The organism is Niveispirillum sp. GW835-FHT14G11 (genome assembly GCF_058793615.1).
The window spans coordinates 113,656-333,472 of record NZ_JBXAFZ010000009.1; the positions used below are offsets into that span (position 1 = coordinate 113,656).

Sequence of the window (219,817 nt, forward strand, 5' to 3'; positions counted from 1 at the left end):
GGGCGGTTACCTGTCGCCCGACGAACGCCGGGATTTCGCCGACGCCCTGCGTGCGGCGCTGGAACGCTGGCGGGGGCTCAGGTAATCGCGTCCAGCTGATCGTCGGACAGATAGCCCGGCACGACGGTGACGGGGATGGACAGGGCACCCGCCATCTGTCCCACCACATAGCTGATCAGGGGCCCCGGCCCACCGCGGCCCGTGCCGGATGCCAGCACCAGGATGGAGATGCTGGGTTCCTCCTGAATCAGCTTCATCAGCTGCTCGCTGGCCTGGCCGTCGCGGATATAGAGCATGGGCATGGTGCCGGCGATATCCACCACCTCCTTGGCCAGCCGCTGCATCAGCTGCTCCGCCTCCTCCCGCTGCTCCTGCTTCATCAGCTCTTCGATGGCACCCCAATGCTGAAGCTCGCTGGGCGGGATGACATGCAGCAGGGCCACCTTGCCGCCGGTGGTGCGGGCGCGGCGGGCGGCGTAATGCAGGGCGACGGTCATCTCCTCCGTCTCGTCCACGACGACCAGGAAGATGCGGGTCTTGTCGGTCTGGGTCATGGGTACCCCCGAAGCCATTGTCATGTTTTGCGGAATATGATGCCGGCCAGCCAGCCCGAGGTGACGGCCAGCATGATGCCCAGGATGGCGTAGAACACCGACTGGCGCTGCGCGAACTCGAACACGTTGGCGGAAAAGCCGATCTTGGAGACCAGCAGCGGCGTGGTCTGGGCGCTGACCACGTCGCCGTCGCGGATCAGGAAGACCGACGCGGTATAGGTGCCCGTGGCCACGTTGGCCGGAAAGAAGATGCGGGTACGGAACAGGCGCTGCCCCAGGAATGACACCTCCCCCACCTCCGTCGTGTACAGCCCGGCCCGCTGCTTGTTGCGGATCAATGCTGCCCGGAACTCGGCCAGCTTCTCCGGCGTCAGCTTGGCCTTCTCCGGCAGCAGGCGGATATAGTCCAGGCCGATCTCATGCCGTTGCAGCACCATCGGCGGCACCACCCCGTCCAGCGGTGCGGTCAGCGCGACATTGTAATAGGCCGGCACGCGGGCGAACGCCACATCCTCCGTATTCATCCAGATGCCGGCCACCCGCTCCTTGCGGCGTACCGTCACCTCCGCCTCCGGGCCCTGCACCACCACGGCCACGTCGCCGTCGCCATCCACGGCGCCGAACAGCACCACATCGGTGCCGGTGAAGCCGGTGGTGATGGCGATCAGGTGGCTGGACAGGTCGGCCACCAGCGACTGTGCCCAGGCCGGCCTTGATGCCTGCCACAGGCAGAAGCCGGCCAGGACCAGCGACACCGCTGCAAGCCCGCGCCGCGCCCTCATGTCAGCACCGGCAGGGTGATGGAAAAGACATCCTCCGGCCGGACGATCAGGTCCACGGCCAGCTTCACCGCCACGGCCAGCACCATCATGGCCAGCAGGGCGCGGGCCTGTTCGCCGCGCAGCTTGGCCCCGGCGCGGGTGCCGAACTGCGCCCCGATCACCGCCCCGACCAGCAGCAGCAGGGCCAGGACGATATCCACCGTCTGGTTGGTCACCGCCTGCAGGAACGCCGCCAGACCGGTGGTGAAGATGATCTGGAACAGCGACGTGCCGGCCACCAGCGCCGTCGGCATGCCCAGGATATAGATCATCGCCGGCACCAGCAGGAAGCCGCCGCCAATGCCCATGATCGCCACCAGCACCCCGCCGATGAAGCCGATCAGGGCCGGCAGCAAGGCCGAGATATAGAGCCGCGACCGGGGGAAGCGCATCTTGAAGGGCAGGCCATGCAGCCAGGTATGGTGGTGCAGCTTGGAGCGCATCGGCGCCCCGCGCCCCTTGACGATGGCCCGCACGCTTTCGGTCAGCATCAGCGCGCTGACCGTGCCCAGGAACAGTACATAAGACAGCGAGATCACCAGATCGATATGGCCCAGCCGCTGCAGCAGCCCGAACAGCCAGACGCCCAGGCCGGTGCCCACGGCACCGCCCGCCAGCATGACGGCGCCCAGCTTCACATCGACATTGTTGCGCCGCCAATGGGCCAGCACGCCGGAGACCGACGCGCCGACCAGCTGATTGGCCTGGGTGCCCACCGCCACGGCCGGCGGCACGCCGATGAAGATCAGCAGCGGCGTCATCAGGAAGCCGCCGCCCACGCCGAACAGGCCCGACAGGAACCCGACCCCGCCGCCCAGGATCAGGATCAACAGGGCGTTGACCGAGATTTCAGCGATGGGAAGATAAATCTGCATGGTTCCGGAAGGTCCCGGACTGGGAGCGGGGGGTGGTCACCCATCGTATCGGCTTTCGCCTGTGCAACCAAGCAAATGCAGAGCGCTGAGGGAGCAATTCGGAGTTGGTCGTAACCGGACTCCGGTCCTGTGCAACATCATGCAACAGAAAATCGGGGGTGTTTCAGAGGCAAGGGGACCGGAACTCCGACTGTGCCAGTGTCAGGGCTAAAGGATAAAAATCCTACAGCATTGCTGCAACACGCGCCAGAATGATCCGCGCCGCCTGTTCCAGCCGGTCGGGTTCCATGCCCGTACGGTGACCCCGGTCCTCCGGCTTCACGCCGTCGGGAAAGGGCGGCACATGGATGAAGCCGGCTTGTATATCGGGATACGCGTGGCGCATGCCGAAGAACAGGTGGTTGCAGATATAGCCGCCGGCATCGCGGCTGGTCTTCACCGCAAAGCCGCCCGCTTCCAGATCATCGATGATGGCGTCCAGGGGCAGGGAGGACCAGTAGCCCATGGGACCCGCGGCATCGATAGGCTGGTTGCGGCGGACCATGCCGTCATTGTCGGGGGCCGTGGCATCGTCCAGGTTCAGCGCCAGCCGTTCCGGGCGGATCACGTCCGTGTCATAGGCCAAGCCGAACATGATGACGGCATCGGGCCGGTGGGCCGCCACCGCGTCGCGCAGGGCCGGCATCGCCCCGGTGAAGGTGACGGGCAGGCGCACGCCGGTGATGGTCGCACCCGCCACCATTGCCCCGTCCAGCCGTTCGGCCAGCCAGGCGGTGGGGTTGACGGCATGGCCCAGGAAAGGGGCAAAGCCGGTGACCAGCAGCCGTGCCATGGAGGGTCAGAGCCCCAGATCGGTCAGCGCGGCCATCAGGTCCCGGGGCTGGGCGAAGCCGCCATGGGCGGACTGGTCCGGCGCACCGACGACCAGCAGCCGCTCCGTGGCCGCCGACACGCCCAGGCGGGCGCCATAGGCCAGCATGTCGTCGCGCGACGGCAGCTTGTCGATGCTGCCATGGCCATAGACCAGCAGCGGCAGCACCTTGGTGCCCGGCTGCTGCTGTTCGACCAGGGCTGTGGCGGCCAGCAGGGCGCGCCAGCAGGGGGTGCGCAGCGAAGCCGGCTTGTCGCCATCGATGGCGGCCGCCATCTCCGCCCCTTCCGCCCCCAGCGTCCAGGTGCGGCCGCACAGATCCTCGGTGGCCAGCAGGGCGGTGATCGGCGTGGCGCCGCGCACGGCGCTGGCCACGGCCATGATGCCCGACCCCTTGGCCACCTGCGGCGACCGCGTGGTCTGGTCAAAGGTGCGGGCCAGCGTGGTCAGCACCGCCTCCACCGTCTGGGCCAGGGCCTTGTCGCCCGCCGGCAGCGACAGCCGGTGCCAGGCGCCGAAGACCAGGGCAGCGATGTCTGGCTGGGCCGGTGCGGCGGGCACGGTGACCGCGGCGGCGGGTGGGGCCGCCGGCTCCGGCCGGTTCTCCAGCGCCGTCAGGCGGCGTTCCAGGTCAGCCAGGGCTTGGCCGCTGGCCGGGCTGGGCCGGTTTTCCAGGGCGGACAGGCGGCGCGACAGATCCACCAGGGCCGGGCCATGGTCGATCACGGTGCTGTCCATCGCCGGCGCGTCACCGCCGGGCTTGCGGATGTCGCTGCGGATGTCGCGGACATCCAGTTGCAGGTCGCGCACGGCACCGACGACGCGCAGAATGCTTTCATGCACCTGGCCGATGATGGCCTCGAACTGGTCATGGCCGACGAAGCCGCCCGTGGGCAGAGGCAGGTTGGGCACCTCCCCCTGGGCCATGGTCTGGCGGGCCGCGGCGATCCAGCTTTCCAGCCCGGCCACGCGGTTCAGCAGCTCCGCCGCCGATTTCGAAACGCGATCCAGCTCCTCCGGATAGCGGGTCACCTGCTGGCTGACCACACCGGTCAGATGGGCCAGGCGTTCGCGCAGCTCCTGGATGCTTTGCCCCAGGGCATTGATCTTCATCGTTTCCGGCAGCTGGACCACGGCCGAATGCATGGCCGCCAGATCGGAGCGGAAATCGCGCAGACGGGAGCCGACATGCAGGGCCAGGTCGCGGACGATGGTTTCCGCATAGTCGAACGCGTCGACGCTATCCTGCACTTCCCCGGTCAGGGGTGCGCCTGTGGCCCCCGTCTCCACCGGCTTGCGCGCGTCGGTGGTGTCGCTGGACGGCATGCTCATGGGGCGGCCTCGCTGGAGGAGAGTGTGTCGTTCAAGGATGCCAACAGGCGGGCCCGGCGCGCCTCCGCATCCTCACGCCCCAGACGGGGCACGGACGGGGTGGGGGCGGGCGGTTCGGGTGCCGGGGCGGGGCGGGGTGGCGGTTCCGCCGCCTTCGCCGGTTCCGGTACCCTGGGTTCCGGCGCCTTCGGCATGAAGGCCTTGGCTTCCGGTGCCTTGGGTTCGGGGAGCTTTGGCTGTTCCACCGGTCTGGGTTCGGGCGGCCTGGCCAATGGCGGTGCCAGCCTTGCCTCGGGCTCCGGCAGCTTCACCTCCGTCGGACGGGCCTCCGCCTTGGGGGCGGGCTCCGGTGCCGGCGTCACGGGTTCCGCCGCCGACAGGGGCGGCAGGGTCACGGAAACGGCCGTAAGGGGCGGGGCCGCAACGGGGGGCACGGCCGGCAGCCGCGGGGGCGGGGCGGGCGGCGGCGATTGCGGGCGGGACGGGGCCGGCGGAATGGGCCGGTTGCCCATCGGCGGGGCCGTGGTCAGGCTGGGTCCACCGGGGGCGGGCGGGGTTGGATTGGCCGGGCCCAGACTGGGGGCCGCCGGCGACGCGCCCCCCTCGGCCGTGCGCGACTGGAGCGAGGTCAGTGGCGGCAGGATCGGGCCCTTGGGCGCCAGCGGGTTGACCCGGTTCACCGGCTCGGGAATGGCGCCACCGGCCAGATCGGTCAGCAGCTTGCGCAGTGCCGCCGCCTTGGCGCCCTTCAAGGTCTCGCTGCGGGCCTGGGCGCGCTGGATCAGCCCGGGTTCGGCCGACAATTGCAGGAAATTCACCTGGTCGGCCGTCAGGCTTTCCAGGCGCCAGGCCAGATCGTCCAACTGGTCATGGCCATCCACGAATCGGGTCAGCGACTCGATCGTGCCCGTCACCACGGTGGCGTCGCGCACAGCGCGGGACGAGAAGACGGGGCTCTTGCCCGGTCCGCCCGAAAATGGCGGCATCTCGGGACCGGGCGGCGTCGGCTCGGGCTCGCCCGCGGCGTCCACCGGGGGAGGGGCATCGACAGCCGCCTCCTCCACCGGGGGCGGGGGAACGGGGGTGCGGACCGGTTCGGGGGACTGGCCGGTCAGGCGACGAAGAAAGGAGCCTAGCATCGCGTACTCCGCCATCCCCGGGGCGGGGACGGGACCAAAACGCCAGCTGCCCGCGAGGCGCGGGCCGCACCCGGGAAACCGGCTGGCATAAAGCATTCGATCCGCATGGTCCGGGCAAACTCCGACCAGAACATTCTTTTGACATTATCGTTAGCACGTCCCATGCCGCCGACGCAATTTCGCTGCGGATCAAGATACTAGGCGTCTTACCACTTTCGTGACGATGATCACGAAGGAGGTAGGCCGAAACCAATTCCGTTGTTGCCAATTTGGATACGTCCAGGGCATGCTGATCGACATGACGGTTGTCACGGGTTGCATTTGATTCAACGCATTTACGCGGGCGACCTCAACGCAATATTAACGCCTCCGCCTCTATGTGATCAATCGCACCGACGGGCGGACCATCCCTTGTTCTTCTCGTATCCGGACTTCCTTTCCCTTTGACTGGTCTTGCATGCCGCCGATGCTGGTCCCCCCCGCCCTTGGATTGCCGGACCCCCTGTCGCTGATTGCGGCGGGCGGCGACGCGTCCGGCGAGAGGCTGGATCTGGTGCAGCCCCATGGCTGGCTGATGGTGCTGGACGCTGCCGACCGGCGGTTGATACAGGCCAGCGCCAACCTGCCTTTCCTGTTGGGCCGGCCGGTGGAAGAGGCGCTGGGCCGCGAGGTGGGGGAATTGCTGGGTCCTGTGGCGTCACGCGCGCTGGACCGCGCCATCGCCCAGGCCGGCGCCGACGCCATCGGTCCGGTGGCACTGCGCCTTGATCGCGACGGTGAGAGGCTGCGGCTGATCGCGCATGGCCATTGGGATGCCGCAGGCCTGATCCTGGAGATCGAGGCGGCGTCGCCGCTGGGTGACGCGGGCATGGTAACGGCGGGCTTCGGCGCCGCCATCCGCCGCTATCGCCATATCGGCGACGTGGCCGATCTGGCCCATGCCGTGGTCCAGGATCTGCGCCGCCTGACCGGGTATGATCGGGTGCTGTTCGTGCGCATGCCGGAAGGCAGCCCCGGCCAGGTGCTGGCCGAAACCGCCTCCGTTGGTGCCGAGGGCGGGCTGGCGGAAAGTTTTGTGCCGCTGCGCCCCCTGGAAACCACGCTGCTGGAACTGAACCGCGCCCGGCTGGTGCGTGACATGGGCGGGCAGCCGGTTCCGATGGTGCCGACGATCAACCCGGTCACCGGTGTGCCCGTCGATCTCAGCCGCGCCAGCCTGCGCCACCCCACCAACATGTTCCAGGGCCATGCCACGCGCCGCCGGGTGCGCGGCGTGCTGGCCGTCACCCTGCTGGTGGGTGGGCGACTCTGGGGCTATCTCTGGTGCGAAAGCGTGAAGCCGCATTCCATCAGCCCGTCCGTGCGCGCGCTCTGCGAGGCGCTGGGTGAGATCGTGGCCGCGCAGATCGCCACGCTGGAGGAGCGGGCCAGCATCGCCGCCCGCACGGCGGCCGCGCGCGGCCTGACCCGGCTGGGCCGTCTGCTGCGCCAGGGTGTGAACCTGACCGACGGGCTGGTTGCGGCCCATCCCGTGATGGGCGAACTGCTGCCCCATGAGGGCATGGTGGCGGGGATCGAGGGCAGCCATTGGGCCAGCCGGGATTTGCCGCCCCTGCCGCACTGGCTGGAACGGCTGGGGCGCGAGGGGGGGGCGCGGCGCGAAGGCATCGCCTGGCGCACCGGCATTCTGTGCATCGACGTGCCGGACGGGCATGTCGTGCTGCTGCGCCGGGACGGGACCGGCTGGACCGCTGCCGAACTGGAGGTGGCGCAGGAGCTGCACCATCTGCTGGCCGAACGCCAGGCCGAAATCTATCGCCGCCGGACGGAGCAGCAACTGCATGTCATGGCCAATTTCGACCGGGTGACGGGCCTGCCCAACCGCGCCCATATCCTGCAGGCGCTGCGCCAAGCGCTGGGCGTGGATACCGACATCGCCGTCACCGTCGTCGGCCTGGACCGGTTCCGCGCCGTGAAGGCGGCGCTGGGGGAGGCGGATGCCGACGCGCTGCTGGCGGCGGTGGGCAAGCGGCTGCGCGACTGCCTGCCGTCCGACGACCTGGTGGGCCGCATCGACACGGGCGAATTCGCCGTGCTCTCCTTCGACAATGGTGCGGAACGGGTGGAGCATCTGGCCCATACCGTGCGCGACGCGCTGCGCGCACCCTTGTCGGTGGCGGGGCGCGAGATGTTCGTGACGGCCAGCCTGGGTGTGGTGCCCACGGCCGATGGGGCCAGCGATGCCGCGGCCCTGCTGCGCGACGCGGAGATCGCCAGTGCCGAGGCCGAGGCGGCGGGCGGCGGTGGCAAGCGCGTCTTCGACGCCGCCATGCGGGCCCGGCTGACCGAACGCCACATCATTTATGACCGGCTGCGCCAGGCCATCTATTTCAGCAATGGCGTGCGCCCCGTCTTCCAGCCCATCGTGCGCCTGGCCGACGGGGAGCTGGCGGGGTTCGAGGCCCTGGCCCGCTGGACCGATGCCGAACATGGCCCCATCCCGCCCACCACCTTCGTGGCTGTGGCGGAGCAGACGGGGCTGATCGTGCCGCTGGGCAACCATATCCTGGTCCAGTCCTGCCGGCAGGTGGCGAAATGGAACCGCGACAGGGCGGACAATCCGCTCTATGTCTCCGTCAACCTGTCGCCTTATCAGCTGGACCCGTCGCGCCTGGACATCGTGCGCTGGGTCACCGGCGTGCTGGAGATGACGGAATGCCGGCCGGAATGGCTGCGGCTGGAGATCACCGAAAGCGGGCTGATCGGCCAGGGCGGGGATGCCATCGCCATACTGCAGGGCCTGCGCGACCTGGGTATCGGGCTGGCCATTGATGATTTTGGCACGGGCTATTCCTCGCTGGCCTATCTGCAGAACCTGCCGGTGGACACGATCAAGATCGACCGCAGTTTCGTGAACGGCATGGTGCGGGACGGAAAGGGCATGGCCCTGGTCAGCGCCATCCTGCATATCGCCGGCATCATGGAATTCGGCGTGGTCGCAGAGGGCGTGGAGACGGAAGCGCAGGAGGCGCTGCTGCGCCAGATGGGCTGCGACCGGGCGCAGGGATACCTGTTCGCCAAGCCGCTGGAAGCCGACATGGCCACGGCCCTGGTCCATAGCGCCATGCCCCTGTCGGGACACGGGGTGGACGCCCGCGCGCTGCGGTCCGGGCGCTGGGGGTGAGCGCACCGCGGCTGTGCTGGATCAAATCAGCGCAGTGGCCTCTGGCACCGGTGTGAAACGACGCGCCTGCGTGCTACAAAGGGGGCACCATGCATCGCTTCGCCAATCCTGCCCGCTTCCTGCGCCTGGCCGCCATCATTCTGCCCTGGGTTTCGGCCCTGTCGGCCCTGCTTTTCGTCTCCGGCCTGTATCTGGCCCTGGTGGCAAGCCCCGGCGATTATCAGCAGGGTGACACGGTGCGCATCATGTATATCCATGTGCCCGCCGCCTGGATGGCCATGTTCACCTACAGCTCCATGGCCCTGGCGGCGGCCTGCGCCCTGGTCTGGCGCCATCCGCTGGCCGAGGTCTATGCGCGTGCCGCCGCCCCGCTGGGGGCCGGCTTCACGCTGCTGTGTCTGGTGACGGGCAGCCTGTGGGGGGAGCCGATGTGGGGTACATGGTGGGTGTGGGACGCGCGCCTGACCTCTGTCCTGATCCTGTTCTTCCTCTATCTGGGCTATATGGCGCTGGTGGATGCGTTCGACGATCCGCAGCGCGGCAACCGCGCGGGGTCGATCCTGCTGCTGGTGGGGGCTATCAATGTGCCCATCATCAAATTCTCCGTGGATTGGTGGAACACGCTGCACCAGCCGGCATCGGTGATCCGCATGGGCGGGCCCAGCATCCATGGCGACATGCTGTGGCCGCTGCTGATCCTGGCGGCGGCCTTCAAGTCCTATTTCATCGCCACCGTGATCCTGCGCATGCGCGCGGAACTGGCGGAGCGCAAAATCCAGACCCTGCGTCTGACCCAGGCCGGGGGGGTGTGACAGGATGGCCGACTTTTTCCACATGGGCGGATACGCCCTCTATGTCTGGTCCAGCTATGGTCTGGCGCTGCTGATCCTGGCGGGTCTGCTGGTGGTCAGCCTGGCGGGCCTGCGCCGCAAGGAACGTCTGCTGCGCAGCCTGGAAGAAGGATTGCCGCGCCGCCGTCGCCGCATGGCGGCGGTGGAGGGGGAGGGGACGCCATGATGACGCGCAAGAAGCGCCGGCTCTACATGCTGTTGCTGGCCCTGACCGGGCTGGGCACGGCCACGGCCCTGACCCTGACGGCGTTCGAGGAGAATGTGGCCTTCTTCTTCTCCCCCTCCGATCTGGCGACCAAGCCGCCCGGCGACAAGCTGGTGCGCGTGGGCGGGCTGGTGGAGGGGGGCAGCGTGGAGAAGGTGGATGACGGCATCACCACTCGCTTCACCATCACCGACACCGCGCATTCGGTGAAGATCGCCACCAGCCGCCCCCTGCCCGACCTGTTCCGCGAGGGCCAGGGCGTGCTGGTCGAAGGAAGGCTGCGCCCCGACGGATTGTTCGTGGCCAGCGAGGTGCTGGCCAAGCATGATGAGAATTACATGCCCAAGGAAGTGGCCGACGCCTTGAAGGCATCCGGCCAGTTCCGCCCGGAAATGCCGGGCAAGCCCGTCTATGGGGCGCAGGGGAAGTGATGTACTTTCGTCTCTTCTGAACCTCCAACCCCGTCATCCCCGCGTAAGCGGAGATCCAGGGCCAAAGGGACTGAGGCGTTGGTGCACATGGCCCCTGGGCCCCCGCTTTCGCGGGGGTGACGGTGGAGAGTTTGATACCTGGGTGCGCCCAGGCCAACAGGTGAAGAGATCAAGCCATGATCCCCGAGATCGGACATTACGCCCTGGTGCTGGCCCTGCTGTTGGCGTTGGCGCAGGCCGGGCTGGCGCTGGCCGGTGCCGCGCGGCGCGATGCCGCCTGGATGGAGGCCGGGCGCATGGCGGCCTTTGCGCAGCTGGGCATGGGCCTCATCGCCTTTGCCGCATTGATGCAGGCCTATATCGTCTCCGACTTCTCGGTGATGAGCGTTGTCGGCAACAGCCATAGTCGCATGCCGCTGATGTACAAGATCGCCGGCGTCTGGGGCAATCATGAGGGCTCCATGTTGCTCTGGGTGCTGATGCTGGCCTTGTTCGGGGCGGCGGTGGCGGGCTTCGGGCGCAATATCCCGCCGACCCTGAAGGCCCGCGTGCTGGGCGTGCAGGGGCTGATCGGCGTGGGGTTCCTGCTGTTCATGCTGACCACCAGCAACCCGTTTTCCCGCATCTTCCCCGTGCCGCTGGATGGCCGCGACCTGAACCCGCTGTTGCAGGATCCCGGCTTGGCCTTCCACCCGCCCTTCCTCTATCTGGGCTATGTCGGCTTCTCCGTCGCCTTCTCCTTCGCGGTCGCCGCCCTGATCGAGGGGCGGGTCGATCCGGCCTGGGGCCGGTGGGTGCGGCCCTGGACGCTGGTGGCCTGGACCTCGCTGACGCTGGGCATCGCCATGGGGTCCTGGTGGGCCTATTACGAGCTGGGCTGGGGCGGCTGGTGGATGTGGGACCCGGTGGAAAACGCCTCCCTGATGCCCTGGCTGGCCGGCACCGCCCTGCTGCATTCCGCCATCGTGGTGGAAAAGCGCGACGCGCTGAAGACCTGGACCATCCTGCTGGCCATCCTTACCTTCTCGCTATCGCTGCTGGGCACCTTCCTGGTGCGCTCTGGCGTGCTGACGTCTGTCCATGCCTTCGCCGTCGATCCGGAACGCGGCGTGGCCGTGCTGCTGCTGCTGGGCCTGGCCACGGGCGGGGCGCTGCTGCTGTTCGCGCTGCGCGCCCATACGCTGCGCATCGGTGGCCTGTTCGCGCCGGTCAGCCGGGAAGGGGCGCTGGTGCTGAACAATCTGTTGCTGTCGGTCTCATCCGCCGTGGTGCTGATCGGCACGCTGATGCCGCTGCTGCTGGACGCGTTCGGGCACAAGATCTCGGTGGGCGCGCCCTATTATAATTTCATCACGCCGTTCCTGACCATTCCGCTGGTCCTGGCCATGGCGCTGGGGCCGTTCCTGCCCTGGAAGCGGGCCGATCTGGCCGGGGTGCTGGGGCGGATGTGGGTGGCGGGGCTGGCGACGCTGATCTGCGTGATGCTGGCCCTGTGGCTGCAGGGCGTGAAGCCGGTGATGGCGCTGGTCGGTATCGCGCTGGCCGCCTGGGCCGGGTTCGGCGCGCTGTGGGAGGTCGCGGAGCGGGTGAAGCTGTTCCGCGTGCCGCTGGCCGACAGTCTCAGCCGGGCCCGGGGCCTGCCGCTGGGCGCCTGGGGGACGTCGGTGGCCCATGCCGGGATGGGCATCGCGATTGCCGGCATGGTCGGCACCAGCTTCTGGCTGGCCGAGGATGTGCGGGTCATGAAGCTGGGCGACAAGGCCGCCCTCGCCGGGTATGAGCTGACGCTGGAAAAGGTGGAAGATTTCGCCATCGCCAATTACCAGACAGAGATGGGCCATTTCACCGTGCGCCGCGACGGCAAGGTGATCGCCACCCTGACGCCGGAGCGGCGCTGGTATCCCGTGGCCAAGACCCAGACCACGGAAGCCGCCATCCACACGACCTTCTATTCCGACCTCTATGTCGTGCTGGGCGAACCCAATGGCGATGGCCAGGGCTGGGTGGTGCGGCTGTATCATCACCCGCTGGTGCCCTGGATCTGGATCGGAACGCTGGTCATGGTGCTGGGCGGCCTGTTGAGCCTGTCCGACCGGCGGCTGCGCGTGGGCGTGCCGTCGCGCAAGGCCGCACCCGTCGCCCCCACCCTGCAACCCGCCGAATAAGGGCGATCTTGAGATGAGTGCTGCCACCCGCCACCGCCTGCTGCTGCTGCTGCCGCTGGCCGTCTTCCTGGTCCTGGGCGGTTATTTCGCGCTGGGGCTAACCAAAGACCCGTCCAAGTTGCCCTCCATGCTGATCGACAAGCCGACGCCGACCTTCGCCCTGCCGGGCCTGTCCGACGGCGATCACGGCCTGTCCAGTGCCGCGCTGACGGGCAAGGTGCGGCTGGTCAATGTGTTCGCCAGCTGGTGCGCGCCGTGTCGGGTGGAACATCCGCTGCTGATGCGGCTGGCGAAGGAAGAGGGGGTGACCCTGCATGGCCTCAACTACAAGGACAAGCCCGAGGCGGCGAAGGCCTTTCTGGACCAGATGGGCAATCCCTACACCTCCGTCGGGGCCGACAGGGACGGGCGGGTGGCCATCGATTTCGGCGTCTATGGCGTGCCGGAAACCTATGTCATCGACGCCCAGGGCCGCGTCCGCTACCGCCATGTCGGGCCGCTGATGCCGTTCGACCTGGAGGAGAAGATCCTGCCGATGGTGCGGGAGTTATCGAAATGAGGGGTGGTTTTCACAACACCTCCTTTCGGCATCCCGGCGAAAGCCGGGACCCAGGGGCCCCGCGCCCGACCTCTCGGCGGCGTTCATCGGTGCGGTGGAGAGGTTTTCCCCTCGGCCCCTGGGTCCCGGCTTTCGCCGGGATGACGGGAAAGGGGCTGCAATTGCTGGCCACCCTTGCCCTGGCCGCCACCCTTTCGCTGCCCGCCCTGGCCGTCATGCCGGACGAGAAACTGTCCGATCCGGCGATGGAAGCCCGCGCGCGGGAGATTTCCAAGGAGCTGCGCTGTCTGGTCTGCCAGAACCAGTCGATCGATGACAGCAATGCCGATCTGGCCCGCGACCTGCGCGTGCTGGTGCGCGAGCGGCTGGTGAAGGGCGACAGCAATGATCAGGTGCTTGCCTATGTCCATGACCGCTATGGCGATTTCGTGCTGCTGCGGCCGCCGGTGACGGGCTATACGGCCCTGCTCTGGGGCGGACCGTTCCTGCTGCTGGCCCTGTCGGTGCTGGGCACGGCCCTGTATCTGCGCCAGCGCCGCCGGGATGTGGAGACCATGCCCGCCCCGGTGCTGAGTGCGGCGGAGGAGGCGCGGTTGGCCGCCCTGTTGGGTGACGACAAGTCGGGGGACGGGCGATGATCGGATTCTGGCTGGTCGCGGCCTGCCTGACGGCGCTGGTGCTGCTGCCGCTGCTGCGTGCCCTGCTGCGCCCCGCGCCGCCACCGGAAGGGGCGGCGGGTTTCGCGCGCGGCGTCTATGCCGCCCAGGTGGCGGAGATCGAGCGCGACCATACGCGCGGCATCCTGTCCGCCGAACAGGCCCGCGCCGCCCGCGCCGAGGTAGGCCGCCGCCTGCTATCGGCCGCCGACGAGGCGGAGAAGGCGGCCGTGACCGGCGATGGCAGGCCCAAGCCGGCGCAGCGCATGGCGCTGCTGGTCACGCTGCTGCTGCCGGTGGCGGCGCTGGCGATATATCTGCCGCTGGGCCATCCCAACATGCCGGCCGTGCCGTTTGCCACCCGCCCGCTGGAACAGCCGGTGCCGCAGCCGGTGCTGGACGCGGTGGCCAAGCTGGAAGCGGCATTGAAGGACAATCCGGACGATGCCGGCGGCTGGGGCCTGCTGGCCCAGACCTATACGGCCATGGGCCGCACGGATGACGCTGCCAATGCCTGGCGCCAGGTGTTGCGCCTGTCGCCCGACGACGCATCGGTGAAAAGCACCCTGGCCGAGGCGCTGACCCTGTCCGCCGACGGTGTGGTGGGGACGGAAGCCGTGGAGCTGTTCACCGCCGCAATGGCCGGCGATCCGATGGATGCCCGCGCCCGCTATTACCTGGGCATCGCCCGCCTGCAGGCCGGCGACATCAGGGGCGCGCTGGACCGCTGGACGGCGCTGGTCGGCGACAGCCCGGCCAATGCCCCCTGGCTGCCCACGGTGCGCGAGCGCATCCATTCCGCCGCGACGTCGGTGGGCCTGGACCCGTTCGTCATCACCCCCAACCCGAAGCCGGCGGCGCCGCCGGTGCCGCCGGCCCCTGCTGGTGGCGACCGGGCGCCGGCCCTGTCGCCCGAACAGATGCAGGCCATGGCCGGCATGAGCCAGGACGATCAGAAGGCCACCATCAATGCCATGGTCGACGGCCTGCAGGCCAAGCTGAAGGATAATCCCGGCGACGTGGATGGCTGGCTGCGCCTGGCCCGCGCGCGGGAGGTGCAGGGCGACCTGGAGGCGGCGCGCGCCGCCCTGCGCGGGGCGGTCAAGGCCGATCCCAAACATCTGCGCGCCTGGCTGGAGCTGTCGCGCCTGACGGCGCCTGATGATGCCGACACGGTGGGCGGGGCGGAGTTTCTGGACGCCATGGGCCATGTGCTGGACCTGGCACCCGATAATCCGCAGGCGCTCTATTATCTGGGCCAGCAGGCGGCGAATGACGGCCGGAAGGACCGGGCGCGGGAGCTGTGGGGCCGGCTGCTTAAGCAGCTGCCCGCCGACGCGCCGCAGCGGCCGGAACTGCAAAGGCGGCTGGATCAGCTGTGATGATGCGCCGGCGGTTGGCTTTTCCCGCCCCCCCGGCGAAAGCCGGGGCCCAGGATCACAGGCCCGACCGGGCAACCGCGTTGACCGACGCCGCGTAGAGGTTTTCACCAATGCCCCTGGGCCCCGGCCTTCGCCGGGGAGGCGGGAAAGAGATGGAGGTGGGAGGACCAGATCACTCCCCCGCCAGCCGTGCCGCTTCCCAGGCCAGCAGGGTGCGCTTCTGCACGGGGCCCCAGCGGTAATTGTCCAGCACACCGGTGCCGCGGATGACGCGGTGGCAGGGGATCAGCCAGGCGACCTTGTTGGCGCCCACGGCATTGCCCACGGCGCGGGCGGCGCCGGGCTGGCCGATACGCTCGGCAATCCCGGCATAGGTGGATACCCCGCCATAGGGGATGTCCAGCAGCGCCCGCCAGACCCGCATCTGGAAATTGCTACCTTTCAGATGCAGGGTCACCGGCCCCTGGCTGCAACCTTGGCCCCCGGATGCCGGGTCCAAGGAGGATGCCGCCGCCAGGGTGGGGGCCGGGTCTTCCACTAACGTGGCGTTGGGCCAGTCGCGGGACATTTCCGCCAGCTGTCCGGCCGCATCGCCATCGGCCCCGATGAAGCCGAACCAGCAGACCCCGCGGTCGGTGGCGGCCAGCAAAGCCGTCCCCAATGCCGTCTGGTGCACGGCCCAGCGGATGGTCAACCCCGCGCCCCCGGCCTTGTATTCGCCGGGCGTCACGCCTTCGGCCACCACGAACAGATCGTGCAGGCGCGACGGGCCGGACAGGCCCAGATCCAGGCTGGCGCCCAGCAGATCATTGCCGCCGGTGCCGCGCAGCAGGGCGCGGGCATGGCCCAGCGTGGCGAACTGGGCGAAGCGCTTGGGACTGATCCCGGCCCAGCGCTTGAACAGGCGCTGGAAATGCCACTGGGTCAGCCCGGCCTCTGCCGCCAGTTCCTCCAGCGAGGGCGGTTCCTGCCAGTCGCGCGCCAGCCGGTGCAGGGCACCAGCCACAAGGCGCGCGCCGCCATCGGCCAGCACGGGGTCGCGGGGATCGATCGCGGCGGGGGATTGGTCATCCATGGCGGTCGGAATGCGGATCGGGGTGACGGTGGGGCGGATCGCGGTCAGCATCTTCGTTCCTTTCATCGGCTCTTGAAAGCGAAGATGGCGCAAGCCCGGTCCGGTCCCCACCCGATTGTTGCGACCCCTTTCCGCCGCCATCCCCTCATGGGTGCAGTGCGGAGGATGAAGGCCGGCACGCCTTGCGAAGGCCCAAGCGGCGGGTTATGGATAGCCCGCTCCGGCACCGGAGCCTTTGCGAATATTACCCTGACCCTTGATGGAATGGCGTTATGGCGCGGCTTGTCCTGAAATTCGGCGGCACCTCGGTTGGCGATATCGAACGCATCAAGAATGTCGCCAAGAAGGTGAAACAGGAGGTCGATGCCGGGCATGAGGTGGCCGTCGTCGTCTCCGCCATGTCGGGCGTGACCAACCAGCTGGTCGATTACTGCCGCCAGATCGCCAAGGTCCATGACCAGGCCGAATATGACGCCGTCGTCGCCTCGGGCGAGCAGGTGACGTCCGGTCTGCTGGCCATCGCGCTGCAGGAGATCGGCATCCCCGCCCGGTCCTGGCAGGGCTGGCAGATCCCGCTGATCGCCGACGAGACGCATGGCAAGTCGCGGATCGAGCGGATCGACACCACCAACCTGTCGGACAACATGTCCCAGGGCGTGGTCGGCGTCGTCGCCGGCTTCCAGGGTGTCACGGAAAAGGGCCGCATCGCCACGCTGGGCCGTGGCGGGTCCGACACCTCGGCCGTGGCGCTGGCGGCGGCCTTGAAAGCCGACCGCTGCGACATCTATACCGATGTCGACGGCGTCTATACGACCGATCCCCGCATCGTGAAGTCGGCGCGCAAGCTGCACCGCATCACGTATGAGGAAATGCTGGAAATGGCGTCGTTGGGCGCCAAGGTCCTGCAGACGCGGTCGGTCGAGATGGCCATGAAGCACCATGTGCGGGTGCAGGTATTGTCAACTTTTGAACAGGCGGCGGGCTCGGATCTGCCCGGCACCCTGGTCGTGGACGAGGATGAGATCGTGGAACAGGAACTGGTCAGCGGCATCGCCTATAGCCGGGACGAGGCGAAGATCACCCTGGTGGGCGTGGAAGACCAGCCGGGCGTCGCCGCCCGCATCTTCGGGCCCCTGACGGATGCCGCCATCAATGTCGACATGATCGTGCAGAACGTGTCCGAAGATGGCCGCACCACCGACATGACCTTCACCGTGGGCAAGGCCGATATTGACCGCGCGGTACAGGTGCTGGAAAAATCCAAGGACACGCTGAACTATCGCCGGCTGGTGTCGGACGCCAATGTGGTGAAGGTGTCGGTGATCGGTGTCGGCATGCGCAGCCATGCCGGCGTGGCCCAGCGCATGTTCAAGGCGCTCGCCGACCGCGGCATCAATATCCAGGTGATCAGCACCAGCGAGATCAAGGTCTCCGTCCTGATCGCCGAGGAATATACCGAACTGGCCTTGCGCTCCCTGCACACGGCCTATGGCCTGGACAAGGCGTAAGCTTTTCGGTTCATCGAAGGCCCGGCATCCCATGGGTGCCGGGCCTTTTGCGTTTTCATCCCGCAGGGAACGCCAGGCGGATGCGGGTGCCGTGGCTGCCCTCCGGCCGGTCGGCCGACAGCTGCCCGCCATGGCGGCTGGTCAGCAAGGTGGCGAGATAGAGCCCCAGGCCCAGGCCGCCGGCGCTGGCCGTCAGCGGGTCGCCGCCGCGCAGGAAGGGGCGGCCCATGCCGGCCATCACCTCCGCCGGCAGTCCCGGACCATCATCGGTGATGGTCACCACCACCTGCCCATCCCCGCTCGTCTCCCCATCGATCCGGACATGGGATTGTTCGGGCGTGTGGGTGACGGCATTGTCCAGCAATGCGAACAGGATCTGGCGCAGGGCCAGCGGATCGGCATGCAGGATCAACCCGTCGGGGACATTATTTTCCACCGCCGTGCGGCGATGCTGGGCCCGGACCCGCGCCTGCCCGGCCACGCGCCCCACCTCTTCACGCAGGTTCACCGGCTCGGGGACCAAGGTCTGGCCGGTTTCGGCTTCGGCGCAGGCCACGATGCTTTCCACAAGTTCCAGCAGATGGTGCCCGGCCGCCGATATCTCCCCGGCATAGTCGCGCACCCGTTCCCCCGGCATGGGAAGGGTGGGATCGCCGATCATGTCGGCAAAGCCGATGACGGCATTCAGGGGCGTGCGCAACTCGTGGCTGACGGAGGACAGGAACTGACTTTTGGCGCGTTCCAGGGCCCGGCTTTCAATACCGGCCTGACGCATGGTTTCCGCCGCCGCCTCCCGCGCGCGCAGGGCATCGGCCGTGCGGTCAGCAAGCGTGCCCACCAGCGTCCGCACCAGCAGGAACAGAATCAACCCGGTAACGGCGACATAGAACAGGCCCTTGGCCGTCTGGAAGGCCGATAATTGCGCCACATCGCCGAACATGGCCTGCGCGGCCTGATCGGAGAAGATGATCCACAGGGCGGAGACCACGATGAACACCGATGCCACGCGCAGCGCCGCCCGGTTGGGGGCGGTTGCCAGCCAGCGTAACGTGTCCATGGCGCCTCCATGTCGCGGCTGCGAGCAAGACAATCAGCATAATCCACAATGGTGGAGCGAAGAAAGGCCGAGTTGGGACACGCAGGACGCGATTGCTTGCCCCTGGACCGGCGCAGCAACCCCCCTGTATTCTCCCGCCCCATGAGTGACATCCGCCCCACCGATCCCAATGTGCTGCAACGTCTGGCCTCCGATCCGGAAAGCTCGGTCTGGGTGGGGGCGTCGGCCGGCACCGGCAAGACCAAGGTGCTGACCGACCGCGTGCTGCGCCTGATGCTGGCCGGTACCGACCCGTCGCGCATCCTGTGCCTGACCTTCACCAAGGCGGCGGCGGCGGAGATGGCCAACCGCATCGCCGACCGCCTGTCGATCTGGGCCGTGGCGGATGAGGACAAGCTGAGGATCAATCTGCATGACCTGACGGGGCGTGAACCGTCGCGCGGCGATGTCGTGGCCGCCCGCCGGCTGTTCGCGCGGGTGCTGGACACGGCCGGCGGCATGAAGATCCAGACCATCCACGCCTTCTGCCAATCGCTGCTGCGCCGCTTCCCGCTGGAGGCCGGGCTGGCGCCGAATTTCGAGGTCATGGATGATCGCACGGCGGAGGAATTGCTGGCGGAGGCCAAGCAGTCGGTGCTGCTGGCCGGGCGGTACGAGCCCGACGGCACGCTTGCCCAGGCCGTCGATCTGCTGACCGGATCGGTGTCGGAGGATGAGTTCAACGACCTGCTGGCCAGCCTGACGGCCGAGCGCGGCCGGCTGAAACGCATCCTGGATGCCCAGGGCGGGCTGGAGCCGGCCGTTGCCGCCCTGCGCGACAGCCTGCGCGTGCCGGCGGAGGAGACGGACCTGTCGGTCCTGACCCGCGCCTGCAGCGCCGGGGCGGTGGACGAGAGGGGGCTGCGCCGGGCCTGCGCGGTGCTGGCCACCGGCACCAAGACCGATGTGGAGCGGGGCATCGGCATCCAGGCCTGGCTGGATGGGGATTTGGACCGCCGGGTGACGGGCTGGACGGACTATCCGTCGCTCTACCTGACGGCGGAAGGGGAGCCGCGCAAGGCGCTGATGACCAAGAAGCCGTCGGAGGCCGATCCGATGGCGCTGGAGATTTTGCAGCGGGAGGCGGCGCGGCTGGTCGCCGTGGGCCAGGAACGCCGCCGCGTGGCGGTGGCGGCCCACACATCCGCCCTGCTGGCCCTGGGCGAGGCGCTGCTGGGCCGGTACCAGCGGCTGAAGGATGCGCGCGGGGTGCTGGATTTCGACGATCTGATCCTGGCGGCATCGGCGCTGCTGTCGGGGGGGGCGGGGACGGATGCCTGTGCCTGGGTGCTGTTCAAGCTGGATGGCGGCCTGGACCATGTGCTGATCGATGAGGCGCAGGACACCAACCCGGAGCAATGGGCCGTGGTGTCCGCCATCGCCGAGGAGTTCTTCGCGGGATTGGGCGCGCGGGAGGATCGCATCCGCACCCTGTTCGTGGTGGGCGACGACAAACAGTCGATCTTCAGCTTCCAGCGCGCCGACCCGGCCGAATTCGCCCGCATGCGCAGCCATTTCGACGCCAAGGTCAATGCCGCCCTGCGCAGCTGGCGCATCGTCGATCTGCAGACCAGCTTCCGCTCCGTCGGGGCGGTGCTGGCCGCGGTGGACAAGGTATTCGCCGCCGGTCTGGCCCGCGACGGGGTGGCGGCGGCGGATGTGGAGGTGCGGCACATCCCCCACCGGCGCGGTGTGGAAGGACGGGTCGAGATCTGGCCCCTGGTCAGCCCGCAGGACGCCGCTGACCCCGATCCCTGGTCGCTGCCGTTGCGGCCGGAACAGGCGGACAAGCCCGTGGCGCGGCTGGCCCGCACCATGGCCGACCGCATCGCCCGGTGGCTGGCCGATGGCGAGAGGCTGGTGTCGAAGAACCGGCCGCTCAGGCCGGGCGACATCATGGTGTTGGTGCGCAGCCGTGACCAGTTCGTGGGCCATCTGGTCCGCGCCCTGAAGGACCGCGACGTGCCGGTGGCCGGCGTGGACCGCATGGTGCTGACCGAACAGCTGGCGGTGATGGACCTGATGGCGCTGGCCCGGTTCCTGGTGCTGCCGGAGGATGATCTGAACCTGGCCGTGCTGCTGAAATCGCCGCTGCTGGGGTTGAGCGAGGAACAGCTGTTCACCGTCGCCCATGGCCGGCCGGGCCGGCTGTGGGCCGCCCTGAACGACCGGGCGAAGCAGCATTCGGACCTGGTGCCGGCGCTGGACTATCTGCGCGCCATCCTGAACGATACCGACTATCGCCCGCCCTATGAGCTGTTCGCCGGGGTGCTGTCACGGCCCTGCCCGGCGGATACCGACGGTTCCGGCCGGCGCGCCATCCTGGCCCGGCTGGGGGCGGAGGCCCACGACCCGCTGGAGGAGTTCCTCAACGCCTGCCTGCTGTTCGAGCGCGAGCATGTCGCCTCCCTGCAAGGCTTCCTGCATTGGCTGGAGGCGTCGCAGGCGGAACTGAAGCGCGAGCTGGATACGGGCGGCGGCGACGGGCCGGGCCAGGTGCGGATCATGACGGTGCACGGGTCGAAGGGGCTGCAGGCCCCCATCGTCTTCCTGCCCGACACGATGCGCGAGCCGGATGTCAACCGGCTGAAGATCCTGTGGCCGGCGCGGACAGTACAGGCGGACGAAATGGCCGATCCCGGCCCGCCCCTGCCGCTCTATGCCCCGCGCCGGCAGATGGAGGATGCCACCGCCGACGCGCGCCGCGCGCTGGCCAAGCGGCGCCAGGACCAGGAATATCGCCGCCTGCTCTATGTCGCCCTGACCCGTGCGGAGGACCGGTTGATCGTCTGCGGCTGGGAACAGCTGCGCAAGGGCGGACCCGGATCATGGTACCGGCTGGTGGAAGGGGCGCTGGCCGATCTGGCACAGCCGGCGCCATTCGATTTCACCACCCTGTCGCCGGCCGGCTGGACCGGGGAAGGGCTGGTGCTGCATGAGCCGCAGACGGCGCCGCTGCGCGATGCCCCGCCGGCGATGGTGGAAGCGGCGATGCAGGCGGTGCTGCCGGCCTGGGCCCTGGCGCCCGCCCCGCGCGATCCCAGCCCATCCAAGCCGCTGGCCCCGTCGCAGCCCGATGCGCCCGAACCCTCCCTGCGCTCCCCCCTGGGCCCGGACGATGGCCTGCGGTTCAAGCGCGGCAACCTGATCCATACGCTGCTGCAGGTCCTGCCGGAGACGGAGCCGGCGCGTTGGGCCGAGGTGGCGGCGGCGTGGCTGGCGCGACCCGCGCATAACCTGACCCCGGCCCAGCAGGGGGAGATCGGCAGGGAAGCCCTGCGCGTGCTGACCGATCCGACCTTCGCCGCCCTGTTCGCACCGGGCAGTCGGGCGGAGGTGCCGCTGGTCGGCCTGGTGGGCGGCCGGGCGCTGTCGGGGCGGATCGACCGGCTGTGCGTCACCGACGACGCGGTCTGGATCGTCGATTACAAGACCAACCGCCCGCCGCCCACCGACGTGGCGAAGGTGCCAGCCATCTATTTGCAGCAGATGGCGGCCTATCGCGCGGCCCTGACCCGGATTTACCCGGGCAAGGCGGTGCGCTGCGTCCTGCTATGGACCGACGGGCCCTTCACCATGGAGTTGCCGGACGGGTTGCTGGATGCGCATGCGCCATAGGGCGGATCAACCCCCAGGCTAAACGCTGACATCCAGCCGGTCGCCGCGGCCGCGCGGCGGGGTGTGCTTGGTGCGGGCCTCCACCACGGCGGCCTCATTGTCGAAGGCGCGGCCCACGAAGGCGCTGTCCGTGCCTTCCCGCGATGCTTCACCCTGCGCCACGGCGGAGGCCGCACGACGGGTCTGGGTCTGGGTGGGGCGGGCAAGCTTCTGTGCGGCAACGGCAGCCGTGGCCAGCGCCGCATTGTTCTGCGGCGTGGTCGATGCCGGCTGCGTGGTCGGCAGCGGCGGGGGCGGATGCGACGGAATGATCATGCAGATAGTTCGCCGCCGATCCGCGCCCGGAGTCAAGCCCCCAGTGCCTTACGTTTCCTTGACGGCAACGATCAGCATTGTGTCGATGGTGAAGCTGCCATCCGTCTCGATGGCGAAATGCTGCTTCACTTCCGCCGCCGCACCGGCCTGCAGCGACAGCAATGCTGGACGATGGCTGGCCGGGCTGTCGATCCGGTCCACCCAGGCCTGGAATGCCAGGCGCAGGCGGAAACAATGTGCGGCCCCCGGCACCAGCCCCGCCGCCGCCAGCATGGCCTGCCATTCCGTCAGGGAATAGTCACGGACATGGCTGGGGTCGCGCAGCATCTCCACCGTCTGCAGATAGGTATCCAGCAGCGGGTCGGCCGGGGCGAACACATCCATCATCACCAGCCGCCCGCCCGGCCGCAGCACACGCGCCGCTTCGGCCAGGGCCGGGGGGACGTGGCGCCAGTGATGGGCGCTGTAGCGGCTGGCCACCAGGTCGAAATGCCCGTCGGCGAAGGGCAGTTCCTCTGCCCGTCCCTGCCGCGTGGCGATGTTGGACAGGCCACGCGTTGCCGCATTCGCTGCCACGGCGGCCAGCATGGCGTCCGACAGATCATAGGCCACGATGTCGCCGACCAGCGGGGCGGCATGGAAACTGACATGTCCGCCGCCGCAACCCAGGTCCAGCAGGTGGCCGACCGGGGCGGTATCGCGCAGGATGGACTGGAACGCGGTCAGGTCCGGCCCGGCGGCATGGGTGGGGCTGCTGACATAGGCGGCGGCACGGGGGCCGAACTGCTGGACGACAAGGTCATGCTGGCTGTCGGTCTGGGTGACCATGGGTTCCTCCTTGGGGGCGGGTTGCTGGGTTCCGACTTATCCCCCTGGGCAAACGGGTACAAGATAAGCAATTATCCTGGTATGACCACCACCATGCCGCCCCCCGATGCCCAGGCCGACCAGCGACAATTGCTGGGGGCGTTTCTGCGCGACCGTAGAGGGCGGCTGGACCCGGCGGCGCTGGGCCTGTCCGTCACGGGGCGTCGCCGCACGGCGGGCCTGCGGCGGGAGGAGGTGGCGATGCTGGCGGGGATCAGCGCCACCTGGCTGACCTGGCTGGAACAGGGGCGCGACATCCAGGCGTCCCCCCAGGCCCTGGACCGGCTGGCCCGCACCCTGCGCCTGACCGTTGCGGAGCGGGCCTATCTGTTCCAGCTGTCGGGCCGCCGCGACCAGCACCTGCCCGACCCTGCCGACGATCCCGCCGCCCAGCATGACAGGCTGCGTGCCACGGTGGCGGCGCTGGCCGTGCCGGCCTATGCGCTGGACCATCGCCAGGACCTGCTGGCCTGGAACCCGGCGGCGGTGGCGCTGTTCGCTGGCTGGCTGGACCGGCCGGGTCCGCACAATCTGCTGCGCTACCTGTTCCTGGATGAGGGCGCCCGGCGCCTGCTGGTTGACTGGCCGTCGCGGGCGGCCCGCGTCCTGGCCGAATTCCGCGCCGATCATGGAAGGCATTTGCAGGACCCGGGCCTGGCCGCCCTGATCGCGGAGCTGCGGGCCGGCAGCCGCGATTTCGCGGCCCGGTGGACGGGTGCCGATATCAGGGGCCGGGAGGGCGGGGAACGGCTGTTCCAGCATCCCGACCGCGGTCTGCTGCGGTTCCGGCAGATGACCCTGTCGGTGGAGACGCGGCCCGATCTGCGGCTGGTGGTGCTGCTGCCGGATGGTGGCGAATAACGTGTGTTGGGAAATCACCGTCTCTTCCGCTTCATCGCCTCCCCGGCGAAGGCCGGGGCCCAGGGGCCCCAGGATCAAACCTTTACGCTGCCTGGATCGACGCTGCCGACAGGTCGGGCTGTTGGCTCCTGGGCCCCGGCCTTCGCCGGGGAGGCGAGAAAAGACAATCTTCCATGAATTTTGACAGATACTACCCCGCCAGCCCCGGCAGCGGCAGTTCCGTCGTCTCCTTCACCGTGGACACCGCGATCATGCTGTTGATTTCGCGCACGCCCGGCAGCTTCGACAGTTTCTCGAAGAACAGGGCCTCATAGGCCTCGATATCCTTGGTGACGATACGCAGCATGAAATCCACCTGGCCCATCAGCACGAAACATTCCTGAACCTCGGCGATGCGGCGGATCGCTTCGCGGAAATCGGTCAGCAGGTCGCCGCTATGCGCCTCCAGCTTGACATGGCTGAAGATCAGCACGTTCAGCCCGATGGCCTTGCGGTCCAGGAGTGCTACGCGCCGCTTGATGATGCCATCCTCCTCCAGCCGCTGGATGCGGCGCCAGCAGGGGCTCTGGCTCAGGCCCACCTGCTCGGCCACCTGCGCCGCCGTCTCCGACCCGTCCTTCTGCAACCGGTCCAGGATGCGCCAATCCAGGCTGTCCAGCGGCTTCTGCATGATCCATCCCCATGTTTGCCAGTTCACGCATTATATATGCGCAAACTATGTCATCTGGACGAAACTTGCAAAGAAATGCCCCGGCGCTTGCCCTATCTTTACGGCACCGCACAACAGCGGCGACCCAAGATGTGGAGCCCCCGGCGATGAGCACCGCCCCTGACCATCCCGCCAGCCTGACCGTCTATCGTGATCCGGCCACCGGCGCGCAGATCGCGCTGGCCGTGCATCGCGCGGCGGGCGGGGTGATTACGCCGGTGCCCTGGCAGCGGCTGCCGGGCGTGGGGCTGGACGAGGCGGTGGAGGCGGCGATGCGTGCCGCGCGCGCCAACCGCGCCTTCGCCATGCTGGTGCCGGCCGATGATGGCAAGGGCATGAGCGATCCCGTGGGCGTGCTGTCGCGCTGTTTCCAGCGGGCCGACCTGGACCGGCTGTCGGTGGGGCCGGAAATGCGCGGCGCCAGCAAGCAAGGCCATCCGGCCGTCGCGGCGGAGTGAAGGCCATGACCCTCACCGCCCCCCTGATGCCGGCCTTGGCCCCGCCGCCGGCCGAAGCCCGCCCCACCGACCCCAGCCGCACCGCCTGTTTCGCGGTGCTGGCCGACCCCGATCCCGGCAGCCTGCCGCGTGTGCTGGAATTCTTCGCCAAGCGCGGGCTGGTGCCGGCCTCGGTCCAGGCACGGCATTTCGAGGCGGAGGAATGCCTGCATGTCGATGTGCAGGTCCGCACCCTGACGCGCGATGAAAGCGACTATATCGCCCGCTGCCTGCGCGCCCAGCCTCTGGTGCGCCAGGTGCTGACATCGGAACGCCATCGCGTGATGGAGGCGGACGCGCTGTCGGCGTGAAATGCCTCACCTGCTACGGTACAGCCTTCACAGCGCCAGCGCGGCTTCCTTGGCGGCGATCTGGGCGGCATATTCGGCGGCCAGGATCTTGCTCTGTTCCAGCTGTGACATCCGCTGGGCGGCGGTGGGGCGCTGGCTTTCGCTTTTCAGCTGGCCGCAGGCGGCCAGGATATCGTCGCCCCTGGGACGGCGGATCGGGCTGGCATAGCCGGCCGCGTTCACATAATCGCTGAACTTCTCGATCTGCTCCCAATCGCTGCGCTCGAACGGGGAGCCGGGCCAGGGATTGAACGGGATCAGGTTGATCTTGGACGGGATGTCCCGGATCAGGCGCACCAGCTCGCGCGCGTCGGCCATGCTGTCATTGACGCCCTTCAGCATGACATATTCCCAGGTGCAGCGCCGGGCATTGTTCAGGCCCGGATAGTTGCGCACCGCGTCCATCAGCTCCTTGATCGGGTATTTGCGGTTGATGGGCACGATGCGGTCCCGCAGCTCGTCATTCACCGCATGCAGGCTGACCGCCAGGTTGACGCCCAGCTCCTCTCCCGCCCGCTTCATCATCGGCACGACACCGCTGGTGGACAGGGTGATGCGGCGCTTGGAGATGGAAATCCCCTCCCCATCCATGATGATCTTCAGCGCCTTGGCGACATTGTCATAATTATACAGCGGCTCGCCCATGCCCATCATGACGATGTTGGACAGCATGCGGCCATCGGGCGGGCTGGGCCATTCCTCCAGATGGTCGCGGGCCAGCATCACCTGGCCCACGATCTCGTCCGCCGTCAGGTTGCGCACCAGACGCTGGGTGCCGGTATGGCAGAAGCGGCAGGTCAGGGTGCAGCCCACCTGGGAGGAGACGCAGAGCGTGCCGCGATCCGTCTCCGGGATGTGGACGGCCTCCACCTCCTGCCCGTCATGCATGCGGCACAGCCATTTGCGCGTGCCGTCCACGGATTTCAGGTCCTTCACCGGCACCGGCCGGTCGACCACGAAGCCTTCCGCCAGCTTTTCGCGGGCCGGCTTGGCCAGGGTCGACATCAAGGCGAAGTCGGTGACGCCGCGATGGTAGATCCAGTGCCAGACCTGACCGGCCCGGAATTTCTGGAATCCGGCGCCGACCAGCGTGCTTTCCAGCTCCTCGCGGGAAAGGCCGACAAGATTGACCCGGCCGTCGGCGCGGGCCGCCGGCGCGAAATTGCTGCTGTGATTTTCGATGCCCATGATCGGGGTTAAATGACGCATGCGGCGGTCCCTGGCAAGGGGGCTTGCCGCCAGGGTGGTTTGCAGGGCGCGCGGGCGGCGCGCCGGCTTATGCCCGCGCGGCGGCGTAACCCCTGACCGCGTCGCCGAACGCGGTCAGCAGGGCGGCATAGGGCGGGTTTTCCCAGAAGCGCCATTCGGGGTGCCATTGCACGCCCCAGGCGAAGCCGGGCCCGCCACGATAGCTGACGCCCTCGATCTGGCCGTCGGGGGCGACGGCCTCGATGTCCAGGCTGTCGGCGATGCGGTCGATGCCCTGCTGGTGCAGGGAGTTCACCATCATCTCCGCCACACCCGTGACGCGGGCGAAATGGCCGCCGGCCGTCAGGGCCACCGGGTGGATGGGGGCATATTGCACCTCCACCGGTGCGTCCTTGGGCTCGCGATGGTCCATGCGGCCAGGCACCTCCTGAATGCGGGGGAACAGGGTGCCGCCCAGGGCCACATTCATCTCCTGGAACCCGCGACAGACGGCGAAGACCGGGATGCCGCGGGTCAGAGCCGCCTTCAGCAGCGGCAGGGTCGTGGCGTCGCGGGCGGGATCCAGCGGCGGGGTGACCATCTCGTCGGGCAGGCCGTAATGGCCTGGGTGCAGGTTGCTGGGACTGCCCGTGAAGAACAGCCCGTCCAGCCGATCCAGCAGCGCATCCACGTCCCACCAGTCGCCCAGCGCCGGGATCAGCAGCGGCTGGCAATGGGCGCCATGGCTGACGGCGCGGATATATTTGTCGCCCGCGACATGGAATGGGTGCGGCCCCAGCTCACGCGCATCACAGGGCAGGCCGACCAGCGGTTTGCGGGTGGCGGGCGATGGCTGGGTCATGAAAGAGTGCTCCGGGGATCAGTCCCGCTCGCGGCGGCGGCCGGCTTCGCGGAAATAGAAGATGTCCTTGTCCAGGCTGACGCCGAATTGCGGGTTCTGCAAGGCCACTTCCGTGGTTCGGCCCTGCGCATCCAGCACCCGCCATTTGCGCAAGCCGAAGGGCCGCTCCTCGAACACCAGGGTCAGGCTGCCCTGGCCCGGTTCCTTGGTCTGGACCAGGGTCACCTCCAGCAGGCCGCCATCATTGCCCATGCGGGTGACGGTGACATCGCCGGACAGGACGATCTTCTCCCGCAGCAGGAAATCGGCCAGCGTGCTGCCGATGGGGGCGTTCTGCTGCTCCTTGACCTCCGCGTCCCAGAAATAGACGAAGCGGCCATCGGCGACGATGTAGTTGCCGTTGCCGTCATAATCGATGCGCATGCGGCCCGGTCGCAGCAGCTGGAACGTGCCCGTGGCCAGCGGGGCGCCATCATCGCTGGACTGGACGAACTGCGATTTCAGGCTGCGGATATCGTTCAGATAGGCCTCCACCGCCGGCAGGCGGGCCTGCTCCTCCGCCGTCAAGGATGGCGGTGGCGGGGCCTTGCCCTTCTGCGGGGCGGCGACGGCGGGAAGGGCCAGGGCGGCGGCGGCCAGAACGGCCAGGATCATCTTACGCATAAAGCTTTCTAGCCGCCGATCATGGCCGGATTATGGGTGGACGGTTCCATCTTCGTGGCGGCCATCCACGGCCGCTGCCGTGGTCGCTGTCACGGCGGCGTGGAAACGCGGGCGCGGCGGGGAGACGGGCTGGAACTGCCCCGTGGCATTGTCCAGCACATGCAGCTCCGCATCCGCCACATCGAACAGCATGCCGCACAGCAGCAGCTTGCCCTCCCGCTCCGCCTCCGCGATCCAGGGGAAGGAACGCAGATTGTCCAGCGACAGGCGGACGACGGCCCGCTCCAGCTCCGGCAGATCGGTTTCCGCCCCGGCCGGCATTTCGGCGCGCAGCTTGGTCAGGGCCGGTGCCGCGATCGACATCCAATGATCGACGAAGTCCGATTTCTGGTCGCTGCGGTCCTTGGGCAGGGCCGCGACGCCCCCGCACTGGGTGTGGCCCATGACCACCAACAGCTGCACGCCCAGCTCGCGCACCGCGAATTCCAGCGCTGCCGACGTGCCGTGATAATCCTGGTTCGGCTTGTAGGGTGGAACCAGATTGGCCACGTTGCGAACGACGAACAGGTCGCCCGGTTGGGCGGCGAAGATCAAGGTGGGATCAACGCGGCTGTCGCAGCAGGTGATCAGCGCCGCCTTCGGCTTCTGCCCAGCCCAGGCCAGCGTGCGGAACAGGCCGCGCTGCTGCTTGAAATTCGTGCGCCGGAATTCCCGGAACCCTTCGATCAGATCCTTCAGCATGATGCGCCCCGCATGAACGGAAGGTCGGAAGACCGCTATTTTGCGTTCGCAACATGACGGTACGGAAGGTCCCTGTCCAGCCTGGGGATGACAGTTCGATGTCATGGGGGCATTGCGATGGTGCCGCTACCATCATTGTTCCCTCACGGCGGCGATCCTGTCGGACGGCGTTGTCACGCCGCCTGTACTTCCACCGGCAGGGTGATCAGGAAGCGCGTGCCATGACCGGGCACCGATGCCAGATCGATGGCGCCCTGCAAAGGACCCGTTACCAGATTATGCACGATATGCAGGCCCAGGCCGGTGCCGCCGCTGTCGCGCTTGGTGGTGAAGAACGGGTCGAAAGCCTTGGCCTGCACGTCGGGCGGCATGCCGACGCCATTGTCGGTGATGGCAATGGCCGCCCGATCGCTCCCGGCCCGGCTGATGGAGATCAGGATCTCCGGCTTGTCCACGCCCGCGAAGCCATGGACGATGGCGTTCTGCACCAGGTTGGCCACCACCTGTGCCAGCAGGCCGGGCAGGGTGCTGATGGCCAGACCCTGTCCCCCGTCGACAGAGACGGCGACCCGCCGCTGCCAGATCATTGGTTCCAGGCTTTTCAGCACATCGCCGACATAGGCGGCCAGATCCACGGTGCGCAGCGCCTCGCTGCTGCGGTCGGCGGAGACCTGCTTGAAGCTGCGCACCAGATCGGCGGCACGTTCCAGATTGCCGGTCAGGATGCGCAGACCTTCATCCAGCTTTTCCAGGAACCCTTCCAGGGCGGCGCGCTTCAGCTGATTGCCGCCGAAGGACCGGGCGATCGCGTCGCGTTCGCCCTGCAGATGCGTGGCCAGGGTGAAGGCCACGCCCAGCGGCGTGTTGATCTCATGCGCCACCCCGGCCACCAGCTGGCCCAGCGAGGCATGCTTTTCCTGCTGCACCAGCCTTCCCTGCGTGGCCCGCAGTTCCGACAAAGTGCTGTCCACCTTGGCATAGGCGGCGGCATTCGACAGCGCGATGGCGCCGTATGCGGATAGCGACCGGAAGATCAGCTTCTCCCGCTCCCCATAGGCGTTCTCCGCTGCCGACTGCACCGTCATCACGCCCAGCAGGCGCGCGCCCACCATCAGCGGCGACAGCAGCAGGGTCCGCATGAAGCGTGTCCCGGGAATGTGGGACGGGGAGGATTGTTCGTGCGGGCCGCGCAGCACCAGCAATTCCTGATGCTCGCGCGCGCACCGCGCCACCAGCGATACCGGGTCCGACAGGCGTCGCCGTACGGCGGGCAGCGGCCGCCCGCCCTCCAGCCCATAGCGCAGTTCCAGATGCTCCCCGGACTCATCCACGACATAGACGGAGAAGGCGTCCAGTTCCATCATCGTGCCGGCATGGCGGTGCAAGGCGTGGAACACGGCTTCCGCATCCAGGGTGGAGGTGATCTGCTGACCGATGCGGCCCAGCAGTTCCAGGGTCTGCGTCGCCTCGTGCAGGGCCGCGGCGCGCGCCGCCTCGGCCGATGCCAGCTGGCGGTGGTAATCGCCCTCGGCCTTCAGCCGTTCCGTCTCGAACCCGGCCTGCATGGCCAGCAGCCGGTCGCTGACCTCCCGGCTGTGGATGATGCCGCGCGCCTGGCCGGCGCGGCGTTCCCAATGCAGGGCCTGGCCCATATCTCCCGCCGCCTCATAGGCGCTGGCCAGGGCCGACAACAGGTCGGCCGATGCCGTGTAGCCCTGGATCGACTCGGCCAGGTCCAGCGCCCGGCGTAGGAAATGGATGGCGGCCGAGTCGCCCGCCGCCATGCCCTCCGGCGGGGCGAGGTCAGGGAAGCGCTGGTGGATTCCGGCCTTGGCCCGCAGCACGTCGATCTCCCGCCAGCGGTCGCCACGCCCGCGCACGAGATCCAGGGCGGCATCGGCCGCCGTCACGGCATCGGCGCAGCGGTCCAGCAGGGTCAGGGCCCGGGCCCGGCCGCACTGCGCCTCGGCCTGCAGGTCGGTCTGTTCAAGGTCATCGGCGATATCCAGCAGATCGTCGAACCAGCGCAGCCCCGCCGCCGGGTCGCCCACATCCAGTTCCAGGTCACCCAGATACTGGCAGGCGATGGCATGGTTGCGCGACCGGCCGAAGGGTGCCAGCCATTCCAGCGATTCCAGCAGCAGATGGCGGGCCCGGCCCGTCTGCTGCAACCGGCGCAGCGTGTCGCCCATGCCGCGCAGGCACTGGCCCACGGCGGCGGGCCAGCCCGTGCCGCGCGCCAGGACATGCGCCCGCTCCCGCCACAGGAACTCGCTGACATAATCGTTCAGGTTGGCGTGGGCAGCCCCGACATTGCCGGCCAGCAGCACGGCCAGCCGCATCTGCCCGGCCAGCACCGCCTGGTCGCAGCCGCGCTGATAATGGCGCAGCGCCTTCTGAAAATCGCCATGCGCGAAGCAGACGCCGCCATGGAAATAGGCGGCGACCGCATCCAGACCGGGATGTTCCAGCAGGGGACCTTTGGGGAGCAGCGGCGCCCATTGCGCCTCCGCGGCCTGGGCATCGCCGAACAGGGCATCACGCGCCATCCAGGCCTGGGCGATCTGCTGGCGCATGGCGTCGCCGGCCCGCTGGTACAGGCTGTTGGCGTTGCGGTGCGCCTGGATGCGCCGGCGGCTCTGCCCCCGGTCCAGGGCCAGCAGCGCCTCCGTCATGGCCGTATCACCCTCGCCCAGCAGATCGCCGATCTGGCGGAAAGTGGCGCGGGCACTTTCCAGCAGCGCTTCGGCCTGATCCAGCTCCGCGAACAGGGCCTTGGCCTCCGCCTTGATCAGCAGCAGGCGCGCGGTCAGGCGGCGCAGTTCCCGTTCATTGGCGCCGGTGGCATAGGGCAGCAGCCCCATGGCCTCGCCCACCATCTCCAGTGCGGCGCGCGTATCGCGCTGGCGATTGTACCAGGCCAGCGTGGTCAGCAGCAGCAGCCGCTGCACCGGGTCCTGGGCATTGATGAGGTGATGTTCGGCCGAGAGCACCTGTTCGGCCAGACCGTAAAGGTCCAGCGCACCGACCAGGGAGGAGCCGGAAAGGGTAGGATATTCGACCACCGGCGGCATTTCGCCGGAGAAATCGTCAAGATAGGGCAAGGCCGGCGGCAGGCCGGCCGACGCTACTTCCCCATCCCTATCCGCCACACTGTCCGCCATGGACCGCCCAGACCCGCACCGCCGTTTACGCGCACCCCGCCGACGGCATTTCATTCAAATGCTACGCAACATGCGGCCGGAGGGCAAATCCGTTCACGCGGCCTGTGCACGATTCCCGGCATTTCCCGCCACCTGCAGTCGCAGAGCCATGGGAAGGGCAGCGCGCGGATATGGTCAGGCTGGCTGCGGTGAGGGTCCGGTGGGCTGATCGCCGGCCGGCGGCGGCACGTCCATTTCCACCAGCAGATCGATGGCGGGGATGGCGGTCGCCGCGGGGGGCATGCTGGCCAGGCCCTCGGCGATCATGCCGCGTGCCGTTTCGCGCTCGCCCATCACCACGGTGCTGGCACCGTTCTGGGTCAGGTAGATCACTTCCTCATCGGCATGGGCGCGGGCGATGATGGGCAGCGACGGTCTGGCCACCCGTGTCTGGCGGATGATCTGCCCCGCTTCGAAGGAACCGGGGATCGCGATGAACATCAGCCTGGCCCCGGGCAGGTTCAGGGCCGACAGCACGTCGGGCAGCACGGCATTGCCTACCACGACCTCCACCCCCTGCTCACGCAGGCTGTCGATGCGCTTCTGGCTGTCCTCCACCACCAGATAGGGGACCCCTTCGTCGCGCAGCTTCGCGGAGATCAGGCTGCCCACGCGACCATGGCCGATAATGATGGCGTGGTCAGTCAGGCCGGTGGCGGGAATCGGTTCGCGCGTGGGTTCCGGTGCGGCCGGGGCGGCGGGGTCGGCCACCGCAGGCTCCAGCTTGTGGCCGAACTTGTCGATCAGGGTGAACATCACCGGGTTCAGCAGGATCGACAGGATGGCGCCCACCAGCACCAGATCATGCCCCTCCTGCGGCAACAGACCCAGATTGAGGCCCAGGGCCGCCAGGATGAAGGAGAATTCGCCGATCTGCGCCAGACTGGCGGAAATGGTCAGCGCCGTGCTGCGCGGATGGCCGAAGGCCAGCACGATCAGATAGGCGGCGATGGACTTGCCGAACACGATGATCAGCAGGGTGGCCAGCACTGGCAGCGGCCGTTCGATCAGGATGGCCGGATCAAACATCATGCCGACCGACACGAAGAACAGCACGGCGAACGCATCGCGCAACGGCAGCGATTCCTCCGCCGCGCGGTGCGACAGGGGAGAGCCCGACAGCACCATGCCGGCGAAGAAAGCCCCCAGCGCGAAGGAAACGCCAAACAGGGTGGCAGCACCGTAGGCCACGCCCAGCGCGATGGCCAGCACCGCCAGCCGGAACAGCTCGCGCGAGCCGCTATGCGCCACCTCGTGCAGCACCCAGGGGATCACGCGCGTGCCCACCACCAGCATCAGGGCCACGAAGGCGGCGACCTTGCCCAGGGTGATGGCGATGACGGTGATCAGCTGCTCTGTGGACAGGCTGGAAGCGGCGGCGGCTTCCGTACCCTCGGCCCCGGCCGTGTCGCCCAGCAGCCCGCCCAGGGCCGGCAGCAATACCAGCGCCAGCACCATGGCCAAATCCTCCACGATCAGCCAGCCGATGGCGATGCGCCCGCGCTTGCTTTCCACTAGCCGCCGCTCCTGCAGCGCACGCAGCAGCACGACGGTGGAGGCGACCGACAGGGCTAGGCCGAAGACCAGGCCGGCTCCAAGGGTCCAGCCCATCGCCCAGGACAGGCCCATGCCCATCAGGGTGGCGATGCCGATCTGGCCGATGGCGCCGGGAATGGCGATGGCCTTCACCGACATCAGGTCCTTGACCGAGAAATGCAGGCCCACGCCGAACATCAGCAGGATGACGCCGATCTCCGCCAATTGCGGCGCCAGATTCATGTCGGCGACATAGCCCGGTGTGCCTGGCCCGATCATGACACCCGCCAGCAAATAGCCCACCAGGGGCGAGATTTTCAGTTTCTGCGCGACGGTCCCGAAAACGAATGCCAGTGCCAACGCGGTGACGATCGTGGTGATCAGGGGCACGTCATGCATGGGGGCCTGCCTTTCAACACCGGGTCAACGACACTCGGACCTTGACCTCTCAACCATTTGATCCAATATCATCCAATATGGTTGATTGTGTCAGGATTACAACCCGTGCCCCATGAACTTTCCCCCGCGCAATGCCGCGCCGCGCGCGGCCTGCTGGACTGGAGCCAGGAACAGCTGGCCCAGGCGTCGGGATTGTCGCGCAGCACAGTCCGCGATTTCGAAAGCGGCCGGCACGAACCGCACCGGGGCAGCGTGACCCTGATCCTGCAGACCCTGGCGGCGCAGGGGGTGGTACCCGTGGCGGCGACGGAGGGTGCGGGTGAGGGGGTGCGGTTTCGGGTGTGAGGGCGAGAGCCCTCAATCCAGCGCGAACACCATCGCCTTCAGATACTGCGTCTCCGGCAGCAGCGGATGCACCGGATGGTCACTGCCAGCCCCCGCGAAGCGCAGGATGCGGCCCTGGCGGCCGGCATCGCTCAGACCGCGCGCGGCCTCTGCGTGGAACAGGGGCGGCTCCATATTATGGGAGCAGGAAGCCACCAGCAGCATGCCGCCCGGTGCGACCAGACGGGCGGCGGCCTTGGTCATGCGGCGATAGGCGCGGCTGCCCACGGCCAGGTCCTTCTTGGACTTCACGAAGGCCGGCGGGTCGGCGATCACCACATCGAAGGTCCGGCCTTCCGCCACCCACTGGTCCATCAGGGTGAAGGCATCGCCCTTCTGCACGATCACCCGGTCGGCCACGCCATTGGCCTCCGCCGCCTTGGTGGCGATGGACAGTGACAGTGCAGAACGGTCGACCAGGGTCACATGCGCCGCACCGCGCTTGGCGGCCAGCACGCCGAAGCCGCCGGCATAGGTATAGAAATCGACGACCGACTTGCCCTTGCACAGATCGGCGATGAAGGCGCGGTTGTCACGCTGGTCGAAGAACCAGCCGGTCTTCTGCCCTTCCGACAGGTCGGCAAAGAAGGTGGCGCCATTCTCCTCCAGCGGGATCAGCCCTTCGACAGAGCCCTTGACCACCTTCACCTCTTCCGGCAGCCCCTCAAAGGTGCGGGCCGTGCTGTCATTGCGCAGCACGATGGCGGCGGGGTTCAGCACCTCCTCCAGCGCGGCCAGGATCATGGGCAGGCGGCGATCCATGGCGACATTGTTGGCCTGGACGACCACCACGTCACCATACCGGTCGATGATCAGGGCCGGCAGCCCGTCGCTTTCGGCATGGATCAGCCGGTAGAAGGGCCGGTCATAGAGCCGTTCGCGGATTTCCAGGGCGCGGCGGATGCGGCGTGCAAAGAAGGCGGTATCGATGCTCTCCGCCGGATCGCGGGTCAGGAAGCGGGCGCAGATCAGGCTGTGCGGATTGAAGGCGGCGATACCCAGCGTGGCCCCGCCGGCATCGGTGACCCGCACCACGGACCCGGCCGGCAGCGCTTTGGCCGCCTTGTCCATGTCCACCTCGTTGGAATAGACCCAGGGATGGCCATGCTGGGCGCGCTTGTGCCGGCCCGCCTGGATGCGGATCACGGGCAAGGCGGCCGGCTTGGACGCGGTCTCGGAAGCGGTGGGGGCGGGGGCCGTTGCGGCGGAAATGTCGGTCATGGCGCGGAAAATAACGCCGGGACCGTCTGCGGCTCAAGCCACAAGGCGGCCACCCTGCCATTCATAAGACATCATACCAATGGCCGGCAGAGGCGCAGATCCTCACGATGATGACCATGCTCCAGCGCGCGCGCCAAGGCCATGGACACGCTGGCGCCGATCCCCTCGCGCTGCGGCAGATGCAGGTGCACGGCACCGCAATCCAGGTGCCCGGCCATGCGGTCCATGTCGTCCAGCAGCAGGTCGATGGGTGCCTCCGGCTCGATCAGGTCCATGGCCAGGAACATGTCCACCTGCAGCACCCTGCCATGCCTTGGGCTGGGCAGCACCTGGAAGGCGTAGATGCCGTGGATATAGCCATGGTCTCCCTCCACCGTGCGGATGCCACCATCGGCAAGGTCCAGCAAGGCTGCGGCATAGTGGCGCCAGGCGTCACGGTCATGGGCCGCCCGCCCGGTCTGTACCAGAGGCCAAGCCTGGTCAATGCGCCGGCGATCCAGCGGCTTGACGGAAAAACGATCGGACATTGTCACCCGTTCCGGCGAGATCTGCACGGCGAAGTCTCTGTCTGTCTGAACATGGCGCGCCGCCGATCGGGAGATAACGGCAGCATTCAACCGGTAACCGATCTGCATGGGGGTCTGCCTTGATCTAGATCAAGGCGCCGTCGGCTCCATCGGCCTAATCGTCTGGATATGTGTTCATTGGCCAACCATTATGAAATCCTTCGATTGGCCGGCGAACCTGACTGAGACATTCCGTCCGCTTTGCGGCGCGTTGCGGATCATGTTCAATGGGCGCATGCTGTTTTCGGATGGAAGTCCGGGAGAGATGCTAAATCGGGGAGCCGGAGATGGCGTTGGCTGAACATGCTTGCACACGCGAAAGCGCCATTGCCGCCCGCATCGATATCACCCCCTGCAATGCCTGCCCCGTGCGCTCCATGTCGGTCTGTTCCGCCCTGGAACCGGATGAACTGAAGCGTCTTGCCGATATCCTGGTCTCTGTGAAGGTCGATGCCGGCCACACCCTGTTCGCGGAGGGCGACGGCGCCGATACCTTGTTCAATGTCACCGCCGGCACCATGAAGCTCTACAAGCTGCTGCCCGACGGGCGGCGGCAGATCACCGGCTTTCTGCTGCCTGGCGATTTCCTGGGTCTGTCGATCAACGACACCTATGCCTATTCGGCCGAATCGGTGACCCCGGCCACGCTCTGCCGCTTCCCCCGCCGCCGGCTGGAAGGGTTGCTGGAGGATTATCCCAAGATGCAGCGCCGGCTGTTCGCCATGGCGTCCAGTGAACTGGCGGCCGCCCAGGACCAGATGCTGCTGCTGGGCCGCAAGAACGCCAAGGAACGCATCGCGTCTTTCCTTTTGATGCTGTCGGAGCGCGCCCGGCGCCGCGGCTATGCCGACAATCCCGTGCATGTGCCGATGAGCCGGTCTGACATCGCCGATTATCTGGGCCTGACCACGGAAACGGTCAGCCGCACCTTCACCCAGCTGAAGACCAGCCGCGCCATCTCCCTGCTGGAAGGCGGCAAGGTCCGGCTGAATGATCTGGAAACCCTGCACGAACTGGCCGAAGGGGTGTGATCCGCACCGCCCGTCGCGGGCGCACGCGGCAGGGCCGGAACGGTCCCAGTCAGGGGGAGCGGGGAATGATCGATGATCGACAGCCGGTGCTGCTGTGTGGCCGGGATATCCATGACCTGACCAGGCCCGGTGACCTGGTGCAGGCGCTGCACGCTGCCTTTGGCCAGGGTGTCACCGTGCCCGACCGGCTGCATTACACGCTGCCGGGCGACGGGCGGGACATGCTGCTGGTGATGCCGGCCTGGCGTGAAGGCGGGCATATGGGTGTCAAGGTCATCGCCTATATGGCCGGCAATGCGCCGATCGGCTTGCCCAGCATTAATGGTTCCTATCTGCTGCTGGATGGGCGCACCGGCATTCCCGCCGCGATCTTCGACGCCGCTGCCCTGACCCTGGTCAGGACGGCGGCGGTGTCGGCGCTGGCCGCCTCCCTGCTGTCGAACCCGGATTGCCAACGGTTGCTGATGGTGGGCACGGGCAGTCTGGCGCCCTGCATGGTGGCGGCGCATCTGGCGGTGCGGCCCATCCGCAGTGTCCGGCTCTGGGGCCGCGCGGCCGACAAGGTGCAGGCCCTGGCCCGCAGCCTGGACCATCTCGGCTGTGAGATTGCCGTCGTCACGGATCTGGGGCAGGCCGTGGCAGAGGCGGACATCATCAGCTGCGCCACCTCCAGCCAGCAGCCCCTGATCCGCGGTGCCGATGTCCGGCCCGGCACGCATGTCGACATGGTCGGCAGCTTCACCCCATCGATGCGCGAGGCCGATGATGGCCTGATGCAGACGGGCACCCTGGTGGTGGACAGCTGGACAGCGGTGACCGAGTCCGGGGATATCGTCACGCCGCTGGCCAATGGCGCCCTGGTCCGGGACAGGATCGTCCTGCTGCAACAGGTGATCCGCGATCCGGCCCTTGGCCGCCGGTCGGCCGATGACATCACCATCTTCAAGTCGGTGGGCACGGGCCTGTCCGATCTGGCGGCGGCGGAACTGATCCACCGGCGCTGGCAGGATCGGCAGGGTCGGGGCTGAGCATGCCACCCGCAATGCGTTCCCGGCACTTGGCCGACGGATTGCTAGCTCATGCCCAGGTCCACCCGCGCAAGGCGGGTCGGCCACTTCCCGGCCGGTGGCCGCCGCCATGGCGGCCCCCCAGCGATCAGGAGTGGGTATGAGCGAGACGACAGGCGGGTCCACATTCAAGCGCCGTGATCTCTTTCGTATGATTGGCGCCGTTGCCGGGGCGGGCGCCATGTATCAGGCCATGACCAGCCTGGGTCATGCCGCCGACAGCCAATATACCGGCCCCATCAAACTGCAAGGTGCGCCCAAAGGGGCCAAAGTAATCGTGCTGGGTGCCGGCTGGGCAGGATTGGTGTCGGCCCTGGAATTACGCAATGCCGGCTATCAGGTGCAGATCCTGGAATATAATGGCCGTGTGGGCGGCCGCGCCTGGACTGTGCGGGGTGGGGACACCATCACCGAACTGGGGGGTGAGGTCCAGACCTGCGGTTTCGCCCCCGGATTGTATCTCAATCCCGGTCCCTGGCGCATTCCGTACCATCATCGCGGATATCTGGACTATGCGAAACGGTTCGGCGTCGATCTCGAACCGTTCATCATGGTCAATTATAATGCCTATGTGCATTCATCCGCCTATTTTGGCGGCAAACCGCAGCGCTTCCGCGAGGTGCAGGCCGACTTCCAGGGGCATCTGGCCGAGATGCTGTCCAAGGTTCCCCAGCAGGACAAGCTGGATCAGGCCCTGGGCCGGGAGGATCAGGAGATCCTGCTGTCCGCCCTGAAGGAATGGGGGGCGCTGGACGCCAATCATAAATACACGGCCGGCATCACCAGTGCCGAACGGCGTGGATATGAGGTGAACAAGGGCGGCGGCCTGATGCCGGAGCCCAAGGGCGGGCAACCGCTGGCACTGTCCGACCTGCTGCGCTCCGATGTCTGGCGGGCATTGACCTTCGGCCAGACCCATCAATGGCATTCGACCATCTTCCAGCCGGTGGGCGGCATGGACGCCACGCCCAAGGCCATCGGCAAGACACTGACCGACATCATCACGCTGAACGCCAAGGTGACCGCCATCCGGCAGGATGCCAAGGGTGTCAGCGTCACCTATGTCGATGCCCGCACCGGCAAGGACCAGCGCCAGGCCACGGCCGACTGGTGCGTCTGCGCCCTGCCGCTGACGGTGCTGAGCCAGTTGGACGTGCAGGTGGGGCCGAAGATGAAGGCCGGCATGGATGGGGTGCCCTATTCGGCGGCGGTGAAGACCGGCCTGCAGTTCAAGCGCCGCTTCTGGGAGGAGGATGAGGCCACCTATGGCGGCATCACCTTCACCGACCTGCCCATCCGCCAGATCTCCTATCCCAGCACCGGTTTCAACAAGCCGGGCAAGGGCGTGCTGCTGGGCAGTTTCTGTTATGGCACCAACGCGTTCGAGCCGGCGTCCCTGTCGGCGGCCGACCGGGTGAAGCTGGCGGTGGAGGAAGGGGCGAAGATTCATCCCCAGTACAAGGCGGAGTTCGAGAATGGCGTATCGGTCAGCTGGCACCGGTCGCCGACCACCATGGGCTGTGCTGCCCATTGGACGCCCGAGTTGCGGGCCAAACATTATCGCGACCTGGCGGAGATCGACGGACGCATCGTGCTGGCCGGCGATCATGTCTCGCACCTGCCGGGCTGGCAGGAAGGGGCCATCCTGTCGGCACTGGACGCCGTTACCCGCCTGCACCGCCGCGCCCTGGCCGCGTGAGGAGATCGACGATGAGAAAGCAGATCATTGCGGCCGGTATTGTGCTGGCCCTTCTTCCTGCCAGTGTCCATGCGGCGGATTCCGCCCAGGCGACGGCCACCAAACATGCCAACCTGCTGGGCTATACCAAGTTCCCGCAGCGGGATGGCGAGGCGCTGTACAAGGCGGTCTGCGCCGGCTGCCATATGCCCGATGGCAAGGGCGGCACCGGGGCGGGTTTCTATCCCGCCCTGGCCGACAATGGCAATCTGGCGGCCTGGGCCTATCCGGCCCTGCTGATCCTGAACGGGTCGAAGGCCATGCCCAGCTTCCGCCACGAGATGGATGACGAACAGATCACCGCCATCGTCACCTATATCCGCACGCATTTCGGCAACAAGTATGAGGACCCGGTGCCGGCGGAAGAGTTGAAGGCGCTGCGCGAGGCGAAGTAGCGGGCATCACTCTCCTTAATAATTTCAACCGCTATCCTGGGAACCCAATGCCTGCCCCGCCCGTTGTACACCAAAAGACGGAGCGCCCGTGGCGTTGCGTCGACGGCCAGGGATGACAAATGGAGAATGGGTTGCGGCGTGAGGGCGATGTGCTGGTGCTGACGGTGCCCGACGGGGGCATCGGCGCCGACCGGCTGGCCCGACCGCCGGACGAGGTGGACCTGCCCGCCGGCGGCGTCACCACGCTGCGGGTGGAAGGGCCGGCGGAGTGGAAATGGGGAACGGTGGACGCCGCCTTCCTGGCCGCCTTGCTGCGCCGGCTGCGCAAGCATGGGGCAGAAATCAAGCTGGAAGGCGTCCCGCGTGAAATGGCCAGCCTGCTGGCGCTGGCGGGCGACGGGGCGGACCCACCGGCGGAGAAGCCGCCGCCCGGCCTGCGCAAGCGGCTGGGCCTGTGGGCGCTGGGTGAATGGGCGGAACTGAAGGCCATGCTGACCCTGATCGGGGAGCTGGTGCTGCGCCTGCCGCGCTTCATGGCCGGAAAGGCCAAGGTGCGCCGGAACGAGGTGATCGATGTGCTGGCGGAAAGCAGCACGCGGGCCCTGCTGATCGTCGGGATCGTCAACCTGCTGATGGGGGCGATCCTTGCCTTTGTCGGGGCGGTGCAGCTGCGGGCCTTCGGGGCCGGCATCTATGTGGCCGATCTGGTGGGCATCGCGTCGGTGCGCGAGCTGGCGCCGGTAATGACCGCCATCGTGCTGGCCGGCCGCACGGGTGCCAGCTTCGCCGCCCGCATCGCCACCATGCAGGGCAATGAGGAGATCGACGCCCTGATCACCCTGGGCATCCCGCCGGAGGAGTTCCTGGTGCTGCCACGGGTGGTGGCCCTGGCCCTGCTGATGCCGCTGCTCTATGTCTATGCCTGCGCCGTGGCGCTGCTGGGTGGGATGATGGTGGCGGTGCCGATGATGGACATCACCGTCACCGGCTATATGGTGGAAACCCAGGCTGCCGTCAAAAGTGCGAATTTCGCCATCGGCGGCACCAAGGCGCTGGTGTTCGGAGCCATGGTGGCGCTGATCGGCTGCCGCTGTGGCCTGCGCGCCGGGCGCAGTGCGGCGGATGTCGGCCAGGCCACCACGTCGGCCGTGGTCAATGCCATCGTCGCCATCATCGCCGTGGACGCGGTCTTCGCCGTCTGCGCCAACGCGCTGGACATCTGACTATGGCGGAGACGGCACGGATCAGCGTGAAGGACGTCGCCGTTGGCTATGGCGGCAAGCCGGTGCAGAGCGGCATCGACCTGGAGATCGCGCAGGGCGAGATTTTCGCCATTGTCGGCGACAGCGGATCGGGCAAGAGCACGCTGCTGAAAAGCATGGTCGGGCTGCTGCGCCCGCTGAAAGGTCACATCCTGTTCGACGGCAAGCCGTTGGAACGCGACCTCCAACCTGGCGAGGACAGGGGCCCGCCGCCCTTCGGCATCCTGTTCCAGGGCGGGGCGCTGTGGAGTTCCATGACCCTGCTGGAGAATATCCTGATGCCCATGGAGATGCATGGCCATGCCGAACCGGCGGCGCGCGAGGCGCTGGCCCGGTTCAAGCTGGCCCTGGTCGGGCTGGCGGGGCATGAGGAACGGCTGCCGGCCAGCCTGTCGGGCGGCATGCGCAAGCGTGCGGCCCTGGCCCGCGCCCTGGCGCTGGACCCGTCAGTGCTGTTCCTGGACGAACCGTCGGCCGGGCTGGACCCGCTGTCGTCGCGCCGTCTGGACGAACTGATTCTGACCTTGCGCGACGGGCTGGGCATCACGGTGGTCATGGTGACGCATGAGCTGGAAAGCCTCTACGCCATCGCCGACCGCATGCTGTTCCTGGACGGGGAGGAACACAAGCCCACGGCCCTGGGCCCACCCGCCGAGCTGGCGCGCGACGCCGACAGCGACAAGGTCCGCGAATTCCTGTCCCGGCACGGCCTGTCCCCCCATGCTTCGCAGACGGAGGCATCATCGTGAAGCGACCCAGCCCCACCGCCATCGGCGCCTTCGTGCTGGGCGCCCTGCTGCTGACCGCGGCGGCCGTCGCCTTCTTCGGCGGCAGTACCTTGTGGGCGCAGCGCCTGCAGGCGGTCAGCTTCTTCGACAGTTCCGTGGCCGGCCTGCAGATCGGCGCCCCCGTCACCTTCCGCGGGGTGCGGGTGGGGTCGGTGGAAAGCATGGGCGTGCATGTCAATCCACAGACCCAGAGCTTCATCATCCGCGTCGGCATGGATATCGTGCCGGGCACCGTGGCCACCTTCGGTTCCGATCTGCCGGACGAGGGCGACGACCTGGTGCCGATGCTGGTGAAGAAGGGCCTGACGGCCAAGCTGGTGATGCAGAGCTTCGTCACCGGCCAGCTGATGGTGGAACTGGATTTCCGGGAAAATGGCCGGGTGGTGGAGGCCGCCGGGCGCGACACGCCGCAGATACCCACCGTGCCCACGGACCTGGAGGCCTTCACCCAGCAGCTGGAGCGCGTGAAGCTGGATGAGACCATCGCGTCCTTCCAGAAGGCGCTGGATGCCGTCACCGACACCCTGGCCCAGCCGGAATTCAAGCAGACCATCGTGGAATTGCCGGCCCTGCTGGTGCAGCTGCGCCAGACCCTGGCGACGGTGGAGAATGAGGTGACGGCTGTGTCCGGCACCGCGCGCGGCGGCATCGACAGGAGCATGGCATCGATGGACCAGACCATGGCGTCGCTGCGGTCGCTATCGAAGACACTGGAGAAGGAGGTCACGGCCACTGGTGCGGCGGCTCGCGTCACCATGGACCGCGCCGACACCGCGCTGGACGGTGCCAACGCCCTGCTGGACCCGCGCGGGCGCACCGCCGTGCAGATCCAGCGGGCCGTGGACGATCTGGCCACCACGGCCGCCCGCCTGCGCAGCCTGTCCGAACGTGTCGACCGTGATCCCAGCACCCTTGTCCGGGGGAGATGACATGATGATGACCCGCCCGCTGCGTTCCCTGCTGCTGCTGTCCGGCCTGCTGGCGCTGGGCGCCTGCGCGTCCAACCCGCCGGCACTGCTGGCCCTGCCGGCGGCGGGACCGCCGGCCATGACCCCCGCTCCGGGTGCCACCACCACCGTGCTGCTGCGGCCGGTCCGGATACCGGGATATCTCGACGGATTGACGGTGGTGACGCGCCGGGCCGGCGGGGAGGTCGTGGTGGCCCCCGGTACCGAATGGGCGGAACGGCTGGGTGATGGCACCACCCGCGTGCTGGCCGGTGCCCTGGACACGCGGCTGGGGCCGGGCAATCTGCTGATCGAAGGCGATGGCCGCATCCCCGATGCCGATCTCAGCGTGGAGATCATCCGCATGGATCCGGCCGATGGCCGCCTTGTCCTGCTGGCCCGCTGGACCCTGGTGGGCAGCCGGGGGGAACCCCGCGCCGTCCGCGCGGGCAGCGAGGAGGTGGCGGTGGGGCTGTCCGGGAATGCCCCCGCCGACGTGGCCGGGGCCACGACGCAGGCCCTGTCGGGACTGGCCGACCGGCTGGCCGGCGCGGTCGCGTCCTTCCCGGTGCAGGCGGACCCCAGGCGCTGACACGCGGTTTCAATCGCCGACGGCGCGGTCACGCCAGCGCGATCACGCCGCCGGGGTCGCGGGCGGCTTCCGCCAGGATGAAATCGGCCAATATCTGGCACAGGGGATCATCATCGCCCGCCGCCCCGGAACTGACGCCCAGGCAGCCCAGATAAAGCGGCTGCGCACCACCCGGCGCCAGCAGGGCGCGCGACCCCTTGTAGGCGCACAGGCCGGGGAAGCCGGCAAGCTGCGGATTGAACCCCTCTCCCCAGATGTCGGAGCCATAGCCGATCTGCACCGCCGTCGCGGCCTTGGCCAAGGCCGTGCGGTCGGCCGTCAGCACCGTGCAGGGATCGGCATAGGACAGCACCACGCGACCCATCGGATTGACCAGGCAGAAGGAAAAGCGGCCCAGCGACTTGCCCGCCGCGAAGCTGAAGAAGTGGGGCAGGAAGGCCGGGTTGAAATCGGCCAGCAGCACAGGCACGCCGGGCGTGTCCTTGGCAATGCGCACCAGGGTCCGGAACGGGGCGGGGATCATGTCTATTCCTCAGGAGAAGGCGGTGAACTTGGCGAACATGTCGGCAAAGGTCAGCCGCGTGTCGATGCCGGTATAGATGCGCTGGGGGCGGCCACCAGGGACGGGGATGTAACCGCCATCATCGCCGGGCAGCAGGTCGCCATGTTCGATCAGTTTCAGGCGTCCTGCGATGCGGGGTTTCAGCCGGACCGCCTCCGCCAGTCCGGTCAGCCCGGCCAGCAAGGCCCGGCGCGATGGGGCATGCCCGGACCCTGTGCCAAATCCCGCTTCCATACCCCGCTCCCGCTTCTCAGGTTGAGGGCGTATTTATCATACTTTTCGGGAACGCCAACCGCGTAAGTCTTGCCCCGCCTTCCACTTCGCGTCACCATATGGAAAAAGCGCGCAATGGAGGACCGGATGCAATGGAACCCCGATCTCTATGAGCGTTATCGCGCGCTGCGCGAACGCCCCGGTCGCGACCTGCTGGCCGCCATCCCGCCCATCGCCGCGCGTGCCCTGGTCGATCTGGGCTGCGGGACGGGGTACCTGACCCGGCAGCTGGCTGACCTGTTCCCCGCCGCCGCCGTGATGGGGCTGGACAGCGACCCCGCCATGCTGGCCAAGGCGGGGCGGGAAGCATCCCGTATCGACTGGCAGCGGGGCGACATCGCCGAGTGGCGGCCCGATATGCCGCCCGATCTGATCTTCTCCAACGCCGCCCTGCACTGGCTGCCGGACCATGAGGCACTGTTCACGCGGCTGGTGCGGCAGCTGGCGCCGGGCGGGGTGCTGGCCGTGCAGATGCCGGACAATGTCGCCGCCCCCTCCCATCGGCTGCTGCTGGACCTGGCGGGGCGGGAGCCCTGGGCGCCGAGCCTGACCGGGGCGCTGCATCATGGATCGGTGCTGAGTGCCGCCGATTACTGGCGGGTGCTGCGCCCGCACTGCGCCAGCGTCGATATCTGGCACACCGACTATCTTCAGGAGCTGGAGGGGGATGACCCGGTGCTGGAATGGGTGTCGGCCACGGCGCTGCTGCCGGTCATGGCCCGGCTCTCGGGCGCTCTGGCCGCCGACTTCCGTGCGGCCTATGGCGTGGCATTGCGAGAGGCCTATCCGCGCGAGGCGGATGGCAGCACCCTCTTCCCCTTCCGGCGTATTTTCATCCTGGCCCGGATTTAGGATACTGAATGGGGGCGTCAAGATGTCCCTCAGGCGCCGGGCGCCCACTTCCGTGGGCTTGGGCTTACGCGACCATGGGGTCGCGGGCGCTCGTACCGCGCCAACCCACCTGGCGGTGGGTATTGGTTCAAGGAGCGGGGGCAGACAATGCCGTTGAACGTGCTGGAAGTGACGATCTTCGCCATGGTGCTGTCGGGCGGCGACCCGCTGGTCTGCACGAGGCAGGAGGGGACGGAGGAGATGATCCTTTGTTCCAACGGCCAGGTGGCGCGGCTGGATCAGGACCGTATCACCTTCAAGGATCAGGTCGCCGTGGTGAAATTCCCCGACGGCACATTGACCTTCTCCAACGGCATCCGTTCCCACTGGGGCAGTGCCGGCTGGGTGCAGTTCTCCAACAAGATCTCCATCCGCCGCAACACCGATGGCAGCTTCAAATCCAGCACCGGACTGGTCTGCCGGGAATTGTCCAAGGACAAGGCCAACTGCCAGAAGAGGTGAGCGGGAGAGGGCGTAAGCGGATGCCGAGCATGCGGGGACGGGTCAGCCCCTTGACCCTTCACCTTGCGAACGGTAGTGAACCCGATCCTGTGGTTTGTTTTTGTATGCAAGGGGCCCCCGCCGCCATGTCTTCCGCACGTCAGCATCTGGATCAGCTCTGGTCGCGGGGCCGCGATTTTCTCGGCACCGACCTCGCCATCATGGGCGGTGCCATGACCTGGGTGTCGGATCGCAATCTGGTGGCGGCCATTTCCAATGCCGGCGGTTTCGGCGTGATCGCGTCCGGCTCCATGTCGCCCGACCTGCTGCGCGCGGAGATCCGTGGCACGCAGGCCCTGACCACCCGGCCCTTCGGCGTGAACCTGATCACCCTGCATCCGCAGCTGGAACAGCTGGTCCAGGTATGCCTGGAGGAGAAGGTGGGCCATATCGTGCTGGCCGGCGGCCTGCCGCCCGGCACGGCGATCAAGGCCGCCAAGGATGGCGGCGCCAAGGTCATGTGCTTCGCCCCGGCCCTGGTCATCGCCAAAAAGCTGATCCGCAGCGGCGCCGACGCCATCGTCATTGAGGGCAGCGAGGCTGGCGGCCATATCGGCCCCGTCTCCACCTCCGTCCTGGCGCAGGAGATATTGCCGGAAATCCGCGATGTGCCGGTCTTCGTGGCCGGCGGCATCGGGCGGGGGGAGGCCATCCTGTCCTATCTGGAGATGGGGGCGGCCGGCGTGCAGCTGGGCACCCGCTTCGTCTGCGCCACCGAATGCCGCGCGCATCCGAAGTTCAAGCACGCCTTCATCCGCGGCAATGCGCGCGATGCCATCGCGTCCGTGGCCCTGGACAGCCGCTTCCCGGTGATCCCCGTGCGGGCATTGCAGAATGAAGGCACCAAGCGCTTCATGGATAAGCAGCGCGAGGTGATCGGGCGGTTCGACCGTGGGGAGCTGGACCAGAAGGAAGCCCAGCTGGAGATCGAGCATTACTGGGCCGGCGCGCTGCGCCGCGCCGTGATCGACGGCGATGTGGAAAACGGTTCGCTGATGGCCGGGCAGTCGGTGGGCATGGTCACGCGCGAACAGCCGGTGGCGGAGATTCTGGCCGACCTGGTGGCCCAGGCCGAGGGGGCGGTGGCGGCGCGGGGCGTGGCGGCGTAGGGCGCCGCCCTCAGAATCCCGACCCCGGCATGGCCAGATACGCCAGCTCCGCCTCCGTACTCTCCCGCCCGAGAACCTTGTTGCGGTGGGGGAAGCGGCCGTACTGGGCGATGACCGCCAGGTGGCGGCAGGCATAGTCCAGCAAGGCGGGGTCGCGGGTGCGGTTGGCGAACAGGCGCACGGCCAGGCGCTGATCCTCGATCTGTTCGGAATGTTCGAACGGCAGATAGATGAACAGGCGCTGGTCTTCCGGCAGCATCAAATCCTGTTCGCGCGCGATGGCGTCGGTGGCGATGGCCAGGGCCAGAGGGTCGGTGGCAAAGGCGCGGGCCGTGTTACGGAACATGTTGCGCGGCGCCTGGTCCAGCAGGATGCACAGGGCCAGCACCCCTTCCGGTGCCTCCGCCCAGTCGGCCAGATCGCCATTGCCGGCGGCCAGATGGGCGGCCAGCAGATGTTTGGTCACGGCCACGTCGAAATCCGGCCCGCCGCCGAACCATTTGGCCGGCCCCGCCTCCTGAAACCAGAAGGCCAGCACGCCATCGATGTCACTGGCCCGCATTTCGCGTCTCCCAGGGTCCGGATGCCGACTGTTGCCCGCGTCCGCCAATAACCAAGTGATGCCGCGACCGCGCCCCCGTGTCCAGGGGCAGCATGGCGCAAAAGTCCAGGCTGTTCATTCCCGGGCCTGCCGGTCGGCGATGCGGCGGGCCAGTTCGGCCAGGCACTCTTCGCGCGTGGGACGGTATTCGCGGGCGGCCCACCAGCCCTCCACCCCGGCCAGCATCACCCCCACCTCCGGCCCCGGCGTGATGCCCTGTTCCAGCACGTCGCGGCCCTTCAGCGGGAAGGGCACCACGATCCACACCGCCGCCTCGGCCAGGGCCTCCAGCAGTTCCACGGCCGGTGTGCCGCGCGTGGCCGCGGACAGCAGCAGCAGGTCGCGATAGGTCTCCGGCCCCAGCTTCTGCAGCGCATGTCGCCGGCTGGTCACCGTCAGGTCGGGATGGACATCCACGGGCGGGGCGCACAGGCCTAGCAGATAATCGCGGTTGGTGTTGGACAGCCGCAAACGCTCCGCCGCATCGGCCGCCGCCGACAGGCCGGTGGGCAGCAGGGCCGCCAGATGCGCCATGGGATGCGCCTCCCCCACCAGCCATTCCAGCCGGTCGAGTGCGGCCAGCCTTGTCAGGTTCATGGCCTGGGGCAGGATCTGGGCCACCACCCCGCATTCCATCATCAGGCGCCAGACCTCCACCATCCGGTCCTGGGCCAGGATCTTCATCACCTCCTGCTGCACCCGCTCTCCCGACAGCGACGGCAGCAACGGCGCCATGGTGACACAGGCGGCCACGGCGTCCGGATCGGGCCTTGCCTGACCGAAGCGGGCATGGAAGCGGAAGAAGCGCAGGATACGCAGCACATCCTCGGCAATGCGCTCCCGCGCTTGGCCGATGAAGCGCACGCGGCCGGCCTTCAGGTCGCGCACCCCGGCGAACGGGTCGTACAACTCCCCCTCCGGCGTCAGCGACATGGCATTGAAGGTGAAGTCGCGGCGCGACGCATCCTCCAGCCAATCGTCGGTGAAGGCGACGGTGGCGTGGCGCCCATCCGTTTCCACATCCCGGCGCAAGGTGGTGATCTCGAACGACGATCCTTCGGTCAGGGCCGTCACGGTGCCATGGTCAATGCCGGTGGGGATGACGCGGATGCCGTCCTGGCGCAGGCGGCGCATCACCTCGTCCGGGGGCAGGGGCGTGGCGATGTCGACATCGGCCGCCTGGATGCCCAGGATTGCGTCACGCACGCAGCCGCCGATGAAGCGCGCCTCCTGCCCGGTGCGCATCAGCGACTGCATGACCCGGCGCGCCGCCGTGCCCGCCATCAGCCCCACGGGGCCGGGATGGAGGGGGGCGGTATCCGGATCAGCGGCGCCGCTCATGGCCTCATGCCTTCAGCCCGAAGAATTCCAGCTGCCAGTTCATCTCGCTGTCCGACATCGGATAATGCGTGCCGTCACGCGCGTTCAGCACCGATGTCGGCGGGATGTTGGCGATACGCAGCTGGATCTGCCGGCACAGCCGCATGGACAGCTTGGCCCGCCAGCACAGGGCGGTGACGCCGCGCGCACTCTGCCCGCCGATGATCTTGTCCACGGCGTCCAGCGGGATGTTGGAGCGCACCGACAGGGCCGCCAGCACGAAGCCGCGGTCGCCCTGGGTCAAGGCGGCGGCCACCATATCCTCGTCCAGCTTGCCGGCGGCATGTGCCTTCTTGGCCCGTTCCATGGGCCGTTCCTTGGGCGCTTCCTCCGCCTCGTCCTCGGCGATGCCCAGCGGTTCGGCACCGCCGCCGCGGTTGGCGGCGCGGGCGCGTTCCTGCACGGCGTTGCGTACGGCGGTGCGCACGTCGGGCGGCAGGTCGACGCGGTTTTCCAGCACCTTCATCAACTGTTCGGACACGAAGCCGACAATGCGGGCGGCGGCCTTGGGCGGCAGGGCGGGGCGGCGCACCAGGGGGCCGTGCCAGGGCTCGAACTTCGGGGCCATGTCGATGATGCGGTCCAGCGTCTCCTCGCGGATCTGGGCCGATGCATTGCCCAGCAGGGCCGCTACCGCCGCTTCGCTCTGCGTGCGGGCCACGGCCTCCGACACACCGCCGGACAGCCCGGCGCGCTGGGCGATGGCCACCAGTTTGCCGTCCATCGGCTGGCTGCCGATGATCGACAGCAGGTCGTCGTCGGTCAGCAGCGGCGAATGGCGCAGGACGGGGCCGGAAACCGACAGTTCCAGGTCGCGGGCCAGTTGCTGGATCAGGTGCGGCGGGGCACCCGGCTGGTCCTTCAGCGTGTCGGCCACCACCCGGCGCACGGCGATGGCCTGATCGCGGGCCAAAGCCTCCACAATGTCCATGGTCATGCGTTCCAGCTGCCCCACCCGGTCGGCGGGCAGCGACGGCACCAGCAGGGCGATCTTGGCCGCCAGACCGGACCGCACCTCCTCGTCCGGATCGCCGCAGAGCAGCAGGTCGGCCTGGCGCGGGGTGGCGTTGTTGCGGGCGATCTCGCGCCGCACCTCCGCACTGGTGTCATTGGCCAGATAGAAAAGGATTTCCGGCTGCATGTCGGCGCGGGCGGCGATGATGCGACGCTGGCCCGCATCATCGCTGGCCGCCAGCTTCTTGGCGGTATCGTAATCCATGGGGGTGGGGGAGTTGCCCTTCATCGCGGACCCGTGCCTGTTCTCATCCCGCCGCCAGCGCCGGGGCCAGGGCCCGATGGCCCTTGCCCATACGCTTGGCAGCATACATACCCTGGTCGCCCCGGTCGACAAGGCCCTGCGCCGCTTCACCCGACCCGCCGCGATAGAGGGCGATGCCCACCGACACGCCCAGCGGCTTTTCCGGAGAGGCAGACAGCGGGCGCAGGAACTCCGCCGCCTCGCGCAGCAGCCGGTCGGCCACGGCGATGGCCTGTTCCTCATCGACGCGGTCGACCCACAGAACGAACTCGTCCCCGCCCAGCCGTCCGGCCAGGTCGCCGGCGCGGGCCAGACGGGCAATCAGCTCGCCCACGGCGCGCAGCACATCATCGCCGGCCCCGTGGCCCAGCTTGTCGTTGACCGCCTTGAAATTGTCGAGATCGAAATAGAGCAGGGCGGATGCGCCGCCGGTCTGCTTGTCCAGCCGTCCGTCCAGCAGTTCCATGAAGGTACGGCGGTTATAGAGGCCGGTCAGGCCGTCGCGCTCCGACAGGGTCTTCAGGCGTTCCTGATAGCGGGCCTGGGCCACGGCCACGCCCACCTGGTCGGCGATGGCCTGGATCATGGAGAAATCGTCCTCGTTCCATTCCTGGCCGTCGCCGCGCCAGACCAGGATGGCGCCATTCACCTCATGCCGGAACAGGGTGCGGGTGGCCAGCATGCCGTAACCGGCCACCATGGTGGTGCCCGGATCGGGCCGGGTCGCCACCTGTTCCAGGAAGGGGGCGATGGCGTCGGCAATGTCCACGGGCATGGCCAGCTGTGCTGCCGCTTCCATGAACGCATCGCCAGTGCGGGCATAGAGGCGGGCGCCGCCCGACCCCGTGGCATTCACCGCCACGCCCACCGCGATCTCCAGCGTCTTGCCGGGATCGACATCGTCGCGGGTGGAGGACACGATATAGCCCAGATATTTCTCGCGCAGGCGGACCTGGGCCAGTTCCATGCCCTTGACGCGCGCCTCCGTGATGTCGCGGCAGGCGCCGCGCGCCCCGATCCAGTCGCCCTGCGCCCCGATCAGCGGCACGGCGGACGAGATCAGGCAGGCCGCCTCCCCATCCTTGCCCCGCAGCCAGACCTCCGTCCGTTCGATCGCCACGCCGGTATCGAAGGGCAGCGGCTGGTCGGCGAAATCGGACAGCACGAATTCCGACGGGTGCCGCCCGATCAGGTCGTCAGGATGATAGCCGATGGCACCGGCGGCGGAGACAAAGACGAAGCGCCCGTCCGGCCCCACCTCCCAGGCGAAATCGGACGAGATATCGACCAGATCCTTGTAGCGCTGGCGCGATTCCGTCAGGGCGTGGCGCAGGCGGCGTTCCAGCGTCACCTCCCGCCCCAGGCACAGCACGCTGCCGCCGGGCAGCAGCACGGTATTGAACTCCACCACGCCCGGCCCGCTACCCGTCTCCACCGGCACCGACCGGTGCGGTTCGGTCTGCGGCCCGCCCATGGCCGCCCAGCGGCCGATCTCCGCCAGCCAGCCATCATGGCGTTCCGCCAGCAGGCGCGCAGCGTCGTTCAGCACCAGCGGCCGCCCCTGCGCATCCAGCGCCAGACCGGGGCCGGGCCAGCCATCCAGCAGGGCCGGCAAAGCCACGCTCTCGACGGAGCCGGAGGCCATTACGGAACCGGAAAGGGATGACAAGGCGGGGGCGCTCCCGTGGTAACCAATCTCGCTGATCCAGTGGTAACGCACCGGAGCCTTGCGGTCCATTGCGCTTGCGGTCATATCGAGGGTTGATCATGTTACGATCATGACAAACGCATCCAAGCCCGCCGCCGCCCTGCCTATCGCGATCTCCGCCGACCCTTTTGGCCATGTGGACCATTGGGTCTTCGACCTGGACAACACGCTTTATCCCGCGCGCTGCAACCTGTTCGCCCAGGTGGATGTCCGCATCACCGACTATATCGCCCAGGCCCTGGGCCTGGACCGGGAGACGGCGCGCATCAAGCAGAAGGATTATTACCGGCGCCACGGCACGTCCTTGCGCGGGATGATGATCGACCATGGTATGGAGCCGGCAGAGTTCCTGGCCTATGTCCATGATATCGACGTGACGCCGGTCGATCCCTCACCCTTGCTGGCCGCCTCGCTGAAGGCGCTGCCGGGGCGCAAGCTGGTCTTCACCAACGGGTCGGTGCGCCATGCGGAGAATGTGCTGGCCCGGCTGGGCGTGGCCGACCATTTCGACGGCATTTTCGACATTGTGGCCGCCGATTACGTGCCCAAGCCCGACCCTGCGCCCTATGCCACCATGATCCGTCGCTTCGGCCTGAAGCCGGATCGGGCCGCGATGGTGGAGGATCTGCACCGCAACCTGCTGCCGGCTGCGGCGGCCGGGATGACCACGGTCTGGGTCCGTACCGACAGCGAGTTCTCTCATCCCGACCTGAAGCCGGGTGCGGTGAAGCCTCTACCCGACCATCCCGGTGAGCATGTGCATCATGTGATCGAGGATGTGGAAGTCTGGCTGGACGGGTTGACGCGGCACCTGCGCTAAGGCTTTGCGAACGGTCGTGCGGGCATGGGCGCCTTGCGGCGGCCCGCGTTGACAGGTCCGGCGGGCGCGGCCCAAAGTCGCCGCCAACTTCGCCCACCCATGACAGGGACTGCCCCGCAATGACCAGCCACGCCGACCTTGCCCGCATCATCGACCAGGCCTGGGAAGACCGGGCCACGCTCGGCTTTTCCACCGAAGGGGACGTGCGCGACGCCGTCAACCGTGCGCTGTTCCTGCTGGATGCCGGTGATGCCCGCGTGGCGGAGAAGCGGGACGGTTCCTGGCAGGTGAACCAGTGGCTGAAAAAGGCCGTGCTGCTGTCCTTCCGCCTGAACGACAACACCATGATCGCCGGAGCGCCGGGCGGGGCCTTCTGGTGGGACAAGGTGCCGTCCAAGTTCGAAGGCTGGGACGAGAATGCCTGGCGCCAAGCCGGCTTCCGCGCCGTGCCGGGCAGTGTCGTCCGCCGCAGCGCCTATGTGGCGCCGGGTGTGGTGCTGATGCCCAGCTTCGTCAATGTCGGCGCCTTCGTGGACAAGGGCACCATGGTCGATACCTGGGCCACGGTCGGGTCCTGCGCCCAGATCGGCCGGAATGTGCATCTGTCGGGCGGCGTGGGTATCGGCGGCGTGCTGGAGCCGTTGCAGGCCGGCCCGGTGATCATCGAGGATGATTGCTTCATCGGCGCCCGGTCGGAAGTGGTCGAGGGCGTGATCGTGGAGCAGGGGGCCGTCCTGTCCATGGGCGTGTTCATCAGCGCCACCACCAAGATCATCGACCGCTCCACGGGTGAGGTGTTCGTGGGCCGCGTGCCCGCCTATTCCGTCGTGGTCCCCGGCAGCCTGCCCGGAAAACCGCTGCCCGACGGCACGCCGGGTCCGTCCCTGTCCTGCGCGGTGATCGTCAAGCGCGTGGATGCCCAGACCCGGTCCAAGACCTCGATTAACGACCTGCTGCGCGACTGATCCCATGGCTGCCATCGGCGCCCTGACCCTGCTGGTGCATGATTATGACCAGGCCATCGCCTGGTATCGCGACAAGGCGGGCTTTACGCTTGTGTCCGATACCGACCTGGGCGGGGGCAAGCGCTGGGTGCTGATGGCGCCAAGGGGTGCAGTGGAAACGCGCCTGCTGCTGGCCCGGGCGGTCGGGCCCGAGCAGGACGCGCAGGTGGGATGCCAGGCCGGCGGCCGGGTCTTCCTGTTCCTGCATACCGACGATTTTGCCCGCGACCATGCGGCGATGAGGGCGGCGGGCGTGGTGTTCCTGGAGGAACCACGGCACGAGGCCTATGGCAGCGTCGCGGTGTTCCAGGACCTGTATGGCAATAAGTGGGATTTGCTGCAGCTTCGTTGACCCATTCCCGGTCACCGCAATTCCGCCCCTTTCGTCAGCCAAATCCACATTATTTGCACCGGGCGGAGCCTCGGGGTATCAACACAGCGTATCTTTACGAAGGATTGCGGACATGTGCGGCATTGCGGGCTTTCTGTCGAACCTGACCTGGCACCGGGACCATGATGTCGCCTGGATCGCCCTGCTGGCCGACAGTTTGCGCGATGCCGGCATCGACAATCCCGCCGGCATCGACGCGGTGCTGGACCAGTTGCATGCCCGTTTCGACGATCTGATGGCGTTCGCCACGCATCTGGCCCTGGTGGAGCGCGCCGACCTGCGTGACCGGCTGTCCCAGGCCGCCAGCCGGATCGAGGGGCTGGAAGCGGAACTGAAGGCCAGCGCCATCGCCCGCGATCCGGCGGCCGAGCGCACGGCCGAGCGGCTGCGCGATTATGGCTGGCAGCTGCGCAACGAGGTGCTGACCAATATCGACCGCACCCTGTCGCTGATCGGCGGCATCCCGGCCCCGGCCCGCGCCCAGCATTTCACCGCCTGGGCCACCGAACAGGTGCTGGAGAATCTGGACCGGCTGGAGGTGCGTGGCCGCGACAGCGCCGGCCTGTCGATCCAGCTGCGGCTGCCCGGTCCCCTGTCGGACGGGCAGGTGGCCGATTGGCGCCGGCAGGCGGTTTCGGCCGGGCGGGACACGTCCGATGCCGATGGTGCCGTCAGCTTCCACAGTCTGGCCGATGGCGGGGCCACGGCGCGCTTCACCTATAAGGTGGCGCAGCTGATCGGCCAGCTGGGCGATAATGGCGCCACCATCCGGGCCAAGCTGCGGGCCGACGGCCTGTTCTGGTCCATCGCGGCGCGGGCCGATCAGGTGGGCATCCTGGCGCATACGCGCTGGGCCTCGCACGGGGCCATCAACCTGTCCAACTGTCATCCGCAATCGGGCCGGCTGGCGGGCGACAATGTCCCCGTGCTGGCGCCCGATGCCGATGTGATGGCCGTCCTGAATGGCGATATCGACAATTATCGCGGGCTGAAGGATGGGCTGGTCCGGGCGGCGGGGCATGAGGTGCCGGCACATGTCACCACCGATGCCAAGATCATCCCCGTCACCTTCCGCCTGACACCGGGCCGGAATACCGGCGACCGGTTCCTGTCGGCGCTGCGCCAGTTCGAAGGGTCGGTGGCCATCGGCCTGTTGCACCCGACGGAGCCGCAGCACCTTTATTTCGGGCAGAAGGGCAGCGGCCAGTCGCTGTTCCTGGCGCAAGTCCGCGATGGGTTGATCGTGGCGTCGGAGAATTATGGTCTGGCGCCGCGCGCCCGCGCGTCGATTGCCATGGCCAAGGTGGAAAAGGGCGGGCTGTCCGTCACCTTGTCCACCCTGGACGGTGAGCCGGCGCTTTGTGCCCGCACCATCGATGACGGGGCGGTGACGGAGCTGAAGCCCGAAACCATCGAGATTTTCAGCCGCGACATCTTCCGCGGCGACTTCGCGCATTTCTTTGAAAAGGAAGTGCATGAAAGTGCGGGGTCGGTGCGCAAGACGCTGGTCGGCCGTTATACCCGCCAGGGCCGCGCCGCCAGCTTTGACCTGGGTGCCGACGGTATCTGGGCGGGCCTGCGCCGCCGCTTGGCCGACCCGGCCCGGCCCGCCATCCGCCGTATCTTCGTGACGGGCCAGGGCACGGCTGCCATCGCCGGCATGGGTGTCGCCCATCTGCTGCGCCAGGCGCTGCCCGGCACGTCGATCCATGTGGAGGCGGCCAAGGCCTCGGAACTGTCGTCCGACCTGGACGGGGCCAAGCTGGACGATGCCATCGTCATCGCCATCAGCCAGTCCGGCACCACCACCGACACCAACCGCACCGTCGATCTGGCCCGCGCCGCCGGCGCCTGGATCCACGCCATCGTCAACCGCCGTAACAGCCCGCTGGTCCGTAAATCCGACAGTCACCTGTTCACCAGCGACGGGCGCGATATCGAAATGGCGGTGGCCTCCACCAAGGCCTTCTACAGCCAGGTGGCGGCCGGCAAGCTGACGGCGCTGTGCATCGCCGACGCGCTGGGCACCCTGTCACCCACACAGATCCATGACGAGCTGGTGGCGCTGGAGGGCCTGCCGTCCCGCATCCAGGAAGTGCTGGACGATGAAGCCCAGATCGCGGCCTGTGCCGAACGCTACGCCCCGCAGAACCGCTATTGGGCCGTGGTGGGCAATGGTCCCAACAAGATCGCGGCGGAAGAGATCCGCATCAAGCTGTCGGAGCTTTGCTACAAATCCATTCCTGTGGATTTCACCGAGGACAAGAAGCATATCGACCTGTCCACCGAACCGCTGACCCTGGTCATCGCCAACGATTTGCCGCCGCTGCTGGCCCAGGACACGGCCAAGGAAGTGGCGATCTTCAAGGCGCATGCCGGCAAGCCGCTGGTCATCGCCGCCAAGGGGGAGACCTGCTTCGACACCTATGCCGAAGCGGTGATCCGCGTGCCGTCGGCCGGAGCCGGCCTGGATTTCGTGCTGGCCACGGTGGTTGGCCATCTCTGGGGCTTCCACGCGGCGCGTGCCATCGACCGCCGGTCGCAGGGTTTCCGCGCCCTGGGCGTTTCCATCGAACAGGCGCTGGTTGAGGCGGACCGGCCGCTGGCCCCCATCGTCGATGCCATTGCCGTGGAGATGCGGCGCATCGCCGAGGGTGAGCAGGATGCCGCCTTGCCGCCGCGTGCCGTGGCGCAGCTGGCCGCCCTGTCCACCGCCCTGGCCAATGCCGATGCCGGCAGCCGTGCCACCCTGCTGACCGGTGGGGTCGAGCTGGCGCGCAAGCTGTTCGAGGAGACCAGCCGTCCCGTCGACACCATCCGCCACCAGGCCAAGACGGTCACCGTCGGCATCTCCCGCCCCGCGCGGGAAATTGCGCCGTCGATCCTGTCCACCCTGTCGGCGCTGGGCGTGTCGCATGAGGCGCTGGCCGAATCGGACCGGCAGACGCTGATCGCCTTCTCCTCGGTCCTGACCAATGTGGCCGGTGGTATCCTTTATGCGCTGAAGGGGGAGGTGCTGACCGCCGGTGCGCGCGTCGGCGTGTCGGAGGGGCGGCCGTCGGGCTATGATGGCGGGCGGGTCGCCACGGGCAGCAAGCGCCGCGCCCTGCGCCTGGGCCGCGTCATCTTCTCCGCCGGTAACAAGGCGACCGAGAATCTGGTGTTGATCCCGGTCTTTGCCGGGGCCGACTGGCGCGTGGCCGGGCTGGCCATGCTGCATACGGAGCTGATGGCGCAGGCGTCGTTGCAGCAGAAGACGGCCTTGCTGAAGGAACTGCACCTCTATGAGGATCTGTTCGACGCCTATCACGATGTCATGCATGGCGAGGACCGCGACTTCGCCGCCTTCATCGCCGCGGTCAGCCCGCGCGACCTGCTGTTCCGGGGGGCCGGGGATGTGGTGAAGGGGTAGTTTTCGCGCTTCCTCAGGCGCCGGGCGGGCGCATCCGCGCCCTTGGCTTCACGCCGCACGAGCGGCGCGGCGGCAGTCGCCGCCGGCGCGGTTTCGGTGAACCCAAACCGCTCTATGCCTTGACCATCATGGCCAGCCATTCGGCGGCCAGCGCCGGCTTGTCCGATCCTTCGACCTCCACCACCACGCCATAGCGCATCAGGGTCTGGCCCGGCCCCTTGGCCTCCACGGCCAGCAGGGTCAGAACGGTGCGGATGCGCCGGCCGCTATGCACGGGCGTGATGAAGCGCAGCTTGTCGAAACCGTAATTGAAGCTCATGCCCGTGCCGGCCAGCGGCGGCAGCATCTGCATGCCGACAGCACCCAGCAACGACAGGGTCAGGAACCCGTGCGCCACCGTACCGCCCAGCGGCGTGGCAGCTGCGCGGACCGGATCGACATGGATGAACTGATGGTCACCCGTCAGGTCGGCGAACCGGTCGATCATGCCCTGGTCCACCACCTGCCAGTCCGACCGGGCCAGTTCCGTGCCGATCCGCGCCTGATATTCGGCCAGCGTCAGTGCCGGCTGTTTCGGTTCCGTCATCGCCTATTTTCCCTTCCCTAAAATTCAAACACTTGTTTCAGGGCATTGTCGGCGTGATATGCGGCGATGGCAACAGGCATCAGCGTGGAGGCTGGATAGTGGCGGCGCTGCTGGCGCGGGCGGCGTCGAGTTCCTTTTGCAGCCGGTCGGCGCGGGCCTGATGCTGGCGGGCATTGCGGCGGTGGCTGTGATGGCCCAGCCAGACGGTCAGCCCGCCCGCGAAGAAGCCCACCACCAGCGTGACCAGCACCAGGGCAAAGGCCGGCACCTCCACCGTCCCGACCAGGGGCCAGAGGGCCAGTTGCACCGGCAGCAGGTTCGACACGGCAAACGAAATGGCCAGGGCCGTCAGCGGCAAAGTGAGGATCCAGGACAGATAGCGCACGGTGATATTCCCGTCTGGTGGCGGCAAGTGAACAAGAAAACGGCCCCAGGCGATGCCGGGGGCCGTGTAAGGATAGCAGAAACTAAGCGGAACAGGGCAATGGGTGGGGCGGCACGGAGAGACCGCCCCCACCCCTCACATCATCGCCGCCCCGACAAGCAGGGCCAGCGACAATCCCATCAGGGCCGTGGATACATATTCCAGCCGTTCCAGGCGCTGGCGCGCGCGGCGCAGGTTGCCGGCCATGTCGGCATAGGCGCGTTGGGGTCGGAGCATGTTGTCGGCCTCCCGTCTCTGTGGCGCCGCCTGTCCGAAGACGGGGCCAGGGTCCAAAAGGGCCGGTCCGGCACCAAGGGGGCGGGGAATGCGCTGGGGGGCTGTATTGTCACCCACTTGCCGCCGAACCGTCACAAAAGACTGCACCCAAAAGCGGTAGGGGGCAAGGGGGAAAGTTCGTTTATAACCTTCTGTATGGTTTTAACGAAATTTCCTTAGCTGCGTTGCAGCAAGAAGACGGCCTGCACGCCAAGCCAATTGGCGCGGACGCTGTCCGCCGGGGCGGGCACGGGCCGGTCGTCGGCACCCAGGATCAGGCTGCGTTCGATATCGACGCCCATATCCTGGCACAGCGCCACCATGTCGGCGATGGTGCAAAAGTGGATATTGGGCGTCTCGTACCATTCATGGCCCAGCCGGTCGGTCACCGGCATCCGCCCGCGCAGCAGCAGGTCGGTCCGCACCCGCCAATAGCCGAAATTGGGCACCGACACGATGGCATGCCGGCCGATGCGGACCAGATGGTCCAGCACCTTGCGCGGATGGCGGGTGGCCTGCAGGGTCTGTGACAGGACCACATAGTCGAACCCGCCGCTGGGATAATCCTTCAGGTCGGTGTCGGCATCGCCCTGGATCACGGCCAGGCCGCGCGCCACCGATGTCCGCACCCCGTCCATGGACAGTTCGATCCCGCGCCCGTCCACCTGCTTGCGATGGACCAGGGCGTGCAGCAGTTCCCCGTCGCCGCAGCCGACATCCAGGACACGGGCACCGGGTTCCACCCAGTCGACGATGCTTTCCAGATCGCTGCGGATGGACGAGGTGGGGGGCAGCAGGGAGGTCACGGCCATGGTCCTGTTCACTCCACCTTGGCGGCCAGGCCGCGCCGGGCGGCATGGCCCTCGATGAAGCCTCTCGCCACCTGGTAGAATTCCGGCACATCCAGCAGGAAGGCGTCGTGGCCCTTGTCGGTCTCGACCTCCACGAAGCTGACATTGGCCGCCACGGCGTTCAGCGCGTGGACGAGGGCCCGGCTTTCAGGTGTGGGGAACAGCCAGTCGCTGGAAAAACTGATGACGCAGAATTTCACCGGCGTGCCGACGGGGCGCCCGTCCGGACCCTTCACCCGGAAAGCATTGGCCAGCACCCCGCCATGGTCGGCCGCCAGGTCGAAATAATCCATGGCGCGGGTGATATAGAGATAGGAATTGGCGTCGAACCGCTCGACGAAGCTGATCCCCTGGTAGCGCAGATAGCTTTCCACCTGGAAATCGGCATCAAAACCGAAGGTGATCGACTTGCGATCCTGCAGGTTGCGCCCGAACTTGCGGTGCAAGGCCGGTTCCGACAGATAGGTGATGTGCGCCGCCATGCGCGCCACCGACAGGCCCTTGGTCGGGCGCGTGCCCTGGTTCAGGTAATCGCCCTGGCGCCAGTCGGGGTCGGCCATGATGGCCTGTCGCCCCACCTCATGGAAGGCGATGTTCTGGGCGCTGTGCCGGGCGGCCGTGGCGATGGGCAGGCAGCAATAGACCTTGTCGGGATAGCTGACGGCCCATTGCAGCACCTGCATCCCGCCCATCGACCCGCCGATGACGCAGAACAGCTGGTCGATGCCGAAACTGTCCACCAGCATCTTCTGGGCCCGCACCATGTCGGCGATGGTAATGACGGGGAAATTCAGCGCCCAGGGTTTGCCTGTGACCGCGTCGATCTCCTTCGGCCCCTCGCTGCCCATGCAGCCGCCGATGACGTTGGCGCAGATGACGAAGAACCGGTCGGTATCCACGGGCCGGCCGGGGCCGATCATCAGGTTCCACCAGCCCTGCTTGCCCGTCACCGGATGCGGTTCGGCCACATACTGGTCGCCGGTCAGCGCATGGCAGACCAGCACGGCGTTCGACCGGTCGGCATTCAGCGTGCCATAGGTGCGGTAGGCTAGGCGGAACCCGGCCAGCGTGCCGCCGCCATCCAGTTCCAGCGGCTGTTCGGTGCCCAGGCGCAGGAAGCCTGCCCGGCTGGAACTGGCGGCTTCGCTGGGGTCCTGGCTGTGCGTGTCGAATGCCGCGGTCATGCTTGCCGATTATCCCGTCAGGTCGTGCGACCCGGTATGGCAAACCCGTCTCGGGCCTGCCGTGCTGGGGGACAAGAGCTATGAACGGGGCCGGCGGGTGTCAATGTTTTCTTTGATTTCGAGAGGGCATCCCGCCTAATACTATCCGCCCCGAAGGACCCGAGCCCGGCCCTCATGCCCACCAAACCGACTTTGGACGACTTGCGCCGCCAGATCGACACGATCGATGCGGAGATCCATATGCTGCTGATGCGCCGTGCGCAGGTGGTGGAGGAGGTGGCCAAGGTCAAGCCGCCCGGCCGACCCTATATCCGCCCCGGCCGCGAGGCGGAGATCGTCCGCAATCTGGTGGAGCGGCATTCCGGTGCCTTTCCGCTGGATGCGGTGGTGCGCATGTGGCGCGAGATGATCGCGGCACTGACCCGCATCCAGGGCCCGCTGGCCGTGGCCGTCGTCTGCCCGGGGGAGGCGATCAGCCCGCTCTGGGATAATGCCCGCGATCATTTCGGGTCCACCACCCCCGCCTTCCCGGTGAACACCCCCATGGCGGCCCTGCGCGCCGTGTCAGAGGGGACCGCCACGCTGGCCGTCGTTCCCTGGCCGGAGGAGGATGATAACGACCCCTGGTGGCGTTACATCCTGTCGCCCGACCCCAAGACACCGCGCATCATCGCCCGCCTGCCCTTTCTGCGCACGGTGGGGGAGACGGTGGGGCGCGAGGGTGGCGACGCCCTGGTCCTGGCCGCCGTGCCCATGGAGGCCACCGGCGACGACCGCACCCTGCTGGCCGTGGAGGTGACGCAGGATGTCAGCCGTGGCCGGTTGAAGGATGTGCTGGAAGGGTCCGGCTTCGCCACCTTGCAGCTGCGCACCCACCATCTGCCCGGCGGCGGCGGTGCCGTGCATATGGTGGAGGTGGAAGGCTTCGTGCCGCTGGACGATCCGCGTCTGGCCGCCACGTTGCAGCGCCTGGGCGACAATGCCTCCAGCGTGCTGCCCATCGGCGCCTATGCCACGCCGGTGACCCTGCCCAAGGGGTGACAGGGCGCTTCCCATGCCTTCCCATACAGAGCTCCTTCCCGAAGGTGCCCCATGAGCGGTCCGATTCCCAATCCCGGCATCCTGGATATCGCCCCCTATCTGGGTGGGGAGGCGCATGCACCGGGGGCGCATCGGCTGATCCGGCTGGCATCGAACGAAGGGGCGCTGGGCCCCAACCCCAAGGCGGTGGCGGCCTATCAGTCGCTGGCCGGCGAGATTCACCGTTATCCCGACGGCAGCGCCATGGGCTTGCGCGACGCCATCGGCCGGCGCCATGGCTATGATCCCGCCCGCATCGTCTGCGGTGCCGGGTCGGACGAGCTGTTGCAGCTGCTGACCAGATGCTATGCCGGGCCGGGGACGGAGGTGCTTTATTCCCGCCACGGCTTCCTGATCTATCCCATCGCCGCCAAGTCGGTGGGCGCCATGCCGGTCGCCGCACCCGAATCGGGCTTGAGGGCCGATGTCGATGCCATTCTGGCGCGGGTGAATGAACGCACGCGCATCGTGTTCATCGCCAATCCCAACAATCCCACCGGCTCCTATCTGACGGCGCCGGAAATGGCGCGGCTGCATGCCGGGCTGCCCGCCCATGTGCTGCTGGTCATCGATGCGGCCTATGGCGAATATGTGCGCCTGAACGATTACAGCACCGGGGTAGAGCTGGTGGAGCGCTTCCCCAATGTCGTGATGACCCGCACCTTCTCCAAGATCCATGCCCTGGGCGGCGTGCGGCTGGGCTGGGCCTATTGTCCGGCCGGTGTCGCCGATGTGCTGAACCGCGTGCGCGGGCCCTTCAACATCTCCTCCAGTGCCATCGCGGCCGGCATCGCCGCCATGGAGGACGGGGAGTTCGTGGAACGCAGCCGGGAGCTGAACGAGGCCAACCGCGCCTGGTTCGTGGCGCAGGTCCAGGCCCTGGGCCTGACCGTCCATCCCTCCATCGCCAATTTCGTCCTGGTCGATTTCAGCGGGCAGCAAGGCCCGAAGGCCGACCCGGAGGCCGCGCGGCAATTGCTGAAATCACGCGGCATCCTGGTGCGCCAGATGGGCGCCTACGGGCTTGGCCACTGCCTGCGCATCACCATCGGCCTGAAAGAGGAGATGGAGCAGGTGGTGAAGGGGCTTTCGGATTGGGTGCGGGGATAGGCCGGGAGGGCGGGTGATGTCGGATCGCTGGAACTTCTACAGCCTGCATGTCGATGACCAGCCCGCCTCTATCATGCTGGACATGGGCATCGCGGCTGACGCGCCCGTGCCAGGGTTCCCGATCCTGGGCCTTGTTGATGTCGTGATGCGACAGCCGCGTCCTGACGGCCTGTCCAGCCAGGAGGAGTTCGAGGCGCTGTGCGCCATCGGTGATGCCCTGTCGGCCGCGGCGGCACAGGCGGGCATGCTGTATGTCGGCCGCCTGACCAGCGATGGACGCCGCTGCTTCTATTTCCACATGAAGGAAGTCAAACGCCTGCTGCTGCTTCGGGACAGGGCCTGGTTCGACAGATGGGCCCAGGGCGTGATGGCCGCGTTTCCATCCTATGAATTCACTGTGCGCAGCCGGCCCGACCCGCAATGGCTGACCTATCGCGACTTCCTCTACCCTGACGCGCGCGATCAGCAGCGGATGGCGGACCGTGATCTGGTCGAACAGTTGGTCAAGAACGGGGACCATCCCGACCAGCCCCGTTCCATCGACCACCGTGCCTATTTCCCCACGCCCGCTGCCCGCGACGCCTTTGCCAAGGCGGTTGTGGAGCAGGGATGGGCCATCGCGGGGATGCATGATGACGCGGGCGACGTCGCCCTGGACTTCGTCCGGATCGATGCGCCGGACAAGATGAGCGAGGTCTCCATCGCCCTGATGGAACTGGCCGCGGCGCATGGCGGCGACTATGACGGTTGGGGCTGCGAGGTCGTTTGAGGAGCATCCGGGCATGATGCCGCCGGCCTTTTCAGCCCCTCAATCAAACGCGAAGGCGTCCATGGCCAGGATGGCGCGGTCGGTGCTGCTGTGCAGCAACCGGGCCGGGCGGCCCGGCGTGGCGGTGCCCAGGGCGGTGTAGAGCGGCCAGAGATGTTCGGGCGTGGGATGGTTGCGCTTCGCCTCTGGCGCCAGGCGTTCCCAGGCCAGCAGATCGTCGGTCCGCCCCTCCAGCAGCGCCCGGCGCATCCAGTCGGCAAAGACCGTCACCCAGGCCGGCGACGGGGCCGCCGGGTCCTGGCCGCGGAATTCATAAAGATTGTGGCTGAAGCTGCCCGATCCCAGCACCAGCACCCCTTCATCGCGCAAGGGGCGCAGGGCGGCCCCGACGGCGGCGTGATGGGCTGCATCCAGATGCGGCTGCACCGACAGCTGGGTGACAGGGATGTCGGCCGCCGGCCAGGCCAGGGTCAGCGGCGTCCAGGCGCCATGGTCCAGGCCGCGATCGGGGCTGTAGGCCACCTCCAGACCGGCCTGGGCCAGCAGGGCGCCCGCCCGCTCCGCCAGGGCCGGTGCGCCGGGGGCGGGATATTGCATGGCGAACAAGGCCGGCGGGAAGCCCCGGAAGTCGTGGATGGTCGCGGGCTGCGCTGCCAGCGACAAGGCGGGCCGGGGCGTCTCCCAATGGGCAGAGACGGCCAGGATGGCCGTGGGGCGCTCCAGCAGGCCGGAAAGCCCCTTCAGGAAACGGTGGGCGGGGGCCTCGGGCTCCAGTGCCAGCAGGGGGGAGCCGTGGGAGATGAAGATACCGGGCAGGGATGCCATGGCGGAGGCCGATCTCGCGGTTGCGAAGGAACAAGGCTTGCAGATGGGCATGCGGGCTGATCAGGCAAAGACCCCGAGCGGTTTTCGGGGCATCCGAAAACCGCTGCGGCAGCGACGGCCGTTGCGCCGCGCGTGCGGCATAAGTCAATCCACCGGATGGTGGCGCCCGGCGCCTGCGGGAACACCACAATGCAAAAAGCCGGCTGGAAGCCGGCTTTTTAGCGCATCAAGAAGGGATGGTGGGCGCGGGTGGAATCGAACCACCGACCTCTCGCTTATCAGGCGAGTGCTCTAACCCCTGAGCTACGCGCCCTTCTTGTGGAGCGCGGTGATAGAGGGGTGTGGGCCGGGTGTCAAGCGCTTTCGTTCCAAAAAAATATTGCCCCGCCCGTGGCACCGGTGGCCGTGGGATTCCCCATCGCCACCCAGGGCTGTCGCGTTGCCCGCCCTGCCCCTTTGGTGATAACACTGTCAGCAGGATGGGGATCGGGGCCAAGGCCCTTGCAGGCCAAGCATTTCAGGCAACCTTGGCTTCAATGCGGACAAAGGCGGGGCAGGTGGCTTTCAAGCGGTGGCGGATGGTGCTGGCAGAGGCGGCGCATGCGGACCGCATGCTGGTGCTTGCCCTGCTGGCCGGCGTCCTCCTGGGGGGTGTGCTGCTCTGGTCGCATGCCAGCGACCGCGTCCGCGCCTTCGAAACGGCGCTGGGTGGGCAGATTCGCACCCGTGCTGGCGCCCTGGACATGCAGATGCGGGTCGCCGTCGGTCATCTGGAGGCACTGCGTCAGCGCGCGGAGTTCTTCTATGCCGAATATCCGGCACCCGACGATGTGCCGCAGACCAACCTGCTGACCGCCTTTCTGGCCAGCAATGTCCGCAATGATCCGCAGCGCGGCTTCTCGCTGGACCGGCTGCCCCCGCCCTATCTGCTGGACCAGATCGGCAATGTCGTGGCTCTGCCGCTGGCGGCGCTGGGTACCGATACCCACTTGTCGCGCCCCGATGATGCTGGCTGGCGGCAGGAGGCGGCGATGGCGGTGCAACTGCTGCCGCTGATGGCCGTGACGCAGAAGGTGGTGCCGGACACGCGGCGCCTGATCTATGCCTCGCTGTCGGGTATGGTGGCCGTCCATCCCTGGGTGGAAAGCTGGCAGGTGGATATGCTGCCCCTGGCCGGCACCCTGCCTGCCTTCGTCAACGCGGGCCCCCAAGCCAATCCCGAAGGCAAGCCGGTCTGGACCTTGATGGGACCTGCCGGCGACCTGCCGGGCAGCGCCATGCTGGCTTTGCCCCTGACGCTTCAGGGCCGCTATGCGGGTGCGATCGCCATTGATTTGCCCATTACCGGCCTGCGCAGCGTGCTGGGCGCCGTCACGCGCACCAATTCCATGCTGCTGCTGGTGGATGCCAAGGGCGATGTGATCACCGGCAGCGGGCAACGTACCGATCAGCCCTTGCCGCGCAATGTGGCGGACCTGATCCCCGGCGGTGCGATGGCGGAAGGCACGCTGCGCCACGGCATCCTGGACAATCATGTCGTCTCCGTGCCGCTGAAACAGGCGCCCTGGCGCGTCATCTATATCGCACCGTCCGGCGCCTCGCTGCTGCCGCTGCTGACCGACGTGCTGATCTCCGTGGCGGGTTTCCTGGCGGCGGTGCTGGTGGTGGTGTTCGTGGCGCGGCGACTGATGCTGCGGGCGCTCGCCGTGCGCGACACGGCGGCGCTGGCGGAGCGGGAGGCCCGCGATGCGGCGGAAAGGGCGCTGACCGACCTGCGTGCCGCCCATGACGAGCTGGATTTCCTGAACCGGGAGAAGACGCGTTTCTTCTCGCTGATCTCCCACGATCTGCGCGGGCCGTTCAATTCCATGCTGGGCATGACCCAGGAGCTGGCCGACCACGCGCCCAAGATGAAGCCGGACGAGGTGGCGGACTTCGCCCGCTCCGTGCATGAGATGGCGCGCAAGGTTTTTGAGCTGCTGGAGAACCTGCTGCAATGGTCGCGGGTGCAGATGTCGGGCACGCCGTTCGCGCCCGCCCTCTTCCCCATGCGCGAGGTGGTGAGCGACGCCATCCGCGATGTGGCGTCGGCGGCCCAGGGCAAGGAGATCACCATCCTGGATGCGGTCGGCGACCGCTGGGTCCTGGCCGACCGGACCATGATCCTGGCGGTGCTGCGCAATCTGCTGATGAATGCGGTGAAATTCAGTCACCAGGGGGGCGTCGTGCATGTCACCAGCCGGGCCCTGGGCGACCGCCTGGAAGTGGCGGTGACCGACAAGGGTGTGGGCATGGAGCCCGCTCAGCTGGCCCTGGCGCTGCGCGGCGGGCCCAAGGCCAGCCGGCCGGGCACCCAGGGGGAGACCGGAACCGGCCTGGGTCTGACCCTGGTGCGCGATCTGGTGCTGCGCCATGGCGGCGAGTTGAAGCTGGAAAGCACGCCGGGCCGCGGCACCATCGCCAGCTTCACGGTGCCGCTGTCCACCGATCCGGCCGAAACCCGCCGCCTGATGGCGCGGGCGGCGGATTGAGAGCATGGCGGATTGAGTAGAATCACTACTTTATCCGCCTCCCCGGCGAAGGCCAGGAGAGAAGATCCTATCCAGCCCTGACGAACCCGAAAAGAAGACGCATCGACGTCTTACCCCGTCAGCTCTTCCATGGTCTGGCGCACGACGGCGACGATGGCGGCGCCATGCTTCTGGGTATTCTCACCCAGGCTGGAGGCGATGACCGACAGTTCCACCTCCGTCGTGGGGGCGAAGCGTGCCACTTCCGCCAGCAACTGGTTGCTGATCACCTCATCGCGGCCGATGCCCTGGGTGCGGGCCACGTCGCCGCGCCAGATGTTCAGCGCCTCCTGGATGGCCGATTCGATCTGTGCCTGCTCCTCCCGCCGGCGCAGGTCGCGGAAATGGACCATCACCCGCCAGCCGCCCTCGGCATAGGCCGTGTCGATCCGTTCCACCTCCACCGTGCGCAGGAAGTTGGCGATCCGTTGCTCATCCTCCTCGGCGGCGGCGTCCCGGATGGAGAAGGTGCGAAGTTCGAGATTCATGCTAGTCACCGCCGCTGTTGACCCTGCTATCCGCCCCGGCCCATGCCCGTCAGGGCCGGAAGCCCTTGTGAACATACTATAACCTGCTGGCGCGGCACGGGCACCTCTCTTCCGTATATGATGTTCCCTCACTCGCCGGGCGCCGCCGTCCGGCGGCTTGGCTACGCGGCACGTGCCGCGCGGCGGCAGTCGCCGCCGTACCGGTTACCGATGAGCCCTGCTCATCGGTAACCGGCATCAATCCTCCTGGAAGATCGCCTCGATCGGCTGGCCGAACAGCTTGGCGATGGCGAAGGCCAGTGGCAGGCTGGGGTCGTAGCGGCCATTCTCCAGCGCGTTCACCGTCTGGCGCGAGACGGCCAACTTGTCGGCCAGATCGCCCTGGGACCAGCCGCGTTCGGCACGCAGGTCCTTCAACCGGTTCTTCATGGCGGTGCCCTTTCAGCGATAGCGTCGGCAGGCCAGCACATAGCCCAGCACCCACAGGACGTTCATCAGCGGCAGGACGGCGAACATCGACAGCCGGGGCAGCCCCTGCCCCTCCAGGAAGCCGTAGGAGAAGGTGATCAGCGCCGTCATGGTGAAGCCGAAGGCCAGCCCCTCGAACTGCATGCGGCGCTGCATCTCATCCAGGCTGCGGATATGGCGCATGATCACCCAGACGGTGGCGATGCCCGGCAGCATCGGCAGCAGGGCCGCCGGGATCAGCAGGGCGTCGGGGATCCAGCCCCATTTCTCCGCCTTGTTCACCGCCACCAGGACCAGGGCATAGGCCGTCAGGCTGGCCAGCAATTCCATCACATAGCGTCGCGCGTTACCCATCATTCCCTCCATATGTAAAGTGTGCTTTCCATATGGAGGGTGCGGGGCAATCTGTCAAGGGTACTTTACATGGAAAGCAAACTTTCCATCAATCGCTGGGCTGCAGGGTCAAGGTCCAACGCGCGGGGCCCGGCAGGAAGGGGGTGGGCCGGCCCTGGGCCCAGTCATCGTGGCCCAGCAGGTAATAGGGGGAGAGCGGGTGGCCGCTCTGGCTGCCCGGCATGTGGAAATAGGCCTCATCCTCATGCCCGGGGGAGACGGCGAAGCGCTGGCTGGCACCGAATCCGGGTCCCTGGACGCGGGGCATCATGGTGTCACCGGGCAGAGGGTGCTGCGGCGGATCGGTCAGCCAGCCCACAGGTGCCAGGATGCGGGCCAGGGGATGATGGATCTGGGGAATGTTGCGCGCCCCCCAGGTGAAGGATGCAGGCCCGCCGGCGTCGGTCACCTGCCCCGCCACCTCCACCAGGGCGGCATCGATCAGCGCGTCCCAGTCCTTGAAGCCGGGGGGTACCAGCCCCGCCGGCCGTTCGGTCAGCAGGCGGCGCAGGGGGGCCTCCTGCTGTGACGCCGTGCGGTTGCGCGCCTGGGGGTCTTCCAGGCCCAGATAGGCGCTGTAGAGCTTCTGTGACACCGATGTGCGGAAAGCGCGGACCATGCGGTAACCGCTGCTTTCCACCGCGGCCCGCCCGCCCCAGTCGCGCACAAACGGGGACAGGCCGGCAAGGGCGCCATCGCCCGAACGCGCTGCCAGCGCCGCCAGCATCTGCACCTGCCAGAATTCCAGGGTCAGGCCGCGATCATCCAGCTGGATGGAAAGCATGTCGGCCGGCGTGAAACGGTCCCGCGCCAGCAGCCCGTCGCGGATCTGCCCCTGGCGGGCACCCATGTCGTAACCGCCGTCACCCAGCTTGTCATAGGCCTCCCCGCCCACTACGCGGGCATTGGCGGTCCAGATGCGGTGATGGTCGGGATTGCGGATCACCGGCACCTGATCGGCCGGCAGCATGCCGGTCCAGCCGCGCGTCCCGTCGGCCCAGCTGGCGGGCAGGCTGCCATCATGGCCGAACCGGGCCGGCACGGCGCCGATCACCGTCCAGGCGACATTGCCGGCCGCGTCGCCCACCACCAGGTTCTGCTGCGGCTGGCGCGCGGCATGGGCGACCGTGATGGCCGCATCGACGCTGTTCGCCCGCTCCAGCCCCAGCAGGCCGGCCAGGTTGATGGCGTCGGGTTCATGTCCCGTCCAGCGCACGGCGATCTTCGTCCCGTCGGACAGCGTGTCCACCACGGGGCCCCAGATGCTTTCCTCCACCACCAGATCCTGGCAGTCGGTCCAGGCGGGGCAGAGGCGTTCTGTCACCTTGGACAGGGCCTTGGGTCCGTCGGGGGTCTTGTACTGGCCGGGCGCGCCCTCCACCGGTTCCAGGATCACGGCGTCGGCCGTGTCGATATAGGAATTGGTATAGCCCCAGGCGATCTTGCCGTTGCTGCCCGCCACCAGGGCCGGCGTGCCCGGCAGGGTGACGCCAGTGGCATCCATCGCGTCGGTCCCGGTGATGCGCAGCCGGGCGCGGTACCAGGTGCCGGGGACGGCGATGCCCAGATGCATGTCGTCGGCCACCAGGGCGGCACCATTCTGGGTCAACGCCCCGCCCACAGCCCAGGAATTGCTGCCCAGGGTGGGGCCGGGATCGGGATCGATCCTGGCGGCCCTGGCCGGTGCCGGCTTGGCCAGACCGATGGGCATCGGCGGTTCCGGGAAGGTGGACCCGTCGATGGCGGCGTCCAGTTTGGTGCCGCGCGGATAGAGGAAGGCCGCCATCTCCGGCCCCAGCCGTTCCAGGGCCTGAGCGCGGATACGCTCGCCCAGCGCATCCTCGTCCTGCAAATCCAGATACATGGCATAGGCGGCCAGGATGGTGTCCTCCGCCTTCCAGGGCTGGGGGGTGGCCATCAGCAGGCTATATTCGAACGGGCGCCCGCCCAGGGTCGCCAGGCCCTGGTTGACCCCGTCGACATAGGCGTCCAGCACCTGCTTCTGGTCGGCCGGTGCCGCGGCGACCAGCTGTGCCGCACGGTGGCGCAGGCGGTGGACGCGGCGGCTGCGGTCCAGGTCCAGGATGGGACCGATGGGGCCCAGCAGACCCGACAATTCCCCCGCCGCCGCCCGGCGGATCAGGTCCATCTGGAAGAAACGTTCCTGGGCATGCAGGAAACCCAGGGCATGGGCCAGGTCGGCGCGGCTGCCCCCTTCCAGTGTGGGCACGCCCTGGGCGTCGCGCGTCACGGAAACGGGTGCCATCAGCCCCTTCAGGGCCAGGGTGCCCTCCAGCGTTGGCTTGGACAGGGCCAGGTTGACCGTGAAGGCACCCGCCCCCAGCACCAAAAGCCCGCCGATGCCAACCACGCCATATCCCAGCGCCTGGCCCCAGCCAAAGCCCCGCCGTCGGTTCCGCCTGCGCGCCAAGATGCCCCCCGCCCATTGTGATTGGACGGCCAGTTTCCCTTTTGGGAAGGTGGGGCGCAAGGGGGGTGTCGGGTAACCAGGCCCGGAAACAACAAAGGCCCCGCTGTTTCCAGCGGAGCCTTTGTGATTTGGTGGAGCCAAGCGGGATCGAACCGCTGACCTCTACAATGCCATTGTAGCGCTCTCCCAGCTGAGCTATGGCCCCGAAACTGTTGCGCAACCGTCTGGGTGACCGGCGCGGTGGGCGGCTTTATGGACAAACTGCGCGACGGATGCAAGCCCCTTGATCACCGGTCAAGGCAGGGCAGGCATGCCATGCGCCGATCACCCCTCAAGCCGCAAGACCGGTCAGCCGACCGCTTCCTCGTCCGCCGGGGCGGGGCTGTCGATAGGGGCGGGGGCATCGGCGGCAACCACCGGGGCCGGGGTGGCCGGCGTGGTGTCGGCGCCGGCGCCCAGCACCTGGATGGTGCCGGACAGCTGCCCGCCATTTTCCACTTCCAGCGTGCCGTAGCGGATATTGCCGGTGATGCGGCCCGTGGCGCGGACCTTCAGGGTATTGCGCACGGTGATGTCGCCCTCGAACCGGCCGCCGATATCGGCCTCGTCGATCTCCACCGAGCCCTTGAACAGGCCGGTATCGGCGATTTCCACGACATGGCCGTCGCGCAGCTTGGCTTCCACCGTGCCTTCCACCACCAGCACGTCACAGGCGGCGATCTCCCCCGACAGGCTGATGTCGCGGCCGACGATCAGCTTGCGCATCTCCGTCGTGGCGGGGCTGTTGCCCTCCACACCCGTGGGCGCCACGCGCTTTGGCGGGCTGTTGGGGATGTCGACGACGCGGCGCGGGATCTCCGTCTTGAGCGACGGGGCGGCAGAGGAAAGCGGGCCGCCGGGCTGGGTGGAGAAGGGCGTGTTCATCGTCGTCCTCAAGCTGGTTTCGGAACCGGTTTCGGCGCTGGGTTCAGCGGTGGGAATGGGTTTTGTCTCGACCGCCGCCGGCTCTGCCGGGCCGGGCCCGGCGGCGGTCGCCGTATCCGCCGGGGGTGCGGGGGGCACCGGCGGCTGGGGCGGGGTGGGCGTGGCCGGGGCCACGGGCGGTCTCTGGCGTCGGAACATGTCTTCGTGCCCCCAATGTCTCATCGGCTAAAGCGGGGTGTCGGCCCATGCCCAGGGGCCGCTTCAGGCGGGCGGGGCGGCCGGCAACTCATGGCGCATCCCTTCGACAAGGTGCGCCATGAAGGCCGCCGCCAGCACGGGCACCAGCAGATTGACGAGAGGAAGCGACGAAAGAAAGGCGATAATGATGCCTGCCACAAAAAGACCCGTTCGCTTCTCATTTCGCAGCAGCCGCACCCCCAACGGGTTAAGCCGGCGTACCGCCACCAGCTCGAAATATTCCCGGCCGACCAGATAGCCATTGACCAGGAACCAGACGAACAGGTTGACCACGGGGATGAAATAGAAGGGCAGGGCCAGCAGGTTCAACGCCAGCACCAGACCCAGGAACTTCAGCGTTTCCCAAAAGGACCGCCAGGCCGGGACGCGGCGCGGCGGCGGCAGGTGGGGATAGTGCCGGCGTTCCACCGCATCGACGATGCTGTCCAGCATGGTGGCCGAGACGGCGACCATCACGGCCGGGAACATCAGCCAGGCCAGCGCCAGGGCGGCCAGCCCGCCCAGCAGGTCGATGCCCGTTTCCACCCAGCCGATATCGAACAGCGCCGTATGGGTCAGCAGCCAGCCGAAGCCGGTCAGCAGACCGATGAACAGGGCGACGGTACCCAGGGCCGACCAGATCAGCACGCGGGTGAAGGACGGGTCGGGCAATTGCCCGATGGCGCGCACCAGATGCCCGATCATGCCGTCTCCCCTGTTCACCCGCACCCATGCGCGGGCCCGGTGCATATGGGGATGCATGCGCACTTGCCGCAAGACGCGGTCTGCCTATACTCCGCGCCAATTCTGACGTTGTTGTGGAGGCCATTCGTGGCGGCAGTTTATGATGTGGTGGGTCTGGGCAACGCGATCGTCGACGTGATCGCCAAGGCCGATGAGGAATTCCTGACCGCCAATGGCCTGGTGAAGAACGCCATGCGCCTGATCAGCGCGGACGAGGCCGACGCGCTTTACGCCAAGATGGGTCCGGGCCTGGAAATGTCCGGCGGTTCGGCCGGCAACACCATGGCGGCGCTGGCATCGCTGGGTGGCAAGGGCGTGTTCGTGGGCAAGGTCGCCCATGACCAGCTGGGCAAGGTCTATCGCCACGACATCCGTGCGGCCGGCGTCGTGTTCGACACACCTGATCTGATGGAGGGCAAGCCCACCGGTTCCTGCCTGATCCTGGTGACGCCCGACGGCCACCGCACCATGAACACCTTCCTGGGGGCGTGCCTGGACCTGACGCCCGACGATATCGACGAAGGCGTCATCAAGGATTCCAAGGTCGTCTATATGGAAGGCTATCTGTGGGACCCGCCGGCCGCCAAGCAGGCCTTTCTGAAGGCCGCGGCGCTGGCGCATGCGGCCGGCCGCAAGGTCGCCCTGTCGCTGTCCGACCCGTTCTGCGTGAACCGCCACCTGGAAAGCTTCCAGGATCTGGTGAAGAACCATGTCGATATCCTGTTCGCGAACGAGAGCGAGATTGTCGCGCTGTTCGGCGGTGATTTCGACAGCGCCGCCGCCCAGGCCCGCGCCCATGTCGAGGTTGCTGTCCTGACGCGCGGTGAAGAGGGGGCGACCGTCCTGGTGGGCGACAAGACCTATTCGGTTCCGGCGGAGAAGGTGGCGAAGGTGGTGGATACCACCGGTGCCGGCGATCTGTTCGCCGCCGGCTTCCTCTATGGCTACACCCAGGGCCGCGACCCGGCCGACTGCGCCCGTCTGGGGGCCATCTGCGCGGGTGAGATCATCGGCCATTACGGCGCCCGGTCGGAAGTGAACCTGGCCGAACTGGTGGCGTCCAAGGGTCTGTGATCGGAAGGGGCGGGTTCGTTCGGGCCCGCCCTATTCCACCGTTTCCGCCTGTCGCCGGTCGCGCGCGATGTCGAGGAACACTTCCTCCAGATCGGTGCGGCCATAGCGGGCCAGCAGGTCGGCGGGTGTGCCGCGGTCGACGATGCGGCCGCCCTTCATCATCAGCACCCCGTCGCACAGCCGCTCCACCTCACCCATATTGTGGCTGGCCAGCAGGATGGTGGCGCCGGTGCGGGACCGGTAGCGTTCCAGGAAGCCCCGCACCCAGTCGGCGGTGTCGGGGTCCAGGCTGGCCGTCGGTTCGTCCAGCAGCAGCAGTTCCGGATCGTTCAGCAACGCCTTGGCCAGGGCCACGCGCGTCTTCTGCCCCGCCGACAGGTTGCCCGACGGGCGGGCCAGGATGCGGGTCAGGTCCAGTTCCTCCGCGATCCGGTCGATCCGGTCCTTCAGATGGGTCAGGCCATAGAGATGGCCATAGACCGTCAAATTCTCCCGCACGGTCAGCCGGTGCGGCAGATCAACATAGGGGCTGGAGAAATTCATGCGCGGCAGGACGCGATAGCGTTCGGTGGCCATGTCATGGCCCAGCACCCGCACCACCCCGTCGGTGGGCAGCAGCAGGCCCAGCAGGATGGAGATGGTGGTGGTCTTGCCGGCCCCATTGCCGCCCAGCAGCGCCACGGTCCCGCCGGCCGGCACCTCGAAGCTGATGGCGTCCAGCGCGGTATGCGCGTCGAACCTCTTGGTCAGCGTCTCGACATGGATGGCGGGCGGGGCAGGGCGACTGGCATCTAAGGGCATGGGAACGGCTTGTGGTCTTTCTCTGTGCGGGGACCTAGATTGCTGCGAATCCCCAGCGGATGCTTAATATGTGATCATGGGATAAAGGCATGAGCGAGGCAATCCCCAACAGTTCCAGCAGCATGGCGCCTCGCCCCGGCCCCGCCCTGGCCGCGGCGGAGGGGCGGGTCAGCGCCCGCACCTTGATCACCATCCGCTGGATCGCGGTGGCGGGGCAGTTCGCGACCCTGACCACGGTGATGACCCTGTTCGAATTCGAACTGGCGCTGGCGCATGCGCTGGCCGGGGTCGCGGTCTCCGTCCTGGTCAATCTCTATGCCGCCCGCCGGCTGGCGGCCCATCCATTCCTGGATGACCGGGAGGCCGCGCTTTATCTGGCCTATGACATGGTGCAGCTGACGGTGCTACTTTATCTGACGGGCGGGTTGGACAATCCGTTCGCGGTGCTGATGCTGGCGCCGCTGACCGTGGCGGCCAGTGCCTTGGGCCGCACGGCTGTCAGCGTGCTGACGGCACTGGCCGTCTGCTGCTTCTCCGGTCTGGCGCTGGTGGCCACCCCCTTGCCCTGGCCGGGGGCGGAGCCCGCAGGTTTGCCGGCGCTGTACCGGTTCGGAGTGTGGGCGGCGCTGACCCTGTCGGCCGGGTTCATCGCGGCTTACCTGTATCAGGTCGCGGACGGGGCGCGGCGCCTGTCGGGTGCCCTGAATGCCAGCCAGGATGCCCTGGCCCGCGCCCAGCGGGCATCGGCCGTGGGTGCCCTGGCGGCGGCCGCGGCGCATGAGTTGGGCAGCCCGCTGGGCACCATCGCGGTGGTGGCCAAGGAACTGGCCCGCGATACGCCGCCCGACAGCCCCATCGCCGAGGATGTCGCGCTGCTGCAAAGCCAGGTGGCGCGCTGCCGTGACATCCTGGCCGAACTGTCGCGCCGGCCGGGCGACCGGGGTGGGGCCGAACCCATCGTGCCGCTGGCAGCCCTGATCGAGACGGTGGCCGCCCCTTACGTCCGCCATGGCATCGCGCTGGTGATCGACACGGTGGCGGAGCCGGAGGATGGCGCGCCGCAGGTGCAGTCGGTACCGGAAATGGTCCACGGTCTGGCCAACATTCTTCAGAACGCCATGCAGTTCGCGGCCGGCCAGGTGACGGTGACGGCCGACTGGACGGCGCCGGGGCTGACCCTGACGGTGCAGGATGACGGGCCCGGCTATCCGGCGACGCTGGTCGGCCGCTTGGGCGAACCCTATGTCAGCGGACGCAACCCGGCGGCGCGGGAAGCGGCGGGCAATATGGGCCTGGGCCTGTTCATCGCCCAAACCCTGCTGGAACGGTCGGGCGCATCCGTTCGCTATATGAATGGCAGGGCTGGCGGGGCGATGGTCGTCATTCGCTGGAAACACCCCACATTCACCGTGTAGAAACCTTTTCATCATTAAGAAGTAAGCCCAGTCGAACGATAAGGGACCCTGGACCATGACGGACGCGGCGCTGGATACCGGCGAACAGCCGAAACTGACCTTCACGGGCGATGCCTCGCGCTCGCTGCTGATCGTGGATGATGACGCGCCCTTCCGCATCCGCCTGGCCCGTGCCATGGAACGTCGCGGCTTTGACGTGGTGGCCGTGGACAGCGTCAATCTGGGGATCGAGGTGGCGCATGAAAGCGCGCCGCGCTTCGCCGTGGTCGATCTGCGGCTGGGCGATGGGTCCGGCCTGGATGTGGTGAAGGCGCTGCGCGACGCCCGGCCCGAGGCCCGCGTCGTCATGCTGACCGGATACGGCAATATCGCCACCGCCGTGGCGGCCGTGAAGTTCGGTGCCGTCGATTACCTGCCCAAGCCGGCCGATGCCGATGCGGTGGAGGCAGCCTTGCTGACCGACGGCCCCCTGCCGCCGCCGCCGGAAAGCCCGATGTCGGCCGATCGCGTCCGCTGGGAACATATCCAGCGGGTGTTCGAACAGTGCGACCGCAATGTTTCGGAAACGGCGCGCCGGCTGAAGATGCATCGCCGCACATTGCAGCGCATCCTGAACAAGCATGCGCCCAAGGCGTAAAGCGTTCCGCGTGTCTTTACTGGTCACGGGAAAGTCACAGGTGGCTATAGTTCAATAGACACCAAAAGCAGATCCGGTCACGACTTTATCACAGACCCGCCGCAGACCTTCTGCGGCGGGTTTTGTTATGGTGCTGCCGCCTTCACCATTTGTATATGTCTTGATAGTCAATAAGTTGATAGTCATAAAGTTACTTATGTTTTTGAGCAGGACGATGCTACGGTCGCCCCTGAAGCCGGCAGCCAGGAGCGCCAGGAGACGCCCCGGTGCCGGTGACAGACCAGCGAACGGAGCCTTACAATGCCGACGAACAATATTGCAGCGCAAGACGCCCCCTATCCCCCCATCAGCACCACCAACCCGATCATCGAGGGCGGTGAAGGCGATGACCATCTGCTGGGCACCGCCTCGGGTGACATCATGATCGGCCATGCCGGCAACGACACGCTTGCCGGCGGCAATGGGTTCGACATCCTGACCGGCGGCGCCGGCAATGACTGGCTGCACGGTGCGGCGGGCACCGACGTTGCCGTCTATCGCGGTGCCTTGACTGATTACGACTTCCAGGTGGTGGGCGGCACGGTCACCCACATCACCGATCTGCGTGAAGGCTCGCCCGACGGGTCCGACCAGTTGACGGGGACCGAGGTGCTGGTTTTCGGCAAGGAGGCCTATTTCGCCTCCTTCATTACTGGTCTCTCGGCCCCGACGCCGCAGGCGGCGCGGGTCGAAGGGGCTGCCAGCGTGCAGGTCAGCGTCAGTGCCAGCGCCAATGGCTGGCTGCTGGATAAGCAATTCTACCTGGAACAGAATCTCGACGTGGCGGCCGCTGTCTCCCGTGGGGAGACCACGGCGGAGGCCCATTGGGAAGCCTTCGGTCAATTCGAGGGAAGGGCACCCAACGCCCTGTTCGATGCTGATTACTATCTGGCCACCAATGCCGACCTGAAGGCGGCCTTCGGCGCGGATGGCAAGGCGGCGTTGAGCCACTGGCTGGCCTATGGCCTGGAGGAAGGCCGCGATGCCAGCGCCCTGTTCAGCAGCGAGGCCTATCTGGCGGCCAACCTGGACGTGGCGGTCAGCAGCTTCACCGCGGTGGAGCATTTCCTGCTCCATGGCCATGGCGAGGGCCGGGCGGCTATCGTCGATACCGCGTGGCTGGGTCTGGCGTGAACTACTGGCGGCGGGGAGGGGGCTCGCGCTATCCTGCGGGTTCCCTCCTCTTTCGCCTGTTGCTTGATGTCCGACCTTCACAGCCTGATCGACGCGCTCGGCCGTACCCGCATCCTGGTGGTGGGGGACGTCATGCTCGACCGGTTCACCCATGGCCGCGTCGACCGCGTCTCGCCCGAAGCTCCCATCCCCGTGCTGCGCGTGCTGTCGGAAACGGCGATGCCGGGCGGGGCCGGGAATGTTGTTGCCAATCTGGCTGCCCTGGGCGCGTCAGCTGACCTTGTCTCCATCATCGGGAATGATGCGGCGGGGTGCGAACTCGCGGCACTGGTGGCGGGACAGACAGGCAAGGCCGACGGGCTGTTGACCGTCACGGGCCGCCCCACCACCACCAAGACCCGTTTCATCGCTGGTGGCCAGCAATTGCTGCGCGCCGATGGGGAGACGGATACGCCGCTGGGCGATGGGGATGGCGCGCGTCTATTGGCGGCCGTGGCCGACCGGCTGCCGGGGACCGGCGTACTGGTGCTGTCCGATTATGGCAAGGGCGTGCTGACGGCCGACATCGTGGCCGCCCTGATCGATCTGGGACATGCCGCCGGTGTGCGGGTGCTGGTCGATCCCAAAGGCCGCGATTATGGCCGCTATCGCGGCGCTTTCTGTGTCACCCCCAATGGCCGCGAGCTGGCGGAGGCCACGGGCATGGCGGCGCGCGACGATGCCGGCGTGGCGGCCGCGGCCCGCGCGCTGGCCGCCGATTGCGGCATTGCCAACATCGTCGCCACCCGCGCCGAACAGGGCATGAGCGTGGTGCCCGCCGACGGCCCACCGACCCATCTGCGCGCCCAGGCGCGGGAGGTGTTTGACGTGTCGGGCGCCGGCGACACGGTGATGGCCGTGCTGGCCGCTGCCATCGCGGCCGGGGCCAGTCTGACGGAAGCCGCCAGCCTAGCCAATATCGCCGCCGGCATCGTGGTGGCCAAGGTCGGTACGGCCACGGTGCGGCCGGGCGAACTGCATGACGCGGCCAGTCTGGCGCTCGTCGCCGGGCCGGGGGCCAAGCGCATGCCCATGGCCAGGGCGGTGGAGCAGGTGGAGCGCTGGCGCCGCCAGGGCCTGCGTATCGGCTTCACCAATGGCTGTTTCGACCTGCTGCATCCGGGCCATGTCAGCCTGATCGCCCAGGCGCGTGCCGCCTGTGACCGGCTGGTACTGGGCCTGAACAGTGACGACAGCGTGCGCCGCCTGAAGGGCCCAACCCGGCCCGTGCAGAACGAGGCATCGCGCGCCACGGTGCTGTCGGCGCTGGGCGATGTGGATCTGGTGGTGATCTTCGATGATGACACGCCGCTGGCGTTGATCCAGGTGCTGCGCCCCGACATTCTGGTCAAGGGGGCCGATTACAGCGTGGAGAATGTCGTGGGCGCGACGGAGGTCATGGGCTGGGGCGGTCGCGTCGTGCTGGCGACGCTGACCGAGGGCCAGAGCACGACGGGCACTATCGCGCGGATGAAATAGGGGGTTTCGCATTCCCCTGTGTCGTCGGCCCCGACGCGGCGTGACGCCGCGATCAAGCGGTACCGGCGGCCACCATCACCTTGTCGCGCCCGCCATGCTTGGCGGCATAGAGCGCCTGGTCGGCCCGGTGCAGCAGGCTGTCCAGGTTCTCGCCCGGCCCGCGCCAGCCGGCCACGCCGATGCTGGCCGTCACCCGTACCTCCTTGCCGTCCAGCAGGGTGGGCGTGGCGGCGAAATCCCGACGCAGGCGCTCGGCCATGCCAGCGGCCCCGGTCAGGTCCGTCTCCGGCAGCAGCAGCACCAGTTCCTCCCCGCCGAAACGGGCGGCCAAGTCGGTGGCGCGCACCGACGCCGACAGCACGCTGGCGGCGGTGCGGATGACGGCATCGCCCATGCGATGTCCGTATGTGTCATTGACCCGCTTGAAATGGTCCAGGTCGATCAGCAGCAGCGACAGGGGCCGTCCATGGCGGGCCGCCCGCTGTTGCTCGATGGCGGCCAGTTCCAGGAAGCGGCGGCGGTTCAACAGGCCCGTCATCGGATCGGTGCTGGCCAGCACGTCCAGGCGGCTGTTGGCGGCCATCAGGTCACGGGTGCGCTCCGCCACCTCAGCCTCCAGCTTGCGGCGCTGGTGCGACAGAGCGGCGGTGCGCATCTGCACCACGCCTAGCATGGCCAGCAACAGGGCCGCCGCGCCGCCGATGCGGGCGGCCAGGGTCTCATACCAGAGCGGGGCCACGGTGACAGGCAGCGACAGCGTGGCCGCCGGCGCCTCCTGCCCAGCCAGCAGCGCCTCCACCCGCAACACATAGCGGCCAGCGGGCAGGTTGGTATAGCTGGCGCCGGGGCTGCGCTGCGGGCTGTCCAGCCAGGCCTGGTCGAACCCGTCCAGCCGGTGGCGATAGCGCAGCTCCACCCCCGGCCGGTAATCCAGCAGGGCGAAATCCAGGGCGATGGTGCGTTGCGATGCGGACAATTGCAGATCGGCGCCCGGTTGCGGCAGGTGGCCCGGCGGCAATGGCTGATGGTTGATGGACAGGCCGGTGATGGCGAGCGGGGCCGGCGACGGCCGGGCTGCGTCCGCGTCGGGGTCCAGGATGCCCAGCCCGCCCAAGCCCCCCAGCAACAGCTTGCCCCCCGGTCCCCAATTCATGGCGCGCAAGGTGTAGAATTTCAGGCTGGCCCCGTCCCGGTCGCCCAGCAGGGTGAAGCGGCTGTCCTGCGGGTCCAACCGGCCGATGCGCGAGGGTGTGGTGAACCAGACGCGACCGTTGGGGTCCACGCCCACGCCGCCAATATTGTCGTGCGGCAGGCCGTTGCGGCGGCGCATGGCGCGGAAACGCGGCTTGGCCGACAGATCCTCCACGTCCGTCACCACCAGCCCGCCGCCGGCCGTGGACAGCCACAGCCGCCCGTGCCCGTCCTCCGCCGCGCCGGTGATATAGCCATGCGACAGGGCGTCGGGGTCACCGGCATGGGGCAGGTGGTTGTGGAACCCGCCGCGCCCGTCCGACACGGACAGACCGCCCGCCGTGCCCACCACGATCCGCCCGTCGGTCAGCAGGGTCAGGGACCGGACATTGTCATTGACCAGGCTGCGCGGATCGGCCGGATCGTGGCGGAAGGTGCGGCATTCGCCCGTGACCGGGCTGTACCGGGTCAGCCCCTCGAAACTGCCGGCCAGCACCTCCCCCCGCACCACGATCATGACATTCAGCACCTGCCCGTCCAGGCAGGGCACGGCCGACGGGGTGATGGCCAGGTTGTCGGGATCGATGGCGACCACCCCACGGCCAGCCGCCAGCATCCGGCCATCGGGCAGGGGTTGTACCGACCGCACGTCGCGGCCATTATGCGGTGGCGGCAGGCGCAGGCGGTGAACCTGTCGGGCCGGCAGGTCCAGCACATCGACATCGCCATTGGCCAGGCCCAGCCAGACGCGCGACCTTTCGTCGGCAAAGGTCGAAAATACCTCCGGATTGCTCAGGGCCAGGGGTGACAGCGGTGTGGCCGGCACCACCCGCAGCCGTTCGGCATAGGGATCGTATCGTTCCAGCCCTTGGTCGCTGGACAGCCAGACATTGCCCGTGCTGTCGATCAGCATGGCGCGCAGCCGGTCGCCATTCAGACTGCTGGGCAGGACCGGGTCGTGGCGGACATGGCGCAACCGGCCGCTGTCAGGGTCCAGGATGACCAGGCCGGCACCATCGGAGGCGAACCAGATGCCGCGTCCCGGCACTTCCCCCACGGCGCGGATCGTCCGCCGCCCGGCCATGCCGTCCGGTCCCGTCAGGCCGGGTACGGCATGGGCGGTGCCATCGGGCGCCAGCCAGGCGGCGCCGCTGTCGCCGGACCCGATCCACAGGCGGCCCTTGCCGTCGCGGTGCAAGGTCCAGATTTCCCCCGCAATGGTGGGGCCGGCGGGTCCGTCAGGGGTGACGCGGGCAAAAACCTTCTGGCCAGGCGCGCGGCGCATCAGGCCGCCGACCCCGCCCACCCACAGGGTGCCGTCCCCATCCTCCATCACGCTGAACAGCTTGTCGTTCAACGCCCGGCCCGCCCGATCCAGCAGCGGCACGGGTCGCATCGCATTGTCGGCGGCGCGCCACAAGAACAACCCGTCATCGGTGGCGACCCAGGCGGCATCGCCGCCCGCGTCGCGGGCCGGGGCCAGGGCATAGATGCGGGTGCCGCGCGCATCGGGCGGGGTCAGGCGCTGGAAAAGGTCGGTGCCGGGATCATAGCGGGCCAGACCCGCCGCCCCCATGCCCACCAGCATGCCGCCATCCGACAAGGGCAGCAGGGCGCGGACATAGGTGTCGGGCAGGCTGCCCGGCTGGTCCGGATCGCTCTCCCATTGCCGCATGCGATAGCCGTCATAGCGGGCAAGGCCGGCGAAAGTGCCGATCCAGATCAGCCCGGCCTTGTCCTGAGCCACGGCGCTGACCGTGTCGTGCGGCAACCCGTCGGCCACGGTCAGATCGTTGAAGGACAGGACCGGGAAATCACCCCAGGGCTCCGGCTCCGCCGCCGCGGCGTGCAGCGGCAGGACCAGGAACAGAAGCCGGATCAGCAATCCGGCGCGCGCGGAGGGGCGTGGCAGCATGGGAGCGGCGTTCCGTGGCGTTCGCGGCCACTATGCCGTGTGTTGGGGCGGCGGGGAAGGGTGCTTCCCTTAAAGCGATGCCATTGCCAGCAGGAGCCCCGCCCCGATCAGCAGGCCGCCCGTCATCCGGTTCAACCAGGTTTGCGCCACCGGCCCCGTCAGGCGCAGGGCCAGCCCCTTGCCGCCCACGGCATAGGTCATGATCCAGCCGAACTCGATCACCAGCATGCCCACCACCAGGATGGTCAGCTGTGGCGCCATGGCCCGGCCGGGATCGATGAATTGCGGGAAGAAGGCGGCCATGAAGATCAGGGCCTTGGGGTTGGACAGCGTGATCAGCAGCCCTTGGCCCAGCAGGTCCAGCTGTCCCCGCCGGTCGGGTCCGGCCTTCACGGCGGCACGCACCGCTTCCCCCTCTTCGCGGATGGGCGCGCGCCAGGCCTGGATGCCCAGCCAGGTGAGATAGGCCACGCCGGCCCATTTGAAGATGGCGAAGGCCATTGGCGCCGTCTTCAGCAGCACGCCCACGCCCAGGGCCGACAAACCCGCCAGCAGGCCCAGCGACAGGCACATGCCGATCCCGCCCCAGGCGGCCCCCACCAGCCCGTGGCGCATACCCATCGACAGGGCGGACAGCATGTTGGGGCCCGGCGTGGCCGACAGGAAGAAACAGGTGGTCAGGAAGATGACCAGCGTCTGGATGGATATCATCATGCGTCCGTCTTGATGGCGCCCTCCACCGCCCCCGTCAGGGGGGCAGCCGAGGCGCCGGGACTGATATGCAGCACCTGCTGCGGGAAGGGAATGGTGATGCCTTCGACGTCGAAGCGCTTCTTCATGCGGCGGTTGAACTCGCGACCCACGGCCCATTGCTGGCCGGCGCGGGTCTTGATGCGGCCCTTGATCAGCACGGCGCTGTCCTGGAACGCATCCACGCCCGCGATCTCCACCGGTCCCAGGATGCTGGCGCCATAGTCGGACTCGGCCTGCATCTGCGCCCCCACCTCCTTCAGCACATCCACCACCCTGTCGGTATCCACGGCGTAATCGACCGTCACGTTCAGCACATAGAAGCTGAAATCCTTCGTGCTGTTGGTGACCGTGGTCACGGAGCTGAAGGGAATGGTATGGACCGCCCCGTCATAGCCGCGCAGCCGGATGGACCGGATCGACATGGCCTCCACCCCGCCTGACAATCCAGCCACGGTGATGACGTCACCCACGCTGATCGTATCCTCGATCAGCATGAACAGGCCGGTGATCACGTCCTTGACCAGGGTCTGGGCACCGAAGCCCACGGCCAGGCCGATGACGCCGGCACCGGCCAGCAGTGGCGCGATATTGACCCCGAATTCCGACAGCACGATCAGCCCCGCCAGGGTAACCAGCAGGATGGTGAGCGCATTGCGTATCAATGGCAGCAGCGTGCGCATGCGTGCACTGCGCTGCAGCCGCATACCCTGATCGTCGGTGGCATTCAGGTAGCGCAGGATGGCGCCGTTCACCATTTCCCAGATTACCAGCGCCAGGGTCAGCACGATCACGATCGTGACGGAACTGGACGCCACCCGCTGGCCCAGATCTGACCCCAGCCAGGACAGGGCGTCGGTCCCCCAGGCCTGCAACAGCAGCAGGATGGTGAAGATGCCCAGCAGCCCCTGGCCGATCCGGCGCAGGACGGGGAGATAGCGGTTGGCCCGCTCCTCCAGCCCCGGATAGGCCAAGCGGACATCGTCTGGCACCTTCAGCCCCCGGTCCACCAGCTGGTTCAGGGCTTCGGACAGCAGGCGGGAGACGATCAGGATGGCGCCGGTGACCAGGGTGGCGCGTAGCACGAAGTCGAACCCGCCCGCGATCTCCAGCGCCCAGATCAGGTAGACGGCCCCCAGATAGAGGATGGCCAGGATGTGCCAGACATCGGCCAGCCGTTGACGCACCAGCGACAAGGCGGCGTGGCGGCGGGCCTGGGCCGTGGTGGGGGCGGGCGGGACAAGCGGTTCATCCCCCGATGCCTCGCCGGACAGGACGGCGCGCAGCGCCTCGTCCTGGTCGTCGGGCTTGGATTCCGGACGGCCGCGCAGGGCCAGGGCCACCGGCTCGCGGTTCTGCAGGACCAGCACGATCAGCATGGCCGTGACCAGCAGCCCCACCAGCTTCAGCCAGGCGGAATGCGGCGTGGCGGGCAGACCCAGCACCCGCATCGCCTCCCCGATGAAATAACCGTACACGCCGATGATGGTGATGCGGCGGATCCAGATCAGCAGGTACTGGGCCGTCTCATCCCCCAGCCGGGCCAGCCGCAGCGCCGGTGTGTGCGGTGACAGCAGCACACGGCTGGCCACCAGCACGCCCTGCACGATCAGGCTGGCATTCAGGATGATCAGCGAGGCCACCCGCACCGTGCGCGGTGCGTCCGTCCCCGACAGCAGGCCGAAACCGACCAGCGCGAAGGCCCCCATGGGCAGCAGGTCCAGCACCAGCCGGGCCAGCAGCAGCGCCAGCTTGGATAGCAGCCCGCCCGGCGCCCTGGCCCCCAGGCTCCGACGCGGACGCGACAGCAGCCAGATCATGGAGAAGCGCGCGGCATAGCCGCCGCCGATGATCAGCGCCAGATGCAGGGCCAGCAGGCCCCAGGCATCGCGCCGGGCCGGGTCGGTCATCTGCTGGTTCAACCAGCGCAGCGCGCGCGGCGTGTCGATGACGGCGCGGCTGGCGGCGGCCACCTGCTGGCTGAACAGGTCGATGCGGTCGGACAGCGTGTCCAGCACCCGGCTGCCCATGGTTTCCGGTTCCGCCGGCGTATCCGCAGCCTTTAGCGCCTTCAGCTGCGCCAGCAGCGCGTCGCGCTTGGCCGGGTCCTCCAGCGTGGTGATCAACTGATCGACCTCGGCGGCGCTGGACTGTTCCGCCGGCGGGGTGGTCTGGGCGAACGCTGGATGCGCGGATAGCAGTGCCAGCGTGAACAGCAGGCTGGACAGCAGAAGGCGGATGGGGCGGGTGGGCATGGGCGGTCGGGCCTGGCTTCCGGTGACGGTGCAGAACGTCCAACGCACTGGACGCGCTGTCGGATCAATGCTCAAGCGCCACCATAGCAATCCTGGTGCGTCATGCCACGGGTGTTGGTCCATGTCATCAACGCCCCTCGCCCCCGGCACGCCCGCACGCTATGTAAGGGACAAAGCAATCCAAGAGACCAACGGACCGATATCATGGCCCCCGCCGACACGCCCGAGAACCCGCCCAATGCCAAGCTTGTGGTGACCAAGCAGAAATGGGCCGAGGAAGGCCGCCTGATGACCGGTGCGGCCGCCCCCCGCGCCGACCGCCTGCCGCCGGGTCAACGGGAGGTGAAGAACTGGCCCGTGCTGGATTTGGGCATCCAGCCGGAGATCGATCTTGCGCAATGGGAACTGACCATCGACGGGCTGGTGGAGAACCCCACCACCTGGGGCTGGGCGCAGTTCAAGAACCAGCCACCTTTTACCGATGTGTCGGACATCCACTGCGTCACGGCTTGGTCGCGCTACGACAATCACTGGGAAGGCGTGTCTGCCAAACATATCCTGGAGGTGGTGAAGCCGCTGCCCGAGGCGAAGCACATCCTCTTCCATTCCTATGACGGCTACACGACCAATGTGGCCCTGTCGGTGTTCGATGATGCGGACGTTCTGCTGGCCCACGGCTGGGAAGGCAAGCCGATCACCACTGAACATGGCGGGCCGGTGCGCGTGATCATCCCGAAATTCTATTTCTGGAAATCGGCTAAATGGGTGAACCGCATCGAGTTCGTGGCCGATGACCGGCCGGGATTCTGGGAAGAACGCGGGTACCACAATGAAGGCGATCCCTGGACCGAACAGCGCTACAGCTGAGGCGGGGTAGCCGATTCGATCCGTTGCCAGAACGGGCCGCTGCGCTTATATTTGGGAAGGTTGCCGGGGCGCGCTAACACCCCGGCTTCCCCTTAGAACCGGATCACAAGGTGCTGGCTGATGCCGAAGCCTTTGAATACCAGTTCTACGGAACGGGGTTGCTTAGGTTCAGTAAGCATCCTTCTCGCTCCTGCTGTGGCGGGGGGTGGCCAATCCGCCCCCTGTTACACCACGCGGAATAGAATAGGCGAACGCTGATTCCTCTTGAAGGAACCGATCGGCGTCTCGCCTATTTTTTTGCCTTCAGATCATCTTGCACACGCGGACATCATCCCCTTGAAGAATCCCAAAAAAGAAGCACCCTTCCCCACTAAGGAACAGGTCCTGGAATTCATCCGGGAAAGCCCGTACCCGGTAGGCAAGCGGGAGATTGCGCGGGCTTTCCATATCAGTGGCGATGACCGCATCGCGTTGAAGGAACTGCTGCGCGACCTGGAGGATGACGGGAACATCGAGAAGGGGGGCCGCCGCCGTCTGGCCCCGCCGGCCAGCCTGCCGCCCGTGGCCGTGGTGATTGTCACCGGCGTGGATACGGACGGGGAGGTGATCGCAAGGCCGCTGAACTGGTCCGATCCGGACCGGGAGCCGCCGCGTATCCTGATGAAGCCGGAACGCCGGGGCCAGCCGACCCTGGCCGCGGGTGACCGCGCGCTGGCCCGCCTGGCCCGCATCCGCGACGATTTCTATGAAGGCCGCACCATCAAAAAGCTGGGCGGCGACCAGAGCGCGCAGCTGGTGGGCGTCTATGAACTGGGTCCCGATGGCGGCCGCCTGCGCCCCGCTGACCGGCGGGCCAAGGCGGATTTCGTCATCCTGCCCCAGAACGCCATGGATGCGGCCTCCGGCGATCTGGTGGTGGCGGAGGTGCTGCCCTCCTCCCGCCACGGCCTGAAACAGGCCCGCGTGGTGGAGGTGCTGGGCGGCATCGATCAGCCCAGGGCTATCAGCCTGATCGCCATCCACCAGCATGGCATCCCCGTGCATTTCCCACCCGCCGCCATTGAGCAGGCTGAAGCGGCGCAGGAGCCGACGCTGGCCGGCCGTACCGACCTGCGCGATATCCCGCTGGTCACCATCGACGGGGCCGATGCCCGCGATTTCGACGATGCCGTCTTTGCCGAGCCCGACACGAACCCCGACAATGCGGGCGGTTGGCACCTGATCGTCGCCATCGCCGATGTGTCGGCCTATGTCACGCCGGGCAGTCCGTTGGACAAGGCGGCCCTGGACCGGGGCAATAGCTGCTATTTCCCTGACCGCGTCGTGCCCATGCTGCCCGAAGCGCTGTCGAACGAGCTGTGCAGCCTGAAGCCCGGCGTCAACCGCGCCTGTCTGGCCGTGCATATGTGGATCGATGCGACGGGCCGCCTGAAGCGCCACCGGTTCGTGCGGGGCCTGATGCGGTCGGCGGCCCGGCTGACCTATGAACAGGTGCAGGAGGCGTTCGACGGCGCGCCCGACGATCTGACCGGCCCGCTGCTGGACCCGGTGATCCGCCCGCTCTATGGTGCCTATGCGGTGCTGGCCCATGCCCGTTCCCGGCGCGGCACGCTGGAACTGGACCTGCCCGAACGCAAGGTGCGGATCGGGGAGGATGGCAAGGTGGCGGAGATCGGGGTGCGCGCCCGGCTGGACAGCCATCGCCTGATCGAGGAATTCATGATCGCCGCCAATGTCGCGGCGGCCGAGGCGCTGGAGGCGCGCGACACGCCCCTGCTCTATCGCGTGCATGCGGAGCCGGCGCTGGACAAGCTGGAACCGCTGCGCGAGTTCCTGAAGACCATGGGCTACAATCTGGCCAAGGGCAGCGTCCCGCGCCCCGCCGCCTTCACCAACATCCTGGACAAGGCCAAGGATACGCCGGAGTCGGAGTTGATCAGCACCGTCATCCTGCGCTCCCAGGCCCAGGCCGTGTACCAGCCCGACAATCTTGGCCATTTCGGTCTGGCGCTGGAACGCTATGCCCATTTCACCAGCCCCATCCGCCGCTATGCCGACCTGATCGTCCATCGCGCCTTGGTTCGCGCCTATCATCTGGGTGATGGTGGGCTGAGCGATGAGGAGATGGGCAGGCTGGATAGTATCGGCGAACAGATCTCCGGCACCGAACGCCGGGCGGCCGATGCGGAGCGCGATGCGCTCGACCGTTATGTCGCCTCATACCTGTCCGACCGGGTGGGGGCCACCTTCAGCGGCAAGATCAGCGGCGTGTCGAATTTCGGCCTGTTCGTGACCCTGGATGAGACGGGGGCGGATGGGATCGTGCCCGTGTCCACCCTGCCCGACGATTTCTATGATCATGACCAGATCCATCATTGCCTGCTGGGTCGCCGTCACCGGCGGGTGTTCAGGCTGGGCGAGCGGGTGAAGATCAGGCTGATCGAGGCCGATGCCATCACCGGCTCCATGGTCTTCCGCCTGCTGCATCAGGATGGATCGGAGATGCCGGGCGGGCGGGGATCGGGGGCAGGGGCCAGCCGCCGCGGCCGGCCGGAACGCCGGCGGGAGCGGGAAGAGGCAGCACCTTCGGGCATCGATACGCCCAAGCCGCCGCGCCGGCGGCGATGAGGGTTACAACCCCATCCGTGCCAGAATTGGCGGACCCCAGTAGAATTTGGTGAAATAGAAGGTGCCCAGCGCCACGAAGCCCGTGGCACCGCTGGCGGCGTGATCAGGCGGTAGCGGTCGCCACCCAGCGCGTGACCAGATCGCCCAGCCCGGCGGATATCACGGTCAGGGCAGCAGTATCCTTCACCATCACCACGCCACGGTCGGGTGCGGGCCAGCGCGCCAGCCTTGAAGGGTCGTCGAAGCGGAAGCCGGCATTGTCCTTCACCTTGGCTCCGTGATGCAGGACCAGGCGGATGGACCCGTCACGCTCCAGGCCCAGGGTGATCAGGTCGGTGCCATCCAGGGAGAAGCTGGGCGCGTTCCATTTCACCTGTTCCACCAGTCCCGGATGGACGGCCTTGATCAGGGCGCGTAGCCCTTCGGCCACGGCCAGCGCGTCCGCCGGCAGGTCGGCCAGGAATGCCTCCACGCTTTTATAGGCTTTGGGTGGCATCAGGCTTCCTCTGCATCCTCCGCATCGTCCGCCCCGCGCGGGCCATGGCGGCGTTCCAGCAGCTCATATTTGCGCAGATATCCGCGGAACTGGTGATAGTTCAGGCCCAGTTCCGACGCGGCCCGCTTCTGGTGGAACTGGTTGCGCTCCAGGGCGGCGCGTAGCAGCGCCTTCTCGAAATCCGACACCAGCCCCAGGAAGTCGCAGGGTCCCTCGGGCAGGGTGGGGCCGGATGGCTCGGCCGCTGGCGCCGAGGCGGTGGCCGCGGCAGGTGGCGGCACCGTCACCACGATGGGGGCCGGCGAGGCCTCGTCATAGATCGCCATCTGCTTGGGCCGCCAGGGTGACTGGAATGGGTCGAAATGAATGTCGGTGATGGGGCTTTCCGGGTCGGCGGTGCGATAGACGGCGCGTTCCACGACATTCTTCAGCTCGCGCACATTGCCGGGCCAGTCATAGGCCAGCATCTGCTGCATCGCGTCGCTGGAAAAGCCGCCAAAGAACGGCCGTCCCAGCTCACGCGCCATGGCCACGCCGAAATGCTCGGCCAGGATCGGGATATCCTCCGGCCGGGCGCGCATCGGCGGAATGGTGACCACATCAAAGGACAACCGGTCCAGAAGGTCGGCGCGGAACTTGCCCTGGTCGGCCAGGCGTGGCAGGTCGGCATTGGTGGCGCCCACCACGCGCACATCGATCTGGATGGTGGTGTTGCCGCCCACCCGCTCGAACTCCCCATATTCGATGACGCGCAGGATCTTCTCCTGCACACGCTGGGTGGCTGTCGCGATCTCATCCAGGAACAGGGTGCCGCCATCGGCCAGTTCGAATCGGCCGACATGGCGCTTGGCCGCCCCGGTGAAAGACCCGGCCTCATGTCCGAACAGCTCGGTCTCCAGCAGCGTGTCGGACAGGGCTGCGCAGTTCAGCTTCACGAAGGGCTTGTCCCAGCGCGGCGACAGATAATGCAGGCGGGCGGCTACCAGTTCCTTGCCCGTGCCACGCTCCCCGATCACCAGAGTGGGGCGGTTCAGCGGGGCGGCTTGTGACACATGCTCCATCAGCCCCAGGAAGGAAGGGGCCTGACCGATCAGCGATGGGGGTGAGGCGGGCGACATGGGCCGGTACGCGTCCTTCTTTGCGATATCCGGCGGGATGATAGCGAAAAGTGGGTGGATTGGCGAGGGAGTGGTGAAAATCGCCAACGAGTGGTCGGCGGTCAGAAGGTGCCGATCCGGGTCTGAAACGACGATTTAAGCCAAGTCATTGATATTCAATGAAACATGGGTCGCTACCACCACTTGGCACACCCTTTGCTGTTACTGTTTTCAGACACCGGGGAAACAACGAGATCGCAAGGAAGCCAGCCATGACCGACTTCACCTTTGACAATGGGATGTCCGATCAGCCGGCGACCGGCTATACCAAGCCTGCCGACGGGTTCTTCGCCCGGCCCGCGGGCGGCATGTTCCGGGACCTCTATGAGGATTTCCGGGCCGTGCCGGTGGAAGCCTGGATCATCCTTGCGGTGGCCACCGGTTTGAGCAACCTTTTCATTGCCCTTGCCTGAAGGAGACCCCGACATGGGCATTTTTTCCCGCCTCGGCGACATCGTCAATTCGAACATCAACGCCATCCTGGATCGCGCTGAGGACCCTGAGAAGCTGGTCCGCCTGATCATCCAGGAGATGGAAGACACGCTGGTCGAGGTCCGCTCCTCCGCCGTCAAGACCGTTGCGGAGAAGAAGGAGATCGAGCGTCGCCTCGCCGAAATCCGCCGCGAGTCGGAGGATTGGCAGCGCAAGGCCGAGTTCGCCCTGTCCAAGGATCGCGAGGACCTGGCCAAGGGTGCGCTGGTCGCCAAGGCCAAGCTGGCCGAGGCTGCCGAACAGATGGCGACCGAACTGGGTCGTCTGGACAGCGCGCTGGCCAAGACCAACGAGGATATCGGCGCGCTCCAGCTGAAGCTGGCCGATGCCAAGACCCGCGAAAAGACCTTGATTGCGCGGCATAAAACCGCCACCAACCGGTTGAAGGTCCGCACGCAGCTTTACGACGAACGCATCACCGATGCCTTCTCCCGTTTCGAGCAGGTTGAGCGTAATCTCGACGTGCTGGAGGGGAAGTCGGAAGTGCTGGGTATGGGCCGCGCCAAAAGCCTGGAGGACGAGATCGCTGAACTGGAAGCCGAATCCAAGGTGGAGACGGAACTGGCAGCGCTCAAGGCCAGGCTGGCGGGCAAGGATCAGCAGCAGGGTTAACCCCCGACCGGGGGCCCCTCAGCTGTAGGGATGCAGGGGGGGCCGCCATGGGCTGGGCCTTGGGAAAAGGGGGCAACAATGCCTGAAGGAGTATTCGTCGTCGCCGTCATCTTCATGGTGATCGTGGCGCCCGTCTGGATCATCTTCCACTATGTCACCCGCTGGCGCATCGCCAAGACGCTGTCTTCGGATGACGAGCAGATGCTGTCCGACCTGTGGCACTCTGCCAACAAGATGGAAGACCGCATCCGCCAGCTGGAGAAGATCCTGGACGCGGAGGCCCCCGGTTGGAGGGCGAAAGCATGAAGGACCGTAATGGACCCGGCACGCCGCCGCCCTTCCCCGGTCGCGACCATTACCGGTCGCGGTCGGGCCGGGGGCCCGGTCCCGGCCGCAACTGGGAACAGGAATATTTCGGCAAGCGCCCGGACCAGAGCTGGGCTGACTATTTCGGGCTGGGGTCGGAGACCTTCTGTGGCAAGGGCCGCAGCCGCCGCCGGCAGCGGGCCGACTGGGGCCCTGTCCATCAGGACGGGCCCGGCACCCACCGGAGCCACGCGGAGGATGAGGCCATGGCCGATCACCACGCTTCCACGCCCTACCGGCTGTGGCGCAGCCGTACGGATAGCAAGATTGCCGGTGTGTGCGGCGGCATCGCCGAATATGCCAATATCGACACCTGGATCGTGCGTGTCGGCTTCATCATCGGCTTCTTCTTCTTTCCGCCGGTCGCCTTTTTCGGCTACCTGATCCTGTGGTGGCTACTGAAGGAACGGCCCGCCGGTCTCTATCAGACAAGGGAGGAGGAGGTGTTCTGGCAGTCTGTCGCCACGAAGCCCGATCAGACCCTGTCCGGCCTGCGCGGCAAGTTCCGCGACCTGGACCGCGACATCGCCAAGCTGGAGGGGTTCGTCGCATCCCGCGAGTACGACCTGCACCGGCAGTTCCGTGACCTGGAGAAGAAGTAAGGCGGTTCCGCCCCTTCTTCTCCCTCGACAGGTGACGACATGAGCCCTTTCATGATCCCCGTCCTGGCCTTGTGCATCCCCATCGTGGCGATCATCGCCAAGAATGTGCGGCGCTGGCATGAGATCGACATCCAGGTGGCGGAAAGCGACGTTGATTTGCGCCGGCGGTTCCGGGCGTTGGACGATATCGACCGGCGGGTGGCCAGCATCGAACGCTATGTCACCAGCCCCGAATTCGGTCTGAACCGGCAGTTCCGTGACCTGGAACGCCCTTCCTTCTGAACCATCGGCCCCCCTTTGAGGCGCAGAAGATGTTCAACAGCCCCTTCCTCATCCCCGTCGTCGCCCTGATGATCCCCATCGTGCACATCGTCATGAAGAACCTGACCCACATGCGGGCCATGCGCGTGGGCGGCTTGTCCGACGGGGCCGCGGCCGAACTGTCCGGCCGTGCGGCAAAGCTGGAGGACCGGGTCCTGCAGCTTGAAAAGATCCTGGACGCGGAAGCGCCTGGCTGGCGCAGCCGTGCCTGACGAGAGAACCCGCCGCGCCCTCTCCCGGGATCGGCGGTTCCAGGTGGTCTTCGTTCGGCCACCTTACTGCCGGGCGGGCAAGTCCGACCCCCGCCCGATCATCTCACACCCAAACCTACCCACTGGACGCGTCATCCCGCCCGGCAGCGATGTCGGCAACGGGCTGGCGCGTCTTTTTTTATGCCCAGGGTCGGGCAGGTGGTGGCCGTCTGGTTCAGGTGAGAGAAGCGGCTCAGATTGAACCTGACGGAACTCCGGAAAGCCGCTTTTCAGCGATTGTGCCCAGATTTCTTGTCACAGTCGCAATTTTCAGGTGGCGAATAATTCCATCTCACATAAGTTAGTATGTTAGAGGAAACGCCAATAAGCGATCAATCATGGCTGCATGTCTTTTGTATAGGTCACCGCAATTCCTATATTGCGGTGCAGATAAGGGCATTTTGCGCTGCAACAATGTCCATAACTACCTGCTGATCCAGCGTTTCGCAGCCTGGATATTGGTTATCAATATCTTAATTTCTGTTTATTGCCAATATATTCTCTCTGCCTTTCAGTCTATTACCTTGGGCAGATTGCGGCGTCTGTCCCCCTTCCTGGCTTTGCTGATGCTGTTGTCCGCCGTGCTGACCGCCAATGCGCCTGCCCTCGCCCTGGCCTGGGATGGGGATATGGAGCCGCTGTCGCAGTACCGCACCTATTGCCAAACCTATGGCAACCGCGATCCCGGTTGTGCCGTCAGCCTGGGCGGCAAGGTGGGCACGCCGGTGGGTATGGATCGGGTGGATGCCGGCCGCTCCACACTGGGCATGGCCATTATGGTCCACCGGCAGGTGGTTTCCGACCTGGTCTTTCGCGAGGACCTCGAGGACAAGTGGGAGGTGCTGGGCACACCCGGCCGCGGTTGGTCGGGCGATTGCGACGATGTGGTGATGACCACGATCTCCCGCCTGCTGCGCCGCGGCTATCCACGGGCAGCCCTGCGCGCCACCATCGTGCGCCTGCCCGGCAATGGTGGTCACCATCTGATCCTGTCCGTGCGCCGCCAGGCGGCACAGGGCGTGGAGGAGATTTTCCTGGATGATCGTCACCACCATCCCATGCGCCCGGAACAACTGGCCGCCGAAGGCTATGTCTTCGTGGCGCAGGAAGTGCCGGGCCGCCGGCATTGGCGCCGGGCCGAAAGCCAGCCGGGCCTGCTGGTGGCCGAACGGGAGGGTTGACATCGAGCGGCGGGAGATTATTAAGCACCCGCGACGAAAGTCGGTATTGCGACACGCTTTGCCGTGAAAAACGGCACTATTCTTGCGTTGCTTAATAAAGAATTAACCAAACTGACCTTTTCAAAGGCATCTTTGCCTTAAAATACGTCACATATTCTTCTTAGATAGCAGGATGCATATTTGTTGGGCAGTCATCGCGGCTGTTTCCCATACGGTACCCTTGGTTTCGCACACGCCCGGCCGTGGCACGGTTGTTGCTGAAACCCTGTTTCGTATCAGGGGGATGGGCGGCGGCGCGATGGCCATGGGAGGCCTTTGCGTGTCACCGTCCGGTACAGGCGCAGGGTGGACATGGCCAAAAATGCCGTAAGGGTCGCCGTCAGGAACGTCGTCAGGGTGGTGAAGGCATCGCCCGCCCTTGCCGCGAAGGCACGGATGGCGGATCGTCAGGTCCGGCAGCCGGACCGCCCCGCCTGCGTCAACGCGCCGGAGCTTCTGTCCGGCGTCTCCTGGGATGAAGGCCGCAAGGTCTGGCTGGTTCATCCCGCTGCCCTGCCGGTTCGTGGATGACGGGCCCGCGCAGGGATTCACCAAATAACGGAGGAAGAATGTTGAAGCGGTTGGGTGGTCTCCTGGTCCTCGCGGCGGCGCTGACGGCCTGCGGCAAGGAAGAGGCGCGGGAGATCAAGCGCACGGACGTGCCAAACTTCCCCATCTCCGCCGCGGTGCAGGTGCCCGCCGGATCGGACCTGTTCTTCCTTTCGGGCAGCACGCCGCCGGCCGTCAACAAGGACGCGCCCGCCGGCAGCACCGAGGTGTTCGGTGATACCGAAACCCAGACAGTCAACGTCCTGACCCGCATCCAGGAGACGCTGAAGGCCCAGGGCCTGACCATGGGCGATGTCGTCCTCATGCATGTCTATCTGGTCGGCGATCCGGCCAAGGAAGGCAAGATGGACTTTGCCGGCATGATGGCCGGCTATACCAAGTTCTTCGGCACCCCGGAGCAGCCGAACAAACCGGCCCGCTCCACGGTGCAGATCTCCAGTCTGGTTGTGCCCGGCATGCTGGTGGAGATCGAAGTGGTGGCCGCCAAGGCCAAGAAATGACCGGCAGGGCCGGCCGATGGCACGGGAAAGCCAGCGGCCGGCCCTTTCGGTTTTGAACGAACCCCCGATGGTCCACGGGTAGGGCCGGATGGGGGAACAGGGGCCGGAGGGCCGCGACCGGAAAATCGGCGCGGGACCGGACCTCGATGAAGCGCCCCGGCAAACGGGGCCGTCACATGGGAAGAAACGCAACCGAGGAGGAAGGAACCAACAACCGAGTTGAACAGGGGACTTCTCATGAAGGTAAATAACAGCAAGCCGGCCGCCCGCGCCATCGCGCGCAAGGCCGCCTTCGGCATCCTGTGCACGACCAGCCTTATCCCGCTTGGCTTCGCCGCCCCCGCTGCGGCGCAGGGACTTGAGATCGAGGAGATCATTGTTACCGGTACGCGCGTCGCCAACCGTACCGCGACCGAAAGCTTGGCGCCCATCGACGTTCTGGGTGCGGGCGACCTGGAAAAGCAGGCCTTCACCGACACCAACGACATCCTGCGGACCCTGGTGCCGTCCTTCAATGTCAGCCGCAATGGCATTTCCGACGGTTCGACCTTCGTGCGTCCGCCCACGCTGCGCGGCCTGCCGCCTGATCAGACCCTGATCCTGGTCAATGGCAAGCGCCGCCATCGCTCGGCCCTGGTGCAGCTGTCGGGCGGTGCGCTGGCCGCCGGCGCCCAGGCGCCCGACCTGTCGCAGATCCCCACCATCGCCATCAAGCAGGTGGAAGTGCTGCGCGACGGTGCGGCCGCCCAGTACGGTTCCGACGCCATCGCCGGCGTGATGAATTTTCAGCTGAAGGATGCGTCCGAAGGCGGCTCCGCCACCATCCAGTATGGCTCCACCTATGAGGGCGACGGCGACAATGCCAAGTTCGCCGCCAATGTCGGTCTGCCGCTGGGTCCCAACGGCTTCTTCAACCTGTCGGCCGAATATGGCCAGGGCGACCCGACCAACCGCGGTGTCCAGGACCCGCGCGCGCCGGCCGCCAAGACCGATCTGGCCATGAACTGGGGCGACCCGGACAGCGAATCCACGCGCGTCTTCGTCAATTCCGGCATCGACCTGACCGACACCGCCTCGATCTATCTGTTTGGTAACTACGGCGCCAGCAAGGCCAACGGTTCCTTCTATTATCGTCCGCCGACGCTGGATCATGCCGTGAACGGCCCGACCCTGCCGGTTCCGGGCGATCCGAACGGCTTCCGTTTCGCCGAATGGTTCCCCACCGGCTTCACCCCGCGCTTCTATGGCGATGTGAAGGACGCCTCCATCGTCGGTGGCTTCAAGCATGAGCTGGAAAGCGGCCTGATCTACAGCATCGGCGGCTCCTTCGGCCGCAGCCAGATTGATTACGAGCTGAAGAATACCGTCAACCCCTCGCTGGGTCCGGCGAGCCCGACCGAGTTCTATGTCGGTCGTCTGGTGCAGGAGGAAGAGAATCTCAACGTCGATCTCTCCTATCCGGTCGAACTGGGCTGGGCCACGCCGCTGAACGTCGCCGTGGGTACCGAGTTCCGTCGCGAGCTGTATGAGATCGGCCCCGGCGACACCGCGTCCTACACGGTTGGCCCCTACGCCTCCTTCATCGACTTCCGCACCGGCCTGCCGGCGGCCCTGCCGATCGGCTCCAACGGCTATCCGGGCTTCCGTCCGGAGGATTCGGGCGAGTTCAAGCGCGACAACATCGCCTTCTATCTCGACACCGAAGGTTCCATCACCGAGCAGTTCACGGTGGGTGTGGCCGCCCGGTACGAGGATTTCGACTATTTCGGGTCGACCTTCAACTGGAAGGTCAGCGGCCGGTATGACTTCACCGATGCCTTCGCCGTCCGCGGTTCGGTCAATACCGGCTTCCGTGCGCCGACGCCGGGCCAGTCGCAGACCTCGTCCGTGCAGACATTCTTCCCGGCCGGCAGCTCCAGCCCGGTCGCTCGCGGCACCTATCCGGCCTCCAGCGTCGTGGCCCAGTATTTCGGGGCCCAGCCGCTGTCGGAAGAAAAGAGCACGAACTTCGCCGGCGGTATCGTCGCCGATCTGGCCGATATCAATGTCACCATCGATTACTACAACATCAAGGTGAAGGATCGCATCGCCTTGTCGGGTGACTTCAACCCGACAGCGGCTGACAGGCTGGCTCTCGCGGCCCTGGGCGTTCCGGGCGCCAATACGCTGGGTGCTGTCAACTACTTCACCAACGCCTTCGACACCCGTACCCAGGGTGTTGACTTCGTGGCCAACACCACCGTCCCGGTGGGCGAGGGCAAGGTCGATCTGACCGCCGCCGTCAATTACAACAAGACGAAGGTGATCAGCCGCAACGCCGCCGTCATCGACGACACCCGGGTGGCCGACCTGGAGAAGCAGTTGCCGGAAATCCGCGGCAACTTCACTGTCGTGTATTCCCTGGATGCCTTCTCGATCATGGGTCGCGCCAGCTACTATGACAAGTTCACCGACACGGCCAATTACGCCAAGACCTTCGGGTCGGAATGGCTATTCGACGCCGAAGTCTCGTACGACTTCTACGAGAATATCGGGCTGGCCGTCGGTGTGCAGAACATGTTCGACAATTACCCCGACAAGGTGGATGCCTTGGCGGGCGGTGGGTACGCCGTGGGTCAGGTTTATCCCGACACTTCGCCCATGGGGTACAATGGCGGCACCTATTATGTCCGCCTGAGCGTGAAGTTCTAAGCGTTCAAAGCGTGCGCCGGGGGCGGCGGGCCCATCCTCCCGCTCCCGGCCTTGCAGATATCCCTGTCATCTCGACTCACACCGCCCCCGGCCGCACCGGGGGCGGTGCTTGCGAGAGCCTGTTCTAGCTTTCAGTTCCTCAGGCGCCGGCGCCGCATCCGCGGCTTGACTTCACGCCGCACGCGCGGCGCGGCGGCAATCGCCGCCGGAGCAGTGTCCGGAAACCCGGATACCGCTGTACTGCTACCCCTTTCGAGGCGATGATGGTTTCAACGAATACCATGCCCCCCAGAGGCCGCATGACGCGGCGTGAATTGCTGGCCATGATCGGTACGGCCGCCGGCAGTTCCGTCATGTATCAGGCGGCGACCTCGCTGGGTTACGCGGCCGAAAGCGAGTTCAAGGGCCCCCCCGCCTTGTCCGGTGCGCCCAAGGGTACCTCGGTACTGATCCTGGGTGCCGGCTGGGCCGGCCTGGTGGCGGCCTATGAACTGGGCAAGGCCGGTTACAAGGTGCAGGTGCTGGAATATCGGGAAAAGGCCGGCGGGCGCGCCTGGACGCTGCGCGGCGGCGACACCTATACCGAACTGGGCGGTTTCACCCAGAAGGTGGGGTTCGACAAGGGTCATTACCTGAATCCTGGTCCCTGGCGCGTTCCCTATCATCATCGCGGCGTGATGCATTACTATCACGAGCTGGGCGTGAAGCTGGAGCCGTTCTTCCAGATCAATTACAATGCTTATGTCCATTCCAAAGACGCTTTCGGCGGCGAGCCGCAGCGCTATCGGCACGTCCTGGCCGATTTCAATGGGCATGTCGCCGAATTGCTGGCCAAGCTGGGGCACAAGGGTGGCCTTGACGCCTATGTCAGCAAGGAAGACCAGGAAAAGCTGCTGGCGGCGATGCAGGACTGGGGTGCCCTGGACGAGAATTACGCCTACAAGGCCAATGCCGACACGTCCAACCGGCGCGGGTTCGAGAAAGACCCCGGCGGCGGCCTGTCTGGCGAGCCGGTCTTCTCCAAGCCCATTGAGTTCTCCCAGCTTTTGCAGTCGGGCCTGTGGCGGGCCATCGGCACCGGGTCCGGCTATGAATTCCAGACGGCTCTGTTCCAGCCGGAAGGCGGCATGGATGCCGGCCCCATGGCGCTGGCGGCCAAGGTGAAGGACAAGATCACCTACAACGCCAAGGTCACGGAGATTGCCCAGGATACGGGCGGCGTCACCGTCACCTATGTCGATGCAAAGTCCGGCGGCACGCCGAAGACGGCCAGGGCCGACTGGTGCCTGTGCACCATCCCCGCCTCCATCCTGTCGCAGATCAAGAAGAACGTGTCGGCCGACATGGATGCCGCCATCAACGCCCTACCCTATGAGGCGGCGTTCAAGGTGGGGCTGCAGTTCAAGCGCCGCTTCTGGGAACAGGACGAGGAGATCTATGGCGGCATCACCTATACCGACCTGCCCATCTCCGTGATCTCCTATCCCAGCACCCAATATGGGTCCAAGGGCAAGGGCGTGCTGCTGGGCGCCTATCCCTGGGGTCCCTTCGCCTATGAATTCGCCTCCATGGCGCCGGAGGAGCGGGTCAGGAAATGCGTGGAGTTCGGCGCGCAGATCCATCCTCAATATCTGAAGGAGTTCGACAACGGCGTGGCCGTGGCCTGGCACCGCGTGCCCTGGACGCTGGGCTGTTTCGGCGCCTGGACGGAGGCCAAGCGGGCCGAGCATTACAAGAACATGTGCCAGATCGACGGGCGCATCCTGCTGGCGGGCGAGCATGTCTCCTACCTGCCTGCCTGGCAGGAAGGGGCGGTGCAATCCTCGCTGGATGCCATCACCCGCCTGCATGCGCGCATCACCGCGAAATAGTTTGTTCCCTCAGTCGCCGGGCGCCGCCATCCGGCGGCTTGGCTCACGGCGCACGAGCGCCGGGCCGGCGGTCGCCGGCCATTCTTCGGGAGAGACCTGATGCACAACCGCATCCTTGCCGCTGCCCTGTCGCTGACCCTGCTGGCGCCCGCCCTTCCCGCCGCCGCCCAGCGGACGGACGCCCAGACCAGCGATTTCGCCGATGCCCGTTCCTTCCCGTACAAGAATGGGGAGCAGCTGTACCACGCCATCTGCCAGGGCTGTCACATGCCCGACGGCAAGGGAGCGACGGGGGCCGGTTCCTATCCGGCCCTGGCCGCCAATCCCAACCTGGAGGCCGGGACCTATCCGATCCACATGGTGGTCAATGGCCAGAAGGCCATGCCGTCCTTCCATTACCTGTCCGATGAACAGGTGGCCGCGGTGGTGAATTATGTGCGCAGCCATTTCGGCAACGATTATAAGGACGCGGTCACCGTCGAGGATGTGAAGGGGATGCGGCAGTAGCATGTCGGACGAACCGATCCTGCGCCTGGCCATCGCGGCCGACCGGCCGGCGCTGGAGGCGCTGCTGGAACGGTCGGTGCGTGATCTCAGCCGGGACTATTACAGCCAAGGCCAGATCGACGCCGCGCTGAAGGCCATTTTCGGCATCGACGGCACACTGATCGCCGACGGCACCTATTTCGCGGTGCTGGTGGGCGACCAATATGCCGCCTGCGGCGGCTGGAGCCGGCGTCGCACCCTGTTCGGTGGTGACCAGGCGGCGGGCCGCTCGGCCGACCTGCTGGACCCCGCCACCGACGCCGCCAAGATCCGCGCCTTCTTCGTCGATCCGGCCTTCGCCCGGCGCGGCATTGCCAGCCTGATGATGCGCGCGGCCGAGCGGGCCGCGCTTGCCGAAGGATTCACCAGCCTGGAGCTGATGGCCACCCTGCCCGGTGTGCCGCTCTACAAGGCCATGGGTTTCGTTGCCACCGGCACCCATGACGAACATCTGGCCGATGGCAGCGTCATCCCTTTTGTGCCCATGCGCAAACAGATCGGTTGATACAGCGCCTTTCCAATCCAGCCGGAATCGCTCACCCTCGCCAGGACCAGGGCGGAGGGGGTGTTCCATGACGGATGATATCGGGGTGGAGGCACGCCGGCTGATGCGGGCTTGTGCGCAGGCCACATTGGCCACCTTGGCGCGACCGGGCAGCGAGGGCGAAGGCTGGCCTTCCCCGTCCCTGGTCCTGACCGCCTTTGCCCCGGACAGCAGCCCGCTGCTGCTGATCTCCGCCCTGGCCGAACATACCAAGAATCTGGAGGCCGATCCGCGCTGCGGCCTGCTGTTCGACAGCACGGGCGGCCATGCTGACCGGCTGACCGGGCCGCGCCTGTCGGTGCAGGGGCGGGCGGTGCGCGACGATGATCCCGGCCTGCGCCACCGTTTCATCGCCCGCCATCCGTCGGCCGCCACCTATGCCGGCTTCCGTGACTTCGCACTGTGGCGGGTGGAGTTGCTGCGCGGGCATCTGGTTGCGGGATTCGGGCGCATCCACGGGCTGGCAGCGGATGCGTTGCGCCTGGATGGCGCCGACTGGACGGAACTGGCCGCCCGGCAGGGTGACATCATTGACCACATGAACCAGGATCATGCCGATGCCGTCTCGCTCTATGCCACCAGACTGCTGGGGCAGCCGGCGGGGGAGTGGCGCCTGACCGGCATCGATCCCGACGGTTGCGACCTGCTGGCGGGCGAGAAGATGTCGGCTCGGCTGGATTTCGGCCGCTGCGTGCGCGATGCGGACATGGCGCGGGCGGAACTGGTGCGGCTGGTAGGGGCGGCGCGGCGGACATGAACTGTCCGTTTCCGGACGGCACTGTCCACCACCGGACAGCCAAACAGCTTCCACAGGAAATCCAGTGCGTTGAAATCACTGAATTCTCTGGCTGGCACGATGGGTGCTTTGGCATCGCCATCTAATCGGATGCGGAGAGAGACGCTATGCACCGCCGCCATTTCATCGCCGTTGCCCTGGCCAGTCTGGCCGTTCCCGCCCTGGCCCAACTGCCGGCGGAGGCCCTGCTGGAGGCAACGGAACGGCGGACAGTGCTGCGTGCCCTGGCCGACAGCCTGGAACAGAACTTCGTCTTCCCCGATGTCGGTGCCCGGTATGCCGCGATGCTGCGCGCGAAGGCTGAAGCCGACGCCTATGCGACCCTCACTGATCCTACCGCGTTCGGGGAAAAGGTGACGGCCGACCTGCAGGCGGTCAGCGCCGATGGGCATCTGCGTCTGGCACCGGAGGCGGCGTTCCGTACCCGCACCCCCCGGCCACAGCCCGCCGACATGCCGGCCAGCACCAAAGCCAGTGGCCCGCCGGGGCTGGAAGAAACCAGAATGATCGGCGATGTCGCCTATCTGCGCTTCAACGGCTTTTTCGGGGAGGCCAAGATGGTGGAACAGGCCCGCCGCTTCCTCTTGGACAATGCCGACACGGCCAAGGCAGTGATCATCGATGCCCGTCCCCATCGCGGGGGAGGGCTGGCGGAGATGGATGCCATCCTGCCTTTGCTCTATGCCCAACCCACGGTGCTGGTGCGGATGGATACTCGTGCCTCGGCCTTCGCCAATGGCGCCCCCGATGCGCCGTCGCTGCTGGCGCGCGAGGCGCCGGCCACCATCATCCGTCGCGACCATACCGTGACGCCCGACAAGGGGGAGACGCGGCTGCAATCGGTGCCGGTCTATTACCTGACCTCGCGGCGCAGCGCGTCGGCTGCCGAACATCTGGCCCTGTCCTTCAAGCGTACCCGGCGCGCCACCCTGGTGGGCGAGAAGACCTATGGCGCCGGTCATTTCGGCGGGGTGGAGGCGATCGGCAGCCGTTTTGCCGCGTTCATCCCCGTGGGCCGCACGTATGATCCGGAGACGGATTGGGGATGGGAAGGCCAGGGCGTGACGCCCGATATCGCGACCGGGGCCGACGAGGCGCTGGCCAAGGCGCTGGAACTGGCAACAGCGGCGGGGGCGCATCCGGTCTGACAATTCAGTGACAGGCCCCTTCCCGTTTGTCCCGGCCGGCCCCGTAGGGTACACAGGGGGCCGTTAACGGGTGCGCCGGGGTCGGATGCCGAGGAATATCGCGGTATTGCTGTTTCTGCTGCTGGCCTTGCCGGTGGCGTCGTTGATGGCCTGGGTGATGCCGCCCTATTTCAACGTCGATGAAACCAACCATGTCATGCGGGCCGAAACCGTCCTGCAAGGGCAGGTGTTCGGTGCGCGCGATGCCGATGGCTCGTCCGGCGGGCTGATCGATAGCGGGCTTCTGACCCTGCTGTCGCGTTACTGGCCCGTCCTGTCGGAGCCTGGGAAGCGGGTGGGGGCCGACCGGATGGCGGAGGCGGCGACCGTCCCCTGGGCGGGGGGGACCCGCTTCGTCCATATCCCCAATACGGCGATCTATCCGCCCACCCTGTATCTGCCCACCATGGCCGGCCTGTGGCTGGGCAAGCAGCTGGAGCTGCCAGTGGAAGCCAGCATCCGGCTGGCGCGCTTCGTCAATATCCTGTGCGCCGTGGGGCTGGTGGCCCTTGCCCTGCGGCTGGCCGCCTTCGGCCGTGCCCCCATGGCGGCTGTGGCGCTATGGCCCATGTGCCTGGCCCAGTATGCCGCCTGTTCGCAGGATGGGCTGTTCATCGCCCTGGGTGCGCTCTATGCCGCCCTGCTGTCGCGCGCCATCGCGGGCGGGCGCAAGGCGACCGGGGCGGAGTTCCTGGGCTTGGCGCTGATCACTCTGCTGATCTCCATGTCCAGGCCGGCCAACCTGGCCCTGTTGTTGCCGTTGCTGTTCGTCATGCCGGGGCGCATCGGGCGGGTGCCGGGCTGGCTGGCTCTGCCGCCGGTGCTGCTGCTGACCGGGGGCTGGGCGTTGCATGCCGTGCTGTATGTGCAGGTGATGCAGGTGCATGGCGACGTGGTGCCCGATCTGCGGGGGCAGCTGGCCCATGTGGCGGCCCATCCGCTGGATTTTCCCGTCGCCATGGTTGCCACGCTGCGTGACTGGCTCTGGCCTTTCACGGTGGCCATGCTGGGCTGGATCGGCTGGGGCCAGGTCAACGTCGTCCTGCCGGAAGCGCTCTATCCCGCCTATCTCTGGGGCTTCGGTCTGCTGCTGGCGCTGACGGCGTTGGCACCGGGCAACCTTCCTTCCATACGGGTGAAGACGGGGGTGGCGCTGGGCCTGCTGGGCACCGTGGTCGCTATCTTCCTGTTGCAGTATCTGACCTTCACCGCCGTGGGGGCGGGCCAGGTGGGGGGCGTGCAGGGGCGTTACTTCGCGCCGCTGGCTCTGCTGCTGGGGCTGCTGGTCCCGGTGCTGGGCCATCTTGTGCCATCGCAGCTGCGGGGCGCATTGCCATTTGTCACCGGATTGATCCTGGCCGTCCTGGGCATCGCCACGGCGATATTCCTGCCTTCCGCCGTGATGATGCGGGTTTACGTGGCGCCCGGCTGACTGGCATGCCGGGCGCCCTTGGGGGTACCGCCGCCATGGGGGTTGTCAGGTCCGCATGAGAACGGTAAGTGTACAAAAGCCGTTACATAAAAAGCCTTGTAGTGCCCCTTGCCGGCATTACATGAAAGCTTCCCGGGCATGCGGGGCGGCCGTTTGACACTGGAGAGGGAAACACCAACGTGGAACATACCGGTCCCGTCATCAGCAGCTTCGGTCTGGATTATCTGGGCCTGACCAATTTGAAGGCCGCACACTGGAACCTCAGCGTCGGCACGCTCTATGAACAGGCGCTGAAGCGCGGCGAGGTAAAGCTGTCCAAGGATGGCGCGCTGGTCGCCATCACCGGCCAGCATACGGGGCGTTCGCCCAACGACAAGTTCACGGTGCGGGAAGAGACGACGGAGGCCGACATCTGGTGGGGCCCCAACAAGCCCTTCACCGAGGATGCGTTCGACCGGCTGCATGCCCGCGTCACCGCCTTCCTGCAGGACCGGGAAGTGTTCGTCCAGGATCTTCATGCCGGCGCCGATGCCGCCTACCGCCTGCCGGTGCGCATCGTGACCCAGCATGCCTGGCACAATCTGTTCGCCCAGAACATGTTCATCCGCCCGGCGCTGAAGGACCGGATGTCGTTCGAACCTGCCTTCACCGTGCTCCAGGCGCCCGATTTCCGGGCCGTGCCGGAGCGGGACGGGACGCGGTCGGACGTGTTCGTCGTCATCAATTTCAAGAAGCGGCTGGTGCTGATCGGCGGCACCTCCTATGCCGGCGAGATCAAGAAGTCGATCTTCTCCATCCTGAACTTCCTGCTGCCGGCCCAGGGCGTGCTGCCCATGCATTGCTCCGCCAATATCGGTACCGGCGGCGACACGGCCATCTTCTTCGGCCTGTCGGGGACCGGCAAGACCACGCTGTCGGCCGACAGTTCCCGCACCCTGATCGGCGATGACGAGCATGGCTGGTCCGACCGTGGCGTGTTCAATTTCGAAGGCGGCTGCTATGCCAAGGTCATTCGCCTGTCGGCGGAGGCCGAGCCGGAGATCTATGAGACCACGCGCCGCTTCGGCACCGTGCTGGAAAATGTCGTGATGGATGAGCGCACACGTGCGCTGGACCTGGACGATGCCAGCCTGACGGAGAATACGCGGGCCAGCTACCCGATCGACTTCATTCCCAACGCGTCGGCGACAGGTTTGGGTGGCCAGCCGCTGAACATCATCATGCTGACGGCCGATGCCTTCGGCGTGCTGCCGCCCATTTCCAAACTGTCGGCCGATCAGGCCATGTACCATTTCCTGTCCGGTTACACCGCCCGCGTGGCCGGCACCGAAAAGGGCGTGACGGAGCCGCAGGCGACGTTCAGCACCTGCTTCGGCGCCCCGTTCATGCCGCGCCATCCCACCGCCTATGCCAGGCTGCTGGGCGAGAAGATCAAGACGCATGGGGCCAATTGCTGGCTGGTCAATACCGGCTGGACGGGCGGGTCCTATGGTACGGGCAGCCGCATGAAGATCGGCCATACCCGCGCCCTGGTGAATGCCGCCCTGTCGGGCAAGCTGGCCGCCGTCACCCACAAGCCGGAACCGAATTTCGGCCTGGCCGTGCCGGAAGGCTGCGACGGGGTGCCGGCCGATGTGCTGCTGCCCCGCAACGCCTGGGCTGACAAGGGCGCCTTTGATGCCACCGCGCATGAGGTGGCCCGCCGCTTCGAGGCCAATTTCACCCAGTTCGCCGATCAGGTGGACGAGAAGGTCGTGCGCGCCGGTATCCGTACCGCCGCGTAAAAGACTGTTCCACCATCCCTCCGGATGACCGGGGAGGGGCGAAAAGGGCCGGGGGAGCGATCCTTCGGCCCTTTTTGTTTGTTCCCTCAGGCGCCGGGCGCCCGCATCCGCGGGCTTGGCTCACGCCGCACGTGCGGCGGGCCGGCAGTCGCCGGCCTGCAGCGGTCATGTGCCACTATGGAGAGGCAGCGGGGAACAGTTCCAGATGGCTGTCGGCACGGCGCCCCAGATACAGCGCGCAGCGGCCGGTGATCGACACGAAATAGCTGGTGCAGCCGGCCGCCGCGATGCGGGCCATGAAATCGCGGTAAGGCAGGGTGCCGGCCTGGCTGTCGCGGATGGCCACTTGCACCGACGCCGCGTCGAACCGATCGGCCACCGCCACCGCCACGGGCTCCGCCGCACAGACATGGGAGGAGCCGTCGGGCAGGTAGTAGGTCTTCTCCGCCCGCAGCAGGTCGGCATGGTACTGGTCTACCCCCGCCCCGGCCAGCGTCGCCACGATGCGTGGGAAGGCGCCGGTGGTCGTATAGGACAGGCGGGTGCAATCCTCCAGAATCGCGGTCAGTGCGGCATTCATCTATGGGATCCTTGATGGGTATTTGATTTCCAAGGAAACTATATCGATATGGTTTCCTTGTCAATCACCCATGAAAAAGCGTTCTCCTTGGGGCAGGGGGCCATGCATTCAACCCGGAGTGCGGGATGGCGGCCATCGACTCCCCGCATGGCTTCTGTGACGAACCTCACATCGAACGACGTTCAAATTCAGCTAAACAGATTTCACCGCGATGACGTGGTCAGGTTTCAAACAAGAAATCGCCATAATCGCAATAACAGTGAGCTGAACGGTCGCCAAGGATGCACCATCGATTGGTGCCACAGAAAAACTGTGCCTGGCTCTACCGCATATGGAGAACAAAATGTCGCGTATTGCTTCTGCCCTGCTTGGTGGTGTTGCTCTGGTCGCCGTTGGCGCCGCGCCGTCGCTGGCGCAGTCGCCCTTTGACGGCGCCTATGCCGGCGTCTTCACCGGCTACTCCGACACCAATGCTTCCGCCGCTTCCGGCACGGCCAACGCCGACATCGATGCTGATGCCTGGCTGTATGGCGCCTATGCCGGCTATGGCAAGACCTTCGACAAGCTGTACCTGGGGGCCGAGGCCGAACTGGGTTCCGCCAGCCTCAGCGGCAATTCCGGCACGGTTGCCGGTCTGGCCACCAAGTTGAACGCCAATGAGAGCTGGGGCCTGTCGGCCCGCGCCGGTTATCTGGCCACCAACGACCTGCTGGTCTATGGCCGCGCCGGCTGGCAGCGCACCAACTATGACGTCACCGTCGGCACCGGCGCCAACCGCATCAAGGCCAGCGACAATCTGGACGGCTACCGTCTGGGCGGCGGCCTGGAATATGCCGTGACGGACAATGTGCTGGTCCGCACCGAGTACAATTACGTCAACTACGACGACACCAATTTCCGTGAGAACCAGATCCGCGTGGGCGTCGCCTACCGCTTCTGATCTACCGGATACACCTCCCCCGTCCCGGTTTGCGGCCCCACAGCGGCCGGGACGATGGCGGGCCTGGCCCATGCCCTCATACAGGTCCGCCCCTCCCCCCCGGCACCGTCCCCACGGTGCCGGGGGCTTTACTTTTTGTTTGTTCCTTTGGGCACCGGGCAGACGCCTTCGGCACCCTTGGGCAATGACCGTCGGCATTATCGGTTCCTCCTGCTGGATGAGGTCTCCGCACCCGCCCGCCATTGGTCTTAGCGCCGTCTTATGCCGATACGCCTCTTTCCCGCGCCGCAATCATGACATATTGAAAGTGCAGTCGGTTTGGATGCGCCGGTCTTTCGGAAGTAACCCGGAAGAACCCGGCCGGAGGTTGGAGAAGAAATTGGCTCAAGTGATCGCCCTGGTCGATGACGACCGCAACATCCTGACATCCGTTTCCATCGCGCTGGAGGCCGAGGGTTACGAGGTCCGCACCTATGGCGACGGCGACGAGGCGTTGCGCGGCATCAGCTCGCGCCCCGTCGACATGGCCGTGCTGGACATCAAGATGCCGCGCATGGATGGGCTGGAGCTGCTTCAGCGGCTGCGCCAGACCACGCAGATGCCGATCATCTTCCTGACATCCAAGGATGACGAGACGGACGAGCTGCAGGGCCTGCGCATGGGGGCCGATGATTACATCAAGAAGCCGTTCAGCCAGCGCCTGCTGATCGAGCGTATCAAGACCCTGCTGCGCCGGGCCGAGGTGGCCCAGGGCAAGGGGGCCGCCCCCGATCCGGGTCAGACCCTGGTGCGCGGTGAGCTGGTGCTGGACGGCGTGCGCCATCTCTGCACCTGGAAAGGCAAGGAGATCGACCTGACGGTCACGGAATTCCTGCTGGTCAAGGCGCTGGCCGTGCGGCCGGGCCATGTGAAGAATCGCGACCAGCTGATGGATGCCGCCTATGGCGAGCATATCTATGTCGATGACCGCACCATCGACAGCCACATCAAGCGCCTGCGCAAGAAGTTCAAGGCGGTGGACGACGATTTCCAGCAGATCGAAACGCTGTACGGCGTTGGTTACAAATACAAGGAATAACGTCAATGCGCCCTCAGGCGCCGGGCGCCCACATCCGTGGGCTTGGCTACGCGCCACGAGGCGCGGGCCGGCGGTCGCCGGCCTGGAACGGCATATGTCAAAACCCATGCCGTCTATAACAATCGGGGCGCTGGGGTGTTGATCCCCGGACAACCCCTGACGCCGGGAGTAAGCGAACGGTGAAACGCCCTTATGGCGATCCGGCCGGCGAGGAGGCAGCGCCTCCCACCTGGCGGCGGGTGCGGCATTTCTCGCCGCTGACGCTGCGCATCCTGGCAGTCAACATGCTGGCGCTGGCCATCCTGCTGGGCGGCCTGCTGTATTTGTCCACCTATCAGCAATGGCTGATCGACAAGGAAGTCTCGGCCCTGACCACAGAGGCGCGGATTTTTGCCGGCGCCCTGGGTGAAGGCGCCATGCAGCCCGCCACCGACGAGTTCAACGAGCCGTCCAACCAGCTTTCCTATGAACTGGCGCGCCAGATGGTGCGCCGCCTGGTGGAGACCACCGACACCCGCACCCGCCTGTTCGCCCCCAATGGCGATCTGATTGCCGACAGCCGCGTGCTGGGGGGACCGAAGGGCACCGTGCAGATCGAGGAACTGCCGCCGCTGCGCGATGGCAACCGCCTGACCGAGATCGGCATCGCCATCTATGATTATCTAGTCAATGCCGTGCCGGAGCGCGAGCATCTGCCAGCCTATCCCAGCGAGAAGGACCCGACGGCGGAGAATTACCCAGACGTGATGAAGGCGCTGTCGGGCGAACTGGGCAGCAATGTCTGGCGCATCGGCCGGCCCGACGGTCGGTCGGACATGGTGCTGACCGTGGCCGTGCCCGTACAGCGTTACAAGAAGGTGCTGGGGGCCGTCTATATCTCGCGCGGCGGGGCGGCGGTGGATTTGGCCGTGCGGGAATTCCGCATGGACATCCTGCGCCTGTTCGCCATCACCCTGGGCGTAACGGTGCTGCTGTCCTTCTATCTGGCCGGCACCATCGCCCGGCCCATCCGCCGGCTGGCCAATGCCGCCGACGAGGTGCGCCATGGCCATGGACGACAGGTGAGTATCCCCGACTTCTCCCGCCGCCGGGACGAGGTGGGGGACCTGTCCATCTCCCTGCGTGAGATGACGGACGCCATCTGGAGCCGCATGGACGCCATCGAGCGTTTCGCCGCCGATGTGGCGCATGAGATCAAGAACCCGCTGACCAGCATGCGCAGCGCCGTGGAGACGGTGCAGCGGGTGAAGAATGACGATCAGCGCCAGCGCCTGCTGGCCATTATCTATCATGATGTGCAACGGCTGGACCGGCTGATCAGCGACATTTCCAACGCCAGCCGCCTGGACGCCGAATTGTCGCGTGCGCGGGCGGAGCCGGCCGATCTGGGCCAGACCCTGACCATGCTGGCCAATATTCACGACGCCACCCTGGGCAATGCCGAAACCCTGCGCGAGGTGGCGGTGGAGGCCGGTGGCGAGGTGGTGGCGGCGCCGGCCCCGGTGCGGGTGGAGGTGGAACTGCCCAACACCCGCAACGGGCTGGTGGTGCCGGGGCTGGAAGGCCGCCTGACCCAGGTGTTCCAGAACCTGCTGTCGAACGCCCTGTCCTTCTCCCCGCCGGGCGGGCTGGTGCGGTTCAAGGCCAGGTCACTGCCCGACCGGGTGGAGATCACCTGCGAGGATCAGGGGCCGGGCATCCCGGAGGGCAAGCTGGATGCCATCTTCGACCGGTTCTACAGCGAACGGCCCAAGACTGAGGCGTTCGGGAAGCATTCCGGCCTGGGCCTGTCCATCTCCAAACAGATCATCGACGCCCATCAGGGCCGGATCTTCGCGGAGAATATCAAGGGTGCCGACGGTGCGGTGGCCGGGGCGCGGTTCACGGTGGTGCTACCGCGCTGAGGGGGGAGGCGCCAAGGGAAACCTTGGGCACCTTCATTACCACCTCTCCCTACCGTCACCCCGGCGAAGGCCGGGGCCCATATGCCAAGCCCTTTGTTCTACGAACTGGGCCCCGGCCTTCGCCGGGGTGACGGTGGAGATTGTTGAATCTCCTACAGCCCAGACTTCTCAGAAGCCCCGTCAAACGAGTGTCACCGGCCGTTGGCGGCCAGGGTGCGTTCCAGCATTTCCGCCTTCACCATCCCGGTATCGGCGCTGGCCATGGCCTGACGGCCGGGCTTGGCGGAGCCGGCGGCGACGCCGGCCATGACCAGCAGCAGGGCCGTGGTGAACACCAGACCCATGGCCGACAGCTTCTGGCGGTCGATACGGGAAAGGGTGCGGTCCAGGGTGCGGCTGGTCATGGCGTCGTCCTCCAACAGGCTTGTCGTCATGCCGGTTTCGGGGCGGGAAGCCGGCCGGCGACAAGAAGAGAACAACAGTCGGGCAGGGCGGAGTTGGGACGGGATTGGGGCCTTTTGGCGGCGGGCCTGGAAAGAAAATCGGGCGAGCCGTTTCCAGCCCGCCCGATCACCCATTCAAAAGTGAACAATGCTCAACGCGACAGGGCCGCGTCGATCATGTCCACCGTCTCCTTCACGCCGTAGAGCGCGATGAAGCTGCCCATGCGGGGGCCCGTGGTCTGGCCCAGCAGCACCTCGTAGAGCGCCTGAAACCAGGTGCGCAGCTCGGTGAAGCCGTACTTCTTGCCGACCTCGAACACCTGATTCTGCAACTGGTCGGCCGGCGTGTCGGTGGCCAGGCTGGACAGCACCTCCCGCAACTCCGTGATCGCCGCCCGCTCCTGCTCCGACGGGGCGCGGTACTGTTTCGTGGGCTTCACGAAATCCTGGTAATAGGTGACGGCATAGCCGACCAGCTTGTCCAGGAAGGGAGCCGTCTCTGGCGACGCACCGGCCGCGTAGCGGCGGATGAAGCCCCACATGACGTCGGCGCTTTCGGCATTCGCCGCACCGGCCAGGTTCAGCAGCAGGCCGAAGCTGAGGCCCGCCGTGCCCTTCACCGCATTGGGCACCGCGCCATCATGGATATGGTGGACGGCCGTCTCCAGCTTCTGCGCCGGCTCCAGCGCGTCGAACTTCTCGACAAATGTCAGATATTCGTCCACGGCGCGGGGGATGACGTCGAAATACAGCTTCTTGGCGGCGCGTGGCTTGTTGAACATATACAGCGCCAGGCTTTCCGGGGGGGCATAGCGCAGCCATTCCTCCATCGTCAGGCCGTTGCCCTTCGACTTGGAGATCTTCTGGCCCTTCTCGTCCAGAAACAGCTCGTAATTGAAGCCGTCGGGCGGGGTGCCGCCCAGGATCTTCACGATCTTGGCCGCCAGTTCCACCGACGGGATCAGATCCTTGCCGGCCATTTCGTAATCGACACCCAGCGCGAACCAGCGCATGGCCCAGTCAGGCTTCCATTGCAGCTTCACCGCACCGCCGGTGACGGGCGTCTCAACCTTCGTCCCGTCCTCATCCTCATAGACGATGGTGCCGGCGTCGGTATTGCGCTCCAGGAGCGGCACCTGCAGGACCCGGCCCGTGGTCGGGCTGATGGGCAGGAAGGGGCTGTATGTGGCCTGACGTTCGGCCCCCAGGGTCGGCAGCATCACCGCCATGATCGCATCATAGTGGCGCAGCACGGCCAGCAGGGCCGCGTCGAACCGGCCCGACTTGTACCAGTCGGTTGCCGACTGAAACTCATACTGGAAGCCGAACCGGTCCAGGAAGTCGCGCAGCATGGCGTTGTTGTGATGGCCGAAGCTTTCGAACTTGCCGAACGGGTCGGGCACCTGGGTCAGGGGCTTGTGCAGGTTGGCGGTCAGCAGGTCGCGGTTGGGCACATTGTCCGGCACCTTGCGCAACCCGTCCATATCGTCGGAAAAGGCGAACAGGCGCGTCGGCACGCCCGGCATCAGCCGTTCGAAGGCCCGGCGCACCATGGTGGTGCGCGCCACTTCGCCGAACGTGCCGATATGCGGCAGGCCGGACGGGCCGTAACCCGTCTCGAACAGGACATAGCCTTTGGGCGGGGCTTTGCCGCCAAGGCGCGCGACCAGCTTGCGCGCCTCCTCGAACGGCCAAGCCTTCGCCGCAAATGCCAAATCCTGTTCGCTGCTCATCGCATCATCACCAGATAGAGAAATACAAGGCCGCAAAACTAGGGCGAAGGCCGGGAACGGTCAACGCACAGCCCCGTTGGGACGGGCATGCGGCAGGTTTGGGAAATGATCCATAGTCATATAACTTTTAATATTAAAACGAATGAAAACCCTCCATTGTGCCGGTACTTGACCAGTTGGGCGGGAGAGGAAGATGCCGGACCATACCATCTCCAGGATGCTGAAGCGCGCGTCGCAAATGCCGGGCGGCATGTTTCCCGTGTCGGAACTATCGCCGCCGGACCGGCAGCCGCCCAGCCTTCCGGGCGAACCCTATGAGTTGGGCCTGACCAGCGCCGGCGCCATCTCGGCCGGGGCCTATATCGCGGGTGCCATGGACATGCTGGTGGAGGCACTGGACAAGTGGCAGGCGGCCAAGGACGACCCTGCCCTGCGTGACCGGCTGCCCGACCATTCGGTGCTGGTCCGCGTCGTCACGGGTGCCTCGGCCGGGGCGATGAATGCGGCCCTGCTGGCCGTGCTGCGTGACCGCGCCTTCACGCACCTGTCCAGCGATCCCAGCCCCGATGGCGGTGAGGCGCCGACCGGCAATCCGATCTTCGACGCCTGGGTCAACCGCATCGATATCGACAAGCTGCTGGCCCGCAAGGACCTGAAGGATGGCGCGGCGCCCGTGTCGCTGCTGGACGGCACGGCCCTGCCCGACATCGCCCGGCGCGCGCTGACGGACGCGGCCGCGCTGCCCACCATCAACCGACCCTGGCTGGCCGACCCGCTGCGTGTCATCCTGACCCAGACCAATTGCCGCGGCGTGCCCTATTTCGTGCCCTTCGCGGGCAGCAGTGCCGGCCAGGGCATGATGCAGCATGGCGACCAGGCCCGTTTCACCCTCGCCGTGCCGGGTGGCCGGCCCGACAGCCAGCCCCTCCCCTTCCCGGACGAGACGCCGCTGACCGGTGCGCCCGCGCCCGGGTCGGTCTGGTCGAAACTGACCGATGCCGCCGTCGCCAGCGGCGCCTTCCCGATCGGCCTGCCGCCCCGTCAGATGTCGGCCAAGCCGGCGAACTATGACTATCGCGTCTATTTCACCCATGACGGGGACCTGATGAGCGTGTCGCCTCGCGGTAACGGATGGCCGCTGGCGAACGGCGCCTATGTCGGCATCGATGGCGGCACCATCGACAATGACCCGTTCGGCGTGGCGCATGACATCCTGGCCGGCGGCTGCGGCACCAACCCGCGCAAGGGCAAAGAGGCGACGCGCAGCGTGCTGATGATCGACCCCTTTCCCGAAGTGCCGGCCTATGGTCCGGCGACGCTGGCGGAGTTGCCGCTGCTGAAGACCGTCGGCAATGCCATGGGCGTACTGGTCGATCAGGCGCGCTTCCGGCCAAAGGACCTGATCCTGGCCCATCTGGAGGATGTGTTCAGCCGCTTCATCGTCGTGCCCAAGCGCAAGGACCCGGTGAAGGGCAAGTACAGCCTGGCCTGCGGCTTCCTGGGCGGGTTCGGCGGCTTCCTGTCCCGCCGGCAGCGGCTGCACGATTTCATGCTGGGCCGGCGCAATGCCCAAAAACTGCTGCTGGCCCACATGGCGCTGCCAGCCGACAATCCCCTGTTCGCCGGCTGGCGGGACAAGCCCTTTGCCCAGGCCTACTATGCCCGCGACAATGACGGCAACATCGTCCGTGACGGGAGTGGCCAGCCTTTCCTGCCCATCATCCCCCTGTTGCGCGATACGGGCGGGATGTCCCTGGATGTGCGCTTCAAGATCGCCGAGCAGCAGGAACTGCCCTGGCCCGTGGGCGCGGTCGATGCCGGCAAGGTGGCCAAGCAGGTCCGCGCCCGCGCCAAGGCGCTGGTTGCCCCGCTGATCAAGGATCTGAACTTCCTGGTCCGCACGGGCATCAACACCGCCCTGTCCCTCTGGGGCTATGGCGCGCTGGAGGATGAGGTGCGCGAGAAGCTGACCAGTGAAGCGGATGAATGGGGCCTGTCGTGATCTCTACCTCACCCCGAACCTGAACCGTTCCCCCTTCCCCGGCATCGCATAGGTGCCGAACATCCGGTCCCAGATGGCCAGCGCGGTACCGAAATTGCGGTCGCGATGCGCCGGGGCCAGGGAATGGTGCAACTGGTGCATCTGTGGGGAGATCAGCCAGCGTGAGAGCCAGCCGGGAAAGGGCAGGGGTACGGGGCTGTGGCGCAGATGCGCGAAACCCAGCCCCCAGGCCAAAGTGAAGATATTGACGCCCAGCATGGTCAGCGCCGGCACTTGGGCCCCCGCCAAACCCGCCGCCAGCCCCAGGCCCAATCCCTGGGCCAGCATGTTGGCGGAGATGTGGACGGCCTGTTCCCAGGGCCAGAAGCGGAAGGCGGTCAGCGGCGTCAGCACGGGCGGGGCATGGTGCAGCCGGTGCGAGCGCCACAGAAAGGGCACGGCGTGGAAAAGCCGGTGCGTCCAGTAAAGCGCGAAATCGCCGGCCACGAAGGCGAAAAAGGCGGCGGTCAGCAGCAGGGGCCAGCCCGGCACCCCACCTGTGGGCGTACCCACAGCCATCCCGGCCAGCATTGCGCCCAGCCGGTTGCCGATCAGCAGCAGGCCGACCAGCCAGGGCGCCAGCAGGAAGGGCAGGGTGGAATTGACCAGAAAGCAGCCGGCATCGACGGGCAGTTCGCGCCAGTAGTCGGCGCCACGGCCCCACAGGCCACGCTGCCGCCCGAACCAGACGGTACCGGCCAGCCCGACCGCCAGGCCGGGCCACCAGAACACGGATTCAGGCGCAGTCAGCAGGCCGCCCAGCGAGGTCAGCCAATCATCGACCGCCTTGTCCCAGTCCAGCCGCGCCATGCCACGGCCACCCCGTTCCAATGAAAGACGGGGCAGCATGACAGATCAAGGCAGGACAGCAAAGCCAGGGTCATCCCAACGGCATGAGACACTCTTGCCGTTGGAGGCCGGTGACTGCCGGCCCGCCGCTTGGTAGCGGCGTAATCCCGAGCCGCTGGATGGCGGCGCCCGGCGAATGAGGGCGGCGTTTACGCCGCCGGCTGGTCGCTTTCGGCGTCCGCCATCTCGTTGCCCTGGTCGTCGCCGCCATCGTCGCCGTCGAAACCGTCGCCGTCATGACGGGCAACGGGCTGGCGGGCGCGGCCTTCCTGCTCGTTGATCTGGCAGATGATGCGGTAATAATGCTCCGCATGCTGCAGATAATTCTCGGCAGCCACCCGGTCGCCCGACGTGTGGGCATCACGCGCCAGCGCCTGGTATTTTTCATAGACCTGGAAGGCATTGCCGCGGATGCGCACATCCGGGCCGCTGCTGTCGAAGTTCTGATGACGCAACGGCATGTTCTGGCGGCGATTGCCACCGCCGTTATTGCCACCGCCACCACCGCCATTGTTACCGCCGCCGCCATTGCCGCCACGGCCACGGCCGCGCCGCTGCTGCTGGTTATTGGGTCCCTGTCTCATTCGCTATATGCTCGGCCCCTGGTTTTCCGAGCCCCCGGACATCCTGTCGCCCCGTCTTATCCGTTTTTAGTCGGCCTTGACCGTCTGGGCGGCGAAACCTCGCCACGCCCTGGGACGCATAAGCCCCGGTCCGAGGGCTTTGCCACGGCAGGCGCCCCACGCGCCGCTGCCGTCCGCTGGGGACCCTAGCGATACTCGCCTTGCATTCCAAGGGTTTTTTACAGCTGCGTAACGATCACCTGTGGAAATCCCGCGCCATGGCCACCCGGTCACGTCCGCCCAGGTCCTGGCGGGTAAAAACATCGCCGAAACCGGCGGCGCGCAGCAGGCCGGCGACATCCGGCCCCTGGTCCGCCCCATGTTCGAACCCGACAATGCCGCCGGGCGACAGCAGCGGCGGCAGCGCGCATGCCAGGTGCCGGTACGGGTCCAGCCCGTCCGCCCCGCCGGCCAGCGCCCGCCACGGCTCGAACCGGGCCACCTCCGGCGCCAGGGTCGCGATGTCGGCATCGGGGATATAGGGCGGATTGGAGACGATGATGTCGAACCCGCCCGTCAGCGCATCGACCCAGGACCCAGCCAGAAAGGCCGCGCGGTTGCCCAGGCCCAGTGCCGCCGCATTGCCGGCCGCCACGCGGGCCGCATCCGGCGACAGGTCCACGCCGACACCGAAAGCCTGTGGATATTCCGACAGCAATGCCAGCAGGATGGCGCCGGTGCCGGTCCCCAGATCCAGGATACGCCAGGGGGGGGACCGGTCGGGCCGGGCGCGCAGCACCGCGTCCACCAGCGTCTCCGTATCCGGCCGCGGGATCAGGGTTTCCGGCCCCAGCGCCAGGGTCAGGCCCCAGAATTCCCAGTCGCCCAGGATGCGCTGCACCGGTTCACGCGCAGCACGGCGGTCGACCAGGGCCTGAAAGCCGGGCACGGTGGCGGCGGGTACACTCAAGCCATCGGGCCGGCGCAGCCGGTTGACCGGAATGGCGAAGGCGCGTTCGGCCAGGTACAGCAGGTCCAGCCGCGCCTCTTCCACGCCCAGCGAGGTCAGGTGTTGCTCGGCGGCGCGCAGCAAGGGGGGTAGGGGAACCATCTCGCTCATCGTTTCCTCCGGCGGCGGGCCACCCGCCGGGACGGGACGGCAGCGGTGGCCGCCATCTTCTCCGCCAGCCCGGCCAAGGCGGCGAAGGGGTTGTCGGCATCCACCATGGCGGGCCGTGGCGGTGCGGCCGCTTCCTTGGGCGGGTCCGGGCGGCGGCGCACCCAGATGTCGGGGACGGGCGGCTGCCCCTCTTCCACCGGCGGCTTTTTACGCAGCCGCCAGCCCAGCGCCAGCAATATCTCTGGCAGCTCCGCATTTGAACTGGCGGCCAGCGGCGCCAGGCCCGACAGGTCGGTCAGGCGCCCATCCGGCGTGCGGGTGGATATGGCCTGCATCAGCCGGTCGGCCATGTCCACCCGCACGGCGCGCGGTCCCAGTGGCAGGAAACCAGCGGCGCGCAGCAAGCCATCGCCCGCCGGGTCCCGCACCACGGAGATGCGGCCCGGCGGCGGCAGCGGCGGCGGCAGCGACAGCCCGTGGCGCACGGACCAGAGCAGGCCCAGCATGGCGGCGGCCCTGGGCTTGATCAGGGCGGGCAGGTAGATCTGTGCTGTGCCGAAGCGCACGCCCAGCCGTTCCAGCGCCGCGTGCGCCGGCTTGTCCAGGCTGGCCACCAGCCCTGCCACATCCGCACGCGGCAATATGCCGGCGGCTTCTGCCAGCTGGAACCCGATGCCGCGCGCCGGACCCGACAGGTCGGCCGCCGCCAGCCGGGCCAGCGGCGCCAGATCGGCCCGCACCTGCGTCTGCAGGAAGGCCAGCAGCCGCGTGCGGACCCGGTCGCGCTGGGCCCCTTCCAGCAGCTCATCGCGCAGCAGCCGGACGTTGGGCGACAGCAGCCGGTCGCCGGGCAGCAGCCGGCCCAGCTCCACCTTGTCCCAGCGGATGATCCCGTCCGGACCCAGGGCGAAGGCATCGTCGCCCGCCATTTCCGCCAACGCCACGCGGCGCGCGATCTCCTCGCGCAGGGCGCGGCGGGCGGCGGTCATCAGGGTCGGGTGGTCATCCTCGCCGACATCGGCCTGCATGTCGAAGCCCAGGCCCTTCAGGGCCCCGACCTCGTGCCCTTCAACAAACACCGTGCCGTCGGCCGTGACATGGCCGGCCAGATCGCGCCCGTCGCGTAGGGATTTCACCAGCCCGGCCGAACGCTTGTCGACAAAGCGCTGGGTCAGCCGTTCATGCAGGGCGTCGGACAGCCGATCCTCGATCCCGCGCGTCACCCCCTGCCAGTGCTTGGGATCGGTGACCCAGTCGGCGCGGTGGCTGATATAGGTCCAGGTGCGGATATGGGCGATGCGCGACACCAGCGTGTCGATATCGCCCGTCAGATTGTCCATGCGCTGCACCTGCCCGGCCACGAAATCGGTGGTCAGCCGCCCGCCCGGTGCCATCAACTGGCGATAGAGCTGGCCCAGCAGGCGGGTATGGGCATCGGTCATGGTCTTGCGGAAATCGGGGACCTGGCAGACCTCCCACAGCAGCTTCACCCCGCGCGGGCGGCGGGTCAGGCCCATCACCTCCCCATCGGCGGCCAGCGCCTTCAGCGCCTCCACATCGTCGGCCGGGCGCGACCGGATCAGCAGGGGGGACGGTGGCCGGGCCTCCAGCGTGCGCAGCAGGGCTTCCACCGAGCGGGTGTCCAGGTCGCTGTTGCGCCAGACCAGTTGCTGAAGCGGCGGGAACTCGTGATTCTCCACCGCCCGCACGATATCCTCATCCAGCGGGGAACAGTCCCAGGTGGTGCCGAAGGTGCCGTCAGACTGATGCCGGCCGGCGCGGCCACCGATCTGGGCCACTTCCGGGGCGGTCAGGCGGCGGGGGCGCTGGCCGTCGAACTTGGTCATCCGCGCGAACCAGACATGGTCGACATCCATGTTCAGACCCATGCCGATGGCATCTGTGGCCACCAGATAATCGACGTCGCCGGCCTGATACATGGCCACCTGGGCGTTGCGGGTGCGGGGGCTCAAGGCACCCATCACCACCGCCGTGCCGCCGCGCGACCGGCGCACCATTTCGGCCAGCTGATAGACCTCCGTCACTGAGAAAGCCGTGATGGCACTGCGCGGTGGCAGTTTGGTCAGCTTCTTGTGCCCGCCATAGGACAGTTTGGAAAAGCGGGGGCGGGTGATCACCTCCACCTTGGGGATCAGTTTCAGCATCAACGGCCGGATCATGTCGGAGCCCAGGAACATCGTCTCCTCCGCACCCCGCGCATGCAGCAGCCGGTCGGTGAAGATGTGCCCGCGCTCATCATCGGCGCATAGCTGGATCTCATCCACGCACAGGAATGAAACCTGCCGGTCCAGCGGCATGCTTTCCACGGTACAGACCCAATAGCGTGGGGCGGGGGGAATGATCTTCTCCTCCCCCGTCACCAGGGCCACGGCGTTGGCGCCCTTCATCCGGACCAGCTTGTCATAATTCTCCCGCGCCAGCAGGCGCAGGGGGAAGCCGATCATGCCGGTATTGTGCGCGGCCATGCGTTCCATGGCCAGATAGGTCTTGCCGGTATTGGTGGGGCCCAGGACGGCCAGCACCCGGCCGCCGCCAGGGGAAATTTGTGCGCTCATGGGTTTATCCTGGGGCGGACGCCTGTGATATTGCAAGCCCGGCCACGGAAAAGCCATCTGTGCGCGGCAGATGATCAGGCATGAAGAAAGCGCTTCTCCTCCTCCCCCTTGTGTTGCTGGCCCTGGCCGGCCCTGCCGCCGCCAGCCCGGAGCAGGCGGCCGGCTTGCGCGACATGCTGGCCCGACGGCTGGGGGAATCAGCCGTCAGCGGCGACCGGCTGCGGGTGGAACGCGTGCCCGACGTGACGGTGACGGAGGCCGGGGGCCAGTACCGCCTGCGCATCCCCAAGCTGCGCCTGGCCGCCCGTGACGGCTGGATGGTGGAAGCACCGCTGGTGGAGGGCGACGGCACGCCGCAGCCGGACGGGTCCTGGCGCCTGAAACTGAAACTGCCGCAGCCGCTGGGGCTGTATGGTGCCAACGGATTCCGTCTTGGCGACATCGCGCTGGGAAGGCAGAACCTGGCCTTGTCGGTCAGTGCCGACGGGCGCAGCCTGATCGCCGCCGATATCGATCTGGCCGACGCGAAATTCACCCCCGCTATGGGGGCCGGCACGGGCAGCCTGGCGGCCCTGCGCTTCGTCCTGACGCCCAGGGCGGCGACAGGTGGCAGTTGGAGCGGGCAGGTGTCGCTGTCGCTGGATGGGCTGTCATTGAAGGACCCGGTGGGGGTGGACCGGCTGGCGGTGAAGCGGCTGCGCCTGGACGCATCCGCCGACAGCCTGGACATGAAGCGCATGGGCGCGCTGTTGGCCGATGACGACCGCGCCAATCTGGACCGGCTGGCGCGCAGCGTTGATATTTCCGCCGATATCGCCGGCCTGCGGCAGGTGCGGGACAATGGCACCCGCACCCTGCTGGACAGTGGCAAGGGCAAGCTGTCGCTGACCGGCCTGAACGCGGCCAAGGCCGGGTTGGTGCTGGACTGGGTGCATGACGGGTTGGACCATACCGGCCCCGGCATCGATCCGGGGTTCCTGCCCACGTGGGCGGAGGTCGCCCTGACCGGCACGTCGCTGCCGCGTGAATTGCTGACGGGGGCCAAACCGCCCGGCGGCTGGACGCCGCTGCTGGCCGCATCGGGCAGTGTGGTGAAGATCGGCCGGTTGAGCCTGTGGAACGCGCAGTCGACCGTGCTGGGCAAGGGCGATTTCCGCTTCTCCACGGCCAGCAGCAACGGCGTGACGGGGCAGGCCGATCTGGCCCTGCGCGGCGTGGACCGGATCATCAACGCCGTGAACCAGACGATGGGCGCGCGCGGGGCGGGGCTGGCCATCGGGCTCTATGCCCTGCAGGGGCTGGGACGCCAGGATGCGGGGGAGAAGGGCACGACCCACCAGTACCGCCTGACCCTGGACAATGATGGCCGCGTCATCCTGAACGGCAGCGACGCCACCAGCCTTTTCAAGGGGATGATGGCGTTCAACTAAGCGCACGGCGCAACGATATTGCGCTGCACACATGCGAATCCATCCTATCCGGACTGTGACAGGCGCGTGACCGTCCGGCGGCGGGGGCTTGACACCCCTTATACTCTGCGCGAGCATAAGGGAGAGTAATGCTCAAATCGAGCATAAGTCGTGCCCATGCCCCGCGTCAGCGGGCCGCCGGAGTGTTCCCGTGATGTCCGCCCCCCTCGACCTCACCTACAGCCCTGCCGTGGCCGAAGCCACCAAGTCCATCTATGACAAGGTGAAGGGCGTGATCCCGGAGGTGGAGTGGCCGTTCCATGCGCCGCTGGTGCATGCGATCAACCGGCTGAAGAAGGAACGCAACGCCGTCATCCTGGCGCATAATTACCAGGCACCGGAGATTTTCCACACGGTGGCCGACATCGTGGGGGACAGCCTGCTGCTGGCACGCAAGGCGGCGGAGACCGATGCCGATGTCATCGTCCTGGCCGGCGTGCATTTCATGGCGGAGACGGCGAAAATCCTGTCGCCGGAAAAGACCGTGCTGATGCCGGCCATGGATGCCGGCTGCTCGCTGGCCGACAGCATCACGGCGGCCGATGTACGCCTGCTGCGCGAACGCTATCCGGGCGTGCCGATTGCGACATATGTCAACACCTCGGCCGCCGTGAAGGCGGAAAGCGATGTCTGCATCACCTCGGGCAACGCGGTGGAGGTGATCAATTCGCTGCCGGGCGACGAGGTGCTGTGCATCCCCGATGAATATCTGGCCAAGTGGGTGGCGACCCAGACCACCAAGAAGGTCATCGCCTGGAAGGGCCATTGCGAGGTGCATGAGCGCTTCAGCGGGGAGCAGCTGCGGGCCTATCGCACCCAGTTCAAGGGCGACATCACCATCATCGCCCATCCAGAATGCCCGCCGGACGTGCTGGCGGAGGCGGATTTCGTCGGCTCCACCGCCAAGATGCAGGATTATGTCGAGGGCCAGCAGCCCAAGCGCGTGCTGCTGATCACCGAATGCTCCATGGCCGACAATCTGGCCGCAACCAACCCGGCGGTGGAGTTCGTGCGCCCCTGCAACCTGTGCCCGCACATGCGCCGCATCACCCTGTCCAACATCCTGCAAAGCCTGCAAGCCATGCAACCGCAGGTGCATGTCGATCCGGAGATCGGGGCGCGGGCCAAGCTGGCGGTGGAACGCATGCTGGCCGTTGGCAAGAAGTGATGCGCCCGCCCGGCGCCTGAGGGAACAAAAAATGCAGCTCCGCCATAGCGACGTCATCGTGATCGGGTCCGGCATGGCCGGGCTGGTGGCGGCCCTGTCGCTGGCGCCGCTGCGCGTCACGCTGCTGACCAAGACGGATGACCTGCCCGGCGGGTCGTCCAACTGGGCCCAGGGCGGCATCGCTGCGGCCATCGACCCGGCCGACGATCCGGCCGAACATGCCGCCGACACGGTGGCGGCCGGGGCCGGCCTGACCGATCCGGAAATGGCGGCGCTGCTGACGCAGGAAGGTGCCAAGCGTCTGACAAGCTGGATCAACCGCGGCCTGCCGTTCGACCGGGAGGCCAATGGCCGTCTTTGCCTGGGCCGCGAGGCGGCACACGGGGCCGCCCGCGTTCTGCATGCCGGTGGTGATGCCACCGGCCGCACCCTGATGGCCGACCTGTCGGCGCGGGTGCGTGCGGCGGCGCATATCAAGGTGGAAACCGCTGCCTTCGCCTGGGACCTGGTCATGGGCCGCCATGGCGTGGCCGGTGTCCTAGCTCATCATACCAAGGAAGGCTGGGTTTTCCATCGCGCGGGTGCCGTGCTGCTGGCCTGCGGCGGGGTGGGGCAGCTTTATCGGCACACCACCAACCCGGCGGAGGCGACGGGCGACGGGATCGCGCTGGCTGCCCGCGCCGGGGCTGATCTGGCTGATCTGGAATTCGTGCAGTTCCACCCCACGGCCCTGGCCGGCCCGCGCACGGGACAGGTGCCGCTGCTGACCGAAGCGTTGCGCGGGGCGGGTGCGCATCTGCTGGACGAACATGGCGGGCGCTTCATGCTGAAGGCCCATCCCCTGGCCGAACTGGCGCCGCGCGATGTGGTGGCCAAGGCCATCGGCACCCGCATCGCCGCCGGCCTGCCGGTCTATCTGGACCTGCGCGCGCTGTGGGCCCAGGGCGGGGCCGCGATGTTCCCCACCGTGGCCGGCATCTGTGCCACCGCCAAGCTGGACCCGGCCCGCATGCCCATCCCGGTGGCGCCGGCAGCGCATTATCACATGGGCGGTGTGGTCACCGATGCCGATGGCCGCACCAGCATCCAGGGTCTTTATGCGGCGGGGGAGGTGGCCTGCACCGGCGTGCATGGCGCCAACCGGCTGGCCAGCAACAGCCTGCTGGAGGCGCTGGTGTTCGCCGAGCGCGCGGCCGATGCCATCCTGGCGTCCAACCCGGTCCGGCTTGGCCCCGTGGGCCTGCCCGCCATTCCCGTCACCTTCACGCCCACGGCCCAGGCGGCCCTGGTCGCGGTGCAGGCGGCGGACATCATGGCGGAAAGCGTGGGCCTGCTGCGCGACGGTATCGGCCTGTCCTGCGCCATTGCCGAGTTGGAGGCGCTGCAGGCCGGGCTGGAGCCGCAGGCGGGCATCCATGACGCCATCGCCATCCGCCTGTCCGGCGAGGTGCGCAACCGCCTTCTCACCTCCCTGCTGATCGCGCGGTCGGCGTTGAACCGGCAGGAAAGCCGGGGTGCGCATCAGCGTTCCGACTGGCCCGACAGCCGGCCGGAATGGCGCCAGCGCCAGCGCCTGACCCTGTCGGGACCGCTGCCGCGCATCCGCGTGGCCCCGCCCCGTTCCCCCCTGCCGGTGATGTGATGACCCTCCCCCTGTACCCGATCCAGTATGACGCCCTGATCCGCACGGCATTGGCCGAGGATCTGGGTTTGGCGGGCGACCTGACCACCGATGCCTGTGTGCCGGCCGACGCCACCGCCAAGGCGCTGTTCAATGCGCGGCACGAGGGTGTGTGCGCCGGGCTGGACGCGGCCCTGCATGCCTTCGCCCTGCTGGACCCCGGTTTGACGATCACCCGCCATGTGCAGGATGGCGACCGCATCACCAAGGGCACGGCACTGGCCACGGTGGAAGGTGCTGCGCGGCCGATCCTGTCGGGGGAGCGCACGGCGCTGAACCTGCTGGGAAGGCTGTGCGGCATCGCCAGCGAGACCCGCCGCCTGGTGGACCGGATCGAGGGTACCGGCGCCCAGGTGGTCTGCACCCGCAAGACCACGCCCGGCCTGCGGGCGCTGGAGAAATACGCCGTGCGGGTGGGTGGCGGCGGCAACCACCGTTTCGCGCTGAATGATGCCGTCCTGATCAAGGATAATCATCTGGTCGCCGCTGGCGGCCTGCGCACCGCCGTGGAGCGGGCCCGGGCGCGGGCCGGACATCTGGTGAAGATCGAGGTCGAGGTCGATACGCTGGACCAGCTGGCCGAACTGATCGAGCTGAAGGTCGATGCCGTCCTGCTGGACAATATGGACCCACCCACCCTGCGCCGGGCGGTGCAGATGGTGGATGGACGCATGGTGACGGAAGCATCGGGCGGAGTGACGCCGGAGACCATCCGCGCCATCGCGGAGACGGGCGTGACCCTGATCAGCCTGGGATGGCTGACCCATTCGGTGAAGAATTTCGATATCGGCCTGGATTTCGTGGTGGGTTAAGGCGCTGCCATGCCCGCCGCTTGCCGGAAATGGGCCACCACCCCGGCCGGCGCGTAATAGGGGGCGGGGTCGCCCGGCAGGGTGCGGGGGCCGCGCAGGGCCGCCAGCCTGCCATCATCATCCAGCAGCAGCCAGGGCGGATCGCGCCACAGATCCGGGTCCAGGTCCAGCAGCAGCGCCGGCACATCCGTCCCCTGGGTGCGGGACGGGCTGGTATGGGCCGCCACCATGGCCACGGGCCCGCCATCGCCCTCCACCCGGTGCAGCCAATGGCTGACCCCCGGCCGCTGCCGCCGCACGGCCAGGATGGGCCAGTCGCCCTCGGGCAGGCGCACGGGGATGAAGCCGAAGGCGGCCACCCCCGCCATCCCCGGCACCACCCGCCCGTCGGCCAGCATCAGGGGCAGGGGGGAGGGCAGGTCGGCGCCGGTGTCGGGCAGCAGCACCAGCCCGCGCGCATCCACAACGACACCTGTCAACGCACCCCAACGGACCAATGCCGCGCCCGGTGCTGGGGCTGACGGCTCCGCAACCGTTTCGGCTTCCGGCGGTGCGGGCAGGGGCGTGTCCGATGGGAGGGGGGGTGGTGGCAGCAGGGGCATGGCTGCCACCGGCCCGCCTGGTGGCACCGTCACCAGCGCCCGGAATTCAGGCAGGGCAGCCAGCCGGCGGGCGGCATCGGCCATGGCGTTGCGCAGGATGATGTCGTAGCGGCTGTTGAGTGACGGGATGTCGGTTTCGCCCTCTCCTTCCGTCGTGAAGCGCCGTACCGGGTTGGGCGGGTCGGTGACTTCCCAGTCGATACGCACCCGCCCGTCACCGGTCTCGCCCACCGGCCGCCCGGAGAAGGCGTCCAGCTTGCGGCACAACGACATGTCAACATCGACCAACCGTCCCGTCAGTGCCCGTCCCGCCCCTTCGGTCAGGCCCAGGCCGCCCCAGCCGATTCCATCGCGCGCCGCTTGGGCCAGCATGCCGGGGATGCGGCCTTCGGTGATCCAGGCGACCTCGTTATAGGGACTGTTGCAGCCCCAGCCCCATTCATAGGCACCGGCCTTGTGCCCGATCGGCAGATCGACCAGCACCTTGCCCATGGACAGGGGAACGGGCTGGCGCGGGCCGGCGGGCAGCGGCTTGTCGGCACAGGCCGCCAGCAGCAGGCAGAACACGGCATTGATAAGGATCGAACCGGCGGGACGGCGCATGCGACACAATCGGAATGGATCAGATCGCCCTATAATTACAATTATAACCGCCCTCCCGTCCAGGCCCGCGCAAGGGAACGGACGCAGCCTTGCAAAAGGGCCGGATGACAGGAACGGCCCCGGTTGATATCTCCAAACCATGTCGAACGCAGCCGCCCCCTCTGCCCGTTCTCCGCGCCGTGCCGTTGTCGAACGCACGACGAAGGAGACCCGCATCCGCGTCGCCGTCGATCTGGACGGTACCGGCATCTACAAGGTGTCCACCGGCGTCGGGTTCCTGGACCATATGCTGGAACAGCTGTCGCGCCATTCGCTGATCGACCTGGAGGTCGAGGCGGTGGGCGATCTGCATATCGACTTCCACCATACGACGGAGGATACGGGCATCGCCATCGGTGAGGCCGTGGCCAAGGCGCTCGGCGACCGCAAGGGTATCCAGCGCTATGGCGACGCCCTGATCCCCATGGATGAGACGCTGACCCGCGTGGCTATCGACCTGTCGAACCGCCCCTATCTGATCTGGAAGGTCAATTTCACCCGCGACAAGCTGGGTGACATGGACACCGAACTGTTCAAGGAATGGTTCCAGGCCTTTGCGCAGGCCGCCGGCGCCACGCTGCATGTCGAGAACCTGTATGGTGAGAATAACCACCATATCGTGGAGAGCTGTTACAAGGCGCTGGCCCGGGCGTTCCGCGCGTCGGTCGAGATCGACCCGCGCAAGGAAGATGCCGTGCCCTCCACCAAGGGGGTCCTGGGCGGGTCGCTGTAACCGGCGGCCCCGTCCCGTTCCCTTGTCTTTCTCCGTCGCATGGGCAGGCACCATGACCGATAGCGTCGCCCTGATTGATTACGGCTCCGGCAATCTGCGTTCCGCCGCCAAGGCGTTGGAGCGCGCCGTGGCCGATGGCGGGCTGGATATCCGCATCAATGTCACCAACGACCCGGATGTGGTGCGACATGCCGCCCGCGTGGTCCTACCCGGCGTCGGTGCCTTTGCCGATTGCAAGGCCGGTCTGGACGCCGTGCCCGGCATGGTGGAGGCGCTGACCGAGCGGGTGATCCGCCAGGGCGCGCCCTTCCTGGGCATCTGTGTCGGCATGCAGCTGATGGCCAGGGCCGGGGTGGAGCATGGGGTGCATCCGGGCCTGGGCTGGCTGGACGCGACGGTGGAGGCACTGACCCCGGCCGACCCGGCGCTGAAGATCCCGCATATGGGCTGGAACGAGCTGATCGTGAAGGCACCCAACCATCCGGTGCTGGCCGGCATCGCGCCGGGTACCCACACCTATTACGTCCATTCCTATGCCATGAAGGTGGCTGATCCGGCGCTGGTCCTGGCGGCCTGTGACTATGCCGGGGAGTTCCCTTCCATCGTGGGGCGCGACAATCTGGTGGGCATGCAGTTCCATCCGGAGAAGAGCCAGGCGGCGGGCCTGTCGATCATCGGCAACTTCCTGAAGTGGCGGCCATGAGCGAGCAGCACAAGAACCCGCTGGCCGGATCGGACAGCATCGTCACGATCGAGAAAGTGTCGGAACTGAAGCGGTCCGACCTTTACGATCTGTGTGACGCGGCGGAGGCGGCCATCATCGATGGCGGCGGTTTCGGCTGGGTCACCCCGCCCGACCGCGAGGTGATGGAGCGTTACTGGAAAGGCGTAATGGCCGTGCCGGAGCGGGTGCTGTTCGCAGGCCGCCTGGACGGGGTCATCGCCGGTTCCGCCCAGCTGATCCGCCCCACCCGCAATAACGAGGCGCAGGCATTTGCCTGCAACCTGACCACCAGCTTCGTGGCGCCCTGGGCGCGCGGCCATGGCATGGCACGCAAGCTGACCCAGGCGGTGATCGACGAGGCGACGCGGCTGGGCTTCGGCATCTTGAACCTGGATGTGCGCGAGACGCAGCGGGCGGCCCTCACGCTCTATGACCATATGGGTTTCACGCGCTGGGGCACGCACCCGCATTATGCGCGCGCCAAGGGCCGGACCATCGCCGGCCATTTCTATTACAAGGTCCTGGAACGGCCGGAAGAAGAGACGGAGCCGCAAGCATGATCCTCTATCCCGCCATCGACCTGAAGGATGGCAACGCCGTCCGCCTGCTGCGTGGGGAGATGGATCAGGCCACCATCTTCAATACCGATCCCGCCGCCCAGGCCGAACAGTTCCAGGCCCAGGGTTTCGAATGGCTGCATCTGGTCGACCTGAACGGCGCCTTCGCGGGATCGCCCGTCAATGGGGCGGCCGTCGAATCCATCCTGGCCCGTGTCAAGTTGCCCACCCAACTGGGTGGTGGCATTCGTGACCTGGAGACCATCGCCTTCTGGCTGGAACGCGGCCTGACCCGTGTCATCCTGGGAACGGTCGCCGTCAAGAACCCGTCCCTGGTCAAGGAGGCCTGCAAGGCGTTTCCCGGCCATGTCGCCGTCGGCATCGATGCCCGTGACGGCTATGTCGCCGTTGAGGGCTGGGCAGAGACCAGCAGTCTGAAGGCCCTGGACTTGGCCTTGAAGTTCGAGGATTGCGGAGTTGCCGCCATCATCTATACCGATATCGACCGCGATGGTGCCCTGGGCGGGGTGAATGTGGAGGCGACGGCCGATCTGGCCAGCCACCTGACCACGCCGGTGATCGCCTCGGGCGGTGTCTCCTCCCTGGCCGACCTGCGGGCGCTGAAAGAGGTGGAGCATACGGGCATCAATGGCGTCATCTCCGGCCGCGCCCTCTATGACGGGCGCATCGACCCGGCCGCCGCCCTCGCCTTGCTGCGGGGGGAATGATCCGATGCTGAAGGCCCGCATCATCCCCTGCCTGGACGTCAAGGATGGCCGCGTCGTCAAGGGCGTGAACTTCGTCGACCTGATCGATGCCGGCGACCCGGTGGAGCAGGCCCGGCTCTATGACGCGGCCGGTGCCGATGAGTTGACCTTCCTGGACATCACCGCCAGCAGCGATAACCGCGAGACCATCTTCGACGTGGTCCGGCGCACGGCCGAGCAGGTGTTCATGCCGCTGACCGTGGGGGGTGGCGTGCGCACGGTGGAGGATATCCGCAAGCTGCTGCTGGCCGGAGCCGATAAGGTGTCGATCAATACGGCGGCCGTGCATCGCCCGGAATTCGTGCGCGAGGCCGCGCAGAAATTCGGCGCGCAGTGCATCGTGGTGGCCATCGACGCCAAAGAGGTGGAGCGCGGCCCCAATGGTGAGCAGCGGTGGGAAGTCTTCACCCATGGCGGGCGCAACCGCACCGGCATCGACGCCGTTGCCTGGGCCCGGCGCATGGCCGAGTACGGGGCCGGTGAGATTCTGCTGACCTCCATGGACCGCGATGGCACCAAGCAGGGTTTCAACCTGGAACTGACCCGCGCCGTGGCCGATGCCGTCACCATCCCCGTCATCGCCTCGGGCGGGGTGGGTACTCTGGACCATCTGGTCGATGGGGTGGTCAAGGGCCACGCGTCGGCCGTGCTGGCCGCCAGCATCTTCCATTTCGGCACCTACACCATCGCCCAGGCCAAGGAGCACATGGCCCAGGCGGGGATACCGATCCGTCTTTAAAGGGAATGCCGATGTCCAATCCCGCCATCCTGGACGATCTCTACGCCACCATCCTGTCGCGCAAGGGCGGCGATCCCGACAGCTCGCACACCGCCCGCCTGTTCCATCGCGGCCGCGCCAAGATCGCCCAGAAGCTGGGGGAGGAGGCGGTGGAGACGGTGATCGAGGCGATGGCGGGGACGCCTGAAAAACTGGCCTCGGAATCGGCCGACCTTCTGTATCATCTCCTCGTGCTCTGGGCCGATGCCGGGGTGCAACCTGCCGATGTCTATGCCATCCTTGCGGCACGGCAGGGCATCAGCGGGATCGCGGAAAAGAAGAACCGCAAGCCCATCTGAACAATGGACCTGGGACCCATAAGGAAGGAAACGGCGCCTTGATCTATGATCGCAGCAATATCTTCGCCCGTATCCTGCGCGGGGAAATCCCCTGCAAGAAGGTCTATGAGGACCAGTATGCGCTGGGCTTCCACGACATCAATCCCCAGGCGCCGACCCATATCCTGGTGATCCCCAAGGGTCCTTTCACCAGCTTCGCCGATTTCAGCGCCCAGGCCACGGTGGAGGAGATCGCCGGCTTCGTGCGTGCCGCCGGCCTGATCGCCCGCCAGGCGGGGGTGGAGGATAGCGGATATCGCCTGCTGGCCAACCATGGCCCCGACAGCCACCAGGAAGTGCCGCATTTCCACATCCATATCGTGGGCGGCAAGCCGCTGGGCAAATTGCTGGCCTGACCCTGACGACATCATTGTTACCGGAGCCCCGATGCCGGACCCCGGCATCGGGGCTAACTGTATTTGCGGCCCTGTGACGGACGTCACTTGAACGAAGTTCAAGTCAGGGGTAAACGATGTTCAGGACGGGTTTTCAAAGCACCCGATCCGGCGGATAGCGGTGGTTGAGCACCGGTGGCCGCCGACAGTTTCGTTCCGGCCTGTGGCCCCACCATCGCCGGAACGCGGGCAGACCTTGTCGCCCTCATTCAGGTCTGCCTTTTGCCCCCGGCGTCGTCCCCACGGCGCCGGGGGAAACTTTTTCAGCGTCGCGCCACCGCCCGGTCGCCGACATAGGGGTTGGACTGCCGCTCCTTGCCGAAGGTGGACAGGCCGCCATGGCCGGGCAGGAAGGTGATGTCGTCGCCCAGCGGGAACAGTTTCTCCCGGACGGAGCGGATCAGGTCCTCCATATTGCCGCCGGGGAAATCCGTGCGGCCGATGGAGCCCTCGAAAATCACGTCGCCGACGATGGCGAAGCGCGACGGCTCATGGAAGAAGACGACATGGCCCGGTGTGTGGCCGGGGCAGTGCAGGACCTGCAGCACCAGATCTCCCACCGTCACATTGTCACCTTCCACCAGCCAGCGGTCGGGCGTGAAGGGGCGGGCATAGGGCATGCCATAGCCCGCACCATGTTCCTTCAGCGCCAGGATCCAGTAATTATCCTCGATCGCCGGCCCCTCCACGGGGACCTTCAGCACATCCTTCAGGTCGGCCACGGCGGCGGCATGGTCGACATGGCCATGGGTGACCAGGATGCGCTCCACACTCAGCCCATGCTGGGCGATGGCCTTTCTGATCTCCTCCACCCCGCCGCCGGGATCGATCACGGCGGCGCGCAGGGTGTGCGTGCACCAGATGATGGAGCAATTCTGCTGGAAGGGCGTGACCGGGATGATCACAGCCTTCATGGGGGGTGTCGCACTCATCCCTGTCACGCCTTCCGTCGCACGAATTTCAACGCCGTATGCGTGGGTGACACCGCGCATACCTTGTTGTCAACCAGTCCTGCCCCACGACCGGCCGCGAACACATGATCCTGGGTGATCTCCCGCTTTCCCTTGGGATAGACGATCCACAGGCCGGACCTGGGTCCCAGCCCGGCGGCAATGCCGGCGACGGCATCCAGATCGCCCAAACCATCGGCCACCAGCAGCACGAAATCGGCGTCTCCACCGGCGCAATCCGCGACGCCGCCGCGCGCCAGTTCAGCGGCCAGCACAGGATCGGGCGGGGCACCCGCCAGCCGGACGCGGTGGCCCGGCTTTATGCCCAGCTTGTCCAGCACGGTCTTGGGATTGCGGATACGCGTCAGCCAGTCGGCGGCCTTGGTGGCGCCCAGTTCCAGGCAGAGGGTTCCCGCCGGCCCCGTCAGAACGAGCGTATCGGCCATAACCTCCACCGCCGTGAGGTCGGCCAGCATCAGCTTCACCCGGAAATCCCCCCGGAACAGCAGATGGTCACCCTCCAGCATGGCTTTGCCCTGGCTGATGTTGTCGCCCCAGCGGGCGGTGACGCCGGCTTCCTGTCCCATATGCGCTCCTTTACACCCGTGCCGCCAACTCCCCCAGCCCCCGGTCGCGGATGCCCAGCTGGGCCAGATGGTCGATCAGGTTGGTCAGGTAATCGACATTGCGGCCGGACTGACCGACACCCTGGCGGATCAGGGCCGCCGTACCGTCCAGCCCCAGCCGCCCGCAATATTGTGCATGCGCCGGGTCGGCGGTGAAGGTCAGGGCCGGCACATCGCCGGCCGCCGTCCTCACCCGCATGCGGCGGGGGATATAGACGCGATAGGCCATTTCCCGCTGCCACAGGTAATCCAGCACCCCCGGCGCGGCATCGGCCGCCACCCGATAGACCATGCCCCGGCAGGACCCGCCCCGGTCCAGCCCCAGCACCGCCCCCGGCCGTTCCGGTGTGCCGCGATGCTGGTGGCTGTAGATGCAGAAGCCGCGATGATATCCCCGCAGCAATCCCTCCCGCTTTTCCACGAAATCGAAGCCGGGATTCCACATCAGCGACCCATAGGCGAAAACCCAGAGGTCAGCGCCGGGCGGGTGGTCGAATTCAGCTACGGGGTCGGTATCGGTCATTCCGGTTGCCGGTTCCATCTCGCAATCGCAAAATGGTAGCGCAAGCCCTGCCCCCTGCCAACGCGGATATCCCATGCTCAGCCGTTCCCGTCCCCTGTTCCTGGCCCTGTCCATTCTGATCCTGCTGCTGCTGGCCTATACGGCCTATTGGGCGGCGGCGGCCTGGCGGTTGCGCCAGGCGCTGGCCGATGCGCCGGCCAGGGCGGCGGAGAAGGGCGTGGAACTGGTGCTGGACCAACCCGTCGTGGCCGGCTTTCCCCTGCGCCTGACCGTGGCCCTGTCGGGGCTGCGGGCGCAATGGCCCAGCGGTACCGTGGTGCAGACGGGGCCACTCACCCTGTCAGCCTGGGCCTGGTCACCGCTGGATATCGGGATTGAGGCGGCGGCACCGCTGCAGCTGGACCTGGCCGGCTCCGCCCGCCACGCACCGGTCAGCGGTACGGTCACGGGGCTGGTGGGGCGGGCGGAACTGGGCCTGAACGGCAAGCCACGTCTGGTCACCGCCACGCTGACGGGCGTGCGGACGCTAGGCGAGGCGCCCCTGACCGCGGCCCAGACCGTGGTGACCTGGACGGCGCCGGCCAAGGCGCCGGAGGGGCCGACCGATCCGCAGGGCCAGATCAACCTGCTGGTCCGCGACCTGGACCTGCCGGGGGCCGTGCCACCGCCCCTGAAGCCGCGCATCGAACAGCTTGCCCTGTCCTATGAGCCGCGTGGCCCGCTGCCGGCCAAGCCGAGCGTGGAAGGGATGACTGCCTGGCGCGACGGGGGCGGCACACTGGAGATCCTGGGGGCCCGCCTGCTGTGGAGCGGCATGGATTTGCGCGCCAATGCCACCCTGGCGCTGGACGGCGCCATGCAACCGGCCGGCAAGGGGGCGGCGGAACTGTCGGGTGGGGAGGCGCTGATCGACATGCTGGTCGAAAATGGCAGCCTGCGGCGCGAGCAGGCCGAGGGGGCGAAGGCCGGAATGGCCATGCTGGGCCGGCGCACCGATGATGGCCGCAGCGTCCTGTCGGTGCCCATGGTGCTGAAGAACAGCCAACTGTTTCTGGGCCCGCTGCATGTCGCGACCCTGCCGCCGATTCCGTGGAACTGAAGCGGGGGGATGTCGCCTATTGGGAGATTTCGTGTTCCCTCACGCGCCGGGCGCCGCCATCCGGCGGCTTGGCTTACGGCGCACGAGCGCCGGGCCGGCGGTCGCCGGCCTCCAATCATGCCGAATATGGAAGCGGCGGGTCGGAATTCCCCGGCCCGCCGCTCATGGAGGTACGACATGCGTAAGAAGTCGTGTCTCCTGGTGCTCCGCATCCCGGTTTGGCGGCGTGTTCTGCACGTCGTCATCCTGTTGGGATAAGGGCCTAGGAGAGGGTGGGCCGGAGCTCGAACCTCCGTCCCACCTTCCTCCCCAATATAGGTGAAACCCGATGCCAAGTCTATCCATACGAGAATGACGGCGGCCGGCGCGCTCACTCCGCCCGTTCGACCTGGAAGGCGTGCATGGCTTGCGTGACCCAATCCGCGAAGGCCTTCACGGCCGGGCGGCGGAAATGTGGGGCGGGGGCGACCAGATGATAGGCATCATAGATGGCGGTCTGCGGATAGGGCCGGACCAGCCGGCCCCCCGCCACATCGTCGGCGGCCAGGATCGTATCGCCCAGGGCCAGACCCTGTCCGGCGGCGGCGGCATCCATGGCGTTGCCGGCATCATAGAAGCGGGTTCCGCGCAGGGGCGCCGTCACCGCCACACCGGCTGCCCGGAACCAGGAATGCCAGGGCATGTCCATCTCCTCCAGCAGCAGGTCGCCATCCAGCAGCCGGGCGGGGTCGGCCGGCAGGGTGGCAGCGAGGTGGGGCGCGCAGACGGGGAAGTTCACGACGGTGGACAGCAACTGCGCCTGCAGCCCCGGCCAGGGGCCGCTGCCATAGCGGATGCCCAGATCGGACCCGCCCTTGCGGAAATCGGCCGGCGCGCGAGTGGCGTCCACCACAACCTCAACCTCCGGGTGGCGGGCGCGGAACCCGCCCAGCCGGGGGATCAGCCATCGCTGTGCGAAGGAGGGTTCCACCGACAGGATCAGACGGGCGCGACCGGCCAGCGGCGGTGCGGCGCGCAGCAGGCCCGTGGCCGACTCCAGCAGATCGAAGGCGGCCACGGCGGCATCGCGATAGGCGCGCCCGGCCTCGGTCAGCGACAGGCCGCGATTATGCCGGGTGAACAGCTGGCAGCCCAGCCAGGCCTCCAGGTCCCGGATCTGCCGCGACAGGGCGGGATGGGCCACGTTCAACTCCTCCGCCGCCCGGCTCAGGCTTTCATGGCGGGCTGCTGCCTCGAAGGCGCGCAGGTGTGTGAGGGGTGGCAGGCGGCGCATGGCATCTCCACGGTCTGACCAACGGTCATTTCCCATGGCCGTTGGAGGCCGGCGACCGCCGGCCCGCCGCTTGGTAGCGGCGTGAGCCAAGGGCGCGAATGCGCCCGTCCGGCGCCTGAGGAAGCAGCTATAACATAAAGTTACAGCCACTGTATTGGATTGATGTTCGACGTCAAGCCGGCGATCCGCGATGATCGGGACCAACGACATCCCATACTCTTTGATGGAGCCGCCGTCATGATCCGCCGGTCTTTCGTGCCCGAACCCGCCAGCTGGCCCTTCGCCATGCTGTTCAGCCTTCTTTTCTGCCGTTTCGCCCCGGTTTGTCCGTGCCAGCGCCATTGACAGGGGGGGTGGTTTGCGGCAGTTGAGAGGCACCCTAGTGCCGGGCGGACGGCCGCCCCATGCCTGATAGATTGCCGGGACCGACCAAGATGACCGACGTCGCCAACGCCGACGCCCAACAGATGCCGCTGTTGTACAATAACCCCGTCGCCGTGAGCGCGCAGCGCCATGGCGATGTGAAGGTCAAGCGCAACCGCACCTTCAAGTACGCCGCCAAGATCCACGCCGTCCCGGTGCTGGCGGAAGAGATGCCCCAGCTGCAGAACCATTACCCGCTGGTCTTCGGCCCCGGCCCGTCGGCGGGCGTGATGGCCCTGACCGGCCTGCGCGCGGGTGAGAACCTGTTCGTGCGCGAGGATGGTTTCTGGGCGCCGAATTCCCAGGTTCCCGCCTATATCGGCCGCTATCCGTTCATCCTGGTCGAGATGCCGGAAGACAAGCGTCTGGTCCTGATCATGGAAGAGGATGAGGAGATCCTGGTGCGGGGTGCTGGCGCTGAAGGCGACCTGGCGCTGTTCATCGACGGCAAGGGCACCAAGGAAGGCGAAGAGATCCTGAATTACTGCGTGGCCTTCAACCAGTCGGCCCGCCAGACCCAGGCCTTCTGCGAAGAGGTGGAGAAGCTGGGCCTGCTGGTCGAGCAGCGCGCCGAGGTGGTGACGCCCGACGGCAAGCAGCTGTCGCTGTCCGGCTTCCGCATCATCGACGAGAACAAGTTCAACGCCCTGCCGGACGAGACCTTCCTGGAATGGCGCAAGCGCAACTGGATCGGCCTGGTCTATGCGCATTTCGTGTCGCTGGGCCGCTGGCAGAACCTGATCGACCGGCTGCCCAAGGCTGGTTGATTGCGGGTGCCATGAATTGACGTGAAGACGGCCCCGGCGGGAAATCGCCGGGGCCGTTTCTCATTCAAGGCTGGATTACTTGGCCTGGGCCGGCTTGGTTTCGACCTTGGCGTCGGCTTTCACGTCCGCCGTCACCGTTGGAGCCGGGGTCGTGCTGGGCTTGGCTTCAGGGGTGGGGCTGGCGGCCGGCTTGTCGGCGGCCTTCGTCACGGTGGCACCCGTCGCCGTGGTCACGCTGCCGGCCGTGGTGGTGGCACTGGCGGCCGTTTGGGTGGTGGCACTGGCGGCGTCATTGGCTGTGGTTGCAGCGCCGGTCACGGTGCTCTTGGCGGCGTCCGCCGTGGTCGCGGTGGTGGTCGCGGCCTTTTCCTTGGCCTTGTCGCCCGCCTTATCCGCCTTGGTGGAGACATCGTGCTTCAGGCGGCTGGCCGTGCCGCGTGTCTGGTCCAGGGTAGAGCCGGCATTCAGGCCCGATTGCAGACCGGCGGCACCATTGGCGCCCAGCGTCGTGCCAGCAACGCCCTGCACGCTGCCGCCCAGCCCGGCGGAGCCGTTGCCGCCCAACAGCTGCGCCTGGGCAGCACCAGTCAGCAGGGCGAAGGTCAGGCCGGTCATCAGCATCACGGAGCTACGCATGTGGATCCTCCAGTTCTCTGTCTCGTGGGGGGCGCGTCGCCTTGTGGCTTCGTCGTTTCCCCTGACAGCGTCATGAAGCACCTCAAGCGTGGCATCGCCGGGACGAGGTTCGGGCATGGTTCGGGAATTTCCGCGGCAATTCAGCGTCCTGACAGGCGCTTTCCCGCCATAATCGGTGTTCAGGCGCCTTGATCCGGCCTATTTGCGCCCATCCTTGGACTTGTTTTCCACCTTCATGCGCTTGGCATAGGGCGCGATAAGCAAGGGCTCGCCTGTGGCCTTGTAATCCTCCGGCCGCGCGATGGCCACGGACCCAGCGGGACCGGACACTATCGGCCCCGCCATGATCTTCGCATCCTCCGTCTGGCCGATGGTCCTGGACAGGGTCTCGGGCGGCTTTTCATTAAACAGGTTGGCGGGGGCCGCCAGGGATTTGTCCTTCACCGTGCCGCCATGCCCGTCGGGCTTGCTGCCCGTCCCGGGGGCGCCGCCATTGGTGGCGCGCATGGTGCCCAGGGTCTGGACCGTATTCAACTCGCCCTGCTGGGGCGACGCACTCTGCTGGGCATTGGCGGCACCGGTCAGCAGCACTGCGGCAAACCCGGTTATCAGCATCAAGGTACGCATCTGAGCCCTCTCATTCCCACCATGGGGGAGCGTTGCCGGCACGGGCCGGGATTGGAGGGGAAACGGGTAGGCCGGGCTCCGGTTCCGGCAGAGCAGATGAGAAATCCACCTTGTCTGACAAAATGATATTGATTCTCACACTCATTCCTACTATCAAACTGAGAACGGTTCGCAATTGAGTGTGGAGCAGGATTGAAATGCGGCGGAACATGACGGCGCTGCCCCTGGTGATGATCGCTTTGGCCAGCCCGGCCATCGGACAGGATGTGCAGGTGGCCGAGGCCGCCGACACCCAGGTCAGCGAGATCACGGTCATCGCCACCCGTACGCCTATGGAAACGGTGGAAGCACCGGCCACGGTCAGCGTCATCGATCAGCAGAAGATCAAGGACCGGCTGGTTACCGACATCAAGGAACTGATCCGGCATGAACCCGGCGTGTCTGTCCGTTCCTCTCCCTCCCGCTTCACGGCGGCTGGCGCCAATACCGGCCGCGATGGCAATAGCGGCTTCAATATCCGTGGCCTGGAAGGCAACCGCGTTCTGATCCAGACCGATGGCATCCGCGCACCCGACGCCTTTGCCTTTGGCGGACAATCGGTGGGCCGTGGCGACTATGTCGATCTGGATCTGCTGAAATCGGTGGAGATCCTGCGCGGCCCCGCTTCGGCCCTTTATGGTTCCGATGGCCTGGCCGGTGCGGTCAGCTTCGTCACCAAGGATCCGTCCGACTTCATCGCGGATGGCCGGTCCTATGGCGGCGAGGTGAAGGTCGGTTATACCGAAGCGGACCGGGGCTGGGGCAAAGGCATGGTCCTGGCCGGCAAGGCCGGCGCCTGGTCCGCCATGTTCGCCTATAACCGCCGCGACACCAAGGAGACGGAAACCAAGGGTACCGTCAACACCGCCAACATCACCCGGACCAAGGCCAATCCGCAGGATATCGGCGACAATTCCGCTCTGGCCAAGCTGGTCTGGCAGCCGACGGCGGAACATGTACTGCGTCTGACCTATGAGCTGTTCGACCATGACATGACGGCCGATGTGCTGACCGCCGTGGCCGTGCCGCCGCTGGCCAGCACCAGCGTGCTGGGCCTGAAGGCCAATGACACAACCCGCCGCGAGCGTGTCAGCCTGGATCACCGCTACAATCCGGCCGATGGCGGCCTGCTGGACAGCCTGCACTGGACGCTGTACCGCCAGGACAGCGACACGATGCAGTACGCCAGCGAGGACCGCAACACGGCGGCCGACCGCCTGCGCATCAACACCTTCGACAACAAAGTCACGGGCCTGAATGTCGATGCCAGCACGCGCATCACGGGCGATGGGATCGACCATCTGCTGGTCTATGGCGGCGATTACTCGCTGACCCAACAGATGGGGACCCGTGACGGCACCGTGGCCCCGGCCGGTGAGACCTTCCCGACCCGTGCCTTCCCGACCACCGACCATACGCTGGCCGGCCTGTTCATCCAGGACGAGATCAGCTTGGCTAACGGCGCGCTGTCGCTCTATCCGGCCATCCGCTACGATTATTACAAGATCGATCCCAAGAACGATCCACTGTTCACGGCCGTGGCCACGGGGCAGAGCGATGATCATTTCTCGCCCAAGTTCGCCGCCCTGTACTGGCTGAACGACAATGCCGGCCTGTTCGCCAATTATGCGGAGGGCTTCAAGGCCCCGGCCCCGAGCCAGGTGAATACCGGCTTTGCCAACCCGTTGCAGAATTACCGTTCCATCTCCAACCCTGATCTGAAGCCGGAAACCAGCCAGACCGTGGAAGCGGGCGTGCGCCTGCGCGGTGCCGACTGGCAGGCCTCGGTGACGGGCTTCAAGGGCTGGTACGACGACTTCATTGACCAAGTACAGGTGTCCGGCAATTTCACGGCCGCCAACCCCGCCACCTATCAGTATATCAACGTGGCCGAGGTCACCATTCAGGGCCTGGAAGCCAAGGGCAATTGGGACGTGGGCCAGGGCTTCGGCCTGATCGGTGGTGCCGCCTATACCAAGGGCACGCAGGATCGGGGGGGGACCAAGGCCCCGCTGGACAGCATCGACCCGGTGAAACTGTCGCTGGGCCTGAGCTGGGAAGAGCCCGAGGATGGCCGCTTCGGCGCCAGCCTGTCGGCGATCTATTCGGCCCGGAAGGCCAAGGGCAGGGTTGCCGGGACCTGTTCGGATCCGCTGCGCCCCACCGCGGGTAGCAGCCTGCCCTGCTTCCGGCCCGACAATTTCATCGTGCTGGATGCCACCGCCCGCTGGCAGGTGGCGGAGATGGCGACGCTGCGCGCCGGGATCTTCAACATCACCGACAAGAAATACGCGTGGTGGAGCGATGTGCGCGGCATCGCCGAAAGCTCCGCCGTCCGTGACAGCTATACCCAGCCGGGCCGCAATGTCAGCGTCTCGCTGACCGTGAAGCTCTGAGCAGGCCTCTCAAGGAAACCCCCCGATGAACATCTCCCTGAAATCCGGTCTGACGGTCCTGGCGCTGCTGGCGGCAGCCCCGGCCTTCGCCCAGGCCAGCAATACGGCCGATTGCGGCAAGGCGGACTGCACCGCCTTTCACGCCGACCGGGCAACCATCCTGGCCATGGCCGGCACCTATCGCGTGAAGTTCGATTTCCGCGAGACGGTTGCCATCGCCCCTGGCTATGAGCCGTTCGAGCCCAAGCGCAGCGGCGGGTATGAGGCCGTGCGCGTCATCGAGGATACCGGCCGCACGATCCGGCTTCAGCATCTGCTGGTCGTCAAGGACGAGAACGACAAGCCCTTCATCATCAAGCATTGGCGCCAGGACTGGATCTATGAGCCGGAAACCGTGCTGACTTATGAGGGCACGGATCGGTGGACGGTCACGCCGGTGCCGGCGGCGCAGCGTACCGACGCCTGGGCCCAGACCGTCTGGCAGACCGATGACAGCCCGCGCTATGGCAGTGTCGGCTATTGGAAGCATGACCGGGGCGAGCATCGCTGGATCAGCGGCGAGACGGCCCGGCCGCTGGCCCGTCGCGATGCAATCCGCAAGCCGGTCTATGACCATTATGTCGGCACCAACCGCCATGCGCTGACCCATCAGGGCTGGGTGCATGAGCAGGACAATGCCAAGGTCGGCATCCGCGACGGCAAGCCCGCCACCATCGTGCATGAGGTGGTGCTGAACAGCTATGTCCCGTCCACGGAGTTCGATTTCAAGGCGGCCGACGATTACATGGCCAAGACCGGCACCTTCTGGGCTGCCGTGCGCAAGGAATGGGACGATGTCGCCGCCCGCAATGGCGGCATCCACCTGGTGCAGGAGGCGGAAAACGGCTCCAGCACCGGCAAGCAGTTGATGGAACTGGCCGACAAGGTGGCCAAGGGTGAGACGGGCACGGCCGACGCCGTGTCCCAGGCCCGCCACCTGATCACGGCTTCAACGAGACCGGCCGCCGCCACGGCCGGCGCGTCGCGGGGGTGACGCGCGTCCGGGGCTGTCGGCGGTATTATGTGCCGACAGCCCCGGATGACATTGCAACGGGCGGACCAGCGGGGGTTGGTCCGCCCGTTCGCATTCTGATGGCGCCTTTTTTCAAACCTTAACCCTGCCTTCCCGGTCATAGGCCATACGGCATCGCCCGCTATCCTTTCGCTCAGTACCCGACCTGTGTTTTGCAAGTCACAATCGTGGCGAAATGGTCATGGCCCGGTATGGGACATGCCTATAGTGGCGATCAGAAGGTCACCGGTCTGTAAGAGGGTGCGGGCGTGGAAGCCGTCAACGAGATGATCTTCCTGGCAGGTTTGCTGCTGTTGCTGTCCATTCTGGCCGGCCGCATCTCCTCGCGCCTGGGTGCGCCGCTGCTGCTGGTATTCCTAGGCTTGGGCATGCTGGCGGGGGAGGACGGGCCCGGCCGCATCCATTTCGGCGATTTCAAGCTGGCCTATCTGATGGGCTCCACCGCGCTCGCCGTTATCCTGTTTGATGGGGGGTTGCGCACCCATGCCGACACGTTCCGGTTGGCCCGCTGGCCGGCACTGAGCCTGGCCACTGGCGGGGTGCTGATCACAGCTCTGATCACGGGCGCCTTCGTCTGTCTCGTCCTGGATGTGGGCTGGATGGAGGGGTTCCTGGTCGGGTCCATCATCGCGTCCACCGATGCCGCGGCGGTGTTCTTTCTGCTTAATCTGCGCGGGCTGGCGCTGCGTGGCCGCATCTCCGCCACGCTGGAGGTCGAATCGGGCCTGAACGACCCGATGGCCGTGCTGCTGACCCTGCTGGCCGTCACCGCCTTGACCACACCGGGCGATCTGCAGCCGCTGCATCTGGTGCTGGAACTGGTGCAGCAGCTGGTGGGCGGCGTGCTGTTCGGCGTGGCGGCGGGTTTCGCGCTGGTCTGGCTGGTCAACAAGCTGGATTTGGCGGACGGGCTGTACCCGATCCTGGCCCTGTCCTTTTCCCTGTTCCTGTTCGGCGGCGCGCAGGCGGCGGGGGCTTCCGGCTTCATGGCCGTCTATCTGGCCGGCCTGATCCTGGGCAACCGCCCGCACAAGGCCGACCGGCTGATCCGCCGTTTCCATGACGGACTGGCCTGGCTGGCGCAGATCGGGCTGTTCGTGATGCTGGGCCTGCTGGTCACGCCGTCGCAGCTGGGTCCCTATATCCTGCCGGGTGTGCTGGTGGCGCTGGTGCTGATGCTGGTGGCGCGGCCTGTCGCGGTGTTTGCCGGCCTGCTGCCCTTCCGGTTCACCCTGCCGGAACTGACCTATATCTCCTGGGTGGGTCTGCGCGGGGCGGTGCCCATGGTGCTGGCCGCCATGCCGGTGCTGGCCGGCGTGCCCAATGCCGAGGTCTATTTCGCCGTGGCCTTTGTCGTGGTGCTGCTGTCGCTGCTGATCCAGGGCTGGACCGTGGGGCCGGCGGCGCGCTTCCTGGGCCTGCTGGCACCACCGCAGCCGGAACCACCCAGCCGGGCCGATGTGGACCTGCCCGACGGGGCGGGGCAGCTGGCCGTGTTCACGGTCGCACGCGACAGCGAGGCGGCGCTGAAGGGGCGGGGCAAGCTGATCATTCCCGAATCGGTGCAATTGCTGGCCCTGATCCAGAACGGGCGGCCCGTGCGGCCGGAGGATGCCAACAGGTTGCAGCCGGGCGACACGGTGCTGGCCATGGGCGACGGGTCGGCGCTGGCGGTCATGGACCGGCTGTTCGGCCGCAAGGTCGAAGCGTTCGATGAGGATCGGCCCGCCGGTGATTTCCAGATCCAGGGTGATATGCCGGCCATGGCTGTGGGTGGCATGTACGGGTTCGATGCGGGCGATGATCCGTCCCTGACGCTGTCCGGCCTGATGTGTCATCGGCTGGGCCATGATCCGTCGCTGGGCGACCGGGTGCGGGTGGGGGAGATGGACCTGATCGTCGTGGCCCTGGAAGGCGGCAATGTATCGGTGGTGGGTATCGACCTGACGCCGCCGGCCACAGGCTGGATCGGGTTCCGCGACCGGCTGCACGCCGCCGGCACCCGCATCCGACGCCGCCTGTCACAGCCGCTACGCCGGCAGGCCGCCACGGGGGACTGAACCTTCACGGTAAATTGGCACCCTGCCGGCACGGTGCCAGTTCATCAAGCCCTTGACCTTGAACGCCGGACAGGCACCCTGCTTTCATCGGACATGAATAATAACGGGTGTTCCTTCCATGATCTCTCGTCGTCATCTGCTGGCGCTGGGCGGTGGCACCGCCGCCCTAGCCCTGCTGCCTGTGCCCATCGTCCTCGCCGCCGAGGGGCCGGGCGACAAGGGGCTCTTTGCCTTCTTCGCCGAGATTTTTGAACGCGATATCGCGGAAAGCCCGCTGCGTGCCATGCAGCTGGGCCGCAAGATCGGCTATGACCAGCTGGACGATGCCAGCGAGGCCCGCGCCGTGGCGGAGCTGGAGCAGGCCAAGGCCGATCTGGCCCGCCTGACGCGGGAGTTCCCCGAGGACAAGCTGTCGGATACGGCCCGGCTCTATGCCCGCCTGTTCCGCGAGCGGGTTGAGGACCGGGTGGAGGATTTCCCCTGGCGCCACCACCAGTACATCCTGACCATGGTCAGCGGCCCGCACACCAACCTGCCGGTCCAGCTGATCAACCAGCACAAGGTGGAGAGCCGGGCCGACGCCGAGGCCTATATTTCCCGCCTGCTGCAATTTCCCCGGTATTTCGGGCAGGTCGAGGAACGGTTGCGTCTGGCGGAAGCTGCCGGCGTGCTGCCACCGCGCTATTTCTTCCCCGACCTGATCACCGTGTCGCGCAACCAGATCAAGGGCAGGCCGGTGGAGCCCGAATCGGGGGTGGAAGCGCCGCTATTCGCTGACCTTCGCGCCAAGATCGAGAAGCTGGACCTGCCCGCCGGCGAAAAGGCGGCCTTGGTGGAGAAGGCGGCGGCGGCGATGCGGGACGGCGTGGCGCCGGCCTATCTGTCGCTGATCAAGTGGCTGCAAGGGGCGGCGCCGCGCGCCAATCCCGACCATGGCGTCTGGCGCCTGCCCCAGGGCCAGGCCTTCTACGCCTCCTGCCTGAAGCGCTGGACCTCGCTGCCGCTGAGTGCCGATTATATCCACAAGACCGGTCTGGAGGAGGTGAAGCGCATCCATGGCGAGATCAGGGCCATCATGGCCAAGGTCGAGTTCAAGGGCAGCCTGACCGATTTCTTCAATTATACCCGCGACGATGACCGTTTCTATTTCCCCGACAGCGAGGAGGGGCGGGCGGATTATCTGAAACAGGCGGCTGCCTATGTCGATGCCATCAAGGTCAAGCTGGACCTGGTGTTCAACCTGCAGCCCAAGGCACCCATGGAAGTGCGCGCCGTGGAGAAATTCCGCGAGAAGAGCACGTCCAGCGCCTTCTATAACGGCCCCTCGCCCGACGGGAAGCGGCCCGGCATCTATTATGTCAACCTGTCCAACATGCGCGCCCGCCCGCGCTATGGGCTGGAGACACTGTCCTATCACGAGGGCATTCCCGGCCATCACATGCAGATGGCCATCGCCCAGGAACTGGACGGCGTGCCCGATTTCCAGAAATTCGGCGGCGGCTATTCCGCCTTCGGGGAAGGATGGGCGCTCTATACCGAGTATCTGGCCAAGGAGATGGGCTTCTTCCAGGACCCCTACAGCGATTACGGCCGGCTGGTCGCGGAGCTGTGGCGCGCCGTCCGGCTGGTGGTGGATAGCGGCATCCATGCCAAGCGCTGGGACCGGCAGAGGGCCATCGATTATTTCGTCACCAACACGCCCATGGACCCGATCGGGGCGGCGCGCGAGATCGACCGCTATATTGGCTGGCCGGGTCAGGCCACCAGCTACAAGATCGGCATGCTGAAGATCCTGGAACTGCGCGAGGCGGCGAAGAAGCGCATGGGGGCGCGGTTCGACATGCGCGGCTTCCACGACACGGTGCTGAAGAATGGTCGCCTGCCCTTGTCGATTTTGCAGGAGCAGGTTGAGGCTTGGTCCAAGGCGTAAGGGTAAAGATCGGGCCGGAACGCCGGTTCCGGCCCGGATTTTGATCAACATGCTTGAGTCTTGTCTCAATAAAATCGGCACAGAGGTCCGATAACCGCCAGCGACGGGGGAAGGGTCGTGCTACCCCTTTCCCCCGTCGCCATTTTCCGGGACCCGAGCCAGATGCGTCTGACCCTTTCCACCCTGTCCACACCCATCGGCACCGCCCTGATCGTTACCGATGATGCCGGCACCCTGCGCGCCCTGGATTTCGAGGATTACCGGCCGCGCATGGATCGGCTGCTGCGCCGGCATTATGGCAGTGCCGCCGTGACGGACGGGAAACTGCCCGAGCGTGTGGGCGATGCGATGGCCGCCTATTTCAACGGGGACCTGACGGCCCCCGACACCTTGCCCACCGCCACCAACGGCACGCCGTTCCAGACCCGCGTCTGGGCGGAGCTGCGACGGCTGAAGCCGGGGGAGATATCGACCTATGGCGGCATGTCGTTGCGCATCGGCCAGCCCAATGCGATGCGTGCCATGGGTCTGGCCAATGGTGCCAACCCCATCGCCATCGTCGTGCCCTGCCACCGCGTTATCGGCGCCAACGGGTCGCTGACCGGCTATGGTGGCGGGCTGCACCGCAAGGCATGGCTGCTGCGGCATGAGGGGGCGGATGTCACGGGGTGAGGGATGTCCCATCCTTCAACAATGCCGCCAGCAGCTCGAAATCGATGGTTTCCGGTTTGCGGAAGCGGATGCAGCCCTTGCCATGGTCCAGACGGGCCACGGCCGCTTCATGCTGTGGCGGGACCTTGATGCCGGTCAGGTACAGCGATACATGCTGCTTCTGGCTGGCAAAGGCGAAGATCGCGCGGCCATCGATGCTGTAGGCGGGCATGCCCCACTGCATTTCCTCCACATGTCCGGCCAAGCTTGCCCGCGCCACCTCCCGGATGCGGGACAGCCAGGGCAGGCGGGCGGGGTCTGCCTCGGCCAGATAGGCATCGACAGTGGCGGCCTTGGACTGCACCATGAAGATCTTCTCCTGCGTTGAAACGGGGGAGCATGGCGGCCCCGCCGGCCCGTCGCTTGACAGGCAGCCGCTGCTTGGCGCCCATAGGGCCCATCATGCCACGCGATCCCGCCCCCCGTCCCAGAACCCTTCGTCATGTCCGCGATCTGGCGGATCAGGGCCTGGTGGACACGGCCACCCTGCCGGAACTGGAGCGGGTGGCCGCCCAGTTCGCGGTCGCGGTGACGCCGACCATGGCCGATCTGATCGATCCGACCGACCCGCATGACCCGGTGGGCCGCCAGTTCCTGCCCGATGCGCGCGAACTGGACATTCGGGATGAGGAACTGGCCGATCCGATCGGCGACGATCCGTTCACGCCAGTGAAGGGCATCGTGCATCGCTACAAGGACCGGGTGCTGCTGAAGCCCGTGCATGCCTGCCCGGTCTATTGCCGCTTCTGCTTCCGGCGCGAGATGGTGGGGCCGGGGTCGGACGCGCTGAATGCCGACGAACTGGACGCCGCCATCGCCTATATCGCCGGCAATCCGGAGATCTGGGAGGTCATCCTGACCGGTGGCGACCCGATGATCCTGTCGCCCCGGCGCATGGGGGAGATCATTACGCGGTTGAACGCCATCCCGCATCTGGGGCTGGTGCGCATCCATACCCGCGTGCCGTTGGTCGATCCGGCCCGCGTGGATGGGGAGATGCTGGCGGCGCTGAAGGGCCCGCGCATCGCCACCTGGGTGGTGCTGCATGCCAACCATTGGCGGGAATTCGGGGATGAGGGCAGGGCGGCGGTGGCAAGGCTGGTCGATGCCGGCATCCCCATGCTGGGCCAGAGTGTGCTGATGGCCGGCGTGAATGACGATGTCGAGACGCTGACCCGCACCTTCCGCGCCATGGTGTCCAACCGGATCAAGCCCTATCACCTGAACCATGGCGATCTGGCCAAGGGTACATCGCATTTCCGTACCAGCGTGGCGGAGGGCCGTGCCCTGATCAAGGCGCTGCGCGGCGACGTGTCGGGCCTGTGCCAGCCCACCTATATCCTGGACATTCCCGGCGGGCACGGGAAGGTGCCGCTGACCGAAAGTTACCTGACGCCGGTGGCTGACGGAGAGTGGCAGGTGGAGGACCCGCGCGGGAACCGGCACGCCTATCGCGATTAATGTCCGGATTCAGGCATCTGCGGCCAAAGCGGCACTGGCTGAAAGGGCACCGGCACATTACATAGGATGCGGTTGCCCTCACGCATGGTTGTGGTGATGAAGAAACTCGGCCTTTCCGTGCTGTCCGCCCTGCTGCTGCTGGCCGGTGCCGCCCAGGCGGAGCCCGTCCGCTCCAATGTCGTGGCGACGGACAATGTGGAAACCTTCATCACCCTGGAAACCAGGGGTGTGGCGCCGGGTCAGACGGTCTGGGCGGCCCTGACCCAGAAGATCCGCCCGCACTGGCACACCTACTGGATCAATCCCGGCGACAGCGGCATCCCGACCGAGATCAAATGGACCCTGCCCGATGGCTGGAAGGCCGGTGCCATCGTCTGGCCCGCCCCCACCCGCTTTCCCATCGGCCCGCTGGTCAATTTCGGGTATGAGGATCAGGTGCATCTGCTGGTGCCCCTGAGCGTGCCGCAGGATGTGAAGCCGGGTGGCACGGTAAAGCTGGATGCCAAGGTCGACTGGCTGGTCTGCGAGGAGATTTGCATTCCGGAGAGTGCCGACCTGTCGCTGACCGTGCCGGTGGCGGTGGGTAGCGCCCTGCTGGACCCGGATGCGGCGTCGCTGTTCCATGACGCCCGGACCAGCCTGCCGGTACCCAGTGCCCATTTGGTCACGCTGGCGCCGGGCAGCGGCACGCACCGCCTGACCCTGGCCGACCCTGCCCTGCGGGGACACACGATCAGGGACGCCTTCTTCTTCCCCCACGATTACAAGGTTGCCAGTTCGAACGGTGCGCAGGAAGCGACCGTGGACGAAACCGGCCTGACCCTGTCCCTGGTGCCGGGCGGGGCGTTGCCGGAAGGGCCGGTCACCGGCGTCCTGCGCTATACCGAGGAATATCAGGGGCAGGAGACGGCGCATGTCCTGGCCTTGGAGGCCCGTGTTCTGGCCCCGGCCGTGGAGCCGGTGGTGGGCACGCCGGTGATCACACCAAGTGCCACCATCCAGACGGGCTGGGCCATGGCCTTGCTGCTGGCCCTGCTGGGCGGGGCGGTGTTGAACCTGATGCCCTGCGTCTTCCCCGTCCTGTCGATGAAGGCGCTGGCCCTGCTGAAACACGGGCCCGAGCATGCCCGCCGCCACGGGCTGGCCTATACGGCCGGGGTGCTGGTCTGTTTCGCCATCGTGGCGGGCGCCTTGCTGGCCCTGCGGGCCGGCGGGGCCGCCATCGGTTGGGGCTTCCAGTTGCAGGACCCGCCGGTTGTGGCCATCCTGGCCTATGTCATGCTGCTGCTGGGCCTGTCGCTGTCGGGCGTGTTCACGCTGGGCGGATCGGTGATGGGTGTGGGGCAGGGGCTGGCGGGCCGTGACGGGCTGGCCGGCAGCTTCTTCACCGGCGTGCTGGCCACCGTGGTGGCCACGCCCTGCACGGCGCCTTTCATGGGCACGGCCCTGGGCTATGCCATCACCCAGCCCTGGCCCGTGGCCCTGTCGGTGTTTCTGGCGCTGGGCCTGGGTATGGCCCTGCCATTCCTGGCCCTGTCCTTCTCTCCCGCTCTGCTGGCGCGGCTGCCGCGACCCGGCGCCTGGATGGACCGGGTCAAGCAGGTGCTGGCCTTCCCGCTCTACGCGTCCGCCGCCTGGCTGGTCTGGGTGCTGTCGATCCAGGCGGGGCCGGCGGCATTGGCCATCGTCCTGGCCGGCATGGTGGCCATCGGTTTCGCCGCCTGGCTCTATGGCCAGACGCGCTATGCGGGCACGGTCGGTCGTGGACTGGGCACGGGTGCGGCGCTCGCCCTGCTGCTGGGCGCCGTGGTCGGTGCCACGACCACCACGCCTGTCGCCGCTTCCCTAACGGCGGCCGGCGGCACCACCGCTGCCGGGTTCGAGCCCTGGACGCCGGCACGCCAGGCGGAGCTGACCGGCCAGGGCAAGCCGGTCTTCGTAAATTTCACCGCCGCCTGGTGCGTCACCTGCCTGGTGAATGAGCGCACGTCGCTGTCGGGCGACGCGGTGCGCAAGGCGCTGGCCGACAAGGGTGTGAGCTATCTCAAGGGCGACTGGACCAACCGCGACGCCACCATCGCCCGCGTCCTGGAAAGCCACGGGCGCAGCGGCGTTCCGCTTTATCTTCTGTACCTGCCCGGCAAGGCGGAACCGGTGATCCTGCCGCAGATATTGACGGAAGGGATCGTGCTGGAGGCGCTGGCGGGGTTGCCGGCGGCGTAGGCCCGCCCCGCAACCGACACGTGAAGACGGCGAAGGGGGGAACTTCTCTCCACCGGTCGTTGTTGCCCCTGAAGAGCAATGCCGGGGACGACGGGCCGCTATGTCCTTACGGATAGAACCCCGGGCGGGCTTGCGGCCCGCATACCGGCATCCTATCTTAGAATTATTCTAAGACGGGTGGGCGCGCCCGGGCCGCCCTTGCGGCCTGCGACCCCCGGGGAGAAGAGATCATGGCCTCTTATAACGATAGCGGCGAATTCCTGCGGAACTTCACGGCGCAGGCCAACCGTTACCCGATGCTGCTGCCGGAGCAGGAGGCGCAGCTGGCGCGCGACTGGGTTGAACATCAAGACCGCCGCGCCTTCGACAAGCTTGTCCATTCCCATATGCGCCTGGCGGTGAAGGTGGCGGGCAAATATGCGCGTTCGGGCTTGCCCATCGCCGACCTGGTGTCGGAGGCCAATATCGGTCTGGTCAAGGCCGTGCAGCGCTTCGATCCCGGCCGCGGCTTCCGGCTGGCCACCTATGCCCTGTGGTGGATACGGGCAGAGGTGCAGTCCTTCGTGCTGCATAATTGGTCGCTGCTGAAGGGCGGCAACACCGCCACGCTGAAGCGCCTGTTCTTCAACCTGCGCCAGACCCAGCGCCGGCTGGGTATCCATGACCGGGTGATGAGCGATGCGGAGGCCCAGAAGGTGGCCGAAACCCTGGACGCCAGCTTGGCCGACGTGCGCGAGATGGAACATCGTTTCGCAACACCCGTCAGCTCGCTGAACGTGCCGGTGGGTGAGGATGGCGACCATGAGGCCATCGACATGCTGGCCGACGAGACGGAAAGCGTGGAGGAACGGCTGGCCGAAATGGGGGAGTTGACGGCGCGTCGTGCCCTGATGAAGGACGCCCTGACCCAGTTGGGCGACCGCGAGCGGCACATCTTCGCCGCCCGCAACCTGGCCGACCAGCCGGTGACGCTGGAGACGCTGGCCCGTCAATATGGGGTCAGCAAGGAGCGTATCCGCCAGATCGAAAGCGGCGCCTACAAGAAGGTGGTACGCCGTGTCCGCTCGCAGGCGGAGGTTGCCCCCTCCGTACCCCCGATGGCGCTGGGCCGGCGCACGGCGGCGATGGCCATGGCGTGAATGAACAAGGCCCGGTGATCATGATGATCACCGGGCCTTCTTACAAACCGGTGCCCGAGGCTTTCCTACCCCTGCGCGTAGGCGGCGACGATGGGCAGGCGGGCGGCGCGCAAGGCCGGGAAGAAGCCGCCGATCATGCCGACGATCAGAGCCAGGACTACACCCTGGGTGATCAGGGCCGGGGTCAGGGTGAAGGTGAACACGATCTGGGTGAAGCCCTCGCCCAGGGTGGAGGTGCTGAACCCGTCGAAGGCCAGGAAGGTGATAACGGCTCCCAGCCCGCCGCCGATGGCCGACAGGACCAAGCTTTCCAGCAATGTCGCCACGAAGCTGGGGAAACCGCCGAAGCCCAGGCAGCGCAGGGTGGCGATCTCTCGCGCCCGTGCCGCCACGCTGCTGTACATGGTGTTGAGCGCCCCGGCCAGCGCCCCGATGGCCATGGCGATGGCCAGCGGCCAGCCGGCATTGCGGATCAGCTTTACCGTGCCCGATGATTGGCCGGCGAAATAGCCCTTCTCCGACGAGACCTCCAGCTTCAGGCGCGGTTCATTGGCAACATAGGTGCGCAAGGTCTCGATGGCGTCGGGGCTTTCCAGCCGCACACGCACGGTCTGGAAGCTGTTGCCACGGCGGAACATGGATTGCACCACGCTCACATCGGCCCACAGCTCGCTTTCGAACACCGACCCGTTCATGGAAAAGGTGCCGACGATCTTCCAGGTGGCGGTGCCCAGCTTCACCTCATTGCCCAGGTCGAAGCCGGCGAATTCCCGCGTCAGGCCCTCGCCCACCACGATCTCGTTGCTGCCCGGTTCGAACATGCGGCCCTTTGTGATGGTCAGCCCGTCGCGCAGCGCCGCGCCATCCTGCCCGATGCCACGCAGGGGCAGGTTGGATTTCAGGCCGGTGGAGCGCTTCTTGCCGTCGACGATGACGTAAAGCTCGGCCGATAGCAGTGGATTGCCATCGGGCTTGCGCACCAGGCCGGGTGCTTCGCCGACCAGGCGCACCTGATCCAGCATGACCACGGAATTCACCTCCTGCTGCGAACCGTCACGCAGCAGGATGGCGATATTGTCGGAGCCGGTGCCGTTGATGGTGCGCTGGAACCCGGCCGCCATGGCCAGGAAGGATAGCAGCACCATCACCACCAGCGCCACGGCCACCACGGTGGACAGGGACAGCCAGAAACGCTGTGGCAGGCTTTTCAGGTTGATGGCGGAGACGGCGAGGATCTGATTGAAGATGCGCATGTGATGTCTTCCCCGCTCACTGCCGCCCGAGGGCGGTGACGATGTTCAGCCGAAGCGCGTTCCAGGCTGGGATGATGCCGGTGATCAGACCCAGCGCCAGCATGATGGCCAGTCCCAGCGCCAGATAGGGCGGGGTCAGCGCCAGACCGGTAAAGCCGACCGACGTCTTCATCCAGTTCAACAGAACGGTTGCCAGCCCCAGGGCCGGCAGGCCGCCGATGGCCGCCAGCAGGATCGATTCGCCCAGCACCAGCTTGAAGATACGCGGCGACGGGAAGCCCAGGGTCTTCATCACCCCGATCTCCTTGGTGCGTTCGCGCACGGCCATGGCCATGGTATTGCCGACGATCATCAGGATGGTGAAGAACGCCGCCCCCACCACCAGGGTGATGATCAGGGTGATATTGCCCAACTGGCCGACAAAGGCCTGGTTGAACGCCTTCTCCGTGTCGGTGGCGGTTTCGGCCGGGGAATTGGCGAACATCTCGTCAATCGTCGTGGCCACCTTGGTGTTCAGCGCCTTGTCGGCGGTTTGCACCACGACCCAGCCGGCCGTATCCTGGCCGAAGGTCACCGATTCGTTGAAATAGGCATGGTGGAACAGGACATAGCCGGTATCCGCCTCCTCCCGCGCCGGCTCCATGATGCCGACCAAGGTGAAGTCCCAGGACTGCTTGCCGGTGCTCTTGTTGGTGTAGATGTTGGAGTTCAGCGGAATGCGGTCGCCGATCTTCCACCCATACTGGTTGGCAACCTTGCGTCCGATCAGCAGACCCGTGCGGTCGGCCAAGAAGGCCGCCCGCTGTTCGGCCGGCAGGGAAATGTCGTCGGCATAGATATCCAGATAGGATTCCGGATCGACGGCAAAGGTGACCAGCTGCTGCTTGGGGTCCTGGTAATAACCGCCGAACCAGTTTGCGTAGCTGGCATTGGCCACCCCCTGCACCGCGCGGATGCGCTCGATATAGGAGATGGGCATGGGCTGGGTGAAGTTGATCTTGTTGACGGTGACCAGCCGGTTCTCGCCCGCACTGCCGCCGATATTGTTGAAGCCGTTCTGCACGCCGGCCAGCACGCCGAAGATCAGGAAGGCGAAGAAGATCGCCACGATCATCAAGGCGGCGCGCAGCTTGCGGCTGAACAGGTTGGCCAGGATCAGGCTGAAGTCGGTCATGCCGCCACCTGCTCGACAAAACGGCCCTTGTCCAGATGCAGGACACGGGAGGCATAGCGCGCGGCTTCCGGGTCATGGGTGACCATGATGATGGTCTTGCCCATTTCCTTGTTCAAAAGCTGGAGCATGGACAGGATCTCGTCCGCGGTCTTGCGGTCCAGATCGCCCGTCGGCTCGTCGCAGAGCAGCATGCGGGGATCGGCGACGATGGCACGCGCAATGGCCACGCGCTGCTGCTGACCGCCCGACATCTCACGCGGGAAATGCTTGGCGCGTTCCGCCAGGCCGACGATCTGCAGGGCTGTCTCCACCCGCTTGCGCCGCTCGCCCGCCCCCAGCTTGGTCAGCAGCAACGGCAGCTCGACATTGCGGGCGGCGTTCAGCATGGGCATCAGGTTGTAGAACTGGAAGATGAAGCCGACATTGGCGGCCCGCCAGGAAGACAACTGCCCCTCGCCCATCTGGTCCAGCCGCTGCCCGGCGAAGGTGATGGACCCGGCCGTGGCGCGGTCGATACCGCCCAGCAGGTTCAGCAAGGTCGTCTTGCCGGACCCCGACGGCCCCATGATGGCAATGAAGTCGCCTGCCTCAATGGTCATGTCCAGATGGTCGAAGATGGTGATGGTTTCCCGCCCCTTCACGAAGCGCTTGGCCCCACCCTGGATGCTGATCAGTGCCGTCATGGTTCTTCCCCCAATTGCCGGCCGTTCCCGATGCCGGTTGATCAAAACGATATGGTTCAGTTCCCGGCCGGCCGTGCGTCCAGGAAGGTGACCTTGGCGCCCATGTCGGGCAGGACGCGGGTGTCGCGCTGTTCCAGCTTGATGCGCACCTTGATCGTGGCCTTGTCGCGGTTGGCGCGCGGCACCACCGCGATGACGCTGGCCGGGATCTTCCAGTCCGGATAGGCGTCCAGCAGCGCCTCCACCTTCTGGCCGGGGCGGACACGGCCGATATTGGCCTCGTTCACGTCCACCTCCACCTCCAGGCTGTCCATGTCCACCAGGGTGCAGACACCGGTGCGGGTGAAGCCGCCGGATGACATGGGCGAGATGATTTCCCCGGGCTGGGCGTTCTTGTCGATGACCACGCCGTCGAAGGGGGCCCGCACGATATGGCGGTCCATCGTCTCCGCCTGCCGGACCACAGAGATCCTGGCCACCTCCAGTTCGGCGCGGGCCCCCTTCAGCTGGGCGCGCAGGGTTTCGGTCCGCGCCTGCACACGCGTCAGTTCCGCCTCCGATGCGTTGGAGGCCCTGGACAGCGATGCAGTGCGGGTCAGAATGCGCTCGGCATCGCGCAGGTCGGCGCCGAGCCCTTCGATCTGCGCTTGGGCCGACGCGACGCGGGCCTTGGCCAGATCCAGGTCGATGCCGGCCAGGGTGGCGTCCAGCCGGGCCAGTTCCTGGCCCTTGGTCACCACCATGCCTTCATCGACCAGCACATCCTGCACCCGGCCGGTAATCTCCGCCGACACGGTGGCCGTGCGCCGTGCCACGATATAGCCCGACGCCACCAGCGTGTTGGACGGGCGCGGGGCGGAAACGGCACTAGGCGTGGCGGCGGATGCCGCCCCACCGCCCGCCGGCTGCGTGGTGCCGGCTGCGGCGGGCGCCGTCGCCGGACCGGGTTCATCGGCACCCAGCAGTGCCGGACCATAGACGCCGCCAGCCACGCCCAGGGCCAGCAGGGCGACGGCGCCCACCCCCTTCACCCAACCCGGCAGGCCGGACGGGGGCGGCAGACCCGCCGCAGGCGTCTCGGCCGGGCGTTCAATGGTCAGGGAGCGCAGCAGGTCACGTTTATCGGTCATCATATCCGTCCAGCATCCAGACAAGGTCCCCCACGGGCTCCCGGCCGGAACCGGAAGGGGGTGGGAGAGGTCGGGGCGGCTTGGATATCTGCATTGGAGCCTTGGTTTTCACGCCCGAATACGCGAAATAATCTCCCGCCTTCGTGAAACGTGCCCACCCGCCGTCCCCGGCCCCCCCGGCCCGTATGGCGGCAGCGACCCTAACATGGTTACCGCCGGAACCAAAGGGGAACGACAGCGCTGTCGAAATTCAGGCAGTCGTGCCTGGATATGAGGGGGCGGCAGCATCTGAGGCCCGGTGATCGTTTGCGATCATCGGGAATGGCAATCAGGCCAGCAGTTTCACCGTATAATGCACCAGCTGGTCGGCGCCGCCGGTGACGCTGTCATAGAGTGCTCGGGCCGGGGCGTTGTTGTTCCAGCTGGTCCAATAGACACGGGCCCAATTGTTGGCCCGTGCCGTGCCGATGATCCGGTCCAGCATGGCGCGGCCCACGCCGCGGCGGCGATGTTCGGCCGCAACGAACATGTCCTCCAGATAGCAGAACGGATGCAGCGACCAGGTATTGTCATGCAGGATCAGATGGCAGAAGCCGATGCCCGTCCCATCCTTATCACGGGCGATGAAGCCGCGCATGGAGGAGGTGGGGTCCAGCATCCGGGCCCAGATGATGTCGGTGGTCAGTGATTCGACATTGACGGTATAGCGCGTCAGGTACGCGGCCCAATTGCGGCGCCAGTCCGCTTCATCCTCGGGGGCGGGGGGGACGATGCTGAAATCCGCCACTGCGGGGAACTCCCGTTAACCATGCCAGCTGCAAGGTTACGTCCCGAGGCGTGTTCATGTCCAATGGCTTTACCCGTTTTGGGGGTGCGCCTGCAGGCTTGTCATGGCCAGGAGCGGGGAAGGCACATCGGCGTATGCAATCCTGGGGGCGGGTCAGCCCATGGCAACGCTTCCCCCGCCACGGTCCGCGATATGACCATGGCGGGTTCTTGCGAATCGGCAACCAGTGTCATTTGGGCAGCAGCGTATCCATCCACGGCCCGTTGGGCAGCCGGTTGGCCAGATCGGTGATGTGCTTGTTCCACCAATGCCTTTGTTCGACCAGGTGGTCATAGTCGAACTGGTCTTCCCGCCATTTCCGGTCGGACGGATGATAGGTCATCACGTCGATCGGATAGCCGACATCGGCCGAAGAATAGCGGGTGCTGTCAAAGGACAGATAGGCCAGCTTCAGCGCCATCGGCATGGTGGTGTCATGCTTCAGCGCCCGGTCCAGGATGGGCTTGCCATAGGTGGTGGCCCCGATGGACAGATAGGGTGTGCGCTCATCCACCTCGATCCAGTTGCCCTCCGGATAGATCAGGAACATCGTCGGTTCCTCATCCTTGGACAGCTGGCCGCCGATGATGGCATGCAGGTTGAACTTCAGGTTCGACGCCTCCAGCGCCTCCTTGTCCTCTTTCGCTACGGTGCGCAGGCACTGGGCAAACGCGTTGGCCGCGTCCAGCATGGTGGGAAACGGCTTGGCCTTCTTTTCCGCCATTTCCCGGCGCAGATAGGCCAGCGTCTTGTCGCGCACCGAGCGCAGGCCCGAGGTCATGACGAAGAACTGGTCCTTGCCGTTCTTGATCAGGGTCACCTTGCGGGCGGCCGTCACCTGGGTACCGGCGGTGATGCGGCCGTCGGCCAGCGCGATCAGCCCGTCCTTGATCTTGATGCCGAGACAATAGGTCATGATGGTCCTGGGTCTGGGGGCCGCTTGGGTGGGCCGGCATCCTGTCACGCCACCACCTTGGGGCGAAAGCCCGAAAGGGGCATGCCGCCCGAGCCCGGTCCGCATGCGGACCGGCCCGGACCCCCGACCAACGAACGGATGATATTCGTGTTGCACTGCACAAAAGCGTATTGACTCCCGTCCATCGCACCGATATATCTACATCCATGCTGCATTGCAGCACACCTAGGTTCCGCCTCATGAATGGCCGGTTCCCTGGTTTGAAAAGCGGCAACCGGTGCCGGGGCTGCGCCTAGCGGACCGGCAACGACCGAGCGCGAAGGAGATGGCATATGGCAACCCGCACGCCGAAAGGACCCGTGGCCGCCGCGACGCCGAAGAAGGCTGTTGCGAAGCCCGTCAGCGTCCCCACGGCCGATAAACCCGTCGCGGCCGAGGCGCCGGCGCCTGTGAAGGCCGAACTGGCGCCCGTGAAACCGCCGGTCGCCAAGAAAGTTTCGCCCCCGGTGGCAAAGGCGGTGCCGGCTGTTCAGGCCCACGCGGTGGAGGAGGTGAAGGCCGCCCCGCCGCCGCCCGAGGCCGTCCCGGCACCTGTCGAGCCCGAGCCCGTCTCGGCGGAGCCGGTGGAGGAGCCCGTGATCCGGCCCGGCGCCGCATTCCCGCCCGTACCCGTCCCGGTTCCCGTGGCGGCCAGCATTCCCGTCCCGGCAGAGCCGGTTGTCCAAGCAATCGCCCAGACCAAGCAAAAGGTGGAAAAGATGAGCAAGCAGGTTTTCGCCACGTTCGAAGATGTCGTCGGCTTCCAGAAGGATAATGTGGAGGCCATCGTGGCGTCCTCCTCGATCCTGACCAAGGGCTTTGAGGCCCTGTCGAAGGAAATCGTCGCCTTCACCCAGGCCCAGTATGAGCAGTCGGTCACGGCCACCAAGGCCCTGTTCGCCGTGAAGTCGGTGAAGGAACTGGTCGACCTGCAGACCGAATTTGCCAAGACCTCCTTCGACGCCCTGGTGGCCGAAGCCACCAAGGTATCCGAGGCCGGCATCAAGGTCGCCAACGAGGCCGTTGAGCCGATCACGGCCCGCGTGAACGCGACCGTTGAGAAGCTGTCGAAGCTGAAGGCCGCCTGATCTCAATGCGCTCTGGACCGCCGGGTGGTGATCCCATCCGGTGGTCCAGGGTGCTTGGGTGCAGCTTTGTGTTGGTTGAGCATATCACTTCGCTTGCGGAGTGATATGCTTTGTCATGTCCGGCTGTGCGCCATGACGGCGTCTCGGGTTGCCATATTCAGGGCCCGCGGGAGACCCACCCGTATGCTGGTGTCGTCCATCCCGATGTGACAGGTGTCCGGCGGCCCGACATGAGCAATGCCTGATGGACAGGCCATGTGCCGCCGCTTCTTGGCGGCCTGTGACGGATACCTGGTATCGCCGTCGATATTATTGCAGGCTCAGCGGTTCCATATCGTGCTGGCGGACAGTGGCGAAGGCCACATCCTGGCGCTCCACGACGGTCAGGATGGTGCCGTCGGCGGCGTGGATGGCGAAGCCGGGTTTGCCCTCCGTCTCCGTGGGCTTCACATAGGCCAGGTCATTGACGCCGAAAGCGGCGAAATCCTTGGGGCTCAACCGGCGCAGATACTGGATGGTCGGATTCATGTCCCCCGTTACTCCAAATTTTGCCCCGGCCCGCGTCCGGCAGGGGCGAATAGGGTTGGCCTGCCCCCATTAAGGCCACCAACCGTTGAAATATGGTTTACGGCTTGTGACATTGTGCATTGTTCCCTCAGGTGCCGGGCGCCGCCATCCGGCGGCTTGGCTAACGCCGCACGTGCGGCGGGCTGGCGGTCGCCAGCCTGGGAGCCATATGGTGACGTATGCCCAGGGCGTGGATGCGTCCGCCCGGCACCTGAGGGAAGATCAAATAAACTTAGCCGCGACGGTCGGGGGACACGTCGATGGTGCGGGGGGCGTCGCCGCTGCCATTCTCGCCGATGCCGATCTTGATGGTGCGGACCTTGGGTTCCGGGATCGGCCGGCGCAGATCGACATGCAGCAACCCATTATCCAGGTTGCAGCCCACCACCTCGATCCCCTCTGCCAGCACGAAGCTGCGCTGGAACTGGCGGGCGGCGATGCCGCGATGCAGGTAGATGCGATTCTTGTCGTCGGCCTGCTTGCCGCGGATGACCAGCTGGTTGTCCTCCATCTGGACCGCGAGGTCTTCCGACGTGAAGCCGGCGACGGCCAGCGTGATGCGCAGCCCGTCAGGCCCCGTCTGTTCGATATTGTAGGGTGGATAGCCCTCGTTCGCGTTCTTGGCGATCCGGTCGAGCGTGCGTTCGAACTGGTCGAAGCCCAGCAGGAACGGGCTGTTGAACAGCGACAGGCGGGTGGTCACGTCTGGTCCCCTCATCATCGAGCTGGCCCGGGGGCATCCCCGTTGGTATCGACAGCCCTGACAGGAGGCGCCGCCGATCACCGATTTGCCCTTAAATGGGTATTGCGGGACGGCGATCAAGGCAAGCGCCAATCGTGTCTGATGCCATCCCCAGAATCTGTGGATAAGTCTGTGGGCACGGCCGGAGTCGGGGCCTGTTTTCGGCACCCCGTCGTGTTTGCCCGAAAAACAGGCAGATGCAGGCCAAGGCTTTTCCGGTCATGGCTGCCGCCGGGTTGCCCGCGCCATGACCCTGGGTCCCGCCATTCGCCGGGACGATTGCGGCATGCATCTGGTAGTAAGGGGAGGTGTCGCCCCCCGGACAGAGCGTTCCATGACCATCGATCCCGTCACCCTGACCCAGGACCTGATCCGTTGCCCCAGCGTCACCCCGGCCGATGCCGGTGCGCTGGGGGTACTGCAAACGGTACTGGAGGGCATGGGCTTCACCTGCCACCGCCTGGTGTTCGAGCAGGCGGGGACCGACCCGGTCGATAATCTCTATGCAAGACTGGGCACGACGGCGCCGAATTTCTGCTTCGCCGGCCATACGGATGTGGTGCCGGTGGGCGATGGCGCCGCTTGGACCGTCGATCCTTTCGGTGCCGAAATCATCAATGGCAAGCTTTACGGTCGCGGCACGTCCGATATGAAGGGGGCCATCGCCGCCTTCATCGCTGCCATAAAATCATTCCTGGACCGGAACGATGTGCCCGATGGCTCCATCTCCCTGCTGATCACCGGGGATGAGGAGGGGCCGAGCGTCAATGGCACGCGCAAGGTGCTGGACTGGATGAAGGCCAGTGGAGAGGTGATCGACGCCTGTCTGGTGGGTGAGCCCACCAATCCGCATGTCCTGGGCGACATGATGAAGATCGGCCGGCGCGGGTCGGTCACCGCCACCCTGACCGCCTATGGCGCGCAGGGCCATGTCGCCTATCCGCACCTGGCCGACAATCCGCTGCCGCGCCTGACCAGGGCGCTGTCCATGCTGGCCGACAGCCCGCTGGACGAGGGCACGGCGCATTTTCAGCCCAGCACGCTGGCCATCACCACCATCGATGTCGGCAATCCGGCCAGCAATGTCATCCCCGCCAAGGGCATGGCCCGGTTCAATATCCGCTTCAACGACCTGCACACGCCGAAAAGCCTGGAGGCCCATATCCGTGATGTGCTGGAGGAGGTGGGGGGCGCCTGGGACCTGAAGATGGCCGTGTCGGGTGAGGCATTCCTGACACCGCCGGGCGCCCTGGTCGCCACGGTTGCCGGTGCGGTGAATGCGGTGACGGGGCGGCAGCCGGAACTGTCAACCTCGGGCGGCACGTCGGACGCCCGCTTCATCAAGGATTTCTGCCCCGTGGTGGAGTTCGGGCTGGTCGGTCAGACCATGCACAAGGTAGATGAACATGTGGATGTCAACGACATCCACATGCTGGCTGCCATTTATGACCGGGTTCTGGCCGATTATTTCGGCAAGGCAGCCTCGTGAGCGGGCTGTTCGGCGCCATCCGTCTGGCGGCCCTGGATGCGCGCGGCATCGGCCTGATCGATCCGTCGCCGATGGCGGCATGGCGAAACCTGGTCCTGCTGGTGCCGCTGCTGCTGGCCAATGCCGTGTCCGACCTGCTGCTGCTGCCTGATGGGGTGGAGATGGCAGGCTACCTGCTGTTGTCGGCCACCGTGTCGGCGATACAGATGACGGGCTATCTGCTGGCCGTGTCGCAGATCCTGCAAGCCACCGGCCGGGGCGACCGGTTCCCGCTATTCTTGTCCACCTATGTCTGGTGCAGCGTGGTCAGCAGTGCCGCCGGGCTGGTGGCATTGGCGGTGGCGTTGCAATCGCCCGATGCGGTGGCCACGGGTATCGGCCTGGGGCTGCTGCTCTGGAGCCTCTATTACAGCTGGTTCGCCATCCGCGCGGCCTTGACCTGCCCCGGTGCGGTGGCGGCGGGCCTGCTGGGGCTGGAGATCCTGACCGTGCTTGCCACCGATGGGCTGCCCCTGCAATTGGCATTGGCTGCCAAGGGGTGATCGCCGCCCGCGCAAGGCAGCCCGCCCCGATAAGCGGGGTCTTTGCATTTGCGTGAAAGGTCCCCCTGGGCTAAGACCGGTTACCGGTGTTGGGGTTCCTCCCTTCGCTTGACGGCACTCACCATCGGTAAGCCCCCCTCATGACCGATACGCCCACCAAGGCCCTGGCGGCCAAGGCGCTGCTGCCCACCGGACTGCGTGACCTGCTGCCGCCGGATGCGGAGCATGAGGCGCAGGTCACAGGCCGGCTGCTGAAGGAATTCCATCGTCATGGCTATGAGCGGGTGAAACCGCCGCTGGTGGAGTTCGAGGAGGGGCTCCTGTCCGGCTCCGCCGCGACGCTGGCCAACCAGACCTTCCGCATCATGGACCCGGTGTCGCAGCGGATGATGGGCGTGCGTTCCGACATGACCCCGCAGGTTGCCCGCATCGCCACCACCCGCCTGCGTAAGGCGCCGCGCCCGCTGCGCCTGTCCTATGCCGGCCAGGTGCTGCGCGTGAAGGGCAGCAGCCTGCGCCAGGAACGCCAGTTCGGGCAGGTGGGTGTGGAACTGATCGGCCCCGACCGGGCCGAGGCGGATGCCGAGATCATCCTGCTGGCCGCATCCGCCCTGGCGTCGGTTGGCGCACGCGGTATCTCCATCGACCTGACCGTGCCGACCCTGGTGCCGGCCGTGGCCCGTGCGCTGGCCCTGTCCGACGATGATTATGCCCGCCTACGCGCCGCGCTGGATCACCGCGATGCCGCAGCATTGGCCGAGGCTGCGGGCGCGCAGGCGCCCCTGTTCCTGGCCATCCTGAATGCCAGCGGCCCGGCGCCGGCGGCTGTGCAGCGGCTGGCCGCCATCGATCTGCCCGACGTGGCGCAGGCCGCGCGGGACGAGCTGACGGCGGTCGTTCGCCTGATCGAAAAGGCCGACCCAACCCTGTCGGTCACCATCGATCCCGTGGAAATGCGCGGTTTCGAGTATCAGACGGGCGTCAGCTTCACCATCTTCGCCCGTGGTGTGCGCGGCGAGCTGGGGCGCGGCGGCCGCTATCGCACCGGCGGGGCCGATCCGGTGGGGGAACCCGCGACCGGCTTCACGCTTTATACCGATACGGTGCTGCGTGCCCTGCCGGGGCCGTCGCCGACGCGGCGGGTGCTGCTGCCGCTGGGTACCGACTATGCCGAGGCGCAGGCGTTGCGCGCCCAGGGCTGGCACACGGCTGCCTCCATGGAACCGGTCGCGGATCTGGCGGCAGAGGCCAAGCGGCTGTCCTGTTCACACCTATTGACGGCGGACGGGCCGCAGCCCGTCTGACCCACCGGTTTGAAACCTGATCAAGCGGGGCGGGTCCGATAGGGCCCGAGGCCCCCTAACGTCCGAACGAAGCGAGGAATATCATGGCCAATGTGGCGGTCGTCGGGTCCCAGTGGGGCGACGAGGGCAAGGGCAAGATCGTCGACTGGCTGTCCAGCCGGGCCGATGTGGTGGTCCGCTTCCAGGGCGGTCACAATGCCGGCCATACGCTGGTGATCAACGGCGTGGTCTATAAGCTGTCGCTGCTGCCCAGCGGCGTGGTCCGCCCCGGCAAGCTGTCGGTGATCGGCAATGGCGTCGTGGTCGACCCCTGGGCCCTGCTGAAGGAAATTGCCGCCATCCAGGAAAAGGGCGTGACGATCACCCCCGAAACCCTGCTGGTGGCCGAGAATTGCGCCCTGATCCTGCCGCTGCACTCTGCCGTCGATAAGGCGCGCGAGGAAGCGCGCGGCGTGAACAAGATCGGCACGACCGGCCGTGGCATCGGCCCGGCCTATGAGGACAAGGTGGCCCGTCGCGCCATCCGCGTCTGCGATCTGGCGGATGAGGCGGTGCTGGAGCATAAGGTCGAACAGCTGCTGTTCCATCACAATGCCCTGTTGCGCGGGCTGGGTGCAGAAGAGCTGAACAAGGACGAGGTTCTGGCCCAGCTGCGCGAGGTGGCGCCCAAGCTGCTGCCCTACAGCGCGGTTGTCTGGAAACGCCTGGACGAGGCCCGCCGCCAGGGCAAGCGCATCCTGTTCGAAGGTGCGCAGGGCGCCATGCTGGACGTGGATCACGGCACCTACCCGTTCGTCACCTCCTCCAACACGGTGGCCGGCAATGCCGCCGCCGGGTCGGGCATGGGTCCGGGGGCGGTCGGCCATGTACTGGGCATTACAAAGGCCTATACGACGCGCGTCGGTTCCGGCCCCTTCCCCACCGAACTGCATGACGAGATCGGCGACAAGATCGGCCAGCGCGGACATGAATTCGGCACCGTCACGGGGCGCAAGCGCCGCTGCGGCTGGTTCGATGCTGTCATGGTGCGTCAGGCCATCAAGACCGGCGGCATCACCGGCATCGCGCTGACCAAGCTGGACGTGCTGGACGGCTTCGACGAGTTGAAGGTCTGCACGGGTTACAAGCTGAATGGCGAGGTGATCCAGCATCTGCCCGCCGGCCAGACCGCCCAGGCCCAGGTGGAGCCGATCTACGAAGTGTTCGAAGGCTGGAGCGAGAGCACCCAGGGTGCCCGCTCCTGGGCCCAGCTTCCCGCCGCCGCCATCAAGTATGTGCGCCGGATCGAAGAGCTGATCGAGGCACCGGTAACGCTCCTGTCCACCAGCCCGGAGCGCGATGACACGATCCTGATGAAGGACCCGTTCGAGGATTGAGGAGGATTCGCCGGGTGCCCATGTGGACTCCGCTTACCTAGGCTTCTTGCCAAGTAGAGCGACCTCCTCTATAAGCACCGGCTCCATCGGACGGCGCGGCCGGGCGAGAAGCCCGGGGCATGCCCACCGTCCACATGTGAAGAAGGACCGAAAATGCCCAAGTTGAAGAACCATTCGGGCGCCAAGAAGCGGTTTAAGTTCACCGCTTCGGGCAAGGTGAAGGCCCAGGCCGCCGGCAAGCGCCACGGCATGAGCAAGCGCCCCCTGAAGATGAAGCGTAACGCGCGTGGTACGTTCGTTATGTTCAAGGCCGATGGCGAGAAGATCGCCGAGAATTTCCTGCGGGTTAAGTGAGAGGACTGACCTATGGCACGCGTTAAGCGGGGCGTCACCACTCACGCCCGTCACAAGAAGATCCTGAAGCTCGCCAAGGGCTATCGTGGTCGCGGTTCCACCTGCTATCGCGTTGCGATCGAGAAGGTCGAGAAGGCGCTTCGTTACGCCTATCGCGACCGTCGTAACAAGAAGCGCGATTTCCGCGGTCTGTGGATTCAGCGTATCAACGCCGGTGCGCGTCTGCACGGGCTGAAGTACAGCACCTTGATCCACGGCCTGAAGCGCGCCGGCATCGAACTGGACCGCAAGGTCCTGTCCGACATCGCCGCCCGCGAGCCGGAGAGCTTTAAGAGCCTGTGCGCACAGGCTGAGGCTGCTCTCAAGGCCGCCTGATTTCCGGTAACGGATATCAGAACGGTTGCACGTTGAAAGGGGGAGCAGGCCCGGCGGGCCCGCTCCCCCTTTTGCTTGTGCGCCCGCCATCTGTGCTATCATCGGGACCCCACCGGGACCGGAGGACGCCATGGGTTCGCTAACCATCCGCATCGACGATGAAGCCTTGATCAAGGGACTGGAAGACCGTGCCTTGCGGTCGGGCCGCACGGTCGAGGAAGAGGTGGCGGCTGTTCTGACGGCGCAGGTGGGCAGCATCGGACAATCACCGGAACTGATTGCCCGGATGGATGCCCTGCGGGCCATGACCTCGGGTACGCGCCAGACACCGTCAGAGGTACTGCTGCGTCAATCGAGAGACGAACGGTGACCATCGTTATAGATGCCAGTGTTGCCGTAAAGTGGCTGGTTACAGAGGATGATTCCGCTGCCGCCTTGCCACTGCTCGCCCTCCCCCTGACAGCACCAGAACTGCTGCTGGCTGAGGTGGCCAGCATCCTGTGGAAGAAAGTCCGCCAGAACGAGATCACACCGTTCATCGCCCAAGAAGCACTTCTGGTGCTGAAAGCGACAGACATCAGCCTTGCTCACAGCGGCAAACTGATCACAGCAGCGTTATCACTGGCGTGCGAATTGAACCATTCGCCTTACGACATGTTCTATGTGGCATTGGCCATCGACCACGACATTCCCCTGATTACCGCTGACAGGCGGCTGGTCAACAGGGTCAGAGAGTCAGGTCGCCCCTGGGCCACCCTCGTCACCCTGCTCACCGAATTCCAACCGGGCGCTTCCGCCCCCTCCCTTTCCTGATCCGGACCCATCATGGACACGCTCGATAATCTGCAGGCCGACACCCTGGCCACCATCGCGTCAGCATCCGACAGCGCCGCCCTGGAAGAGGTGCGGGTTGCCGTGCTGGGCAAGAAGGGCGCCATCACGGCCCTGATGGGCGACATGCGCAGCCTGACACCCGACGAGCGCAAGGCCCGTGGCGCGGCGCTGAATGCCGTGAAAACCGCCGTGGAGACCGCAATTGAGGAACGCCGGGCGGAACTGAAGACCATCGAGTTGGAGCGCCGCCTGGCGGCCGAGCGCATCGACGTCACGTTGCCGGCCCGCCCCGAAACCCAGGGCCGCATCCACCCGATCAGCCAGACGGTGGACGAAATGGTGGCGATCTTTGCCGCCATGGGCTTCACCGTCGCCGAGGGTCCGGATATCGAGACCGACTTCAACAATTTCACGGCCCTGAACATCCCGCCGGAGCATCCGGCCCGCCAGATGCATGACACCTTCTATCTGCCGCCGTCGGCAGAGGGGGCGGCGCGGGTGCTGCGCACCCATACCAGCCCGGTGCAGATCCGCACCATGCTGAAGGACAAGCCGCCGATCCGCATCATCGCGCCGGGCCGCACCTATCGCTCCGACTATGACCAGACGCACACGCCCGTCTTCCATCAGATCGAGGGTCTGGTGATTGGCGAGGATATCCATATGGGCCATCTCAAGGGCTGCATCCTGGAATTCTGCCGCGCCTTTTTCCAGATCGATGACCTGCCCATCCGCTTCCGCCCCAGCTTCTTCCCCTTCACCGAACCGTCGGCAGAGGTGGATATCGGCTGCTCGCGCAAGGGCGGTGAGCTGAAGCTTGGCAACCATGGCGACTGGCTGGAAATCATGGGCTCGGGCATGGTCCACCCCAAGGTGCTGGAAAATTGCGGCATCGACAGCACCAAGTACCAGGGCTTCGCCTTCGGCATGGGGATCGAGCGCGTGGCGATGCTGAAATACGGCATCCCTGACCTGCGCTCCTTCTTCGATGCCGACCTGCGCTGGCTGCGCCATTACGGCTTCTCGGCCCTGGACCAGCCCAACTTGGCCCAGGGCCTGTCGCGGTAAGGATATTGGCGACCTGCGGCACAGGGAAAGGCAAGCCCTTGCCGCGCTGCGGGTTTGTCTGCGACCTGCCCGTTGATGCCTCCTTCTGTTTCTTCGCACTTGCGAAGTCGACTGGATGCATAGCATCATCATTTCTCAACTCTTAAGGGGAAATGGGCTATGCTTCCAGCGTTCCTGTCCGCCAATCCGCTGTTCGCCCCCTTTATCACCGATCCCGCACAGCTACTGATGACTGCCACAATGACGGCATTCGAGCAGTTGCTGGGCAAAGGTGTGCTGGGTACGCCCATTACAGTGGGCGATACCACCATCATACCCGTCACCATCACCACCTTTGGCGTCGGCACGGGCGGAGGGTCGCTATCCGGAGAGCCGGTGGGCGGCGGTGGGGGTGGCGGGGTGATTCCGGTCGCTCTGATCATCATCTCGCCCGACGGTACCCGGATCGAGCAGTTGCCCAAGGAAACCACCGCTGCTGCCCTGGAAAAGCTGACCGACATGGCCAAGGAGATGGGGAGCCGCCGTCCGGTGCGCTGAGTGGACCTTGCCAAGGTGGCAATGTAGCACTGGACGCCGTCATCACGGTCGATCTGGAACCCGGCGATGCGATCTATATCCCTACCATGTGGTGGCACAATGTCGTTTCCACCGGCCCCTTCAATGTGCTGGTGAATTGCTGGTGGACCGACGCCAAGCCCTGGGCCGGCAACCCGTTCCAGGCCCTGGTCCATGCCGTCATGGCGATTGGGGAATTGCCGCCGGAACGACAGGGTGCGTGGCGGGGTGTCTTCGACCATTCCGTGCTCCGTCGCAATGGCGATCCGATGGCCCATATGGCACCCGAGCACCGGTTGGTCACCGGTCCCCTGACGCCCCGCCCGGCGCAATATATCCGGGGATGGCTGCTGCGCTGTCTGGGCGGCTGATTGCGCCGCATCTCTGCGGCAATGGCGGATCAGGGTTGTCGCTCCTTGCGGCTGCTCCGGCGACAGGACGGTCTTACCTGCGGCCCGTGGCCCGTGTTACACCCCTTGGGCCGTATCGCCCCCCGCTGCCCGCCGGCCATCCGGCGGGCAGGGATGTTTGCATCAGGACCATTCCCATGAAGTTCACGCTTTCCTGGCTGAAGACGCATCTCGACACCGATGCCACGCTGGATCAGATCACCGACACGCTGACGGCCCTGGGGCTGGAGGTCGAAGGGGTCGAGGATCGGGGTGCGGCCCTGGCCGCCTTCCGCATCGCCCATGTCGTCTCGGCCGAAAAGCACCCGAACGCCGACAAGCTGCGCCTGTGCATGGTCGATACCGGTGCGGGAGAGCCGGTGCAGGTGGTCTGCGGCGCGCCCAATGCGCGGGCCGGCATCAAGGTGGTGTTCGCATCGCCCGGCACGGTGATCCCGGTTTCCGGTGACACCCTGACCATCGGCACCATCCGTGGCGTGGAAAGCCGGGGCATGATGTGTTCGGAGCGTGAGCTGCTGCTGTCGGACGAGCATAATGGCATCATCGAGTTGCCGGACGACGCGCCGCTGGGCGGGAACTTTGCCGACTGGCGTGGCCTGTCTGACCCGGTGATCGAGATTGCGTTGACGCCCGACCGTGTGGATTGTGCCGGTGTGCGCGGCGTGGCCCGCGATCTGGCGGCGGCCGGCCTGGGTACGCTGAAGCCGCTGGCCGCCACGCCCGTGGCTGCCGCCTTCGACAATCCGCTGACGGTCACCCTGGATCATCCCGGCTGCCCGCAGATCGCCTTCCGCCTGATCCGCGGCGTCAAGAATGGCCCCAGCCCGAAATGGCTGGCCGACCGGTTGCTGGCCGTGGGCCTGCGTCCGATCAGCGCCCTGGTCGATATCACCAACTATTTCAGCCTGGACCTGTGCCGCCCGCTGCACGTGTTTGACGCGGCCAAGCTGACCGGCGGCATCACGCTGAAGCCGACGGCCGAGGGCGACACGCTGCGGGCGCTCAACGGCAAGGAATATGCCATGCCGGCCGGCCTGATCGGCATCTATGACGATACGCACATGATCTCCATGGCCGGTGTCATGGGCGGGGAGACGACGGGTGTGACGGCGGACACCACGGATGTGGTGCTGGAAGTGGCGACGTTCGAGCCGGTGCGCATCGCCGAGGCCGGCCGCGCCCTGCAACTGGACAGCGACGCGCGCTACCGGTTCGAACGCGGGGTGGACCCGGCCAACATCACCGAGAAGGTGGAACTGGCGACATCCCTGATCCTGGAACTGTGCGGCGGGTCCGCCGGTGGCATCAGCCTGTCGGGGGCGGAGCCCGCCTGGCAGCGCAGTCTGACCCTGCGCCCGGCCCGCGTCGCCCATCTGGGCGGCGTGGATGTGGCCGTGGATGAGCAGGTGCGCGTCCTGTCCGTCCTGGGCTTCGACGTGACCCGCCGTGATGACGGTGTGCTGGCGGCCGATGTGCCGTCCTGGCGCCGCGATGTGGAGGGTGAGGCCGATCTGGTGGAGGAGGTGCTGCGCGTCAACGGCTTCGACAAGATCCCGGCCACGCCGCTGCCGCGCGCGGTGGGCACGCCCGCCCCGGCCCTGTCCGCCGAGCAGCGCCGCCGGTCCAATGCCCGCCGCGCTGCCGCCGGTCGCGGCCTGCTGGAGGCGGTCACCTGGTCCTTCGTGGACCCCAAGGTCGCCGCCCTGTTCGATGGCGACAAGGACGAGCTGCGCCTGCTGAACCCGATCAGCGCCGATCTGGCCGTGATGCGGCCCAGCCTGTTGGGCACCCTGGTTCCCGCCGCCGGCCGCAATGCCGCCAAGGGTTTTAAGGATATCGGCCTGTTCGAGGTCGGCCCCGCCTTCCGTGACGGGTCGGAGAAGGGCCAGGACCTGGTGGTGGCCGGCGTGCGCGCCGGGGCCGCGGTGCCCCGCAACTGGACCAAGGGTGAGCGCCCTGTCGATACGTTCGACGCCAAGGGCGATGCGCTGGCCATCCTGGAGACGGCCGGCGCGCCCGTGGCCAATCTTCAGGTCACGCGCGATGCGCCCGGTTGGTACCATCCCGGCCGTTCCGGCGTGTTCCGTCTGGGCCCCACGGTTCTGGGCCGCTTCGGCGAACTGCATCCGACCCTGCTGGAGGCGCTGGACGTGTCCGGCCCCGTGGTGGCGTTCGAACTGTTCCTGGATGCCGTCCCGGCGCCCAAGAAGAAGGCTGGCACGGCCAAGCCGCTGCTGGTCCTGTCGCCGTTCCAGCCGGTGGATCGCGATTTCGCCTTCCTGGTGGCCAACGGCACCGACAGCGACAAGCTGGTGAAGGCTGCCAAGGGTGCAGACAAGGCGCTGATCAGCGATGTCGCCCTATTCGACATCTATGAAGGCAAGGGCGTGGAGCCGGGCTTCAAGTCCGTCGCCCTGTCCGTCACGCTGCAGCCCGTGGACAAGACCCTGACCGACGTGGAGATCGAGGCGGTGGCCGCCAAGGTCGTGGCTGCGGTGGCCAAGGCGACGGGTGCTTCACTGCGTAGCTGATCCATCCCCCAACTTTGGTCGGGACAAGGGGCGTCACCCATGGTGGCGCCCCTTTTTTCATGCCTATTATGTCATGATCGCATGTCAAACGGTCGGGCTTACGCAGACGACATGCTTACGTGACGTTCACGTGAGGTGGGTGAAAATCACGATCCTTATCTGAACTTTTCATGACTGCATTTGGTGGGAACAGGAAAATTCTTGACCACGCGCTGATTCCACCATGCGAATCAAATCGCATGATTTCAGTTCGCCTAATAATTAATCAGGATATCTAAAAAGATATTCAAATACATGCCACACAAAGGCAAGGACAGGGTAGCGAGAAGACCGTCACGGACTTGTCACATCCATTGGAAAACATAGGAAAAGCGCCATGTCCCACAGGTGGCCCCTTGGCTTGACTGTCGAAAGACCGTTAGAGTGCAAGAAAAACAAGAAGGCACCCCAAGCCGGTTCAGGGTGGGTGACCAAAAAAATCAGTGGGAGGGAACATGCGCGTGCTTAAGAATCTTCCCATCGTGTGGAAGCTGGTTCTGCCATTGCTGCTGATGGGGATACTGACCATCGGGACCTCGCTCTATGCCCTGTCGCAGATGGAGGCGGTGGGCGATGAGTATCGCGGCATGCTGGACCGGTCGGAACGGTCCAAGGCCATCCTGAATGCGCGGGAGACGGCAACGGACCTGGGTCGCCTGGGCTATACGATGGTGGCGGAGACCGACAGCTTCATTCTGGACAGCATGAAGGATGAGATTGCGCTGAAGCGTGACGATCTGGCCGGCCATCTGGAGCGGGTGGAGAAGATTCTGCCGGAGCGCAAGGCCGATATCGACAAGATCCGCGACGATGTCCACCGCATGCTGGAAATCGTGGAGCAGGCCCGACTGCTGGCGCTGGATGGCAAGGGCACACAGGCCGCCGCCGTGCTGGTCGACCGTTTCGACATCAAGCTGACCGATGCGCTGGATGGGCTGGAGGTCACCACGGGCGATGTGCAGGCCAAACTGGATGCCGGCAAGCAGGCCGCCCAGGACCGGTTCGACCGCGCGCTGGCCGTGACGCTGATCGTCGGCCTGTCGGGCACGGTGGTGGTGCTGGTCCTGGGTATCGCCATGGGCATGGTCGGCATCTCCCGTCCCCTGCGCCGTATCGTGCGCACCATGACCACGCTGGCCGATGGCGACCTGTCGGTCAAGGTATCGGGCGGTGACCGCAAGGATGAGATCGGATCCACGGCCCGCGCATTGGCCGTGTTCCAGAAGGGCATGCGCGAGGCGGAGCGGATGCGCGACGAACAGGCGGCGATGGAGGACCGGGTGGAGGCGCAGAAGCGCCAGACCATGGTGCGCCTGGCCGACGATTTCGAAAGCAGCATGAACGCCGTGGTCAGCGCCGTGGGCGGGGCCGCCGACCGCATGCGCGGCACGGCCCAGGGCCTGAACAGCGTGGCGGATGAGACCAACCGCCAGTCCGAAGCCGTGGCCAGCGCCGCCGAGCAGGCGGCGGAGAATGTGAACACCGTGGCCGCGGCCGCGGAGGAGCTGACGGCCTCGATCAATGAGATTTCCCGCCGCGTGGCCGAAAGTGCGACCATTGCCACCGACGCCGTGGCGGAGGCCGAGCGATCCAACCATACCGTGGCCGGGCTGGTGGAGGCCGCGCAGCGCATCGGCGAGATCGTGCGCCTGATTGGCGACATTGCCAGCCAGACCAACCTGCTGGCGCTGAACGCCACCATCGAGGCGGCACGGGCGGGGGAGGCCGGCAAGGGCTTTGCCGTGGTGGCCAGTGAAGTGAAGCTGCTGGCCACCCAGACGGCCAAGGCGACGGAGGAGATCGGCAACCAGATCTCCGCCATGCAATCGGCGGCCGGCAATGCCGCCAATGCCATCCGCGGCGTCGGCGGGACCATCGACAAGATCAGCGGCATCGTCGCCACCATCGCGGCGGCGGTGGAGGAACAGGGGGCGGCGACGCGGGAGATCGCCAATTCCGTGGCCCAGGCCGCCACCGGTACCCAGAATGTCAGCGCCACCATCGGCGAGGTGACGCGCGCCGCCGCCGAGACGGGCAGCATGGCCGGCGACGTGCTCACTGCCGCCAACGACCTTGTCGGTGAAAGCGACGCGCTGAACCGCCAGGTGGCGCAGTTCGTGGCCAAGGTGCGGGCGGGCTAGTCCATAATCCCGCCGCAATCCCCTGCGAGGGTGCGACCTTGACTCGGTCCGGCCGGGTCGCCTCCTCTGCGGGTGATCCATGTCCCGTCTGGCCGTCCTTCTCCTGGCTTTGCTGCTGATCTGGCAGCCTGTACGGGCCATGCCGGCGTCCCATCCGGTGACGCAGGACAATGTCGGCGTGGCTTTCTCCATCCGCTATCTGCTGGTCGCCAAGGCCACGGGACGTTTCACCGATGTCGCCGGCAGCTACAGCTTCGATCCGGAAGCCGAGGAGCTGGGCGCCATCGACGTGACTATCGGGACCGGCAGCGTCGATACCGGCAGCCCCGGCCGTGATCGCGATCTGGCGGGGGAGGATTTCTTCTGGATCGACCGCTATCCGACCATGCATTTCATCAGCCGCCGTGCCGTGCGCACCGGCCCGCATGCCGGAAGGGTGGAGGGTGACCTGACCCTGCGCGGCGTCACCCGGCCCGTGGTGCTGATGGTGGCGATGGGCGACCATGCCGCCACGGCCACCACCAGCGTCAAGCGCAGCGAGTTCGGCATGCGGCCGGGCCTGGCCGGGCTGTTCATCGCCGACAAGGTGGATATCAGGATCGAGATCAGGGGGCTGCCCGACGGAACAGCGCCAGCAGGCGGCGTGCCGCCGCCCCCGGTGTGACGCTGCTGCTGGCCGCCGCCTGTTCCAGCCCGGCCAGTTCGGCCCGCACGGCGGGATCGGCCTGGAAGGCAGCGATCAGGCTTTCACGGATTTCGTTCCACATCCAGGCCTGAGCCTGATCCGCCCGGCGCCGCGCGATGGACCCGTCGGCCGCCAGGACGCGGCGATAATCCCCGATCCGGTTCCACACCGTGTCGATGCCGCGATTATGCAAGGCCGAACAGGACAGGACCGGCACGCGCCAGCCGGCATTGGCCGGGCGCAGCAGGGATAGCGCGTGGCGGTACTCCGCTTCGGCATGGCGGGCGGCATTGGCCAGATCGCCATCGGCCTTGTTGACGACGATCATGTCGGCCAGCTCGACAATGCCCTTCTTGATGCCTTGCAGCTCGTCCCCACCGGCCGGCGGCAGCAGCAGCAGGAACAGATCCACCATGTCGGACACCGCCGTTTCCGATTGGCCCACCCCCACCGTTTCCACGATCACCACATCAAAGCCGGCGGCTTCGACCAGCAGCATGGCCTCACGCGTGCGCCGCGCCACCCCGCCCAGGGTGGCACCGGCGGGCGATGGGCGGATGAAGGCGCGGGTATCGCGGGTCAGCATCTCCATGCGCGTCTTGTCACCCAGGATGGACCCACCCGTGCGCTGGCTGGTCGGGTCGATGGCCAGCACCGCCACCCGGTGCCCCTGGCCGATGACATGCAGGCCGAACGCCTCGATGAAGGTGGATTTGCCCACGCCGGGCACGCCGGAAATGCCCACGCGCACGCCTTGGCCCGTATGCGGCAGCAGGGTGGCCAGCAGGGCTTCGGCCCGTTCGCGATGGTCGGGGCGCGTGCTTTCCACCAGGGTGATGGCCTGGGCCAGCGCACGCCGGTCGCCGCCGCGCACGCGGTCGGCCAGATCGGCGATGGGCAGGGCGTCGGGCATGGATACTCTCCGGACGGCGTCGGGACCGGTAATGTGGGACAGGGACACGGCCTAGTCAAATCGCCAGGGGTGGGGGCAGAGCCCTACTTCTTTGGTGTGTGACCATCGGCAGCGCTTTGCAAGTGCCTGGAATCCGTGCGATTCTGGGATCGTTTCCGATTCGTCCCGACAGGCCGACGCCATGACCGCGACCGCCCAGACCAGCACCAGCCCGGCCCGCCCCATGGCGGTTACGCCGCTGCGCCGCTGGCTGGCGAAGCTGTTCCGCCGCCGGCCGCAGACCTATCCGCCCCTGGACGGCGTGTCGGCCCTGGTCAATGAGCAGGCCCTGGCGGTGACGGAGGTGAATGAGGCGGGTATGTGCGTCGTGGGCTATCGCGGCCTTCTGAACCCGCAGGACCGGTTCAGCTTCGTCCTGTCGGTGGGCGGGATCGACATCGCGGGGGACGCGGTGGTGGCTTGGCGCCGCCATGGCGGGTTGGGCGTGGCCTTCTATGACCTGTCCAGGGCGGAGCGCGACCGGCTGGGCCAGTGGCTGGCCGCAAGGTTCGAGGCGGCGTGAACCGTCACTTCACACATTCGTCCAGCGCGTTGCGGCGCACGATCTCCATACGCTGCCCCAGCACGCCGGCGCGGCTGGCGACATAGCGGCCGGGCGGGTTGGCCTTCCATTTCAGCGGGCTGGGCAGGATGGCGGCCAGCAGCGCCCCCTCGCGCGCCGACAGGTCGGCCGCGCTCTTGTTGAACCAGACCCGTGAAGCCGCCTCCGCCCCATAGGCGCCGGGGGCCCATTCGACGATGTTGAGATAGACCTCCAGGATGCGGCGCTTGGACCAGATTGTTTCCACCAGCATGGTGAACCAGAGTTCCACCCCCTTGCGCAGCCAGGACCGGTCGGGCCAGAGGAAGGCGTTCTTGGCCACCTGCTGGCTGATGGTGCTGCCGCCGCGGACGCGGGCATTGGTCTGGTTGCGTTGCAGGGCCTTTTCCACCGCCTCCAGATCCACGCCCATATGGTCGCAGAAGCGGCTGTCCTCCGCCGCGATGACGGCGCGGGCCAGATGCGGGCTGATCTTTTCCATGGGCCGCCATTCATGGCGCCAGCCGGCCCCGTCCAGGGCACGGATCGCCATCAGCGGCGTGGCTGGCACCGGCAGCACCCTATAGGCCAGCACCCAGAGAAAGGAGAAGCCGAACAGCCCGGCCACGGCCAGGGCCATGACCAGCAAAATCCGCCGCGCGTTCCACCGTCCGCCGTTCGCCATGCCGCTCCCGTCCGAAACCGTCCGCATCTTGGCGCAGACGCGGGCGCCAAAGCACCGTAGAAAGATGCCATCCGCCTATTCAATGAAGGAACGATCCGGCGATGTACATCCTTTATGGCAATCCCGGCATGGCCAACCTGGCGCCGCACATGGCACTGGAAGCCATCGGCGCCCCGTACCAGATGATCCGCATCGACCCGCGCGCCGGGGAACATCAGACACCGGACTATCTGCGCCTGAACCCCACGGGCCGGGTGCCGACCCTGGTGGAGGACGACCAGCCGATCTTCGAGACGGCGGCCATCCTGCTGCATCTGGCCGACCGGCATCCGGACGCGGGATTGCTGCCGACCGTGGGTACGCTGGAACGCGGGCTGGCCTATCAATGGCTGATCCACCTGACCAATTCCGTGCAGGCGACGTACCTCGCCTATTACTACCCCGAACGGCAGGTGGCCGATCCCGCCCATGCCGACAGCGCCAAACAGGCGGCGGAGGCGCGGCTGAACGATCTGTTCGACGTGATCGAGACGGCGCTGGCCGGGCGGGAATGGCTGTCGGGCGACAATCCGGGCGTGGTGGATTTCATGCTGCTGATGATGGTGCGCTGGGGCCGCAACTTCGCCGGCCGGCCGCCGCGCACCCTGCCCAATCTGGGCGCCCATGCCGCCCGCACGGCGGCACTGCCCGCCGTCGCCCGCGCCTTCGAACAGGAAGGACTGGCGCAGCCCTGGTATTGAGTCTTTACGTTGTTCCCTCAAGCGCCGGGCGTCGCCATCCGGCGACTTGGCTCACGCCGCACGTGCGGCGCGGCGGCGGTCGCCGCCGGAGTGGTTTGCGGCACCCGCAAACCACTCTACCCCTGCCGCATCCGGCGCAGCAGGGCTTGGCTTGGCTTGCCGTCGATGGGCAGGCCCACGGATTTCTGATAGGCGCGGATGGCCGCCACCGTGCGCTTGCCCAGGAACCCGTCGGCCTTGCCCTTGTGGAAGCCCAGCTTGACCAGTCTGGTCTGAATCTCGCGCACGCCGGCCTGATCCACGGGTATGGGCCGGTTGCCGGCGGCACCGGCACTGACGATGGCCGGGCGCTCGGGCCGGGCGGGGGCGGCGTCATCCTCCTCTTCCCCGTCCGCGTCGTCGCGGGGCAGGATGCCGGATGCGGTGGACCGGCGGATGGTGGCGCTGCCCGGCGGGCCGCCCAGCATGCCGGCCGGCGGTCCGCTGGCCACTTCCACGTTGCGCCCGCCGCTCTCCAGCCGGCGCAGGGCCTGGCCGGCGCCGGTGTCGCCCGCGTCCGACGCCTGCCGATACCAGGCGCGGGCAGCATCCAGATCGGGCGCGCCATCCACGCCCTGCTCATACAGCGTCCCCAGCATATAGAGCGCGCGCGCCACCCCGGCGTCGGCCGCCTGCTGGAACCAGCGCGCCGCCTCGCCCGTGTCGCGTTCCACGCCATAGCCCTCAGTATAGAGCAGGCCCAGATCGAAGGCGGCCTCGGCATGGCCCCGTTCGGCACCCTTGCGATACCAGCTGGCGGCCTCGGCCATGTCGTCGGGCAGCCCCAGATCGCCACGGAACAGTTCCGCCAGGGTCCAGCAGGCGTCGGCATCGCCCTGTGCCGCCGCCCGACCGTACCAGTAGAGCGCCCGGCGCATGTCCTGTTGGCTGGTCGGCGTGGTCGAGGTCAGGCTGTCAGCCAGCCCCATCTGCGATTCGACGTCGCCGGCTTTGGCCTTCTCCTCCATCGCCTTCAGCTCCGGCGAGGCATTGGCGGGCAAGGCCGGTGCCACCTGCGTGCCCGCGGCCAAGGCGACGGCACCGCCAGCGGCGGCCGCTGCACTTGCGGCGGCCGTTGTCTTGCGCCGGGGCTTGGCCGGTGTGGCAGGCTTGGTCGCAACAGGCTTCTTCACCGTGGGCTTCACCGGCTTCTGCACCGCAGGCTTCTTCGGCTCGGTCCCCTGCGCGCCCACGGAGGCCGTCATGCCGGCCAAGGGCAGCAGCAGGGCAAGGGCGAATCGGCAGAGGGTCCTGGACGCGGCTTTCTTCGGCATTCTCGACATTTCCGGCACCGGGCCGGTCTTTCCGACGGGAAGGGATGGGGGGGTGCGCTGCACACTAACATGATCGCTTGTGTTCGCCAGTCCCAAGGCACACAAGGGTGCAGGCAGGCCTTCGACAGCCTATTGCGTGGGAAGGCCAAACTGACTATGGTGCGCGCCGCCCGTGAAAGGGCCCGGTGTTGGGGCGTCGCCAAGCGGTAAGGCAGCGGTTTTTGGTACCGCCATTCCCAGGTTCGAATCCTGGCGCCCCAGCCACACCCGTTGATTTTCCCACCAAATCAAACCGATGCGTGCCTGGCGCACCTCCTTCCGCCTATATGCGACCGGTCATCTTGCTGTCCAAAAGGATCGGGTGGAAAATGCCGGTAGGAGCAATAGATAAAATTTTGTATACTTGTCCGATGGTGGATAGTCGAACCTATGCCTTTGGGGTATAAACCCCGGTAGAAGGCGCGGTAAAGCGCACCATCGTATGGACGGAGACCGGCGGGAACCGGTATCCAACGGAAGGGCGCAAGGGCAGCTTCATGAATCGCCAACCGAATGCACCGAAACGCGATTGGGTCCGGGTGAAACCGGGCGAGCGTTCGTCTGCGAATTCGATGAATGAGAAGCCCGAATATGACGATCAGAAGCTGCTGACGCTGCTGCAAAGCGCCAAGCGCGAGGTGCAGGGCCTGCGCCTGATCCATCTGCATATGTCGCTTCTGAAGGACAAGAGCCAGCTTGACCTGATCTCCATCAAGCGGGCGATGCAGGAGACGGCGGACCAGTCGGCCTATTTGCAGCTATTCTCGCTGTCCAACGATGATGTCATCGTCCTGTACAAGGGCATCAAGTTCTCTTTGATCTCCGACGTCTGTTCCAAGATCGAAAAGCTGATGCTGTCGCGCACTTCCATGGTGAAGCGCAATCCCTATGGGGAAGACAGCCTCTATTCCATCATGGAACTGTCGCTGAACTTCGTGAACGTTATCCGGTTCATCGAAGGTCTGGCGCGCGAGAACGGGCCCGATGCGGCCAAGGCGGAGACCAAGCCGCCCATCACGCTGGAAGAACTGGGCAAGATCGAACGCGCCGTGCAGATGTTCGACCTGTCGCCCTTCATGCTGAACCAGCCGGTGGTCGATATCACCAATGGCGAGCAGAATCAGTTCGAATATTTCGAGCTCTATATCGCCATCAAGGCGTTGGAAGAGCGGCTTTCGCCCAATTACGACATCACCGCGAACAAGTGGCTGTTCAGCTATTTCACGGCCAACCTGGATAATTCGGTGCTGAAGGCGCTGAATTACGGCGTCGATTTCCTGCGCGGCCGGCGGATCGGTTTGAACCTCAATCTGTCGACCATCATGTCGGCCGCCTTCGTAAAGTTCGATGAACGGCTGACGGCCGACCTGCGTGGCAATGTCATCCTGGAGATCAACAAGGCTGACCTGGTCGAGAATATCGACACCTACAAGGAGGTAGTCGATTTCGCCTCCTCCAAGGGCTACCAGATCTGCATTGATGGGCTGAATGATTTCTGGGTCACGCATATGGACTTGGAATACATGGCCTGCGACTATGCCAAGATCTTCTGGACCGATGAGATGGAAATGATGTCCGATCATGAGTTTGAGGTCTTTTCCGAGAAGATCAAGGCGCAGAGCAATTGCCGCTTCATCCTGGCCCGCTGCGGGTCGGTGTCGGGCCTGATGTTCGCGGAGAAGGCGGGCATTCAGATGGTCCAGGGCCGCATCGTCGACAACATTCTGCGCAAGGGCGTGCTGCTGCGCGACGCCATCAAGAGCGCCAAGATGATGAATGACTGAACGGTTGATACCGGTAAAGGTTACGACTGTCTGTCCATTTCATGTCCCTTTATCGCAAACGTCCATATTGGGTTCGTCAACCTATCCTCAGGATGATATGGTCCTTGTCGTATAGAAAGGCGAGACAGTTATACTGACTTTCCTGATATGTTCCCTCGCGCGCCGGGCGGGCGCGCCCGTGGCTACCGTGCCATGAGGTGTGGGCCGGCGGTCGCCGGTCACCATGGGCCATTCCATGACCCATGGCTTCAATCGTCGGGGACCGTGGAAACGGACCCGCCCGGAGATGGCGGCAGTGTCTGAGAAGAGCGTGACAGAAGCACAAGGCAAGGAAACCGGGGAACAGAAGGGTGACACCAGCACCCATTTCATGTTCACCAGCAAGGTTTTCCAGCTGCCCGGTGGCTATTTCGCCCTGTCCAAGGATAATAACGACGCCGTCTTCAACGTCCATCTGGGCGAAGTCTGGGGCAAGATTCCCTTCCGTACCCTGCGCGAGAGTTTCCAGATCGAGGACAAGAGCGACGATGCGCGTCTGCTGTCCATCGTCGAAAAGGGCCTGAAATTCGTCAAGGAGATCCGGCCCGGTGACAGCATCCCGCAGGAACTGCTGGATGGATCGGCGTCCTGGCGCGTGGATGAACGCCACCTGACCATTGCCCGCGGCCGCCTGACCCTTCAGCTCGTCTCCTGGATCACCGGGCGGGAAGAGGCGATCACCGACCGCTACAAGCTGGAACAGATCGTCGACGACCCGCTGACCAAGACCCGCGCCCAGGAAGCCTTCTCCAAGCTGGCCAAGCAGTTCGGCCTGCCGGAGGAGCGTAAGCAGGAGATGGTGGACAAGGTCGATTACCTGGCGCGCGAGCTGTCCTATATCGAGGCGCTGCGCGATCGCTATGGCCATGTCCAGAAGATCATGTCGAAGCTGGTCCAGGCCAAGCGCACATTCAAAGGCGAAGGCCAGGTCGTCGCCGACGTGGCGCGCATGCAGGCGCTGGCCAAGGTCCCCATCGCCAATTTCGACGACATCTTCGACCAGGTCGATGGCCAGACGGCCGAAGTGATGGCCATGCTGCGCACCTTCGATGCCCAGGTCGCTTTCATCCGCCGCATGCGCGACGAGTTGCACACGACCTTGATGGTGTGGGACGAGATGATCGAGATGTGGGACGGTCAGGAGATCGACAAGGAGCCGGAGACCGAGTCCCGGCTGAAGCGCACCTACCAGTTCCTGGCCAAGAACTTCCTGATCAGCAAGGTCTGGCAGCGCGGCAGCTGACGGGTGGTGGTAATCTCCAACCCCTGTTGCCCATGCCTGTATTTTCCGATATATTCATGTGAAATGGCGTCCGGGATGATGCGCCCGGCTGGTGGCGTGTGCCGCCATTGTACGGTTGGCGGCCTGGATGTGGGCTACGCACGCCCTCCGGCCCCCAACCGGAATTTCGATCAAATCTGTTAGCTATTGAAATATAACGATATTTTTAATTTCACAAATTTCTCCAGGAAAAATATGCCCTTGTCACACAAATAACAGACATTCAGCGTGGAAAATTCTTATTGACAGTCATATTGGGCGAGTACAAAGTCCACATCGCCAATAGGAATTACCCTTCTGGCCGCGGCAATTTGATCGCGCAGCTTGCGCCGCGTCAACAAACGCTAAAGCGCCACGAACCAGCTTCGTGGCAGCCGCCTTGAGAAAAAGAGGGAGTTACCGCGATGAAATGGTTCAAGCGCGTCGCCACCACCACCGCCGCCCTGGCCACGCTGGCCGTGTCGCCCGTCTGGGGCAGCGGGCAGATCCTCAACGTCTCCTACGACCCGACGCGTGAACTCTATAAGGAGTTCAACGACGCCTTCGCCAAGCATTGGAAGGCCACGACGGGTGAGGAGATCGAGATCAAGGCCTCGCATGGCGGCTCCGGCAAGCAGGCGCGCTCCGTGATCGACGGTCTGAATGCCGATGTCGTGACGTTGGCCCTGGCCAGCGACATCGACGCGATTGCCGAGAACTCAGACCTGCTGTCCAAGGACTGGCAGGCCAAGCTGCCCTATAATTCCACGCCCTATACCAGCACCATCGTGTTCCTGGTCCGCAAGGGCAACCCCAAGGGCATCAAGGATTGGGACGATCTGGTGAAGCCGGGCATCCAGGTCATCACGCCGAACCCGAAGACCTCGGGCGGGGCGCGTTGGAACTATCTGGCCGCCTGGGGCTATGCCGCCGACAAGAATGGCGGCAGCCAGGAGGCTGCCAAGGATTTCGTGGGCAAGCTGTTCAAGAACGTGCCGGTCCTGGATACCGGGGCCCGCGGCTCCACCACCACCTTCGTCCAGCGCGGCATCGGTGACGTGCTGCTGGCCTGGGAGAACGAGGCGTTCCTGGCCATCAATGAGCTGGGTGCCGACAAGCTGGAGATCGTGGTCCCGTCCGTTTCCATCCTGGCGGAGCCGCCGGTGGCCGTACTGGACAAGAATGTCGACCGCAAGGGTACGCGCAAGGTGGCCGAAGCCTATTTGACCTATCTCTACACCCCGGAGGGCCAGGAACTGGCGGCCAAGCACTATTACCGCCCCCGCCTGCCGCAACTGGCCCAGAAATATGCCGACCGCTTCCCCAATGTGAAGCTGTTCGACATCACCAGGTTCGGCGGCTGGACAGTGGCCCAGAAGGCGCACTTCGCCGATGGCGGCGTCTTCGACCAGATCTACAAGCCGGGTCAGTAATGTTGCGATAGGGCCGCCCGGCGCTTGGAGCCGAGGCCTGAGTGAATTACCCTGACCCCCTGCTGGCACCCCGCCGCGGCCCCTGGCCGGGCGGGGCGTCCTTGTCGACAGGGGGCGGATTTGGACAGGAACATCGCCTTGCGTTCATTTCCTTCCCCGCGGCCCCGAACGGTGGCCGCAAGGAGGGCCGCGATATGACGGCATCCTCCGGCTTTCCGCTTTTCCGTCGGCGCAACCGTTCCATCATTCCGGGCTTCGGCCTGACGATGGGCATCACGCTGACCCATCTGACGCTGATCGTGCTGATCCCGCTGGCGGCCCTGCTGATCCGCCCGTGGGATATCGGCCTGTCCGGCTTCTTCGCGCAGGTGACGGAACCGCGCGTGCTGGCCTCCCTGCGCCTGTCCTTCGGCGCCGCCTTTGTGGCCGCCGCCATCAATGCGGTCTTCGGCTTGGCCGTGGCCTGGATGCTGGTGCGCTATGATTTTCCGGGCAAGCGGGTGGTGGATGCCATCGTCGATCTGCCTTTTGCCCTGCCGACCGCCGTGGCCGGCATCGCGCTGACCTCGCTCTACGCCCCCAATGGCTGGGTTGGACAATATCTGGACCCGTTGGGCATCAAGGTGGCCTATACGCCGCTGGGCGTTGTCGTGGCGCTGACCTTCATCGGCCTGCCCTTCGTGGTGCGGACGGTGCAGCCCGTGCTGGAGGAACTGGATACGGAGCTGGAGGAGGCGGCGGCCTGCCTGGGCGCCACGCGGCTGGAGACCTTCATCCGCGTCATCTTTCCGGTGATCTTCCCGGCCCTGCTGACGGGTTTCGCCCTGGCGCTGGCCCGGGCGGTGGGGGAATACGGATCCGTGATCTTCATCGCGGGCAACATGCCGATGGTGTCGGAGATCGCGCCGCTGCTGATCGTCATCAAGCTTGAACAGTTCAATTACGCCGGGGCCGCGTCGGTGGGCATCGCCATGTTGCTGCTATCCTTTGCCATGCTGCTGGTAATCAATCTGCTTCAGCGCTGGTCGCGGCGCTGGGCGGGGGTGTGAGATGGCCGGATATTCGCAGTCGCCCAAATCCCGTGTCACCCTGGCCGAACCGTTCTGGGTCAAGGCCCTGGTCCTGCTGATCGGTCTGGGCTTCCTGGGCTTCTTCATCCTGCTGCCGCTGGCCGCCGTATTCACCGAAGCGCTGCGGCGCGGGCTCGGTACCTATCTGGAGGCAATGGTGGAGCCCGACGCCTGGGCCGCCATCCGGCTGACCCTGCTGGTGGCCGTGATCGCCGTGCCGGTGAATGTGGTGTTCGGCGTCAGCGCCGCCTGGGCCATCACCAAGCACAAGTTCCCGGGCAAGTCGCTGCTGCTGACCCTGATCGACCTGCCTTTCTCGGTCAGCCCGGTGATCTCCGGCCTGGTCTATGTGCTGCTGTTCGGCGCGCATGGGCTGATAGGCCCGTTCCTGCGGGAGCATGGTATCCAGATCGTCTTCGCGGTGCCCGGCCTGGTGCTGGCCACCATGTTCATCACCTTTCCCTTCGTGGCGCGCGAGCTGATCCCGCTGATGCAGGCCCAGGGCGTGGATGAGGAAGAGGCGTCGATCACCCTGGGGGCGAGCGGCTGGCAGACCTTCCGCCGCGTCACGCTGCCCAATATCCGCTGGGGCCTGCTCTATGGCGTGCTGCTCTGCAATGCCCGCGCGATGGGGGAGTTCGGCGCCGTATCGGTGGTGTCCGGCCATATCAGGGGGGAGACCAACACCATGCCCCTGCATGTGGAAATCCTCTACAACGAGTATAATTTCGTGGCGGCTTTCGCCGTCGCCTCGCTGCTGGCCATCCTGGCCCTGGTGACCCTGGTCGCCAAGTCGTTGCTGGAATGGCGCCATGGTGCCGAACTGGCCGCGACCGCCCGCCGCCATTGATGGGAACCTGACCCATGAGCATTAATATCAAGAGTTTGACCAAGCGGTTCGGCGGCTTCGCGGCTGTGGACGGGATCGATCTGGATATCGAGACCGGCGAGCTGATGGCTCTGCTGGGCCCGTCCGGGTCGGGCAAGACCACGCTGCTGCGCATGATCGGCGGCCTGGATTACGCCGACGAAGGCACCTTGCTGATCGAGGGCAAGGACGCCACCGTGTCGGAGCCGCATGCGCGGCGCGTCGGCTTCGTCTTCCAGCATTACGCCCTGTTCCGGCACATGAGCGTGTTTGAGAATGTGGCCTTCGGTCTGCGCGTCGCGCGGCGCAAGCCCAAGCTGGGCGAGGACGAGATCCGTCGCCGTGTGCACGACCTGCTGGAACTGGTGCAACTGCGGCCCCTGGCCGGCCGCTATCCCAACCAGTTGTCGGGCGGCCAGCGCCAGCGCGTGGCGCTGGCCCGCGCCCTGGCCACAGAACCGCGCGTGCTGCTGCTGGATGAGCCGTTCGGGGCGCTGGATGCCAAGGTGCGCAAGGAACTGCGCCGCTGGCTGCGCGACATCCACAAGGGCATGGGCGTGACGACGGTGTTCGTCACCCATGACCAGGAGGAGGCGCTGGAACTGGCTGATCGCGTCGCCATCCTGAACAAGGGAAGGATCGAGCAGGTGGGCACCCCGGCAGAGGTCTATGACCAGCCGGCATCGGCCTTCGTCTGCGACTTCCTGGGCGGTGGCACCAAGCTGGATTGCATCGTGGCGGATGGGGCGGCGGTCATTGCCGGCGTGCGCGTTCCCGTGGTCAATGCCCTGCCGCCGCCGGGCCCGGCCACGGCCTATGTTCGCGCCCATGATATCGACCTGGCGGAGGCGGGCGCCGCGGGCACCCTGTCGGCCACCATCCGCCTGATCCAGCCGGTGGGGCCGCAGCTGCGCCTGGACCTGCTGCTGGATGACAAGCTGGTGGAAGCGGTGCTGGACCGCCACGCCACCACGGCCTCGCTGGCGCCCGGTCAGGCCGTGTCCCTGCGCCTGCGCCGCGCCAATGTCTATGCAGGTTGACAAAAGGGCGGCGACCGCTGTTGAAACGGCCGCCGCCCTTCCTGATCAGAACGTGGTCGAGAAGGAAACGCCCAAGGTGCGCGGGTCGCTTACCACCGGGGCCATGAAGTTCTCGATCACGCCCTTCACATTCTGTTCGTCCGTGATGTTGCGGGCGAACACGGCCAGCTCATAGGCGTCGTCCGGCGCCTTGTAGCCGATGCGCAGCCCACCCTCGAAATCGCCCTCGCTGTAGAACTCGGCCGATTCATACAGCACGAAGTTGGTCTTGCCGGTCACCGACCAGTCGGTGAAGGCGAACAGCGTGCCGCCGCTTTCCAGGGGGAAATCGTAACGCGCCGTGAAGTTCAGGATATATTCCGGCGCATTGGGGAAGGGATTGCCGTCGATCAGCGCACGGCCGCTGACCAGCGGGTCCTTCACCGTGCAGACGGTGATGGGTGCGCAGACGCTGGAGGTGACACTCTTGTCCTTGATCTCCGTGTCCGTCCAGGTGACACCCGCAGTGAGGGTGAAGTCACGGGTCACCTGCAGCTCGGCATCCAGCTCGAAGCCCACAGCCTTGCCCTCGTCACCGTTGAACAGGCGGGCGGTACCGTTGGCATCGAAGGCCGTCAGCTGGATATCGTTGATCGTGTAGGTATAGACAGCGCCGTTCAGACGCAGCCTGTCATCCAGCAGCGTGCTCTTCACGCCGGCCTCATAGGAAATGATCGTTTCCGACGTTGCCGTCGTCGGCGGGCCGTTGAAGGACACGGTACGACCCTGGATGGTCGGGCCGCGGAAGCCGCGGGCCACGCGGGCGAAGATAGCGGCCTCGTCCGTCAGGTTGTAGAACAGGCTGGCATCCCAGCTCACCTCGTCATCCTTCAGCTCGACATGGCGCGTGCCCGTATAGGCGCCCTGCACCTGGGTGCTGCCATTTTCGATAGAGGTGAAGGTGCCGGCGGTCAGCGCCTTCAGCACATCCATCTCCTTGTCATCCTCGGTGTAGCGGATGCCACCCGTCAGCTTCAGGTCGTCGGTGACCTGGTAACCCGCCTGGCCGAAGACGGCCCAGCTCTCATTCTTGTTGCGCAGCGTCACGAAACCGCTGGCCCCGCCCGTTTCGAAGAAGCGGTAAGGGCGGAAGGAGAACTGCTCGTCGGAATTGAAGTAGAAGCCGCCGACCTGCCAATTCAGCGGGCCATCGGTATTGCTGGCCAGGCGGATTTCCTGAGTCCACTGGTCCAGATCGTCGATATTGCCCTGGCTCTCGGCGGCGTTCAGGGCCAAGCCGTCGGTGTCGCCCCGCGAATAGCCGCTGGTCGTCTCATAGGCCGTGATCGAGGTCAGGGAGACCTCACCGAAATCATGGTCCAGCTTCAGGCTGGAGCCCCAACCATCATAGGCCTGCTCGTTTTCGGCCCCGTCATTATAGGAGACGGTGCGCTTATGGTAGTTGCCGTTCAGCTTGTTGGAGCCCCTGGTCAGGCCGTTGCCCCGGAACAGCGAGGAGGTGGCGTCCAGGTCGCGGCCATGGATGTTCAGGAGCGCGCTGGTATCTTCCGACGGGGTCAGCAGGAACTGCGCGCGGCCGGCGAATTCCTGATATCCTCCCAGTTTGCTGTCATTGAAGCTGTTGGTCACGTAATCGTCGCGGCGCTGATACAGGGCCGACAGGCGCATGGACAGCTTGTCCTCGACCAGCGCACCACCCACCCCGCCATCCATGGTGACGGTATTGTAGGTGCCGTAGGTGATGGTGGCGCGGCCGCCGGCTTCCTGGCTGGGGGCGATGCTGTCGAACTTCACGATACCGGCTGTGGTGTTGCGGCCGAACAGGGTGCCCTGGGGCCCGCGCAGCACTTCCACCTGACGCACATCGAACAGCGGGCTGCTCTTCAGCACCACATTCTCCATCACCACCTCGTCGATGACGATGGAAACGGGCTGGGAAGCGCCCAGGTAGAAGTCGTTGTTGCCCAGGCCACGGATATAGAAGCGCGGGAAGATGCGGCCCGTGGAGGTTTCGGCATAGAGGCCGGGCACCTTGGCGGACAGCGCCAGGATGTCGGCGCCACCAGCAAGCAGGTCACGCAGGTCCGCGCCGGAGACGGCGGCCACGGACATCGGTACTTCCTGGAGATTTTCCGCGCGGCGCTGGGCCGTCACGATGATTTCTTCCAGCATGTCGCCGGTGGTTTGCGCCTGGGCCACGGGGGCTGTCAGTGTGATGGCCGACAGGCCTGCCAGCAGGGCCAGCTTCAGATTGGACTGCATGTTCCGGTTCTTCTCTCGCGATGTCTGTTCCGGTCAGGCCATCGCGTGCGGCCGGCCCCACCTCCGGACCTCGCCAGCCACGGAAAAATGGAATCGCCAGGGCACGCCAGGCCCCTTCACGGGAGCGCATGGATAAACGTCAAGTCGGAACATTGGGCGGGGCATTTTGTGAAACTTCCATGATCGATCACCGCGCGCAGCCGATCTTCCCAAGGCGGCGCCTGGGTTTCGTGACCATGCAATGTAACTGGCGCAGGTCAATTGTGCAGTGCGGGAATGGGCTGGAGATTGTTCACAGCCGGCCTGATGCCCCGTTGGCATCGGGAAAAGGGCGACTCAATCGAGCCGCCCCCTGGTTCGTCAATGCGCGTTGGCCTGCTGGAAGGCGGCCTGCTGCTCGGGTGAGGCTTCGCGCTGGTGCCTGGCCTTCCATTCCTCGTAGGGCATGCCGTAGATCAGCTCGCGCGCGGCGGCGTCGCTGATCTCCACCCCGCGTTCCCCGGCCTCCGCCCGGTACCATTTGGACAGGCAGTTGCGGCAGAAGCCGGCCAGATTCATCAGATCGATATTCTGTACGTCGGTGCGCGCCTGCAGATGCGCCACCAGGCGGCGGAAGGCGGCGGCTTCAAGCGCGATACGGGTCTGGTCATCCATGGCCGGGTTTCCTTGGTCTTGAGTTGACGAACGTGGCGCTGCATGTGGTTTATCCCAGGCTGGATTTAAAGGAAACCGTCTAAAATTTTAGGTGATTACAGTCGATTACTTTTCCTGTTGATGGTGTCGTTAAAGCATGTATCAATGGTTTCAAGATCAGAACATCTACACATAAGTATCGGCTTTGAAAGGGTCGTGACTATGGTCATCGATATGCGTACACGCCTGCCCCACGGGCATATCGCCACGCATGCGGCGAATATCAACTTCCATGCCCAGCGGTTGAACCATTGTGCTGCGGAATTGAGCGCTGCGCTGGCGGCGCTGCAGGCGCTGGACGTACGGGCCTTGCTGGCGGAGTTCGAGGCGGCGCGCTGAGGCGGTGTCGCAGGCCAGGGCGCGCGTCGCTCGACCTGACCGACACCGGCTCCGTCAGAGCGATGTGAGGATCGGCAGCAGCAGCCGCGCCAGACGCGCGGCCCAGGCGTCGGCACCCGCCGCATCGGCGATCAGGTCCTGGCGGATTTCCAGCATCAGCACCGGCTCGTTCGCCTCCTCCCCATGATGGATGATGGTGAAATCGGTGCCGGTGCGGGCGCTGTAGGGTTCGTTGTCGCCGACCGTCAGATCGCCTTCAGCGCGAAGTGCCTCCAGCATGGGCAGCGCCATCCGGCCATCACGGTTCCACAGCACGCCCACTTGCCACGGGCGCCGGAACCCGTTCATCTGCGGCGTGAAGCTGTGGATCGACACCAGCACCGGCCTGTGGCCACGGGCGCGGATGGCGGCGCGCTGGGCGGTGATGGCGTCGTGATAGGGTTGGTAAAGCGCTTCCATGCGCAGGGCGCGGGCGGTTTCCGAAAGGTTCTGGTTGGCGGGGACGGCCGTGCCGTCGCTGACCGGCGGCATCAAGGTGGGACTGTCGGGCCAGCGGTTGCAATCCACGACCAGCCGTGAATAGACCGACAGCACGGCCCGCGCGTCCAGCAACCGCGACAGCGCCTCCGTCACGGCTGCCGCGCCAATATCCCAGCCGATATGCCGTTCCAGTTCCGCCGGCGGCACGCCCAGCCCGTGCAGGCCGATGGGCACCGCCCGGCCGGCATGGTCGCAGACCAGCAGCAGGGTGCCGGAACTGTCGGGATTGAGGATGCGGACGGGCGCCGGATCGGCTTCGGTCAGCAGGGAGGGCGCGGCTATATCCATACCCTTCTGATTATCGCAATTACACCAACAGCGGAAGGACTGGTGATCACCGCCCGATCAGCCAGCGCAGCATCCGGTCGATCCGATCACCATAGGGCGGGCGGACCAGCCGGGTGGGGCTGAAGCGGCTGGCGCGGAACAGGGGCCGGGCCTGGCTGAAGGTGCGGAAACCGGCCTCCCCGTAACAGGTACCCTCGCCGTTTTCCCCGACGCCACCGAAGGGCACGCCGTCCTGGGACGCGTGCAAAGCCGTGTCGTTCAGCGTCAAACCGCCCGGTCGGGTGCGGCCCAGGACGAAATCCACATCCGCCTTACGTCGGCTGAACAGATACAGGGCCGGTGGCTGCGGCCGGCTGTTGACCAGGGCCACCGCCTCCTCCAACGTCGTATAGGACAGGATGGGCAGGACGGGGCCGCAGATTTCCTGCACCAGCACGGCCGACCCTTCCGGCACCTGCCAGAGCAGGGTGGGCGCCAGCTTGCGCTTCGCTGGCTCCAGCGATTCACTTCCCGGGTTGATGAACCTGGCGGTGGCTCCACGTCGGCGCGCATCGTCGATCAGGCCCAGAAGCCGTTCATAATGCTTGTCTGTTATGATAGCGGAATAATCGATATTGTCGCCGAGTTGCGGGTAGAGCCTGGATGTTGCCTTATCGAAACAATCGACGAATTCCAACTCCCGCCCCCGTGGTACCAGGACATGGTCGGGTGCGATGCAGGTCTGGCCGGCATTGAACAGCTTGCCGATGGCGATGCGTTCGGCCGCCAGCGCCATGTCGAAGCCGGGTCCGACGATGGCGGGTGACTTGCCCCCCAATGCCAATGTGACGGGAACCAGCGCATCCGACGCGGCCCGCATCACCTGCCGGCCCACCGATGCCGATCCCGTGAACAGCAGATGGTCCAGGGGCAGGTGGCAGACGGCCTGGGCCATGTCTACGCCACCGGTGACCACGACAACCTCCCGGGGGTCGAATACCTCCGCCAGCAGCCTTTCCAGCAGGGTGGCCGTGCGCGGGGTCAATTCTGACGGTTTCAGTAGCACACGGTTGCCCGCCGCGATGGCGGCGGTCAAGGGCACCAGGGCCAGTTGGATGGGATAGTTCCAGGGACTGATGATACCGACCACGCCCAGGGGAACCATTTCAACCTTCGCCCGGCCGGGCAGGAAGGGCAATGTGGTGCCCACGCGCCGCGGCCGCATCCAGTGACCGAGGTGCCGGCGGGCATGGCGGATGGCGGACAGGCTGGCATGGATATCGGCCAGCCGCGTCTCATGCGGGGAGCGGTGGCCGAAATCCTGGGATACGGCCTCAACCAGCGCTGCCTGGTACTTCACCAGCACGCGGGCCAGATGGTCCAGGGCCTCGTCCCGGCGCTCGGCCGTCAGGGCGCCATCCTGGCGCCAGCCGGCACGCAACTGGGCGAAGGCGCCGGACAGGCGCTTGTCGGCGGCGCTGGCCAGCCTCTGGCGCACCTGACCCGACGGGAATTCGATGACGGCATCCGCCATGGCGCCCTCCCTGCCCGCATCCGATCAGGCCCGGCGTCCCCGTGGCGGTCGGGTCGTCAGGCGCGCCGGAACCGTTCAACCTTCATGATGCGATAGCCCATCGATTGCAGGAACTTGGGTTCCGCCCGGAATTTGGCATCGCGATCGGTCGTTCCAGGTACAATATAGGTACGGCCATTGGCCCATTCCACGGCCGAATCTGCGGGGACGATGGTGCCCGGCCCCCCGGCATTGGCGATGGTCACTTCCCACAGCTTGCCATGGCCCAGGGTGGTGCGATCGAACATGAACAGGCGCTGCTTCGGCGCCTCACCCAACGCGGCGATCTCCACCTCGATCTGGGCGCGGGCATCGGCCAGTTCGGCAATGTCCGCCCGCATCTTCGATAACTCCCCCTCCACCTGCCCGCATAGCGACCGCAGGGTGTTGCAAGCCACCTCAAGCTTGTGCTGGTCCTCCTCCACCGCGCGCAGATTGCGCTGATACTCGGCCACATCACTTTCGATCCGGCGCATGACGGCGGCGGCATAGGCGATGGATACCAGCATCAGAAGCACAAGACCGACCTGGATCAGCATGGCGCCTCACTCCGCCGCGATGGCGGATGCCGCCGCCGGCACCGCCTTGGACAGGACGAAGCCGTTGTCGGGCGCAAAGCTGGTACGGGCGATGCGATTGGCATCATCGGCATTGTCGGCCCAGATCTCGATAAAATGGCGGGCCGCGCGGAACTTGCTGTCCTTCACCACATTCTGGCCCAGCGTCAGGGTGCTGCCCAGCGTCATCGGCACAGTGAACAGGCGACGGGAGCCCGAGGCCTCTCCCAGTTCGTGGATGACGACGTAATTATCCTCCTTGGCCAGCTTCAGGCGGCGCTGGGCGTCGGCCAGCTGCGTCGTGGCGGCCTTGCGGTCGACCTCGCCCTGGCGGATGGCTTCCTGCCCGTCGCGATAGGCCTTGGTCAGTTCCTCCTGCTTGCGGTGCAGGTCGCGGTTCTGTTCGGTCACGCGGTTGATATGGGCCCGGCGGGAATAATAGAGAATCTGCCGGATCAGCGCGATGGAGACCGCGCCGATGGCCGACAGGATGGCGATGACAAAAAGGACGGTATTCATTTCCAAGCTGGCAATCCCGCGGCTCACGTGCCCTGCGCCGTTCCCCCATTGCTGCCCGACAGGAGGGAATCGCCGAGAAGGGTAGCACCCCAGAGCCGTCCTGTCGCGTCCAAGAACCTATCCCAAAGCTGTAAGCGGGTGTTAACCCAGGCGAATCCCGGCACGTGACAGCGCATCGGGCCAGGCGGGGCCGGCCAGATAGTCCATTTCGGCCAATCGTGCCCCGACAACCGGGTCCAGTGCGGCCAGATCCATGTCGGGCCGGGCGGGGTGGACCATGATCACGCCACCCTCCGGCGATCCATGGAGGAAACGTGCCATCAATCCGGGAAAGTCACCTATGAATCCGTAGATGCCGCTGAAACCCCGGTTGGTCGGGATGGCGCGGGCGGCGGCCTGTGCCGACAGTCCGCGTGCCAGGGCGGCGATGAACAGGGCCTTTCCCACCGCAACGCCGCGGCGCCAGATGCGGTCCGCTGGCTCCGCGCAGTCCCGCAGCCAGACGGTGCCCGGTGCATAGCGGCGGGTGACGGCGTCCAACAGCAGCGGCCTGATGCCGGGCAGCAGGTGCAGATGCTGGTGCCCGTCGATGAAATGTGGCGCCCGGCCCATCGCCTGCTCAAACGCGTCCAACTGCCGCGCGATCTCGGTCGACAGTTCCGCGCTGGCAGTCCGGCCGGACAACAGCCCGGCATGCGACAGGGCCAACCAGCGGCCAAGCGTCGGAAAATGCCCACCGCGACAGAGGCCCGGCATCGGGCCCAGCGGTGGCAGCGCCCCCGTCAGGGTCAGATGCAAGCCGGTCTGGAACCCGTCCGGCGTGTCATGCAGGCGGTCCGCATCCGTCTTCCAGCGCGGGCTGGGCACCATGGCCCCGGTGCCCGACAGCCGGCCCGTCCGCGCCAGTTCCAGGATGCCGTCCGATACGCCGGGCGACAGGGCATAATCATCGGCGATGACGCGGACGGGCCGCAACGTCACGGGCGGCGGCCTCAGGCCGCCGGTGCGCGGGTCATCTGCAGGAACACGTCCTCCAGGTCGCTTTCCACCATCGACAGGTCCTTCACTGCCAGCCCGGCGGCAGCCATGGCGCCCAGCAGATCGGCCACGCGGGTCTGGCTGGGCTTGTAATGGATGGTCAGGCGGCGCGGCCCGTCCAGACGCGCGTCGAAACCAGCGAAGGCGTCGGGCACTGCCGTCAGGTCAGCATCCAGTGTCACCACCATTTCCTTGCTGTCGATACGGCCCAGCAGCTTTTCCGTCGATTCGCTGGCGACCACCAGGCCATGATTGACGATGGCGATGGTGTCGCAAAGCTCCTGCGCCTCTTCCAGATAATGGGTGGTCAGGACGATGGTGGTGCCAGCCTTGTTCAGTTCCCGTACATGGGCCCACAGGCTCTGGCGCAGTTCCACGTCCACACCCGCTGTCGGCTCGTCCAGCACCAGCACCGGCGGGGCGTGCACCATGGCCTTGGCAACCATCAGGCGCCTGCGCATGCCGCCCGACAGGGTGCGGGCATAGGCATTGGCCTTGTCCTTCAGGCCCACGGCCTCCAGCAGGGCGTCGGTCTGGCGCTGGGGCTTGGGCACGCCATAGAGGCCGGCCTGCAGGTCCAGAATCTCACGCGGGGTGAAGAACGGGTCCAGGTTCAGCTCCTGCGGCACCACGCCGATGGCGGCGCGGGCGGAGCGGGGATGGGCGTCGATATCGATTCCCCAGATACTGGCGGTGCCACTGGTCTTGTTCACCAGGCCTGCCAGGATGTTGATGGTCGTGCTCTTGCCCGCCCCGTTGGGCCCCAGCAGGCCATAGATCGATCCGCGCGGGATGGAGAGCGATACACCCTTCAGCGCCTCCTTCGGCGGGGACTTGGCCGTGCCGCGATAGGTCTTGCGCAGATCTTTGATCTCAATGGCGGATGCTGGGGCCGTGCCGCTGTTGGCGGTCGCGGTGGGGCGGTTCAGGCTGTCGGGCATGGGGATCGGTTCCCGGGGGGGCTGGACGACGCATCGCGTCGGGGACATGGCTCTGGCGTACACCTGTGGCCACAGCCGGTCAATTTGCCGAAGGGCAGGGGCGTCCGCTGTGACGGCCGCCCGATCTTGCGCAAACCGCGCGCCGGAGTATGATGCGCCGCACCCGAGACATCGGGACCCTATACGAACGCTTCTAAGGAACGAGAGACATGCAGCCGGCCGAGACCATCTATATCGACGAAAGCGACGTCGGCTGCGATGGCGGCGGTGGGGCCCTGGGCCATCCGCGCGTGTTCCTGACTCTGGCCCCGCTGGGCTATGTCGATTGTCCCTATTGTGGCCGCCATTATGTGCAGACCGAGGCCGGCAAGGCCGCTGGCGGCGGGCACGGGCACTAACAGGGTACCGCTGTTATTGCGGGCCATGTTCAGGTGACCATTAGCATCGGCCCCGGATGGATGGTGAACTTCGCCGTCCGCGCCGTCATTTCCTGCGTGCGGGCGAAGAAGCTGCGGTGAAGCCCCTTGCTGGCCGGCGCCTGCGCGAGGCCAGGCCGGACGAAATCTTCCGCCGATACCAGCCTGTCCATGGGCACCAGCGCCAGCCCGCTGAAGGCGCCGTCGGCCGCCTGCTGGCTGCCGGCGGGCAGGGGGGCTCTGGCCGCCACGCTCAGCGGCATGTCCGCCATCAGCAGTGCTGCGCGTTCGGCGAACAGCTGCACCAGCATGAACCCTTCCCGGCCCAGCGCGGCGCCGAAACCGGCATGCGTCCAGCGCGGGTCCAGAATGTTGGACCGGTGCCCCGGCGATTGCATCAGAGTGTCGACCGCCAGCCGGCCCGCCGCGTCGGCCCGGTCGGGATCGAAAGCGGTGGTCGCATACAGGTTTTCCCCGTTTACGCCCACCATCCGCCGATGCAGCAGGGCGATCCGGTCGGCCGCCTGTCGCCCGCCGGCGTCACGATGGCCGAACGGCGCGCCGGCCGCCAGCTGTGCTGCATAATGTTGTGCGATCAAGCCCAGGTTGGTGTCGTCGCGCAGAAAGGAAGCACCGTCGTTCAGCCGGATTTCCCCGGTGGCCTTCAACGCCGCCATCTCCGCCGCGGCCAGCGATGCGCGGTCGGGCCCGCCCGGGACTTTGCGGCGGAATTCCGCGTAAGCGGCAGCATAGGCGGCGACCTGATCGATGGTCAGGGCGTTTGCCTGCAACAAGGTTGCCGCGTCGGCGGCACGCCCGCGCGCCCGGCTGGTCGCCAGCAGCACCAGGGATGAAAGAATCAGCTTTCGGCGGGTCACCCCATCCCTTCGGTCATGACCGTCCGCGCCTGTGACAAGTCGCCGGCATTTGCCTATTGTTGAGAGGGATTGCATCCCGAATCACACCGTATATAGTAGTTTAAAGTAGTTTTTGGACGATTACTTGTAAACGCCGTATTAACACACCCCCGACCCGCCCGTTAAGCAGAACCTGATCCGCGTCAAGACCCATGTCCAGCAGCCAAAACCACAGCCAGAACAGCTCCCGCGTCGGCACCATGCGCCTGCCCGTGACGAAGCTGCCCTTCGTGGGGGAACGGTCGGATGGCCGTTTCGGCTATTGGGTGCTGCCTGAACAGTCAGACGATGCCGATCCGCGCATCGCCGGCCGCACCTACGCCGCCTGGTTCCTGCTGTTCGAGGAATATAACGGGCAAGCGGCCGGTGCCGATCTGATGGACCGGATCGAACGGGAGATGCCGTCGCGCTACCCTGCCGTCGATCGTGCCTTCCTGCGTGAACTGACCAGCCGGCAATCGCGCAGCAGCGCCGCCTGACCCGCCCCTGTTATCTTGCGTGGATTGAAACGCCGGACCGTGGAAAACGGCCCGGGTCCTGCCGTTTGCGCATGGCTTTTCCTTCAAATGTAAAAGTTTGTCCCCTATCGCTTCCGGTTACCGTTGCGTAACAATTGCGGGGTTGGATGACGGACGTTCGCACTCTAGTTGGAAGGCGTCGGCATCCAATTCGGGGGTTTTATCCGCGGGCGCCTGTATTCGCGGCTGCGGATGGCAGACATCATGGATTACCGGAGGCTCCTTTCCCACCAATGGGATAGAGTTGCCTTGCTCTTGATATCGATCAGGCTCGCGCCTCCGGCGGGAGCAGAACAGAACAGCGGACAGGAAAATGCGCCTGCCACTTCAAATCGCCACTGTCATTGCCCTCGTCGCTATTGGCGGCGGTGTCTGGTATATGACCGGGCGTAACGGTGGCAATGCCGCCAACCAGCCGCCAGCCAATCAAGCGCGGCCCGTGGCCGTTCAGGCGGCCCATGTGACGCGCGGCGACATCGCCGTCACTTTCGATGCCGTGGGCACCCTGCGGGCGAACGAGGCGGTGACGGTCACGGCCAAGACCGCCGGTCTGGTCCGATCCATCAATTTCACCGAAGGCCAGCTGGTGGAGGCCGGGTCGGTGCTGATCGCGCTGGATGACAGCGAGGTGAGGGCCAACCTGGCCGTGGCGGAATCCGCGCGGCGCAACGCGGCCCAGCTGCTGGATCGTGCCCGCACCCTGCTGCAGCGTCAGAATGTGTCCCAGGCCCGTGTGGACGAACTGTCGCTGTTGCTGGCCGGCAACGAGGCCGAAGTGCGCGCCGTGCAGGCCCGCCTGGCGGACCTGACCATCCGGGCCCCCTTCACCGGCTATGCCGGCCTGCGCCAGGTCAGCCCTGGCGCCCTGGTGCGGCCGGCCGACGTGGTGACGACACTGGATGATACCCGCACGGTCAAACTGGAATTCACGGTGCCGGAGGCGTCGCTGCGCAACCTGCGCCAGGGCATGGAGATCGCGGCCCTGTCATCGGTCTATCCGGGACAGACCTTTGTGGGCACGGTGATGGCCATCGATACCCGTGTCGACGCCATTACCCGCACGGTGGCGGCCGTGGCCCGCATCGAGAATGAGGACCGCCGCCTGCGGCCCGGCATGTTCATGACGGTGCAGCTGACGCTCGACAACCGCGCCAACGTGGTGCTGGTGCCGGAGGAATCGCTGGTGCCTGTGGGCGACCGCCAGTTCGTGTTCCTGGTGGTCTCCGGCAAGGTTGAACGCCGGCTTGTGACCATCGGTGCGCGGTCGCGCGGCGTGGTGGAGATCGCCGAAGGGCTGCAGGGCGGTGAACTGGTCATCACCCGCGGCATCCAGAAGGTGCGCGACGGCGTGCCGGTGGAGGCGGAGATCGTCAACGGCGCGTCAGTCGGCGGCGGTTCGCAATCGGCGGCCCGGCCCACGCCCTGAAAGCTTTTGCCCTGCCCCTTTCAATGACGGTCCGCCGGGGCGGTGGTGACATGGACATGACAGCGATACGCGTGGGAAGCCCGCCATGGTGATCTCCGACCTTTCGATCCAGCGCCCGGTTCTCGCCTTCGTGATCAGCGCCATGCTGGTCGTGTTCGGCGTGCTGGGATATGAAAAGCTGCCGGTGCGCGAGCTGCCGAAGATCGATTATCCCATCGTATCGATCAGCACGAGCTATCCCGGCGCCAGCGCCGAAGTGGTGGATAACGAGATCACCGAGCGCATCGAAGGTGTCATCAACGGCATCGAGGGCGTCAAGACCATCCGCTCGCGGTCGCGCGAAGGCAACTCCTCGGTGTCGGTGGAGTTCGAGATCGACCGCGACATCGACGCGGCCAGCAATGATGTGCGCGACCGTGTGGGCCGTCTGTCCGACAATCTGCCCGAAGAAGCGGAGTTGCCGGAGATCAGCAAGGTCGATGCCGACAGCAGTCCCATCATGTGGATCACCCTGTCCTCCGACCGCATCAACCAGCTGGAGCTGACCGACTTCGTCCGCCGCTATTACCTGGATGCGCTGGGCACGGTGCCGGGTGTGGCATCGGTGCGTATCGGCGGGCGTCGTGATTTTGCCATGCGCATCTGGCTGGACCGCAACGCCATGGCCGCCCGCCAGGTGACGGTGCAGGACGTGGAAGCCGCCATCCGGCGCGAGAATGCCGAACTGCCGGCCGGCCGCATCGAAAGCGACCAGCGCGAATTCACCGTGCGCACCGACACCCGCCTGAACCGGCCGGAACAGTTCGCCGCCATTCTGGTCCGCCAGGATGGCGCCAACTGGATCCGCCTGGGCGACGTGGCGCGGGTGGAGGTGGCGGCCCGCGACGATCGCGGCGATTTCCGTGTCAATGGCGGCAGCGCCATCGGCATTGGCATTGTGCGGCAATCGACGGCCAATACCATGGAAGTCTCCGAGGGGGTGCGCCACCTGCTGGACCAGTTCCGGGCCAACTTGGCGCCGGGCATGGTGCTGGAAATCCGCCAGGACGACGCCACCTTTGTCGGCCAGTCCATCTATGAGGTGTTCCACGCCATCGCCGTGGCCGTCGGACTGGTCGTGCTGGTGGTCTGGGTGTTCCTGCGCACCTTCCGCGCCACGCTGATCCCCGTCATCGCCATCCCGGTGTCGCTGGTGGCGGCCTTCGGCGTCATGGCCATGCTGGGCTTTTCCATCAATGTGCTGACGCTGCTGGCCTTCGTGCTGGCCGTGGGTCTGGTGGTCGATGATGCCATCATCGTGGTGGAGAACATCTCCCGCCGGATCGAGGAGGGCGAGCCGCCGCTGCTGGCAGCCTATCGTGGGGCACGGCAGATCGGATTCGCGGTCATCGCCACGACGGCCGTGCTGCTCGCCGTCATCGCGCCGCTTTCCATGCTGCCGGGCGACCAGGGGCGGCTGTTCCGTGAGTTCGCCATGGCGTTGATGGCGGCGATCTTCTTCTCCTGCATCGTGGCGTTGACCCTGTCACCCATGCTGTCGTCCAAGCTGCTGCGCGGACACCAGCAGGCCCGTGGTCTGTTCCGCTATACGGAAGCCTTCCTGGATGGCGTGACCCGTGGCTATATGGCGCTGCTGCGCATGGCCCTGTCGGCCCGTGTCCTGGTGCTGGCGCTGATGGCGGGCGGCCTTATGCTGACCGCACTGGTCGGGCTGCGCCTGCCCAGTGAACTGGCGCCGACCGAAGATCGCGGCGTGGCCCGCATCTCCATCACCGGTCCGGAAGGGGCCAGCATGAATTACACGATGCAGGAGGTTTCCCGCGTCGAGGCCCTGTTGCAGCCCTATCTGAAATCGGGTGAAATCGACAGCGTGCTGACCAATCTCAATCCGGGTTGGGGCGGCAGTTCCGGTGTCAACCGGGGCATGGTCGTCATCCGCACCCCGATGTGGGCCGACCGCGTGACCGACCGGTCCGTGCCCGATCTTATCAATGAACTGCGCCCCAAGCTGTCGGCCATTCCCGGTTCGCGCATCGTGCCCATCCTGCCCTCGGGCCTGGGCGGTGGCGGGGCCTCGGCGAACCAGGTGCAGGTGGTCATCGGCGGCAACACGTTCGAGGAACTGGCCGAATGGCGTGACACGTTGATCCGTCGGCTGGAACAATATCCCAGCCTCACCGGCTTTTCCGCCGACTATGACGAGACCAAGCCACAGCTTTACGTGACGGTGGACCGTAACCGTGCCGCCGACCTGGGCGTGCCCGTCACCACCGTCGGCGGCACGCTGGAAACGCTGCTGGGGGAAAAACTGGTCACACGCTATCTGGACCGGGGCGAGGAATATGACGTGGTCCTGCGCGCCGAGTCGCAGGACCGGTCCAATCCCCGCGACCTCTCCAACATCTTCGTGCGCTCCACCACGGCTGGCAGCGCGGGCCAGCTGATCCCGCTGGCCAACCTGCTGCACGTGCGGGACGTGGCGGGCCCGACGGAGCTGAACCGCTACAACCGCCTGCGCTCCATCACCATCACTGCCAACCTCACTGAGGGGGCGGTGATGGGGGAGGTCATCGCCGAGATCCGCCAGGCCGCCGCCGAAGTGCTGCCGCCCGAGGCGCGGCTGAATTTCGAGGGCGCGGCGCGTCTGCAGCTGGAAGCCAGCAGCGCCATCTGGTTCGCCTTCGGCATGGCCATGCTGGTGGCCTTCCTGGTGCTGGCGGCGCAGTTCGAGAATTTCCGCCTGCCGGCCATGATTCTGGGGTCGGTGCTGCCGGCCGGCCTGGGCGGCATTCTGGCCATCGCCATCACCGGCATGTCACTGAACACCTATACCCAGATCGGCCTGATCATGCTGATCGGTCTGATCGCCAAGAACGCCATCATGATCGTGGAGTTCGCCAACCAGCTGCGCGAGGAAGGTCGAGAGCTGCTGGATGCGGTGGTCGAGGCCTCGCAGCTGCGCCTGCGCCCCATCCTGATGACCTCCATCGCCACCGTCTTCGGTGCCATGCCGCTGGCCCTGGCGCATGGCGCGGGGGCGGAAAGCCGCATGGCCATCGGCTGGGTGATCGTGGGCGGCGTGACGGTGGGTACCGCCCTGTCGCTGTTCATCACGCCCGTGCTCTACAGCATGTTCGCCCGCGGCGTGCAGCCCATCGGCATCATCCGCCGCAAGATCGAGGAAGAGGAACGCCGCCACGACGCCCCGCCGCAGGTGCCGGCGGAGTGAAGGTGAAAGAATTTCCGCTGAGAAAAGGCCGCTCTTTAACTGGGCGGCCTTTTTTGACGGATATTCACCGCATGGGCAGCGGAAAGGGCAGGCCGGCACTCTCCGTCCAGACAATACGGGCGGGTGGCAGCGTCAGGGTAACGGTTGTCCCCTCGCCGAACACGCTCTCGATCGACAGGCGGCCGCCATGCAGTTCCGCCAGTCCCTTGGACAGGGTCAGGCCCAAGCCGGTGCCGGGATTGCTGCGCGCATAGACATTGTCGACCTGGTGGAAGGGCACGAAGACCTTGGCCAGGTCTTCCGGTTTGATGCCGATGCCCGTGTCGGTCACGGCGACCGACACGCCGCGGGCCGGATCGACGCTGGCCGTCAGCCGCACCGTGCCGCCGGGGGAGGTGAACTTGATGGCGTTGGACATCAGGTTCAGCAGGATCTGTTTGAATTTCACGTCATCGACCAGGATGGGCGGTACCCCGTCCGCCACCTCCACGACCAGGTTCAGGCGGCGTTCCATGGCGCGGGCCCGCACGATGCGCTCTGATGCGCGCACCAGTTCCTCCATCCCGCAGATGCGCTCGCGCAATTCCACCCGGCCGGCCTCCATCTTGGAGACGTCCAGGATGTCGTTGATCAGGGTCAGCAGATGGCGACCCGATGCGATGATATCGCCGGCATAGGCCACGGAACTGGTGTTCTGCCCGTTCTTGTCGATGACTTTCAGCTCGCTTTCCAGCACCTCGGCAAAGCCGATGATGGCGTTCAGCGGCGTGCGCAATTCATGGCTCATATTGGCCAGGAATTCCGACTTGGTGCGGCTGCCCAGCTCGGCCTCCGCCTTGGCCTGTTCCAGCTGTTCGGCGGCACGGCGGCTGGTGACGGTCAGGGCCGCCAGCTGCACGGCGCGGCGTGCCCGCTCCATCTCCCAGTCATGGGGCTCACGCACACTGTCGCCATAGATGGCGAAGGCGCCCAGCGGCTCCCCGTCGCCCGACAGGATGGGCAGCGACCAGCAGGATTTCGCCCCTTCCGCCAGGATCAGGTCCTTGTACAGGTGCCAGCGCGGATCCTTGGCAATGTCGGCCACGATGATCGGTGCACGCCGATAGATGGCGGACCCGCAGGACCCGACATCGGGGCCGATGGCCACGCCTTCATACGCCTCCTTGACCCGCGCCGTGAATCCAGGGGCGGCGGCGACTGACATGTGCACCCCATCCTCGCGCAGCAGCATGATGGTACAGCGGGCATTGTCCAACTGCTCTTCCATCCCCCGGCACAGGGCATCCAGCACCTCCCCCAGGGGGGCGCCAGCGGCGGCCATTTCCAGGATGCCGCGTTCCACGGTCAACAGCAGTTCCATACGGCCCCGCTCCCGGTTCTCCTTGCGCAGCTGGCGTGCATTCTCCTTGAACACGCGCACGGCGGCGGCCATGGCCGCCACCTCCACCCCCACGCCTTTGAATTCCGGCAAGGTCACGGCATGGTCGCCGCCGGCCAGGGCCCGCATGGCGTCGGTCATCTGCTGGATGGGTCGCAGCACGCGGGTGCGCACCAGCCAGGCCGCGAAAACCAGAGCCACCATGGAGATCAGCAGCTCGAACGCATCGACCCACAGCTTCTGCCGGGCCAGCAGGCGGTTGCGTTCCGTCGCCTCCGCCGCGACGGCGACGGCTGCCCCCACCAGGTCGCTGGCCGCGTTCAGCAGGCTGGTGCCGTTGCGCAGCAGTTCCGGCAGACGTCCGCGCGCCTCCCCCCGCGCAGCGGCATCCAGGATGGCGGTGCGCAGCGGCAGGTATCGCTGATAGAAGGCCGCTTCCATCTGGCGCAGGGCCGCCTGGGTGCTTTCCGGGAAAATCGCCGGGTCACCGACATTGCGCACCAGCTGCCAGACCATCTCCACTTCCGCCAGGGACACGGTAACGGCGGTCAGGTCCAGCTGGCCACCCGCCGCGATGCGGTAAAGCAGGCCCATATCTGCGCCCATCTGGCCGCGCAGATGGATGGCCTCGCGCGTCAGCATCTCTGCGGCACCGGCGTCGCCGCCCACAGAAAGGGCCGGGTTGTTGACCTCCCGCAGCAGGGTCAGCAGTGCCGTCAGATAGGAGCGCGACGCGTCGCGCCATTCGGCGATCAGCATCGTATTGTCGACGGGGCTGGGGCCCGTGGCGTCCAGGGATCGCCCGTCCGCCAGCTGTGCCAGCAGCCCTTCCACCCCGCCGCGCAGTTCGCGCATGCGTGTCAACGATACGCGCAGCGACCCGATATCTTCCGCCAGGGCGCTTTCCACGGGCATCTGACCCAGCTGGTCCAAGGCGGCCAGGGCGGCGCGGTCGGTTTCATTGCGGTGACGATCGATCTGGGGACGCAGGGCCGCTTCCGGCGTGCCCGGCACACGCGCAGCCTCCAGGACAAGATTGATCATGCCGGCTTCGATGCCATGGTCGCGGGCTGCGACCAGCAGGTTGCGGCTGACCTGCTTCAGGTTGGCGATATCCACGGCCTGACGGTAGGCGCGCCAGCCCGCCTGCATGTCGATGGCCGTTCCGGCAAGCTGGACGCCGGCCACCAGGGCCAGGCCGCCCATCAAGACTCTGCGCATAGAGACCCCCGCCACGCCGGCTTCTACATACCGGTTGGGCATTGACACGAAGGTCACACTCTACGTTCGCGGGGCGGCGCCCGCAATGCCGGCGAGCAGCCCCTAGGCGATTGAAAAGGGTTGGGGATTCATACCCCTGATACCGGCCGCGGAACTTTCAGCACCTGGCCGTGCATCAACCGCCGGCCGCCATCACGATCATTCCGCGTCGTGCAGGCGGATGATCACATCGACCCGCGCCAGCCGGGTGCCCGACGGCAGGCAGGGCAGCTCGGGCAGGGTCAGCTGCGTGCAGCAGATATCCTGCAAATGCCGGCTGTTTTCATAGAAGAAATGATGGTGATCGTCGATGTTGGTATCGAACCAGGTACTGCCCGCCTCCACCACCACCTCGCGCAGCAGACCGACATCGCGGAACTGGTTCAGCGTGTTGTAAACGGTCGCCAGCGATACCCGCATGTCAGCCGCCAGTGCCTCCGCATGCAGCTGTTCGGCGGTCACATGCCGGTGGCCGCATTTGAACAGCAGCGAGGCGAGGTCCAGCCGTTGGCGCGTCGGGCGCAGACCGGCCTTGGCGATCCGAGCCATCAAATCACACGGCTCCGCGGCTTCATGGACCGGAACGGGATCGAAGGGGTGCTGACTGTCGGGCATCGGGGGGAACGGTGGCCATGAATGGGGGTAGGGATCAACAGCCGTCATGTGGGGTAGCGTCACCACCTTTGGCAAGGGGCAATGACGAAGATCACAGTCGGAAACTTTGATCAGGCCGCCGGCCCGCTGCGTGGGGACGCTTGTACTAGGCGCGGCCCAGGGGGCCCTGGCCACCCTCGCCGGTATCCCCGTCATCGTCGTCGTCGTCATCCAGGTCGTCATCATCCAACGACAAGTCCTCGGCGTCCAGCAGGTCGGCTAGGCTGAACCCGTCCTCCAGCTCCTCCTCCACCTCCGTGCTGTCTGTGATGCCGACGACGGCGCGGCGCACCTCCTGTTCCAGCATGGACAGGGTGGTCCGCTCCAGGTCGCCGCCGCGCGACGCCTGGGGGAAGGCGAAACTGAACAGGGCCACGGTGGTCCGGCCGTCGATGACGGCGCCGCGCAGCCACAGGAAGAAGCGCAGGGGCTCGCCATCTTCCTCCCCATCGGTGACGAAGCGGGCCATGACCTCCCCATCGGGCAGCCATTCGATCGACCCCTCGCCCTCGCGCCCGTCGGGACCGTCGGCGAACTGTTCGGCCGTCTGGCGCAGGACGGCGCGGGCCAGGATTTCCGCCTCGTCGCCCTCATGGTCGAACTGATGCATGGCGACGCGCAGGGTGCCAGCCCCCTCCATCTCCCGATAGAACAGGGACAGCTCGTCATCCTGGGAGATGTTCCAGTCCCAGGGCAGGCGGAAGCGTACGCTTTCCCCATGCCAGACATTGCGCATGGTGACCCGCTGCACCGGGCCCTGCACCGGACCGGGATTGAACCTGATGCGCGCCGCTTCTTCCCCCAGCCGGTCGATCAGGTCGGACAGATCCGGATCCTCGGCACTGTCATTGGGGACCAGCAATTGCAGCGTGACGACGCGGACATGGTCGGGCGGCTGGAAATCGGCCACTTTCCAGACGAAGACCTGACGGTCGGGCGGCTGCGCCACGGCATAGGCGATCCAATGGCGCTCATCCGCCTCGTCCGGACCGTCGGCGGTCTCCATGGAGGGCAGGATGCCACGCGGCAGCACATTCTCGCGGTCCAGATACTGGATCGCCTCTTCCGCGCGCGCGCCATAGGGATTGCGATAGGTGATGACGGAGACCAGGAGATCGACCGGATGCGCGCCTGGCGACTGATAGGCCAAGCCGCCATCGTCGCGCGACAGACGCTGCCAGCTGGGCGGGACCCGCAAGCTGGCCACGCCACCGCGCAAGGCCACCGGGTTCCAATCCGCACTCAGTTCGCTGTCCAGGGTTTCGTCTCTCATAACAACGAATCTAGGCGTCTTGGGGGCCCGAGTCCATGATTGGCGCGTGACACTGTCATGTCGGGGACGTTTTTTTAGGATAAAGCGACCTGGGCGACACGGGTAACGAGGCGAGGCGGACCATGATCCGGGATGTGGAGGGCTTCCGGCTGCTGCCGGAGCATCTTGACCGTGAAGGGCAGTTGTCGATGGTGGAGATGGTGGCGACTCTGGCCGCCGCGGCCCCCTTCACCCGCTATGTCATGCCACGCACCGGCCGGCCCTTCTCCATCGACATGACCAATGCCGGCAGCCAGGGCTGGATCGCCGACCAGCAGAGCTATCGCTACTCCCCCGTTCATCCCGCCACCGGCCGGCCCTGGCCCGCCATCCCGCAGGTGCTGTTGGATCTGTGGCGGGGACTGACGGACTATGCCTATGACCCTGAATGCTGCCTGATCAACCATTACCAGGGGGAAGGTGCGAAACTGTCCCTGCACCGGGACGAGGATGAGGAGGCGAAGGACGCGCCCATCCTGAACCTCTCCCTGGGTGATACCGCCATCTTTCGACTGGGCGGGCCGGAGCGGAAGGACCCGACACGGTCATTCCCGGTGGCCAGCGGTACGGTGATGGTTTTTGCCGGTCCGTCGCGGATGTTTTATCACGGGGTGGATCGGTTGCGCGTCGGCTCCTCCCGGCTGCTGCCCGGGGGCGGGCGGCTGAACCTGACACTGCGTCGGGTAACCAGGCCGTAGATCAGTGTTCCTTTGACCGGAAGATTATCGCGACAAGTCCACCTTGCCAGGACCGACATGATAGACCTTGGGCGTGCCGCTATGGCCGGCCAGGCTGACACGGCCCGGCCCGGTCATCAGGACGCGCGGGTCCTTGGCCTTACCGTTGAAATCCACCGTGCCGGGGCCGGTGACGCCCACGGCCAGGCTGTCGGCCTGACCCCCACCGATGGTGAGCGTGCCGGGGCCGGAAATGGCGGCGGCCAGATCGCCGGCCAGCATGCCCACGTGGATGTCACCGGGGCCGGGCATGGAAACGGAAAGCCCATCGGCCACCGTGCCCAGCTTCACGGCGCCGTTGCCATTCAGCTCCACGGCCGCGGTGCCGACATGGCCCATCCGCACCTCCCCGTCGCCGGACACTTGCACGCCAACCAGGCCCTTGACGTCGCCGATGGAGACGGTGCCGGAGCGGGTGATGCGCACACGCGCCGAGTCGAGCCCGCCCAGCTTCATTTCACCCTCAGCCAGTTCCAGACGGGCGGCGGCGCCGAGATTGCCATCCACGGTCAGGTCGCCCGTGAAATTATTGACCAGCAGCGGCGTGCCGCGCGGCATGGAGATGTCCAGCGTCACAGCGGGCTGGCTCTCCGGACCCGGCCCGGTGATCCACAGGATGCCGTCATCGATGGACAGGCTGAAGCGCTTGCGGCTGTTCTCCATGCTGAACAGCACTTCCTGCGCGTCGTCCACCACCTTGATGCGCACGGTACCCATCACCCCGGCCAGCCGCACGCCGGCCGGTGCCTCCGCCGTGGCGGCAAGGCGGTTGGTGCCATCGGACGATGTCTTGCGGTCCAGGTACTTGATGTCGCCATCGCGCCGATTGTTCATGTCTTCGGACTTGGCGGTCGCCAGCTTGGCCGCATCCTCAACGCTGTCGGCAACGGCGCGGTTGATGGCGGCCATGTCCACGGCCCGCCCGTCGCCACCTTGCATACGCTGGGCGCGGGCGGCCATCCGGTCGGCAACGCGGTCATGCGCCTTCTCATTGACGCTGGCGGTGATGCCGTCGCTGCCGATGGACAGCGCGATCTCCTGCCCCAACCGGGACAGGTCGCCGCGCGATCCCAGCGGATCGCCTGCCACCACGGCCCAGCCCATCGTGCCCGCCATCACCAGGATGGCGGCAACGCCGCCAAGCGGCACGCCCGGCTTCACGCGGGGGCGGGGGGACAGGGACGGGCGCGTGTTCATGAGGGGCCTCGAACGATGGGCGTGGCGTCTTTCTCTGGTGCCATCATAGCGTGGCGCGGCGCCGTGTCTGCCGCCGTTTCCCGCCTGCAACAATTTTGGTACCAGCTGTTACAAAGGCTGCCATGCGACGCCGATCGGAAACGGAATTGCGCTTATGTCATAAGACCTTCAACAACCCATTGTTTCCTACATGTAGGTTCAATATGTTCGACACAACTGTGAACCATTTCCAACAATAGGACAGACGGTTTCCCATGGCCGCCAAGCGCCGTCCCCCCACGAACCCGGAAGATACCGCGCCAGACTCGATGCGGGCCGTGTGCCGCAATGTCGTGGTTGCGGGCGCGCGGACCAGCGTGCGGATGGAACCGCTGCTCTGGGACTGCCTGGCGGAAATCGGCCAGCGCGAATCGCATACGCTGAACGACATCGCCACCATGATCGATGCACGCCGGGGCGACAGCGCCCTGACGGCGGCGCTGCGCATCTTCATCCTGTCCTATTTCCGCACGGCATCCGATGCCTCGCCCCGCCTGTCCGGCCTGGCGGAGGAGCAGGTGCCCTTCGGTACCACCGCCGATTATTCACAGACCTTCCGCAAGGCGCTGGAAATCTTCGACCACGGTTAAGCCCAGCGCAGGCCGGGTGCGGCCCAGGTCGGACGATGCGGGCTGTCGGCCAGCAGCCTGACCATGTTCTCCGGTGTCGGCAGCTCGCCCAGCGGCGATCCCAATTCCTCGCGGTGGATGCCGCCGGTGATGAACAGGCTGTCGATACGGGCGGCGTTGGCACCGGCCACATCGGTGCGCAAACTGTCACCCACGGCCAGGATGCGGGACGGGGCCACCCCGCCCAGCAGGTCGAAGCAGCGGCGATAGACGGGCGCGTGCGGCTTGCCATGGTAGCGGACATCGCCGCCCATCTGTTCGTAACCACGGGCCAGTTCGCCGGCGCACAGCACCAGGGCCTGGTCGATCACCACCACCAGGTCGGGATTGGCGCACAGCATGGGCAGGCCGCGGTCCAGGCAGCGGCGCAGCAGCGGTTCGTAATCGGCCAGCGTCTCGTCATAATCGTCGATACCGGTATTGAGGACGAAGTCCGCCGCCTCCGGACTGTCCACGCGCACCCGGTCAGCCAGGCTGTCATAGACGTCATTGTCACGCGGCGGCCCAATATGGAACAGCTTCGGCCCCAGGGCGGCATGCCAGGCATCGCTGCGGTCGCGCAACGCCTCGAAACTGGCCTCGCCCGAGGTGTAGAGCGCATCATAGAGGTCGGGCGTCACCCCCATCGCCGTCAGCTTCGCCGCCGCCGCCGCGATACGCCGCGGCGCATTGGACAGAAGGCAGACGCGCTTGCCCAGGCGGCGCAGGGTGGAAAGACAGTCCACCACACCCTCATAGGGCTTTACCCCGTCATGCACCACGCCCCACAGGTCCAGGATGAAGCCGTCATAGCGGTCGGCAATGCCGGCCAGGCCGGGGATCAACGGAACGGGGGCGGTCATGCTGGATGGTTTCCGGGCGGTGGATGCAACGGGTGCCAGGGTGGCGGCACCCGTTCACCGGGGCAAGGCCGGGTGCGGCATGGCAGCCGTGATCATGCCCTTGGCTTGTTGAACCCCACGATCAGAACAGATCGTCGATCTCGCTCTGATCCATGGTGACGGCGGGGTTGTGATCCTGCACGGAGCCATGGACGATGGCACTGCCGCGGTCGACCAGCTCCTGCAAGCGCCGCCAATAATCACTGGCGGTGAAGCCCAGCATTTCCGGATCGTCGCCCATGGGCGCCAGGGTGGCCACCGCTTCCACGATCAGGCTGTTCATGTCGTTGATCGTGTCGTCGAATGGCGCGCGGAACTCCGCCGGCACATGGTCGAAGACCTCGATGGCCAGCGGCGCGAAGGCCAGGCCACTATCCTCGAAATGCTGGCGATAGGTCTTGGGCGTCCAGCCCACGATCTCTTCCAGCATGTCCGGCATGTCGCCCAACATGGAGAGCAACATGATCACTTCATTGAAATGATTGAAGTAATCCGTCGACAGCAGTGTCCTGTCGTCGATCGTCGTGTCACGGACAAGTTGGCGGTAATGGTCAATCATGGACGTATCTTGCATGGCATGGTCTCCATACCACAATGTTCTGCGGCAATATCCTTAAAATTGCATCTACCTTGGTCCCGCTGCATGCGGGGCTGTTTCCGTTTGGCGATCATTAAGCAAAACCAAGCCACTGCGGAAGGGGAATAAACCTATCCTTCAGTGCCGGGCACGCCGCTGCCCGCCGCAAGGGCCAGGATATCGGCCGGCGACAACCCTTGGGCGCGCAAGGCGCGGATACCGGTTGCGCCATCGCGCTTGGAGAGGCGCTCTCCCTTGGCGTTCAGCAGCAATCCGTGGTGATGATAGTCCGGCACGGCGACGCCAAGCAGGGCCTGCAGCAGCCGATGCACATGGGTGGCGTGGAACAGATCCTCCCCCCGGGTGACCAGCGTCACCTGCTGAATGGCATCATCCACGGTGACCGACAGGTGATAAGAGGTGCGGACATCGCGCCGCGCCAGCACGATGTCGCCCAACAGGCCGGTATCGGCCGCCACCTGCCCCCGGCCCCGGTCATGCCATGCAAGCGGCCCGGTCAGGGCGGCAGCCTTGACCACGTCAAGCCGGATGGCATGCGGTTCCCCTGCCGCCACGCGGGCCGCAGCCACCTCGCCCGGCAGGTGCCGGCAGATGCCGGGATAGAGCGGGCCTTCCGGGCCCATGGCGACCAGATGCGGGGCGTTGCCGGCGCGCATGATCTCATCGGCGATCTCCTTGCGCGAACAGAAGCAGGGATAGGTCACGCCCAGTCCCGCCAGCCTGTCCAGCGCCGCGGCATAGTCCGCCATATGGTCGGACTGGCGGCGCACCGGCTCCTTCCAGGAAAAACCCAGCCAGGCCAGATCCTCCTTCAGCATCACCTCATAGTCGGGGCGGCAGCGGTTGGGATCGATATCCTCGATCCGCAACAGGAAATGCCCGGCCGCCGCCTGTGCCGCCTTCACCGCGAACAGGCAGGAATGGACGTGGCCCAGATGCAGGAAGCCCGTGGGGCTGGGGGCGAATCGGGTGGTGATGGCGGGGATGGCGTCAGGCATGCATCATGTCCGGGAGAAGGGGCCCAACCCCTGCTCTGATGACATACACCCCCAACGGATGGCGGGTCACAAGCTGAACGCCCACAAGGGCTTGCGTGTCAGTTCCGTTGCGGCAGCGTGATAATTGCGACATAGGCTATCTGCGCGGGTTGCCAGAGGGGGGCTAGCCGTTATATCAAAGATCCCGACGTTCCGGCCTGCCGCCAACCTGTCCGCCATCCCGATGCCAGTGGTTCCAAGCGGGGGACCTCCGGGTGGAAGAAGGCGGGGCTTCGGGGGTCGGGAACACCGACGGAACGGCGCTGGGGGTGGACCTTGTCACCACCGTTTGATGGGTGTCCCGCTTTGGTGCTGAATGCGGATTTTCGTCCGCTCAGCTATTTTCCGCTGTCGCTATGGTCATGGCAGGATGCGGTCAAGGCCGTGTTCCTGGATCGCGTCAACATCGTTTCCCATTACGACCGCGTGGTCCGCTCGCCACAGCTGGCGATCCGGCTGCCCAGCGTGATCTCCTTGAAGGAGTTCGTGCCTGCGACGCGCCGGCCGGCCTTCACCCGCTTCAATGTCTTCCTGCGCGACCGCTTCACCTGTCAATATTGCGGGCGATGGTTCCCCACGCACGAGCTGACCTTCGACCATGTGATCCCGCGCTGCCGGGGTGGCCGGACCAGCTGGGACAATGTCGTCACCTCGTGTTCGGCCTGTAATCTGGCCAAGGGCAGCAGCCTGCCCAGCCAGTGCGGGATGCATCCGTTGCAGGAAGCGTTCGCACCGACGGCGTATGAGTTGCAAGAAAATGGGCGCAACTTTCCGCCCACTTTCCTGCATGACAGCTGGCGGGACTTCCTGTCCTACGACGATATCGGGGATGAGGTGGCAGCCGATCCGAACGAGGATCTGCCGGGTGCCGCCTTCCCACCCGCCATGACCAGTGCCGACTATTGGGGTGCCGAGCTGGAGCAGGGCTGAGGAAAGGGGAGGGGACCGTCCCCTCCCCACCCTATTCTTCCTTACAAATCCGTATCCCCGCGTGCCAGCACCCCTTCCCCGGCGGAGACGGCGATGATGTCGCCGGTGATCGGCACATCCTTTTCCGCCCGCGCCTTGGCGGTGGCCAGGAAATAGCCGTAGGTCGGCAGGAACATCGCTACGAAGATCAGGGCGATGCCGGGATTGAACCAGGCCATCACGACCAGGAAGAAGGCAGCCAGAACCAGGGCGATGCCCGGGAACAGCGGATAGATGGGCGCACGGAACGGCCGTTCCAGCCCCGGTTCACTGACCCGCAGCTTGAACAAGGCCGCCATGGAGATGATGTAGAGCACCAGGGCGCCGAAGGCCGACATGGTGATCAGTTCCGCCGTCTTGCCCGACAGCAATGCCACGATGCCGATAACCCCACCGGCGATCAGGGCCCAGTGCGGCGTGGCGAATTTCGGATGCAGATTGGATAGTACCGACGGCAGATAGCCGGCCCGTGCCAGCGCGAAGATCTGGCGGGAATAGCCCAGGATGATGCCGTGGAAGCTGGCGATGATGCCGAACAGGCCGATGGAAACCAGCATGTGCGTCCAGCCGCTATCCTTGCCCACCACGACCGCCATGGCCTCGGGCAGCGGATAATCGACGCTGGCGAAATTGCGCCAGTCGCCCACACCGCCGGTCAGGAACATGACGCCCAGCGCCAGAACCACCAGGGTCAGGATGCCAGCGATATAGGCCACGGGAACGCTCTTCTTCGGGTCCTTCACCTCTTCCGCCGCCATGGCCACGCCTTCGATGGCCAGGTAGAACCAGATGGCGAAGGGAATGGCCGCCAGGATGCCGGCCGTGGTGAATTCCTCATTATTGGCCACGAAATTAGTGACGCTGAAGGCTGGCGCCACCACGCCCATGAACACCAGCAGTTCCACCACCGCCAGGACCGTGACGATCAGTTCGAACGCCGCCGCCTGCTTCACCCCGATGATGTTCAGGCCCACGAAGATGACATAGGCGGCGATGGCCACCGCCATCACCGGCACCGATGGGAACATGAAATGCACATAGGCGCCCAGGGCCGCAGCGATGGCCGGTGGTGCGAAGACAAATTCCACCAGCGTGGCGTAGCCCGCGACTAGCCCGCCCAGCGGCCCGAAGGCCTTGCGGCTATAGGCGAAGGGACCACCTGCTTGCGGGATGGCGGTGGTCAGCTCCGTGAAGGAGAAGATGAAGGTGGTATACATGGCCGTGACCAGCAGCGTCGCCCACAGGAAGCCGATGGTCCCCGCTTCCTTCCAACCGTAATTCCAGCCGAAATATTCGCCCGAGATCACCAGACCGACGGCGATCCCCCACAGATGCACCGGTCCCAGCGCCTTTTTCAAACCTGTCGCACCGCCCATACTGCCCCCGCTTGGTCAATGGGGCCCCCGGCCCCGGTTGAAAGGATCCATGGACTGACCGGTCGATGGCCCCCACGGGGGCTCAAGCCGGATGTGGCAATGCAGCAATTTTCACACCAGCATGGTTAATGGCTGTTCTGCTGGATCTTTCTGGCTTGCGCCGTCGCTGTACGCCCAGCGATTGGGCAAATTTTGTTGCGCTGCGTGAAACACGGGCAAATTTCTGCTGAACGACCGTCTTCTGTGCATTGATAATGGACGGACTTCCTCCCGGGCGGTATCAAGTTCCCAGCATGTGCAACCTCCCGATGGTGGAGCCGCTCCTGTCCGCTCTTTCTGTGCAAGAACGCCGTGTCGCCTGGTTGATGACATCGGTGCAGTTCGTCAGCGTGCTGTCCTTCATGGTCATCATGCCATTGGGCCCGGATTATGCGCTGGACCTGGGCATCGACACGGCGCGCGTCGGCTGGGTACTGGCCTCCTACACCTTGTCGTCGGCGATCATCGGGTTGCTGGCCGCCATGGTGCTGGACCGGTTCGACCGGCGGCCGGCGCTGGGGATCTGCATGGTCGGGCTGGTCCTGTGCAATGTGGCGGCGGCGTTCGCCTTCGATCTCTGGTCGCTGCTGGCGGCCCGCGCCCTTGCCGGGTTGTTCGGCGGGCCGGCGGGGGCCCTGTCGGTGGCCATCGTTGCCGACAATGTCCCGCCCGAACGCCGGGGCAAGGCCATGGGCATGGTCATGGGGTCGCTGTCGATCAGCGCCGTGCTGGGCGTGCCGCTGGCCCTGGAACTGTCGCACCTGTTCGGCTGGCGCGTACCATTCCTGACCGTGGCGGGGCTGGGGCTGGTCATCATCCTGGTGGCCGTCCGCCTTCTGGGGCCGCAGCGCGCGCATCTGTCGGAAGTGCCGATGGCCCTGCGCGATGCGCCCGGCCACCTGCTGCGCGTGGCGCGCGGCACGCTGCCGGCTCTGGCGTTCGCCCTGTCCTTCATCGCCATCGTGCCCAGCTTCATGCTGATCACCAACATGGCGGTGTTCGTGCAGTTCAACCTGGGCTTCCCGCGTGAAGAACTGGGGATGCTCTATATGATCGGCGGCGTGTTGAGCTTCTTCGGCATGCGGGTCACCGGCGCGCTGGTCGACCGCTACGGCTCCACCCTGGTGACCACGGGCACGGCGCTGGGCCTGGCCACCCTGATCTGGCTGCTTTATTACGACTGGCACTGGGTGGCCGTACCCATCGTGGCGCTGGTGCCGGGCTTCATGGTGTTCAACAGTGCCCGCATGGTGGCGCAGAGTGCGGCCGTCTCCAAAGTGCCGGCCCCGGCCGACCGTGCCGGGTTCATGGCGCTAGTGCAGTCAGTGACCCAGGTGGCCGGCGGCATCGCCGCACTGACCGGGTCAGCCATGCTGTCCACAGGCCCGGCCGGCGAATTGCACCACATGTCCGATCTGGCCTTGGTGGCGCTGGGCGTCACCCTGCTGGCCCCGCCGCTGATCTGGGCCCTGGAACGCCGCCTGCCGCGCGACGCCGACATGAGCCACCGCGTGCGGGCGGTGATGAAGGGAACGTCGGGCAGTTGATGCCGGTGACTTGGATTGTGTTTCAGGCCGGCGACCGCCGGCCCGCGGCCTGTGCGGCGTGAGCCAAGCCCGCGGATGCGGGCGCCCGGCACCTGAGGGGACATATATAAAACAAAACGCGGCACCCGAGGGTACCGCGTTTCACTTTTCAACGTCTTCCGTCAGTGCGGATCAGGCCGTGATGTTCACGAAGCTGCCGCGCGTCCGGCCGGAGGCTGTGGCCTCCTGACGCTGACTTTCGGTCGGATTGGTGTTGGTCTGCTGATTATCCTGCTGGGTGGCTGCGGCGGTCTGCTGCGCCTGCTGATCGGCCGGGGGCACCGGCTGAACACGCGTCCCGCTTTCCGCCGGCCGCACGCCCGTAGGCTGGAACGTGGAAGAGCTGTAGGAGGAAACGCCGCTGATCGCCATCACACACCTCAATTGTTGTGGATAAAATAGGCGCGAAGGCAAACCCCGTCAATCCGCCATCGACGCAGGCAACGGCCGGGCACCCATGCGCATGGAAAGTTTCCGTTAAGGAATCGGCGGGGAATCGTCGACCGGTACCGGAGGACAGGGCTTGCCCTGTCCTTGAGACCGGGGTTATTGCTTGAAATATCGGACAAAACCGGCCAGTCCGCCATCCCGGCGGCTCTCAAGGCCGGTCGCTGGACAGGGGTAGACCTCTTGCAATCCATGGATAAGGCCGGCGCCCCCGTCGGCCAATGGTCGTCGCGTTTCGCCTTTCTGATGGCTGCCATCGGCTCCTCCGTGGGGCTCGGTAATATCTGGAAGTTCCCCTACATGATCGGCACGGGCGGCGGGTCGGCCTTTATGCTGGTCTATCTGGCCTGCGTGATGGCGGTGGGGCTGCCCATCCTGATCGCGGAGCTGATGCTGGGCCGCATGGGCCGGCAGGGGCCGATCGAAACGCTGATCGACCTGGGCCGCCGTCATTCCGGCAGCGCTGCCTGGGGCCTGATCGGTTGTGTGGGCGTCCTGGCGGCGGTGCTGATCCTGTCCTTCTATTCGGTCGTGGCCGGATGGTCGCTGGCCTATATCCCCAAGCTTCTGCTGGGCGAGATGTCGGGCCTGACGGGTGCGCAGACGGGGGAGGTTTTCGGCGCCCTGCTGGCCGATCCCTGGGAACTGACCTTCTGGCACGCGCTGTTCATGCTGCTGACCATCATTCCCGTGGCGCGCGGCATCCAGGCGGGAATCGAGAAGGCGGTGGTGTGGATGATGCCGCTGCTGTTCGCCCTGCTGGTGGTCTTGTGTCTCTATGCCGCGATCGAGGGCGATTTCGCCGCGGGCATGGCCTATCTGTTCAAGCCGGATTTCGCGGCCGTCACCTGGGATGTGGTGCTGGCCGCCACGGGTCAGGCCTTCTTCTCCCTTTCCATCGGGTTGGGCACCATGCTGGCCTATGGTGCCTATCTGCCGGCCAATGTCTCCATCCCGCGCACGTCGCTGGTCATTGTCTTTGCCGCCATCCTGACGGCGGTACTGGCCGGGGCCGCCATCTTCCCCATCGTCTTCGCCAACGGTCTCAACCCGTCGGAAGGGCCGGGGCTGGTGTTCGTGACCCTGACCGTAGCCTTCGGCGCCATGCCGGGGGGGGCCTTGTTCGGGACCGTGTTCTTCGTGCTGCTGGCCATTGCGGCGTTGACCTCGTCCGTCTCGCTGCTGGAACCGATCGTCGCCGCCTTCCGCGGCCGTTCCCGCCTGTCGCGGTCTGCCCTGGCCTGGATCGGCGGCGGCATGGCCTGGGCGCTGGGCTTCCTGACCCTGTTCTCCTTCAATATCTGGGCAGACGTGCATCCGCTGGGCGGCACGCGCACCTGGTTCGACTGGATCGACTTCCTTACCTCCAACATCATGCTGCCGCTGGGCGGGGTGATGCTGGCCTTGTTCGCGGGCTGGGTGGTGACGCGTCACGATGGCGCCGATATCCTCGGCTTTGAAAGCAAGCTGTCCTTTCAGCTCTGGCGCGTCCTGGTGCGGGTGGTGGCACCAGCGGGTGTCGTCGCAGCGGTCGTTTCCAATATGCTCTGACAGGGCATAATGGCCCCATCAGATCGAGACCTGAAAGGACCCGTGCGATGATCAACCTGCTGATGAATGTGCTGTGGCTGCTGCTGTTCGGCTGGAATGCCGGGCTGGCGTGGCTGACGGCGACGCTTTTCATGGTGCTGTCGATTGTGGGCATCCCCTGGGCGCGGGCCTCCCTCAACATCGCCATCTTCATGTTCTGGCCCTTCGGCCGCGTGGCCGTGGAGCGCGAGGCGCTGACGGGGCGGGAAGATATCGGCACCGGCCCGCTGGGCTTCATCGGTAACGTGATCTGGTTCCTGTTCGCCGGTATCTGGCTGGGGCTGGGGCACCTGCTCCTGGGGGTCATGTGCTGCATCACGGTGATCGGCATTCCATTCGGCCTGCAGCATTTCAAGTTCGCCGGCCTGGCCTTCGCTCCCATCGGCAAGACCATTGTTGACCGTGAGGTGCTGGAGGCGGTGCGGTACCGTTGACGGAGGATCGGAGTTTGCCCCCGGCCTGCGGCCTCCCCTCAGATCCGCTGTGATAACCAGATGGCGGTGCGCGATCCGGCCTTGATCAGGGCCGACAAAACCGGATAGCCCGTGGCCAGTTCCGCCTCGTGTGCCAGGCCGATATCGCGGTGCTCCAGTTCCTCGGCGCGGAACTGTTCGATGGTGGCCTTCAGCTTCTCCTCACCAGGCCCCAGCTTTTCCGCCTGCTCGGCATAGTGCTGGTCGATGACCTCCTCCACGGCTACGGTACAGGCCATGGCGGCACGGCTGCCCATGGCGGCCGTGCCGGCACCCAGTGCCCAGCCCGCCAGGTGCCAGAGCGGCTGCAGCACCGTGGGCCGCACGCCCCGTTCGCGCGCCAGGTCGTTGAACGTTTCCAGGTGCACCTGCTCCTGTTCCGTCATGTGCTGGATCATGGGGCCCTTCTCGCCCTTGCCCAGCACCGCCAGCTGTCCCTTATAGATGCGCACGGCACCATATTCGCCGGCCTGATCGACGCGAATCATGCGGTCCAGCCCGGCCGGCGCGTCGCCGGGCAGGCGGCGGGGGCGTCCGGCGGCGTCGATCTGGCCGGCGTCGGCCAGCGGGCCGTCCTTCAGCGGGCGCGGGGAGAGAAGATGGGCCGGAATGCCGGGATTATGGGTGCTCATCAATCCTGCTCCGTGGAAAAGGCCGCCTTGACGGCGAAAAGCGCCAGGACCAGGCTGGCGATGGCGCTGTAGCCGGCGATGGAGATGCCGAACAGCGACCAGGGGATCTCGTCACAGCGCACGACGGGGGCTGCCAGGATGGCGGCGCGCAGATCGTCCAGCCCGCCGCTGCTGATCGGCGCGGTGCAGGCGGTGAAACCCTCCCACCATTTCTGCTCCACCCCGGCATGGAACAGCGACAGCCCGGCCCCGCCCAGGAACACCAGCCCGCCCAGCAGCAGGCTGGCCCGCCTTTGCAGCGCTGTCAGGCGCAGGAAGGCCGACGGCAGCAGCGGCACGATGGCGACCATATAGGCGTAGCGCTGCCACCAGCACATGTCGCACGGATTCAGCCCGCCCCAATATTGGGACGCGAAGGCGGTGCCCAGTGCCGTCAGCGTCGCCAGGATCAGCAACAGCGAGGGCAGCCGTGGGGCGGCGAACAGATGGGTGGCTTTGTTCATCATGGCGGCAACTATAGACATGGCTCCCGTATGCCGGAAAGGGCCACAAGCGTGGGACGGATGGCCGCATGGGTTACAGGTTGCGGAGACGGCAGATTCAAAATCTGTCGCTGGCGGAGGCGGATTTCATTGACCGGCGGCTTGCCATCATTATAGTGCCGCTTCGCGTTGAAGCGCTCGGTGCCTCCGTGGCGAAATGGTAGACGCGGCAGACTCAAAATCTGTTGCCGGCAACGGCGTGTTGGTTCGAGTCCGACCGGGGGCACCAATCTTCTCACCCGACATTGTTGCGCTTCTGCCAGGATGGGGCCAATCAGGCCCTTTGCTGCCGGTCCGTGTGCGCATAGGCCTAACGGCTTCTTGGCGTCCTTGGCCATCATGGTTAGCGTGTCCGGCACCCGGCGGCCTGTCCCGGCCTCCGTCTTCTGTCGCGGAAGGAACGCTCCTGATGAACCATCACAACATGAAGCCGCTATTGTTGGCGGCCTTGCTGGCCCTGCCCTTGTCAACCGCGCTGGCGGCCGATATGCCCGCCCAGCAGGTGGCCGCCGCTCCCCTGCACGACCTGCTGGCGCCCATATTGGCTGGCGATCATCGCTCCGACACCAACAAGGCCCGCGACCAGTGGCGCCACCCGGTGGAGACGCTGGAATTTTTCGGCGTGGAACCGGGGATGACCGTGGTGGAGATCGCCCCAGGTGGCGGCTGGTATACGGAGGTGCTGGCACCGCTGCTGAATGCCAATGGCCGCTACATCGCCGCCGGCACCGATCCCAATGGCGCCTCGCCCAACGCGCTGGCCGGTATCCAGCGCTTCAAGGACAAGCTGGCTGCCCGTCCGGAAATTTATGCGCGGGCGGAAGTGACGGGCTTCGGGCCTAAGGCGCTGGATTTCGTGCCGGCCGGTTCCGTGGATCGGGTGCTGACCTTCCGGAATGTCCACAACTGGATGGGGGCGGGCTGGGCAGAGGATGCGTTCAAGTCCATGTTCAAGGCGCTGAAGCCCGGTGGCGTGCTGGGCGTTGTCGAACACCGGGCGTCGCGGGCCATGCCGCAAGACCCCAAGGCCAAGTCCGGCTATGTGCGCGAGGATCATGTGATCAAGCTGGCCACCGATGCCGGCTTCAAGCTGGTGGCGTCATCGGAGGTGAATTCCAACCCGCGTGACACCAAGGATTATCCCGATGGTGTCTGGACCCTGCCGCCGACCTTGGCGCTGAAGGATAAGGATCGTGCCAACTACCTGGCCATCGGTGAGAGCGACCGCATGACTCTGCGGTTCGTGAAGCCGGCCGGCTGACCGGTTGGCATCGAACCCGAAGGCCCCGGTCCCCGTGACCGGGGCCTTCCTGCGTTCCGACCACTATATATAGGTGGCCAATCACAGCCGATGGTGTGATTTCAGAAAAGTGTCATCTCAGAGCAGATTCCTGTTGCTTCGGAGATATTGGTTGTCCTATACCCCGGCTCCCGCA

At 66.4% G+C, this 219,817-nt stretch carries 206 protein-coding genes, 4 tRNA genes and 1 pseudogene (1 of these 211 cut by a window edge); 120 read left to right on the forward strand and 91 right to left on the reverse strand.

What is annotated here, in order from left to right:
* On the forward strand, window positions 1-85 hold the 3' end of the coding sequence (locus AC1Q7F_RS17510) for a DUF2244 domain-containing protein (protein ID WP_492509151.1). It extends 410 nt beyond the left edge of the window; the window shows 85 of its 495 coding nt (coding positions 411-495); the start codon falls outside the window, past its left edge; its stop codon occupies window positions 83-85.
* Here AC1Q7F_RS17510 and AC1Q7F_RS17515 read toward each other — a convergent pair.
* The 6 genes from AC1Q7F_RS17515 to AC1Q7F_RS17540 all read right to left on the reverse strand — a co-directional run bounded on the left by AC1Q7F_RS17515 (window position 78) and on the right by AC1Q7F_RS17540 (window position 5,592).
* Window positions 78-554 carry a universal stress protein gene (locus AC1Q7F_RS17515; protein ID WP_492509153.1) on the reverse strand — a complete coding sequence of 159 codons (477 nt, stop codon included), beginning with the start codon at window positions 552-554 and terminating at the stop codon, window positions 78-80. The two genes, AC1Q7F_RS17510 and AC1Q7F_RS17515, sit on opposite strands and share 8 nt — an antisense overlap.
* Window positions 555-574: 20 nt before the next feature.
* On the reverse strand, window positions 575-1,336 hold the full coding sequence (locus tag AC1Q7F_RS17520) for a TIGR02186 family protein (protein WP_492509155.1): 762 nt from the start codon (window positions 1,334-1,336) through the stop codon (window positions 575-577).
* Window positions 1,333-2,250, reverse strand: coding sequence for a sulfite exporter TauE/SafE family protein (locus AC1Q7F_RS17525; protein WP_492509157.1), 918 nt, complete (start codon window positions 2,248-2,250; stop codon window positions 1,333-1,335). The genes AC1Q7F_RS17520 and AC1Q7F_RS17525 overlap by 4 nt, the downstream gene beginning before the upstream one ends.
* Window positions 2,251-2,473: 223 nt before the next feature.
* Entirely contained in the window at window positions 2,474-3,082 is a 609-nt protein-coding gene (locus tag AC1Q7F_RS17530) for a pyroglutamyl-peptidase I (protein WP_492509159.1), read from the reverse strand.
* A 6-nt stretch (window positions 3,083-3,088) separates the two neighbouring features.
* Window positions 3,089-4,453 (reverse strand): hypothetical protein, encoded by a 1,365-nt coding sequence (locus tag AC1Q7F_RS17535; RefSeq protein WP_492509160.1) that lies wholly within the window; start codon window positions 4,451-4,453, stop codon window positions 3,089-3,091.
* Window positions 4,450-5,592, reverse strand: a complete 1,143-nt coding sequence (locus tag AC1Q7F_RS17540) for a hypothetical protein (protein ID WP_492509162.1) — start codon at window positions 5,590-5,592, stop codon at window positions 4,450-4,452. The genes AC1Q7F_RS17535 and AC1Q7F_RS17540 overlap by 4 nt, the downstream gene beginning before the upstream one ends.
* Window positions 5,593-6,058: 466 nt before the next feature.
* On the opposite strand from AC1Q7F_RS17540, the gene AC1Q7F_RS17545 reads away from it, so the two are divergent.
* The 8 genes from AC1Q7F_RS17545 (at window position 6,059) to ccmI (ending at window position 15,025) form a co-directional block, all read left to right on the forward strand.
* Window positions 6,059-8,776, forward strand: coding sequence for an EAL domain-containing protein (locus AC1Q7F_RS17545; RefSeq protein ID WP_492509164.1), 2,718 nt, complete (start codon window positions 6,059-6,061; stop codon window positions 8,774-8,776).
* A gap of 89 nt (window positions 8,777-8,865) precedes the next feature.
* Window positions 8,866-9,588, forward strand: a complete 723-nt coding sequence (locus AC1Q7F_RS17550; protein WP_492509166.1) for a heme ABC transporter permease — start codon at window positions 8,866-8,868, stop codon at window positions 9,586-9,588.
* 4 nt (window positions 9,589-9,592) lie between these two features.
* Window positions 9,593-9,793 (forward strand): heme exporter protein CcmD, encoded by a 201-nt coding sequence (gene ccmD / locus AC1Q7F_RS17555; protein WP_492509168.1) that lies wholly within the window; start codon window positions 9,593-9,595, stop codon window positions 9,791-9,793.
* Window positions 9,793-10,263 (forward strand): cytochrome c maturation protein CcmE, encoded by a 471-nt coding sequence (ccmE, locus tag AC1Q7F_RS17560; protein ID WP_492509544.1) that lies wholly within the window; start codon window positions 9,793-9,795, stop codon window positions 10,261-10,263. The genes ccmD and ccmE overlap by 1 nt, the downstream gene beginning before the upstream one ends.
* A gap of 176 nt (window positions 10,264-10,439) precedes the next feature.
* A complete protein-coding gene (locus tag AC1Q7F_RS17565) occupies window positions 10,440-12,428 on the forward strand; it encodes a heme lyase CcmF/NrfE family subunit (RefSeq protein ID WP_492509170.1) in 1,989 nt (662 codons plus the stop codon).
* Between the two features lie 13 nt (window positions 12,429-12,441).
* The gene (locus AC1Q7F_RS17570; protein ID WP_492509172.1) at window positions 12,442-12,987 is read left to right on the forward strand and encodes a DsbE family thiol:disulfide interchange protein; all 546 of its coding nucleotides are present in this window, start codon (window positions 12,442-12,444) and stop codon (window positions 12,985-12,987) included.
* Window positions 12,988-13,127: 140 nt separating this feature from the next.
* The gene (locus AC1Q7F_RS17575) at window positions 13,128-13,625 is read left to right on the forward strand and encodes a cytochrome c-type biogenesis protein (RefSeq protein ID WP_492509174.1); all 498 of its coding nucleotides are present in this window, start codon (window positions 13,128-13,130) and stop codon (window positions 13,623-13,625) included.
* Window positions 13,622-15,025, forward strand: a complete 1,404-nt coding sequence (gene ccmI / locus AC1Q7F_RS17580; RefSeq protein ID WP_492509176.1) for a c-type cytochrome biogenesis protein CcmI — start codon at window positions 13,622-13,624, stop codon at window positions 15,023-15,025. The genes AC1Q7F_RS17575 and ccmI overlap by 4 nt, the downstream gene beginning before the upstream one ends.
* A 172-nt stretch (window positions 15,026-15,197) precedes the next feature.
* Here the strand turns inward: ccmI and AC1Q7F_RS17585 are convergent, their stop codons facing one another.
* Window positions 15,198-16,151 carry a methylated-DNA--[protein]-cysteine S-methyltransferase gene (locus tag AC1Q7F_RS17585; protein ID WP_492509178.1) on the reverse strand — a complete coding sequence of 318 codons (954 nt, stop codon included), beginning with the start codon at window positions 16,149-16,151 and terminating at the stop codon, window positions 15,198-15,200.
* A gap of 221 nt (window positions 16,152-16,372) precedes the next feature.
* On the opposite strand from AC1Q7F_RS17585, the gene AC1Q7F_RS17590 reads away from it, so the two are divergent.
* Window positions 16,373-17,608 carry an aspartate kinase gene (locus AC1Q7F_RS17590; RefSeq protein WP_492509180.1) on the forward strand — a complete coding sequence of 412 codons (1,236 nt, stop codon included), beginning with the start codon at window positions 16,373-16,375 and terminating at the stop codon, window positions 17,606-17,608.
* Between the two features lie 55 nt (window positions 17,609-17,663).
* Here the strand turns inward: AC1Q7F_RS17590 and AC1Q7F_RS17595 are convergent, their stop codons facing one another.
* On the reverse strand, window positions 17,664-18,665 hold the full coding sequence (locus AC1Q7F_RS17595) for a sensor histidine kinase (RefSeq protein ID WP_492509182.1): 1,002 nt from the start codon (window positions 18,663-18,665) through the stop codon (window positions 17,664-17,666).
* Between the two features lie 141 nt (window positions 18,666-18,806).
* Here AC1Q7F_RS17595 and addA point away from each other — a divergent pair, with 141 nt between their 5' ends.
* Entirely contained in the window at window positions 18,807-22,322 is a 3,516-nt protein-coding gene (gene addA / locus AC1Q7F_RS17600; RefSeq protein WP_492509184.1) for a double-strand break repair helicase AddA, read from the forward strand.
* Between the two features lie 18 nt (window positions 22,323-22,340).
* Here addA and AC1Q7F_RS17605 read toward each other — a convergent pair whose 3' ends face one another.
* Window positions 22,341-22,637 (reverse strand): hypothetical protein, encoded by a 297-nt coding sequence (locus AC1Q7F_RS17605; protein ID WP_492509186.1) that lies wholly within the window; start codon window positions 22,635-22,637, stop codon window positions 22,341-22,343.
* Between the two features lie 48 nt (window positions 22,638-22,685).
* Window positions 22,686-23,465: a class I SAM-dependent methyltransferase gene (locus tag AC1Q7F_RS17610; protein WP_492509188.1), complete on the reverse strand. Its 780-nt coding sequence runs from the start codon at window positions 23,463-23,465 to the stop codon at window positions 22,686-22,688.
* A gap of 81 nt (window positions 23,466-23,546) precedes the next feature.
* Between AC1Q7F_RS17610 and AC1Q7F_RS17615 the strand changes: the two genes are divergently transcribed.
* Window positions 23,547-24,365 carry a helix-turn-helix transcriptional regulator gene (locus tag AC1Q7F_RS17615; RefSeq protein WP_492509190.1) on the forward strand — a complete coding sequence of 273 codons (819 nt, stop codon included), beginning with the start codon at window positions 23,547-23,549 and terminating at the stop codon, window positions 24,363-24,365.
* A 190-nt stretch (window positions 24,366-24,555) separates the two neighbouring features.
* On the opposite strand, the gene AC1Q7F_RS17620 is transcribed toward AC1Q7F_RS17615, so the two are convergent.
* Window positions 24,556-25,035 carry an Lrp/AsnC family transcriptional regulator gene (locus tag AC1Q7F_RS17620; RefSeq protein WP_492509192.1) on the reverse strand — a complete coding sequence of 160 codons (480 nt, stop codon included), beginning with the start codon at window positions 25,033-25,035 and terminating at the stop codon, window positions 24,556-24,558.
* Between the two features lie 146 nt (window positions 25,036-25,181).
* Between AC1Q7F_RS17620 and AC1Q7F_RS17625 the strand changes: the two genes are divergently transcribed.
* The gene (locus AC1Q7F_RS17625) at window positions 25,182-25,532 is read left to right on the forward strand and encodes a hypothetical protein (protein WP_492509194.1); all 351 of its coding nucleotides are present in this window, start codon (window positions 25,182-25,184) and stop codon (window positions 25,530-25,532) included.
* Window positions 25,533-25,537: 5 nt separating this feature from the next.
* Window positions 25,538-25,882 carry an ACT-like domain-containing protein gene (locus AC1Q7F_RS17630; RefSeq protein WP_492509196.1) on the forward strand — a complete coding sequence of 115 codons (345 nt, stop codon included), beginning with the start codon at window positions 25,538-25,540 and terminating at the stop codon, window positions 25,880-25,882.
* A gap of 27 nt (window positions 25,883-25,909) precedes the next feature.
* Here AC1Q7F_RS17630 and rlmN read toward each other — a convergent pair whose 3' ends face one another.
* The 6 genes from rlmN to ybaL all read right to left on the reverse strand — a co-directional run bounded on the left by rlmN (window position 25,910) and on the right by ybaL (window position 34,513).
* Window positions 25,910-27,109 carry a dual-specificity RNA methyltransferase RlmN gene (rlmN, locus tag AC1Q7F_RS17635; protein ID WP_492509546.1) on the reverse strand — a complete coding sequence of 400 codons (1,200 nt, stop codon included), beginning with the start codon at window positions 27,107-27,109 and terminating at the stop codon, window positions 25,910-25,912.
* Between the two features lie 88 nt (window positions 27,110-27,197).
* A complete protein-coding gene (locus AC1Q7F_RS17640; protein WP_492509198.1) occupies window positions 27,198-27,971 on the reverse strand; it encodes a gamma-glutamyl-gamma-aminobutyrate hydrolase family protein in 774 nt (257 codons plus the stop codon).
* Between the two features lie 18 nt (window positions 27,972-27,989).
* Window positions 27,990-28,634: a LolA family protein gene (locus tag AC1Q7F_RS17645; RefSeq protein ID WP_492509199.1), complete on the reverse strand. Its 645-nt coding sequence runs from the start codon at window positions 28,632-28,634 to the stop codon at window positions 27,990-27,992.
* A 30-nt stretch (window positions 28,635-28,664) separates the two neighbouring features.
* The gene (locus AC1Q7F_RS17650; RefSeq protein ID WP_492509201.1) at window positions 28,665-29,375 is read right to left on the reverse strand and encodes a carbonic anhydrase; all 711 of its coding nucleotides are present in this window, start codon (window positions 29,373-29,375) and stop codon (window positions 28,665-28,667) included.
* Window positions 29,376-29,548: 173 nt separating this feature from the next.
* Window positions 29,549-32,539: an ATP-binding protein gene (locus tag AC1Q7F_RS17655; protein WP_492509203.1), complete on the reverse strand. Its 2,991-nt coding sequence runs from the start codon at window positions 32,537-32,539 to the stop codon at window positions 29,549-29,551.
* A gap of 174 nt (window positions 32,540-32,713) precedes the next feature.
* Window positions 32,714-34,513, reverse strand: a complete 1,800-nt coding sequence (gene ybaL / locus AC1Q7F_RS17660) for a YbaL family putative K(+) efflux transporter (protein ID WP_492509205.1) — start codon at window positions 34,511-34,513, stop codon at window positions 32,714-32,716.
* 105 nt (window positions 34,514-34,618) lie between these two features.
* Here ybaL and AC1Q7F_RS17665 point away from each other — a divergent pair, with 105 nt between their 5' ends.
* A complete protein-coding gene (locus tag AC1Q7F_RS17665) occupies window positions 34,619-34,858 on the forward strand; it encodes a helix-turn-helix domain-containing protein (RefSeq protein ID WP_492509207.1) in 240 nt (79 codons plus the stop codon).
* A 12-nt stretch (window positions 34,859-34,870) separates the two neighbouring features.
* On the opposite strand, the gene AC1Q7F_RS17670 is transcribed toward AC1Q7F_RS17665, so the two are convergent.
* Window positions 34,871-36,118: a class I SAM-dependent rRNA methyltransferase gene (locus tag AC1Q7F_RS17670; protein WP_492509208.1), complete on the reverse strand. Its 1,248-nt coding sequence runs from the start codon at window positions 36,116-36,118 to the stop codon at window positions 34,871-34,873.
* A gap of 71 nt (window positions 36,119-36,189) precedes the next feature.
* The gene (locus AC1Q7F_RS17675; protein WP_492509210.1) at window positions 36,190-36,645 is read right to left on the reverse strand and encodes a hypothetical protein; all 456 of its coding nucleotides are present in this window, start codon (window positions 36,643-36,645) and stop codon (window positions 36,190-36,192) included.
* A gap of 326 nt (window positions 36,646-36,971) precedes the next feature.
* On the opposite strand from AC1Q7F_RS17675, the gene AC1Q7F_RS17680 reads away from it, so the two are divergent.
* The 8 genes from AC1Q7F_RS17680 to AC1Q7F_RS17715 all read left to right on the forward strand — a co-directional run bounded on the left by AC1Q7F_RS17680 (window position 36,972) and on the right by AC1Q7F_RS17715 (window position 44,504).
* On the forward strand, window positions 36,972-37,715 hold the full coding sequence (locus AC1Q7F_RS17680; protein ID WP_492509212.1) for a Crp/Fnr family transcriptional regulator: 744 nt from the start codon (window positions 36,972-36,974) through the stop codon (window positions 37,713-37,715).
* Window positions 37,716-37,780: 65 nt separating this feature from the next.
* Window positions 37,781-38,743: a bifunctional Delta(1)-pyrroline-2-carboxylate/Delta(1)-piperideine-2-carboxylate reductase gene (lhpI, locus tag AC1Q7F_RS17685; RefSeq protein ID WP_492509214.1), complete on the forward strand. Its 963-nt coding sequence runs from the start codon at window positions 37,781-37,783 to the stop codon at window positions 38,741-38,743.
* A gap of 139 nt (window positions 38,744-38,882) precedes the next feature.
* Window positions 38,883-40,481, forward strand: a complete 1,599-nt coding sequence (locus tag AC1Q7F_RS17690; RefSeq protein ID WP_492509216.1) for a flavin monoamine oxidase family protein — start codon at window positions 38,883-38,885, stop codon at window positions 40,479-40,481.
* Between the two features lie 11 nt (window positions 40,482-40,492).
* The gene (locus AC1Q7F_RS17695; RefSeq protein WP_492509218.1) at window positions 40,493-40,915 is read left to right on the forward strand and encodes a c-type cytochrome; all 423 of its coding nucleotides are present in this window, start codon (window positions 40,493-40,495) and stop codon (window positions 40,913-40,915) included.
* Window positions 40,916-41,034: 119 nt separating this feature from the next.
* A complete protein-coding gene (locus AC1Q7F_RS17700) occupies window positions 41,035-42,138 on the forward strand; it encodes an MlaE family ABC transporter permease (RefSeq protein WP_492509220.1) in 1,104 nt (367 codons plus the stop codon).
* 2 nt (window positions 42,139-42,140) lie between these two features.
* Entirely contained in the window at window positions 42,141-42,926 is a 786-nt protein-coding gene (locus AC1Q7F_RS17705; RefSeq protein WP_492509222.1) for an ABC transporter ATP-binding protein, read from the forward strand.
* Window positions 42,923-43,894, forward strand: a complete 972-nt coding sequence (locus AC1Q7F_RS17710) for an MlaD family protein (RefSeq protein ID WP_492509224.1) — start codon at window positions 42,923-42,925, stop codon at window positions 43,892-43,894. Before AC1Q7F_RS17705 ends, AC1Q7F_RS17710 begins: the two co-directional genes overlap by 4 nt.
* 1 nt (window position 43,895) lies before the next feature.
* Window positions 43,896-44,504, forward strand: coding sequence for a PqiC family protein (locus AC1Q7F_RS17715; protein ID WP_492509226.1), 609 nt, complete (start codon window positions 43,896-43,898; stop codon window positions 44,502-44,504).
* Between the two features lie 28 nt (window positions 44,505-44,532).
* Here the strand turns inward: AC1Q7F_RS17715 and AC1Q7F_RS17720 are convergent, their stop codons facing one another.
* Both AC1Q7F_RS17720 and AC1Q7F_RS17725 read right to left on the reverse strand, forming a co-directional pair.
* Entirely contained in the window at window positions 44,533-45,027 is a 495-nt protein-coding gene (locus AC1Q7F_RS17720) for a hypothetical protein (protein ID WP_492509228.1), read from the reverse strand.
* A 9-nt stretch (window positions 45,028-45,036) separates the two neighbouring features.
* A complete protein-coding gene (locus AC1Q7F_RS17725; protein WP_492509230.1) occupies window positions 45,037-45,300 on the reverse strand; it encodes a hypothetical protein in 264 nt (87 codons plus the stop codon).
* Window positions 45,301-45,426: 126 nt separating this feature from the next.
* On the opposite strand from AC1Q7F_RS17725, the gene AC1Q7F_RS17730 reads away from it, so the two are divergent.
* From AC1Q7F_RS17730 to AC1Q7F_RS17740, 3 genes are all read left to right on the forward strand, one after another.
* A complete protein-coding gene (locus AC1Q7F_RS17730) occupies window positions 45,427-46,191 on the forward strand; it encodes a methyltransferase domain-containing protein (RefSeq protein WP_492509232.1) in 765 nt (254 codons plus the stop codon).
* Window positions 46,192-46,338: 147 nt separating this feature from the next.
* A complete protein-coding gene (locus AC1Q7F_RS17735) occupies window positions 46,339-46,692 on the forward strand; it encodes a hypothetical protein (protein WP_492509234.1) in 354 nt (117 codons plus the stop codon).
* Window positions 46,693-46,817: 125 nt separating this feature from the next.
* Window positions 46,818-47,840, forward strand: coding sequence for an NAD(P)H-dependent flavin oxidoreductase (locus AC1Q7F_RS17740; protein ID WP_492509236.1), 1,023 nt, complete (start codon window positions 46,818-46,820; stop codon window positions 47,838-47,840).
* Between the two features lie 10 nt (window positions 47,841-47,850).
* On the opposite strand, the gene AC1Q7F_RS17745 is transcribed toward AC1Q7F_RS17740, so the two are convergent.
* From AC1Q7F_RS17745 to AC1Q7F_RS17760, 4 genes are all read right to left on the reverse strand, one after another.
* On the reverse strand, window positions 47,851-48,402 hold the full coding sequence (locus AC1Q7F_RS17745) for a DUF924 family protein (protein WP_492509238.1): 552 nt from the start codon (window positions 48,400-48,402) through the stop codon (window positions 47,851-47,853).
* Between the two features lie 114 nt (window positions 48,403-48,516).
* On the reverse strand, window positions 48,517-49,782 hold the full coding sequence (locus AC1Q7F_RS17750) for a CCA tRNA nucleotidyltransferase (protein ID WP_492509240.1): 1,266 nt from the start codon (window positions 49,780-49,782) through the stop codon (window positions 48,517-48,519).
* A 4-nt stretch (window positions 49,783-49,786) separates the two neighbouring features.
* Window positions 49,787-51,064 (reverse strand): DUF2336 domain-containing protein, encoded by a 1,278-nt coding sequence (locus tag AC1Q7F_RS17755; protein WP_492509242.1) that lies wholly within the window; start codon window positions 51,062-51,064, stop codon window positions 49,787-49,789.
* Window positions 51,065-51,083: 19 nt separating this feature from the next.
* The gene (locus AC1Q7F_RS17760) at window positions 51,084-52,748 is read right to left on the reverse strand and encodes a sensor domain-containing diguanylate cyclase (RefSeq protein WP_492509244.1); all 1,665 of its coding nucleotides are present in this window, start codon (window positions 52,746-52,748) and stop codon (window positions 51,084-51,086) included.
* A 109-nt stretch (window positions 52,749-52,857) separates the two neighbouring features.
* On the opposite strand from AC1Q7F_RS17760, the gene AC1Q7F_RS17765 reads away from it, so the two are divergent.
* The 4 genes from AC1Q7F_RS17765 to AC1Q7F_RS17780 all read left to right on the forward strand — a co-directional run bounded on the left by AC1Q7F_RS17765 (window position 52,858) and on the right by AC1Q7F_RS17780 (window position 58,414).
* Window positions 52,858-53,607 carry a pyrimidine 5'-nucleotidase gene (locus tag AC1Q7F_RS17765; protein WP_492509246.1) on the forward strand — a complete coding sequence of 250 codons (750 nt, stop codon included), beginning with the start codon at window positions 52,858-52,860 and terminating at the stop codon, window positions 53,605-53,607.
* A gap of 119 nt (window positions 53,608-53,726) precedes the next feature.
* Window positions 53,727-54,572, forward strand: a complete 846-nt coding sequence (gene dapD, locus AC1Q7F_RS17770) for a 2,3,4,5-tetrahydropyridine-2,6-dicarboxylate N-succinyltransferase (RefSeq protein ID WP_492509248.1) — start codon at window positions 53,727-53,729, stop codon at window positions 54,570-54,572.
* 4 nt (window positions 54,573-54,576) lie between these two features.
* Window positions 54,577-54,963 carry a VOC family protein gene (locus tag AC1Q7F_RS17775; RefSeq protein ID WP_492509250.1) on the forward strand — a complete coding sequence of 129 codons (387 nt, stop codon included), beginning with the start codon at window positions 54,577-54,579 and terminating at the stop codon, window positions 54,961-54,963.
* 112 nt (window positions 54,964-55,075) lie between these two features.
* Window positions 55,076-58,414, forward strand: coding sequence for an SIS domain-containing protein (locus tag AC1Q7F_RS17780; RefSeq protein ID WP_492509252.1), 3,339 nt, complete (start codon window positions 55,076-55,078; stop codon window positions 58,412-58,414).
* A gap of 112 nt (window positions 58,415-58,526) precedes the next feature.
* On the opposite strand, the gene AC1Q7F_RS17785 is transcribed toward AC1Q7F_RS17780, so the two are convergent.
* The 5 genes from AC1Q7F_RS17785 to metX form a co-directional block, all read right to left on the reverse strand.
* Window positions 58,527-59,000, reverse strand: a complete 474-nt coding sequence (locus tag AC1Q7F_RS17785; RefSeq protein ID WP_492509254.1) for a MaoC family dehydratase — start codon at window positions 58,998-59,000, stop codon at window positions 58,527-58,529.
* Between the two features lie 79 nt (window positions 59,001-59,079).
* Window positions 59,080-59,385 (reverse strand): lipopolysaccharide assembly protein LapA domain-containing protein, encoded by a 306-nt coding sequence (locus AC1Q7F_RS17790; RefSeq protein ID WP_492509256.1) that lies wholly within the window; start codon window positions 59,383-59,385, stop codon window positions 59,080-59,082.
* A 135-nt stretch (window positions 59,386-59,520) separates the two neighbouring features.
* A complete protein-coding gene (locus AC1Q7F_RS17795) occupies window positions 59,521-59,661 on the reverse strand; it encodes a hypothetical protein (protein WP_416573542.1) in 141 nt (46 codons plus the stop codon).
* A 215-nt stretch (window positions 59,662-59,876) separates the two neighbouring features.
* A complete protein-coding gene (metW, locus tag AC1Q7F_RS17800) occupies window positions 59,877-60,512 on the reverse strand; it encodes a methionine biosynthesis protein MetW (RefSeq protein ID WP_492509258.1) in 636 nt (211 codons plus the stop codon).
* Between the two features lie 8 nt (window positions 60,513-60,520).
* A complete protein-coding gene (gene metX, locus AC1Q7F_RS17805) occupies window positions 60,521-61,735 on the reverse strand; it encodes a homoserine O-acetyltransferase MetX (RefSeq protein WP_492509260.1) in 1,215 nt (404 codons plus the stop codon).
* Window positions 61,736-61,909: 174 nt separating this feature from the next.
* On the opposite strand from metX, the gene AC1Q7F_RS17810 reads away from it, so the two are divergent.
* From AC1Q7F_RS17810 to AC1Q7F_RS17820, 3 genes are read left to right on the forward strand one after another with little or no spacing between them, the layout of a single operon-like run.
* The gene (locus AC1Q7F_RS17810; protein ID WP_492509262.1) at window positions 61,910-62,776 is read left to right on the forward strand and encodes a chorismate mutase; all 867 of its coding nucleotides are present in this window, start codon (window positions 61,910-61,912) and stop codon (window positions 62,774-62,776) included.
* Between the two features lie 51 nt (window positions 62,777-62,827).
* Window positions 62,828-63,925, forward strand: a complete 1,098-nt coding sequence (hisC, locus tag AC1Q7F_RS17815) for a histidinol-phosphate transaminase (RefSeq protein ID WP_492509264.1) — start codon at window positions 62,828-62,830, stop codon at window positions 63,923-63,925.
* A 16-nt stretch (window positions 63,926-63,941) separates the two neighbouring features.
* Entirely contained in the window at window positions 63,942-64,694 is a 753-nt protein-coding gene (locus tag AC1Q7F_RS17820; RefSeq protein ID WP_492509266.1) for a DUF695 domain-containing protein, read from the forward strand.
* Between the two features lie 39 nt (window positions 64,695-64,733).
* On the opposite strand, the gene AC1Q7F_RS17825 is transcribed toward AC1Q7F_RS17820, so the two are convergent.
* Complete coding sequence (locus AC1Q7F_RS17825; protein ID WP_492509268.1) at window positions 64,734-65,519, reverse strand: dioxygenase family protein; 786 nt, start codon at window positions 65,517-65,519, stop codon at window positions 64,734-64,736.
* 237 nt (window positions 65,520-65,756) lie between these two features.
* Window positions 65,757-65,832, reverse strand: a tRNA-Ile gene (locus tag AC1Q7F_RS17830).
* 244 nt (window positions 65,833-66,076) lie between these two features.
* Here AC1Q7F_RS17830 and AC1Q7F_RS17835 point away from each other — a divergent pair.
* Entirely contained in the window at window positions 66,077-68,050 is a 1,974-nt protein-coding gene (locus tag AC1Q7F_RS17835) for a sensor histidine kinase (protein WP_492509270.1), read from the forward strand.
* Between the two features lie 110 nt (window positions 68,051-68,160).
* Here AC1Q7F_RS17835 and AC1Q7F_RS17840 read toward each other — a convergent pair whose 3' ends face one another.
* The 7 genes from AC1Q7F_RS17840 to AC1Q7F_RS17870 all read right to left on the reverse strand — a co-directional run bounded on the left by AC1Q7F_RS17840 (window position 68,161) and on the right by AC1Q7F_RS17870 (window position 73,735).
* Window positions 68,161-68,577 (reverse strand): HRDC domain-containing protein, encoded by a 417-nt coding sequence (locus AC1Q7F_RS17840; protein WP_492509272.1) that lies wholly within the window; start codon window positions 68,575-68,577, stop codon window positions 68,161-68,163.
* Between the two features lie 237 nt (window positions 68,578-68,814).
* Window positions 68,815-69,006, reverse strand: coding sequence for a helix-turn-helix transcriptional regulator (locus AC1Q7F_RS17845; RefSeq protein ID WP_492509274.1), 192 nt, complete (start codon window positions 69,004-69,006; stop codon window positions 68,815-68,817).
* Between the two features lie 12 nt (window positions 69,007-69,018).
* Window positions 69,019-69,399 carry a hypothetical protein gene (locus AC1Q7F_RS17850; protein ID WP_492509276.1) on the reverse strand — a complete coding sequence of 127 codons (381 nt, stop codon included), beginning with the start codon at window positions 69,397-69,399 and terminating at the stop codon, window positions 69,019-69,021.
* 88 nt (window positions 69,400-69,487) lie between these two features.
* Window positions 69,488-71,869 (reverse strand): penicillin acylase family protein, encoded by a 2,382-nt coding sequence (locus tag AC1Q7F_RS17855; protein ID WP_492509278.1) that lies wholly within the window; start codon window positions 71,867-71,869, stop codon window positions 69,488-69,490.
* Between the two features lie 129 nt (window positions 71,870-71,998).
* Window positions 71,999-72,074 (reverse strand) — tRNA-Ala (locus AC1Q7F_RS17860).
* A gap of 143 nt (window positions 72,075-72,217) precedes the next feature.
* On the reverse strand, window positions 72,218-72,991 hold the full coding sequence (locus AC1Q7F_RS17865) for a bactofilin family protein (protein WP_492509280.1): 774 nt from the start codon (window positions 72,989-72,991) through the stop codon (window positions 72,218-72,220).
* 63 nt (window positions 72,992-73,054) lie between these two features.
* The gene (locus AC1Q7F_RS17870) at window positions 73,055-73,735 is read right to left on the reverse strand and encodes an EI24 domain-containing protein (RefSeq protein WP_492509282.1); all 681 of its coding nucleotides are present in this window, start codon (window positions 73,733-73,735) and stop codon (window positions 73,055-73,057) included.
* Between the two features lie 126 nt (window positions 73,736-73,861).
* Between AC1Q7F_RS17870 and AC1Q7F_RS17875 the strand changes: the two genes are divergently transcribed.
* Window positions 73,862-74,848 carry an adenosine kinase gene (locus AC1Q7F_RS17875; RefSeq protein WP_492509284.1) on the forward strand — a complete coding sequence of 329 codons (987 nt, stop codon included), beginning with the start codon at window positions 73,862-73,864 and terminating at the stop codon, window positions 74,846-74,848.
* A gap of 30 nt (window positions 74,849-74,878) precedes the next feature.
* Here the strand turns inward: AC1Q7F_RS17875 and AC1Q7F_RS17880 are convergent, their stop codons facing one another.
* Window positions 74,879-75,649, reverse strand: coding sequence for an ABC transporter ATP-binding protein (locus AC1Q7F_RS17880; protein WP_492509286.1), 771 nt, complete (start codon window positions 75,647-75,649; stop codon window positions 74,879-74,881).
* A gap of 89 nt (window positions 75,650-75,738) precedes the next feature.
* On the opposite strand from AC1Q7F_RS17880, the gene AC1Q7F_RS17885 reads away from it, so the two are divergent.
* The 4 genes from AC1Q7F_RS17885 to rfaE1 all read left to right on the forward strand — a co-directional run bounded on the left by AC1Q7F_RS17885 (window position 75,739) and on the right by rfaE1 (window position 80,392).
* Window positions 75,739-77,064, forward strand: a complete 1,326-nt coding sequence (locus AC1Q7F_RS17885) for an ActS/PrrB/RegB family redox-sensitive histidine kinase (protein WP_492509288.1) — start codon at window positions 75,739-75,741, stop codon at window positions 77,062-77,064.
* A 55-nt stretch (window positions 77,065-77,119) separates the two neighbouring features.
* Window positions 77,120-77,701, forward strand: coding sequence for an ActR/PrrA/RegA family redox response regulator transcription factor (locus AC1Q7F_RS17890; RefSeq protein WP_492509290.1), 582 nt, complete (start codon window positions 77,120-77,122; stop codon window positions 77,699-77,701).
* Between the two features lie 300 nt (window positions 77,702-78,001).
* The gene (locus tag AC1Q7F_RS17895; protein ID WP_492509292.1) at window positions 78,002-78,874 is read left to right on the forward strand and encodes a hypothetical protein; all 873 of its coding nucleotides are present in this window, start codon (window positions 78,002-78,004) and stop codon (window positions 78,872-78,874) included.
* A 66-nt stretch (window positions 78,875-78,940) separates the two neighbouring features.
* Window positions 78,941-80,392, forward strand: a complete 1,452-nt coding sequence (gene rfaE1 / locus AC1Q7F_RS17900; RefSeq protein WP_492509294.1) for a D-glycero-beta-D-manno-heptose-7-phosphate kinase — start codon at window positions 78,941-78,943, stop codon at window positions 80,390-80,392.
* A 52-nt stretch (window positions 80,393-80,444) separates the two neighbouring features.
* Here rfaE1 and AC1Q7F_RS17905 read toward each other — a convergent pair whose 3' ends face one another.
* From AC1Q7F_RS17905 to AC1Q7F_RS17915, 3 genes are all read right to left on the reverse strand, one after another.
* On the reverse strand, window positions 80,445-83,498 hold the full coding sequence (locus AC1Q7F_RS17905) for a ligand-binding sensor domain-containing diguanylate cyclase (RefSeq protein ID WP_492509296.1): 3,054 nt from the start codon (window positions 83,496-83,498) through the stop codon (window positions 80,445-80,447).
* Between the two features lie 69 nt (window positions 83,499-83,567).
* Window positions 83,568-84,212, reverse strand: coding sequence for a LysE family translocator (locus AC1Q7F_RS17910; protein ID WP_492509298.1), 645 nt, complete (start codon window positions 84,210-84,212; stop codon window positions 83,568-83,570).
* Entirely contained in the window at window positions 84,209-86,503 is a 2,295-nt protein-coding gene (locus AC1Q7F_RS17915) for a mechanosensitive ion channel domain-containing protein (RefSeq protein ID WP_492509300.1), read from the reverse strand. Before AC1Q7F_RS17915 ends, AC1Q7F_RS17910 begins: the two co-directional genes overlap by 4 nt.
* 204 nt (window positions 86,504-86,707) lie before the next feature.
* Here AC1Q7F_RS17915 and AC1Q7F_RS17920 point away from each other — a divergent pair, with 204 nt between their 5' ends.
* Window positions 86,708-87,370, forward strand: coding sequence for a sulfite oxidase-like oxidoreductase (locus AC1Q7F_RS17920; protein ID WP_492509302.1), 663 nt, complete (start codon window positions 86,708-86,710; stop codon window positions 87,368-87,370).
* A 336-nt stretch (window positions 87,371-87,706) separates the two neighbouring features.
* The gene (gene rnr / locus AC1Q7F_RS17925) at window positions 87,707-89,998 is read left to right on the forward strand and encodes a ribonuclease R (RefSeq protein WP_492509304.1); all 2,292 of its coding nucleotides are present in this window, start codon (window positions 87,707-87,709) and stop codon (window positions 89,996-89,998) included.
* A 103-nt stretch (window positions 89,999-90,101) separates the two neighbouring features.
* Here rnr and AC1Q7F_RS17930 read toward each other — a convergent pair whose 3' ends face one another.
* Both AC1Q7F_RS17930 and pspF read right to left on the reverse strand, forming a co-directional pair.
* The gene (locus AC1Q7F_RS17930) at window positions 90,102-90,494 is read right to left on the reverse strand and encodes a DUF1801 domain-containing protein (protein WP_492509306.1); all 393 of its coding nucleotides are present in this window, start codon (window positions 90,492-90,494) and stop codon (window positions 90,102-90,104) included.
* On the reverse strand, window positions 90,494-91,612 hold the full coding sequence (pspF, locus tag AC1Q7F_RS17935; protein WP_492509308.1) for a phage shock protein operon transcriptional activator: 1,119 nt from the start codon (window positions 91,610-91,612) through the stop codon (window positions 90,494-90,496). Before pspF ends, AC1Q7F_RS17930 begins: the two co-directional genes overlap by 1 nt.
* 251 nt (window positions 91,613-91,863) lie before the next feature.
* Between pspF and AC1Q7F_RS17940 the strand changes: the two genes are divergently transcribed.
* The 17 genes from AC1Q7F_RS17940 to AC1Q7F_RS18020 all read left to right on the forward strand — a co-directional run bounded on the left by AC1Q7F_RS17940 (window position 91,864) and on the right by AC1Q7F_RS18020 (window position 107,436).
* Window positions 91,864-92,064 (forward strand): hypothetical protein, encoded by a 201-nt coding sequence (locus AC1Q7F_RS17940; protein WP_492509310.1) that lies wholly within the window; start codon window positions 91,864-91,866, stop codon window positions 92,062-92,064.
* A 13-nt stretch (window positions 92,065-92,077) separates the two neighbouring features.
* The gene (pspA, locus tag AC1Q7F_RS17945; protein ID WP_492509312.1) at window positions 92,078-92,755 is read left to right on the forward strand and encodes a phage shock protein PspA; all 678 of its coding nucleotides are present in this window, start codon (window positions 92,078-92,080) and stop codon (window positions 92,753-92,755) included.
* A gap of 78 nt (window positions 92,756-92,833) precedes the next feature.
* On the forward strand, window positions 92,834-93,061 hold the full coding sequence (pspB, locus tag AC1Q7F_RS17950) for an envelope stress response membrane protein PspB (protein ID WP_416571060.1): 228 nt from the start codon (window positions 92,834-92,836) through the stop codon (window positions 93,059-93,061).
* Complete coding sequence (pspC, locus tag AC1Q7F_RS17955) at window positions 93,058-93,723, forward strand: envelope stress response membrane protein PspC (protein WP_492509314.1); 666 nt, start codon at window positions 93,058-93,060, stop codon at window positions 93,721-93,723. The genes pspB and pspC overlap by 4 nt, the downstream gene beginning before the upstream one ends.
* Before the next feature lie 39 nt (window positions 93,724-93,762).
* Window positions 93,763-94,005 carry a hypothetical protein gene (locus AC1Q7F_RS17960; protein ID WP_492509316.1) on the forward strand — a complete coding sequence of 81 codons (243 nt, stop codon included), beginning with the start codon at window positions 93,763-93,765 and terminating at the stop codon, window positions 94,003-94,005.
* Window positions 94,006-94,034: 29 nt separating this feature from the next.
* Window positions 94,035-94,256, forward strand: coding sequence for an envelope stress response membrane protein PspB (locus AC1Q7F_RS17965; RefSeq protein WP_492509318.1), 222 nt, complete (start codon window positions 94,035-94,037; stop codon window positions 94,254-94,256).
* Between the two features lie 605 nt (window positions 94,257-94,861).
* Complete coding sequence (locus AC1Q7F_RS17970) at window positions 94,862-95,476, forward strand: transglutaminase-like cysteine peptidase (protein ID WP_492509320.1); 615 nt, start codon at window positions 94,862-94,864, stop codon at window positions 95,474-95,476.
* Between the two features lie 351 nt (window positions 95,477-95,827).
* The gene (locus AC1Q7F_RS17975; RefSeq protein WP_492509322.1) at window positions 95,828-96,046 is read left to right on the forward strand and encodes a hypothetical protein; all 219 of its coding nucleotides are present in this window, start codon (window positions 95,828-95,830) and stop codon (window positions 96,044-96,046) included.
* A 38-nt stretch (window positions 96,047-96,084) separates the two neighbouring features.
* Window positions 96,085-96,585, forward strand: coding sequence for a RidA family protein (locus tag AC1Q7F_RS17980; RefSeq protein ID WP_492509324.1), 501 nt, complete (start codon window positions 96,085-96,087; stop codon window positions 96,583-96,585).
* Between the two features lie 237 nt (window positions 96,586-96,822).
* Window positions 96,823-99,276: a TonB-dependent receptor plug domain-containing protein gene (locus AC1Q7F_RS17985; RefSeq protein ID WP_492509326.1), complete on the forward strand. Its 2,454-nt coding sequence runs from the start codon at window positions 96,823-96,825 to the stop codon at window positions 99,274-99,276.
* A 299-nt stretch (window positions 99,277-99,575) separates the two neighbouring features.
* The gene (locus tag AC1Q7F_RS17990; RefSeq protein ID WP_492509327.1) at window positions 99,576-101,147 is read left to right on the forward strand and encodes a flavin monoamine oxidase family protein; all 1,572 of its coding nucleotides are present in this window, start codon (window positions 99,576-99,578) and stop codon (window positions 101,145-101,147) included.
* Window positions 101,148-101,246: 99 nt separating this feature from the next.
* On the forward strand, window positions 101,247-101,654 hold the full coding sequence (locus AC1Q7F_RS17995) for a c-type cytochrome (RefSeq protein WP_492509328.1): 408 nt from the start codon (window positions 101,247-101,249) through the stop codon (window positions 101,652-101,654).
* Between the two features lies 1 nt (window position 101,655).
* Window positions 101,656-102,198 carry a GNAT family N-acetyltransferase gene (locus AC1Q7F_RS18000; protein ID WP_492509330.1) on the forward strand — a complete coding sequence of 181 codons (543 nt, stop codon included), beginning with the start codon at window positions 101,656-101,658 and terminating at the stop codon, window positions 102,196-102,198.
* 67 nt (window positions 102,199-102,265) lie between these two features.
* A complete protein-coding gene (locus AC1Q7F_RS18005) occupies window positions 102,266-102,994 on the forward strand; it encodes a HugZ family pyridoxamine 5'-phosphate oxidase (protein ID WP_492509332.1) in 729 nt (242 codons plus the stop codon).
* A 146-nt stretch (window positions 102,995-103,140) separates the two neighbouring features.
* A complete protein-coding gene (locus AC1Q7F_RS18010) occupies window positions 103,141-104,181 on the forward strand; it encodes a S41 family peptidase (RefSeq protein WP_492509334.1) in 1,041 nt (346 codons plus the stop codon).
* A gap of 85 nt (window positions 104,182-104,266) precedes the next feature.
* Window positions 104,267-105,652, forward strand: coding sequence for a DUF2142 domain-containing protein (locus AC1Q7F_RS18015; RefSeq protein ID WP_492509336.1), 1,386 nt, complete (start codon window positions 104,267-104,269; stop codon window positions 105,650-105,652).
* A gap of 179 nt (window positions 105,653-105,831) precedes the next feature.
* Window positions 105,832-107,436, forward strand: a complete 1,605-nt coding sequence (locus tag AC1Q7F_RS18020; RefSeq protein ID WP_492509338.1) for a phosphoenolpyruvate carboxykinase — start codon at window positions 105,832-105,834, stop codon at window positions 107,434-107,436.
* A gap of 175 nt (window positions 107,437-107,611) precedes the next feature.
* Here the strand turns inward: AC1Q7F_RS18020 and AC1Q7F_RS18025 are convergent, their stop codons facing one another.
* Window positions 107,612-108,016 (reverse strand): DUF1398 family protein, encoded by a 405-nt coding sequence (locus AC1Q7F_RS18025; RefSeq protein WP_492509340.1) that lies wholly within the window; start codon window positions 108,014-108,016, stop codon window positions 107,612-107,614.
* 343 nt (window positions 108,017-108,359) lie between these two features.
* Between AC1Q7F_RS18025 and AC1Q7F_RS18030 the strand changes: the two genes are divergently transcribed.
* From AC1Q7F_RS18030 to AC1Q7F_RS18040, 3 genes are all read left to right on the forward strand, one after another.
* On the forward strand, window positions 108,360-108,956 hold the full coding sequence (locus AC1Q7F_RS18030; protein WP_492509342.1) for an outer membrane protein: 597 nt from the start codon (window positions 108,360-108,362) through the stop codon (window positions 108,954-108,956).
* Window positions 108,957-109,335: 379 nt separating this feature from the next.
* Window positions 109,336-110,034, forward strand: a complete 699-nt coding sequence (locus AC1Q7F_RS18035) for a response regulator transcription factor (protein ID WP_492509344.1) — start codon at window positions 109,336-109,338, stop codon at window positions 110,032-110,034.
* A 179-nt stretch (window positions 110,035-110,213) separates the two neighbouring features.
* A complete protein-coding gene (locus AC1Q7F_RS18040) occupies window positions 110,214-111,938 on the forward strand; it encodes a stimulus-sensing domain-containing protein (RefSeq protein ID WP_492509346.1) in 1,725 nt (574 codons plus the stop codon).
* A gap of 191 nt (window positions 111,939-112,129) precedes the next feature.
* Here the strand turns inward: AC1Q7F_RS18040 and AC1Q7F_RS18045 are convergent, their stop codons facing one another.
* The gene (locus AC1Q7F_RS18045; protein WP_492509348.1) at window positions 112,130-112,342 is read right to left on the reverse strand and encodes a hypothetical protein; all 213 of its coding nucleotides are present in this window, start codon (window positions 112,340-112,342) and stop codon (window positions 112,130-112,132) included.
* 191 nt (window positions 112,343-112,533) lie between these two features.
* A complete protein-coding gene (locus tag AC1Q7F_RS18050) occupies window positions 112,534-114,114 on the reverse strand; it encodes a lysine--tRNA ligase (protein WP_492509350.1) in 1,581 nt (526 codons plus the stop codon).
* A gap of 193 nt (window positions 114,115-114,307) precedes the next feature.
* On the opposite strand from AC1Q7F_RS18050, the gene AC1Q7F_RS18055 reads away from it, so the two are divergent.
* The gene (locus AC1Q7F_RS18055) at window positions 114,308-116,116 is read left to right on the forward strand and encodes a patatin-like phospholipase family protein (protein ID WP_492509352.1); all 1,809 of its coding nucleotides are present in this window, start codon (window positions 114,308-114,310) and stop codon (window positions 116,114-116,116) included.
* A 3-nt stretch (window positions 116,117-116,119) separates the two neighbouring features.
* Here AC1Q7F_RS18055 and AC1Q7F_RS18060 read toward each other — a convergent pair whose 3' ends face one another.
* From AC1Q7F_RS18060 to AC1Q7F_RS18075, 4 genes are all read right to left on the reverse strand, one after another.
* Window positions 116,120-117,004 carry a sterol desaturase family protein gene (locus AC1Q7F_RS18060; protein ID WP_492509354.1) on the reverse strand — a complete coding sequence of 295 codons (885 nt, stop codon included), beginning with the start codon at window positions 117,002-117,004 and terminating at the stop codon, window positions 116,120-116,122.
* A 149-nt stretch (window positions 117,005-117,153) separates the two neighbouring features.
* The gene (locus AC1Q7F_RS18065; RefSeq protein ID WP_492509356.1) at window positions 117,154-117,588 is read right to left on the reverse strand and encodes a DUF4167 domain-containing protein; all 435 of its coding nucleotides are present in this window, start codon (window positions 117,586-117,588) and stop codon (window positions 117,154-117,156) included.
* A gap of 235 nt (window positions 117,589-117,823) precedes the next feature.
* The gene (gene prmC, locus AC1Q7F_RS18070; RefSeq protein ID WP_492509358.1) at window positions 117,824-118,687 is read right to left on the reverse strand and encodes a peptide chain release factor N(5)-glutamine methyltransferase; all 864 of its coding nucleotides are present in this window, start codon (window positions 118,685-118,687) and stop codon (window positions 117,824-117,826) included.
* A complete protein-coding gene (locus AC1Q7F_RS18075; protein WP_492509360.1) occupies window positions 118,684-121,263 on the reverse strand; it encodes a helicase-related protein in 2,580 nt (859 codons plus the stop codon). The genes prmC and AC1Q7F_RS18075 overlap by 4 nt, the downstream gene beginning before the upstream one ends.
* A gap of 80 nt (window positions 121,264-121,343) precedes the next feature.
* On the opposite strand from AC1Q7F_RS18075, the gene AC1Q7F_RS18080 reads away from it, so the two are divergent.
* The 4 genes from AC1Q7F_RS18080 to nadC all read left to right on the forward strand — a co-directional run bounded on the left by AC1Q7F_RS18080 (window position 121,344) and on the right by nadC (window position 126,393).
* A complete protein-coding gene (locus tag AC1Q7F_RS18080; protein WP_492509362.1) occupies window positions 121,344-122,693 on the forward strand; it encodes a hypothetical protein in 1,350 nt (449 codons plus the stop codon).
* 193 nt (window positions 122,694-122,886) lie between these two features.
* Entirely contained in the window at window positions 122,887-123,900 is a 1,014-nt protein-coding gene (gene nadA, locus AC1Q7F_RS18085; protein WP_492509364.1) for a quinolinate synthase NadA, read from the forward strand.
* A gap of 31 nt (window positions 123,901-123,931) precedes the next feature.
* Complete coding sequence (locus AC1Q7F_RS18090; RefSeq protein WP_492509366.1) at window positions 123,932-125,542, forward strand: L-aspartate oxidase; 1,611 nt, start codon at window positions 123,932-123,934, stop codon at window positions 125,540-125,542.
* Window positions 125,542-126,393, forward strand: coding sequence for a carboxylating nicotinate-nucleotide diphosphorylase (gene nadC, locus AC1Q7F_RS18095; protein WP_492509368.1), 852 nt, complete (start codon window positions 125,542-125,544; stop codon window positions 126,391-126,393). Before AC1Q7F_RS18090 ends, nadC begins: the two co-directional genes overlap by 1 nt.
* Here the strand turns inward: nadC and AC1Q7F_RS18100 are convergent.
* The gene (locus tag AC1Q7F_RS18100; protein WP_492509370.1) at window positions 126,390-127,598 is read right to left on the reverse strand and encodes a hypothetical protein; all 1,209 of its coding nucleotides are present in this window, start codon (window positions 127,596-127,598) and stop codon (window positions 126,390-126,392) included. The two genes, nadC and AC1Q7F_RS18100, sit on opposite strands and share 4 nt — an antisense overlap.
* A gap of 139 nt (window positions 127,599-127,737) precedes the next feature.
* On the opposite strand from AC1Q7F_RS18100, the gene hisB reads away from it, so the two are divergent.
* The 7 genes from hisB to AC1Q7F_RS18135 are packed head-to-tail and all read left to right on the forward strand — an operon-like array spanning window position 127,738 to window position 131,890.
* Window positions 127,738-128,370 (forward strand): imidazoleglycerol-phosphate dehydratase HisB, encoded by a 633-nt coding sequence (hisB, locus tag AC1Q7F_RS18105; protein WP_492509372.1) that lies wholly within the window; start codon window positions 127,738-127,740, stop codon window positions 128,368-128,370.
* Window positions 128,371-128,422: 52 nt separating this feature from the next.
* The gene (gene hisH / locus AC1Q7F_RS18110) at window positions 128,423-129,073 is read left to right on the forward strand and encodes an imidazole glycerol phosphate synthase subunit HisH (RefSeq protein ID WP_492509374.1); all 651 of its coding nucleotides are present in this window, start codon (window positions 128,423-128,425) and stop codon (window positions 129,071-129,073) included.
* The gene (locus AC1Q7F_RS18115; RefSeq protein WP_492509376.1) at window positions 129,070-129,654 is read left to right on the forward strand and encodes a GNAT family N-acetyltransferase; all 585 of its coding nucleotides are present in this window, start codon (window positions 129,070-129,072) and stop codon (window positions 129,652-129,654) included. Before hisH ends, AC1Q7F_RS18115 begins: the two co-directional genes overlap by 4 nt.
* Entirely contained in the window at window positions 129,651-130,379 is a 729-nt protein-coding gene (hisA, locus tag AC1Q7F_RS18120; protein WP_492509378.1) for a 1-(5-phosphoribosyl)-5-[(5-phosphoribosylamino)methylideneamino]imidazole-4-carboxamide isomerase, read from the forward strand. The genes AC1Q7F_RS18115 and hisA overlap by 4 nt, the downstream gene beginning before the upstream one ends.
* 4 nt (window positions 130,380-130,383) lie before the next feature.
* Complete coding sequence (gene hisF / locus AC1Q7F_RS18125; protein WP_492509380.1) at window positions 130,384-131,157, forward strand: imidazole glycerol phosphate synthase subunit HisF; 774 nt, start codon at window positions 130,384-130,386, stop codon at window positions 131,155-131,157.
* Between the two features lie 11 nt (window positions 131,158-131,168).
* Window positions 131,169-131,495 (forward strand): phosphoribosyl-ATP diphosphatase, encoded by a 327-nt coding sequence (locus tag AC1Q7F_RS18130; RefSeq protein ID WP_492509382.1) that lies wholly within the window; start codon window positions 131,169-131,171, stop codon window positions 131,493-131,495.
* 38 nt (window positions 131,496-131,533) lie between these two features.
* Complete coding sequence (locus AC1Q7F_RS18135) at window positions 131,534-131,890, forward strand: histidine triad nucleotide-binding protein (RefSeq protein ID WP_492509384.1); 357 nt, start codon at window positions 131,534-131,536, stop codon at window positions 131,888-131,890.
* A 302-nt stretch (window positions 131,891-132,192) separates the two neighbouring features.
* Here the strand turns inward: AC1Q7F_RS18135 and AC1Q7F_RS18140 are convergent, their stop codons facing one another.
* From AC1Q7F_RS18140 to AC1Q7F_RS18150, 3 genes are read right to left on the reverse strand one after another with little or no spacing between them, the layout of a single operon-like run.
* Window positions 132,193-132,861, reverse strand: a complete 669-nt coding sequence (locus AC1Q7F_RS18140) for an MBL fold metallo-hydrolase (protein WP_492509386.1) — start codon at window positions 132,859-132,861, stop codon at window positions 132,193-132,195.
* Window positions 132,862-132,866: 5 nt separating this feature from the next.
* The gene (locus AC1Q7F_RS18145) at window positions 132,867-133,466 is read right to left on the reverse strand and encodes a hypothetical protein (RefSeq protein ID WP_492509388.1); all 600 of its coding nucleotides are present in this window, start codon (window positions 133,464-133,466) and stop codon (window positions 132,867-132,869) included.
* Window positions 133,467-133,476: 10 nt separating this feature from the next.
* A complete protein-coding gene (locus AC1Q7F_RS18150; RefSeq protein ID WP_492509390.1) occupies window positions 133,477-134,028 on the reverse strand; it encodes a gamma-glutamylcyclotransferase in 552 nt (183 codons plus the stop codon).
* 73 nt (window positions 134,029-134,101) lie between these two features.
* Here AC1Q7F_RS18150 and AC1Q7F_RS18155 point away from each other — a divergent pair, with 73 nt between their 5' ends.
* Window positions 134,102-135,127, forward strand: a complete 1,026-nt coding sequence (locus AC1Q7F_RS18155; protein WP_492509392.1) for a DUF2125 domain-containing protein — start codon at window positions 134,102-134,104, stop codon at window positions 135,125-135,127.
* A 370-nt stretch (window positions 135,128-135,497) separates the two neighbouring features.
* Here the strand turns inward: AC1Q7F_RS18155 and gcvA are convergent, their stop codons facing one another.
* Window positions 135,498-136,400, reverse strand: a complete 903-nt coding sequence (gene gcvA, locus AC1Q7F_RS18160) for a transcriptional regulator GcvA (protein ID WP_492509394.1) — start codon at window positions 136,398-136,400, stop codon at window positions 135,498-135,500.
* Between the two features lie 434 nt (window positions 136,401-136,834).
* Between gcvA and AC1Q7F_RS18165 the strand changes: the two genes are divergently transcribed.
* Window positions 136,835-137,590, forward strand: a complete 756-nt coding sequence (locus tag AC1Q7F_RS18165; RefSeq protein ID WP_492509396.1) for a SapC family protein — start codon at window positions 136,835-136,837, stop codon at window positions 137,588-137,590.
* 75 nt (window positions 137,591-137,665) lie between these two features.
* Here AC1Q7F_RS18165 and AC1Q7F_RS18170 read toward each other — a convergent pair whose 3' ends face one another.
* Complete coding sequence (locus tag AC1Q7F_RS18170; protein WP_492509397.1) at window positions 137,666-138,226, reverse strand: hypothetical protein; 561 nt, start codon at window positions 138,224-138,226, stop codon at window positions 137,666-137,668.
* 198 nt (window positions 138,227-138,424) lie between these two features.
* Entirely contained in the window at window positions 138,425-138,853 is a 429-nt protein-coding gene (locus AC1Q7F_RS18175) for a hypothetical protein (RefSeq protein WP_492509401.1), read from the reverse strand.
* A 197-nt stretch (window positions 138,854-139,050) separates the two neighbouring features.
* On the opposite strand from AC1Q7F_RS18175, the gene AC1Q7F_RS18180 reads away from it, so the two are divergent.
* From AC1Q7F_RS18180 to AC1Q7F_RS18200, 5 genes are all read left to right on the forward strand, one after another.
* Window positions 139,051-141,288 carry a TonB-dependent hemoglobin/transferrin/lactoferrin family receptor gene (locus AC1Q7F_RS18180; RefSeq protein ID WP_492509403.1) on the forward strand — a complete coding sequence of 746 codons (2,238 nt, stop codon included), beginning with the start codon at window positions 139,051-139,053 and terminating at the stop codon, window positions 141,286-141,288.
* Between the two features lie 25 nt (window positions 141,289-141,313).
* Window positions 141,314-142,321 (forward strand): DUF6607 family protein, encoded by a 1,008-nt coding sequence (locus tag AC1Q7F_RS18185; RefSeq protein WP_492509405.1) that lies wholly within the window; start codon window positions 141,314-141,316, stop codon window positions 142,319-142,321.
* Window positions 142,322-142,608: 287 nt separating this feature from the next.
* On the forward strand, window positions 142,609-144,420 hold the full coding sequence (locus tag AC1Q7F_RS18190; RefSeq protein ID WP_492509407.1) for a potassium/proton antiporter: 1,812 nt from the start codon (window positions 142,609-142,611) through the stop codon (window positions 144,418-144,420).
* A 118-nt stretch (window positions 144,421-144,538) separates the two neighbouring features.
* Entirely contained in the window at window positions 144,539-146,350 is a 1,812-nt protein-coding gene (locus tag AC1Q7F_RS18195; protein WP_492509409.1) for a DUF885 domain-containing protein, read from the forward strand.
* Between the two features lie 162 nt (window positions 146,351-146,512).
* Complete coding sequence (locus tag AC1Q7F_RS18200) at window positions 146,513-147,022, forward strand: methylated-DNA--[protein]-cysteine S-methyltransferase (protein ID WP_492509411.1); 510 nt, start codon at window positions 146,513-146,515, stop codon at window positions 147,020-147,022.
* On the opposite strand, the gene AC1Q7F_RS18205 is transcribed toward AC1Q7F_RS18200, so the two are convergent.
* Window positions 147,012-147,368, reverse strand: coding sequence for an iron chaperone (locus AC1Q7F_RS18205; protein ID WP_492509413.1), 357 nt, complete (start codon window positions 147,366-147,368; stop codon window positions 147,012-147,014). The genes AC1Q7F_RS18200 and AC1Q7F_RS18205 overlap by 11 nt on opposite strands.
* 95 nt (window positions 147,369-147,463) lie before the next feature.
* On the opposite strand from AC1Q7F_RS18205, the gene AC1Q7F_RS18210 reads away from it, so the two are divergent.
* The 3 genes from AC1Q7F_RS18210 to AC1Q7F_RS18220 all read left to right on the forward strand — a co-directional run bounded on the left by AC1Q7F_RS18210 (window position 147,464) and on the right by AC1Q7F_RS18220 (window position 151,884).
* Window positions 147,464-148,522 carry a lysine-2,3-aminomutase-like protein gene (locus tag AC1Q7F_RS18210; RefSeq protein WP_492509415.1) on the forward strand — a complete coding sequence of 353 codons (1,059 nt, stop codon included), beginning with the start codon at window positions 147,464-147,466 and terminating at the stop codon, window positions 148,520-148,522.
* A gap of 96 nt (window positions 148,523-148,618) precedes the next feature.
* Window positions 148,619-150,745, forward strand: a complete 2,127-nt coding sequence (locus AC1Q7F_RS18215) for a protein-disulfide reductase DsbD family protein (protein WP_492509417.1) — start codon at window positions 148,619-148,621, stop codon at window positions 150,743-150,745.
* 230 nt (window positions 150,746-150,975) lie between these two features.
* A complete protein-coding gene (locus tag AC1Q7F_RS18220) occupies window positions 150,976-151,884 on the forward strand; it encodes an RNA polymerase factor sigma-32 (protein ID WP_492509419.1) in 909 nt (302 codons plus the stop codon).
* Window positions 151,885-151,949: 65 nt separating this feature from the next.
* Here the strand turns inward: AC1Q7F_RS18220 and AC1Q7F_RS18225 are convergent, their stop codons facing one another.
* The 6 genes from AC1Q7F_RS18225 to AC1Q7F_RS18250 form a co-directional block, all read right to left on the reverse strand.
* Window positions 151,950-153,137 carry an ABC transporter permease gene (locus AC1Q7F_RS18225; RefSeq protein ID WP_492509421.1) on the reverse strand — a complete coding sequence of 396 codons (1,188 nt, stop codon included), beginning with the start codon at window positions 153,135-153,137 and terminating at the stop codon, window positions 151,950-151,952.
* Window positions 153,138-153,153: 16 nt separating this feature from the next.
* A complete protein-coding gene (locus AC1Q7F_RS18230; RefSeq protein ID WP_492509423.1) occupies window positions 153,154-154,311 on the reverse strand; it encodes an ABC transporter permease in 1,158 nt (385 codons plus the stop codon).
* Window positions 154,308-154,994, reverse strand: a complete 687-nt coding sequence (locus AC1Q7F_RS18235) for an ABC transporter ATP-binding protein (protein ID WP_492509424.1) — start codon at window positions 154,992-154,994, stop codon at window positions 154,308-154,310. Before AC1Q7F_RS18235 ends, AC1Q7F_RS18230 begins: the two co-directional genes overlap by 4 nt.
* A 56-nt stretch (window positions 154,995-155,050) precedes the next feature.
* Window positions 155,051-156,124: an efflux RND transporter periplasmic adaptor subunit gene (locus tag AC1Q7F_RS18240; RefSeq protein WP_492509426.1), complete on the reverse strand. Its 1,074-nt coding sequence runs from the start codon at window positions 156,122-156,124 to the stop codon at window positions 155,051-155,053.
* Window positions 156,125-156,452: 328 nt separating this feature from the next.
* Window positions 156,453-156,911 carry a GNAT family N-acetyltransferase gene (locus AC1Q7F_RS18245; protein WP_492509428.1) on the reverse strand — a complete coding sequence of 153 codons (459 nt, stop codon included), beginning with the start codon at window positions 156,909-156,911 and terminating at the stop codon, window positions 156,453-156,455.
* A 229-nt stretch (window positions 156,912-157,140) separates the two neighbouring features.
* Entirely contained in the window at window positions 157,141-157,866 is a 726-nt protein-coding gene (locus tag AC1Q7F_RS18250; RefSeq protein WP_492509430.1) for a proteasome-type protease, read from the reverse strand.
* Window positions 157,867-158,198: 332 nt separating this feature from the next.
* Here AC1Q7F_RS18250 and AC1Q7F_RS18255 point away from each other — a divergent pair, with 332 nt between their 5' ends.
* Window positions 158,199-158,993 carry a phasin family protein gene (locus AC1Q7F_RS18255; RefSeq protein WP_492509431.1) on the forward strand — a complete coding sequence of 265 codons (795 nt, stop codon included), beginning with the start codon at window positions 158,199-158,201 and terminating at the stop codon, window positions 158,991-158,993.
* A gap of 309 nt (window positions 158,994-159,302) precedes the next feature.
* Here the strand turns inward: AC1Q7F_RS18255 and AC1Q7F_RS18260 are convergent, their stop codons facing one another.
* Together AC1Q7F_RS18260 and AC1Q7F_RS18265 are read right to left on the reverse strand one after the other, a co-directional pair.
* Window positions 159,303-159,521, reverse strand: a complete 219-nt coding sequence (locus AC1Q7F_RS18260) for a DUF1150 family protein (RefSeq protein ID WP_492509433.1) — start codon at window positions 159,519-159,521, stop codon at window positions 159,303-159,305.
* Window positions 159,522-159,792: 271 nt separating this feature from the next.
* Window positions 159,793-160,263 carry an Hsp20 family protein gene (locus AC1Q7F_RS18265; RefSeq protein WP_492509435.1) on the reverse strand — a complete coding sequence of 157 codons (471 nt, stop codon included), beginning with the start codon at window positions 160,261-160,263 and terminating at the stop codon, window positions 159,793-159,795.
* A gap of 373 nt (window positions 160,264-160,636) precedes the next feature.
* Between AC1Q7F_RS18265 and dapE the strand changes: the two genes are divergently transcribed.
* The 14 genes from dapE (at window position 160,637) to AC1Q7F_RS18335 (ending at window position 173,984) form a co-directional block, all read left to right on the forward strand.
* On the forward strand, window positions 160,637-161,791 hold the full coding sequence (gene dapE / locus AC1Q7F_RS18270; RefSeq protein ID WP_492509548.1) for a succinyl-diaminopimelate desuccinylase: 1,155 nt from the start codon (window positions 160,637-160,639) through the stop codon (window positions 161,789-161,791).
* Window positions 161,788-162,333: a hypothetical protein gene (locus tag AC1Q7F_RS18275; protein ID WP_492509437.1), complete on the forward strand. Its 546-nt coding sequence runs from the start codon at window positions 161,788-161,790 to the stop codon at window positions 162,331-162,333. The genes dapE and AC1Q7F_RS18275 overlap by 4 nt, the downstream gene beginning before the upstream one ends.
* A 140-nt stretch (window positions 162,334-162,473) precedes the next feature.
* Entirely contained in the window at window positions 162,474-163,637 is a 1,164-nt protein-coding gene (locus AC1Q7F_RS18280) for an ATP phosphoribosyltransferase regulatory subunit (RefSeq protein ID WP_492509439.1), read from the forward strand.
* A gap of 83 nt (window positions 163,638-163,720) precedes the next feature.
* Window positions 163,721-165,013: an adenylosuccinate synthase gene (locus tag AC1Q7F_RS18285; RefSeq protein WP_492509441.1), complete on the forward strand. Its 1,293-nt coding sequence runs from the start codon at window positions 163,721-163,723 to the stop codon at window positions 165,011-165,013.
* Between the two features lie 153 nt (window positions 165,014-165,166).
* Window positions 165,167-165,367: a 50S ribosomal protein L35 gene (gene rpmI / locus AC1Q7F_RS18290; protein ID WP_029012316.1), complete on the forward strand. Its 201-nt coding sequence runs from the start codon at window positions 165,167-165,169 to the stop codon at window positions 165,365-165,367.
* Window positions 165,368-165,379: 12 nt separating this feature from the next.
* On the forward strand, window positions 165,380-165,742 hold the full coding sequence (rplT, locus tag AC1Q7F_RS18295; protein ID WP_492509443.1) for a 50S ribosomal protein L20: 363 nt from the start codon (window positions 165,380-165,382) through the stop codon (window positions 165,740-165,742).
* Window positions 165,743-165,872: 130 nt separating this feature from the next.
* A complete protein-coding gene (locus tag AC1Q7F_RS18300; protein ID WP_492509445.1) occupies window positions 165,873-166,112 on the forward strand; it encodes a hypothetical protein in 240 nt (79 codons plus the stop codon).
* A complete protein-coding gene (locus tag AC1Q7F_RS18305) occupies window positions 166,109-166,555 on the forward strand; it encodes a type II toxin-antitoxin system VapC family toxin (protein ID WP_492509446.1) in 447 nt (148 codons plus the stop codon). The genes AC1Q7F_RS18300 and AC1Q7F_RS18305 overlap by 4 nt, the downstream gene beginning before the upstream one ends.
* A gap of 12 nt (window positions 166,556-166,567) precedes the next feature.
* Window positions 166,568-167,644, forward strand: coding sequence for a phenylalanine--tRNA ligase subunit alpha (pheS, locus tag AC1Q7F_RS18310; RefSeq protein ID WP_492509448.1), 1,077 nt, complete (start codon window positions 166,568-166,570; stop codon window positions 167,642-167,644).
* Between the two features lie 159 nt (window positions 167,645-167,803).
* Entirely contained in the window at window positions 167,804-168,181 is a 378-nt protein-coding gene (locus AC1Q7F_RS18315; RefSeq protein WP_492509450.1) for a spore germination protein GerW family protein, read from the forward strand.
* Between the two features lie 41 nt (window positions 168,182-168,222).
* Window positions 168,223-168,570, forward strand: a complete 348-nt coding sequence (locus AC1Q7F_RS18320; RefSeq protein WP_492509550.1) for a cupin-like domain-containing protein — start codon at window positions 168,223-168,225, stop codon at window positions 168,568-168,570.
* A 176-nt stretch (window positions 168,571-168,746) separates the two neighbouring features.
* Window positions 168,747-171,140, forward strand: coding sequence for a phenylalanine--tRNA ligase subunit beta (gene pheT / locus AC1Q7F_RS18325; protein ID WP_492509452.1), 2,394 nt, complete (start codon window positions 168,747-168,749; stop codon window positions 171,138-171,140).
* Window positions 171,141-171,634: 494 nt separating this feature from the next.
* Window positions 171,635-173,320, forward strand: coding sequence for a methyl-accepting chemotaxis protein (locus tag AC1Q7F_RS18330; protein WP_492509455.1), 1,686 nt, complete (start codon window positions 171,635-171,637; stop codon window positions 173,318-173,320).
* A 79-nt stretch (window positions 173,321-173,399) separates the two neighbouring features.
* On the forward strand, window positions 173,400-173,984 hold the full coding sequence (locus AC1Q7F_RS18335) for a YceI family protein (protein WP_492509457.1): 585 nt from the start codon (window positions 173,400-173,402) through the stop codon (window positions 173,982-173,984).
* Here AC1Q7F_RS18335 and meaB read toward each other — a convergent pair.
* Complete coding sequence (meaB, locus tag AC1Q7F_RS18340) at window positions 173,926-174,918, reverse strand: methylmalonyl Co-A mutase-associated GTPase MeaB (RefSeq protein WP_492509459.1); 993 nt, start codon at window positions 174,916-174,918, stop codon at window positions 173,926-173,928. The two genes, AC1Q7F_RS18335 and meaB, sit on opposite strands and share 59 nt — an antisense overlap.
* A 181-nt stretch (window positions 174,919-175,099) precedes the next feature.
* Here meaB and AC1Q7F_RS18345 point away from each other — a divergent pair, with 181 nt between their 5' ends.
* A complete protein-coding gene (locus AC1Q7F_RS18345) occupies window positions 175,100-175,480 on the forward strand; it encodes a hypothetical protein (RefSeq protein ID WP_492509461.1) in 381 nt (126 codons plus the stop codon).
* A 4-nt stretch (window positions 175,481-175,484) separates the two neighbouring features.
* Here AC1Q7F_RS18345 and mtgA read toward each other — a convergent pair whose 3' ends face one another.
* Window positions 175,485-176,183: a monofunctional biosynthetic peptidoglycan transglycosylase gene (gene mtgA, locus AC1Q7F_RS18350; RefSeq protein WP_492509463.1), complete on the reverse strand. Its 699-nt coding sequence runs from the start codon at window positions 176,181-176,183 to the stop codon at window positions 175,485-175,487.
* A 101-nt stretch (window positions 176,184-176,284) separates the two neighbouring features.
* Between mtgA and AC1Q7F_RS18355 the strand changes: the two genes are divergently transcribed.
* Complete coding sequence (locus tag AC1Q7F_RS18355; RefSeq protein ID WP_492509465.1) at window positions 176,285-176,923, forward strand: glutathione S-transferase family protein; 639 nt, start codon at window positions 176,285-176,287, stop codon at window positions 176,921-176,923.
* Between the two features lie 116 nt (window positions 176,924-177,039).
* Here the strand turns inward: AC1Q7F_RS18355 and AC1Q7F_RS18360 are convergent, their stop codons facing one another.
* Window positions 177,040-178,236, reverse strand: a complete 1,197-nt coding sequence (locus AC1Q7F_RS18360; RefSeq protein ID WP_492509467.1) for a peptidoglycan-binding protein — start codon at window positions 178,234-178,236, stop codon at window positions 177,040-177,042.
* A 189-nt stretch (window positions 178,237-178,425) separates the two neighbouring features.
* On the opposite strand from AC1Q7F_RS18360, the gene AC1Q7F_RS18365 reads away from it, so the two are divergent.
* The 7 genes from AC1Q7F_RS18365 to AC1Q7F_RS18395 all read left to right on the forward strand — a co-directional run bounded on the left by AC1Q7F_RS18365 (window position 178,426) and on the right by AC1Q7F_RS18395 (window position 185,770).
* Window positions 178,426-178,500: transfer RNA gene (locus AC1Q7F_RS18365), tRNA-Gln, on the forward strand.
* 347 nt (window positions 178,501-178,847) lie between these two features.
* Window positions 178,848-180,059 carry an EAL domain-containing protein gene (locus tag AC1Q7F_RS18370; protein ID WP_492509469.1) on the forward strand — a complete coding sequence of 404 codons (1,212 nt, stop codon included), beginning with the start codon at window positions 178,848-178,850 and terminating at the stop codon, window positions 180,057-180,059.
* A 295-nt stretch (window positions 180,060-180,354) separates the two neighbouring features.
* A complete protein-coding gene (locus tag AC1Q7F_RS18375) occupies window positions 180,355-181,341 on the forward strand; it encodes a hypothetical protein (protein WP_492509471.1) in 987 nt (328 codons plus the stop codon).
* A gap of 443 nt (window positions 181,342-181,784) precedes the next feature.
* Window positions 181,785-182,792: a sulfate ABC transporter substrate-binding protein gene (locus tag AC1Q7F_RS18380; RefSeq protein WP_492509473.1), complete on the forward strand. Its 1,008-nt coding sequence runs from the start codon at window positions 181,785-181,787 to the stop codon at window positions 182,790-182,792.
* A gap of 194 nt (window positions 182,793-182,986) precedes the next feature.
* Window positions 182,987-183,841 (forward strand): sulfate ABC transporter permease subunit CysT, encoded by an 855-nt coding sequence (gene cysT, locus AC1Q7F_RS18385; protein WP_492509475.1) that lies wholly within the window; start codon window positions 182,987-182,989, stop codon window positions 183,839-183,841.
* Window position 183,842: 1 nt separating this feature from the next.
* Window positions 183,843-184,712 carry a sulfate ABC transporter permease subunit CysW gene (gene cysW, locus AC1Q7F_RS18390; RefSeq protein WP_492509477.1) on the forward strand — a complete coding sequence of 290 codons (870 nt, stop codon included), beginning with the start codon at window positions 183,843-183,845 and terminating at the stop codon, window positions 184,710-184,712.
* A 14-nt stretch (window positions 184,713-184,726) separates the two neighbouring features.
* On the forward strand, window positions 184,727-185,770 hold the full coding sequence (locus tag AC1Q7F_RS18395) for a sulfate/molybdate ABC transporter ATP-binding protein (RefSeq protein ID WP_492509479.1): 1,044 nt from the start codon (window positions 184,727-184,729) through the stop codon (window positions 185,768-185,770).
* Between the two features lie 45 nt (window positions 185,771-185,815).
* On the opposite strand, the gene AC1Q7F_RS18400 is transcribed toward AC1Q7F_RS18395, so the two are convergent.
* Window positions 185,816-188,032, reverse strand: a complete 2,217-nt coding sequence (locus AC1Q7F_RS18400; RefSeq protein ID WP_492509481.1) for a TonB-dependent receptor — start codon at window positions 188,030-188,032, stop codon at window positions 185,816-185,818.
* A gap of 360 nt (window positions 188,033-188,392) precedes the next feature.
* The gene (locus AC1Q7F_RS18405) at window positions 188,393-188,686 is read right to left on the reverse strand and encodes a DUF1244 domain-containing protein (RefSeq protein WP_492509483.1); all 294 of its coding nucleotides are present in this window, start codon (window positions 188,684-188,686) and stop codon (window positions 188,393-188,395) included.
* Between the two features lie 201 nt (window positions 188,687-188,887).
* On the opposite strand from AC1Q7F_RS18405, the gene AC1Q7F_RS18410 reads away from it, so the two are divergent.
* Window positions 188,888-189,064 carry a hypothetical protein gene (locus AC1Q7F_RS18410; RefSeq protein WP_492509485.1) on the forward strand — a complete coding sequence of 59 codons (177 nt, stop codon included), beginning with the start codon at window positions 188,888-188,890 and terminating at the stop codon, window positions 189,062-189,064.
* A gap of 54 nt (window positions 189,065-189,118) precedes the next feature.
* On the opposite strand, the gene AC1Q7F_RS18415 is transcribed toward AC1Q7F_RS18410, so the two are convergent.
* From AC1Q7F_RS18415 to AC1Q7F_RS18440, 6 genes are all read right to left on the reverse strand, one after another.
* On the reverse strand, window positions 189,119-189,892 hold the full coding sequence (locus AC1Q7F_RS18415) for an N-formylglutamate amidohydrolase (protein WP_492509486.1): 774 nt from the start codon (window positions 189,890-189,892) through the stop codon (window positions 189,119-189,121).
* A gap of 46 nt (window positions 189,893-189,938) precedes the next feature.
* The gene (locus AC1Q7F_RS18420; protein WP_492509488.1) at window positions 189,939-191,405 is read right to left on the reverse strand and encodes a coniferyl aldehyde dehydrogenase; all 1,467 of its coding nucleotides are present in this window, start codon (window positions 191,403-191,405) and stop codon (window positions 189,939-189,941) included.
* A gap of 56 nt (window positions 191,406-191,461) precedes the next feature.
* Window positions 191,462-191,983 carry a hypothetical protein gene (locus AC1Q7F_RS18425; protein ID WP_492509490.1) on the reverse strand — a complete coding sequence of 174 codons (522 nt, stop codon included), beginning with the start codon at window positions 191,981-191,983 and terminating at the stop codon, window positions 191,462-191,464.
* Window positions 191,984-191,989: 6 nt separating this feature from the next.
* On the reverse strand, window positions 191,990-192,526 hold the full coding sequence (locus AC1Q7F_RS18430; protein ID WP_492509492.1) for a hypothetical protein: 537 nt from the start codon (window positions 192,524-192,526) through the stop codon (window positions 191,990-191,992).
* Between the two features lie 135 nt (window positions 192,527-192,661).
* Window positions 192,662-193,501 (reverse strand): ChbG/HpnK family deacetylase, encoded by an 840-nt coding sequence (locus AC1Q7F_RS18435; RefSeq protein WP_492509494.1) that lies wholly within the window; start codon window positions 193,499-193,501, stop codon window positions 192,662-192,664.
* A gap of 11 nt (window positions 193,502-193,512) precedes the next feature.
* A complete protein-coding gene (locus AC1Q7F_RS18440; RefSeq protein WP_492509496.1) occupies window positions 193,513-194,499 on the reverse strand; it encodes an ABC transporter ATP-binding protein in 987 nt (328 codons plus the stop codon).
* 209 nt (window positions 194,500-194,708) lie between these two features.
* Here AC1Q7F_RS18440 and AC1Q7F_RS18445 point away from each other — a divergent pair, with 209 nt between their 5' ends.
* The gene (locus AC1Q7F_RS18445) at window positions 194,709-194,897 is read left to right on the forward strand and encodes a zinc-finger domain-containing protein (protein WP_492509498.1); all 189 of its coding nucleotides are present in this window, start codon (window positions 194,709-194,711) and stop codon (window positions 194,895-194,897) included.
* A 29-nt stretch (window positions 194,898-194,926) separates the two neighbouring features.
* On the opposite strand, the gene AC1Q7F_RS18450 is transcribed toward AC1Q7F_RS18445, so the two are convergent.
* The gene (locus AC1Q7F_RS18450; RefSeq protein WP_492509500.1) at window positions 194,927-195,793 is read right to left on the reverse strand and encodes a CAP domain-containing protein; all 867 of its coding nucleotides are present in this window, start codon (window positions 195,791-195,793) and stop codon (window positions 194,927-194,929) included.
* 191 nt (window positions 195,794-195,984) lie between these two features.
* On the opposite strand from AC1Q7F_RS18450, the gene AC1Q7F_RS18455 reads away from it, so the two are divergent.
* The 3 genes from AC1Q7F_RS18455 (at window position 195,985) to AC1Q7F_RS18465 (ending at window position 201,005) form a co-directional block, all read left to right on the forward strand.
* Window positions 195,985-196,311 (forward strand): hypothetical protein, encoded by a 327-nt coding sequence (locus AC1Q7F_RS18455; RefSeq protein WP_492509502.1) that lies wholly within the window; start codon window positions 195,985-195,987, stop codon window positions 196,309-196,311.
* A gap of 352 nt (window positions 196,312-196,663) precedes the next feature.
* Window positions 196,664-197,776 carry an efflux RND transporter periplasmic adaptor subunit gene (locus tag AC1Q7F_RS18460; protein ID WP_492509504.1) on the forward strand — a complete coding sequence of 371 codons (1,113 nt, stop codon included), beginning with the start codon at window positions 196,664-196,666 and terminating at the stop codon, window positions 197,774-197,776.
* Window positions 197,777-197,861: 85 nt separating this feature from the next.
* Window positions 197,862-201,005, forward strand: coding sequence for an efflux RND transporter permease subunit (locus AC1Q7F_RS18465; protein WP_492509506.1), 3,144 nt, complete (start codon window positions 197,862-197,864; stop codon window positions 201,003-201,005).
* A 64-nt stretch (window positions 201,006-201,069) separates the two neighbouring features.
* On the opposite strand, the gene AC1Q7F_RS18470 is transcribed toward AC1Q7F_RS18465, so the two are convergent.
* The 3 genes from AC1Q7F_RS18470 to AC1Q7F_RS18480 form a co-directional block, all read right to left on the reverse strand.
* The gene (locus AC1Q7F_RS18470; RefSeq protein ID WP_492509508.1) at window positions 201,070-203,604 is read right to left on the reverse strand and encodes an ATP-binding protein; all 2,535 of its coding nucleotides are present in this window, start codon (window positions 203,602-203,604) and stop codon (window positions 201,070-201,072) included.
* Between the two features lie 198 nt (window positions 203,605-203,802).
* A complete protein-coding gene (gene irrA, locus AC1Q7F_RS18475; RefSeq protein WP_492509510.1) occupies window positions 203,803-204,192 on the reverse strand; it encodes an iron response transcriptional regulator IrrA in 390 nt (129 codons plus the stop codon).
* A 211-nt stretch (window positions 204,193-204,403) separates the two neighbouring features.
* The gene (locus AC1Q7F_RS18480; protein ID WP_492509512.1) at window positions 204,404-205,570 is read right to left on the reverse strand and encodes a hypothetical protein; all 1,167 of its coding nucleotides are present in this window, start codon (window positions 205,568-205,570) and stop codon (window positions 204,404-204,406) included.
* Between the two features lie 122 nt (window positions 205,571-205,692).
* Between AC1Q7F_RS18480 and AC1Q7F_RS18485 the strand changes: the two genes are divergently transcribed.
* A complete protein-coding gene (locus AC1Q7F_RS18485; protein ID WP_492509514.1) occupies window positions 205,693-206,307 on the forward strand; it encodes an alpha-ketoglutarate-dependent dioxygenase AlkB family protein in 615 nt (204 codons plus the stop codon).
* 24 nt (window positions 206,308-206,331) lie between these two features.
* On the opposite strand, the gene AC1Q7F_RS18490 is transcribed toward AC1Q7F_RS18485, so the two are convergent.
* Window positions 206,332-207,543 carry a GIN domain-containing protein gene (locus AC1Q7F_RS18490; RefSeq protein WP_492509516.1) on the reverse strand — a complete coding sequence of 404 codons (1,212 nt, stop codon included), beginning with the start codon at window positions 207,541-207,543 and terminating at the stop codon, window positions 206,332-206,334.
* 254 nt (window positions 207,544-207,797) lie between these two features.
* On the opposite strand from AC1Q7F_RS18490, the gene AC1Q7F_RS18495 reads away from it, so the two are divergent.
* The gene (locus tag AC1Q7F_RS18495) at window positions 207,798-208,172 is read left to right on the forward strand and encodes a ribbon-helix-helix domain-containing protein (protein WP_492509518.1); all 375 of its coding nucleotides are present in this window, start codon (window positions 207,798-207,800) and stop codon (window positions 208,170-208,172) included.
* Here AC1Q7F_RS18495 and AC1Q7F_RS18500 read toward each other — a convergent pair.
* The 3 genes from AC1Q7F_RS18500 to gluQRS all read right to left on the reverse strand — a co-directional run bounded on the left by AC1Q7F_RS18500 (window position 208,169) and on the right by gluQRS (window position 210,688).
* Window positions 208,169-209,053 carry a TIGR01459 family HAD-type hydrolase gene (locus AC1Q7F_RS18500; protein WP_492509520.1) on the reverse strand — a complete coding sequence of 295 codons (885 nt, stop codon included), beginning with the start codon at window positions 209,051-209,053 and terminating at the stop codon, window positions 208,169-208,171. The two genes, AC1Q7F_RS18495 and AC1Q7F_RS18500, sit on opposite strands and share 4 nt — an antisense overlap.
* Window positions 209,054-209,174: 121 nt before the next feature.
* A complete protein-coding gene (locus AC1Q7F_RS18505; protein ID WP_492509522.1) occupies window positions 209,175-209,666 on the reverse strand; it encodes a hypothetical protein in 492 nt (163 codons plus the stop codon).
* A gap of 134 nt (window positions 209,667-209,800) precedes the next feature.
* Complete coding sequence (gene gluQRS, locus AC1Q7F_RS18510; protein ID WP_492509524.1) at window positions 209,801-210,688, reverse strand: tRNA glutamyl-Q(34) synthetase GluQRS; 888 nt, start codon at window positions 210,686-210,688, stop codon at window positions 209,801-209,803.
* 315 nt (window positions 210,689-211,003) lie between these two features.
* Here gluQRS and AC1Q7F_RS18515 point away from each other — a divergent pair.
* A pseudogene (locus AC1Q7F_RS18515) lies at window positions 211,004-211,546 on the forward strand (HNH endonuclease); the annotation flags it as partial.
* 152 nt (window positions 211,547-211,698) lie between these two features.
* Here AC1Q7F_RS18515 and eat read toward each other — a convergent pair.
* The gene (eat, locus tag AC1Q7F_RS18520) at window positions 211,699-213,054 is read right to left on the reverse strand and encodes an ethanolamine permease (protein ID WP_492509526.1); all 1,356 of its coding nucleotides are present in this window, start codon (window positions 213,052-213,054) and stop codon (window positions 211,699-211,701) included.
* 326 nt (window positions 213,055-213,380) lie between these two features.
* Between eat and AC1Q7F_RS18525 the strand changes: the two genes are divergently transcribed.
* Window positions 213,381-214,658, forward strand: a complete 1,278-nt coding sequence (locus AC1Q7F_RS18525; protein ID WP_492509528.1) for an MFS transporter — start codon at window positions 213,381-213,383, stop codon at window positions 214,656-214,658.
* A 171-nt stretch (window positions 214,659-214,829) separates the two neighbouring features.
* Here AC1Q7F_RS18525 and AC1Q7F_RS18530 read toward each other — a convergent pair whose 3' ends face one another.
* Window positions 214,830-215,069 carry a hypothetical protein gene (locus AC1Q7F_RS18530; RefSeq protein WP_492509530.1) on the reverse strand — a complete coding sequence of 80 codons (240 nt, stop codon included), beginning with the start codon at window positions 215,067-215,069 and terminating at the stop codon, window positions 214,830-214,832.
* A 267-nt stretch (window positions 215,070-215,336) separates the two neighbouring features.
* Here AC1Q7F_RS18530 and AC1Q7F_RS18535 point away from each other — a divergent pair, with 267 nt between their 5' ends.
* Both AC1Q7F_RS18535 and AC1Q7F_RS18540 read left to right on the forward strand, forming a co-directional pair.
* Complete coding sequence (locus AC1Q7F_RS18535) at window positions 215,337-216,695, forward strand: sodium-dependent transporter (protein ID WP_492509552.1); 1,359 nt, start codon at window positions 215,337-215,339, stop codon at window positions 216,693-216,695.
* Window positions 216,696-216,742: 47 nt separating this feature from the next.
* Entirely contained in the window at window positions 216,743-217,168 is a 426-nt protein-coding gene (locus tag AC1Q7F_RS18540) for a YccF domain-containing protein (RefSeq protein WP_492509532.1), read from the forward strand.
* Window positions 217,169-217,206: 38 nt separating this feature from the next.
* On the opposite strand, the gene AC1Q7F_RS18545 is transcribed toward AC1Q7F_RS18540, so the two are convergent.
* Window positions 217,207-217,839, reverse strand: coding sequence for a demethoxyubiquinone hydroxylase family protein (locus tag AC1Q7F_RS18545; protein WP_492509534.1), 633 nt, complete (start codon window positions 217,837-217,839; stop codon window positions 217,207-217,209).
* Window positions 217,839-218,363: a disulfide bond formation protein B gene (locus AC1Q7F_RS18550; RefSeq protein WP_492509536.1), complete on the reverse strand. Its 525-nt coding sequence runs from the start codon at window positions 218,361-218,363 to the stop codon at window positions 217,839-217,841. The genes AC1Q7F_RS18545 and AC1Q7F_RS18550 overlap by 1 nt, the downstream gene beginning before the upstream one ends.
* Before the next feature lie 161 nt (window positions 218,364-218,524).
* Here AC1Q7F_RS18550 and AC1Q7F_RS18555 point away from each other — a divergent pair.
* Together AC1Q7F_RS18555 and AC1Q7F_RS18560 are read left to right on the forward strand one after the other, a co-directional pair.
* Window positions 218,525-218,610: transfer RNA gene (locus AC1Q7F_RS18555), tRNA-Leu, on the forward strand.
* A gap of 180 nt (window positions 218,611-218,790) precedes the next feature.
* Entirely contained in the window at window positions 218,791-219,642 is an 852-nt protein-coding gene (locus AC1Q7F_RS18560; protein WP_492509538.1) for a class I SAM-dependent methyltransferase, read from the forward strand.
* Window positions 219,643-219,817: the final 175 nt, after the last annotated feature.

Coding starts and splice junctions, on each gene's coding strand:
- AC1Q7F_RS17515 (WP_492509153.1), bottom strand. CDS start 554: ATGACCCAGACCGACAAGACCCGCATCTTCCTGGTCGTCGTGGACGAG.
- AC1Q7F_RS17520 (WP_492509155.1), bottom strand. CDS start 1,336: ATGAGGGCGCGGCGCGGGCTTGCAGCGGTGTCGCTGGTCCTGGCCGGC.
- AC1Q7F_RS17525 (WP_492509157.1), bottom strand. CDS start 2,250: ATGCAGATTTATCTTCCCATCGCTGAAATCTCGGTCAACGCCCTGTTG.
- AC1Q7F_RS17530 (WP_492509159.1), bottom strand. CDS start 3,082: ATGGCACGGCTGCTGGTCACCGGCTTTGCCCCTTTCCTGGGCCATGCC.
- AC1Q7F_RS17535 (WP_492509160.1), bottom strand. CDS start 4,453: ATGAGCATGCCGTCCAGCGACACCACCGACGCGCGCAAGCCGGTGGAG.
- AC1Q7F_RS17540 (WP_492509162.1), bottom strand. CDS start 5,592: ATGCTAGGCTCCTTTCTTCGTCGCCTGACCGGCCAGTCCCCCGAACCG.
- AC1Q7F_RS17545 (WP_492509164.1), top strand. CDS start 6,059: ATGCTGGTCCCCCCCGCCCTTGGATTGCCGGACCCCCTGTCGCTGATT.
- AC1Q7F_RS17550 (WP_492509166.1), top strand. CDS start 8,866: ATGCATCGCTTCGCCAATCCTGCCCGCTTCCTGCGCCTGGCCGCCATC.
- ccmD (WP_492509168.1), top strand. CDS start 9,593: ATGGCCGACTTTTTCCACATGGGCGGATACGCCCTCTATGTCTGGTCC.
- ccmE (WP_492509544.1), top strand. CDS start 9,793: ATGACGCGCAAGAAGCGCCGGCTCTACATGCTGTTGCTGGCCCTGACC.
- AC1Q7F_RS17565 (WP_492509170.1), top strand. CDS start 10,440: ATGATCCCCGAGATCGGACATTACGCCCTGGTGCTGGCCCTGCTGTTG.
- AC1Q7F_RS17570 (WP_492509172.1), top strand. CDS start 12,442: ATGAGTGCTGCCACCCGCCACCGCCTGCTGCTGCTGCTGCCGCTGGCC.
- AC1Q7F_RS17575 (WP_492509174.1), top strand. CDS start 13,128: ATGACGGGAAAGGGGCTGCAATTGCTGGCCACCCTTGCCCTGGCCGCC.
- ccmI (WP_492509176.1), top strand. CDS start 13,622: ATGATCGGATTCTGGCTGGTCGCGGCCTGCCTGACGGCGCTGGTGCTG.
- AC1Q7F_RS17585 (WP_492509178.1), bottom strand. CDS start 16,151: ATGCTGACCGCGATCCGCCCCACCGTCACCCCGATCCGCATTCCGACC.
- AC1Q7F_RS17590 (WP_492509180.1), top strand. CDS start 16,373: ATGGCGCGGCTTGTCCTGAAATTCGGCGGCACCTCGGTTGGCGATATC.
- AC1Q7F_RS17595 (WP_492509182.1), bottom strand. CDS start 18,665: ATGGACACGTTACGCTGGCTGGCAACCGCCCCCAACCGGGCGGCGCTG.
- addA (WP_492509184.1), top strand. CDS start 18,807: ATGAGTGACATCCGCCCCACCGATCCCAATGTGCTGCAACGTCTGGCC.
- AC1Q7F_RS17605 (WP_492509186.1), bottom strand. CDS start 22,637: ATGATCATTCCGTCGCATCCGCCCCCGCCGCTGCCGACCACGCAGCCG.
- AC1Q7F_RS17610 (WP_492509188.1), bottom strand. CDS start 23,465: ATGGTCACCCAGACCGACAGCCAGCATGACCTTGTCGTCCAGCAGTTC.
- AC1Q7F_RS17615 (WP_492509190.1), top strand. CDS start 23,547: ATGACCACCACCATGCCGCCCCCCGATGCCCAGGCCGACCAGCGACAA.
- AC1Q7F_RS17620 (WP_492509192.1), bottom strand. CDS start 25,035: ATGCAGAAGCCGCTGGACAGCCTGGATTGGCGCATCCTGGACCGGTTG.
- AC1Q7F_RS17625 (WP_492509194.1), top strand. CDS start 25,182: ATGAGCACCGCCCCTGACCATCCCGCCAGCCTGACCGTCTATCGTGAT.
- AC1Q7F_RS17630 (WP_492509196.1), top strand. CDS start 25,538: ATGACCCTCACCGCCCCCCTGATGCCGGCCTTGGCCCCGCCGCCGGCC.
- rlmN (WP_492509546.1), bottom strand. CDS start 27,109: ATGGGCATCGAAAATCACAGCAGCAATTTCGCGCCGGCGGCCCGCGCC.
- AC1Q7F_RS17640 (WP_492509198.1), bottom strand. CDS start 27,971: ATGACCCAGCCATCGCCCGCCACCCGCAAACCGCTGGTCGGCCTGCCC.
- AC1Q7F_RS17645 (WP_492509199.1), bottom strand. CDS start 28,634: ATGCGTAAGATGATCCTGGCCGTTCTGGCCGCCGCCGCCCTGGCCCTT.
- AC1Q7F_RS17650 (WP_492509201.1), bottom strand. CDS start 29,375: ATGCTGAAGGATCTGATCGAAGGGTTCCGGGAATTCCGGCGCACGAAT.
- AC1Q7F_RS17655 (WP_492509203.1), bottom strand. CDS start 32,539: ATGGCGGACAGTGTGGCGGATAGGGATGGGGAAGTAGCGTCGGCCGGC.
- ybaL (WP_492509205.1), bottom strand. CDS start 34,513: ATGCATGACGTGCCCCTGATCACCACGATCGTCACCGCGTTGGCACTG.
- AC1Q7F_RS17670 (WP_492509208.1), bottom strand. CDS start 36,118: ATGACCGACATTTCCGCCGCAACGGCCCCCGCCCCCACCGCTTCCGAG.
- AC1Q7F_RS17675 (WP_492509210.1), bottom strand. CDS start 36,645: ATGTCCGATCGTTTTTCCGTCAAGCCGCTGGATCGCCGGCGCATTGAC.
- AC1Q7F_RS17680 (WP_492509212.1), top strand. CDS start 36,972: ATGGCGTTGGCTGAACATGCTTGCACACGCGAAAGCGCCATTGCCGCC.
- lhpI (WP_492509214.1), top strand. CDS start 37,781: ATGATCGATGATCGACAGCCGGTGCTGCTGTGTGGCCGGGATATCCAT.
- AC1Q7F_RS17690 (WP_492509216.1), top strand. CDS start 38,883: ATGAGCGAGACGACAGGCGGGTCCACATTCAAGCGCCGTGATCTCTTT.
- AC1Q7F_RS17695 (WP_492509218.1), top strand. CDS start 40,493: ATGAGAAAGCAGATCATTGCGGCCGGTATTGTGCTGGCCCTTCTTCCT.
- AC1Q7F_RS17700 (WP_492509220.1), top strand. CDS start 41,035: ATGGAGAATGGGTTGCGGCGTGAGGGCGATGTGCTGGTGCTGACGGTG.
- AC1Q7F_RS17705 (WP_492509222.1), top strand. CDS start 42,141: ATGGCGGAGACGGCACGGATCAGCGTGAAGGACGTCGCCGTTGGCTAT.
- AC1Q7F_RS17715 (WP_492509226.1), top strand. CDS start 43,896: ATGATGATGACCCGCCCGCTGCGTTCCCTGCTGCTGCTGTCCGGCCTG.
- AC1Q7F_RS17720 (WP_492509228.1), bottom strand. CDS start 45,027: ATGATCCCCGCCCCGTTCCGGACCCTGGTGCGCATTGCCAAGGACACG.
- AC1Q7F_RS17725 (WP_492509230.1), bottom strand. CDS start 45,300: ATGGAAGCGGGATTTGGCACAGGGTCCGGGCATGCCCCATCGCGCCGG.
- AC1Q7F_RS17730 (WP_492509232.1), top strand. CDS start 45,427: ATGCAATGGAACCCCGATCTCTATGAGCGTTATCGCGCGCTGCGCGAA.
- AC1Q7F_RS17735 (WP_492509234.1), top strand. CDS start 46,339: ATGCCGTTGAACGTGCTGGAAGTGACGATCTTCGCCATGGTGCTGTCG.
- AC1Q7F_RS17740 (WP_492509236.1), top strand. CDS start 46,818: ATGTCTTCCGCACGTCAGCATCTGGATCAGCTCTGGTCGCGGGGCCGC.
- AC1Q7F_RS17745 (WP_492509238.1), bottom strand. CDS start 48,402: ATGCGGGCCAGTGACATCGATGGCGTGCTGGCCTTCTGGTTTCAGGAG.
- AC1Q7F_RS17750 (WP_492509240.1), bottom strand. CDS start 49,782: ATGAGCGGCGCCGCTGATCCGGATACCGCCCCCCTCCATCCCGGCCCC.
- AC1Q7F_RS17755 (WP_492509242.1), bottom strand. CDS start 51,064: ATGAAGGGCAACTCCCCCACCCCCATGGATTACGATACCGCCAAGAAG.
- AC1Q7F_RS17765 (WP_492509246.1), top strand. CDS start 52,858: ATGACAAACGCATCCAAGCCCGCCGCCGCCCTGCCTATCGCGATCTCC.
- dapD (WP_492509248.1), top strand. CDS start 53,727: ATGACCAGCCACGCCGACCTTGCCCGCATCATCGACCAGGCCTGGGAA.
- AC1Q7F_RS17775 (WP_492509250.1), top strand. CDS start 54,577: ATGGCTGCCATCGGCGCCCTGACCCTGCTGGTGCATGATTATGACCAG.
- AC1Q7F_RS17780 (WP_492509252.1), top strand. CDS start 55,076: ATGTGCGGCATTGCGGGCTTTCTGTCGAACCTGACCTGGCACCGGGAC.
- AC1Q7F_RS17785 (WP_492509254.1), bottom strand. CDS start 59,000: ATGACGGAACCGAAACAGCCGGCACTGACGCTGGCCGAATATCAGGCG.
- AC1Q7F_RS17795 (WP_416573542.1), bottom strand. CDS start 59,661: ATGCTCCGACCCCAACGCGCCTATGCCGACATGGCCGGCAACCTGCGC.
- metW (WP_492509258.1), bottom strand. CDS start 60,512: ATGGCCGTGACCTCCCTGCTGCCCCCCACCTCGTCCATCCGCAGCGAT.
- metX (WP_492509260.1), bottom strand. CDS start 61,735: ATGACCGCGGCATTCGACACGCACAGCCAGGACCCCAGCGAAGCCGCC.
- AC1Q7F_RS17810 (WP_492509262.1), top strand. CDS start 61,910: ATGCCCACCAAACCGACTTTGGACGACTTGCGCCGCCAGATCGACACG.
- hisC (WP_492509264.1), top strand. CDS start 62,828: ATGAGCGGTCCGATTCCCAATCCCGGCATCCTGGATATCGCCCCCTAT.
- AC1Q7F_RS17820 (WP_492509266.1), top strand. CDS start 63,942: ATGTCGGATCGCTGGAACTTCTACAGCCTGCATGTCGATGACCAGCCC.
- AC1Q7F_RS17825 (WP_492509268.1), bottom strand. CDS start 65,519: ATGGCATCCCTGCCCGGTATCTTCATCTCCCACGGCTCCCCCCTGCTG.
- AC1Q7F_RS17840 (WP_492509272.1), bottom strand. CDS start 68,577: ATGAATCTCGAACTTCGCACCTTCTCCATCCGGGACGCCGCCGCCGAG.
- AC1Q7F_RS17845 (WP_492509274.1), bottom strand. CDS start 69,006: ATGAAGAACCGGTTGAAGGACCTGCGTGCCGAACGCGGCTGGTCCCAG.
- AC1Q7F_RS17850 (WP_492509276.1), bottom strand. CDS start 69,399: ATGGGTAACGCGCGACGCTATGTGATGGAATTGCTGGCCAGCCTGACG.
- AC1Q7F_RS17865 (WP_492509280.1), bottom strand. CDS start 72,991: ATGTTCCGACGCCAGAGACCGCCCGTGGCCCCGGCCACGCCCACCCCG.
- AC1Q7F_RS17870 (WP_492509282.1), bottom strand. CDS start 73,735: ATGATCGGGCATCTGGTGCGCGCCATCGGGCAATTGCCCGACCCGTCC.
- AC1Q7F_RS17880 (WP_492509286.1), bottom strand. CDS start 75,649: ATGCCCTTAGATGCCAGTCGCCCTGCCCCGCCCGCCATCCATGTCGAG.
- AC1Q7F_RS17885 (WP_492509288.1), top strand. CDS start 75,739: ATGAGCGAGGCAATCCCCAACAGTTCCAGCAGCATGGCGCCTCGCCCC.
- AC1Q7F_RS17890 (WP_492509290.1), top strand. CDS start 77,120: ATGACGGACGCGGCGCTGGATACCGGCGAACAGCCGAAACTGACCTTC.
- AC1Q7F_RS17895 (WP_492509292.1), top strand. CDS start 78,002: ATGCCGACGAACAATATTGCAGCGCAAGACGCCCCCTATCCCCCCATC.
- rfaE1 (WP_492509294.1), top strand. CDS start 78,941: ATGTCCGACCTTCACAGCCTGATCGACGCGCTCGGCCGTACCCGCATC.
- AC1Q7F_RS17905 (WP_492509296.1), bottom strand. CDS start 83,498: ATGCTGCCACGCCCCTCCGCGCGCGCCGGATTGCTGATCCGGCTTCTG.
- AC1Q7F_RS17910 (WP_492509298.1), bottom strand. CDS start 84,212: ATGATGATATCCATCCAGACGCTGGTCATCTTCCTGACCACCTGTTTC.
- AC1Q7F_RS17915 (WP_492509300.1), bottom strand. CDS start 86,503: ATGCCCACCCGCCCCATCCGCCTTCTGCTGTCCAGCCTGCTGTTCACG.
- AC1Q7F_RS17920 (WP_492509302.1), top strand. CDS start 86,708: ATGGCCCCCGCCGACACGCCCGAGAACCCGCCCAATGCCAAGCTTGTG.
- AC1Q7F_RS17930 (WP_492509306.1), bottom strand. CDS start 90,494: ATGCCACCCAAAGCCTATAAAAGCGTGGAGGCATTCCTGGCCGACCTG.
- pspF (WP_492509308.1), bottom strand. CDS start 91,612: ATGTCGCCCGCCTCACCCCCATCGCTGATCGGTCAGGCCCCTTCCTTC.
- AC1Q7F_RS17940 (WP_492509310.1), top strand. CDS start 91,864: ATGACCGACTTCACCTTTGACAATGGGATGTCCGATCAGCCGGCGACC.
- pspA (WP_492509312.1), top strand. CDS start 92,078: ATGGGCATTTTTTCCCGCCTCGGCGACATCGTCAATTCGAACATCAAC.
- pspB (WP_416571060.1), top strand. CDS start 92,834: ATGCCTGAAGGAGTATTCGTCGTCGCCGTCATCTTCATGGTGATCGTG.
- pspC (WP_492509314.1), top strand. CDS start 93,058: ATGAAGGACCGTAATGGACCCGGCACGCCGCCGCCCTTCCCCGGTCGC.
- AC1Q7F_RS17960 (WP_492509316.1), top strand. CDS start 93,763: ATGAGCCCTTTCATGATCCCCGTCCTGGCCTTGTGCATCCCCATCGTG.
- AC1Q7F_RS17965 (WP_492509318.1), top strand. CDS start 94,035: ATGTTCAACAGCCCCTTCCTCATCCCCGTCGTCGCCCTGATGATCCCC.
- AC1Q7F_RS17970 (WP_492509320.1), top strand. CDS start 94,862: ATGCTGTTGTCCGCCGTGCTGACCGCCAATGCGCCTGCCCTCGCCCTG.
- AC1Q7F_RS17975 (WP_492509322.1), top strand. CDS start 95,828: ATGGCCAAAAATGCCGTAAGGGTCGCCGTCAGGAACGTCGTCAGGGTG.
- AC1Q7F_RS17980 (WP_492509324.1), top strand. CDS start 96,085: ATGTTGAAGCGGTTGGGTGGTCTCCTGGTCCTCGCGGCGGCGCTGACG.
- AC1Q7F_RS17985 (WP_492509326.1), top strand. CDS start 96,823: ATGAAGGTAAATAACAGCAAGCCGGCCGCCCGCGCCATCGCGCGCAAG.
- AC1Q7F_RS17990 (WP_492509327.1), top strand. CDS start 99,576: ATGACGCGGCGTGAATTGCTGGCCATGATCGGTACGGCCGCCGGCAGT.
- AC1Q7F_RS17995 (WP_492509328.1), top strand. CDS start 101,247: ATGCACAACCGCATCCTTGCCGCTGCCCTGTCGCTGACCCTGCTGGCG.
- AC1Q7F_RS18000 (WP_492509330.1), top strand. CDS start 101,656: ATGTCGGACGAACCGATCCTGCGCCTGGCCATCGCGGCCGACCGGCCG.
- AC1Q7F_RS18005 (WP_492509332.1), top strand. CDS start 102,266: ATGACGGATGATATCGGGGTGGAGGCACGCCGGCTGATGCGGGCTTGT.
- AC1Q7F_RS18010 (WP_492509334.1), top strand. CDS start 103,141: ATGCACCGCCGCCATTTCATCGCCGTTGCCCTGGCCAGTCTGGCCGTT.
- AC1Q7F_RS18015 (WP_492509336.1), top strand. CDS start 104,267: ATGCCGAGGAATATCGCGGTATTGCTGTTTCTGCTGCTGGCCTTGCCG.
- AC1Q7F_RS18025 (WP_492509340.1), bottom strand. CDS start 108,016: ATGAATGCCGCACTGACCGCGATTCTGGAGGATTGCACCCGCCTGTCC.
- AC1Q7F_RS18030 (WP_492509342.1), top strand. CDS start 108,360: ATGTCGCGTATTGCTTCTGCCCTGCTTGGTGGTGTTGCTCTGGTCGCC.
- AC1Q7F_RS18045 (WP_492509348.1), bottom strand. CDS start 112,342: ATGACCAGCCGCACCCTGGACCGCACCCTTTCCCGTATCGACCGCCAG.
- AC1Q7F_RS18050 (WP_492509350.1), bottom strand. CDS start 114,114: ATGAGCAGCGAACAGGATTTGGCATTTGCGGCGAAGGCTTGGCCGTTC.
- AC1Q7F_RS18055 (WP_492509352.1), top strand. CDS start 114,308: ATGCCGGACCATACCATCTCCAGGATGCTGAAGCGCGCGTCGCAAATG.
- AC1Q7F_RS18060 (WP_492509354.1), bottom strand. CDS start 117,004: ATGCTGCCCCGTCTTTCATTGGAACGGGGTGGCCGTGGCATGGCGCGG.
- AC1Q7F_RS18065 (WP_492509356.1), bottom strand. CDS start 117,588: ATGAGACAGGGACCCAATAACCAGCAGCAGCGGCGCGGCCGTGGCCGT.
- prmC (WP_492509358.1), bottom strand. CDS start 118,687: ATGAGCGAGATGGTTCCCCTACCCCCCTTGCTGCGCGCCGCCGAGCAA.
- AC1Q7F_RS18075 (WP_492509360.1), bottom strand. CDS start 121,263: ATGAGCGCACAAATTTCCCCTGGCGGCGGCCGGGTGCTGGCCGTCCTG.
- AC1Q7F_RS18080 (WP_492509362.1), top strand. CDS start 121,344: ATGAAGAAAGCGCTTCTCCTCCTCCCCCTTGTGTTGCTGGCCCTGGCC.
- nadA (WP_492509364.1), top strand. CDS start 122,887: ATGTCCGCCCCCCTCGACCTCACCTACAGCCCTGCCGTGGCCGAAGCC.
- AC1Q7F_RS18090 (WP_492509366.1), top strand. CDS start 123,932: ATGCAGCTCCGCCATAGCGACGTCATCGTGATCGGGTCCGGCATGGCC.
- nadC (WP_492509368.1), top strand. CDS start 125,542: ATGACCCTCCCCCTGTACCCGATCCAGTATGACGCCCTGATCCGCACG.
- AC1Q7F_RS18100 (WP_492509370.1), bottom strand. CDS start 127,598: ATGCGCCGTCCCGCCGGTTCGATCCTTATCAATGCCGTGTTCTGCCTG.
- hisB (WP_492509372.1), top strand. CDS start 127,738: ATGTCGAACGCAGCCGCCCCCTCTGCCCGTTCTCCGCGCCGTGCCGTT.
- hisH (WP_492509374.1), top strand. CDS start 128,423: ATGACCGATAGCGTCGCCCTGATTGATTACGGCTCCGGCAATCTGCGT.
- AC1Q7F_RS18115 (WP_492509376.1), top strand. CDS start 129,070: ATGAGCGAGCAGCACAAGAACCCGCTGGCCGGATCGGACAGCATCGTC.
- hisA (WP_492509378.1), top strand. CDS start 129,651: ATGATCCTCTATCCCGCCATCGACCTGAAGGATGGCAACGCCGTCCGC.
- hisF (WP_492509380.1), top strand. CDS start 130,384: ATGCTGAAGGCCCGCATCATCCCCTGCCTGGACGTCAAGGATGGCCGC.
- AC1Q7F_RS18130 (WP_492509382.1), top strand. CDS start 131,169: ATGTCCAATCCCGCCATCCTGGACGATCTCTACGCCACCATCCTGTCG.
- AC1Q7F_RS18140 (WP_492509386.1), bottom strand. CDS start 132,861: ATGAGTGCGACACCCCCCATGAAGGCTGTGATCATCCCGGTCACGCCC.
- AC1Q7F_RS18145 (WP_492509388.1), bottom strand. CDS start 133,466: ATGGGACAGGAAGCCGGCGTCACCGCCCGCTGGGGCGACAACATCAGC.
- AC1Q7F_RS18150 (WP_492509390.1), bottom strand. CDS start 134,028: ATGACCGATACCGACCCCGTAGCTGAATTCGACCACCCGCCCGGCGCT.
- AC1Q7F_RS18155 (WP_492509392.1), top strand. CDS start 134,102: ATGCTCAGCCGTTCCCGTCCCCTGTTCCTGGCCCTGTCCATTCTGATC.
- gcvA (WP_492509394.1), bottom strand. CDS start 136,400: ATGCGCCGCCTGCCACCCCTCACACACCTGCGCGCCTTCGAGGCAGCA.
- AC1Q7F_RS18165 (WP_492509396.1), top strand. CDS start 136,835: ATGACCGACGTCGCCAACGCCGACGCCCAACAGATGCCGCTGTTGTAC.
- AC1Q7F_RS18170 (WP_492509397.1), bottom strand. CDS start 138,226: ATGCGTAGCTCCGTGATGCTGATGACCGGCCTGACCTTCGCCCTGCTG.
- AC1Q7F_RS18175 (WP_492509401.1), bottom strand. CDS start 138,853: ATGCGTACCTTGATGCTGATAACCGGGTTTGCCGCAGTGCTGCTGACC.
- AC1Q7F_RS18180 (WP_492509403.1), top strand. CDS start 139,051: ATGCGGCGGAACATGACGGCGCTGCCCCTGGTGATGATCGCTTTGGCC.
- AC1Q7F_RS18185 (WP_492509405.1), top strand. CDS start 141,314: ATGAACATCTCCCTGAAATCCGGTCTGACGGTCCTGGCGCTGCTGGCG.
- AC1Q7F_RS18195 (WP_492509409.1), top strand. CDS start 144,539: ATGATCTCTCGTCGTCATCTGCTGGCGCTGGGCGGTGGCACCGCCGCC.
- AC1Q7F_RS18200 (WP_492509411.1), top strand. CDS start 146,513: ATGCGTCTGACCCTTTCCACCCTGTCCACACCCATCGGCACCGCCCTG.
- AC1Q7F_RS18205 (WP_492509413.1), bottom strand. CDS start 147,368: ATGGTGCAGTCCAAGGCCGCCACTGTCGATGCCTATCTGGCCGAGGCA.
- AC1Q7F_RS18210 (WP_492509415.1), top strand. CDS start 147,464: ATGCCACGCGATCCCGCCCCCCGTCCCAGAACCCTTCGTCATGTCCGC.
- AC1Q7F_RS18215 (WP_492509417.1), top strand. CDS start 148,619: ATGAAGAAACTCGGCCTTTCCGTGCTGTCCGCCCTGCTGCTGCTGGCC.
- AC1Q7F_RS18220 (WP_492509419.1), top strand. CDS start 150,976: ATGGCCTCTTATAACGATAGCGGCGAATTCCTGCGGAACTTCACGGCG.
- AC1Q7F_RS18225 (WP_492509421.1), bottom strand. CDS start 153,137: ATGCGCATCTTCAATCAGATCCTCGCCGTCTCCGCCATCAACCTGAAA.
- AC1Q7F_RS18230 (WP_492509423.1), bottom strand. CDS start 154,311: ATGACCGACTTCAGCCTGATCCTGGCCAACCTGTTCAGCCGCAAGCTG.
- AC1Q7F_RS18235 (WP_492509424.1), bottom strand. CDS start 154,994: ATGACGGCACTGATCAGCATCCAGGGTGGGGCCAAGCGCTTCGTGAAG.
- AC1Q7F_RS18240 (WP_492509426.1), bottom strand. CDS start 156,124: ATGACCGATAAACGTGACCTGCTGCGCTCCCTGACCATTGAACGCCCG.
- AC1Q7F_RS18250 (WP_492509430.1), bottom strand. CDS start 157,866: ATGACCTATTGTCTCGGCATCAAGATCAAGGACGGGCTGATCGCGCTG.
- AC1Q7F_RS18255 (WP_492509431.1), top strand. CDS start 158,199: ATGGCAACCCGCACGCCGAAAGGACCCGTGGCCGCCGCGACGCCGAAG.
- AC1Q7F_RS18260 (WP_492509433.1), bottom strand. CDS start 159,521: ATGAATCCGACCATCCAGTATCTGCGCCGGTTGAGCCCCAAGGATTTC.
- dapE (WP_492509548.1), top strand. CDS start 160,637: ATGACCATCGATCCCGTCACCCTGACCCAGGACCTGATCCGTTGCCCC.
- AC1Q7F_RS18280 (WP_492509439.1), top strand. CDS start 162,474: ATGACCGATACGCCCACCAAGGCCCTGGCGGCCAAGGCGCTGCTGCCC.
- AC1Q7F_RS18285 (WP_492509441.1), top strand. CDS start 163,721: ATGGCCAATGTGGCGGTCGTCGGGTCCCAGTGGGGCGACGAGGGCAAG.
- rpmI (WP_029012316.1), top strand. CDS start 165,167: ATGCCCAAGTTGAAGAACCATTCGGGCGCCAAGAAGCGGTTTAAGTTC.
- rplT (WP_492509443.1), top strand. CDS start 165,380: ATGGCACGCGTTAAGCGGGGCGTCACCACTCACGCCCGTCACAAGAAG.
- AC1Q7F_RS18300 (WP_492509445.1), top strand. CDS start 165,873: ATGGGTTCGCTAACCATCCGCATCGACGATGAAGCCTTGATCAAGGGA.
- pheS (WP_492509448.1), top strand. CDS start 166,568: ATGGACACGCTCGATAATCTGCAGGCCGACACCCTGGCCACCATCGCG.
- AC1Q7F_RS18315 (WP_492509450.1), top strand. CDS start 167,804: ATGCTTCCAGCGTTCCTGTCCGCCAATCCGCTGTTCGCCCCCTTTATC.
- pheT (WP_492509452.1), top strand. CDS start 168,747: ATGAAGTTCACGCTTTCCTGGCTGAAGACGCATCTCGACACCGATGCC.
- AC1Q7F_RS18330 (WP_492509455.1), top strand. CDS start 171,635: ATGCGCGTGCTTAAGAATCTTCCCATCGTGTGGAAGCTGGTTCTGCCA.
- AC1Q7F_RS18335 (WP_492509457.1), top strand. CDS start 173,400: ATGTCCCGTCTGGCCGTCCTTCTCCTGGCTTTGCTGCTGATCTGGCAG.
- meaB (WP_492509459.1), bottom strand. CDS start 174,918: ATGCCCGACGCCCTGCCCATCGCCGATCTGGCCGACCGCGTGCGCGGC.
- AC1Q7F_RS18345 (WP_492509461.1), top strand. CDS start 175,100: ATGACCGCGACCGCCCAGACCAGCACCAGCCCGGCCCGCCCCATGGCG.
- mtgA (WP_492509463.1), bottom strand. CDS start 176,183: ATGGCGAACGGCGGACGGTGGAACGCGCGGCGGATTTTGCTGGTCATG.
- AC1Q7F_RS18355 (WP_492509465.1), top strand. CDS start 176,285: ATGTACATCCTTTATGGCAATCCCGGCATGGCCAACCTGGCGCCGCAC.
- AC1Q7F_RS18360 (WP_492509467.1), bottom strand. CDS start 178,236: ATGCCGAAGAAAGCCGCGTCCAGGACCCTCTGCCGATTCGCCCTTGCC.
- AC1Q7F_RS18370 (WP_492509469.1), top strand. CDS start 178,848: ATGAATGAGAAGCCCGAATATGACGATCAGAAGCTGCTGACGCTGCTG.
- AC1Q7F_RS18380 (WP_492509473.1), top strand. CDS start 181,785: ATGAAATGGTTCAAGCGCGTCGCCACCACCACCGCCGCCCTGGCCACG.
- cysT (WP_492509475.1), top strand. CDS start 182,987: ATGACGGCATCCTCCGGCTTTCCGCTTTTCCGTCGGCGCAACCGTTCC.
- cysW (WP_492509477.1), top strand. CDS start 183,843: ATGGCCGGATATTCGCAGTCGCCCAAATCCCGTGTCACCCTGGCCGAA.
- AC1Q7F_RS18395 (WP_492509479.1), top strand. CDS start 184,727: ATGAGCATTAATATCAAGAGTTTGACCAAGCGGTTCGGCGGCTTCGCG.
- AC1Q7F_RS18400 (WP_492509481.1), bottom strand. CDS start 188,032: ATGCAGTCCAATCTGAAGCTGGCCCTGCTGGCAGGCCTGTCGGCCATC.
- AC1Q7F_RS18405 (WP_492509483.1), bottom strand. CDS start 188,686: ATGGATGACCAGACCCGTATCGCGCTTGAAGCCGCCGCCTTCCGCCGC.
- AC1Q7F_RS18410 (WP_492509485.1), top strand. CDS start 188,888: ATGGTCATCGATATGCGTACACGCCTGCCCCACGGGCATATCGCCACG.
- AC1Q7F_RS18415 (WP_492509486.1), bottom strand. CDS start 189,892: ATGGATATAGCCGCGCCCTCCCTGCTGACCGAAGCCGATCCGGCGCCC.
- AC1Q7F_RS18420 (WP_492509488.1), bottom strand. CDS start 191,405: ATGGCGGATGCCGTCATCGAATTCCCGTCGGGTCAGGTGCGCCAGAGG.
- AC1Q7F_RS18425 (WP_492509490.1), bottom strand. CDS start 191,983: ATGCTGATCCAGGTCGGTCTTGTGCTTCTGATGCTGGTATCCATCGCC.
- AC1Q7F_RS18440 (WP_492509496.1), bottom strand. CDS start 194,499: ATGCCCGACAGCCTGAACCGCCCCACCGCGACCGCCAACAGCGGCACG.
- AC1Q7F_RS18445 (WP_492509498.1), top strand. CDS start 194,709: ATGCAGCCGGCCGAGACCATCTATATCGACGAAAGCGACGTCGGCTGC.
- AC1Q7F_RS18455 (WP_492509502.1), top strand. CDS start 195,985: ATGTCCAGCAGCCAAAACCACAGCCAGAACAGCTCCCGCGTCGGCACC.
- AC1Q7F_RS18460 (WP_492509504.1), top strand. CDS start 196,664: ATGCGCCTGCCACTTCAAATCGCCACTGTCATTGCCCTCGTCGCTATT.
- AC1Q7F_RS18465 (WP_492509506.1), top strand. CDS start 197,862: ATGGTGATCTCCGACCTTTCGATCCAGCGCCCGGTTCTCGCCTTCGTG.
- AC1Q7F_RS18470 (WP_492509508.1), bottom strand. CDS start 203,604: ATGCGCAGAGTCTTGATGGGCGGCCTGGCCCTGGTGGCCGGCGTCCAG.
- irrA (WP_492509510.1), bottom strand. CDS start 204,192: ATGGCTCGGATCGCCAAGGCCGGTCTGCGCCCGACGCGCCAACGGCTG.
- AC1Q7F_RS18480 (WP_492509512.1), bottom strand. CDS start 205,570: ATGAGAGACGAAACCCTGGACAGCGAACTGAGTGCGGATTGGAACCCG.
- AC1Q7F_RS18485 (WP_492509514.1), top strand. CDS start 205,693: ATGATCCGGGATGTGGAGGGCTTCCGGCTGCTGCCGGAGCATCTTGAC.
- AC1Q7F_RS18490 (WP_492509516.1), bottom strand. CDS start 207,543: ATGAACACGCGCCCGTCCCTGTCCCCCCGCCCCCGCGTGAAGCCGGGC.
- AC1Q7F_RS18495 (WP_492509518.1), top strand. CDS start 207,798: ATGGCCGCCAAGCGCCGTCCCCCCACGAACCCGGAAGATACCGCGCCA.
- AC1Q7F_RS18500 (WP_492509520.1), bottom strand. CDS start 209,053: ATGACCGCCCCCGTTCCGTTGATCCCCGGCCTGGCCGGCATTGCCGAC.
- AC1Q7F_RS18505 (WP_492509522.1), bottom strand. CDS start 209,666: ATGCAAGATACGTCCATGATTGACCATTACCGCCAACTTGTCCGTGAC.
- gluQRS (WP_492509524.1), bottom strand. CDS start 210,688: ATGCCTGACGCCATCCCCGCCATCACCACCCGATTCGCCCCCAGCCCC.
- AC1Q7F_RS18525 (WP_492509528.1), top strand. CDS start 213,381: ATGGTGGAGCCGCTCCTGTCCGCTCTTTCTGTGCAAGAACGCCGTGTC.
- AC1Q7F_RS18530 (WP_492509530.1), bottom strand. CDS start 215,069: ATGGCGATCAGCGGCGTTTCCTCCTACAGCTCTTCCACGTTCCAGCCT.
- AC1Q7F_RS18535 (WP_492509552.1), top strand. CDS start 215,337: ATGGATAAGGCCGGCGCCCCCGTCGGCCAATGGTCGTCGCGTTTCGCC.
- AC1Q7F_RS18540 (WP_492509532.1), top strand. CDS start 216,743: ATGATCAACCTGCTGATGAATGTGCTGTGGCTGCTGCTGTTCGGCTGG.
- AC1Q7F_RS18545 (WP_492509534.1), bottom strand. CDS start 217,839: ATGAGCACCCATAATCCCGGCATTCCGGCCCATCTTCTCTCCCCGCGC.
- AC1Q7F_RS18550 (WP_492509536.1), bottom strand. CDS start 218,363: ATGTCTATAGTTGCCGCCATGATGAACAAAGCCACCCATCTGTTCGCC.
- AC1Q7F_RS18560 (WP_492509538.1), top strand. CDS start 218,791: ATGAACCATCACAACATGAAGCCGCTATTGTTGGCGGCCTTGCTGGCC.